Here is a 221557-nt window from a genome sequence, read left to right on the forward strand (position 1 = left end):
GCTTGGTGAAGATGATGTACCAGCTGCCCAGCGACATGATGATCATCGCGATCAGCACGAAGCGGGTGACGAAGTCGCCCGCCTTCCACATCGCTTCGATGCCGTAGGGGTTGTCCACGGTCTGGTGCGCCACCTGCTGCGCCAGCGCGGTGTCGGACAGCGCAGCGAACAGCAGGGCGAGGGCGAGCGCGCCGGCGGCGCGCAGGGTGGGGGTCAACAACATGATGTCTCCAACAGCAAAGGCAAAAGAAGGGAAGGAAGGGCTCAGTCGAGCGTCCACACGTACTGCACCTGGGTCCACAGCGGCTCGGGCTTGCCGTCCACCGTGCCGGGCTTGAACTTGCAAGTGGCGGTGATGGCCTGCAGCGCCGCCTGGTCCAGCTGCTTGTGCTCGCGCGTCGCACCGGACGAGCGCTCGATGCGTGATTGCGTGACGCGGCCGTTCAGGTCCACGTAGGCGGCGATCACCACCACACCGGTGGCTTCGGCGCGCGCGGCGGCGGCCGGGTAGTCCGGCCGCTGGCAGTCGCGATTGAAGTTGACCTGCGGCGCCACCCGCACCGCCCCCGCGCTGGACGCAGGCCCGGCGGGCGCGAGGCTCACCTGGCTGGGTGGTGGTGCCACTTGCGTGGTGCTGATCTGCGGCGCGGCGGCGGGCGGCGTGGCCACCGCCACTTCCGGCGGCGGCACGAAGGAAGGCGGTGGCAGGGCCAGCTTGGGGATGGGCGGCGGTGGCGCCGTCTCCGGCGGCGGCGGTTTCACCTCGTCGATGATCCTGGTCTCCAGCGGCTGCTTGATGATCTCGACCACCCGGCGCGCCAGGCCGTTGACCAGCGCATAACCGAGCACCGCGTGCACCAGCACCACCGCGCCAAAGCCCACCAGGTGCCGCGTGGGCTGCCGCTGCCGGCTCGCAAAATCCACGATTTGTCCTCCCGTCCAGCCAAAAAAAGGGGGCCTGCCGTTGCCGACAGGCCCCGCAACACCCTCAGGTCAGAACACGAAACCGACGGAGAGCTCCCAGGCCCGGCCGAAGATCGGGCGGGCGAGGATCACACCGTCCGCGCTGGGCGGCGCGTTCGGATCACGGAAGTTGCCTTCGGTGAGGCCGATCTTGTTGGTGAGGTTGGTGCCGGACAGGCGCACGTCGATGCCGTTGGCAAAGCTGGCCACCACGCCCGCGTCCACGGTGGCGTACTTGGGCAGCTTCACCGTGTTGGCCGCGTTGGCGAACCGTTCACCGACATAGCTGTAGGTGCCGTAGACCCGGAAGGTGCCCAGGTCGGTGGGCAGGCGGTAGCTCGGCGTGAAGCGGTACTGCCATTTCGGCTGGCGCTCGATGGTGTTGCTGCTGAAGTCGAACGGGTTGCCGTTGCCATCCACGCCGCTGAAGTTGCGGTACTCAGCGTTCTGCCAGTTGCCGGTGAGCGCCAGCTCCAGGCCCTTGACGGGCCGCACCGAGGCTTCGAACTCCACGCCCAGCGTGCGCGAGTTCGGCCGCAGCACCTCGCTGCCCGCGTTGGTGAACTGCTGCGTCTGCGAGTTCTTCAAGGTGGCGTAGTAGCCGGTGAGGAAGGCGGTGTACAGCGGCGTTGCCGTTTTCAGGCCGATCTCGTACTGCTGGATGTCCTCCACCGGGTCTCGTGTTTCGTTCGCCCCGCGGCCGCGGATCACGTCGAAGTCGGGCATGCGATAGCCGTTGTTGGCCCGCGCGAACACGCTGAACTCGCGCGTGAAGTTGAAGTTCGCGCCGGCCGTCAGCGACGTGCGGCTGAGCTTGCTGGACAACGAGCTGGTGGTGCCGTTGAAGTACGACAGGTTGTTGTTCCAGAGCGTCGTCGCGTCGCCGTCCAGGTCGCCGCTGGACACGTTGGCGATCGTGCCTTCGAGGCGCTGACGCTCGAAACGCACACCACCATCCAGGCGCAGCTTGTCGTTGACCTTCCACTCGTCGGCCACATACACCGCGGTGGTGGTGCCGTTCCAATGCGCGTCCAGGTTGAACGAGAAGGGCGGCGGCACGAAGCCGTTGTGCGACACCTGCATGCCGTTGTTGAGCGACACGTCCACCAGGCGGGCGTGCGGCTCCACCGTCATCAGCTGCGCCTGGCCCAGCACCCACTGGTCATGCGCGGAATAGTCGGCGAGGTACAGGCCCACGGTCACCGTGTTGCCGGCCCCCAGCTCGCGCGACAGCCGCGTTTCGCTGGTGAAGGAGCGCAGGTCCTTGTCCACCGCCCACATGCCGTTGCGGATCACCGGCAGGTTGAGGTCGGTGATGGCGCCGCCGCCGTTCACAAAGGTGGCGCTACCGCCCGTCGCACCGTTCTCTGCGGCCTGCGCGTTGATGTAGGCACCGATCGTGGTGGGGTTCGTCCCCGAGAAGATGGCATACGTGGGCACGCTGCCGGTGGTCAGGTTGGTCTTGTTGCCGATGGTCCAGTCGCCGAACTTCTTGTCCAGCGTGAGGCCGTAGGTCTGCACCGTGGCGCCGCGGCCGGTGGCCAGGTCGCGCTGCACCGTCTCGCGCTGGATGATCGGGTTGCCGTTGGCGTCGGTGCCCACCTGGCGGCCGGTCTCCAGCACGAGGTTGCGCATCTCGTTGCTGTAGAAGTAGCCGCGCAGCGCATCGAAGCCGGGGTAGCTGCTGGCGCTGGACCCATCGGGGCTCTGCACCACTGGAATCGCGGTATAGAACGCGTTCTTCTCGTTCATCGCCCGCGCATAGAGCATGAACTTGCCGTCTTCCAGCTTGCGCGTGAGCACGGCGCTGAACTGGCCGCCGCGGTCGGCCGGGAACTGGGTGTCGCGGATGCCGTCGCTGGTGCGGTAGAAGCCGCCCACCATCAGGCCCCAGTCGTTGCCCAGCGGGGCGGAGAACACACCGTCCATGCGGCGCAGGTTGCCGGTGCCGGTGGTCAGGCGCAGGCCGCCCTCGGGCACCGCGCCGGCTTCCTTCTGGATGAAGTTGACCGTGATGCCGGGCTGGCCGGCGCTGAAGATCGGGCTGGGGCCGCCGCGCAGCACCTCCACCCGCTCGATGGTGTCGTCCAGCCGGAACAGCTGCGAATGTTCGAAGAACGACAGCGTCGGCAGGGCATACAGCGGCGAGCCGTTGACCTGGAAGGTGGAGTACGGGCCGTCACCCGGGGTGGGGAAGCCGCGCACCCGCATGTTAGCGCCGGCCTGGCCGCCGGACGTTTCCACATACACGCCCGGCACGATCTTCAGCAGGTCGGCGGTGCTGGACGGCGCGGCCTGCCTGATCTGCTCCTCATCGGCGGTGGTGATGGAGAAGCTGGCATCCAGCTTGCGCAGGCCCTCGCGCCGCGCGGTGCCGGTGACGATCACCTGCTCGACCTGCACCGCGCCACTGTTGCCGTCGCCCTTGTCGGCCTTGGCGGCCGCCGCACTCTGGGCGGCCGGCTGCGCCGGTGCGCTGGGCTGCGCCGGGGCGCCCGCCTGGGCCACGGCCTCGTCGGCCGCGTGTGCACGCTGCATCCCCAACAAGGCCATCAGGGCCGCCGTTGCCAGCAGCGTGCGGCTTGGCATGCTCGTCTGTGTGTTCATCGTTTGTCGCCCCACCATCGTTGTTCGACCGACCGCGCTGCACACGGCAGCGCACCGGCCCTTGTCCAGACGGGTGGCGTGGCGCCCTCGACGCCTTATGGCAGCACCCGTCCACCACTTTGGGCAGCGTGCATCGCAGCGCTGCTTGGTGCCACTGTAGAAAGCGGGTGCGAACGGAAAATTTTGTTTGTCACGCCGGCGCAGAAACTTGGTTTCAACATCGGCCGGTGGCCGTAACAATTGAAATCCGGGGAGGCGCGCGCCCTGCGCGCAGGCTCAGCGCGGGCCGAACATGTCGGTGAGTCGGCGCACACGTTCGCGCGCCTGCAGCAGCATCAGCATCACCTCGCGGCACTGGCGCCGCAAGGGGGCCGGCTGGCGCGCGCACTCGCAGGCGGGCAAGGCCGCCACGGCGTCGTCGAGCGCGCGGTTGAGGCGCGGAAAGTCAGCACGTTCCTGCATCGGGTCCTCCTAGGCAGTTGCCGCCATGGTGCCCAGGCCGGCAGGTGGCGTCAGTCAGCAGTGCGCGTTGCCGGCTGTAGGGCGCGGGCTACAGACGCCCGGGGCCGCGCAAGGGTGGCCCGGTGCGGCGCGGGGCCCTCATAACTGGTCCAGGCGGCCGCCGTCCACCCGCAGCATGGCGCCCTGCACGAACACCGCATCGTCGCAGGCGAGGTAGGCGATGGCGGCGGCAATGTCCTCGGGCTGCCCCACGTCGGCGGCGTCCAGCGTTTCCAGGCCCGACTTGATGTTGGGGTTCTCGCGCAGCATCGGCGTTTCCACCGCACCGGGCAGCACCGCATTGATGCGCAGCCCCTTGGCCTTGCCCTCGATGGCCGCCGAGCGGGTGAGCGACAGCAGGCCAGCCTTGGCCGCGGCATAGGCGGTGACCAGCGGCGTGGTCTGCTCGGCATGGATGCTGGACACGTTGACGATGGCGCCGCCAGGCCGCATGCGCACGAAGGCCTGCTTGATGAAGAAGAAGGCGCCCAGCAGGTCGACCTTGAGCACGTCGATCATGTCCTCGGCGCTGTGCTGCTCCAGCGGCTTGAAGATCATGCGGCCGGCGTTGTTCACCACCACGTGCCAGGCGCCGAGGTCGGCGATGGTCCGGTCCACACAGGCGGCCACCTGCTCTTCGTGCGACACGTCGCAGGCCAGGCCCAGGGCGGCCGGTGCGCCGGCCTGCAGCACCTGCTGTGCCGCCTGCTGCGCGCGGGCGAGGTTCAGGTCGGCAACCACCACACGCGCCCCTTCGGAACCCAGGCGCAGGGCTGTCGCCAGGCCGATGCCGCTGGCCGCCCCGGTGACGATGGCCACCTTGCCTTCGAATCGACGTGTCATGGCAGCTCCGGTTGTGACGCTCTCAGTGGTCACGCTCAAGTGCCGCCGTCCGCATTGGCGGGCGACGTGGGCGGTGCATCGGGCGCCGGCCGGCCGGCGTCGGCGGCCGCCTGCTGCTGCGCCCACAGGCTCTGGCTGGGCGGGTACACCGGCACGCGCAGGCACACGCTCTGCGTGGGCAGCACGTCGCTCCATTCCTGGACGATCTTCTTGAAGGCCTCCCCCACCGGGCGGATCCTGCGGTCCAGGTCGTACAGGCCGAGCGGATTGACGCGGCCGTTGGGCTCGCGCAGCGCGGTGTCCCAGTCCACCTGGTCGGTGAGCGAGTACCAGGTGAAGCCCACGATCGGGATGCCGTCGTTGCGCACCCGCAGCACGTTGGCCCATTCCTTCCAGAGCCAGAACACCGCTTCGTCGCCGTTGGGGCCTTGTGCGAAGTTGGTCTCGGTGTGCATCACCGGCAGGTGGTAGCGGTCGTAGTACTGCCAGGTGATGCCGTCGTAGCCGAACACCTCGCCCGCCGCAATCGAGCTGCCGTCGGCGAACACCCTGTGCTCGTTGGTCATGTAGTAGTCGTTGCCCATGATGCAGTGCTGCTTCAGGCGGTTGCCGAGGAAGAAGTGGTACTCCTCGCGCGTCATGCCGTTGTCCAGCAGGTACTCGTACATCTCGGACTCCACGCGCCGGCCGTAGTTGAGGTCCAGCGACAGGAAGCGGCGGGCGTTGAGGATCTCCGCCGGCTTGATGGCCGCCGGGCTGTCGGCATGGAAGTACTCCGACGATTCGCTCTGGATGAAGATCGCGTCGGGCCGCACCTTCAGGATGGCCTGCATCGCCAGCACGTTGGCTTTGACGATGTGCTTGAGCGCGGTGACGAAACCCTGGTCGCTGCTCAGCTGCTCGTTCCACCAGCCATAGGCGCCGGAGAACAGCGCGCAGATGAACATCTCGTTGACCGGCGTGTACAGCTGCACCCACGGAAAGCGCTGCGCAAAGGCGCTGGCGTAGTCCGCAAAGAGGGCCGGGAAGTCGGGGTTCTGGAAGTTGCCCAGCCAGTCGGGCACGCCGAAGTGGCACAGGTCCACGATGGGCGTGATGTCGCGCCGCAGGATGTCGCCGAAGGTGATGTCGGCAAATTCCCAGTCGTAGCGGCCGGGCGCACGCCAGGTGCGATGGATGGGCGGGCCGTAGCGCAGCACGCGCAGGCCCAGCTCCTGCACGCAGTCGAAGTCGCGCGACCACTGATCGTAGTGGCCGCACTTGTCCATCTCATCCACCCGGCGCCGGCCGCCCTCGATGGTGGGCGCACTGTTCTCGATGCCGGTGGCGAACATGAAGGAAGGGATCACCCCGGCGGCAGCGGCAAGCACAGTGCCTGCCGGTGGCGGCGCTCACTCCGGCGTGCCGATGGTATGCAGCCGGTTGCGCAGGGCGGCGAGCGCGTCGCGCAGCCGCAGCACCTCCTCGTCCGGCAGTGCGCAGGCCGAGCCGAACTCCTGGTTCACCGCCCTCGCCTTGTCCTGCAGGCGCCGGCCCTTGGGCGTGAGCGTGATGGACAGGTGGCGTTCGTCGTTGCTGTCACGCTGGCGCAGCAGGTAGCCCTCCTGCTCCAGGCGCTTGAGCAGCGGCGTGATCGAGCCCGGGTCCTGGTGCAGGCGCTGCGCCAGCTCCTTGGCGGTGATGGCGTCGCGCTCCCACAGCGTCAGCATCACCAGGTACTGCGGATAGGTCAGGTGCAGCCGCTGCAGCAGCGGCTTGTACACCTGCCCCATCGCCAACGCGGTGGAGTACACGGCGAAGCACAGTTGCTCGTCCAGCAGCAGCGGTGGTGGCGTGGTCACGGTGGGCGGTGGTGCGGACAAGCGCAGCAGCTTAGCAGGGGCAGCCGACGCGCTGCGCCGTGGTGTGCGGCCCCGGGCGAAGCACTCGGCTCCGCCCTTGGCCCGGGCCTTACCGGGCCGGTGCGGCCGCAGCGGCCAGGATGGCGCCGGCCACCTGCGCCGGACGCGACTGCTGCGGCACGTGGCTGGCGGGCAGGCGCACCACCTGGGCCGAGATCTTCTCCGCCATGGCCTTCTGCAGCGCCGGCTGGATCATGTGGTCCTCCTCCGCCAGCACGTACCAGGAGGGCTTGACCTTCCAGGCCGCGACGGTGGCCTTCTCCTCGAAGTTCTTGGCACGCACCGGGCCTTGGGTCACCGCCATCAGCCGGGTCCGGGACGCCGGCAGATCCTGCGCGAAGTGCTGCGCCAGGCCATCGGCCGTGAGGGTGAGGAAACCTTCCTTGTCGGTCACCAGGTGGTTGAAGCCGGCCGGCGTGGGGTAGTCCTTGGCCATGTCGACCACCGACTGCCCCTCGGACGGCGCGAAGGCGGCCACATAGACCAGTGACTTCACACGCTCGTGCGCCCCCGCTTCGGAGATCACCACGCCGCCCCAGGAATGGCCCACCAGCACCACCGGGCCGGTCTGCATGTCCAGCACGCGGCGCGTCGCGGCCACGTCGTCAGCCAGCGAGGTGAGCGGGTTCTGCACCGCCACCACGTTCAGGCCCTTGGCCTGCAGCAGCGGCACCACCTTGTCCCAGGCGGAGCCATCGGCAAACGCGCCGTGCACCAGCACGACGGTGGTCTTGGGCGCTGCCGCCGCAGCAGGGCCGGGCGCGGCGGCGGAGGCGGTCAGCGTGGCGGCACCCAGCGCGGCGGCGAGCAGGGCGGTCTTGGTGAACGAGGTCATGGTGGTTCCTTCCGAAGAGGTTGTGGCTCAGTTAGTACGCTAACTGTTCGCTGCAGCGAGCGGCGTCTGGAGTCGCCGATCAGTGCATGGACGGCATTATTGAGCGTGCTAACCAATTGCGCGCAATGCGATAAAGCCGACCCTGCGCGCGGACGGGGCTTTGGCGGCCGGCGAGCACCGTTGCGGCGCGGCGTGTTACTGCCGGCCAGGAGGCCGCTCTACACTGCGCCGCTTCGAAAAAACCGAAGCGGTTGTCCGACACCGGCTGCTTCCCCGCCCGGGCCACGGCGGGCAGCATGCCTCCTTCCCCACTTCGGAGAGCCCCATGTCCCCGATGCCCCGCATGTGCCTTGCCTGGAGCCGCCCATGGACCTGCTGACGCCCATCCTGGCCAGCCACGTGATGGGCACACCTGCCTGGGCCTGGCTGCTGTTCATCGGCGTGGTGGCGGCCCTGCTGGCCTTCGACCTGGGCGTGCTGCACCGCAACGAACGCGAGATCGGCGTGCGCGAGAGCCTGCTGCTGTCAGCTGGCTACGTGAGCGCCGGGTTGCTGTTCGGTGGCTGGGTGTGGTGGCTCATGGGGCCGGACAGCGGCATGGCCTACTACACCGGCTTCCTGATCGAGAAGTCGCTGTCGATGGACAACGTGTTCGTCATCGCGCTGATCTTTTCGTTCTTCGCGGTGCCGCGGCAGTACCAGCACCGGGTGCTGTTCTGGGGCATCCTGGGCGTGATCGTCCTGCGCGCGCTGATGATCGGGCTGGGCTCGGTGCTGATCTCGCAGTTCGGCTGGGTCCTGTACCTCTTTGGCGCCTTCCTGGTGGTCACCGGCATCAGGATGTGGTTCATGGCCGACCAGGAGCCCGGCCTCGCCAACAACCGGGTGCTGAAGTTCCTGCGTCGCCACCTGCGGGTGACCGAGGGCCTGCGAGGCAACGCCTTCATGGTGCGCGAGCCCGACCCGCGCACCGGCCGGATGGTGCGCTGGGCCACGCCGCTGCTGCTGGCGCTGGTGATGGTCGAGTTCATCGACCTGGTGTTTGCGGTCGACTCGGTGCCGGCGATCTTTGCGATCACCACCGATCCGTTCCTGGTCTACACCAGCAACGTCTTCGCCATCCTGGGGCTGCGCGCGCTGTACTTCGCGCTGGCGGCGATGATCCACCGCTTCCACTACCTGAAGTACGCGCTCGCCCTGGTGCTGGTGTTCATCGGCGCCAAGATCTTCCTGGCGCACTCGGTGGGCAAGCTGCCGACGGCGCTGTCCCTGGGCGTGACCCTGGGCCTGATCGCCGGCGGCGTGGTGGTTTCGCTGTGGAAGACCCGCGGCGGCAACGCGGGCAGCCCGCCGACCGTGCCCGCGCCCTGAGGCGCTCGGCATTGCGCGCGGAGGCCACGATCGCCGCCCGGCGCGTTGCTCGAGCAGGCGAACGCAAGAAGGTCACTTCGCCAGCGCCGCAACCTCCGCCGCACTCAGCGCGCCCGCAGACACACGCAAGCCCTGGATGCGGCCGTCGAACGACGGATGCGCCCAGTTGCGGCCCAGGAAGGCGACCTGGTCGCCCACCTGGCGCGGCGACAGCAGGATGTCGTCGGAGCGCGCCACCTCGGTGCCATCGACATACAGGCGCCCGGTGGTGCCGCGCAAGGTGACGGCCAGGTGGACCCAGCGGCGGATCGGCATGAACCAGGGGGCCTCCAGGATCTGCGCGTCGTTGTGGGTGGCGCCGAAGATGCCGAAGCGAAGCCCGCGGCCGGCCTTGGGTGCGATGAACATGCAGGAGAACGCATCCCGCCCCACGAAGAACAGGCTGCTGTCCCAGCGCAGCGAATTCGCATAGGCCCACATCGACACGCTGAAGTCGTCGAGGTCGCCAAACAGGCCCGACGGCAGTTGCAGGCCCGCCTTGTTGCCGTCGAACACGATGGCCTTGTCGTTGCGGCGACCCTCTCCCCAGGTGGCACCGTCCAGCAGCTTGCCCTCCACCGCGGTCCAGGTGCCCGCGCTGGTCAATACCGCGGCGACGGTGCCGGTGCCGTTCGGGTCGTTCAGCGGCATCGACAGGCGAGACTCGCCCGGAACGGCGATGCGCACCACGTTGGAGCCGGCCCTGGGTGCGCCGGTGCCCTGGGCCGTGACCTGGTAGAACCACACGCCGTTGGGCGGCATGTCGCTGTAGGTGAGCAGCTCGTTCGCCGACACCGTGCCCAGCAGGGTGAAGGGCCCGCTGGCCCGGGGGCCCCGCTTGACCGCATACGAGCTCGCGCCAACGCTGCCCCACCACGACAGCACCACGCGCTCGCCGCGCAGCTGGGCCGTGAGGCCCGAAGGCGGCTTCATCGGCCCGGCGTAGGCGGGCCGACGGTGCGTGAGCGTCGCGTACCACACATCGTCGCTGCTGCCCCCGTAGTTCGGCTCGCACCACTGCACCATGCGCGCCACGTTCGGCGCTGCCAGCCCCATGCGGTTGACGTAGTGGTTGTAGATGGGTTCCCAGGCATTGCGGCGGTGCTGGAAGGACTGGTTCACCTCGGTCCAGAGCGCCGTGTGGGGCTGCGACGGGTTGTGCTCGCGCACGTACGGCATCGCGTAGGGCTTGCCGTTGTCGTCGAGCAGGTTGGAGCGCGCCACGTACTCGGCCGCCGCGAGGAAGCGGTTGTTGTACAGGCCGTAGAGGTCGTCGCCCTGGTTCCAGGCCATCTCCAGCAGGTTGCCGCCCAGCGACATGCCGAGCGTCGAATGGCCCTGGTCGCGGCCGCTCTCCTCCCACTGCCCGAAATGACCCGGGTGCATGTAGTACACCCCGTGCCCGATGGCGCCGTTGCCGAAGCTCCTGAGCTTGCCGCGGTTGTTGCCGGCATAGCAGTCGCAGGCCAGGCGATACAGGTCCGGCTGGTCGCAGAACACGCCGATGGCCATGGCGCCGCACAGCGAGGCCATGTCCCAGTTGGCGTGCGAGCCGATGCGGCCGTCGCTGAGGAAGCTGGACGAGATCGGCGCAAAGACGGTCAGCAGCATCTGCTGGAAGCGTTTCAGGCTCTCCGGCGCCCAGCCCGGGTAGCTGCGCAGGAGCTCGCCGATCTGCGCCCACTGGTGGCCTTGTATGCCGGCCAGGATGATGAAGGTGTGGTCGTCGTGGGCAGTCGATCCCGGCGGCACGGTGCCGACCTCCTTGAGCGTGCCGGCCCAGGCGTCGAGGAACTCCACCGCCTTGTCGGCATAGCGCGTGTCGCCGGACAGCTTCCAGCGCAGCGTGAGGCTCCACGCGCGCCAGATGTCGACGTACATCGCGTTCTTGCTGTTGTCGGCGCGGTAGACGGCCGGCAGCGGGAAGGGCCGGGTGTCCAGGGTGGAGAAGCGATCGGCGCACAGCGTGTTCCACCAGCCCGTCCACGGCTCCTGGCCCGCCTTGATCTGCGCGCGGATGCGGGTGAAGTCATCCTCCGTCAGCAGCAGCCCCGGGTGGCGGAAGACACCGCTGACCGACGCAGGTGCACGGGCCTGCCCTTCCCCTACCGAGAGGGCCGCCTGCGTCTGCTCCTGCGCCTGCGCCTGCTCGGCGCTGTCAGTTTCGTCGGAACCGGCGCCGCATCCCGGCAACAGCGGCAGCATGGGGAACAGGCCAAGGCCCCAAGCGAATGTGCGGCGCAACGGATCCGCCAGGTCCTCGCTGCCAGCCTGCTCCACGATCTTCTTTGACACGCTCTGTTCCCTTCTCACGCTGTTCGAAGGCGGCACGATAGTGCGCGCATGTCAACGCTGTCATCGCGCAGCGAAAACAGGAGCGGCAGATGTGCCGCATTCCCGCTTTTCAACAAACCGTTACTGCGCGCCGCCGGCCGCGCCGCCCTCGGCGCAGCGGGCCAGACGGCGCTCTTTCGAACACTCAGTTCTGCGCGGTGGGCCGCCGATCCACCGTCTCCGATGCAGGCGTGGCGTCGGTTGGGTGACGTTCACCGCGCGCAGCACGAGCGCTCGCACATCCAGGCGCCTTAGGTTGCAGGCGCCCCGGAAAGGAACGACCGCCTGGCTGCACGATGCGCCGCGCACTCGCCGCATGAAAAAGCCCGTCGCGGAGGGCGACGGGCCACGGTGTGATGTCCTGCGAGGGTGGTCGTCAGAACGGGATGTCGTCGTCCATGTCGTCGAAGCCGGTGCTCGACTTCGGCGCCGGGGCCGGCCGCTGGGCCGGTGCCCGCGGCGCGGGCGCGCTGCGAGGTGCGCCGCCACCCTCGGCATCCCGGCTGTAGCCACCACCGCCTTCGTCGCCGCCACCACCACCGCCCATGCCTTCACGGCTGCCCAGCAGCTGCATCTCGGTGGCGATGATCTCGGTGGTGTACTGGTCGGCGCCGTCCTTCTGCCACTTGCGGGTCTTCAGGCGGCCTTCCACGTAGACCGGGCGGCCCTTCTTGAGGTATTCGCCGGCGATCTCGGCCAGGCGGTCGTAGAAGACCACGCGGTGCCATTCGGTCTCTTCCTGGCGCTCGCCGCTGTCCTTGTTCTTCCAGTTGCGGGTGGTGGCCACGCTGACGTTGCACACCGCGGAGCCACTGGGCGTGTAGCGCACTTCGGGGTCGCGCCCGAGGTTGCCGATGAGGATGACTTTGTTGACCGAGGCCATGAGCTGCTCCGAACGAGATACCAGAAAAGGGCGCAGCGCCGGCGCCGCACGGCTCGACAGCTTACCGCACCGCTCGATGCGTTCCCGGCAAAATTCCCCCGTCCGCGGGGGGCGGGCACACGGTTCGCCAAGGACCGCCAAAACACATCATTTTTTTGGAGCTCGCGGTGAGTGCAGACCTTTCCTCACCGGCCACGCCGGCCTTCGTGTCGTCCGGCGTACCTGGCCTGGACCTCGTGCTGGGGGGCGGCATCACCCCCAACCGTTTCTACATGGTGGAGGGCATCCCCGGCTCCGGCAAAACCACGCTGGGCCTGCAGTTCCTGATGGCCGGTGCGCGTGCCGGGGAGCGGGTGCTCTATATCACGCTGTCGGAAACCGAGCAGGAAATCCGCGCGATCGCCGTGTCGCACGGCTGGGAGCTGGACAACGTCCAGGTGCTGGAGGTGGTGCCGGACGAACAGACGCTGCTGCCCAGCGAGCAGTACACGGTGTTCCAACCCGACGAGGTGGAGCTGGGCGAAACGACCAAGGCCATCCTGGCGCAGGTGGAGCAGATCAAGCCCGCCCGCGTGGTGTTCGATTCGCTGTCCGAGCTGCGGCTGCTGGCCGGCAGCCCGCTGCGCTACCGGCGCCAGATGCTGGGCCTGAAGCAGTTCTTCGCGGGCCGGCAGTGCACGGTGATCGTGCTGGACGACCGCACCGCCACCGCGGAGGACCCGCAGCTGCAGAGCATCGCGCACGGCATCGTCGCGCTGGAGCAATGGCACCCGGCCTACGGCGCGGAGCGGCGCCGGCTGCGCGTGGTGAAGTACCGCGGCGTCCACTTCGTCGGCGGCTTCCATGACTTCCGCATCAAGCGCGGTGGGCTGCAGGTGTATCCGCGCCTGGTGGCGGCCGACCATCGGCGCATCTCGGCCTCCGGCTCGCTGGTGAGCGGCGTCGAGGGGCTGGACCAGGTGCTGGGCGGCGGCCTGGAGCGTGGCACCAGCACGCTGGTGAGCGGCGCCCCCGGCACCGGCAAGTCCACCATCGCGGCGTTCTTCGCCGCTGCCGCGGCCGAGCGCGGCGAGCGGGCGGTGATGTATCTCTTCGACGAGGGTGTGGCCACCTTGTGCAAGCGCATGAAGGGGCTGGGGCGCGACCTGCAGCCGCTGATCGACTCCGGCCGGCTCAGCGTGCAGCAGATCGATCCGGCCGAGCTGTCGCCGGGGGAGTTCGCCCATTCGGTGGCCAGCATGTCGCGCGACGAAGGCGCGTCGGTGATCGTGATCGACAGCCTGAACGGCTACCTCAACGCGATGCCGGACGAGAAGTTCCTGTCCACGCAGCTGCATGAGCTGCTGACCTTCCTGGGCCACCACGGCACCACCACCCTGCTGGTGTCGGTGCAGCAGGGGCTGATCGGCCACATGACCAGCACGGTGGACGCCAGCTACCTGGCCGACACCATCGTGCTGCTGCGCTACTTCGAGGCGGCAGGCCGGGTGCGCCAGGCGGTGTCGGTGCTCAAGAAGCGCAGCGGGGCCCATGAACGCACCATCCGTGAGATGAACATCGGCAGCGATGGCATCCGGGTGGGCGAGCCGCTGCGCGATTTCCACGGCGTGCTCACCGGCGTGCCGGTGTACCAGGGCACTGGCGATCCCCTGATGAAGGACGCCGCGCGCTGAAGCCTGCATGGAACGCCGAGTCTTTGTTCTCGCCCCCAGCGGCAAGGATGCCGCGCTGATCGGCAGCGCCCTGGAGCGCTCGCAGATCCAGGTCAAGGTCTGCACGCGCGCCCACGAGGTGGTGGAGCAGGCGCGCGCAGGCATCGGCGCCCTCATGGTGGCCGAGGAGGCATTGAAGGACGCCGCCTCCCTGCTGCTGCTGCACCAGATGGTGGAGGCGCAGCCGTCCTGGTCGGACCTGCCGGTGCTGCTGCTGACCAAGCGCGGCCGCATGTCGCCGCTGGCCGCGGGCGCCGTGCTGCGCCTGGGCAACGTCACCGTGATCGAGCGGCCCACCCAGGTGTCCACGCTGGTGAGCACGGTGCGCACGGCCCTGCGCACCCGCGAGCGCCAGTACGAGATGCGCCAGGCGGACGTGCGCAAGGACATGTTCCTGGCCACACTGGCGCATGAGCTGCGCAACCCGCTCGCGCCGCTGTCCAACGCGCTGCACCTGCTGCAGGCCGCGGGCATGGCCGCGCAGCCGCAGCAGCGCTGGGCGGTGGGGGTGATGCAGCGCCAGACCAACCAGCTCACCCGCCTGGTGGACGACCTGCTGGACGTGGCCCGCATCACCCAGGGCAAGATCACGCTGCAGAAGGAGCACCTGGACCTGCGCGATGCGGTGCATGCGGCCATCGAGACCAGCATGCCGCAGATCGAGGCGATGGAGCACGCGTTCGCGGTGCACCTGCCACCCGAGCCGGTGTGGGCGCAAGCCGATCGCACCCGGGTGGCGCAGTGCGTGTCCAACCTGCTCACCAACGCTGCCAAGTACACGCCGCGGCGCGGCCGCATCGCCGTGATGATGCGCACCCACGAGGGGCATGCCGAGATCAGCGTGCGCGACAACGGCATCGGCTTCGCGCAGGCCGAGGCGCCCCGCCTGTTCGAGGTGTTTGCCCAGGTGGAAGAGGCCGTGCCGCGTGCCCAGGGCGGCCTGGGCCTCGGTTTGTCGATCGTGAAGGCGCTCACCGAGATGCACGGCGGCGCGGTGAGTGCGCGCAGCGAAGGCCCGGGCCAGGGCGCTGACTTCAGCCTGCGCCTGCCGCTCGCCCTGGCGCCGGCCGATGCGGCTGCCGCGCGGGCACCGCAGCGCCGCGAGCCGGGCAGCTGCTGCCGCGTGCTGGTGGTGGACGACAACCGCGACAGCGCCGACTCCATGGGCGAGCTGCTCACCAGCTGCGGCCACCAGACCCGTGTGGCGTACAGCGGCGCCGAGGCGCTGCAGGTGCTGGCCGACTGGACGCCGCAGGTGGCGCTGCTGGACATCGGGCTGCCCGACATGACCGGCCACGACCTGGCGCAGCGCATCCGCGCCAACGGGCCAGACACCGTGCCGGTGCTGGTGGCCTTGACCGGCTGGGGACAGGCCACGGACATGGAACGCTCGCGCGAAGCGGGTTTTGCGCACCACCTCACCAAGCCGGCCGACATCGGCGCCTTGCTCGCGCTGGTGGACGAGGTGTCGCGCAGCATCTGAGGCCACGGTGGGCCGGCCGGCCCACCGGATAGGATCACGGCTTTTCCGCCGCCACCTCGCCCCGTGCCCGCTGCCGCCACCGACCCCACCGCCGTCCTGCAGGAGGTGTTCGGCTACACCGATTTCCGCGGCGAGCAGCGCGCCATCGTGGACCATGTCGCCGGCGGCGGCGACGCGCTGGTGCTCATGCCCACCGGCGGCGGCAAGAGCCTGTGTTACCAGGTGCCCGCGATCGTGCGCCACCGCGCCGGCCAGGGCGTGGCCGTGGTGGTGAGCCCGCTGATCGCGCTGATGCATGACCAGGTCGGTGCGCTCGACGAGGTCGGCGTGCACGCCGCCTTCCTCAACTCCTCCCTCACCGGCGAGGAGGCGCAGCAGGTCAAGCGCGAGATGATGAGCGGCCGCCTGGTGCTGCTGTACGCCGCACCCGAGCGGGTGACCAACGCCGGCTTCATCGCGATGCTGGAATCGCTGCAGGAGCGCGGGCTGCTGAGCCTGTTCGCGATCGACGAGGCGCATTGCGTGAGCCAGTGGGGCCACGATTTCCGCGAGGACTACCTCAACCTCACCGTCCTGCACGAGCGCTTCCCCGGCGTGCCGCGCATCGCGCTCACGGCCACTGCCGACGACCACACGCGCGCGGACATCATCGAGCGGCTGCAGCTGCAGGAGGCGCGCCTTTTCATCAGCAGCTTCGACCGGCCGAACATCCGCTACACCATCGTCGAGAAGGACAACGCGCGCTCGCAGCTGCTGCGTTTCATCCGCGACGAGCATGAGGGCGAAGCCGGCATCGTGTACTGCGCCAGCCGCAAGAAGGTGGACGAAACCGCCGACTGGCTCAAGGCCGAAGGCATCGCCGCCTTGCCGTACCACGCCGGCATGGAGGCCGACACCCGCCGGCGCCACCAGGACCGCTTCCTGCGCGAGGAAGGCGTGGTGATGGTGGCCACCATCGCCTTCGGCATGGGCATCGACAAACCCGATGTGCGCTTCGTGGCGCACCTGGACCTGCCCAAGAACATCGAGAGCTACTACCAGGAGACCGGCCGTGCCGGCCGCGACGGCGAGCCGGCCGAAGCCTGGATGGTGTACGGCCTGGCCGACGTGGTGAACCAGCGCCGCATGATCGACGACGGCCCGGCCGGCGAGGAGTTCAAGCGCATCCAGCGCGGCAAGCTCGAGGCGCTGCTGGCGCTGGCGGAGGCACACGACTGCCGGCGCGTGCGGCTGCTGTCGTACTTCGGTGAAGCCAGTCACGCTTGCGGGAATTGCGACAACTGCCTCAATCCGCCGCAGACCTGGGACGCCACCGAGGCCGCGCGCAAGGCGCTGTCCTGCATCTACCGCTTCCGCCAGCACGGCGGCAATGGGTTTGCCCCACGCGCCTTCGGCGTGGCGCACCTGCTGGACGTGCTGCGCGGCAAGCGCACCGACAAGGTGGCGCAGTACGGCCACGACCGGCTCAGCACCTTCGGCGTGGGCGCCGACCTGTCGGAGGCGCAATGGCGTGGTGTGCTGCGCCAGCTGGTCGCGCTGGGGCACCTGCGCGCCGAAGGGGAATACAACACCCTGGAGTTGACCGACAGCGCCCGCGCGGTGCTCAAGGGCGACGTGCCGATCGTGCTGCGCGAAGCCCGCGAGCCGGTGAAAGGCAGCTCACGCCGCAGCGGCCGGCGCGAGGGCAAGGTGCCGGCGGCGGCCGCCACGCTGGACGCGCAGGCGCAGGAGCGCTTTGCCGCCCTCAAGGCCTGGCGCGCTGAGGTGGCGCGCGAACACAACCTGCCGGCCTACGTGGTGTTCCACGACGCCACCCTGGCCGAGATGGCGCGCGAGCAGCCCGGTTCGCTGGAAGCGCTGTCGCACGTGGCCGGCGTGGGCGCGAAGAAGCTGGAAGCCTACGGCCGCGAGATCCTGCGCGTGCTGCAGGCCGGTTAAACAGCCCTGAGCGCTCAGCGCAGCACCGTCACGCTGACGACATCGCTGTCGGTCACCTGGCCGGCGCCGTCCACCGCACGCGCCAGGAACTGCACGCTGGCCGCGCTGGTGGCCGGCATCACCGCATCCCACTCGAACGGCCCGACGCCGTCGCTGCCCAGCAGCACCCAGGCGCCGCCGGCATCGACGCGGTAGAAGCTCACATGGTCGATGCCGAAATCGTCGCTGGCGGCGGCGGCCAGCCGCACCGTCTGCCCGGCGCCGGCGCTGCTGGCGCTGGCGACCAGCGACACGCTGGGCGGCTCGTCGCCCTCGCCCACCCCGATGAACAGGCCGCCACCGCAGGCCGCCAGGGCCAGCGCCGCAGACAACGGCAGCGCCCGGGCCCAGCGGCTGGCGCGCGCCCACGGCGCTCGAGTGGTCACATTCATTTGCACTTCCCCGGCGGCCGGTTGACCCCGTCTGCCCGGTTGGAGCGTGTCATGCCGCATGGTGTTCCGCCTTCTTTCGTGTCCGCCCATGGCAGACTGCCCCGCCATGATGCCGGAGCCCCCCGCCGACGAAGACGCTGCCCTGATGGCCGCCTTCGGCGCCGGTGACGCCCGCGCCTTCGACGAGCTCTATGCACGCCACCACCGCGCGCTCTACCGCTTCGTGCGCCGCTCGCTGGGCAGCGCGCTCGCGGCCCAGGCCGATGAGGTGTTCCAGGACACCTGGCTGCGCGTGGTGCAAGCGCGCGGGCGCTGGCGCGCCGATGGCGCGGCGCGCTTTCGCACCTGGCTGTTCACCCTGGCGCACCACCGGGTGATCGACCAGTGGCGGCGCAGCGGCCGGGAGTTGAGCCGTGACACGCTGCAGTCCGAGGACGGTGAGCCCTTCGAACCCGCCGACACACCCTGGTCGCACTGGCCCGCGCCCGCGGGCGCGGCCGCCAGCCACGAGGAGCGCCTGTTCTGGCGCCACGCCGGCCAGCGCCTGCTGGACTGCCTGGACCAGCTGCCGCCGCAACAGAAGGCGGTGTTCCTGCTGCACCATGAAGACGGTTTCTCGGTCGACGAGGCCGCCCGCATGCTCGCGCTGGGCTTCGAAACCGCCAAGAGCCGCCTTCGGTATGCGATGTCCAAGCTGCGCACCTGCATGGGGGCCTACCTGCCGGCCGACGCGGCGCCCGGGAGCTGGCGATGAACGACACCGATCCGCGGCTGCAAAGCGCGCTGCGCCATGCGCCCGACCACGACACCGAGCCGCCCCCGGGGATCAACGCCGCCATCCTGCGCGCCGCACGCGCCAGCCTGGGCGCTGCGCCCTGGTGGCGGCGCGCACTGGACCGCCTCACCAGCCCGGCCTGGGCGTCCGGCACGGCCGGCGTGATGGTGGCCGTGCTTGCCGGGCTGCTGTGGTGGGACCAGGAGCCGCCCGCGCCGGTGGTGGCCAGGGCCCCCGAGCGCCCGGCGGCTGGGGCACCCGGCCCCGCGCCCACTGCCGCTGTGCAAGAGGCGCCGGCTGCCCCCGCCGCGGCCCCCGCCGCCGCCGGGCACAAGAGCCAGGCAGCTGCCGCCCGTGCCGCCGCGGCGGAACAGTACCAACTTCAGCTAGCCGAGGCCGCGTCCAGCAAAAGGCCACCGGCAGCGCCGCCGGGTGAACGGCGCGCGATGGCCGGCAAGGCGGCCGATGCAGCCGCGGACACCGCCCTGCCGGCGGGCGAGCCAACCGGCAAGCTGCAGGCCCCAGGCGCGGCAGCCCCGCCCGCCGCCCAGCCTGCACAGGCCCCCGCATCGACACGCACGCTGGCGCAGGCCCCGGTGCCGGCGGACGGTGTGCCCGTGCCCGCGCCCGAGCGCCAGGCGACAGCCGCAGCTGCTGCAGCACCGGCGCCCGCCCGCAACATGGCCAGCGGCATCGGGCCGGCGTCCGCCGCGCCGGAACCGCCTGCCGACGTCCGGGGCGGCCTGGCGCTCACGGCCCCGGTGGGCTGGCAGCGGCTGCGGGCCGCGGCCGCGGACGACCCGCGCTGGACCTGGCAACGGGCCGGCAGCGGCAGCCCGGTGATGCTGGCGGACCCGGCGGCGCAATCCTGGGTGAGGGCGTTGCGCTTCGCCCCCTTGCAGTGGCACGCCGGGGTGGCCGCTGTGGACGGGGCGCCGCAGTGGCGCTGGTTCGAGGCCGGCCGCCTGCGCGCAAGCGTGCGGCTGGAAGGCACCCGGCTCTGGTGGCAGGACGCCGGCGGCATGGTGTGGCATGCCGATCTGCCGCCCGCCACCGCCGCTGCGCTGGACCCGCCACTCTTGCCTTGAGCACTTGTCAGGGCTTCCCTACACGGCGCTCAGCACCCCGCACCCGGTCTATCAGCCGCAACCGACAGACGCTGACGGGCCCTCTTCCTAGAGTGGCAGTCACGGCGGAGGCACCTGGAAGTTCAACGTCTCCGCGTTGGCCATCCCGTGCCGGGATGAATTCCGCTAAGCAAGGAGAAACCATGAAGATCAAATCCGCTGTCACCCTGACCACCCTGCTGGCCGCACTGAGTGGCGGCGTGCTGCTCTCCGGCTGCGCCTCCGGCCCCAACAAGGAAAGCACCGGCGAGGTCATCGACGATTCCTGGATCACCACCAAGGTGAAGGCCGCCTTCGTGGAAGACCCCACCGTGAGCGCGCTGGGCATCAAGGTCGAGACCTTCAAGGGCGTGGTGCAGCTGAGCGGCTTTGCCAACAACAGCACCGAAGTGGCCCGTGCCGCCGAGATCGCGCGTGGCATCAAGGGCGTGAAGGAAGTGAAGAACGACGTGCGCCTGAAGAGCTCCACCGGCTGACCCACGCGGCCAGTCCCTGCCGCGAGCCGATGAACCCCCGACACGAAAGGACCTGAGATGAACACCATTCGCGAAGCCCGCATCCGGCGGGACCTGAACAACGTGGCCAGCCAAGTCGAAAGCCTGCTCAGCAAGCTGGGCGACGAAGGCAGCGACCGGCTGGCGGACCTGCGCGACCGCGTGAGTTCGGTCACCTCGGACCTGGCCGCCAGCGCACGCGACCGCCTGTCGTCCATGGACGTGCGTGGCAACGCGCGCCAGGCCGCCAAGGTGACCACCGAGTACGTGCGTGAGAACCCCTGGCGTGTGATCGGCATCGGCGCGGCGGCCGGGCTGCTGCTGGGCTACCTGGCCACGCGGCGCCGCTACTGATCGCGGTCGCTCGCGGCGGTTGACTCCAAGGCCGGTGCCCCGGGTCCTGCGGCACCGGCCTCTCACGTTTGAACAAGGGAGTTTCGAATGAATCCTTCCAATGCCGCCAGCGCGCTGACGCCGGTGGACGAGTTGCGCCGGCGCGCGCGCGAGCAGGTCAGCGACGGCCCGGTGACCGCCGACTACGGGCTGGACACCAAGGAGGTGGTGCAGCTGCTCAACGAGGCGCTGGCCACCGAGCTGGTGTGCACCCTGCGCTACAAGCGCCACTACTACATGGCCCAGGGCCTGAAGGCGCGTTTTGCGGCGTCCGAATTCCTGGAGCATGCCCAGCAGGAGGCCGAACACGCCGACCGCCTGGCCGAGCGCATCGTGCAGCTGGGCGGCGAGCCCGATTTCAACCCCGACACCCTCACCCAGCGCTCGCACGCCCAGTACCACAACGGCACCGACCTGCGCGAGATGCTGCTGGAGGACCTGGTGGCCGAACGCATCGCGATCGAGAGCTATCGCGAGATGGTGCGTTACTTCGGTGACCGTGATCCCACCACGCGCCGGATGCTGGAAGACATCCTCGCGGTGGAGGAGGAGCATGCCGACGACCTGAACGACCTGCTCGGCAGCGCCGCCGACGGCGCGCAGCTGAACGGCTGACGCCCAGGGAGCGCCTCCATGCTGTACTACGCCGCCGTCTTCTTCGTGATCGCGCTGATCGCCGCCCTGTTCGGCTTCGGCGGCATCGCCGCCGGCGCGGCCGGCATCGCCAAGATCCTGTTCGTGGTGTTCCTCATCGGCTTCGTGGTGTCGCTGGTGATGGGGCTGATCCGCCGGGGCCGATAGCGCGGGACGCGGGCACGTCGTATGCTGAAGGGCTGCTGCCTGAGCAGCCTTCGATGCACACCCACGACGAGCCCATGTCCGAACCCGCCGCCACGCCCGCCAGCGCCACACCCCTGCAGCGCTGGCTCGAGGCGGTGCCGCCCCGTGTCCTGCTCACGCTGCTGGTCACCGCCGCCATCTCCATGGTGGTGCTGGCCATCTCCGAACTGGCCTTCACCGAGATCGAGTCGAGCCGGCGCGCGGCGCGCCAGGTGAACGACGCCACCGCGCAGCTCACGCTGATGCGCGAATCGCTGATGCAGGCCGAGACCAGCCAGCGCGGCTACCTGATCACCGCCGACGACCGCTACCTCAAGCCCTTCGACGGCGCGGTGGAAAAGGTGCGTGGCACCCTGGGCGAGCTGCAGCGCCTGGGCGCGCTGCTGCCGGAGCTGCGCGCGCCGCTGCAGACGCTGCAGCCGCTGGTGGACGAAAAGCTCGACGAGATGCGGCTGACGGTGCACTACACCCAGCAGGGCAACCGCATCGACGCGGTGCAGATCGTGGTCACCGGCAAGGGCCTGGGGCTGATGGAGAACATCAAGCAGCAGACCGCGCTGCTGCATGCGGAACTGGACGCGCTGAACGACGCACGCACCGAGGACATCAACCGCATCTTCCTGCTGCAGCGCATCGGCGTCGGGCTGATCGTCTTCCTCAACCTGGTGTTCCTGGCCATCCTGGGTGTGCGCACGGTGCGTCACTTCTACGAACGTGAGCAGCACCGCGCGGAGCTGGCGCGCCAGGCGCAGGAGCTGGAGCGCCAGGTGGCCGAGCGCACCGAGGAGCTGTCGTCCCTGTCCACCTACCTGCAGACCAGCACCGAACGCGAAAAAGGCCGGCTGGCGCGCGACCTGCACGACGAGCTGGGCGGCATCCTCACCGCGGCCAAGATCGACGCCTCCTGGATCGAGGGTTTTGCCTCCGGCGTGGACCCGGAGGTGCAGCAGCGCATGCGCCGGCTGTCCGCTTCGCTGGACGAGGCGGTGGAAGTCAAGCGCCGCGTGATCGAGAACCTGCGCCCCAGCCTGCTGGACCACCTGGGCCTGGCGGCCGCGGTGGAATGGCATGTGCAGGAGACCTGCGAAAAAGCCGGCATCCGCAGCGAGGTGCATGTGCCGGAGGTGATGGACCGCATCCCGCCGGAAATTGCGATCGCGGTCTACCGCATCGTGCAGGAGAGCCTGACCAACGCGCTGAAGTATGCCCAGGCCAAGACCATCCGCGTGGAGCTGCGCCAGCCGCCCGGCCGCCTGGAGCTGCGGGTGGACGACGATGGCGTCGGCATTGCCAACTTCGAGCCCGCCCACATGACCCACGGCATCGCCGGCATGCGCCAGCGCGCGCGCTCGCTGGGCGGCAGCTTCAGCATGCGCAGCGCGCCCGGCGAAGGCACCGAGATCTTCGCGTCCTTCCCGCTGAAGGAAGAGACCGAGGACGCCACGATGCCGCTGGCGGCGGAGTAGCGCGGCACGCTGAGCGTCAGGCCACAGGGGGCTGCTGGCCGGAGGCTCTTTCCTCGATCAGCACCCGCACGCGGGCGAACTCCCGGCTCTTGTCCAGGAAGTGATCGGCGCCCGCCTTCTCGCAGGCATGGCGCAGCACCGGCAAGGTATGGTTCGTGAGCACGATCAGCAGCGGGCGCACGGCCGTCTTGCGCTGGCGGATGCGCTGCAGCACCCCCATGCCGGTGCCGCTGCGCAGGTTCAGGTCCACCACCACCACTTCGGGCTGGCGCGCGTCGAACAGGCTGAGCGCCTGCTCCTCGGTGTCGGCCACGCCCACCACTTCGAACCGGCCGGGCTCCTCGATCAGCTCGCGCAGCATCAGCTGCACACGCGGCAGATCCTCCACCAGCAGCACCCGCAGCGTGGCGCTCGCCGTGACCTTGGGGTCATCGTGCGGGGCGAACGCGGAGGGAGGGGAAGAGGTCATGGGTGCAGCTTGAACATGGGACGACGCGGCGCCCTCATGGAATCAGGTTGTTCTTGACCGCGTACTGCGTGAGCTCGGCGTTCGTCTTGAACCCCATCTTCTCCAGCACACGCGCCCGGTAGGTGCTCACGGTCTTGGAGCTCAGGCACAGGTCGTCGGCGATCTCTGTGACGCTGCGCCCGACCACCAGCTTGGAGAAGATCTGGAACTCGCGTTCCGACAAACGCAGGTGCGCGGGTTGTTCGATGTCGTGCGTGAGGCCGGCGGCCAGCTTCTCGGCCAGCCGCGGGCTGATGTAGCGCCGGCCCGCCGCCACCGTGCGCACGGCGGACACCAGCTGGTCCGGTGCCAGCTCCTTGCTCAGGAAGCCGCTCGCGCCGGCCTTCAGCACGTTGAGGCCGTACTGGTCCTCGGAGTACGCCGACAGGATGAGGATGGCCACCTCCGGCTGCCCGGCCTTGGCCTGGCGCAGCACGTCGATGCCCGACAGGTCGGGCAGCGACAGGTCCACCAGGGCGACGTCGAGCTTGCCGGAGCGGATGGCGGACAAGGCCTCGCGGCCGGTGCCTCCCTCCGCCTCGATCACGATGTCGCTGTGCTGCGACAGGATGTAGCGGAAACCGGACCGTACGATTTCATGGTCATCGAACAGCCCCAGACGGGTCGTCAACACGTCGTCTCCTACCGCAGTGTTTTGCGTAATGCCCAGAATCTAGCAAGTGCAACAGCACTTGTAGGCCATCCGTGGCGACGCTGCCCTGTCGGCAGGAGCCGATGAAGTTGTCAGGCGCGCCCTACACGGATCGACCGGAGTATGCGACGCGGCGGCGCCCGCACGCCAGCCCTGCCAGCCCGGCCAATGGGAGGCCCACGCTAGCTCCCATCCCACATCCGAAGCCCTGGCTGGTTAAGATGCCCGGTTCCCCGGGCACTGCCATTGCTCGCGGGCCGCCGCCACCGTGAACCGACGCACCGACATCGCCTCCGAACCGCCCGCCGCCGAACCCCACGGCCGCTACCTCCGCGTCCGCGGGGCCCGCACCCACAACCTGAAGAACGTCGACCTCGACATTCCCAAGCATGCGCTGGTGGTGATCACCGGCCTGTCGGGCTCGGGCAAGTCCAGCCTCGCCTTCGACACGCTGTATGCCGAAGGGCAGCGCCGCTACGTGGAAAGCCTGAGCGCCTATGCGCGCCAGTTCCTGCAGCTGATGGACAAGCCCGATGTCGACGTGATCGAGGGCCTGTCGCCCGCGATCAGCATCGAGCAGAAGGCCACCAGCCACAACCCGCGTTCCACGGTGGGCACGGTCACCGAGATCCACGACTACCTGCGGCTGCTGTACGCCCGCGCCGGCACGCCCTATTGCCCCATCCACGACCTGCCGCTGCAGGCGCAGAGCGTCAGCCAGATGGTGGATGCCGTGCTGGCCCTGCCGGAGGACACCCGCCTGATGGTGCTGGCGCCGGTGGTGCGCGACCGCAAGGGCGAATTCGTCGAGCTGTTCCAGGAGATGCAGGCACAAGGGTATGTGCGCTTCCGCGTCGATGGCACCGTGGTGGAAGCCGCCGATGTGCCGAAACTGAAGAAGACGGAGAAGCACGACATCGACGTGGTGGTCGATCGCCTCAAGACCCGGCCCGACATGCAGCAGCGCTTGGCCGAAAGCTTCGAGGCCGCGCTGCGCATCGCCGACGGCCGCGCCCTTGGCCTGGAGATGGATGCGGGCAAGGAACACCTGTTCTCCAGCAAGTTCGGCTGCCCGGTGTGCAGCTACTCGCTACCGGAGCTGGAACCGCGCCTGTTCTCGTTCAACTCGCCGGTGGGCGCCTGCCCCAGCTGCGACGGGCTGGGGCAGGTGACCGTGTTCGACCCGGAGCGCGTCGTCGCCTTCCCGTCGCTCAGCCTGGCCAGCGGCGCGGTCAAGGGCTGGGACCGGCGCAATGCCTACACCTTCTCCATGCTGGAAAGCGTGGCGCGCCACTACGCCTTCGACATCGACCTGCCGTTCGAGGATCTGCCGAAGAAGGCGCAGCAGGTGCTGCTGTACGGCAGCGGCAGCGAGGACATCGAGTTCATCTACCAGTCCGAGGGCACGCGCGGCAAGGCACGCCAGGTGAAGCGCTCTCATCCCTTCGAAGGCGTCATTCCCAACTTCGAGCGGCGCTTCCGCGAGACCGACTCGGTGGCGGTGCGCGAGGACCTGGCGCGCTACCAGGCCGCCAAGCCCTGCGCCGAATGCAAGGGCACCCGCCTGCGGCGCGAGGCGCGCCATGTGTTCCTGCAAGGCGCCGACGACAGCAAGGGCCTGCCGATCTACGAGGTGGAGCACGCGACGCTGGCCGACTGCCATGCCTACTTCGAGCGCCTGAAGCTCAAGGGCGCCAAGGCCGAGATCGCCGACAAGGTGGTGCGGGAGATCGGCTCGCGTCTGAAGTTCCTCAACGACGTGGGCCTGAACTACCTGAGCCTGGACCGCAGCGCCGACACCCTGAGCGGCGGTGAGGCCCAGCGCATCCGCCTGGCCAGCCAGATCGGCTCCGGCCTCACCGGCGTGATGTACGTGCTGGACGAGCCTAGCATCGGCCTGCACCAGCGCGACAACGAGCGCCTGATCGGCACGCTGCGCCACCTGCGCGACCTGGGCAACTCGGTGCTGGTGGTGGAGCACGACGAGGACATGATCCGCGCCGCCGAGCATGTGATCGACATGGGGCTGGGCGCCGGGGTGCACGGTGGCCGCGTGATCGCACAGGGCACCTTCGAGGAGGTGGCGGCCAACGCCGAGTCGCTGACGGGCCAGTACCTGTCGCACAAGCTGCGCATCGCGCTGCCCGAGCGCCGCCGCACGCTGGACGAGATGGACGAGCCGCGCGTGATGCGGATCGTGAATGCCCGCGGCAACAACCTGAAAGGCGTGACCGTGGACATCCCGGTGGGGCTGTTCACCTGCGTCACTGGCGTCTCCGGCTCGGGCAAGAGCACCCTGGTGAACGACACGCTCTACACCGCGGTGGCGCGCCAGCTCTACAGCAGCCACGCCGAGCCGGCGGCGCACGACGAGATCCAGGGCCTGGACGCCTTCGACAAGGTGATCAATGTCGACCAGAGCCCGATCGGCCGCACGCCGCGCAGCAACCCCGCCACCTACACCGGCCTGTTCACCCCCATCCGCGAGATGTTCGCCGAGATGAACGTGGCCAAGGAGCGCGGTTACGGCCCCGGCCGCTTCAGCTTCAACATCGCGGGCGGCCGCTGCGAGGCCTGCCAGGGCGACGGCGTGCTGAAGGTGGAGATGCACTTCCTGCCGGACGTGTATGTGCCCTGCGACGTGTGCCACGGCGCCCGCTACAACCGCGAGACGCTGGAGGTGCTCTACAAGGGCCGCAACATCACCCAGGTGCTGGACATGACGGTGGAAGAAGCGCACGGTTACTTCAACGCCGTGCCCACCATCGCGCGCAAGCTGCAGACCCTGCTGGACGTGGGCCTGGGCTACATCAAGCTGGGGCAGAGCGCCACCACGCTGTCGGGCGGCGAGGCGCAGCGGGTGAAGCTTGCGCTGGAGCTGAGCAAGCGCGACACCGGCCGCACGCTCTACATCCTGGACGAGCCCACGACCGGCCTGCACTTCCATGACATCCAGCTGCTGCTGAAGGTGCTGCACCAGCTGCGCGACGCCGGCAACACCATCGTGGTGATCGAGCACAACCTCGATGTGATCAAGACAGCCGACTGGCTGATCGACATGGGGCCCGAGGGTGGTGCGGGCGGCGGGCGGGTGGTTGCCGAGGGCACGCCGGAGGCCATCGCGGCGCATCCGGAGAGCCACACCGGGCGGTACCTGAAGCCGCTGCTGTTCTAGGGCCTGTTAACGCTATTTGGAGCCTCACGTGACCCAGGAAGCGGGCGCCATCAAGGCGCAAAGCACAGTCGTAGCAGGGACTACGGCGAGCATTTGCAACGCGGAGGGCGCCCGTTTCCTGGGATCACCCTCCGGGCTCGGGACCCAAGGGGCGCACACCGTCGTTGCCGGCTCGTTGCGTGCATCGAGCACGCGGCCTCGCCTGCGCCTAGGTCTGCGCCCCTTGGGCCCCGAGCGTGAGGCTCCAAATAGCGTTAACAGGCCCTAGTGCAGGCGATCACCCCCAGCCTGTCGCGGGTGCACTGAGCATGTCGCCGCTGGCCCTGGGCCTCGTCATCACCGCGGCCCTGCTGCACGCCCTGTGGAACGTGGCGGCCAAGCATGCCGGCGCCAGCCACACCTTTCCGCTGCTGTGCTCGCTGCTGCTAGCGGTGCTGTGGGCGCCGGTGGCCGCCTGGGCGGTGATGGGCGGCATGGCGGCCTGGACGCCGCTGGCCTGGGCGCTGGTGCTGGCCAGCGGCATCACCCACCTGGTGTACTTCCGCACCCTGCTGCGCGGGTACCGCGAGAGCGACCTCACCGTGGTGTACCCGGTGGCGCGCGGCACCGGGCCGTTGCTCAGCTCCGCCGGCGCCATGCTGCTGCTGCACGAGTGGCCCACCGCCTGGACCCTGGCCGGCGTGCTGGGCATCACCGCCGGCCTGGTGCTGATCGCCGGCGGGCCGGCGCTGTGGCGGCGCGCGCACGACCCGGGCGAACGCGGCCGCATCCGCTCCGGCCTGCTGTGGGGCGGCATGACCGGCGTGCTGATCGCGCTGTACACGCTGATCGATGGCTACTCGGTGAAGGTGCTGGCGCTGTCGCCCATCCTGGTGGACTACATCGGCAACCTGATGCGCATCCCGTTCATGCTGCCGGAGGCCTGGCGCGACCGCGCGGACTTCCAGGCTGCCTGGCGCCTGCACTGGAAACACGCGCTGCTGGTGGCCGCCATCAGCCCGCTGGGCTACATCCTCGTGCTGTATGCCGCGACCATGGCGCCGCTGTCGCATGTGGCGCCGGCACGCGAGGTGTCGATGCTGTTCGCCGCGCTGATCGGCGGCCGGCTGCTCGGGGAAACGGACCGCGGCCTGCGCATGCTGGGTGCGGCCTGCATGGCAGGCGGCGTGGCGGCGCTCGCGCTCGGCTAGGGCCTGTTAACCCACTTCGTTTCGCCCTGTGGCCGTTGCGGCCGCTGCGCACAGCGCGCGCTTCAGGTATGGTGCGCCGCCATGGGCCCGCCGGGCCGTCACGAAAGCGCGCCATGAGCCAGACGACCATCGACTACTACTTCGCCCCGCAGTCGCCCTGGTCCTACCTGGGCCACCAGCGCTTCTGGGACATCGCTCGCGCTCACAACGCCCGCATCCGTGTGCTGCCGGTGGACCTGGGCGGCAAGGTGTTCCCGGTGTCCGGCGGCCTGCCGCTGGCCAAGCGTGCGCCGCAGCGCCAGGCCTACCGGCTGGCGGAACTGCGCCGCTTCAGCACCTGGCTGGGCGCGCCGCTGAACCTGGAGCCGAAGCACTTTCCGGTCAACGGCGACGATGCCGCGCGGCTGATCATTGCCGTGGACATGAAGGACGGCGAGGAGGCCGCGATGCGGCTGGCGCTGCACGTGATGCGTGCGGTGTGGGCGGAGGAACGCAACATCGGCGACGAAGCCACGCTGGCGCAGCTGCTGGCTGAAGCCGACCTGCCCGCCGCGCGCATCGAGCAGGCGCACAGCCAGGCGGTGCAGGAGCGTTACGAAGCCGACACCCAGCGCGCCATCGATGCCGGCGTGTTCGGCGCGCCCAGCTATGTGATCGAGGGCGAGATCTTCTGGGGGCAGGACCGGCTGGACTTCGTAGAACGAAGACTGACGCGCTAAGCGCACCAGTCTTCGTTCTGGCTGCACGTTCGCTACCCCAGCCCTTTCAGAGAAGGGGCTCCGGCTTGAAGGACGAAGCGGCCTGCGGCCGCGGCACACCACGCGGTGGTGGCGGGCATCCTTCACGGAAGGAATGCGCCGCGGGGCAGATGTGGATAGAACGTGTCGCAAGGCGTGCCTCACAATTCCACGCTTTGTTCACCAACGCTCACACCGCCGCCTGATGAGCACCACCACGGCTGACGACGCCCGGATGCAGTTGCTGCAGTCCATCGGCGTGCTCGACAGCCCGCCGGAGGCGAGCTTCGACGCCCTGGTGGATTGCGCCGCCGCCCTCACCGGCTGCCCGATGGCGGTGATCTCGCTGGCCGACAGCCACCGCCACTGGTTCAAGGCCCGCCGCGGTGTGGCCATCACGGAAGCACCACGCACGCTCGCCTTCTGCGAGCACACGCTGCAGCACGACGGCGTGGTGGAGGTGCACGACGCCCGTGACGACGAGCGCTTCGCCCACCTGCCGATGGTGACGCAGGCACCGCACGTGCGCTTCTACGCGGGCGTGGCGCTGGCGCTGGACGGCATGGCGCTGGGCACCTTGTGCGTGATGGACATGCAGCCGCGCGAGCTGCGGCCGGAGCAGCGCGCCGGCCTGCACAGCCTGGCGCACGCCGTCTCCGGCCTGATGCACGAGCGCCGCGTCCAGCAGGCCCTGCAGAACCAGAGCCTGCGCCTGCACGACCTGGCGCGTGCGTCGGGCGACTGGATGTGGGAGCTCGACGAGCAGCTGCGCTACCGCTGGATCTCCGGCGAGTTCGAAGCCATCACCGGCATGCCGGCGCAGCAGCAGCTCGGCCGGTCGGTGCCCGACGAGCCGCGCCTGGATGCCCAGGGCCGCAGCCAGCAGCGCCAGCTCGGCGGGCTGCACGCCCTGCTGGAGCGGCGCCAGCCGTTTGCACGCGCGATCACGGCCAAGTCCACGCCGCAGGGCACGCTGTATGTCTCGCGCAGCGCCACCCCGGTGTTCGATGCAAACGGCCAGTTCCGCGGCTGGCGCGGCACCGCGCGCAACGTCACCTCGCAGATCCAGGCCGAGCGGGAGACCCAGCTGCAGCATGAGCTGCTGGCCAAGCTGTCATCCCAGGTGCCCGGGGTGATCTTCCAGTACCGGGTGGACGCCGAAGGGCGCGGCCGCTTCCTGTATGCCAGCGAAGGCGTGCGTGCGCTGTTCGGCGTGGAGCCGCCCGACCAGGACGGCGGCAGCAGCATGAACAGCCAGGTGCCGCTGAACCTGCTGCATCCGGACGACGTGGCCGGCTTTCGCGAGAGCATTGCCGAGGCCGTGCGCGAGCTGCGGCCCTGGACGCGCGAATACCGCATCGTGCGCGACGGCGAGCTGCGCTGGCTGGACACGCGCGCCATGCCGGAGCGCCTGGCCGATGGCAGCACCTTGTTCCACGGCTTCACCGCCGACATCACCGAGCGCAAGCAGACCGAGCTGGCGCTGCGGGAGACCGAAGCGCGCTGGGACCGTGCCGCCGACGCGGCCGGCATCGGGCTGGTGGAGTACGACGTCACGCACTGCCGGCTCAGCTTCGACCGGCGTGCCTGCATGGTGCATGGGCTGGCCTATCCGCATCCGCCCCTGCCCCTGGCGGACTGGCTGGAGATGGTGCATGAGGAGGACCGCCCGCGCGTGCACCTGGGCCTGGAGCGTGCGCAGCGCCCCGGCGGCCACACCGAAGGGCGGGTGCGTGTGCTGGGCGCCGACGGCACCTGGCGCCACCTGGAGCTGGCTTCCGACGCGCGCACCGATGCGATGGGCCGCGTCACCGCGCTGCTGGGCACCTGCCGCGACATCAGCGACCACATCGCGCACGAGCGCCTGCGCCGCGACAAGGAAGCGGCCGAACGCGCCAACCAGGCCAAGAGCCAGTTCCTCTCGCGCGTGAGCCATGAGCTGCGCACCCCGCTGAACAGCATCCTCGGTTTTGCGCAGCTGATGGCGCTGGACGCGGAGCAGCCGCTGGCCCCGGAGCAGCAGCGCCGCCTGGCCGGCGTGCAACGCGCGGGCAGCCACCTGCTGGACCTGATCGACGAGGTGCTGGACCTCACGCGCATCGAACGCCAGGAGTTCCACCTGCCGCTGCAGGCGGTGGACCTGAGCCAGGCGGTGCGCAGCTGCCTGCGCGTGCTGCAGCCGCAGGGCGAGCGCCAGGGCATCAGCCTGCCGGGCGCGCCCACCGAGCCGTGCTGGGTGCAGGCCGATGGGCGTGCGCTGGAGCAGGTGTTGATGAACCTGCTGTCCAACGCCATCAAGTACAACCGGCCGGGGGGTGCGGTGCGGCTGGCCCTCGCCCGGGACGCGCTGCATGTGCAAGTCAGCGTGATCGACGAAGGCGAAGGCCTGGACGCGCACCAGCAGGCACAGCTGTTCCAGCCCTTCAACCGGCTGGGCGCCGAACGCCGCCGCGTCGAGGGCACGGGCCTGGGCCTGGTGATCGCGCGCGAGCTCACGCTGGCGATGGAAGGCCGGCTGGAGGTGCAGAGCACGCCGGGCCGGGGCAGCCGCTTCACCGTGGTGCTGTGGGCCGCCGACGGCTCGGGCGCCAGCCCGGTGGACACCGTTCCCTCGGCACTGGACGCGCTGCCGGCCGGCCGCGACTGCGCGCGCCGCAGCGTGCTGTACATCGAGGACGAGCCGCTCAACGTGGTGCTGATGGAAGAGGTGTTCCGCACCCGGCCCGCATGGACGCTGCAGGTGGCAGTGGACGGCGCACGCGGCCTGCACCTGGCGCGCACGCTCAAGCCCCACCTGCTGCTGATCGACATGAACCTGCCCGACATGGGCGGGCTGCAGGTGATCCGCGAGCTGCGCGCCCACCCGGCCACCGCCGGATTGCGCTGCATCGCGTTTTCCGCCGACGCGATGCGCGAGCAGATCGACGCCGCCATGGCCGCCGGCTTCGACGCCTACTGGACCAAGCCGATCGACCTGCGCCGCATGCTGGACCTGCTGTCCGAAGAGCTGGCCTGAAGCCCGGGCACGCGGCGAGCGCCCAAAGAAAAAGCCGGCTGGCGCCGGCTTTGGAGTGAACGGATCAGGCGATCAGCTCAGGTGGCTGTTGATCAGCTTGGTCATCTCGAACATCGAGACCTGGGCCTTCTTGAAGATTTCCTTCAGCTTGGCGTCGGCGTTGATCATGGTCTTCTTGGCCTTGTCCTGCAGGCCGTTCTTCTTGATGTACTCCCAGACCTTCTTCGTCACCTCGGTGCGCGGAGCGGGCTTGTCGCCGATGACGGCGGCCAGCTGCGGGCTCGGCTTCATTTCCTTCATGAACGCCGGGTTCGGTGCGCGCTTCTTGGCGGGAGCGGCCTTCTTCGCCGCGGCCTTCTTCGCCGGAGCAGCCGCCTTCTTGGCGGGTGCCTTGGCCGCGGCCTTCTTCGCAGGAGCGGCAGCCTTCTTGGCCGGTGCCGCCTTCTTTGCTGCCGCTTTCTTCGCGGGAGCAGCCTTCTTCGCAGTTGCCATTTCGAATCTCTCCATCAAATGGTTGGTTGATGTGCCGGGTCCGGGTGAAGGCCGCATGAACCTTCTTTTCTCTCGTGAGCCCCGCGACGCGAATGGTATCGCCCTCCATAGGTGTTGAGAAGCCGTTTTCATAGGTGAAAGCCGCTTTTCTGCCTCTGAGACAAGCGTTTTGTCGCTGCGAGGCGTCACCTGGGGCGCTCGAGGGTGCATCGAGGATGCGTGTGAACACATGCGCATCACCTGCATGCGTGCCGCGCCACGCAGGTCGCCACCCGTTACAGCAAGGGCCTTCAAGCCGGGCGATGCTGTGCCGAAATCACAGAGGCCGTGCGCCGGGATCTCCCGGGCCATGCCTGCTGGACTTCCGTGTTGCCCTCGCTCCTGCCTCACCTCCTGCGCCACCTCCTGCGCCATCTCCTGCGCCTTGCCGCGCTGTTCGCCGTCGCCCTGTGGCTGCCTGCCCATGCGGGCGCGCAACCGGCCGTGCTGCATCTCGCGCTGGCCCGCTCGCCGCTGTCGCTGCCGCTGCGCGTGGCCGAGACCGAGGGCTACTTCGCGGCCGAAGGGCTGCAGGTGCGCGTGACCGAATGCGCCAGCGGCCGGCGCTGCCTGGGCCTGCTGCTCGAGGGCCAGGCCGACGTGGCGACCGCCGCCGACACCGCCATCATGTTCGCCAGCTTCGACAGCCGCGAGCTCGCGCTGCTGGCCACCGTGGCCCACACGCGCGACGACGCCAAGCTGATCGCGCGCCGCAGCGCCGGCATCCGCCAGCCACGCGACCTGCCGGGGCGCAAGGTCGGCGTGCTGCGTGGCACCTCGGCGCACTACTTCCTCGACGCCTACCTGCTGTTCCATGGCATCGATCCGGCCAGCGTGGTGTCGGTGCCGCTGCAGCCCGAGCAGACCCAGGCCGCCCTGCAGTCCGGCCAGGTGGATGCGGTGGCGATGTGGGAGCCGCTGGCGCACAAGGCCGCGCTCGCGCTGGGCGACGACGCCATCACGCTGAAGGACGAGGGCGGCGTGTATGTGGAAACCTTCAACCTGGTGGCGCACCGCCGGATGGCCGGCCCGCGCGATGCCGAGCTCGTGGCGCTGCTGCGCGCGCTGGCCCGCGCCCAGGCCCTGATCCGGCGCGAGCCGCAGAAAGCGCAGGCGCTGATGGGCCGCTGGCTGGACCTGAGCCCGGCCTTCGTGAGCGCCATCTGGCCGGGCCTGCGCTACGGCCTCACGCTGGACCAGGGCGTGGTGCGCACCATGGAAAGCGAAGCGCGCTGGGCCCTGCGCGAGGGCCATGTGAAAGCCGCCGTCGTGCCCAACATGCTGTCCCTGCTGCATCCCGGGCCCTTGCAGGCGGTGCAGCCCGATGCGGTGGGGCTGGCGCACTGATGAAGATCAAGACCCAGCTGCTGTTGTCGGCCGCCGCGGCACTGTCGGTGGCGCTGGCCTGTGCCGTGCTGGTGGTGCTGGCGCTGCAGCGCACGCGCGCGGCCGACGCCGAGCAGGCGCAGGCGCAGGCCACCGCGCGCGAGGTCGCCGGCCTGCTGGTGCTCACGCAGGAATACGCGCGCGAGCGCGCGCCCGGGGCGGCGCAGCAATGGTGGCAGCGCCAGGCCAGCATCGCTCAGCGCCTGAGCAGTGACGACGGCGACCGCACGCGGGAGGCCCTGCGCGACGCGGCCAAGACGCTGCCTGCCGTCTTCACGCGGCTGACCGAGCTGGGCCAGGAGCCGGCCACGCCACTGACACCCCGGCGCCAGGATTTCCTGGTCGACCGGCTGCTCGCCGACACCCAGTCCCTGGCCGACGGCGCCTACCGCTGGTCGCGCGAAGCGGCCGCCGACCAGGCGCGCGCCGAGCAGCAATTGCACGCGCTGGGCCTGTCGGCCCTTGCCGCGATGCTGCTGCTGTTGACCGCGCTGATGCTGCTCGTGTGGCGCCGCGTGCTGCGGCCGCTGCGCATCCTGCACACCGCCACCAGCGCCCTGGAAAGCGGTGACCTGTCCGCACGCATCGGCAGCCAGGCACGCGACGAGCTGGGCAGCGTGGCGCGCCGCTTCGATGCCATGGCCGAGGCCCTGCAGCAGCGCGAGGACGAGCTGCGCCGCGAAGCCGCGCTGCGCACCGCGTCCGAGGAACGCATCCGCGCCATCACCGACAACGCGCCGGCCCTGATCTCCCAGTTCGACAGCAGCGGACGCTGCGTGTTCGCCAACCCGTACTGCGGCGTGGTGCTCGGCTGCGACCACCGCGAGCTGATCGGCAAGACGGTGCTCGAGGTGCGCGGCCGCAGCGCTGAAGAACAGCTGCAGCCCTGGATCGCCCGGGTGTTGGCCGGTGAACGGGTCAGCTTCGAAAGCAGCGGCGTGATCCGCGGCGTGCAGCGCCACCTCCAGCAGAACTACGTGCCCGACTTAGGCCCGGACGGCAGCGTGCGCGGCTTCCATTCCATCTCCTTCGACATCACCGAGCGCAAGGTCGCGGAGGTGGCCACTGCCGCCAGCGAGCAGCGCCTGAAGATGATCACCGACAACCTGCCGGTGCTCATCTCCTACATCGACGACCAGCTCATGCTGCGGTTCGCCAACGGCACCTTCCGCGAATGGATGGGCGTGGAGCCGGCGGGCATGATCGGCCGCCACCTGCCCGAGGTGATCGGCCACGAGCTGTATGCCCAGCGTGCACCGTACTTCGTGCGCGCGCTGGCCGGCGAGCGGGTGTCCTTCGAGGTCGAGTCCAACGCGATGGACGTCTCGCGTTCACTGCAGAACACCTACATTCCCGACCTCCGGCCGGATGGCACGGTGGCCGGTGTGTACACCCTCAGCACCGACGTCACGGCGATGAAGCTGGTGGAGCGCCATCTGGACCAGCTCACCCGCGTGGACCCGCTCACCGGCCTGGTGAACCGGCGCGAGTTCGAGGAGCGGCTGCCGGCCGCGATGGCGCGTGCACGCCGCGCGCGGCGGCCGATGGCGGTGATGTTCCTGGACGTGGACCGCTTCAAGCAGATCAACGACAGCCTGGGCCACGCCACAGGCGACGAGGTGCTCAAGACCTTTGCGCAGCGCCTGTTGCGTGCGGTGCGCGAGACGGACACGGTGGCTCGCCTGGCCGGCGACGAGTTCGTGATCCTGCTCGAGGGCCTGAACACGGTGGACGAACCGCAATTCGTGGCGCGCAAGCTGCTGGCCGCCATCGCGCCGCCCTTCGACATCGAGGGCCACGTGCTGGAGGTGTCCAGCAGCATCGGCGTGGCGCTGTACGAAGGGCGCGAGGCCACGCCGGCCGGGCTGGTGGCCCAGGCCGACCGTGCGCTCTATGCCGCCAAGGCGGCCGGCCGCAACACCTTCCGCCTGGCGCCGCGCGACGCGGCGGGCTGACTCCGGACGCCACCGCCGCCGTGTATCCTGCGCGGCATGAAACTCATCGTGCGTTGGCTCCTGCTGGCCGCGGCCTTGCTGCTGGTGGCCTATCTCTACCCCGGTGTCCAGGTCAGCAGCTTCACCGCCGCGATGGTGGCCGCGCTGGTGCTGGGCCTGCTGAACACGCTGCTGCGGCCGCTGCTGGTGCTGCTGACGCTGCCGGTCACGCTGATCACGCTGGGGCTGTTCCTGTTCGTGATCAACGCCCTGCTCTTCTGGGCCACGGCCAGCGTGATGTCCGGCTTCAACGTCACCGGCTTCGGCGCGGCGCTGATCGGCTCGCTGATCTACAGCCTGTGCGGCATGGTGATCGACGTGGCGATGGAGCGGCTGTTCCCGGGTAGGGGTTGAATCGGCCGCAAGCCACGGCATAGTCACGCCCCGGGAGCCTGCGCATCGCAGGCCGGGAGGCCGTTCTTGACAACCATCATTCGCCGCGCATGTGCGGCCCTGGCGTTCGCCTGCAGCGCCGCTGCGGCCATGGCCGCCACCGTGCAGACCTTTTCTCCGCAAGGCGAGGTGGCGCGTGTGCGCCAGCTGCGCGCCACCTTCTCCGAAGCCATGGTGCGCTTCGGCGACCCGCGCCTGCCGGCACCGATGAACCTGCAATGCGGCGCACCGGGGTCCGGCCGCTGGGTCGACGACAAGACCTGGGTCTTCGACTTCAAGGACGACGTGCCGGCCGGCACCGCCTGCACCGCCAGCCTCAAGCCCGAGCTGAAGACGCTGGCCGGTGCCGCCATTACCGGCGACACCCGCTTCTCCTTCACCACCGGCGGGCCGGCCATCGTGCGCGCCTACCCGTCGCCCCAGGACGACGGTAGCGGCCCGATCGAGGAAGAACAGGTGTTCGCCCTGCTGCTCAACGGCGCGGCCACGGCCGACAGCGTGCAGCGCTTCGGCCACTGCCAGGCCGCCGGGATCGGCGAGCGGCTGCCGCTGCAGGTGGTGACCGGCCCGGTGCGCGATGCGATCGTCAAGGCGGTGGGCCTGCAGGCCAGCCAAGCGCGGGTGCTCACCGTGCGCTGCGCGCGGCCGCTGCCCAGCGGCGCCAAGGTGGACCTGGTGTGGGGCAAGGGCATCGCCACGCCTTCGGGCGTGCCCAACTCGGCCGAGCGCCGGCTGGGCTACAAGGTGCGCCCGCCGTTTGCCGCCAGCTTCACCTGCGAACGCGAAAACGCACGCGCCGACTGCCTGCCGATCCGCCCGATGCGGCTGGAGTTCTCCTCGCCCGTGCCGCGGTCGGTGGCCGAGCGGGTGGCGCTGGTCACGGCCGATGGCGAGCGCCGTGCGCCGCAGGTGGAAACCGGCCGCGGCGACCAGAGCGAGCAGCTGCTGTCGTGGTGGGACCGTGGCGTGCGCCGCTTCGTCTGGCTGATCGGCCGCAAGAAGGGCGACGTGGTGGACCCGGCCACCGCCGCCGCTCAGGAAGGTGTGAGCGCGCTCAGCTGGAAGGCGCCGCTGCCCGACAGCGCCAGCCTGCGCATCGAGCTACCGGCCGACCTGAAGGACGACGCTGGCCGCACGCTGGCCAACACCAGCCAGTTCCCGCTCACGGTGCGCACCGCCGGCGCGCCACCGCTGGCGAAGTTCGCCACCGCGCCCTTCGGCGTGCTGGAGCTCAACGCCGAGCCGCTGCTGCCGGTGACCTTGCGCCATGTGGAGCCGCAGCTCGCCGTCACCGCCGTGAAAGCCGGCTCGCAGGGCAACGTGAGGGAGCTCAAGCTCACCGATGACGCCCAGATCATCGAGTGGCTGGCCAAGCTCAGGCGCTATCACGAGACGGTGCTGGAGCGCAGCGTGGTCGAGTCCGAGCTGGGCATCAAGCTGCCGCCGCCCCCAGCGGCGCCCAAGAAGGCCAAGGCCGCCAAACGTTATGGGGAGGACGTGCCCGAGGAGGAACGCGAGGACCGCGGCATCGATGAGCGGCGCCAGGTGCAGGCCCGCGCGGTGAGCCTGCTCAACAAGGACAAGGCGGCCCGCAAGCTGGCGCTGCCGCCGGCCGACGCCAAGGACACCCGGCCCTTCGAGGTGGTGGGCATTCCGCTGCCGGAACCCGGCCTGCACGTGGTGGAGATCGAGTCGCCGCGCCTGGGCCGCGCGCTGCTGGACCGCGAGGCGCCGATGTACGTGCGCACCAGCGCGCTGGTCACCAACCTCGGCGTGCACTTCAAGTGGGGCGCCGCCAACTCCGCGGTGTGGGTGACCACGCTGGACAGCGCCCGGCCGGTGGCCGACGCGCAGTTGCAGGTGTCGGACTGCCGTGGCAACCCGCTGTGGACTGGCCGCACAGACGCCAACGGCGTGGCCGTGGTGCAGAAGCACCTGCCGCCGCTGCCCTGGCACTACTGCAACCCGAACAGCGATGGCGAAGGCGGCCACGAGACCGGCTACTTCGTCAGCGCGCGCAAGCTCGATGCGAAGGGCCGCGCCGACATGGCCTTTGTGTGGTCCACCTGGAACCAGGGCATCGAATCCTGGCGCTTCCACCTGAGCGCCAACGGCGGCCGCTACGCGGATGACGACGAAGAGGCGCCCGGGCAGGCGCAGCGCTGGCACACCGTGTTCGACCGCACCTTGCTGCGCGCCGGCCAGACGGTGTCCATGAAGCACCTCGCGCGCACCGAGCAGCTGGTGGGCCTGTCGCTCAGCAAGCGCGACACGCTCCCGACGCAGTTGCGCATCGAGCATGAAGGCTCGGGCCAGAAGTTCGAGTTCCCGCTGCAGTGGCGCCAGGGCCGCATGGCGGAGAACACTTTCGAGGTGCCCAAGGATGCCAAGCTCGGTGTGTACACCGTGAGCCTCGTGGGCCCCGGCACCCAGCGCGCGAGCATCACCGGCAGCTTCCGGGTGGAGGAGTTCCGCCTGCCGGTGATGACCGGGCGCATCGTGCCGCCCAAGGAGGCGCTGGTGCAGCCGGCCAGCGTACCGCTGAACCTGCAGGTGAACTATGGCAACGGCGGCGGCGCGGCCGGCCTGGCGGTGCGCGTGTCGGCCCAGTTGCGGCCGGCCGATGCCGCGGCCGGCGCACGCGCCCAGCGCTGGCCGGGCTTCAGCTTCACGCCGCCGCGCAAGGCGCGCGACCCCAACCAGCGCTCGGTGTTCTCCGAGGACTACCTCGACGAGGACGACGAGGAGCGCTCGGTGCGCGGCCGCAGCGACGAGGAGGCGCGGCTGGTGGCCGACAAGATCGCCGTCACGCTGGACAAGAACGGCGCCGGTGTTGCGACGCTGGGTTCGCTGCCCGCCGTGCAGGCGCCTTCGGAGCTGCTGGTGCAGGCGACCTACCCGGACCCCAACGGTGAGCTGCAGACCCTGTCGCAGACGGTGCCGGTGTGGCCGTCCGCCGTGGTGCTGGGCCTGCGCACCGACCGCTGGGTGTCGGTCAAGCAGAAGCTGCCCACGCAGGTGCTCGCGCTGGACACCGCCGGCAAGCCGCTGGCCAACACCGCCGTCGCCGTGCGCGCGGTGGTGCACCGGGTGCAGTCCACCCGGCGCCGCCTGGTGGGCGGCTTCTACGCCTACGACAACCAGAACAGCGACCAGGATCTGGGCCAGGTCTGCAGTGGCAGCACCGACGCCCGCGGCCTGCTGCTGTGCGACGTGGTGCTCAAGGAGGCCGGCGACGTGGAGCTGATCGCCGAAGCCAAGGACGCCGGCGGCCACCCGGCGCGCGCGGCCACCACGGCCTGGGTGACGCAGCAGGGCGAGCTCTGGTTCGGCGGCGAGAACGACGACCGCATGGACGTGATCCCCGAGCAGCGCAGTTATGAACCCGGCCAGACCGCGCGGCTGCAGGTGCGCATGCCCTTCCGCCATGCCAGCGCGCTGGTGGCGATCGAGCGCAACGGCATCATCGAAACCCGCACCTTGCAGCTGCACGGCAAGGACCCGACGATCGAGCTGCCGGTCAAGGGCGAGTGGGGCCCCAACGTCTTCATCTCGGTGCTGGCCGTGCGCGGCCGCATCCGCGACGTGCCCTGGTATTCCTTCTTCCAGTGGGGCTGGAAGGCGCCCAGCGAATGGTGGACGGCCTGGCGTGACGAAGGCCAGCTCTACCAGGCGCCGACCGCGATGGTCGATCTCTCGCGTCCGGCCTTCAAATATGGCATCGCCGAAATCGAGGTCGGCATCGCGCAGCACCAGCTGAAGGTGGACGTGTCCACCGACAAGCCGGCCTACCCCATTCGCGCGACGGCGCAGGTGCGCGTGAAGGTGAGCCTGCCCGACGGCAAGCCGGTGCCGGCCGGCACCGAGGTGGCGCTGGCGGCCGTGGATGAAGCCCTGCTGGAGCTGATGCCCAACGACAGCTGGGATGTGCTGAAGGCGATGATCCAGCGCCGCGCCTACGGCATCGAGACTGCCACCGCGCAGATGCAGATCATCGGCAAGCGGCATTTCGGCAAGAAGGCGGTGGCCACCGGCGGCGGCGGCGGGCAGTTCCCCACGCGCGAACTCTTCGACACCCTGCTGCTGTGGAACCCGCGTGTGGCGCTGGACGCCCAAGGCCAGGCCACGGTGGCGGTGCCGCTGAACGATGCACTCACCGGCTTTCGCATCGTGGCGGTGGCCGACGCGGTGGTGGGCCCCAATGCCGCGCTGTTCGGCACCGGCCAGGCCCGCATCCGCAGCACGCAGGACCTGCAGATCGTGTCCGGCGTGCCGCCGCTGGTGCGCGAAGGCGACCGCTACCGCGCCAGTGTGACCGTGCGCAACACCACGGCCAAGACCATGGACGTGAACCTTGGCGCCCAGCTCGCCGGCACCGAAGGCACGCAGGCGCTCGCACCACAGACGCTGCGCATCCCGCCCAACGGCGCGCAGGAAACCGCGTGGGAGGTGCTGACGCCCTTTAATGTGAAGTCGCTCGAGTGGACGATTTCCGCCGAAGGCGGCGGGGCGCGCGATCGCCTGAAGTTCAGCCAGAAGGTGGTGGAGGCGGTGCCGGTCACGGTGCAGCAGGCCACCCTGATGCAGCTGGACAAGCCGCAGGTGCTGCAGGTAGCACCGCCGCAGACGGCCCTGCGCGACACCACCGGCGCGATGCGCGGCGGCATCGAGGTGGCCTTCAAGCCGAAGCTCGCCGATGGCCTGCCCGGCGTGCGTGACTACTTCATGCACTACCCCTGGACCTGCCTGGAGCAGCGCGCCTCGGTGGCCATCGGCCTGCACGACGCGGCCGGCTGGCAGCGCATGGCCGAGCAGATCCCGCTGTACCTGGACGAGGACGGGCTGGCCAACTACTTCCCGCCCTCGGCCGGCCAGCGCGCCAGCGGCAGCGATTCGCTCACCACCTACCTGCTGTCGGCGAGCGCGGAAGCGGGCAGCGACTACGCGATCCCGGAAGCGTCGCGCAGCAAGATGGAATCGGCGCTCGTCGCCTTCGTCGAAGGCCGGCTGGAGCGCAAGTTCTGGGTGCCGGCCTTCCTGAAAAACGGCGACCTGGACGTGCGCAAGCTCGCCGCGCTGGAGGCCTTGTCGCGCACGGGCAAGGTGCAGCCGCGCATGCTGCAGTCCATCCAGCTCCTGCCCAACCAGTGGCCCACCGGTGCGGTGCTCGACTGGCTGATGGTGCTGGACCGGGTGCCCGCGATTCCCGAACGCGACAAGCGCATCGCGGAAGCCGAACAGATCCTGCGCGCACGCCTGAACCTGCAGGGCACGCGGCTGGGCTTTTCCACCGAGCGCGACGACAACTGGTGGTGGCTGATGGCCAACGGCGATGTCAATGCGGTGCGCATGGTGCTGGCCGTGTTGCAACGCCCCGGCTGGAAGGACGACATGCCGCGCCTGGTGACCGGCGCCCTGCAGCGCCAGCAGTTCGGCCACTGGTCCACCACCACGGCCAATGCGTGGGGCACGCTGGCGGTGGAGGCCTTCTCGCGCGCGTTCGAGCGTGACCCCGTGAGTGGCAGCACGCGGGCCGGCTTCGAAGGCGGCAAGGCGCAGGCGCTGGACTGGGCGAAATCGCCGCAGGGCGGCAGCCTGGGGCTGGGCTGGCCGGCACCGCGCATCGGTGCCGCATCAGGCCCCTTGTCGGCCGGTGGCCTGAACGTCAGCCATGAAGGCAGCGGCAAGCCCTGGCTGACCTTCGTCTCCAAGGCCGCCGTACCGGTGGAGCAGCCGTTCTCCTCCGGCTACCGCATCAGCAAGACTTTCACGCCGGTGGAGCAGAAGGTGGCGGGCAAGTTCAGCCGCGGCGACGTGCTGCGCGTCACCCTGAAGATCGACGCGCAGGCCGACATGACGTGGGTGGTGGTGAACGACCCCATCCCCGGTGGCGCCAGCCTGCTGGGCACCGGCCTGGGCCGCGACAGCGCGATCGCCACCGAAGGCGAGCGCAGCGACGACCGTGGCTGGCTGGCCTACCAGGAACGCAGCTTCGAAGCCTTCCGCGCCTACTACCGCTACCTGCCCAAGGGCGGGCTCACGCTGGAATACACCGTGCGCCTGAACAACCCCGGCGAGTTCGGCCTGCCGCAGACGCGGGTGGAAGCGATGTATGCGCCCGAGATGTTCGGTGAGGCGCCGAATGCGCGCATGGTGGTGCTGCCGTGACGAAGGGCGGGCGGTGAACCGCTGCGTGCCATCGCCCGCACCGCCCCCGCGGCGGTGCGCCTGGCTGCCCGGGCTCGCCGCACTCGCCTTGGTGGCGTCTGCGGCCCACGCCGCCGAGCTGCCTGCCTTCGAGCAGGTGAAGGCCACGTACCGACCGTCCGACAGCGTGCTGCTGGACCGCCACGGCGAGCCGCTGCACACCTTGCGCACGGACCCCAGCGTGCGGCGCCTGCCCTGGGTGCCGCTCAACGAGGTGTCGCCGGCGCTGCGCACCGCGCTGCTGCTGTCGGAGGACAAGCGCTTCTATCAGCACAGTGGCGTGGACTGGTCGGCGGTGGGCTCGGCCGCCTTCGGCAACCTCTGGAACACCCGCACCCGAGGGGCCTCCACGCTCACCATGCAGCTGGCCGGCCTGCTGGCGCCGCAGGCGGCCCGTGGCACGTCGGGCCGCAGCCTGCCGGCCAAGCTGTCGCAGGCCGCGGGCGCGCTGCAGCTGGAGCAGCGCTGGCGCAAGGACCAGATCCTCGAGGCTTACCTCAACCTGGTGCCCTTCCGGGGCGAACTGGTCGGCTTGAATGCGATGTCGGCCACCCTGTTCGCCAAACGCCCCAGCGGGCTCGATGCGGAGGAGGCCGCCATCGCGGCCGCGCTGCTGCGTGCGCCGAATGCCAACGCGGCCGCGGTGACCAAGCGCGCCTGCGGCATCCTGAAGGTGCAGCACCTGGGCTGCGAGGGCCTCGACGCGGCCACCGCACAGGCGCTGTCACGCAAGACCGCCGCCCGCCTGGACGGTGACCTGCAGCTCGCGCCGCACGTCGCGCGCCAGTTGCTCGACGGCCGCCAGCCGCAGGTGAAGAGCACACTGGACGCCACCTTGCAGCGGGTGACCCGCGACACGCTGCGACGCCAGATCGCCGAGCTGCAAGGGCGGCAGGTGGAGGACGGCGCGGTGCTGGTGCTGGACAACGCCAGCGGCGACGTGCTGGCCTGGGTGGGCTCCAGCGGCGGCGCGCTGTCGCAGGCGGCGGAGGTGGACGGTGTGGTGGCGCGCCGCCAGGCCGGCTCCACGCTCAAGCCCTTCTTGTACGAGCTGGCGATCGAACAACGCTGGCTCACCGCCGCGTCGCTGCTGGACGACTCGCCGCTGGGGCTTGAGACGGTGGGTGGCCTTTACATCCCGCAGAACTACGACCACCGCTTCAAGGGCGCGGTGTCGGTGCGCACCGCGCTCGCCAGCTCGCTCAACGTGCCCGCCGTGCGCACCTTGGTGATGGTGACGCCCGAGCGCTTCCACGAGCGGCTGCAGGCGCTGGGATTCCAGCTGCGTGAGAGTGGCGGTTTCTACGGCTACAGCCTGGCGCTGGGCTCGGCGGAGGTCACCCTGGCGGGCCTGGCCAACGCCTACCGCGCATTGGCCATCGGCGGACGCGTGGGCCCGCTGCGCCTGAAGGCGGACGCGCCCCGGCCCGTGCCCCAGCCGGTGATGGACCCGGCCGCCAGTTTCATCGTGGCCGACATGCTGGCCGACCGCGAAGCGCGCGCCGTCACCTTCGGCCTGGACAACGCGCTGGCCACGCGCCACTGGGCCGCGGTGAAAACCGGCACCAGCAAGGACATGCGCGACAACTGGTGCGTGGGCTTCTCGCGCCGCTACACCGTGGGCGTGTGGGTGGGCAATGCGAGCGGTGCGCCGATGGCGGACGTGTCCGGCGTGAGCGGCGCCGCGCCGGTGTGGCGGGCGGTGATGGAGGCGCTGGCACAGCGCGAGGCGAGCGCCGGCCCGCCGCCCGCCGCGCCCGCATCGGTGGTGCGCCTGGCGGTGCGTTTTCAGCCGGCCATCGAACCGCCGCGCGAGGAGTGGTACCTTGCCGGCACGGAGCAGGCCGTCATCACCCAGGCCGCCCGCCCCACGGCCACCAGCCTGATCGCACAGCCGATCGACCGCAGCGTGCTCGCGCTGGACCCCGACATCCCGCCCCAGGCGCAGCGGGTGCGGTTCGCCCCTGCAGGGCCGCTGCCCAAGGGCTGGCGCTGGCGCCTGGACGGCCGCGCGCTGGGCGCCGCGGTCGCCATGGGCTGGTCACCCTGGCCGGGCGCACATCGCCTGGAATTGATCGATGGCAAAGGCAGTGTGCGCGAGACGGTGCGCTTCGAGGTGCGGGGCGCGCAAGTGAGGCCAACGGCCGCACGCGCACCCCGCTAGCCGGCTACTGCGCCGCCACGAGCAGGCGCGCGCCCTTCATCTGCTCGGCGGACAGTGCGTCGGTCGACACGATGGTCAGCGCGCCGGGTGCCTGCGACGTCGCCTTCGCCGGCTGGTTCTCCAGCGTGGCGCTCACCGAGTCCGGCAGCGAGTACATCGCGCCAGTCACCGGGTCCACCGCCAGCATGCCGATCAGGCCGCCGAACAGCAGGTTGCCGATGTACCAGCCGTTGGTGGTGCCGGTGATCGTGATCTCCTTAGGCTGGAAGCCTTCCTTCTCGACGACGATCGTGTAGACCTCTGACTTGAAGTAGCCGGCGCCGCGGTTGAGCGTGACGGTCAGCGGCGTGGTGCCGGTGTGGATCTTGGTGCCGGCGCGGTTGGTCACCGTGACGTTGGCGCCATCAGGCACGCTCTGGATGCTGACGGGCTGGGTGCCGCCCTTGATGATGCTGGCGCAGCCGGTGAGGGCCAACGAGGCGATCGCCAAGGCGCTGAGTGCAAGTGCTTTCTTCATGAACCTTCTCCTCCAAAAAAAGGCTCGGCGAGCTTAACGGTGCAACAAGCTGTTTCTGGCGTCAGAAGGGCCCCCGTATGGGGGAGGCCGTGCGCACTAGTTGACGCAGGCCATAAAAAAACCGCCCGGGCCCAACGGCACCCGGACGGTCAACTCCTGGAGGACGATAGAGAACGATAGGCGCTGGAAGTTCAGCGCCTGCCGCGGGTGCTCAACGCACCTTGCCGGCCTTCCATGCGGACAGCAGCTTGTCGTAGGCGATGGTTTCACCCTTGGGCTTCTCGTTGGCCAGCTTGGCCCACGGTGCGCCCTTGTCGCTCAGGTACTTGGCCGGGTCGCCCTTGGGGTTCAGCTTGGGCGCGCAATGGGCCATGCCGGCGCGCTCGAGGCGGGCCATCACCTGGTCCATTTCGTCGGCCAGGTTGTCCATCGCGGCCTGGGGCGTCTTCTCGCCAGTGACCGCCTGGGCCACGTTCTTCCACCACAGCTGCGCCAGCTTCGGATAGTCGGGCACGTTGGTGCCGGTCGGGGTCCAGGCCACGCGCGCGGGCGAGCGGTAGAACTCGATCAGGCCGCCGTACTTGTTGGCGTTCTGGGTGAAGTAGTCGTGGTGGATGTCGCTGTCGCGGATGAACGTGAGGCCCACCACCGACTTCTTGGCCGACACCGTCTTGGCGGTCACGAACTGGGCGTACAGCCAGGCCGCGGCCACCTTGTTGGGATCATGGTCCTTGAAGAAGGTCCAGGAGCCGACGTCCTGGTAGCCGTTCTGCATGCCCTGCTTCCAGTACGGGCCGTTGGGGCCGGGGGCCATGCGCCACTTCGGCGAGCCGTCTTCATTCACGACCGGCAGGCCCTTCTTGGTCATGTCCGCGGTGAAGGCGGTGTACCAGAAGATCTGCTGCGCGATCTGGCCCTGGGCCGGCACCGGGCCGGCTTCGCCGAAGGTCATGCCCGAGGCTTCCTTGGGCGCGTACTTCTTCATCCAGTCCACGTACTTGGTCAGCGCGTAGACAGCGGCCGGCGAGTTGGTGGCGCCGCCACGGGCGACGGATGCGCCCACGGGCGTGCACTTGTCGGCACCCACACGGATGCCCCACTCGTCTACCGGCATGCCGTTCGGGATGCCCTTGTCCGCCGTGCCGGCCATCGACAGCCAGGCGTCGGTGAAGCGCCAGCCGAGCGACGGATCCTTCTTGCCGTAGTCCATGTGTCCATAGATGGGCTTGCCGTCGATCTGCTTCACGTCGTTGGTGAAGAACTCGGCGATGTCCTCGTAGGCGCTCCAGTTCAGCGGCACGCCCAGGTCATAGCCGTACTTGGCCTTGAACTTGTCCTGCAGGTCCTTGCGCGCGAACAGGTCGGCGCGGAACCAGTACAGGTTGGCGAACTGCTGGTCGGGCAGCTGGTAGAGCTTCTTGTCGGGCGCCGTGGTGAAGCTGGTGCCGATGAAGTCCTTCAGGTCCAGGCCGGGGTTGGTGTATTCCTTGCCGGCGCCGGCCATGTAGTCCGACAGCGGCAGGATCTTGCCGTAGCGGTAATGCGTGCCGATCAGGTCGGAGTCGGAGATCCAGCCGTCGTAGATCGACTTGCCGGACTGCATGGAGGTCTGCAGCTTCTCGACGACGTCACCTTCCTGGATCAGGTCATGCTTGACCTTGATGCCGGTGATTTCCTCGAACGCCTTGGCCAGCGTCTTGGATTCGTATTCGTGGGTGGTGATGGTCTCGGAGACCACCGACACTTCCTTCACGCCCTTGGCCTGCAGCTTCTTGGCCGCTTCGATGAACCACTTCATCTCGGCCATCTGCTGATCCTTGCTCAGCGTGGACGGCTGGAACTCGCTGTCGATCCATTTCTTGGCCTCGGCTTCGCCGGCCCAGGCACCCTGGCCGGCGACCAGCGCGGCGGCTGCAAAGGCCAGCGCGGAATAGCGCAGTTTCATTCTCTGTCTCCTCAAGTGACTTCCCCTCTTCACTGCGAGGTCCTCGGCCCGGGGAAGGTGCTGGCCGGATTCCATGAAGATGCTTGTCAGCCCTTTTTCATGATGAGCGCCAACAGCGCCATCGAGAACACGAAGCTGATCCACACGCTGGGTTCCTTGTCGAGGTGGAACCAGGTGACGAACTTTTCGCTCAGGCCCACGAAGGCCAGGTTCACATAGGCCGCGGTGAGCAGCCCTATGAACAAACGGTCGCCGCGCGTGGTCGATATCGGCAGAAACCCTTTGCGCTCGGTCGTGGGCGATTTCAGCTCCCACACCGTCATGCCCGCGAGCATGAGGGCGATGCAGCTGAAGAACACGGCCACCGGGGTGGTCCAGACCATCCAATCAAACATGGCCCACCCCCGTAACGCCTTCGGCGCCCCCCCTCAAGGGGGCACCACCAGCAGCCCGGCAAAGCCGGATCTGCGGTGGTCGCTGGGCTTGGTTGTCTCGACGCATACGTCTCTCGCTTAATTCGATTGAACAGAGGCCGGCTCAAACCCGGCCCATCGCAAAGCCTTTTGCGATGTAGTGGCGCACGAACCAGATCACGATCGCACCCGGCACGATGGTCAGCGTGCCGGCCGCGGCCAGCACCGCCCAGTCCATGCCGGAGGCGCTGACGGTGCGGGTCATGGTGGCCACGATCGGCTTGGCGTTCACGCTCGTCAAGGTGCGTGCGAGCAGCAGTTCCACCCAGCTGAACATGAAGCAGAAGAACGCTGCCACGCCCACGCCGGCCTTGATCAGCGGCAGGAAGATCTTGAAGAAGAACTTGGGGAAGGAGTAACCGTCGATGTAGGCCGTTTCGTCGATCTCGCGCGGGATGCCGCTCATGAAGCCTTCCAGGATCCACACCGCCAGCGGCACGTTGAACACCAGGTGGGCGAGTGCCACCGCGATGTGCGTGTCCATCAGGCCCAGCGTGGTGTAGAGCTGGAAGAAGGGCAGCAAAAACACCGCGGGCGGCGTCATGCGGTTGGTGAGCAGCCAGAAGAACAGGTGCTTGTCGCCCAGGAAGCTGTAGCGCGAGAAGGCATAGGCCGCCGGCAGCGCCACGCTGATCGAGATGACCGAGTTGATGGCCACATAGATCAGGCTGTTGATGTAGCCGGAGTACCACGACTCGTCGGTGAAGATCACCTTGTAGTTGGCCCAGGTGAAGTGCTGCGGCCACAGGGAGAAGCTGGACAGGATCTCCTCGTTGGTCTTGAAGCTCATCATCACCATCCAGTAGATCGGCAGGACGGCGAAGACCAGGTACAGCACCAGGAACACGGTGCGCTTTTGCAGCGAGAACGTGCGCGCCTTGGTGGCCGCGCGCGGCGGCACCGCCAAAGGCGTGCTCATGACAGACGTATTCATTCCGCGACCTCCAGCTTGTCGGCGGTGCCCACGCGCTGCATCCAGTTGTAGAGGATGAAGCACAGCAGCAGGATGATGAGGAAGTAGATCAGCGAGAACGCGGCCGCCGGCCCGAGGTCGAACTGGCCCACCGCCTTCTGCGTGAGGTACTGGCTGAGGAAGGTGGTGGCATTGCCCGGGCCGCCGCCGGTGAGCACGAAGGGCTCGGTGTAGATCATGAAGCTGTCCATGAAGCGCAGCAGCACCGCGATCATCAGCACGCCGCGCATCTTGGGCAGCTGGATGAAGCGGAACACCGCGAGCTTGCTGGCCCCGTCGATGCGCGCGGCCTGGTAGTAGGCATCCGGGATCGAGCGCAGCCCGGCGTAACACAGCAGTGCCACCAGCGGCGTCCAGTGCCACACGTCCATCACCAGCACGGTGAGCCAGGCGTCGGTGGAGTTGCCGGTGTAGCTGTAGTTGATGCCCATCTTCTGCAGCGCCGCGCCCAGCAGGCCGATGTCGGCCCGGCCATAGATCTGCCAGATGGTGCCCACCACGTTCCAGGGGATCAGCAGCGACAGGGCCACCACCACCAGCACCAGCGAGGCCTTCCAGCCTTCGGCCGGCATGGCCAGCGCGAGCAGGATGCCCAGCGGAATCTCCACCAGCAGCACCGCCAGCGAGAAGGTGATCTGGCGCAGCAGGGCCTCGTGCAGGTCCGCGTCGCGCATCACGTTCATGAACCACTCGGTGCCCACGAACACACGCCGCTCGGGGCTGATGATGTCCTGCACCGAGTAGTTCACCACCGTCATCAAGGGCAGGATGGCGGAGAACGCGACGCACAGCACCACCGGCAGCACCAGCAGCCAGGCTTTCTGGTTGACGGGCTTCATGCAGCCACCTCATGTCGTTTGGGATCGGAGCCGCTCGCGATCAGGCTCTGGTCCTTGCCATAAAAACAGGTGTGGCTGCCGGAGAGCTGCAGCCACACCGGCTCGCCCTTTTGCAACAGCCGCCCTTCAGGGCTCAGGCGGGCCCGCACCGTCTCGTTGCCGCACCTGGCGTTGAGCAGCCAGTAGGTGCCGATGTCCTGCGCCTGCACCACCTCGGCCGGCACCGCGCCGGGCGTGCCCTCGCGCACCAGCTTCACGTACTCGGGCCGCACACCCAGGGTGAACTCGCCGGCCGCGGCCAGCGCCGCGGTGGGGCCGCGCACCTCGATCGGCCGGCCCGCCACTTCCACCGTGTGGCCGTTCCAGCGCGCGGGCAGGAAGTTCATGCCGGGCGAGCCGATGAAGTGGCCCACGAAGGTGTGCTGCGGCCGCTCGAACAGCTCGTCGGCCGAGCCCACCTGCACCGCGCGACCGCGGGTCATGACCACCACCTCCTCGGCGAAGGTGAGTGCCTCCACCTGGTCGTGGGTGACGTAGATCAGCGTGAGCTTGAGCTCATGGTGGATCTGCTTGAGCTTGCGCCGCAGCTGCCACTTCAGGTGCGGGTCGATCACGGTGAGCGGCTCATCGAACAGCACCGCGCTCACGTCCTCGCGCACCAGGCCGCGGCCGAGCGAGATCTTCTGCTTGGCGTCGGCCGACAGGTTGGCCGCGCGCTGGTTGAGCTGGCCGCTCATTTCCAGCATCTCGGCGATGTGGCCCACGCGCTGCTTGATCTTGCTGGCCGCCACGCCGCGGTTGCGCAGCGGGAAGGCGAGGTTGTCGGCCACCGTCATGGTGTCGTAGATCACCGGGAACTGGAACACCTGGGCGATGTTGCGTTCCTGCGGGCTCTTGCGGCTGACGTCCTGGCCGTCGAACTTCACGGTGCCGTGCGAGGGCGCCACCAGGCCCGAGATGATGTTGAGCATGGTGGACTTGCCGCAGCCCGAAGGCCCGAGCAAGGCATAGGCGCCGCCGTCGCGGAAGCTCATCTTCAGCGGCAGCAGCGCATAGTCCTCGTCGGACTGCGGGTTGGCGCGATAGGAGTGCGCCAGGTCGAGGTCGATGCGGGCCATGGCTAGAGCGTCCCTTGAACGGTGAGAGGTTCCGCGCCCATCTCGCGCGTCGGCGCGACCAGCAGGTCGCCCTTCGGGTCGAACACGTAGACCTGGGACGGATGCAGGTACAGCGTGAGCTGGGCGCCGAGGTCGAAGTAGTGCACGCCGGTGAGCTGGGCCACCAGCTCGCCGACCGGCGTGTCCACGTGCACGAAGGTGTCCGAACCGGAGATCTCCGCCAGCTCCACCTTGCCGGGCAGCGCCACGTCGCCCGGGCGCTCGGTGATGCGCAGCGCGCTCGCGCGCAGGCCGATGGTGAGGTCGCTGGACAAGCCGCGCACGCCGTTGGGCAACGGCACGTTGAGCTGCAGGCCGGAGTTCAGCTGCACCCCCAGCGAGGCGGCCTGGCCGCCCAGCAGGTTCATCGGCGGGTCGCTGAAGGCCCGCGCGACGCGGATCGACTTCGGCTTGTGGAACACCTCGGCGGTGGGGCCGTACTGGAGCAGCTCGCCCTGGTCCATCACCGCGGTGTAGCCGCCCAGCAGCAGGGCCTCGGTGGGCTCGGTGGTGGCGTACACCACGGTGGAGTCGCCGGCGGCGAACAGTGCCGACAGTTCCTCGCGCAGTTCCTCGCGCAGCTTGTAGTCCAGGTTCACCAGCGGCTCGTCCAGCAGCATCAGCGGCGCGTTCTTGGCCAGCGCGCGCGCCAGCGCCACACGCTGCTGCTGCCCGCCGGACAGTTCGGCCGGCAGGCGCTTGAGGAAGGGCTCGATGTGCAGCCGCTCCGCCAGGCTCTGCACCCGCTGCGTGATGCCGGCCCGGTCGATGCCGCCGCGCAGCTTGAGCGGCGAGGCGATGTTGTCGAACACCGTCATCGACGGATAGTTGATGAACTGCTGGTACACCATGGCGACATTGCGGTCGCGCACCGGCACGCCGGTGACGTCCTTGCCGTCCACCGTGACCTTGCCCTTGCTCGGGGTGTCCAAGCCGGCCATCAAGCGCATCAGCGTGGTCTTGCCGGCCTGGGTGGCGCCGAGCAGCACGGTCACGGCGCGCGGCTGCAGCCGCAGGTCCATCGGGTACAAGTGGGTGCTGGGCCCCACCTGCTTCTCGACGCTTTCGAGCTTCAGCTCCATGCGTTCTCCTTGGGGGTTGGGGAGGCGTTGGTGGACACGTCGCCGCGCGTGGCGTGGCGCTGCCACCAGGCGGCCACGGCGGCGCGCCCTTCGTCGTTCAGGTGCAGGCCGAGCTTGGTGCGGCGCCACAGCACGTCGTCCAGGCTGCGCGCCCATTCATGCTGGTGCAGGTAGCGCAGCTCGGCTTCGTAGACGCCTGGCGCGATTTCCGCGCCGGGGCCCGCGCCATCGAGCAGCTGGCTCACCAGCGAGCCATAACAGCGCGCCCAGCGCTGCACCACCGCGGCGGGCAGGCCGGGATGCGCCTTCTGCAGCGCCTGCTGGAAGCGCAGCAGGTCGGCATCGGGCCGCTGCGGCGCGCCGATCCAGGCGCGCAGGTCGCCACCCGGCAGCAGGGCGCCGTCGGTCCAGGCCGCACGCTGTTCGCCGAGCGATTCGCAGAGCTTGTCCGCGGCCTCTTCAGCGAGCTTGCGGAAGGTGGTGATCTTGCCGCCCCACACAGTCAAGAGTGGCGCACCCGCATCGCCGCCCGCGGCATCGGTATTGAGCTCCAGCAGGTAGTCGCGCGTGACGGCGGAGGCATCGCTGGAGTCGTCGTCCAGCAGGGGCCGCACGCCGGAGTAGGTCCACACCACATCGGCCGGCACCACCGGCTTGTCGAAGTAGCGGCTGGCCTGCTCGCACAGGTAGCGCACCTCGTCGGCATCGATCTTCGCGGTGCCGATCGCGCCGCGGTGCTCCACGTCGGTGGTGCCGATGAGCGTGAAGTCGCCTTCGTACGGAATGGCGAAGATGATGCGTTTGTCCGGGTTCTGGAAGATGTAGGCGTGGTCGTGGTCGAACAGCTTCTTCACCACGATGTGGCTGCCCTTGACCAGGCGCAGCGACTTCGCGCCCGCCAGCCGCACCTGTTCATGCAGGAACTGCCCGGCCCAGGGGCCGGCCGCATTGACCAGCGCGCGTGCGGTGACACGCTGCACCCGGCCATCGGCATGCTGCAGCTGCGCGCTCCAGCCCTCGGCCGTGCGCTGCGCACCGGTGCACAGGCAGCGGGTGTAGATCGCCGCGCCGCGGGCGGCCGCGTCCAAGGCGTTCAGCACCACCAGGCGCGCATCGTCCACCCAGCCGTCGGAATAGACGAAGCCTTTGGTGAAACGCGGCTTCAGCGGTTTGCCGGCAGCGTGCTCGCGCAGGTTCACCGTGGTGGAGGCGGGCAGCAGCTCGCGCTTGGCGAGGTGGTCGTAGAGGAACAGGCCGATGCGGATCATCCACACAGGACGCATGGAGGGATCGTGCGGCATCACGAAGCGCAGCGGCCGCATGATGTGCGGCGAGCCGCGCAGCAGGCCTTCGCGTTCAGCCAGCGCCTTGCGCACCAGCGAGAACTCGTAGTACTCCAGGTAGCGCAGGCCGCCGTGGATGAGCTTGGTGGAGGCCGACGAGGTGTGGGCGCCCAGGTCGTCCTTTTCGCACAGCACGACCTTCAGGCCGCGCCCGGCCAGGTCGCGTGCAATGCCGGCACCATTGATGCCGCCGCCCACCACGAGCACGTCGCAGTGGTCGTCGGCATCGGCGGCTGCGGTCGGCAAGGCGCCCGCCGGAAGCGATGGGTTCAACAAGGGATCTCCGGGTTCGTTCCAGGCCGGCCGACTTGCGTTGTCTCGGTGGCGGGCCGCGTTCGCTAAAGTTCGATTCGGTTCGTTTGCAGTTCTCTTTTTTTCGTTTTATCGCATCGGCGCGGATTCTACAAGCGGGATCGACCTCATGGTGTTCCCTGAGTGACATGGTTTACCCTGCGCTCGCGCGGCCGGTTCCCAGGCTCGGCGCGCTTTTTTTCGTTGCACCGCCGCATGCGCGTTTTTGATCGGAATCGTCCTTGAGCGCCTTCATTCCCAATCCACGCCAGTCGGGTGTGCTGGACGTCGTGCGTGAGCGCGGCACGGTGAGCGTGGAATCGCTGGCGGAGCAGTTCGGCGTCACCCTGCAGACGGTGCGGCGCGACGTGAAGCTGCTGTCCGACGCCGGGCTGCTGGCGCGCTTCCATGGTGGCGTGCGCACAGCCGCCTCCACCACCGAGAACATCGCCTACCGGCAGCGCCAGCAGCTCAACGACGAGGCCAAGAAGCGCATCGCACGCGCGGTGGCCCGGCAGGTGCCGGAAGGCTGCTCCCTGATCCTCAACATCGGCACCACCACCGAAGCGATCGCGCATGAGCTGCTGCAGCACAAGGGCCTGCGCGTGATCACCAACAACCTCAACGTCGCGGCGATCCTGGCCGACAACGCCGACTGCGAGGTCATCGTGGCCGGCGGCCTGGTGCGCTCGCGCGATCGCGGCATCGTGGGCGAAGCCACCGTCGACTTCATCCGCCAGTTCCGGGTGGACATCGGCCTGATCGGCATCTCCGGCATCGAGGCCGACGGCAGCCTGCGCGACTACGACTACCGCGAGGTGAAGGTGGCACGCGCCATCCTCGATCATTCGCGCGAGGTGTGGCTGGCGGCCGACCACAGCAAGTTCAACCGGCCCGCGATGGTGGAGCTGGGCCGCCTGAGCCAGGTGGACATGCTGTTCACCGACCAGCCGCCGCCCGAACCCTTTCCATCCCTGTTGGCCGAGGCCGGCGTGCAGCTGGTGATCGGCGATCGTGAGGAAACCAGATGACCTACCTGCTCGCCCTCGACCAGGGCACCTCCAGCTCGCGCAGCATCGTGTTCGACCGCGCCGGCCACATCGTGGCGATGGCGCAGCGCGAATTCCGCCAGATCTTCCCCAACCCCGGCTGGGTGGAGCACGACCCGGAAGAGATCTGGGCCAGCCAGCTCGCCACCGCCAAGGAGGCACTGGCCAAGGCGGGGCTGAAGGCCGCCGACATCGCGGCCATCGGCATCACCAACCAGCGCGAGACCACGGTGCTGTGGAATCGACGCACCGGCCAGCCCATCTACAACGCGATCGTGTGGCAGGACCGGCGTGCCGAGCCCACCTGCGCGGCCCTGCGCGAAGCCGGCCATGCGCCCACGGTGCAGGAGAAGACCGGCCTCATCATCGACGCCTACTTCTCCGGCACCAAGCTGAAGTGGATGCTGGACCACGTGGACGGCGCACGCGCTGCAGCCACCCGCGGCGAGCTCGCCTTCGGCACCATCGACGCCTGGCTGGTGTGGAAGCTCACCGGCGGCCGCGTGCATGCCACCGACGTGAGCAACGCGGCGCGCACCATGCTGTTCAACGTGCGGCGCAACGAGTGGGACGCCGACCTGCTGAAGCTGCTGGACGTACCGGCCGAGGTGCTGCCCGAGGTGCATCCGTCCGCCCACATCTACGCCGAAACCGATACCGCTGTGCTGGGCGCGCCCATCAAGATCGGCGGCATCGCAGGCGACCAGCAGAGCGCACTGTTTGGCCAGGCCTGTTTCAAGGCCGGCCTGGCGAAGAACACCTATGGGACCGGCTGCTTCATGCTGATGCACACCGGCACGGCCTTCCAGACTTCCGGCAACGGCCTCATCACCACCAGCGCGGCCCAACCCACCGGCACTCCGGAGTACGCGCTCGAAGGCAGCGTGTTCATCGGCGGTGCGGTGGTGCAGTGGCTGCGCGACGGCCTGCAGGCCATCAAGGCAAGTGGTGAGGTGCAGTCGCTCGCCGAGAGCGTGCCCGACTCGGGCGGCGTGATGTTCGTGCCCGCCTTCACCGGCCTGGGGGCGCCGTACTGGCAGGCCGAAGCACGCGGTGCGATCGTGGGCCTGACGCGCGGCAGCACGGTGGCCCACATCGCGCGCGCAGCGCTGGAAAGCATCGCCTTCCAGAGCGCGGCGCTGCTGCAGGCCATGGCCCGCGACGCGCAGGCGGCGGGCGCTAACCTGGCCCCCCAGCCGCCTTCGGCGTCGGCCCCCCAAGGGGGCGCGCCCGGCTTGGGACGGCCCGGCGCCGGGCCGGTGACCGAGCTGCGGGTGGACGGCGGCGCCTGCGTGAACAACCTGCTGATGCAGTTCCAGGCCGACCTGCTGGGCATTCCGGTGGTGCGGCCCAAGGTGATCGAGACCACCGCGCTGGGCGCCGCGTACCTGGCCGGCCTGGCCACCGGCGTGTACCGCAGCCTCGACGAGCTGTCGTCCCAATGGCAGGCCGAGCGCACCTTCCATCCCACGCTGCCGCGCGAGCGGGCGGCCGAGCTGATGTCGCAATGGGAGAGGGCCGTGCGCCAGACGACCGCGGCCTGACCCGGGTAGCGGCGGCGTCGCCTGACACGCCTGTCAGGCGATGCCCACCCGGGGAACCGCAACGGCCCGACTGACAGTTGTCACACTGCAAGCGGAAGATCCAGACATCTTCCACAAGGAGTGATGATGTACTGCTCCGCCGATGTTGCCGCCCCGAAGAGCGGCCCTTCTTCCCTGGCCACCCCCGCCGGCAGGCCGTCGGCCGAGCGCCTTTGGCGCCGGATCCGCGCGCTGCGCCAATGCACGCTGACCAGCCGCACGCCGTACGGCGAGCCGCACTCGCGCACCGTGCGCCTGCAGAACCGCTCGCTCCGCGAAGGCGATCCGCTGTGCTTCTTCATCGAGCGTGGCAGCGACCTCGTACTGGACGTGCGCACCGACCCACAGGTCACACTCGATTTCACCGAGGCTGATGGCCGCCGGATCAGCGTCCGCGGCAAGGCGGGTGTGCTGGGCAACCTGTCGCAGACGGCATCCGAGCTGCGCCATGGCGGCTGCTTGGGCTCCGCCTGGCTGGCCAGTGACGAGCGCGAGCGCCTGGCCCTGCTGCGGGTGGACATCGAGCAGGTGCGCTACCTCGACGCACCGCGCGCCTCGCTCCGGCCGGCACCGCGCCAGCTCGCGCTGGCCTGAGCTGTCCCCGCAGCCCTGCTGACAACACGTTGTCAGCAACCGGCGCGCAGCATGACGCCTCCAACAAACGACCAGGAGAACGTCATGCCCCAATCCAAATCCGCCGCCACTTTGCACTCACTCACCTGGTTCGAGATCCCGGTGAGCGACATGGACCGCGCCGAGGCCTTTTACGGCCAGGTGTGCGATCAGCCCTTGCGCCGTGAACCCATGGGCGACGCGGTGCTGGCCGTGTTTCCCAAAAGCGAGGACGGTGTCGGCGGCTGCCTGTTCGCCAGCCCTCAGGCGCCCAAGCCCACCAGCGAGGGCACCGTCGTTTACCTGAATGCCGAGCCTTCGCTGGACGCCGCGCTGGCCCGGGTGGAAAAAGCCGGCGGCCGCATCGTGCTGCCACGCACCGCGCTGCCCGAGGGCATGGGTTTCTTCGCCCATTTCATCGACTGCGAAGGCAATCGGGTCGGCCTGCACGCGATGGCCTGATGCCACCGTACTGGACGCGTAGCATCACCGCCGGCGCCGCACCGGCGACCCGCCCCATTGTCAGGAGCATCACCGTGCAATTCAGCTACACCATCGTCTACGTTCCCGACGTCGCCGCGTCGCTGCAGTTCTTCGAGCGGGCCTTCGGCTTGCAGCGCCGCTTCCTGCATGAATCGGGCGGCTACGGCGAGCTGGAGACCGGCGGCACCGCGCTCGCCTTCGCGCAGCATGAGGTGGCGCGCGGCAACCTCGGCCACGACTACGTGGCGGCCGACAGCTCCAAGGCACCGCTGGGCGTGGAGATCGGCCTCACCACCGACGACGTGCCCGCAGCCTGCGAGCGCGCCGTGAAGGCCGGGGCCACCTTGCTGGCGGCGCCGACGAAGAAACCATGGGGCCAGGAAGTGGCGTACGTGCGCACACCCGACGGCACGCTGGTCGAGCTGTGCACGCCCATGGGCTGACGCGGTGATCAGCTCGACCCGCAGGCGCATGCACACGTGGTGAACAACCGCTCCGCCCACCGGGAGACCACGTTGCGCGAGCACTGGCAGGCGCTGTGCCGCGGTCTCGGCCTTCCGCCGCAGCCCGCACACACGCTGGGCGAACAACTGCTGCGCGCCTGGCGGCGCTGGCCGCGCCGCTATCACGACACCCGGCATCTCGCCGCCTGCGTCGAGGCGGCTGCGGGACTGCAGGCGCAGTGCGCGGCGCCGCAGGCGGTCGCGTGGGCGCTGTGGTTCCATGACGCGGTGTACCGGCCCTGGGCCAAGGACAACGAAAAGCGCAGTGCCGACTGGGCACGCGACAGTGCGCTCGCCCTCGGCTTGCCGGCCGCCTTTGCGAACCAGGTGCACGGCCTGGTGATGGCCACCGCGCATGGCCAGGTGCCAGCGCTCGACGATCCGGATGCGGCCTGGGTGGTGGACATCGACCTCGGCATCCTGGGCCAGCCCGCCGCGGTGTACGAGCGTTATGCGCAGGACGTGCGGCGTGAGTATTTCTGGGTGCTGCCCGGCACTTGGCGGCGCGGCCGGGCCGCGGTGCTGAGCCACTTCCTCGCCCAGCCGACCATCTACCGCACACCGCTGTTCCGGCAGCGCCATGAAGCGCAGGCGCGGGCCAACCTCCAGCGCGAGCTCGCCGCGCTGAGCTGAAGCGGCACACTCGCCCCCCATGCGCCGTGCCGACCGCCTGTTCCAGCTTGTCCAGCTCATCCGCGGGCGCCGCCTGTCCACCGCCGAGTTCCTGGCGCAGCGCCTGGAGGTGTCGGCGCGCACCGTGTACCGCGACGTGGCGGACCTGCAGGCGCAGGGCGTGCCGATCGAGGGCGAAGCGGGCGTCGGTTATCGCATGCGGGCCGGTTTCGACCTGCCGCCGCTGATGTTCACCACCGAAGAAGCCCAGGCCCTGGTCGCCTCCGTGCGGCTGGCTCAGCCGCGGCTGGATGAAACGCTGGCGGGCCAGGCCGATGCGGCATTGAGCAAGATCCTGGCGGTGCTGCCCAGCGCCGCCCGCGCCGCCGCCGAGAGCCTGGCCTTGTACGCGCCGCCAGTCGGCATGGACCCGGTCGCCCGCGCGCGCCTGGAGCCACTGCGCCGGGCCGCCGAAGCGCGCCGCATGCTGTGGCTGCGCTACCGTGACCTGAAGGACGCGGTCAGCGAACGCCAGGTGCGCCCGCTCGGCTGCTTCTACTGGAGCGATGTGTGGACGCTGGCCGCCTGGTGTGAAGCGCGCAATGACTTCCGCAACTTCCGCGTCGACCGCATCCTGGAGATGACGGTGCTGGACCAGCGCTTCCGCGACGAACCCGGCCGCACCTTGGCGGACTTGTTCCGCGCGGTGGAGGCGGACCGGCGCACGAACTGAGCGCCGGCCCGCCCTGTCAGATCTGCAGCGGGTCCACGTCCACCGCCCAACGCAGCACGCCCTTGTGGGCTGACCTCAGCGCATGCAGCTGTGGCACCCACTGCTGCAGCAGGCGCTGCAGTCCACCTCGCGTGGGCGACTCGAGCAGCATCTGCATGCGCTCCACATTGGCGACGCGCGACACGGCCGGCGGCACCGGCGGATACACCGTCACATGGGCCGCCTCCGGCAAGGCGGCCGCCAGCGCTGCCGCCGCGCTCAGGAAACCGCTGGCCACCTCGGCCGTGCGCGCCTCCGCGCGCATCAGGGCCAGGCTGGCAAAGGGCGGCAGCCCCGCCCCCTCGCGCTCGCGCAGCTGGGCCGCGGCAAAAGCGTCGTAGTCGTGGCGGCGCAGGGCCGCATAGAGCGCATGCTGGGGATGCCAGGTCTGCACCCACATCTCGCTCACCGCCTCCACCGCCGCGTCGCGCCCCGCGCGGCCCGCCGCCTGCATCAGCAGCGCAAACAGGCGCTCCGGCGCGCGGAAGTCGCTGGCGAACAGGGCGCTGTCGGGGTTGACCGCGGCCACCAGCGTGATGCGGCGGAAGTCGTGGCCCTTGGCGATCATCTGCGTGCCCACCAGCACGTCCACCTCACCCGCATGCACCGCGTTCAGCCGGGCCTCCAGCGCGCCCTTGGCCCGCGTGCTGTCCGCATCGATGCGGGCCAGGCGCGCACCGGGAAGGGCTTCGGCCAGCTGCTCCTCCAGCCGCTCGGTGCCGCGGCCCAGGGGTGAGATGTCAAGGTTGCCGCAGTCGGGGCAGGCACGCGGCACCCGCTCGCTGAAGCCGCAATGGTGGCAGCGCAGGCTGCGGTCGGCCTTGTGGAACACGCGCCAGGCGCTGCAGTGCGGGCAGCCGCTCTTCCAGCCGCAGGCCGCGCAGTGCAGCACCGGCGCATAACCACGCCGGTTCAGGAACACCAGGCTTTGTTCTCCGCGGGCGATGCGCTCGCGCAGCGCAGCCACCAGCGGCGGCGACAGGGCGGACGTGATGCCGGCCGCACGCGGCAGCAGGCTCATGTCCACCACCCGCACCTGGGGCAGGGCGCCACCACCGATGCGCTGGCGCATGGGCAGGCGCAGGTAGCGGCCTTCTTCGGCGCGTTGCCAGGTCTCCAGCGAAGGCGTGGCCGAGCCCAGCAGCACCGGCACGCCCTCCAGCCGGGCCCGGTACACCGCCAGGTCGCGCGCCGAATAACGCGCCCCTTCCTGCTGCTTGTAGGAGGGGTCGTGTTCCTCGTCCACGATCACCAGCCCCAGCCGCGGCAGGGACGCAAACACCGCCAGGCGCGTGCCCAGCACGAGGTCGGCCAGGCCCAGGTGCGCCGCCAGCCAGTGGCCCAGGCGCTGGGCGGGTGTGAGGCCGCTGTGCATCGCCACCAGGCGCCGCCCGGCGAAGCGGGCTTCGAAGCGCGCCTGCAGCTGCGGCGTGAGGTTGATCTCGGGCACCAGCACCAGCACCTGGCGGCCGGCCGCCAGGGTGCGTGCGGCGGCCTGCAGGTAGACCTCGGTCTTGCCGCTGCCGGTGACGCCATACAGCAGCGCAGGCGGTGGAGTGCCCTGGGCGCCGGCCACCGCCAGCTGGGCCAGCGCGGCCTGCTGCTCGGCGCTGAGCGCAGGCGCTTCGCCGGCCGGCATGTCCACCGGCGGTACGGCCAGGCGCTTGTGCAGGCGCGCCAGGCGTTTGGCCAACGCCGCGTTGTCATGCTTGCGCAGCTCCGGCGGCAGCACGGAGGCGGCCAGCTCGCCGACGCCGCGCTGGTAATAGGCGGCGGCAAAGTCCACCAGCTTCAGCCAGGGCAGAGGCAGGGGGGGCAGGCAGGTGAGCACTTCGCCCACCGGCCGTAGGGCCGCTTCGTCCGCCGCGCAGGCCGGCTGGCCATGCCACACCACGCCCGGCACATCGCGCCGGCCCAGCGGCGCCCGCACCAGGGTACCGGCCGGCAGCGGCTGCGGGTGGCTGTACTCCAGCAGGCCGTCCAGGCCGCTGTGCTGCGGGGCATCCACCGCCACCACCACGCGCCCTGCCGGCTCGCCGGCCGCCGCCGCGAGCGCCTTCGGATCTTCAGTCACAGTTGAAGGAACGGCGCTAAGTTGATGAATTTGAACAGCTTTTGGAACTATCCACGAATCCTGTGGATAACTTTGTGGGAAACCTGCAGACCGCGCGCCTAACTGCTTGATCCAATTAGCAGCTTTTCTCGATGCCTCAGCAAAAGGCAGTACGGCGATCTAATGAAATCAACGACTTAGCGCCACCTAGGGAAAACCTGATGGCGATTTGCCGAAAGATTTACACGCACCCCTCGCAACACAAGATTTGGGGATAAGTCAAGCCCCGTGCACCATCTCTCGCAAAAATCTCACGTGCAGCTGCGGTGTGGCGCTGCTGACGGTGACCGGAACAATGTCACGCCGCGCGTTGCTGGCGCGAATGGCGGTGGACCTCGTCCACCAGCCAGGCCACGTGCTCAGGCGGTGTGTGCTGGCTGATGCCGTGGCCGAGGTTGAACACATGCCCGGCCCAGCGGCCCGCAGCATCTTGCGGCGGGCCGAACGCATCCAGCGTGCGTCGCACTTCGGCGCGCAAGGCGGCTTCGGGTGCGAACAAGGCGTTCGGGTCCAGGTTGCCCTGCAGCGCCACCCGGTCGCCCACACGCTCGCGCGCCGTGCCGAGGTTCATGGTCCAGTCCAGGCCGACCACGTCGGCGCCGCTGGCCGCGATCGCCTCCAGCCACAAGCCACCCCCCTTGGTGAACACGATCGCCGGCACGCGTTGGCCCTCATGTTCGCGGCGCAGCTGGCGCAACACGCGCTCGGTGTACGCCAGGCTGAACTGCTGGAACATGCCGTCGGCGAGCACGCCACCCCAGCTGTCGAACACCATCACCGCCTGCGCGCCGGCGACGATCTGCAGGTTGAGGTACTGGGCGACCGCGTCGGCGGTGACCTCGAGCATGCGGTGCAGCAGGTCGGGGCGGCTGTACAGCAGCGTCTTGATGCGGCGGTAGTCGTCCGAGCCGGCGCCTTCGACCATGTAGCAGGCCAGCGTCCAGGGGCTGCCGGCAAAGCCGATCAGCGGCACCCGGCCGTTCAGCGCACGCCGGATCGAAGTGACCGCATCGAAGACGTAGCGCAGCTTCTCCATGTCGGGCACCTGCAGCGCCGCCACCGCGGCCTCGTCGCGCACCGGATGGGCGAAGCGCGGGCCCTCGCCCTCGGCGAAGCTTAAGCCCAGGCCCATGGCATCCGGCACGGTGAGGATGTCGGAAAACAGGATGGCCGCGTCCAGCGGATAACGCTCCAGCGGCTGCAGCGTCACCTCGGTGGCGAAATCCGGGTTCGTCGCCAGCCCCATGAAACTGCCGGCCCGCGCGCGCGTGGCCCGGTACTCCGGCAGGTAGCGGCCGGCCTGGCGCATCAGCCAGACGGGCGTGTGGTCGGTCGGCTGGCGCAGGCAGGCGCGCAGGAAGGTGTCGTTGGAGAGCGGCGCGAACATAAGCGCTGGATTATCCGGCCTGGCTCCATCGCGGCCGCCCGACGATCACATGCGCGGCTTGAGGGCGCGCAAGGGCGGCATCGGCTCGCCCTGCAGCCAGGCGCGCACAAGCGCCTGTGGGTCGCCCTGCTGGCTGGCCAGCCACACTAGTTCGGGTGGCAGCACCCGGGTGCCGTGCGGCGCCTCGGGCAGCTGGCGCGCCAGCGCAGCCACCAGCGCCGCCAGCTTGGCCGGGCGCACCGGTTGTTCGTGCTGGGGCACCATCCAGTGCAGCTGCGCCAGCAGGGCACGGCCCAGCCGCGCCAGCCGGCCCAAGCCGCCTGCAGGCGCTGCGGCCAGGGCCTGAGCGGATCGCACGAAGACCACCTGTTCGAAGTCCAGCGCGGCGACCGCCTGCTCGTCCAGGGTGGCCAGGCCATGCTTGAGCGCCTGGGGCAGCAGGGCGGGCGCGTGGGGCAGCACCACCAGCAGCCGGCGCACGCCCGCGGCGCGCAGGCGCTGCGCCAGCGCCGCGAGCCCGGCCGGGTCCGGCCGCAGGAAGGCGGCTTCACGGCCGTTGGCATGGCGCTCGCGGTCGAACACGACGAAGCCGGTGTCGGGCGCCGGCTGCGCATCGGCGAGCTGGTCCAGGGTGAGCGCCTGGAAACCCCGCATCGCGGGCGCCACCGGGCTGGTGGCCAGCACCTTCACCTGTGCGAAGCCGCCGCGTGCGAGCGCCTGCTCCAGCACCGCGGAGCCCAGCGGGCCGCCAGCGCCTGCCACGACGGCGACCCGGGTCGTGCCCGCCCGCGGGGCAGGCGCACGCGGCGCCTGGCCGGCCTTCAGGGCATGGTGCAACAAGGACATGCCGGCACTGTAGCGGCCGCACGACCGCTTGGCCGCCACTGCTTCAGCGCAAACGCGCGCATGCTGCAGCGCTTGAAACTGCGCCTGGGCGCATCATCTGGCCCGCTGGGGCATGGCTCTTGCCTTGAAGACCCGGATCACTGGAGGACTTGAACGATGAAGCGGTTTATTGCGTGGCTGGCCGCACTGCTGGCCATCGTGGTGTTGCCCGGCTGCGGCTACAACCAGTTCCAGCAGCTCGACGAGCAGGTGAAAGCCGCCTGGTCGGAGGTGCTCAACCAGTACCAGCGCCGTGCCGACCTGGTGCCCAACCTGGTGGCCACGGTCAAGGGCGAGGCCAACTTCGAGCAGGAGACCCTCACCAAGGTGATCGAGGCCCGCTCGCGCGCCACCAGCATCCAGGCCACGCCGGCGTTGATCAACGACCCGGCCGCATTCCAGAAATTCCAGGCGGCGCAGGGTGAACTCACCGGCGCCCTGAGCCGGCTGATGGTGGTGGCAGAGGCCTACCCCAACCTGAAGGCGAACCAGGCCTTCCAGGACCTGCGGGTGCAGCTCGAAGGCACCGAGAACCGCATCACCGTGGCGCGCAACCGCTACATCCAGGCGGTGGCGCAGTACAACGTGCTGGCGCGCCAGTTCCCCACCAACCTCACCGCCAAGATGTTCGGCTACGAACCCAAGCCCAACTTCACGGTGCAGAACGAGGCGCAGATCTCCGTGCCGCCCAGCGTGAGCTTCGACAAACCCGCCGCACCGGCCCCGGCGTCGGCAGCGTCGCGCTGACCCTTGATGGCCACACCCTGGCGTGCCTGGCTGTGTGCCCTGGCGCTGGCCCTGCTGGCCCCGCTGCTGCATGCCCAGCCGGTGCTGCCGGTGCCACCGCTGAGCGCGCGGGTGATCGACCAGACCGGCACCCTCAGCGAGGCCCAGCGCCTGGCGCTGGAGAACAAGCTGGCCGCGTTCGAAGAGGCCGCCGGCCCGCAGATGGTGGTGCTGATGGTGCCCACCACGCAGCCGGAGGACATCGTCGACTACACCCAGCGCGTGGGCGAGGCGTGGAAGATCGGCCGGCGCGAGGTGGGCGACGGCCTGCTGCTGGTGGTGGCCAAGAACGACCGCCGGGTGCGCATTGCGCCGGCCAAGGCGCTCGAAGGCGCGGTGCCGGACCTGGCCGCGCGCCAGATCATGGACCGCGTGATCACGCCGGCTTTCAAGGCCGGCGACTTTGCCGGCGGGCTGAACGGCGCGGTGGACCAGCTGATCGCGCGCATCCGGGGTGAACACCTGCCTGCCCCGGCCCAGCGCGGCCCGCGCAGCGCGCCCCAGGACACGGGCATGGACTGGGGCACCTTGATGATGTTCTTCTTCATCGGCGTGCCGATCGCCGGCGCGGTGCTCAAGGGCATGCTGGGCAACAAGCTCGGCTCGCTGGCCACCGCGGGCGGGGCCGGCGCGGCAGCCTGGGCCTTCAGCTCCAGCCTGCTGCTGGCCGGAGTGGCGGGCGTGCTGGCGCTGCTGCTGGTGGGCCTGTTCGGCCTGGGTGGTGCCAGCCGGCGACGTGGCTTCGGGGGCGTGATGCCGCCCATCATCTGGGGTGGCGGCGGTGGGGGCGGCTGGGGCGGTGGTGGAGGCGGCGGCTTCTCCTCCGGCGGCGGTGGCGACTTTGGCGGCGGTGGCTCGTCGGGCAGCTGGTGAGCACGGCATGGCGATGAACGGCAGCCCCGCACCCGCAGCGCCCGCACTACCCGGCCAAGGGGCCTGGGCGCGCCTGAAACGCCTGCTGCGGCACCGCTGGATGGACGAGAGCGATGCCCGCCGGCTGGTCGACGACGCGGCGCTCGACCGCCTGCAACAGCGTGTGCAGGCGAGCGAACGCCGCCACACCGGCGAGATCCGGTTGTGCATCGAAGCGGGCCTGCCCGTCTCGTATGCCTGGGCCGGCGCCAGCGCACGCCAGCGGGCGGTGGCCATGTTCGGCAAGCTGCGCGTGTGGGACACCGAACACAACAACGGCGTGCTGATCTACCTGCTGCTGGCCGAACACGCGATCGAGGTGGTGGCCGACCGCGGCCTGGCGTGCCGCGTGCCGCCCGACGAATGGGACCGGCTGGTGGCCGGCATGGCCAGCGCGTTCCGTGAAGGGCATTTCGAAGCGGGCCTGATGCAGGCCATCGAGGCCGTGGAAGCGTTGCTGGTGCAGCACTTTCCGATCAAGGACGCGGCTGCGCGGTCCAACGAACTGCCCGACCGGCCCTACCGCGGCTGACCATCCTCTGGCCCCACCCGCATGACGCCGTGAAGCCCGGAGCCACGAAAAAGGCCCGTTCGGCGACTCCGGGACGGGCCTGCTTCTTCCATGCGCTCGCGCGCACGGATGAGGGTTCGTTCACTTGCCGCGGAAGCGGCGCAGCGCGGCGATCTGGGCCGCCATGGCGGCGAACTCGCTTTGCGCGCGGGCGAAATCCACGTCGCTCTTGGCGCTCTTCATCGCTTCCTCGGCCAGGCGCTTGGCTTCGTTGGCCTTGGCCTCGTCGAGGTCGTGGCCGCGGATCGCGGTATCGGCCAGCACGGTGACCGAGCCCGGCTGCACCTCGAGGATGCCGCCTGCCACGAACACGAACTCTTCCTCGCCGTTGTCGGCACGCTCGATGCGCACCGCGCCCGGCTTGATGCGGGTGATCAGCGGCGTGTGGCGCGGCAGGATGCCGAGTTCGCCGTTTTCGCCCGGCAGCGCGACGAACTTGGCCTCGCCGGAGAAGATGTTCTCTTCGGCGGAGACAACGTCGACGTGAATGGTTGCCATGACGGCTCCTTATTGCAGCTTCTTGGCCTTCTCGAAAGCCTCGTCAATCGTGCCGACCATGTAGAAGGCCTGCTCGGGCAGGTGGTCGCACTCGCCGTTGACGATCATCTTGAAGCCGCGGATGGTTTCCTTCAGCGGCACATACTTGCCCGCCGTGCCGGTGAACACCTCGGCCACGTGGAAGGGCTGCGACAGGAAGCGCTGGATCTTGCGGGCGCGGGCCACGGCCAGCTTGTCTTCCGGGCTCAGCTCGTCCATGCCCAGGATCGCGATGATGTCGCGCAGTTCCTTGTAGCGCTGCAGCGTGCCCTGCACCGCGCGGGTGGTGCTGTAGTGCTCCTCGCCCACGACGTTCGGGTCGACCTGGCGGCTGGTGGAGTCCAACGGGTCCACGGCCGGATAGATGCCCAGTGCGGCGATGTCACGGCTGAGCACCACGGTGGCGTCCAGGTGGGCGAAGGTGGTGGCCGGCGACGGGTCGGTCAGGTCGTCCGCGGGCACATACACGGCCTGGATCGAGGTGATCGAGCCCACCTTGGTGGAGGTGATGCGCTCCTGCAGGCGGCCCATCTCCTCGGCCAGCGTCGGCTGGTAGCCCACGGCGGACGGCATGCGGCCCAGCAGCGCGGACACTTCCGTGCCGGCCAGGGTGTAGCGGTAGATGTTGTCCACGAAGAACAGCACGTCGCGGCCTTCGTCGCGGAACGACTCGGCGATGGTCAGGCCGGTCAGGGCCACGCGCAGGCGGTTGCCCGGCGGCTCGTTCATCTGGCCGTACACCATGGCCACTTTGGAGTTGCCCAGGTTGTCCAGGTCCACGACCTTGGAGTCGGCCATCTCGTGATAGAAGTCGTTGCCCTCGCGGGTGCGCTCGCCCACGCCGGCAAACACCGACAGGCCCGAGTGCGCCTTGGCGATGTTGTTGATCAGCTCCATCATGTTCACGGTCTTGCCCACGCCGGCGCCACCGAACAGGCCGATCTTGCCGCCCTTGGCGAACGGGCAGATCAGGTCGATCACCTTGATGCCGGTTTCCAGCAGCTCCTGCGACGGGCTCAGCTCGTCATAGGTGGGGGCCTTGCGGTGGATGGCGGCGGTGAGCTCCTGGCTCACGGGGCCGCGCTCGTCGATCGGCGTGCCCAGCACGTCCATGATGCGGCCCAGCGTGGCCTTGCCCACCGGCACCGTGATCGGCGCGCCGGTGTTGGTGACGGTCACGCCGCGGCGCAGGCCGTCGGACGAACCCAGCGCAATGGTGCGCACCACGCCGTCGCCCAGCTGCTGCTGCACTTCCAGCGTCAGCGCGGAGCCTTCCATCTTGAGGGCGTCGTACACCTTGGGCATCTCGTTGCGCGGGAACTCCACGTCCACCACGGCGCCGATGCACTGAACGATCTTGCCTTGTGCCATTTGTCTTTCCTTCAATTCAAATCGGGTGTCAAACCGCGGCGGCGCCGGAGACGATTTCCGACAGTTCCTTGGTGATGGCGGCCTGGCGGGTCTTGTTGTAGACCAGCTTCAGCTCCGCGATCAGGTTGCCGGCGTTGTCCGTGGCGGCCTTCATGGCCACCATGCGGGCGGACTGTTCGGAAGCCATGTTCTCGGCCACCGCCTGGAAGACCAGCGCTTCGATGTAGCGGGTGAGCAGCTCGTCGATGACCGTGGCGGGGTCCGGCTCGTAGAGGTAGTCCCAGCCGTAGGCCTTCTTCTCTTCGGCGGTCTGCTCCAGGCGCGCGGCCGCCAGCGGCAGCAGCGGCTCGACCTTGGGCTCCTGCTTCATCGTGTTGATGAACTGCGTGTAGCAGAGGTACACCTCGTCCACCTGGCCGGCGACGAAGGCATCCAGCATCACCTTGACCGGCCCGATCAGCTTGTCCAGCTGGGGCTTGTCGCCCAGCCCGGTGATGTGGGACACCACCTTGGCGCCGATGCGGTTGAGGAAGCCAAGGCCCTTGTTGCCGATGGCCACCGCCTGCACCTGGCCACCCGCGCCCTGCACTTCGCGCATCTTGTTGGTGACCGCGCGCAGCACGTTGGTGTTCAGGCCGCCGCACAAGCCCTTGTCGGTGGTGACGACGATGAAGCCGATCACCTTGGCATTGCCGCCGGTGCGCAGGTAGGCCGAGCGGTACTCCGGATTGGCCTGCGACAGGTTGGCGGCGATGTTGCGGATCTTGTCGGCGTACGGGCGGCCGTGCCGCATCCGCTCCTGCGCCTTGCGCATCTTGGACGCGGACACCAGCTCCATCGCCTTCGTGATCTTCTTCGTGTTCTCGAAGGACTTGATCTTGCCGCGTATCTCTTTGCCTACAGCCATCAGGCAACTCCTTCAATCGAAGCAGCGCGGCCAGCGCCGGGCCGCCCCAAGCGGCCGCTGCCCCCCCGGGGGGCAGCGAACGCAGTGAGCGTGGGGGTGGACATGCTTAGGCGAAGGACTTCTTGAACGCGGTGATCGCGTTCGTCAGTTGCGCTTCGGCGTCCTTGTCCATCGCCTTGTCGTTGTCCAGCTTCTGCAGCAGGGCCGCGTGGCTGGAGCGCAGGAATTGATGCAGGCCCGACTCGAACGCCAGCACCTTCTTGGTGTCGACGTCGTCCAGATAACCCTTGTTCACCGCGAACAGCGTGGCGGCCATCAGGCTGATGGGCAGCGGGTTGTACTGCGGCTGCTTCAGCAGTTCGGTCACGCGGGCGCCGCGGTCCAGCTGCTTGCGGGTGGCTTCGTCCAGGTCGGAAGCGAACTGCGCGAACGCAGCAAGCTCACGGTACTGCGCCAGGTCGGTACGGATACCGCCGGACAGGCCCTTGATCAGCTTGGTCTGGGCGGCACCACCGACACGCGACACCGAGATACCGGCGTTGATGGCGGGGCGGATGCCGGCGTTGAACAGGCTGGTCTCCAGGAAGATCTGGCCGTCGGTGATCGAGATCACGTTGGTCGGCACGAAGGCGGACACGTCGCCGGCCTGCGTTTCGATGACCGGCAGCGCGGTCAGCGAGCCGGTCTTGCCCTTGACTTCGCCATTGGTGAACTTCTCGACGTAGTCGGCGTTCACGCGCGCGGCGCGCTCGAGCAGGCGGCTGTGGAGATAGAACACGTCGCCGGGGAAGGCTTCGCGGCCCGGCGGGCGGCGCAGCAGCAGCGACACTTGGCGGTAGGCAACAGCCTGCTTGGACAGGTCGTCATAGATGATCAGCGCGTCTTGCCCGCGGTCGCGGAAGTACTCGCCCATGGTGCAGCCGGAGTAGGCCGACACGTACTGCATGGCGGCGGACTCGGACGCCGACGCGGCCACGACGATGGTGTATTCCATCGCACCGTGCTGCTCCAGCGCACGCACCACGTTCTTGATCGACGAGGCCTTCTGGCCGATGGCCACGTACACGCAGGTCATGTTCTGACCCTTCTGCGCGATGATGGTGTCCAGCGCGACGGCGGTCTTGCCGGTCTGGCGGTCGCCGATGATCAGCTCGCGCTGGCCACGGCCCACGGGCACCATCGAGTCGATCGACTTGATACCCGTCTGCACCGGCTGGCTCACGCTCTGGCGTGCGATCACGCCCGGCGCGACCTTCTCGATCACGTCCGTCATCTTGGCGTTGATCGGGCCCTTGCCGTCGATGGGGCGGCCCAGGGCGTCGACCACGCGGCCGATCAGCTCCGGGCCCACCGGCACTTCCAGGATGCGGCCCGTGCACTTCACGGTGTCGCCTTCGGAGATGTGCTCGTAGGCGCCCAGGATCACCGCGCCGACGGAGTCGCGCTCCAGGTTCAGTGCCAGGCCGTAGGTGGGCGTGCCGTCGGCCGCCGGGGTGAACTCGAGCATTTCGCCCTGCATCACCTCGGACAGGCCGTGCACGCGCACGATGCCGTCGGTCACGGAGACCACGGTGCCCTGGTTGCGAATGTCCGCGGAGGCTTGCAGGCCCTCGATGCGGCTCTTGATCAGTTCGGAAATTTCAGCGGGATTCAATTGCATAGCGTTCTCCGGGACCTTTCAGTACCGCATCGATGTCACGCGGTGAGCGCGACCTTCATTTGTTCCAGGCGGGCCTTGACGGACATGTCGAAGACCTGGTCGCCGACCACGGCACGGATGCCGCCGATCAGCGTGGGGTCCACTTCCACCGTGGCGTTGAGCTTGCGACCGAAGCGCTTCTCCAGCGACGCCACCACATCGGCCACCTGCGTGGGCTCGATCGGGAAGGCGCTGTAGATGGTGGCGTCGGAAATGCCGGTGCTCTGGTTGAGCAGGGCCCGGTACTGCGCGGCCACCTCGGGCAACGCCACCAGGCGGCCGTTGTCCACCACCGCGCGCAGCAGGTTCTGCACATGCGGCGACAGCTGGATGGCCTTCAGCGCCCCCAGCACCACCTCGATCACCTGCTCGGAAGTGACCTTCGGGTTGTCGGCAAACTGCCGCAGCTGGCTGTTGCCGGCCACCTGGGCCAGCGCGTCCAGCTGGTCCGCCAGTTCACGCGCGCTGACGCCTTGTTCGGCGCTGGCGCGGAACAGCGCTTCCGCGTAGGGACGGGCGATGGTTGCAAGCTCGGCCATGGCTCAGAGCTCCGTCTTCAGACGGTTCAGCAGCTCGGCGTGCACGCCGGCGTTGACCTCGCGGCGCAGGATCTGCTCCGCGCCCTTGACCGCCAGCGCCGCGACCTGGTCGCGCAACACTTCGCGCGCCTTCACCGACTCCTGCTGGGCCTCCGCCCGTGCAGCGGCGACGATCTTGGCGCCTTCCTCGCTGGCGCGAGCCTTGGCCTCCTCGATCATCGACTGCGCCAGGCGCTCGGCATCGGCCAGGCGCTTGGCGGCGTCGTCGCGGGCCGCGGCCAGTTGGGCCTCGACCTTCTTGTTGGCCGTGGCCAGGTCGGCCTTGGCCTTGTCGGCCGCCGACAGGCCGTCGGCGATCTTCTTCGCCCGTTCGTCGAGCGCCACGGCGATCGGCGGCCAGACGAACTTCATCGTGAACCAGACCAGGATCGCAAACACGATCATCTGGACGATCAGGGTACCGGTGATGCTCACGTTAGTGCCTCAAAAACTCGAATGACGAAACATGCCGGCTGCACGCAGCCGGCCACGCATTGGAGTCGTCGAATTACTTCGGCAGGTTGGCGATCTGGCTCAGGAACGGGTTGGCGGTGGCGAACCACAGCGCGATACCGGTGCCGATGATGAACGCCGCGTCGATCAGGCCGGCCAGCAGGAACATGCGGGTCTGCAGTTCGCCCATCAGCTCGGGCTGGCGGGCAGCCGACTCGAGGAACTTGCTGCCCATGATGCCGATACCGATACAGGCACCGACAGCGCCCAGACCGATGATGAGGCCGGCGGCGAGGGCAACAAAGCTGATGACTTCCATGGTGACTCCTTTGAGTTGGCGAAAAAGAAAAGTGAAAGGGGGAACGGGAACTGCGGTCGGTCAGTGCGCGTCGTGCGCCTGGCCGATGTACACGAGGGCCAGCATCATGAAGACGAAGGCTTGCAGCGTGATGATCAGGATGTGGAAGATGGCCCAGGCGGACCCGGCGATGATGTGGCCGATGGCCAGGCCGATGCCGGTGCCCGTGAGCGAGAAGGCGCCGCCCATCAGGGCGATCAGCAGGAAGATCAGCTCGCCGGCGTACATGTTGCCGAACAACCGCATGCCGTGGGAGACCGTCTTGGCGACGAACTCGATCATCTGCATGAGGAAGTTGAACGGCCACAGCAGGAAGTGGTTGCCGAACGGCGCGGTGAACAGCTCATGGAGCCAGCCGCCAGCGCCCTTGATCTTGATGTTGTAGACCAGGCAGACCAGCAGCACACCCAGCGACAGGCCCATGGTGACCGAGAGGTCGGCGGTGGGCACCGAGCGCAGGTAGGCATGTTCGGCATGGCCGCCGGTGGCTTCGACGATGCGGCCCCAGATGAAGGGCAGCAGATCGACCGGCAGCAGGTCCATCGCGTTGAGCAGGAAGATCCACACGAACACCGTGAGGGCCAGCGGGGCGACCAGCTTGCGGCTTTGTGCGTTGTGCACGATGCCCTTGGCCTGCGTTTCCACCAGCTCGACCAGGATCTCGACAAACGCCTGGAAGCGGCCGGGCACGCCCGAGGTGGCCGTGCGCGCGGCACGCCACAGGAAGAAGCAGCCGATCACACCCAGCAGGATGGAGAAGATGATCGAGTCGTAGTTGAAGACGGAAAAGTCCACCACCGCCTTGGACTTCTGGTTCTGCCAGAAGGTGAGGTGGTGAACGATGTAGTCGCCTGCGCTGAGCTCGTGACCTTCGGCTGCCATGTGGATCGATTCCGTTTGCTTGATTCCAGTCAGCGGCGCCACAGCAGCGCCACCCAGTACACCTTCATGCAGATCACCAGGCCGACCAGCAGTGCGGGCCAGCTCAGGGGCTGCACGATCCGGTTCGCCAGCATCAGCATGACGACCGAAACGCCGATCTTGACCATCTCCCACACCATGAAGCCCGCTGCACCAGCGACGGGCGACATGCCGGAGAGCCGGCTGGTCATGCCGCGCGCCATCAGCACGCCCGGCAGGACCACCGTGGCGGTGCCGTACAACGACGACCACGCCACTTCCATCCTTTGCGTGAGCAGCCAAGCCAGGGCCGCCACCACCCCACCGACCACGACCTGCACTGCGATCACCCGCCACGGGGACACCGAGGGGTTCTTGGCTCGCAATGCCTGCGCCTGCTCGCGGCTCAGGGGCTTGAAGTCCTGCTTTGCTGCGTCGTCCCGGTCATCGTCCCAGGCGTTGTTGTCTTGCATGGGGCGGCGGGTACGGCTGGTTGCGGCAAAGCCTCGGGATTATACGTAAATACCCGTGGCAAGCCAGCCCCGGCCTCACCGGGGTGGTGCATGTGCGCCCGTTGTTGGGCTTACAAGACAGCGAAGTTCGTCGGCAGCCCGGGCACGTCCACCCGCATCTGCAGCACACAGCCGGCCCAGGGCTGGCGCGCCAGCTCCTCCGTTGGCCGATGGTGCCGGCCGCTGGTGATGAACAGGGTCTTCAGGTCCGCACCACCGAAGCACGGCATGGTGGGGCACTGCACCGGCAGCTTCACCTCACGCAGCACCTCGCCCTGCGGCGACAGGCGCAGCAGGCGCGCGCCCTCGAACATCGCCACCCAGTAGCAGCCTTCGACATCCACCGCCGCGCCATCGGGCCGGCCGCCATAGGCGCTCAGGTCCTGTTCGGGCTGCCGTTGCGGGAAGCTTGCGAACACGCGCCGGTTGGACACCGACCCGTCGGTCACCTCATGGTCGAAGGCATAGACGGTGTGGCGCTTGGTGTCGGCCCAATACAGGGTGCGTGCGTCCGGGCTCCAGGCCAGGCCGTTGCTCACCGCCACCTCGTCGAGCACGGGCTCCAGCCGGTGGGCCTCAAGGCGATAGAGCGCGCCCTTGAACTCGCGCGCGTCGTGCAGCGTGCCCACCCAGAAGCGGCCCTGCGGATCGGCCTTGCCGTCGTTGAAGCGCAAGGCCGCGGTGTCGTAGGGCGCCTTCAGCAGCTGATTGCGCCGGCCGCTGGCGGGGTCGAGGCGCCACAGCCCGCTGCGCAGGGCCAGCACCAACCCGCCGCCCAGCAGCGGCGCGCAGCAGCCCACATCGGTGTCGAAGGCCCATTCGTCGTGCAGGTTGCGCGCGGGGTCGTACCGATGCAGCTTGAAACCCGGGATGTCGCACCAGTACAGCACCTGCTCCTGCGGATGCCAGAAGGGCGACTCACCCAGCAGCGCCGGGGACACCGGCAGCGGATGCGGGTCGAACAGCAAGGGCTCCATCGGCATCACACCCTGGCGATGTGCAACTCCATCCAGGCCGAGGTGCTTTCGCCCGGGCCTACCACACGCAAGCCGTGCTGGGCCGGCTCGGCCATGTTGATGGCGTTGTTGACATGGCTCACCGGCTCCACCGCGAAGAACGGCTCGTGCGGCGGTGTGAACACCACCAGCCGGTCCAGCGAGGCGGCGAGCCGCAGCGACAGCTGCTCGTCGCGGATGCGCGCGGCACCGGTCCAGCCGTCGAAGCAGTGGTCGAAATCGAGGTGTGCCACATCGGCGTCGATGCCGGGCTGCGGCACCCGCCGCGTCGGCAGCTTGGTGTCGCCCGCTTCCCAGCGCTCGCTGATCTCCACATGCAGGCGGCTGCGCTGGCGCTTGGGGAAATACGGGTGCCACCCCAGCCCGACCGGCGCCGGATGGGGCGCTTCATTGCGCACTTCCATCTCCAGGCGCAGCGTGGTCGGCGACAGCTGGAAGCGCTGGTGCACCGTGAAGGCAAAGGGCCAGTGCGCATCGGGCTGGTGCTCGTAAGCCAGCACCGCCTCGCCGTCGGACTGCGACACCACCGTCCAGGGCCGCTGCCAGGCGACGCCGTGCAGCGAATGCGGCATGTCGGGGAAGTTCTCCACGGTGGTATATGCCTGGCCCAGCCACTGGAACCGCCGGTAACCCAGGCGGTTGGAATACGGCACCATCGGGTAGCTGGCGCTGTCGCGCACGCTGGCCAGCGCGGCCGGATCGGCACTGCGCATCACCGGCAGTTCGCCCAGCCACAGGCCAGCGATGCAACCGCCCAAATCAGGGCGCAGGGCCAGCCGCAGGTCGCCTGCACGCATCTCGATCGAACTGCCGGAAGTGTGGGTCATGGGGTGTCGGTGTTGGAAGAGGGATCGTAAAGCCGTACCGCGGCGTAACTCGGCGAGCTCGGACGCTGCGGCCTAGTGTCCGCCGGCGGTGCGGGTGCCGGTGTTCAAGGTATGCACGTGGGCACCGACCTCCTGGGTGCGCAGCGAGGCCAACGCGGTCTGCGCGCCGCGCATCAGCAGGCCGAGGTCGGACGACAGCGCCACATAGTCGAAGCCGGCGGCGCGGTACTGCGCCACCATTTCCGGCGTGCCGCCCAGGGTGCCGATCGGCTTGCCGGCCGCGCGCGCCCGGCCCGCCGCCTGGCTCATCAGGTCCAGCACCTCCGGATGCGCGGGCTCGCCCACATGGCCCAGGCTGGCCGACAGGTCGGCCGGGCCGATGAACAAGGCATCCACGCCGTCCACCTGCGCAATCGCCTCCAGCGCCTGCACCGCCTCGCGGGTTTCCAGCTGCACGATCACGCCAGCTTCGGCATTCGCGGTCTTGAGGTAGTTGGGCGTGGTGCCATAACGCGAGGCACGGCTCATGCCTGCCATGCCGCGCACGCCCTGCGGCGGGTAGCGCGTGGCGGCCACCGCGCGGCGCGCCTCGTCGGCGCTCTGCACGAAGGGGAACATCACGGTAGCCGCACCCGCGTCCAGCACGCGCTTGACCATCACGCTGTCGTTCCACGGCACCCGCACCACCGGCACCGCCTTGGTGGCGGCCAGCGCCTGCAGCATGTGCACGATCTCCATCATGTCGGCGGGCGTGTGCTCCATGTCCACCAGCACCCAGTCGAAGCCGGCATGGCCCACCGCCTCGGCCACCAGCGAGCTGGCCGACATGACCCAGGTGCCGATGGGCGGATGGCTGCCCGCGGACTTCATCAACTGGCGAAAGGCGTTCATGGAGGGCTCCGCGGTGGGTGGGGCGTGGTTTCAGTAGCGGCTGCCGGACCAGGTGATCTCGGCCTTGAGGTAGTGTGCGCCGGGCACTGGGTTGTAGTAGTACGGCGGGATCTCCTCGAAGCCGAGCGAGGCATAGAGCTCGCGCGCGGCCTCCATGTCGTCCAGCGTGTCCAGCAGCATCACGGAAAAACCGGCCTGGGCCGCGCGGTCCATCAGCGCCTGCGCCAGCTGCCGGCCCAGGCCGAAGCGCCGGAAAGCGCGCCGCACATACAGCCGCTTCATCTCGCAGGCGTTGGCATAGTCGGCTTCACGCAGCGGCCGCACCGCGCCGCAGCCGGCCACCTCGCCGTCCACCAGCGCGAGCAGCAGCACGCCTTCGGGCTCGGCATAGGGCCCGGGCAGAGTGGCCAGCTCCTCGTCGAAGCCCTGGAAGGACAGGTCGATGTCCAGGCTGTCGGCGTATTCGCGGAAGATCGCGCGCGCCGCGTCCAGCAAGGCGGGGGAGTCCGGCGTGACGAGGTGGATCGCCGGCGAGGTTTGCAGCAGGTCCATCAGCCGCCCAGCGACACCACCCAGGCGACGCCCGCCGCACATGCCGCAAACAGCCCGAGCGCCAGCAGCCGGGTGGCTGCGGTGTCACGCGAGGGTGGCAGGTCCGCGGGCACGTCCGACTCGAGCACCTTGTCGCCATGCAACATGGGGGCGACGAGGTTGCGGCGCTTGTGCAGCAGGTAGAACAGCACCGCACCCACGTGCAGCACCACCAGCCCGATCAGCACCCACTGGCCGATGGCCTTGTGGTAGCCCGTGGCCTGGCTGGCCAGGGCACCGCTGACGAAGCGGTTGAGCGGGCCCACGTTGGCGATCTCGTCGTCGGCCACCAGCCCGGTGGCCACCTGAAGCGCCAGCAACAGCAGCAAGGCCCACACCGACAGGCTGCCCAGCGGGCTGTGGCCGATGTCGAAACGATCCTCGGCCCGCGACGCACCGCGCAGGTAGCGCCACAAGGCGCCGGGGCCATAGACAAAAGCGCCGAAACGCGACCAGTGCCCCCCCATCACCCCCCAGAGCAGGCGGAAGGAGAGCAGCGCGAAAGCCAGGTAGCCGAGCCGGAAATGCCACACGGTGGCGTTGCCGCCAACCTTGGCGGTGACGATGGAGGCGATCACGCTGGCGGCCAGGGTCCAGTGGAACAGGCGTGTGGGCAGGTCCCACACCCGCAGGCGGCGCGCGGCCGCCGGGGTGGGCGTGTCATGCGGCGCCGAGGAAGCGCCCGCGGATTTGGCCATCGATGGGATGAAGCTGCTGCGAGGCCGCCAACGATAGCGCGTGCAGCGCGGCGCTGCCAGAAGCCGCACTGGTGGTTTCCCGGAGCATCCCGGGTGCGAGCCGTCCCGTTAATACACTCAGGCGAGGCGTCCGCGGGCGCCTTTGCTTTTGTAGCGACCCTGATTCCTCTCAAGGAGAAACGCATGAAACACCTGTTCCTGGCTGCCCTGGTGGGTGCCGTGGTGCTGCCCGCCTCCGCGCAGTTCCAGAAACCGGAAGACGCCGTCAAGTACCGCATCGCGGCATTCCAGGTGATGGGCACGCACTTCGGCCGCCTGGGTGCGATGGCCAACGGCAAGGTGCCCTTCGACGCCGCCGCGGCTGCGGCCAACGCCGACATCGTGGCGATGATGTCCAAGCTGCCCTTCACCGCCTTCGGCGAAGGCACCGACAAGGCCGGCAACACCCGCGCCAAGCCGGAGGTCTGGAGCGAGGCCGACAAGTTCAAGGCCGGCGCCACCAAGATGCAGGAGGAGGCCGCCAAGCTGCAGGCGGTGGCCAAGGGCGGCAACCTGGACCAGATCAAGGCGCAGTTCGGTGCCACGGCGCAGACCTGCAAGGCCTGCCACGACAACTTCAGAAAAGATTGAGTGGAGCCCCCGGCCGTCTGGCGGCCGCCCCCGAGGGGGCTCGGAACGCGGTCGGGCAACCCGCCCGCGTTCCGCCGCCGCCTCCAACACCGCCCCTGACCGCTGCGCGGTCTGTCCCAGAGGAACTTCCTCTTCTCGGCGGCGGTGGAGCGCCCGGCTAGGGCCGGAACCCGAGCACCACGCGGCGCGTCATCGCGCTCTTCTTCTCGATCTTCGTCACCACCACGTCGCCCACCTCCGCGGTGTTGGCGACGTGCGTGCCGCCACAGGGCTGAAGGTCCACGCCGTCGATCTCCAGCACCCGCACGCGGCCCAGGCCGCGCGGCGGCTGCACGCTCATGCTGCGCACCAGCTGCGGGTTTGCATCGAGCTCGGCTTCGCTGATCCAGCGGTGGCGCACCGCGTGCCGGCCGGCCACGTAGGCGGCGATGCCCGCGGTCAAGGCTTCCTTGTCCAGCGGCTCGGTCATGTGGAAGTCCAGCCGCGCGGAGTCCGCGGTGATGGAGCAGCCGTCCACCGGATGCGGCACCAGGGCGCACAGCAGATGGGTGGCAGTGTGGAAGCGCATGTGGCGCTGGCGGCGGGCGGTGTCGATGTGTGCCTGCAGCGCCTGCCCGGGCCGCAGCTCCGCCAGCAGGGCCTCCTGGCCCGGCGCCGGCAGGTGCAGGATCTCGCCCGGCGCCTGGCCCTTGCGCGTGTCGGCGATCAGCAGCACGCGGCCGTCGGGCAGGCGCAGCTCGCCGCGGTCACCGGCCTGGCCCCCGCCTTGCGGATAGAACACCGTGCGGTCCAGCTGCACCCCACGTTCGTCGACCTGCAGCACGGTGGCATCGCACTGCGCCAGCGCGGCGTCCTCGCGGAACAGTTCTTCGGTCATGGCATGTCCTGCGCTGATGTGAGCAGCACCTCGCCCCGCGGCGTGTGCAGCCGGACTTGCAGGGTGGGCGCCTCACCGGCCGCCAGTTCGACACCGCGCGGCCGCAGCACCTCCGCCGCCTTGGCCGGGAGGCCGCGCACGGTGAGCTGCAGCAGCTGCAAGCCGGCGTCCGGCATCGTGTCGGTCGGATGCGGGCCGGTCCATTCGATCAGCGTGGGCAGCGCGCCGCCGTTCAGCAGCTGCCCATCGTCGCGCAGCAGCATGCGCCACTGCAGGCGGCCGGCCGGCGTGTCGCGGCTGGCGGCCACCGGCTCGCCGGCGTTCAGGCCACCGGCCACCAGGCCCCAGCGGTGCATGTCCAGCATGTCGCTGCGGCCCACCCAGTGCACCAGTTGCGGCGCGTGGGCCACGGCGGCCTGCAGCGCGGGCGAGTCCATGCCGAACCAGCGTGCACGCGTGGGCGGCTCGGCCTGCGGGTCGATCGCGATGATCTCCAGGTAGGCACGTTCGAAACCCGGCGCGCTGATGTTCAGCAGCCGGTTGTGCGTGCCCATCAGCGGATGGCGCCCGCCCGGGCCCGGCGTGACGCCTAGCGTGGCCTCGCACCATTGCACACCCTGCGCCAGGGTGCGGGCCACCACGACCAGATGATCCAGCACCACGCTCACAGCGGCCTCACAACTGGATCGTGCCTTCGACCAGCGGCACCACGTCGCCACCCACCCAGAGGGTCTGGCCATCGTCGTGGAGGTACACCCGTCCAGCACGGCCCATGCAGCTGCCCTGGGCGGCGGTGTAGCGCCGCGGCAGGCGGCCATCGGCCATCAGCCAGCGGCCGAGGTTGGCGTTCAGGCTGCCGGTGACCGGGTCTTCGGGTATGCCGATGGGCGCGGCGAAGAAACGCACCTCCACGTCGCACTCTTGGCCCTTGGCATGGCGCCCCACGACACCCACCTTGGTGAGTGTTTTCAGCGCCGCATGGTCCGGCTGCAGGCGCAGCACGGTGGCCGCGCTGTCCAGCTCCAGCGCCAGCTGGCGCGGGCCGTTGGTGAGCCAGGCGGCGGCCCGCACCTCATGCGCCTTGACGCCCAGCACCGGGTACAGCCGGTCCAGCAGATCGGACTCGACCGGCTCCACGCGGGTGGGCGGCGCCGCAAACGCCAGGCGCTCGCCTTCGCGCCGCACGTTCACCAGGCCGACGCCGCACTGCTGCACCACCTGGGCTGCATCGCGAGGCGTGCCACCCGCGGCCAGCCACGCGAAGCAGCTGCCCAGCGTGGGATGGCCGGCGAACGGCAGCTCGCCGCCGGGCGTGAAGATGCGCACGCGGTAGTCCGCCGCGGGGTCGGTGGGCGGCAGCAAAAAGGCGGTTTCGGACAGGTTCGTCCAGCCCGCCAGCTCGGCCATCTGGCCGTCGCTCAAGCCGCTGGCGTCATGCACCACGGCGAGCGGGTTGCCGCGCAGCGGCCGGGCGGTGAACACATCCACCTGGTGGAACTTGCGCAGAAGGGTCATGGAGGGACTTTCTCAGGTCATGCGGTGGGCTTGGACAGTGCGCGCTCAGGCGCTGGCCGCCGGCACGGGCTCACCCTGCAGCGCACGCTGCAGCATGCCGGCCAGCGCCTCGATGCCCTGCGCAATGCGCTCGGGCGACACGGTCACGAAGGACAGGCGCAAGGTGTTGGCCTGCGCATCGGCGCAGAAAAACGCCGAGCCGGGCACGTAGGCCACGCCGGCGTCCACCGCCTGGGGCAGCAGCGCCAGCGCATCCAGCGCGGCCGGCAGTTCCACCCAGAAGAACATGCCGCCGGCCGGCACCGTCCAGCGGCAGCCCAGCGGCTGCAGATGGCGCTCCAGCGCCACCCGCATCGCATCGCGCTGGCCCTTGTATCGCGCGCGCACCGCGGGCAGGTGCTGCTGCAGGAAACCGGTGCGCACCACCTCGTGCACCATGCGCTGGCTGTAGCCGGGCGTGTGCAGGTCAGCGGCCTGCTTGGCCTGCAGCAGCTTGGGGAACAGGGCTGGCGGCGCGATCACGTAGCCCAGGCGCAGGCCGGGCACCAGCACCTTGGAGAAGGAGCCGAGGTAGACCACGTTGTCCGGGTCGCGCGCGGCCAGCGGGGCGGGCGGCGGGGCGTCGTACCAGAGGTCGCCGTAGGGGTTGTCCTCCAGCATCGGCAGGCCGGCCTTGGCCGCCGCCTCCACCAGCGCCACACGGCGTGCCTCGCCGATGCTGCGGCCGCTCGGGTTCTGGAAGTTGGGCAGCACGTAGAGGAAGCGCGCGCCGCGCACCGCGGCCAGGCCCTGCGGCAACGGCCCCTGGTCGTCGCAGGCCACCGGCAGGAAGTCGGGTTCGTAGGGGGCGAACGCCTGCAGCGCGCCCAGGTAGGTGGGCGATTCCACCGCCACGGTGGAGCCGGCGTCCACCAGCACCTTGGCGCACAGGTCCAGGCCCTGCTGCGAGCCGGCGGTGATGAGCACCTGGCCGGCCGGCACATGCAGGCCTTGCGTGGCCATCTCGGCGGCCACCCACTCGCGCAACGGGCCGAAACCTTCGCTGGCCGCGTACTGCATGGCTTCGCGCGGTGCGTCGGTCAGCACCCGGTCGCTGGCTTCGCGCAGCGCCTCGATGGGGAAGCCTTCGGCCGCGGGCAGGCCGCCGGCCAGGGAGATGATGCCGGGTCGTTCGGTGACCTTGAGGATCTCGCGAATGATCGACGGGTTCAGCCGCTCGGCGCGGCGGGCCAGGGTCCAGCTCATGAGGTCACTTTCTCTTCGGTCAAGCTCTTCGAGGTGGCGCGGGCGCCAGGGGCGTTGGTGGCGGCCGCGTCGTCGTCGCACATCCAGGCCAGTGCGGCTTCGGCATGCAGGACGGTGGTATCGAACAGGGGCACGGCCGCCGGCGTGCCGGGCGGCAGCAGCAGGCCGATCTCGGTGCAGCCCAGCGCCACTGCCGTGCAGCCGCGTTCGGCCAGCCGGGCGATCACGCCCAGGTAGGCCTCGCGCGACGCCGCGCTCACGGTGCCACGGCACAACTCGTCAAAGATGACATGGTGCACGCATTCGCGGTCGGCGGCGTCGGGCGCGACCGCCTCGATGCCGTAGTCCTGCTGCAAATGGTCACGCAGGAAGCGCTGTTCCATCGTGAAGCGGGTGCCCAGCAGGCCCACGCGGCGATGGCCCGCCGCGCGCAGCGCCGCGCCGGTGGCGTCGGCGATGTGCAGCAGCGGTAGTCCGGCGGCCTGGCGCACCGGCTCGGCCACCAGGTGCATGGTGTTGGTGGCAATCAGCAGCGCCTGGGCGCCGGCCTGCTTCAGGGCCCGGCCTGCGGCGCCCAGCTGGCGCGCCGCTTCGTCCCAGTCGCCCGCGCGCTGCAGGGCGGCGATCTGCGCGAAGTCCACGCTGTGCAGCACCAGCGGCGCGCTGTGCAGGCCGCCCTTGCGCTGCGCCACGCCCTGGTTGAGCAGCCGGTAATACACCAGCGTCGACTCCCAGCTCATGCCCCCCAGGATTCCCAGCATCTTCATCATCTTGCGTCTCCTGCCTGCCCGATCGGCATCCGTTTGCCCACACCCACCACCGCGATCACCGCGAGCGCGAAGCCCACCGTGGCGGCATCCAGCGGCTCGCCCAGCAGCGGCACGCACAACAACAGCGACAGGAACGGCTGCAGCAGCTGCACCTGGCTCACCCGCACCGTGCCGCCCAGGGCCAGCCCGCGGTACCAGGCAAAAAAGCCCAGCCACATCGAAAACAGCGTCACGTAGCCGAAGCCCCACCAAGCGCTGGCCGCCACCGGTTGCGCCGGCCAATGGACCCAGGCGACCGGCAAGGTCACCGGCAGGCTGAGCGCCAGCACCCAGCAGATCACCTGCTCCGCCGGCATCGCCTTGGACAGGCGTGCGCCGCTCACATAACCGCAGGCCGCGGACAGCACCGCCACCAGCAGCAGCCCATCGGCCAGCTGCAGCCCACCCGAGCTTTGCAGCGCCGCAAACGCGATCACCAAGGCCGTACCGGCGCCCGCGCACAGCCAGAAGCCGACCGACGGCCGCTGGCGCAGCACCAGCGCGCCCACGGCCGCCGTGGCCAGGGGCAGCACGCCGGTGATCACCGACGCATGGCTGCCCGGCACCAGGCGCAACGCGAACGCCAGGAAGAGCGGAAAGCCGATCACCACGCCGAGCGCCGTGAAGCCCAGCTCGGCCCACTGCCGGCCGCTCGGCCGCGCGGCGCGCACCGCCACCAGGTACAGCAGCGACAGCAGACCAGCCCCGGCCGCGCGGCCGAAGGTGACGAACACGGGCGTGAGCTGCGGCGCGGCGGCCGTGCCGGTGGCCAGGCGCGTCATCGGCAGGGTGATCGCGAAGATCACCACGCCCAGCAGCCCCAGCCAGAGGCCGCGCCATTCGTCCTTTCGTGTCTGCAAGGACACCGGCATCACGGCGGTCACAGGACAACCTCCGCCCTGCGGGCTGCGGTATTCGCCTTGGGAACGGCCCTGCGGCTCATGGGTGCAACCTTCGCGCTGCGCGCGTTCCCGCCGCAGCGGGAGCTCGCCTCTACGGGCAGCCGGGCGAGGCTCATACCGTGGCCATCCATGCAGCGGTGAGCACCAGCAGCATGGCCAGGCCCCGGTTGAACCACAGCAGCCGCGCGCCTTGGGCGAGCCAGCGCCGCAGCAACGCACCGGCCAGGGCATAGGCGAGGTTGCTGGCGAAGGCGTACACCGCCATCACGGCCAGCACCACCCCGAGGCGGCGGGCCGTCGCGCCGGTGTCCGCGCCGGCCACCGCCACCCATCCGGCGGTGAGCGTGAGCGCCAGCATCCAGGCCTTGATGTTCACGAACTGCAGCAGCACGCCCTGGCCGAAACCCACCTCCACCGGCGCGGCGGCTTCGCCGAGCGCCCGGCTGCCGGACAGCTTGAAGGCCAGCCACAGCAGGTAAGCCACCCCCACCACCTTGACCGCCAGGCGCAACGCCGGCGCGGCCACGATGAGCGCGCCCAGGCCGGCGCCGCACAACACCATCAGCAGCGACCAGCCCGCCGGCACCGCGGCACAGAAGGGCAGCGCGCGGCGCAGCCCGAAGTTGGCGGCCAGGGCGGTGGACAAGGTGGTGTTGGGGCCGGGAGTGAAGCTCATCGCGGTGGCCACGAGCAGCAACGCCCCGAATTCCTGTGAACTCATCGAGCCAGTCTAACCACGGCACCAGCACAGCGACAGTACACTTGGCCGCACAAACAAGCCTTCTGTATTGCCACTTCGACCAGCACACATGAACGCGCCGCACGACCTGCCTGCCTTTGCCCTGTCGCGCGCGGCCGACGCCTCGCTCACGGACCAGTTGAGCGCCCGCTTCGCCGATCGCATCCAGCAGCGCCTTCTGCTGCCGGGCGCGCGCCTGCCGTCGGTGCGTGAATGTGCGCGCCGGCATGGCGTCAGCCCAACCACGGTGGTGGCCGCCTATGACCAGCTGCTGGCCCAAGGCCTGGTGGAAGCGCGGCGCCAGCGCGGCTTTTTCGTTCGCGAGCCGCGTGGCGCCGGCCCGGTGGGGCGCGCGCCCGACGACCACGCCGCTCGCCTGCGGCCGCCGCCGGTGGACGCCACCGCGCTGATCCGCGGCATGTTTGCCCAGGACGCGTCGCTGCCCGCGCCCGGCATGGGCACCCTGCCGGCCGAGTGGCTGGACCTGCCGTTGCTCCAGGCCGCCCTGCGCCGCGCCATGACGGCCGAAGCCGCGCGCGGCTACCGCGCCAGCAGCCTCCAGTACGGTGATCCGGCCGGGGACCCGGGGCTGCGCGAGGCCCTGTCGCACCGCATGGCCGACCTGGGCATCGGCTGCAGCCCGGGTCAGATCGTCACCACGATGGGCGCCACCCATGGGCTGGACGTGGTGTCGCGCGCGCTGCTGCAGCCGGGCGACGCGGTGCTGGTGGACGAACCCGGCTGGTCGGTGGAATACGCCCGCCTCACCCGCCTGGGCGTGCGGCTGCTGCCGGTACCACGCGGCCCGCAGGGCCCGGACTTGGGCGTCATGGCCAACCTGCTGCAGGCCCACAAGCCGCGCCTGTACGCCACCGTGTCGGTGCTGCACAACCCCACCGGCTGCTCGTTGCCGCTGGCGGCCGCCCATCAGGTGCTGAAGCTTGCCGAAGCCCACGGCCTGCTGATCGTGGAAGACGACACCTACGTGCACCTGGCGCCGGCCCATGCACCGCGGCTGGCGGCGCTGGACGGGCTGCAGCGCACCATCTACATCTCCGGCTTCTCCAAGATCCTGGCGCCCAACTGGCGGGTGGGCTTCATCGCCGCCGCCCCGGCGCTGGCCGAGCGCTTCATCGACCAGAAGCTGCTGAGCATCCTCACCACCCCGGCGCTGCCGGAGCAGGCGATCGCCTGGTGCATCACGCAAGGCCAGTTGCGCCGCCATACGGAGCGAGTGCTTGCTCAGCTGGACGCAGCGCGCTCCCGCAGCCAGCGCCTGGCGCTGGAGGCCGGCTGCCGCTTCGTCACGCCGCCAGCGGGGCTGTTCGGTTGGATCGACGTGGGCGTGGACACCGAGCGGCTGGCACAGCGGATGCTGGACGACGGCTGGCTGCTGGCGCCCGGCACCCTGTTCCATGCGACCCCCCGCCCGACGACGCTGATGCGCATCAATTTCGCCACCTCGCAGGACGCCCGGTTCTGGCAAGCGTTGGAGCGCACACGTGACACGCTGTGACAATCACCGTGCCAGCCCGACCTGCAAGGTCTTGCAGTGTGCGTTTGCAACCGGCCGCGTAACATTCGGATGCATTAACCGGTCGTTTCCGGTGGGTACCTGCGTCCTCTTGTGTCCCTGATGTTCGAGTCCACCCTGCCTTTCGGCGAGCCGGAGCTGATGCGCGTGAGCGCGTTCCAGCGCTATCTCGACGACCTGGTGAAGCAGGGCAATGTCTCCGACGCGTCGGCCAGCCGCCTGTCCGCGCTCAGCCCGTCGCTGCTGCAGGATCTGATGCGCTTCGAGCACGACGGCCGCCAGACCGAGCTGCTGGAAGCCGTGGCCGCCTGCGTGCGCCATGCCCGGCCGCTGTGCATCCACCTGCAGTGCGACGACAAGGTGGTGCCGCTCACGCTGTTCCCGATGGAGCGCCTGGCCCACTGTCCGGTGCCGATGGCCGAGTTCCTCGCCTGCAAGCTGGCCGAGCTGCAGGTGATGCACGTGGAGCCCGCCATGCTGCGCCCGCCGGGCGACCCGGTGAAGAGCCTGGTGGGCGAGCTGCACCTGTACCACCCGCTGGCGCCGGTGACCTGGCAGCTGGCGATGCACGGCTCTCGCGAGGAGCTGCTGCCCGAGATCGCCGGCAGTGCCGCCTACCGCGTGGCGCCGGGGGTCGACCTGAGCCCGCTGGCCCTGGGCGGCTCCCTGCTGGCGGCGGTGAAGCGGCTGCAGCGCCACACCACCAACCTGCGGGAGATCAGCGACTGGCCGGGCTTCACGCGCGGCCGCGCCACCCGGCTGCTGAACGCGCTGTACCTGCAGGCCGGCCTGATCGTCAGCCGCACCCATCCGGCGGCCACCAACGAGGGCTGGTTCTAGGCCGGCTGGTCCACCGGCAGGGCCCGCTGCCCCAGCCCGAGCAACCCACCCGCGGCCAGGGCGAGCGCCGACCACAGCAGGCCGCGCGCCAGCCCACCGGCCGCGTCGGACACATAACCCACCAGCGTGGGTCCCACGATCTGCCCGACCGCGAACACGATGGTGAAGGCGCTGATGCCGGCCGGCCAGGCGGACGACGGCAGGTTGTGGCGCACCAGCGCCGTGGTCGCACCAGGCACCTGCAGGAAGATGGCGCCGAACGCGATGCCGGAGGCGAACACCGCCCAGACGCCCTGGCCCAGCGCCGGCAATGCGCAGGCGCCGGCCAGCAGCACGTTGAGCACGGCCAGCGGCCAGCCGTTGCGGTGCCGGTGCAGCAGACCGGACCACAGGCCCGACGAAGCCACCACTGCCGCCCCCAGCAGGGCATAGAACGTGGTCACCTGAGCCGGCGCCAGGCCCTGCTCGCGCAGCAGCGCCACCACGAAGGTCATGTACCCGATGTAGCCGAAACCGAACATGAAGTAGGCTGCCAGCGCCCAGCCGAAGCTTCGCCACGGCATGCGGCCCCGGCCGGCCGCGGGCGCCGCATCCGCCGGGCGGTCGGCCAGGGATCGCACCGGCCAGCGCAGGGCGACCGTGGCCAGCGCGCAGGCCAGCCCGAGCGCCAGCCAGGCGGCCTGCCAGGCAAACGCCCCCGCGGCCCGGGCGGCATCGGCCGCCACCTGCTGCGCCGCCGGCACGCCCAGCGCCGCGAACCCGATGCCCCAGCCGGTGCCGCCGTAGTACAGCGCGAGCAGGAAGCCCGACCCTTGCGCCGCCCGGCTGGCCAGGCGGGCCGCCAGCAGCCCGCCGGCAATGAACACCAGAGCACTGGCCACGCCGGTGAAGGCGCGCAACAGCAGCAGCGGCGGCGTGGCGATGACCAGGCCGGTGAGCAGCATGAACAGACTGGTGGCGGCCGAGCCGGCCAGCAAGGCGCGGCCCGCGCCCCAGCGTCGCAAGGCGGCGGGCGCGGCCAGCGCGCCGACCAGGTAGCCCAGCGCATTCGCCGTGTTCATCGCACCGGCGAGCAGGTAGCTCCAGTGGAGGTCGGCCCGCATCGGCGGCACCAGCAGCGCATAGGAAAACCGGGCCATGCCCAGCGACACGGCCGCAGCCAGCGAGAGCAGCAGTCCCACCATCAACGGCTGCCGGATCACGGCTGCACCGATCGCTGCGGCGGAGCGGGAACGCGCCTCTTCGCGCAGGCGGGCCCGACTCACGCGGCCGGCTCGCGCCTTCGGTACATGCCCCAGGCTTCCATGGTCATCACCGCCTCGCCGTGCTGGTTCAGCGTTTCCATGCGCGAGCGCGCCAGGCCGATGTGCGGCTTGCTCGCCATCGGCCGCGCCTCGAGCACGGTGGTGCGCACGTGCAGCACGTCGCCGGGGCGCACCGGCTTGAGCCACTGCAGCTTCTCGACGCCGGGCGATCCCAGGCTGGCACTGTCCAGCAGGTAGGCGTCGCACATCAGGCGCATGGAGAGTGCGGCGGTCATCCAGCCGCTGGCAATGAGGCCGCCGAACATCGTCTCCTTGGCCGCCGCTTCATCGACGTGGAAGCGCTGCGGGTCGTAGCGGCTGGCGAAGGCGATCACTTCCTCGCGCGTGACCTCGACGGTGCCGCTGGTCAGCACCTTGCCGACTTTGAAGTCCTCCCACCACCAGGTGGGTGCCGGTGTTGCGCCCGCCATCGTCAGACCCACGGCGCCTGCAGTTGCTCGGTGGCCAGGGCGCGCTGCAACGCCGGCCGCTGCAGCAGGCGCTGCAGGTAGGGGCCCACGTGCGGCAGCTCGCGCGCCGGGCGCTGGAAACCGCGCGTCCAGCGGCACAGCATGAAGGCATAGGGATCGAGCGCGCTGTAGCGCTCGCCCATCATCCATGGGCCGGCTTCGGCGAGGTGCCCGTCCAGCTGGTCCAGCAGCACGCCCACACGCGCTTCGGCCTGGCGCTTCACTTGCGCCGTGCCGTCGGCGTTGCCCGGGTCCACCAGGCGGTCGGGATAGAAGTAGTGGATCAGGCTCGCCTGCAAGGTGTTGGTCATCCACACCAGCCACTTGTAGAAGTGCGCGCGCTCGGCCGTGCCCAAGGCCGGCGCCAGCCCGCATTCGGGATGGCTGTCGACCAGGTGCAGGCAGATCGCCGCCGCCTCGTACAGCACCAGCTCGCCATCGACCAGCACCGGGATCAGGCCGTTGGGGTTGAGCTTGAGGTAGGCCGGGGACTTGTGTTCGCCCTCGTCGCGCGCCACTCGCTTGAGCGCGAACGGCACGCCGATCTCTTCGAGCAGGATGTGCGGCGCCATGCTGGCGTTGCTGGGGAAGTAGTGGAGTTGCAGCATGGCTCAATTGTTGTCCACGACGCAGCCGGCGTCGGGCTGCGCACCCGCATGCACCGCCACCGGCTCGGGCACCTCGAAGCCATAACGCACCGCGGTGAGCTCGGCCAGGATGGACACCGCGATCTCCGGTGGCGTGCGTGCGCCGTTCTTCAACCCCACCGGGCCGTGCAGGCGGGCCAGTTGCTGAGGCGTGAGGCCGAAGTGCTCGGCCAGCCGCGCCTTGCGCTTGGCCTGGTTCACGCGCGAGCCGATGGCGCCCACGTAGAAGGCCGCGCTCTTCAGCGCTTCCATCAGCGCCAGGTCGTCCAGCTTGGGATCGTGGGTGAGCGCGATCACGGCCGTGTGGCCGTCGGGCTGCAGCTCCAGCACCGTGTCGTCGGGCATCGCGCGCAGCAGGCGGGCGCCCGGCACGTTCCAGGCGTCGGCGTATTCGGCGCGCGGGTCGCAGATCAGCACTTCATAGTCCAGTGCTTTGGCCATGGTGGCGAGGTAGTAGGTCATCTGGCCGGCACCGATGAGCAGCAGGCGCCAGCGCGGGCCGTGCGTGGTGGTGAGTGCGCTGTCGCTCAGGTGCAGCTCGTCGCTGGGGCCGGCGGTGTCCAGCTCCACACCGCCGTCGGCCAGGTGCAGCACCCGGCGCACCAGTTCGCCGCGGGCCAGGCGCTCCAGCAGCTCGGGCAGGCGCGACGCCGCGCCCACCGGCTCCAGCACCAGCTGCAAAGTGCCGCCGCAGGGCAGGCCGAAACGCGTGGCCTCTTCGGCCCCCACGCCATACACCGTGACCTCCGGTTTTTGCAACGCGAGCGCGCCGTCCTTGACCTTGGCGATCAGGTCGTCCTCGATGCAGCCGCCGGACACCGAACCGGCGATCTGCCCATCGCCCCGCACGGCCACCACCGAGCCGATCGGCCGCGGCGCCGAGCCCCAGGTGCGGGTGACGGTGGCCAGCACCACGCGGTGGCCGGCGCGCTGCCAGTCGATCACCTGGCGCAGGATCGTGAGGTCGACGTTGTCCATGGCCGCGAGTGTGCGGCTTCCTCGGTCTTCGTGCACAGCAGGGCCAACGATAAGATCGCGCCCACACAAGCCAGGACAGGTCCGTCGGGCCGATGGAGGGGAAAACCATGCGCACGCTGTCGATTGCCGATGGAGAGCTGTGGCTGCACGACGAAGGCACCGCGCCGCGGCAGATCGAGTCGCCGTTTGCGAAGGAGCTGATCGAGCGCGCCCTGCAGAGCCGCCGCACCACCGGCTGGAAACACGCGCCGCGTGAAGAGCAGACCGGTGTGATCCCCACTGCCACCTTGTGGGGGCACCCGGCCGGCGCCGACGGTGCCATGCAGGTGCGCTTCCTGCACGCCTGCCGCGCCGACGACGACGACACGCTGTACTACGTGCTCGCGGTGGGCCGCACGCGCGGGCTGTTCCGCCGCCACCTGGCCGAGGACCGCGAGGTGCGCCTCTTCCACCGCACCGACTGGGAATGCGAAGGCTTCGTCTACAACCCGGAGGACAGGCGGCTGATCGTCGCGTCCCGGCACGCCGACGGCACCGCGCATGTCGAGGTCTATGACGAGGACGGCAACCGCCGCGCGACCCTCACCGAGGGGGAATGCGTGGATGCGGCCCCGGCGCTGGTGCCGGGGCGCTCGCGCACGATCGTCTACCAGTCCAGCGGCGTCGCCCGCCATCCGCAAGGCGGCCATGTGATGGCACAGGCGCACGCCTGCGTGCACCTGCTGAACTACGGCAACGGCCAGCTGGAAACGGTGCTGGACGACCCCCGCCACGACTTCGTCGCACCGCGCATGGACACGCAGGGACGCCTGTATGCGATCCGGCGACCTGCGGAGAAGCTGCCCCACCAGCGGGCGGGCACCGCACTCACGGACCTGCTGCTGATGCCCCTGCGCCTGTTGAAGGCGGTGTTCGGCTACCTCAACTTCTTCTCGATGGTCTATGGCAAGGAGCCCTTGCGCTCGGCCGGCGGGCCACGCACGCCGGCGCTGGACCAGGACCTGGGACGGCTGTGGCTGCACGGCCGGATGATCGAGCTGTCCAAGGTGAAGGCCGACCCCCAGTACGCCGGCAACCTGGTACCGCGCAACTGGGAGCTGGTTCGCATGTCGCCGCACAGCGGCGTGCCCGAAGTGCTGGCGCAGCACGTCGCCTGCTTCGACCTGCGGGCCGACGGCAGCGTGGTCTACAGCAACGGCTTCGACATCTCGCTGCTGCTTGCCCAGGGCCAACGCAGCGGCATGGCGCGGCAGCAGCAGGTGGCAGCGCTCAGCGCGATCTGAGTCGGCGGCACCGCCCCGCTCAAGCCGCGCCGGCCGCATGTGCCCGGTGCGGCATAAGGGTTTGCCCGCCGGTGCGGCGGGGGGCATCGTCCTAGCATGGCCCCTCGATCCCCGCCGGCCATTCGTCACGAACGCGATCACGCCAGAGCAGCCGACGGAACGCGAGCCAGCGAACACCGAAGGAGACAACGATGGGCTTGACGATCACGCTGAAGGTCAACGGCGCGCCGGTCACGCGCGAGGTGGCCCCGCAGACCCTGCTGTCGGACTTTGTGCGCGAGGGCTTGCGCCTGACCGGCACCCACATCGGCTGCGACACCTCGCAGTGCGGCGCCTGCACCGTGCACCTCAACGGCCGTGCGGTGAAGAGCTGCACCATGCTGGCCGTGCAGGCCCAGGGCAGCGAGGTGCTCACCATCGAAGGCCTGGCGGCGGAGAACGGGCAGCTGCATCCGATGCAGGAGGCGTTCCGCCAGTGCCATGGCCTGCAGTGCGGCTTCTGCACCCCAGGCATGGTGATGAGCGCGGTGGAGCTGGTGCAGCAATGCCCCGACGCCAGCGAGCAGCAGATCCGCGAGCGGCTGGACGGCAATTTCTGCCGTTGCACCGGCTACCAGAACATCGTCAAGGCGGTCCAGCAGGGCGCCGAGGCCATGCGCTAACCGGAGCACCGACATGAATGCACGCCAGAACTTCGTCGGCCAGTCCGTCGTTCGCCGCGAGGACGCCCGCTACCTCACTGGCCGCGGCCAGTACACCGACGACATCACCCTGCCGCAGCAGAGCTACGGCGTCTTCCTGCGCTCGCCCTACGCCCATGCGCTCTTGAAGCGCGTGGACGCGTCCGTCGCGCGTCGCGCCGAAGGTGTGCTGGGCATCTTCACCGGGGACGACTTCAAGGCCGTGGGCGGGCTGCCCTGCGGCTGGCTGATCAACAGCATCGACGGCCAGCCGATGAAGGAGCCGCGCCATCCGATCCTGGCCGACGGCAAGGTGCGCTACGTAGGCGACCGCGTCGCGCTGGTGGTGGCGGAGACGGTGGAGCAGGCCAAGGCGGCTGCCGCGCTGATCGATGTGGACTACGAAGAGCTGCCCGCGGTGGTGGACATCGCCGACGTGGCCGGCGCCGGGGCCGCGGTGCACGACGAAGCGCCGGACAACCAGTGCTACCTCTGGTCCATCGGCGACGAGAGCGGCACCGACCTGGCCTTCAAGGGCGCGCCGCATGTGAGCACCCTCACCTTCCGCAACAACCGGCTGATCCCCAATGCGATCGAGCCGCGCGCTGCGAACGCGACCTACAACCCATCGGACGACAGCCACACGCTGTACGTCGCCAACCAGAATCCGCACGTCGAGCGCCTGCTGATGTGCGCCTTCGTGCTCGGCATTCCGGAGCACAAGATGCGCGTGGTCGCTCCCGACGTGGGCGGCGGCTTCGGCTCGAAGATCTTTTTGTACGGAGAGGAAACCGCGCTGGTATGGGCCAGCAAACAGCTGAAGCGGCCCGTCAAGTGGACGGCTGAGCGCAGCGAATCGTTCCTGTCGGATGCGCACGGGCGCGACCACCTCACCAAGGTGGAGCTCGCCTGTGACCGGAGCGGCAAATTCCTGGGACTGCGGGTGAACACCACCGCCAACCTGGGCGCGTACCTGAGCACCTTCTCCACTGCGGTGCCCACCATCCTGTATGCCACCTTGCTGGCCGGCCAATACACCACGCCCAAGATCCATGCGACGGTGAAGGCGGTGTTCACCAACACCGCGCCGGTGGACGCCTACCGCGGCGCGGGCCGGCCGGAGGCCACGTATGTGGTGGAGCGCATCGTGGAGACGGCGGCCAAGGAGCTGGGCATCGACCCGGCGGAGATCCGCCGGCGCAACTTCATCCGCGAGTTCCCGTATGCCACGCCGGTGGGACTGACCTACGACACCGGAGACTACGACGCCACCTTGAACCGAGCGATCGAGCTGGCCGACGTGGCGGGCTTCCCGGCCCGCAAGGCAGCCAGCGAGGCGATGGGCTTCAAGCGCGGCATCGGCTACGCGGCCTACATCGAGGCCTGCGGCATTGCACCCTCGAGCGTGGCCGGTGCGCTGGGGGCGCGCGCCGGGCTTTTCGAAGCCGGCGAGGTGCGGGTGCACCCGACCGGCAAGGTGACCATCTTCACCGGCTCCCACAGCCATGGCCAGGGCCACGAGACCACCTTCGCGCAGTTGGTGGCCGACAAGCTCGGCATCCCGATGGACGACGTGAACATCGAGCACGGCGACACCGCCAAGGTGCTGTTCGGCATGGGCACCTACGGTTCACGTTCGCTGGCGGTGGGTGGCACCGCCATCCTGAAGGCCGCCGACAAGGTGATCGCCAAGGGGCGCAAGATCGCGGCGCACCTCATGGAAGCCGACGACAGCGACGTGGAGTTCACCGACGGCGTGTTCAAGGTGGCCGGCACCGACAAGGCCGTGCCTTTTGCGCAGGTGGCGCTGACGGCTTATGTGCCGCACAACTTCCCGCACGACAAGCTGGAGCCCGGGCTGAACGAAAACGCCTTCTACGACCCGAGCAATTTCACCTACCCCGCGGGCACCTACATCTGCGAGGTGGAGATCGACCCGGCCACCGGCGTCACCCGCATCGAGCGCTTCACCGCCTGCGACGACTTCGGCAACGTGATCAACCCGATGATCGTCGAGGGCCAGGTGCATGGCGGGGTGGCCCAGGGCATCGGCCAGGCGCTGATGGAATTCGGCCAGTACGACACCATGGGCCAGCTGCTCACCGGCAGCTACATGGACTATGCGATGCCGCGCGCGGCGGACCTGCCCACCATCACCGTGTCCACGGTGAAGGGCACGCCCTGCACCCACAATCCCATGGGCGCCAAGGGCTGCGGCGAAGCCGGTGCCATCGGCTCGCCGCCGGCGGTGATCAACGCGATCTGCGACGCCCTGGGCGTGAAGGACGTTCCGATGCCCGCCACCCCGCACACCGTGTGGCGCGCTGCAAGATGAACCACCCCGGGGCGCCTTCGGCGCCTCCCTTCAAGGGGCGCTGCCAGCGGCCCGCCAACGCCGGCGCCGCGGCAGCCGCCGGGCTGGCGGGCGGCGTGCAGCAACAGTGAGCGCTCGAGAGACTGAAAGGACCTTCCCCATGCAAGCATTTGCCTATCAACAGCCCACCTCGCTGGCCGAGGCGCAGCAGGCAGTGGGCGCCGCCGGCGCGCGCTTCCTGGCCGGCGGGCAGTCGCTGCTGCCGGCCATGAAGCTCGGGCTGTCCGCACCGGAATCGCTGGTGGACCTGGGCGGCATCGCGGAGCTGAAGAGCATCCGCGTGTCCGGCGGCACCGTCACGCTGGGCGCCATGGCCACGCACGCCAGCGTGGCCGAATCGCAGGCGGTGCGCGACACGTTGCCGGCGCTGGCCGAGCTGGCCGGCAACATCGGCGATCGACAGGTGCGCAACCGCGGCACCATCGGCGGCAGCCTGGCCAACAACGACCCGGCGGCCGACTATCCGGCGGCCGTGCTGGCCCTGGGTGCCACCATCCACACCGACCGCCGCACCATCGCCGCGGACGACTTCTTCAAGGCCTTGTACGAGACGGCACTGGCCGAGGGGGAGATCATCACCGCGGTGAGTTTCCCCGTCCCCACCAAGGCGGGCTGGCAGAAGTTCAAGCAGCCCGCCTCGCGCTTCTCGCTGGTCGGTGTGTTCGTTGCGCAGGGCCCGCAAGGCGCGCGGGTCGCGGTCACCGGCGCCGGGCCGTGTGCCTTCCGCGTGAAGGCGCTGGAGGACAAGCTCGCCGCCAGCTGGTCGCCCACGTCCTGCGACGGGGTGAAGATCGATGCGGCCGGCCTCAATTCCGATCTGCATGGTTCAGCCGACTACCGCGCTGCGCTCATCCCCGTGCTGGCCAAACGCGCCGTGCAGGCCGCCGGCTGATCGAAGCTTCCACGTCTCCTACGACAACGACGCCGCTTGCCGAGCGGCGTCTTTTTTTCCTCCGATGAGTTCAGCCCTCCCCACCAGCATCGACGACACCCAGGCCGGCCTGCTGGCGCACGACTACGTGGCCGAGCGCTCGCTCGCCACCGCCGTGTTCCTCGCCCTGAAGCTGCAGCGCCCGCTGTTCCTCGAAGGCGAGCCCGGCACCGGCAAGACCGAGATCGCCAAGACCCTCGCCGCGATGCTGCAGCGCCCGCTGATCCGCCTGCAATGCCATGAAGGCCTGGACCTGGCCGGCGCGGCCTACGAATGGAACTACGCGCGCCAGATGATCGAGATCAGGCTGGCCGAACGCGAAGGCGCCAGTCGCGAAGCCCTCGGTGAAGAACTTTTTTCCGGCCGCTTCCTCATCAAGCGTGCGCTGCTGCAGGCCATCGACCCCAGCCACCTGCAGCCGCCGGTGCTGCTGATCGACGAACTCGACCGCGCCGACGAACCCTTCGAAGCCTTCCTGCTCGAGGTGCTGTCCGACTTCCAGATCACCATCCCCGAGTTCGGCACCATCCGCGCCGCGCAGCCGCCCATCGTGCTGCTCACCTCCAACCGCACCCGCGAGATCCACGACGCGGTGAAACGCCGCTGCCTCTACCACTGGGTCGGTTTCCCCGATGTGGCGCGGGAGACGGCCATCCTCAAACGCCGAGTGCCCGAAGCGCCGGTCGCACTGACGCGCCAGGTGGTGGCCTTCGTGCAATCACTGCGTTCACTCGAGCTCTACAAACAGCCGGGTGTGGCCGAGAGCATCGAATGGGCGAGGGCGTTGATGGCCCTCGATACCCTGGTGCTTGATCCGCAGACGGTTCAAGACACGCTCGGTGTGCTGCTGAAATACCAGGACGACATCGCCCGCTTGCAAGGCGATCAGTTGAAGCGCCTGGTGGACGAGGCTCGGGCGGCATGAGCTGGCGGTGCACTCGTCGTCTGGAGCGAGATCGGGACGGTGGGGTGTGGCCCCGTAGCGAAGTAAAGGAGGAGGTGCGGACGAAGTCCGCGCCGGGGGACATGAGCGGAGTGGGCCACACCCCGCCCTCGCCACACGCCCAGCCGCGGAATGTGGAACGCCAAATGACCGCACCGACGTGACAATCGCCGACAACGTCATGCACTTCGCCCGCGTCCTGCGCCACGCCGGGCTGCCCATCGGCACCGACCGCGTGCAGTTGGCACTGCAAGCACTGCAAGTCGCCGGCATTGAACGGCGCGATGACTTCCACGACGTGCTGCTTGCCTGCCTGGTGGACCGCCTGGAGCACCGCCCGCTTTTCGACCAGGCCTTCGAGCTGTTCTGGCGCGACCCCGACATCGCCGGCCGCATGATGGCCTTGCTGCTGCCGCAGGTGCAGGCGCAGGCCGGGCTGCTGCAGCAACGCGAAAACCGCAGGCTCTCCGCCGCGCTGTACCCCGCCGCCGCCACCGCACCGCCGCCCGCCGCGCCGCCCGAACAGGCCGAGTTCGACATGGCCTTCAGCTTCAGCGAGCGCGAACACCTGCGCAAGGCCGACTTCGACACCATGACGGCCGACGAATGGCTGCGCGCCAAGCAGATGCTGCGCCAGATGAAGCCGCTGTTCGCTCGCCTGCCCACGCGGCGCCTGCAGCGCAGCAACCGGCCGGTGCGCATCGACTGGCGCGCCAGCTTGCAGGCGATGGCGCGTGGCGGTGGCGAGCTGTGGACCCTGCGCTGGCAACGCCGACGCCTGCGGCCCGCGCCGGTGGTGCTGCTGGCCGACATCTCCGGCTCGATGAGCCGCTACTCGCGCATGCTGCTGCACTTTGCGCATGCCTTGAACCGCGGCGACGCGCCGGTGCACAGCTTCGTGTTCGGCACCCGGCTCACCCACACCACGCGCCTGCTGCGCCAACGCGATCCCGACCTGGCGGTGGCGCAGGTGGTCGATGCGGTGAACGACTGGTCCGGCGGCACCCGCATCACCGCCTGCCTGCATGAATTCAACCGGCTGTGGGCGCGCCGGGTGCTCAGCAGCCGGGCCACCGTGCTGCTCATCACCGACGGCCTGGAGCATGGGGACACCGGTGCGCTGGCCTTCGAGATGGAGCGCCTGCACAAGAGCTGCCGCCAGCTGGTGTGGCTGAACCCGCTGCTGCGCTTCGATGCCTTCGAACCCAAGGCCGCCGGCATCCGCGCCATGCTGCCGCAGGTGGACCGCTTCGTGGCCGCGCACAATCTGGCGAGCCTGGAGCAACTGGCCCAGCTGCTCACCGAACCGGACACCGCACGATGGAACTGAACAATCAGCAAACACTGCCCGTCGGCCAGGCCGAGGCCTGGGCCGCGCTGAACGACACGGCGCTGCTGCAGGCCTGCATCCCGGGCTGCGAGTCCATCACGCCCAACGGCGACAACGCCTACGACGTGGCCATCATGGCCGCCGTGGGGCCGGTGAAGGCGCGCTTCAAGGGCAAGCTCAGGCTCGCCGACATGGACCCGCCGAAGGCCTACACCCTGCAGTTCGACGCGCAGGGCGGCCCGGCCGGCCACGGCAAGGGCACGGCCAAGGTAGAGCTCACGCCGGTGGACGCCAGCCAGACGCTGCTCAGCTACGCCGTGCAGGCCAGCGTGGGCGGCAAGGTGGCGCAGATCGGCTCGCGCCTGGTGGACATGGCGGCGCAGAAGATGGCCAGCGAGTTCTTTGACAACTTCACCGCGCAGCTGGCGGCGCGCCATCCGGCGCCAGCGCACGCCGCGGCGCCCAGCCCGGCCCAGGCGGCCAAGCAGGCGGGTGTGCTGGCCCGCCTGATCGCGTCGCTGCGGCGCCTGCTGGGGCGTGGCGCCTCGTAAAGCGGCCTTACTTGCTGCCGGCCCCGCCCAGCAGCGCGTCGCGCGTGCTGCCGCGCACCTTGGGGCCGATCCACACTTTCATCATCATCGGGAAGAAGCTTTCGCCCTTGATGGTGTCGCCGATCTTCTGGCCGTTGAGGCTGAACTCGGTGGACTGGGTGGCCGGGTTGTATTCGATGCCCATCAGGTCGCCCTTGAACACCTTGCTGCGGTTGCCGAACACCACGCCGAGCTGCGCGGTCTGGATGATGTTGGTACTGAACTCCTCCACCGCGTTCTGGCGGATGCGGTCCAGCATCGCGTTGGACAGGTCGCGCGCCGGCACGTCGCGCAGCATGTAGAACTGGATGCGCTTGGCGCCCTTTTCGGCCACGGCGCCTTCCATGGTGGTCTGCTTCTTCGGCAGGTAGAAGGCCACCGCGGTGGACTTGGTCGAGAGGATGCTCGACACGGCGGCGCCGTTGAGCACGAGCTGTTGGCCGTGCACCGTGGCGGTATCGGGGAAGTGGAAGCCTTCGATCTCCACGTCCGCTGCCCAGGTCAGGGCGCTGAACGCGGCAAGGCAAACGGCGGCAAGGGCGCGAAGGAGTCGGCTCATGATGGTCACTGACAAGGGTTGAATGAAAAGTGCCCGCGGGATGCGGGCGGGCGGATTACAACTCGCCGACCCCGTCAAGCGAAAGGACCGGCCAATGAGTTGGCTTCTCTAGTCAGTGCCGTTCGTGATGCTTCGCACACGGTTTGTTACGAATTGGCGGCACCATCCCGCCGCTCCATCACAAATCGTTGAGGAATCCGAATGAGCCTGCTTTCCGCCGCTGCCTGCCCGGCCGCCATCCGCCGCACCAGCGCGGCCGCCGCCCTGGCCTTGCTGGCCGCCGCGCCCGCCATGGCGACTGAAAACAGCCAGGTGCGCGCGCTGCTGGGCGCCCCGTCCTACGAGCTGGCCACGCCGCAGTTCCCCGGTTGGTACGGCCAGCTGTGGGTACAGCACTACGAAGCCACCCAGCTGCGCGGCGACGACGGCGAGCAGGCCACCAGCAGCACCGTGGTGCCGGGCCTGGGCACCGTGCCGCTCACCGTGCAAGGCGCCGTGCGTGCCAACGTGCTGGTGCCGCGCATCACCTACGTGACCGAGAAGCTGGTGTTCGACGGCCGCCTGGGCTTCTCCGCCACCTTGCCGGTGGTGGAGCAGACCACGCACATCAGCCTGGTGCCCACGCTGCCGGCCGGCCTGCCCGCGCCGGTGGTGGGCGCCATCAACGCCGGCCTGGCGGCCGAGAGCGCGCGCCGCTCCGGCAGCCACACCGGCCTGGCCGACCCCGAACTGGCCGCCTTCGTCGACTGGGCGCAGGACGAATCGCGCCTGGTGGCCGGCTTTGCGGTGAACGCCCCCCTGGGCGATTACGACAAGGCCCGTGCGGTGAACACCGGCGCCGGCAAGTACTGGACGTTCAAGCCGCTGCTGGTGGCCTCGCGCGTGTGGGAAAGCGGCCTGGAGCTGGGCCTGCGCGCCACCTATTCGTTCAACACCAGGAACAGCGACACGGACGTGCGCTCGGGCCAGTACCTGCATGCCGACTGGGCCGGGCTGTGGCGCCTGAACGACCAGCTGCGCATCGGCCTGCAGGGTTATGTGCTGAAGCAGTTCACCAAGGATGCCGGCCCCGGTGTGGCCGATCACGGCAATAAGGTGCAGGCGCTGTCGGCCGGCCCGGCGGTGGCCTACATCGCCGAGAGCGGCACCTGGGCGCTGGATCTGAAGGTGATGCAGGAGTTCTCGGTGCGCAACCGGCCCGAAGGCACCACCAGCTGGGTGCGCCTGAACATGCGCCTGGACTGAAACGCGCCTGGCGCCCGAGCGGTCGCGAGCCTAAGCTGTCACAGGGCCTGACGGCTTAGGCTCGCACCAGCGGGCCGGGCGGGGCCGGATCGAGCGAAAGGACCTTCCATGCTGTCCGATGCCTCAGTCACCACGATGCTGCCCGTCCAGGACATCGCCCGTGCGCGAGTGTTTTATGAAGGTTGCCTTGGCCTGAAGCCCGGCGGCTCCCGGCCCGATGGCAAGTTCGTGTACCGGGTGGGCGGCAGCACGCTGGCCCTGTTCCCCAAACCCGAAGGCACCAAGGCCGACCACACCGCGGTCAGCTTCCAGGTGGCCGACATCGTCGCGAGCGTGCGGGAGCTGCAGGACGCCGGGGTCATCTTCGAGGACTATGACTTTCCCGGCTTGAAGACGGTCGACCATGTCTGCGTGCTGGGCGCCGAAAAGGCCGCCTGGTTCAAGGACACGGAAGGCAACTACCTCTGCATCCATGAAGACATCGCGCCAGCGTAGCCCGAGCGGGCGGGGCCGGCGCTAGAGATCGTGTCGCTCATGCCATTGCGCAAGCGACTCGTCCGGGTATTCGTCGAACTGCTTGTCGCCGGGCCGCAGCTCGGGCTCGGCCCAGTGGGCGCGCGAGCCCAGCATCATGTGGGTGCGCTCGGGTGGGGCCGGCAACGGTGTGTCGATCGCCGAGGCATGCGGGTGCACGAGGTCCGGCCAGGTGGGGTCGTACAGCCACAACGCGCTGCCGCAGTGCTTGCAGAAGTGGCGCTGGCCGCTGCTGGTGGTGCCATCGGGCATGTGGGCGCGATAGACCGACAGGTGCTCGCGGCCTTCCACCTTGAGCGTGCGGAAGTCCGCGCCGAGGTTGATCGCGTAACCGCCGCTGCCGGCCGTCTTGCGGCAGATGGAGCAGTAGCAACGCATGAACGGGCTGGGCGACATGGCCTGCACGTCGAAGCGCACGGCGCCGCAGTGGCAGCTGCCCTGGAGATGGGTCGTCATCGTGTTGGCTCCCGGTGATGCGAGCCGGCCATTCTGCAGCGCCGGCTCGCCCGCATGGGGGTCAGCCGCCGCGCCCCGCGCCGAAGGCCCAGGCCAGCGCGCTGAAGGTGGCGAACGCCAAGGTGGTCGAGGTGAGGATGATGCGGGCCACCCGGCCGTTGTCGGCGCCATACCGTTCGGCGAGCAGCGACACGTTGCTGGCGCTGGGCAAGGCCGCCGCCAGGGTGAGCACCGTGAGCTCGAAACTGGACAGCGGCGCACCCAGCGCGCGGGCGGCCGCGCCCAAGGTGCCCACCAGCGCCGGGTGCACGAACAGCTTGATCAGCGCCACGGGCACGAACTGTGACGCCGGCGTGCGGCTGTGCGCATGCTGGCCGGCACGCCACAGCACCGCGCCGATGGTGAACAGCGCCACCGGCGTGGCCGAATCGGCCAGCATCTTGACGATCATGTCCAGCGGGCCGAACGGCTTGATGCCGGTGGCCGAGCTCAGTGCGCCCAGGGCGATCGCCCACGGCAGCGGGTTGCTGAAGGCGCCTCGCAGCGCCTTCACGATGGCCGTGCGCGCGCCGTGATGAGCCGCCCCGTGCGCTTCGGCCAGCGCGATGCACAGCGAGCTGGTGATGAACAGGTCGGCCAGCACGGTGCAGATCACCGGGCCGGCCGCCGCCGCACCCAGCAGCGCGGCCAGCAGCGGCACGCCCATGAAGCCGGTGTTGGGGAAGGCCGCCACGAGGGCACCAAAAGCCGCGTCCTTGAGGGTGAGGGCACCGCGCCAGGTGACCGCCACGGTGAAGGCCACCACCGCCAGCGCGCAGGCCAGGTACACGCCCAGCACCACCGGATTCAGCAGCTGCAGCACCGGCGTGTTCATGCCGAAGCGGAACAGCAGGCAGGGCAGTGCGAAATACAGCACGAAGGCGTTCAGCCCCGGAATCGCCGCTTCGGGAAGGACGCGGCGCCATGCCGCCAGGTAGCCCGCGAGCACGAGTGCGAAGAACGGAACGGTGACGGCGAGGATGGCCTGCATGGCAGGCGGCAAGTATCTCAGTGGCTTGCTGTGCGGAAGTGCAGCCTCAAGCGGCTTGCACGCCCGGATGCCCCGCTTCCACCACAAACTCCGCCGCAGTGCGGACCCCGCTCGCCGCATCCAGCACATCGTCCACCACCCGCAGCCGCGCCTTCAGCTGCTGCTCGTCGAGCGCAAAACGCACATAACCTCGCTGGTCGCTGCGGCCATAGTGGACGTGCGGGTTGAAGGGCAGCGCCGCGTCCACGCGGCTTTGTGCCATCGAGTTGCTGCTGATCGAAGTGCCGCAGAACTCCGCCGCGACGATGGACGACTTGTCGTCGTCGAAGTCGGCCTTCAGGTCGGCCACGTAGTTGCTGTGCACGTCACCGCCCAGCACAACGACATTGGGCACCTTCTTGTCACGCACGGTGCCCAGCAGCCGGTTGCGCGCGGGCGCATAACCGTCCCAGCCGTCGGTCCAGTAGGTGGGCTCGGCAGCCGGGTCCTTCCAGCTGAAGCGCGCCATCAGCGTCTGCTGGGCCAGCAGGTTCCAGCGCCGCTGCAGGTCCCAGCCTTCGGCCAGCCAGCGCTCCTGCGGCTCGCCAAGCAGCGTGCGTTTCGGGTCCAGCAGCGCGGGGCAGTTCTTCAGCGCCACCGTGTTGCTGCCGCCGCGGCCGGGCTTGGGGCATACCTGCGGGTCGCGGTACTGGCGGTCGTCCAGGGTGTGGATGCGTGCGAGCGTGCCCCAGTCCCAGCGCGCATGGATGCGCATGTCGGGGCCGCGTGGGCGCCAGGCTTTCGGAAACGGCAGGTGCTCCCAATAGGCCTGGTAGGCCGCGGCGCGGCGGCGCACGAAGTCCTGCTCCAGCACCTCGCCCAGCAGGCCGGCGTGGTCGTTCTCCACCTCGTGGTCGTCCCACACCAGCAGCCAGGGGGCCGCCGCGTGCATGGCCTGCAGCGCGGGGTCGCTCTTGTATTGCGCATAGCGGTCGCGGTATTGCGACAGCGTGGTGGTGTAGCCGCCGGTGTGGGACCGCACCCGGCCCGGGACGTACGGGTATTCGTAGATGTAGTCGCCGAGGAAAAGCACCAGGTCGAGCTGCTCGTCGGCCATGTGGCGCCAGGCCGCATAGTGGCCGTGGTCCCAGCGCTGGCAGCTGGCGATGGCGAACTGCAACGACGCCGCCGCATCCGGTGCGGGCGCAGTGCGGGTGCGGCCGGTGGTGCTGCGCTGGCCCAGCGCCTGGAACCGATACCAGTACCAGCGCGCCGGCTGCAGGCCCGCGGGCTCGGCGTGCACGCTGTGCGCCCAGTGGCCTTCAGCCACCTCCTGCCCGCTGGCGACGACTTTGCGGAAGGCGTCGTCCTCGGCCACTTCCCAGCGCACGTCCACGCGCTCGGGCAGGTCGTCGCCGGTGAGCCGCGTCCACAGCACCATGCCATCGGGCCGCGGGTGGCCGGAGGCGATGCCGAGGGTGAAGCGCTCGGTGTCCGCGGCCCCTGCGTGGCGCGACAGCGCGGGCGCCATGCCGGCCGCCAGGGCGATCTGCAGCAGGCGGCGGCGGGCGGAGTCGTGCGTCATGACCGGATGCGGAAGTTCGTCGTGCCGCAGCAGTGTGCATCACCGAGGTGCGCCGGTGTGACAGGTTCGAAACGCAGCCGGGCGCATTCACGCCCGGCCGAGGGCTTCGTGCCGCCTATCACGGCCGCGCCAATTCCCCGATCCCGCCGGCGCCACCCTGGTGGCTATGATGCGCGGCCTCCCCGCTGTACCGCCCCCATGGCCGACGCTCCCGCCTCCCTCAATCCTGCCCAGCTCGAAGCGGTGCATTACCTCGGCGGGCCCTGCCTGGTGCTGGCCGGCGCCGGCTCCGGCAAGACGCGTGTCATCACGCACAAGATCGGCCGCCTGCTGCAGGCGGGCTACGAGCCCGGGCAGATCGCGGCCATCACCTTCACCAACAAGGCCTCGGCGGAAATGCGCGAGCGCGCCAAGCAGCTGGTGGGCCCCAAGGCCGCCAAACACCTGGTGATCAGCACCTTCCACTCGCTGGGCGTGAAGATCCTGCGCACCGATGGCGCACGGCTGGGCCTGAAGGAGCAGTTCTCCATCCTGGACTCGGACGACGTGCTGGGCGTGCTGAAGGACGCCGGCGGCAGCACCGACAACGCCACCGCGCGGCGCTGGCAATGGACCATCAGCCTGTGGAAGAACCAGGGCCTGAACAGCGATGGCGCGATCTCTGCGGCCAAGGATGCGGAGGAGCAGCAGATCGCGCGCGTGATGCGCTTGTATGAAGAGCGGCTCACCGCCTACCAGGCGGTGGACTTCGACGACCTGATCAGCCTGCCGCTGAAGCTGCTGACCACCGACGCGGAAGCGCGCGCCAAGTGGCAGGACACCCTGCGCTATGTGCTGGTGGACGAATACCAGGACACCAACGCGGTGCAGTACGAGCTGCTGAAGGCGCTGGTGGAGCATCCGCATCCGGCCCGCCGGGGCCTGTTCACCGCGGTGGGCGACGACGACCAGAGCATCTACGGCTGGCGCGGCGCCACCATCGACAACTTGAAGCGCCTGCCGCAGGAGTTTCCAAACCTGAAGGTCATTCCGCTGGAGCAGAACTACCGCTCCACCGGCAGCATCCTGCGCGCGGCCAACAACGTGATCGCGGGCAACCCCAAGATCTTCGAGAAGAAGCTGTGGAGCGAGTTCGGCGACGGCGAGCCGGTGCGGCTGGTGGAATGCGACGGCGAGGAGCATGAAGCCGAGCGGGCGGTGGCGCGCATCCAGAGCCAGCGTTCGCAGGGCGGCCAGTGCAGCTTCAAGGACTTCGCCGTCCTCTACCGCGCCAACCACCAGGCGCGGGTGTTCGAGCAGGCGCTGCGGCGCGCGCAGATCCCCTACAAGGTGTCGGGCGGGCAGAGCTTCTTCGACCGCGCGGAGATCAAGGACCTGTGCGCCTGGCTGCGCCTGCTGGTGAACCAGGACGACGACCCCGCCTTCCTGCGCGCGGTGACGACCCCCAAACGCGGCATCGGCCACCAGACGCTGGGCGCCCTGGGTGAGTTCGCCGGCAAGTCCAAGGTGAGCCTGTACGAGGCGCTGTTCGCGCACAGCCTGGGCACGGTGCTCAAGGGCCGGGCCATCGATTCGCTGCACGAGTTCGGCCGCTACGTGAACGACCTGGAGCACCGCGCCCGCCACACCCAGGGCGCGGAGGATGCGAAAGCGCTGCTGATGGAATGGCTGAAGGACATCGGCTACGAGCAGCACCTGCACGACGGCGAGGACAGCGAGAAGCTCGCCGCCTCGCGCTGGAGCAACGTGCTCGATTTCGTCGACTGGATCGCCAAGCGCTGCGGCGGCGAGATCACGCAGGAAGGCGGCACCTTCGAGACCGAGCGGCAGAGCGTGCTGCAGGTGGCCCAGACCATCAGCGTCATCATCAGCCTGGCCGAACGCGGCGACGAGCAGGACGTGGTCACCTTGAGCACCTTGCACGCGTCCAAGGGCCTGGAGTGGCCGCATGTGTTCCTGGCCGGCGTGAACGAAGGGCTGCTGCCGTTCCGCAGCGAGGACGAGGACATGACGCCCGCCCGCCTGGAGGAGGAGCGCCGCCTGATGTACGTGGGCATCACGCGCGCACGCACCACCTTGGCCGTGAGCACCTTGCGCCGGCGCAAGAAGGGCCGCGACACGGTGGTGGGCATCCCCAGCCGCTTCATCAACGAGATGAAGCTGCACGAGGCCAGCACCAAGGAAGATCCGAAGGAACGGCTCAAGCGCCTGCGCGCCGAGCTGGCCGCCAAGGCCGCCGCCACCCCGGCAAGCACCGAGCGCTGAAGCGCCACCCGGCGCGCAGAATGCGCGCCATGACGACCGACACGCTGCCCGCCTCCTCGCCCAACCAGCGCTGGCTGGCGGCTGCCACCGTCGCGAGCGCGGCCTTCACCATCCTCGCCGGCACCCTGCACCTGCCGTGGCTCGCCTATGTGTTCAAGCCGCTGACCACGCTGCTGGTGATCGTGTATGCCTGGCCACGCGGAGCGGACACACCGCAGGTGCGGCGCTGGGTGCGCGCCGGCCTGGTGCTGTCGCTGGTGGGTGACGTGGCGCTGCTGTGGCCGCAGCAAGGTTTCCTGCCCGGCCTGGTGTCCTTCCTGCTGGCGCACCTGGCCTACATCGTGGCGTTCACGCGCGACACACGGTTCGCAGCCCGTCCATTGCCCTTCGTGGCGTACGCGCTGGTGGCCGCGGCGATCCTCTCCATGCTGTGGCGCGGCGTTCCCGCGGACCTGCGCATCCCGGTGCTGGCCTATGTGGTGTGCCTGGCCAGCATGGCCGCGCAGGCGGCGGCCCGCTGGCGTGCCCACCTCGATGATGCCGACGCCGGGCGGCTTCGAACGGCCGCGCTCGGAGGCGTGCTGTTCATGGCCTCCGACGCCCTGCTGGCGACCGACCGCTTCCACGGTGGCCTGCCGGCCGCGCCGCTGCTGATCCTGTCCACCTACTGGCTGGCGCAGTGGTGCATCGTGTCGTCCTTGCGGCGCTGAGCCGGTCACCCCCTCGTCACCCCTGCACCGGCCGCGCCGGCCTTGCGGCCTCCCACAATCGCGGCCGCGGCCGATGGTGTGGCCGCGCTGACGGGGAGGCCCATGGACCGGCATCGACGACGACTTCTGGAACGCGCCTGGGCTTGGGGTGCGCTGGGCGCCCTGGCGCCGCTGGTGGCCGGCTGCGGCGGCGGGGGATCGCCAGCCCCAGGCGAGGACGGCACCGCCCAGCCGATGGATGCGGCGCTGTCGGACGACTACGTCAACGTGCGCGGCGCGCCCTACTACGCCAAGGGCGACGGCGTCACCGACGACACCGCGGCGATCCAGGCCGCCATCGATGCATCGCAGGAGGTGTACCTGCCCCCAGGCACCTACCGGGTGCGCACGCTGAAGCTGCGCAGCCGCAGCATCCTGCGCGGCAGCGGCTGGAGCTCCGTGCTCAGCCAGAGCAGCGACGCCCACATGCTGGCCGGCGAATCGGCCTCGGCCACCAGCTTCCTCGACGACATCACCATCCAGGACCTGCAGCTGCTGGGCGAGGTGACCACCAAGAAGTTCCGCGAGCACACCCACCTGGTGGCCATCAACGGCGCGCGAAACCTGAAGATCCAGCGTTGCCTGCTGCGGGGCTTCCGCGGCGACGGCATCTACCTCGGCGGCCGCAGCAATGCCGACGGCAGCGCCCGCCACAACGAAAACGTGCTCATCCTCGAGTGCGAGTTCGACGGCATCAACGGCGACAACCGCAATGGCGTGTCGGTGATCGACGGCGACGGGGTCGTGATCCAGCGCAACTGGTTCCATGACTGCAGCCGGATCGACATGCCCGGCGCGATCGACGTGGAGCCCAACGAGCAGGCCTTCCACATCGCGCGCAACATCTCGGTGGCCAGCAACAGCTTCGCGCGCATCGGCGGCTTCGTGGGCGTGGTCAGCGTGGTGTTGGCCGACCACCAGTACACCGAGGCGCCGAGCAACTTCCACATCGCCAACAACTACATCGACAGCTGCAAGGGGCCGGCGTTCTCGTTCGTGCACCGGCCGGCAGCCGACGTGTCGGCGAGCACGCCGCCGCACAACTTCGTGGTGAGCGGCAACGTGGTGCAGGGCGCGGGGCGCGGATTCAGCCTGACGGCCGTCTGCGGGGCGGTGATCGAGGGCAACCAGTTCAGCGACGAACAGGGTTCCTACGTCGGCTTCAAGGACGCGCACCTGGCCTGCCGCGAGGTGCTGCTGCTGAACAACGTCTTCCTGCGCTGCGGCAGCGTGGGCGGCATCGCCATGCGGGTGTTCACCGTGGAGTACCTTCAGTTCCAGGGCAACCGCTTCGACGACTGCGGCACCGGGGCCAACGGATCCTATGCGCTGGACTTCAACACCGGCACCTCGGCCCATGTGACGCTGGACCGCAACACCTTCGTCACACCGACGAAGAAGACGCTGGTGGCCATCCGCCAGGAACCCACCCACGTGTTCACGCCGGCCACCAACCGCTTCACCGGCAACCAGCTCAACGGCCTGCCGAGCGATTTCCCGTACGCGCCCTGAGGCGTCACAGCTGCAGCTTGCCCACGTAGACGATCGGGCCGGTGGCCTTGCCGGTGGGCGACCCGCCCGGCGGCTCGACGGTGACCGCCAGCGCTGCGGTGTCGCCCTTGAGCAGCGATTGCGGCAGCAGCTTGCGCTGCACGATCGTGGTGCCGTTGGCCGAGATCACGCCCAGCGAACGCGGTGCACCTTCCGGCGGCACGGCCCACAGCTCGAGCGCCCGGTCCGCCTGCAGCGCCACCGGCTGCACCGGCCGGGTGGTGAGGGCGCGGCCGTCCGCGCTCAGGCTGGCCACGAAGGTGCCGCTGGCCAGCGGGCCCTGGCCGGTGCCCTGCAGCACGATGACGATGGGCGCCTGCGCCGGCGGCGGGCTGGCCAGCAGCATCGCCAGGCCAAGGGCCACCGCGCTGGTGAAGCCGGCCAGCGCACGCCACAGCCCCAGGCGCTGCCACCACGCCGCCGGCGCGGGCGCGGTTTGCGGCCACAAGCGTTGTTCGATCGCATACCAGACGCCCGGCGGCGGGTTCTCGGTCGCGATCACGCCGGTGAGCGGCATCAGCCGGTCCTGCCAGGAGCGCACTGCCGAGCGCAGCGCCGGGTGGGCCGCGAGCAGGGTTTCAAAGCGGCGCTTGGCACGCCCGCGCAGGGTGCCGGCCACGTACTGCGCGGCCAGCGCGTCGGCGAGGGAGGGTTTGCTGTAGTCCATGCTCAGACCTCCTGCATCACGGTGCGCTCTAGGCAGGTCTTGAGCGTCATCAGGGCGCGCCGCACCCAGGATTTCACCGTGCCCAGCGGCTGGCGCAGGTGCTCGGCCACTTCGGCATGGCTCAGGCCGTCGAAGAAGGCCAGTGCCACGCTCTGGCGCTGCTGCGGCGTGAGGCCTTCCATGCACTGGGTGATCTGGCGGGCGTCGCTGGCGCGGCTGAGCAGGTCCAGCGGGCCGGGCGCGACGTCGGCCAGCGCTTCGGTGTCGTCGGGCCGGTCGTCGTCATCGTCGCGTGACGCGCTCACCAGCTGCGGCTGCGTGCCGGCGCGGCGCAGGCTGTCGATCGCCCGGTTGCGCGCGATGCTGGTCAGCCAGGTGAGCGGCTGGCTCTGCGCCGCGTCGAAGCCGCTGGCGGCCTTCCAGACGTTGACGTAGATCTCCTGCAGCAGCTCCTCGGCCAGCGCCCGGTCGCGCTGGATGCGCAGCACCACCGCGAACAAGTGGCCGCTGGTGCGCTCGTAGAGCTCGGCAAAGGCGCCCCGGTCACCGAGCCCGGTGCGCGACAGCAGGGTGCCCAGCTCGCGGCTGCGCTCGGGCCATTGGTCAAGGGCGATCTTCATCGTTCGCATGATGGGGCTTCCCTACAATCGGCGGCAAGATGTTGCGTCCACAAGAATTCATCCTCACGCTCTCGTGTCCCGACGCCAAGGGCATCGTCTACACGGTGTCGGGCCTGCTCTACCAGGCCGGCTGCAACATCATCGATTCGCAGCAGTACGGCGACCTGACCGGCGAGGACGCCACCGGCCTGTTTTTCATGCGGGTGCATTTCCAGGCGCCGCCGCACCTGGCCGACGTGGCCACGCTGGACACCTTGTTCGCCCACGCGCGCCAGCAGCATCGCATGGACGCACGTTTCCATGCCACCGCCGTGCGGCCGCGGGTGCTGCTGATGGTGAGCCAGCATGGCCACTGCCTGAACGACCTGCTGTTCCGCTGGCGCAGCGGCCAGCTGGCGGTGGACATCCCCGCCATCGTGTCCAACCATCCGGACTTCGCGCCGCTGGCCGCGAGCTACGACATTCCGTTCCACCACCTGCCCTTGAAGAACGGCAAGGACGCCGCCGCCAAGCGCGCGCAGGAGCAGCAGGTGGAGGCGCTGATCGAGCGCGAGCGCATCGACCTCGTGGTGCTGGCGCGCTACATGCAGATCCTCAGCCCGGAGTTCTGCGAGCGCCTGAAGGGCCGGGCGATCAACATCCACCACAGCTTCCTGCCCAGCTTCAAGGGCGCCAAGCCGTACTACCAAGCCCATGCACGCGGCGTGAAGCTGATCGGCGCGACCGCCCACTACGTGACCGCCGACCTCGACGAAGGCCCCATCATCGAGCAGGACGTGGAGCGGGTGGACCACAGCCACAGCGCCGAGGACTTCACCGCCGTGGGGCGCGACATCGAATGCATGGTGCTGGCGCGCGCGGTGCGTTGGCATGTGGAGCACCGCGTGCTGATGAACGGCCACAAGTGCGTCGTCTTCAAGTGACATGACCCACCCCCGCAACGCCTTCGGCGCTCCCCCTCCAGGGGGCGACACCAGCGGCCCGGCAAAGCCGGTTCCGCGGTGTCCGCTGGGCTTTGGACCGTTGCCTTCACTCCGCATGGCATTCATCCGCCGCCCGCTGTTCCCATGACCGCACCGCGCCCCAAAGCCCAGACCGCCGCCCTGATGGCCTCGCCCGACGACATCGAGACCCAGTTCTACGAGGCGCTGCAAAGCGCCGACATCACCAAGCTGATGGCGGTGTGGTCGGACGACGACGACATCGTGTGCGTGCTGCCCGGCGGCCCGCGCGTGGTGGGCCCGCGCGCCATCCGCGCGAGCTTCGAGGCGGTGTTCGCCAACGGCGGCATCCCCGTGCGCCTGGAAAAGGTGCGCCGCCTGCAGCACCCCACCGCGGCGGTGCACCACCTGCTCGTGCGGGTGGACGTGGTCACCGACGAAGGCACGCAGACGGCGTGGGTGATCGTCACCAACGTCTACCTCAAGGGCGACCAGGGCTGGCGCCTGGTCGCCCACCATGCCAGCCCTGGCACGGATCGTGAATTGCCCGAGCTGGGAGAGATTCCCTCGGTGCTGCACTGACGCAAACGGCCTGGCGGGCCGCGCGGCGCGCCGGGGCCACAGAGACGGCGATGAACGACTACCGCGCGCCCCACTGGCTGCTGGGCGGCCACCTGCAGACGATCTGGCCGGCGCTGTTCTCACGGCGCTACGCGGGCCCGGCGCCACGTTATGTGCGCGAGCGCTGGACCGCCCCCGATGGCGACTTCGTGGACGTCGATTTCCAGGCCGGCCAGCCCGGCAAGCCGATGCTGGTGCTGTTCCATGGGCTGGAAGGTTCCTCGCGCAGCCACTATGCGGAGGCCTTTGCGCACTGGGCTCGCGACCATGGCTGGCACTACGCCGTGCCGCACTTCCGCGGCTGCTCCGGCGAGCTGAACCTCGGGCCGCGGGCCTATCACTCGGGGGACTTCGAGGAGGTCGGCTGGCTGCTGCAACGCCTGCGCGAGCGGCATGGCCAGCCGGTGCATGCGGTGGGCGTGTCGCTGGGCGGCAATGCGCTGCTGCGCTGGGCCGAGGAGTCGGGCGCCAGTGCGGCCACCACCGCGCGCGCCGTGGCGGCGATCTGCTCGCCGATCGACCTGGCCGCGGCCGGCCGGGCCATCGGCAGCGGCTTCGGCCGGCAGGTCTACACCCGCATGTTCCTGCGCACCATGAAACCGCGTGCGCTCGCCAAGCTGAAGCAGCATCCCGGCCTGTTCGATGCCGAGCGCCTGCGCGCGGCGCGCGACCTGCGCGAGTTCGACGATGTGTTCACCGCACCGCTGCACGGCTTCAAGGATGCGGACGACTACTACGCCCGCGCCTCGGCCAAGCCGCGCCTGCACGAGGTGCAGATCCCCGCGCTGGTGCTGAACGCGCTCAACGATCCCTTCGTGCCCGCCAGAAGCCTGCCGCGTGTGCAGGAGGTGAGCCAGCATGTGACGCTGTGGCAGCCGCGGCACGGCGGGCATGTGGGCTTTCCACAGGGCCGGCCGCCCGGCCATGTGCTCACCCTGCCCGAAGCCGTCATGGCCTGGATGAAGCCGGAAGGGCCTCTGTCGCGTTGACGCTTGACGTGCGGCGCTACAGTGGGCGCCATGGACGACATCGTCAAGGCGGCACTGAAGAAGTGGCCCAATGTGCCGCATTGCGTGGGCTGGCTGGCGCTCGACGCACGCGGCGACTGGTACATGCGCGACGACCGCATCCAGGCCGCCGGGCCGTTCCCGCAGGTCAAGGGCAGCCGCATCCTGCACGACAAGCTGCGCGAGTTCATCCACCGCAACTATGAACACGACGAGGCCGGCGCCTGGTTCTTCCAGAACGGCCCGCAGCGCGTCTATGTGGAGCTCGAAGCTGCGCCCTGGGTGCTGCGTGTGCTGGAGGGCCGGGTGCACACCCACACCGGCCTGCCGGCGCAGGTGAGCAGCACCTGGCTGGACGAATACGGCCGCCTGTTTGCGGCCACCGAGCGCGGGATCGGCCTGGTGCACACCCAGGACATGCACGACGCCGCGCAGGTGCTCGAAGCGGGTGGCTGGCCGGCGCCGCAGGAGCTGCTGTTCGCCGGATTGCCGGCGCGCTTCGGCTACCGGCTCAGCCCGCAGCGCGACGGCCACGGCGGATGAACGCCGTGGGCAAGGGGGCGGGCTGAAGCTGCTCATGCCAGCCCATACGCAGCCCCCGCTCCTGCAGATGCAACAAGGGCCGGCTGCTCTCGCAGGCCGGCCCTTGCAACGTGAACTTTCGCGCGTTTACTTCGACGCGTTGACCATGTAGCTGACCACGGCCTTGATGTCGGCGTCCGACGCGCTCGCGGCACCCCCCTTGGGCGGCATCGCGCCCTTGCCCTTGATGGCGCTGGCGGTCAGGCCGTCGATGCCCTGGCCGATGCGCGCGGCCCAGGCGGCCTTGTCACCCACCTTCGGCGCACCTGCCACGCCGGCCGCGTGGCAGACCTGGCAAGTCTGGGTGTACAGCGCCGGGACGGCGCCACCGGCCGTGGCGGCGGCGCCAGTGGGGGCGGTGGCTTCGGTCTTGGCGGGGGTGGTGGTGCTGGCAAGCGCGGCCGCCACCTGCTGGGCGGCGCCGGCGCCCGTGGCCGAGGCAGCTGCCGCGGTGGCCTCCGCCGTCACCTTGTCGCCTGCAGGTGCGGGCGCCTTCGGCTCGTCGAACTTGGCACCGCCCTTGTTGGCCATGTAGGCCACGGCACGCGCGATTTCCAGGTCGCTGAAGTCACCGCCGCCCTGCGGGCCCATGTTGCCCTTGCCATGCAGGGCCGATTTCAGCAAGGCATTGAAGCCCTGGCCGATGCGCGGGCCCCAGGCCGCCGCGTCGCCGAACTTCGGTGCACCGGCCGCACCGGTCGAATGGCAGGCGGCGCACTGGGCGGTGAACACCTGCTCGCCGCTCTTCATGGTGCTGACGTCGTTGACGTCCTTGACTTCCACCGTGCCCACCGGCTGGATGCGGCGCGCGACCGCTTCAGCGGACAGGCCGTCGCTGCCGGCCGCCGGCTTGTGGTCGGACGCCACGTAGCTCACCAGCAGCAGGATGCCGACGATCGGCACGACGAACGCGAAGAAAACGGCCAGGATCAGCTGCTTGGGCGTCTTGATCGGGCCCTCATGCGGGGCGTCGTGGTGGTGAGAGTCGCTCATGGGGTCCTCGATGACGGGCCGGCGCTTCGCAGGCGCTTTCAGACATGCAAAACCGCGGGATTATAACGACCGCCCCTGGGCGCGGCCGGCATGGCGGTTGCCGCTCAAGCACCACACCACAACCAGGAGCCGCCCATGACCGACAACGCCGCCGCTGCCAAGGAGCCGGGTTCGCACGCCGAGATCGACATCGGCTCGCCGCAACGCCTGGCGCACTGGGCGCGCGAACTCAGCGTGCCGCCGGAGGCGCTGGAATCGGCCGTCAAGGCGGTAGGCCCGCGGGTGGACCGCATCAAGGACTACCTCACCGGCGGCGGTGCCGCCAAACAATCCGGCGGCTGACGGGTCCGCGGCGCCGGACCGGTTAACATCGCCGCTTCGCGCGCCCGTAGCTCAGTGGATAGAGTATTGGCCTCCGAAGCCAAGGGTCGCTGGTTCGATCCCAGCCGGGCGCGCCATCCTTCTTCGCGGCCAGTCACAGCCGCCGCACACGCCGGGTCTTGAGCCCGGCGTTTTGCTTGGTGCGCCGGGCCGTCAGCCCGGCGTTTTGTTGGGTGCCGCCGGCGCGGCCAGAAACGCCCTCAACGCCTCGAAGTAGACGCTGCCTTCCTCCGCCCACGGCCGGTGCGAGCTGTGCTCGAACACCCGCACCTTCGCCACACCGGCCGGGAAGGCGTCGCGGATCTGGAAGGCCACCACCGGCGGGCACACCGGGTCGTAGCGGCCGGCCGTGATGAGGGTGGGCACCTTGACCTTGGCCAGTGCGGGCCGCGCGTCGAAGCGCGCCATCGCGCCGCCCACCACCACCTCCGCGTCGTCGCCGATCATGTCGCAGTACACCGCCTGGCGCGGTTTGTCGCGCGGGTCGGTGGACACCGGCTTGCGCGCCTCGGCCTTGGCGGGGTCGTGCCAGTACAGCTGGCCGATCGGTTCGCCGTACAGCGCCTGGTACTCCGGAGCGCAGCTGCGCACGCCGCGCTGGCGCATCGCCTGCAGCTGCTGCCAGACCTCGGGGTACTGGTTCTCGACGAAGCGGTTCACGTTGTCGATGTTGCGCTGCCAGGAGTCGGCGCTGTGGCCGGAGCTGGAGATCACCAGGTGGCTCAGGCGCTGCGGGAAGCGGCCGGCGTAGACCAGCACCGGATAGCCGCCATAGGAGTGGCCCAACAAGGCGATGCGTTCGAAGCCCAGGGCCTGCCGCAGCCGCTCGATGTCCAGTGCGTCGCGTTCCGGTGAGTGGTGACGGCCCGCAGGCAGGTCGGACGAGCGGCCGCGACCAATGTTGTCCAGATAGACCACCGTGTAGCGGTCGGCCAGCTGGTCGAACTCCGGCCGCAGGGACGTGCGCGGCGCACCCGGGCCGCCCGCCACCAGCACCAGGGGCGGGCCGTCACCGTGCAGCTCGTAGTAGAGGCGCCCGTCCTCGGTGTCGACGGTGCCGGTGCGCACTGCCGGCTGGGCGTGCGCCGACGGCAGCAGCGCGATGAGGGGTAGCAGCAACAGCAGGCGGGCAAGTGCAAACAGGTTCATGTGCGTGGTGTAGGGGTTGGACCAGAGGGCGCTCGGCTCACTTGACCGGGATCACCGTGCCGCGGTCCACCGGCACTGCGGTCACGGAATTCTGCGGCGAGCCCTCGATCACCCGATCCGAGTAGGTCATGTAGACCAGCGCATTGCGCTTGCGGTCCACCATGCGCACGACGCGCAGCTTCTTGAACAGCAGGCTCATGCGCTCGTTGAACACCTCCTCCTGCACAGGCAAGGGCTTGGGGATGGTGATCGGCCCGACCTGGCGACAGGCGATGGAGGCTTCGGCCTTGTCCTCCGCCACGCCGAGGGCGCCCTTGATGCCGCCCGTCTTGGCGCGCGACACGTAGCACGCGACGCCGCCGACCATCGGGTCGTCGTAGGCCTCCACCACGATCTTGTGGTCCGGGCCGATGAACTTGAACACCGTGTCCACCGAACCGATGGTCTCGGCCTGGGCCGCGGGCAGCGCCGATGCAACGACGAGGGATAGGGCAAGGGACCGCATGCGAACTTCCTTCAGCTGGAGGGCAGGTTCTGCCATTCTGCGGCCTGCCGCAGCGGTTCGCCGCCGGCTACAGCGTGGCCGCCAGCCGGCTCGCCTGGTCGATCGCCCGCTTCGCGTCCAGCTCGCCCGCTTCGAAGGCGCCGCCGATCAGGTGGGGCGTCAGGCCCAGTGCCTTCAGCGGCTCCACCAGCTCGCGCAGCGGCTCCTGGCCGGCACACAGCACCACATGGTCCACCGCCAGCCAGGTGGGATCGCTGCGGTCCTCGCCATGGCTGATGAGCAGGCCCTGGTCGGCGATGCGCTCGTAGTTCACGCCGTCCACCATGGCCACGTTCTTCATCTTCAGGGTGGCGCGGTGGATCCAGCCGGTGGTCTTGCCGAGCTTGGCGCCGACCTTGCCCTTGCTTCGCTGCAGCAGGGTCACCTCACGTGCTGGCGGGCTGACGTGCGGCTTGGCCGGCGAGAGGCCGCCGCGTGCAACGGCCGGGTCGGTGATGCCCCATTCGCTCGCCCACAGCTGCGGGTCGAGCGCGGGCAGCGGGCCTTCGTGCACCAGGAACTCCGCCACGTCGAAGCCGATGCCGCCCGCGCCGATGATGGCCACACGCCGGCCCACCGGCTTGCGGTGGCGCAGCACGTCGATGTAGCTCAGCACCTTGGGATGGTCCAGCCCCGGGATCTTCGGCACCCGCGGGCTGACGCCGGTGGCCACGATCACCTCGTCGTAGCCGCCATCGCGCAGCGCCTGCGGCTGCACCCACTGGCCCAGGTGCAGCTGCACGCCGGCCTGCTGCACGCGGCGCTGGAAGTAGCGCAGCATCTCGTGGAACTCCTCCTTGCCGGGCACCTGCTTGGCCATGTTGAGCTGGCCGCCGATCCGCTCGGCCGCGTCGTACAAGTGCACCTCGTGGCCGCGTTCGGCCAGCACGGTGGCCGCGGTCAGCCCGGCCGGGCCGGCACCCACCACCGCGAAGCGGCGCTTCTTCGGGGTCGGCCGGAAGACGAGCTCGGTCTCGTGGCAGGCCCGCGGGTTCACCAGGCAGCTCGCCGTCTTGGCCACGAACACATGGTCCAGGCAGGCCTGGTTGCAGGCGATGCAGGTGTTGATGTCCTCGGCCCGGCCTTCGGCCGCCTTCTTCACGAACTCGGGGTCGGCCAGCAGCGGGCGCGCCATGGAGACCATGTCGGCCATGCCGTCGGCGAGGATCTGTTCGGCCACCTCGGGCGTGTTGATGCGGTTGGAGGTGACCAGCGGAATGCCGACCTCGCCCTTCATCTTCTGCGTCACCCAGGCGAAGGCGCCGCGCGGCACGCTGGTGGCGATGGTGGGCACACGCGCTTCATGCCAGCCGATGCCGGTGTTGATGATGGTCGCGCCGGCGCGCTCCACCGCCTTGGCCAGCATCACCACCTCGTCCCAGGTGCTGCCGCCGGGCACCAGGTCGATCATGGACAGGCGGTAGATGAGGATGAAGTCCGGCCCCACCGCCTCGCGGGTGCGCTGCACGATCTCCACCGCCAGGCGCATGCGGTTCTCGTACGGGCCGCCCCACTCGTCGTTGCGCTGGTTGGTGTGCGCGGCGAGGAACTGGTTGATGAAGTAACCCTCGCTGCCCATGATCTCCACGCCGTCATAACCCGCCTCGCGGGCCAGCACGGCGCAGCGCACGAAGGCGCGGATCTGGCGCTCCACGCCGCGCGCGCTCAAGCCCCAGGGCGTGAACGGCGTGATCGGCGACTGGATGCGCGAGGGCGCCACCGCCAGCGGGTGGTAGCCGTAGCGGCCGGTGTGCAGGATCTGCAGCGCGATCTTGCCGCCTTCGGTGTGCACCGCGTCCGTGACCTGGCGATGGCGCTTGGCGGCCGCGTGCGTGGCCAGGCGGCCGGCAAAGGGCTTGGTCCAGCCCGCCACGTTGGGCGCGAAGCCGCCGGTGACCATCAGGCCCACGCCGCCGCGGGCGCGTTCAGCGAAATAGGCAGCCAGGCGGTCGAAGCGGTTGCCGTCTTCGAGGCCGGTGTGCATGGAGCCCATCAGGACCCGGTTCTTCAGGGTGGTGAAACCGAGGTCCAGGGGCTGCAGGAGGTGGGGGTAGGGCGCGGACATGGGGTGCGAGCCTAGGGCCCGCGCCCGCCTGCCCGGTAGGGAGCGCCGTCCAATCCAGCCTGGGGAAACCGCCAACGCAGCAGCCCAAACGTGACATTCGACCTTTGTAAGTGAATGAAACGCGCCGAAACAAGGCTTATCCGTACCGCACGAGGATCCGCCCCATGGTTGCTGCTTACCTTTTCCTCGCCGCCTACCTTGCCCTGGCCCAGGTGGGCTCCCAGGTGCTGCCGGCGCCCTCGCCACCGGCCCAGATGACGCGCAGCGACGCACCGGCCGACACCGGGACGGCCCGCGACGGGGCCGCTTTGGGCGAGCAGGTCGCCAGCGCGCGGCCTTGAGGCCCCGCGCCAGCGCCCATCCAAAGGCGCCCTCTCAGGCGTCGATCGACTTGTCGCGCTCGGACACCGGGTCCTGCACGCGTTTTTCACCCGCCGCTCGCGGACGGTTCTCCCCGCCGCGCGGGGCCTGACGCGCCGCTGAGCCGGCTGGGGGGCGCGGCGCGGCATCGCTGTCTTCGGTGCCGTCGTCGGCCGCCAACTCGTCCGCGTCGTCCCCGCTGTCGGCATCGGCGGCCAGCTCGTCGAACTCACCGGCCACTGCGGCCTCGTCCGAGCCGATGCCGATCACCCGGTCCGGCATGATGTCCGGCGCCTCTTCCCGCAAGGTGTCGCGGCCGGCTTCGGCGCGTTCGCCGGTGCCGCCGGAATCGCTGCCGCCGTCCAGGTCCGCATCGCCGATGTCCGCACCGGCGCCCGGTGCTCGCCGGATGTCGTCGTTGGAGCCGCCATCGAAGCCGAGTTCGTCGGTTTCCACCGCGCCCACGGCGCCGGTGATGTCGCTGCCGCTGTCAGAGGTGTCGCTCGGGCCGAGCAGGTCGGTGCTGGTGCCACGCGGGCGTTCGGCGGCACGCTCGCCGCCGAGCAAAGGGCTGTTGGCCATGTGAGGCTCTCCTGGGGGTTCCGATGGCAACACAGCCGCAAGCGCCATGCCCAGGGCTGCTGGCACCATGGGCACTTCGTTTACCTTGGCGCTCGCCATGACTCCTTCCCCCTGCACCGCCACGCTGGCGTGCCTGCCCCTGCTCGCGCTGCTGGCCCCGCTGCCCACTCGCGCAGCCGAGCCCGCCGCCACCCCCCAGACCGTGGTGATCACCGGCACCCGCGGCGACGCCGGCCTGGCCGCGCTGCCCCTGTCGGCCGACGTCCTGGACAGCAACGCCCTGCAAGCCGGCCAACCGAAGGTGAATCTGTCGGAGTCACTGCAGCGCGTGCCCGGCATCGTGGCGCAGAACCGGCAGAACTACGCCCAGGACCTGCAGATCTCCTCGCGCGGCTTCGGCGCCCGCTCCACCTTTGGTGTGCGCGGACTGCGGTTCCTGGTGGACGGCATTCCCGCCACCCTGCCCGACGGGCAGGCGCAGGTGTCGCACATCGACCTCGGCTCGGCCGGCCGGCTGGAGGTGCTGCGCGGGCCGTTTTCGGCCCTGTACGGCAATGCGGCGGGTGGGGTGGTGGCGGTGTTCACCGAAGAGGCCGATGAAGGGCAGACGCTGTCGGCCGAGGTGGCCGGCGGCAGCGACCGCCAGCGCCGCCATGGCGTGAAGGCCATGGGCGCCACCAACGGGCTGCACTACACGCTGTCGGCCTCGCACTTCAGCACCGCAGGCAGCCGCGAGCACAGCGCGGCTGCACGCGACAACCAGAATGCCCGCCTGCGCATCGCCGTGGACGAGCACTCGCAGCTGGTGCTGGTGGCCAACGCGGTGCAGATGCCCGAGGTGCAGGATCCGCTCGGCCTCACGCGCGCGCAGTTCGCGGCCGACCCGCAGCAGGCGGACAGCGCAGCGCTGCGTTTCAACACGCGCAAGTCGGTGGAGCAGATGCAGCTGGGCCTGGGGTATGAGCGCCAGATCGGCCCCGACGACCGGCTGGCGCTGCAGCTGTACGGCGGCGAGCGCAGCACGGTGCAGTTCCAATCCATCCCGAGCAGCGCGCAGCAGGCGCCCACCAGCCCCGGCGGGGTGATCGACCTCGGCCGCAACTACAGCGGCGCCGACCTGCGCTGGACCCACAGCGGCGCACTCGCGCAGCAGCCCTGGCGCCTGGCCGCCGGGCTGGCCTTCGACCGCGTGAACGAACAGCGCCGCGGCTACCAGAACTTCGTGGGCAGCACGCTGGGCGTGGTGGGTGCGCCGCGACGCGACGAAACCAACCGCGCGGACAGCCTGGACCCCTATGCCCAGCTCGAATGGGAACCCAGCGCGCGCTGGCTGCTGCTGGCCGGCCTGCGCGCCAGCCGGGTGACGGTGCGTTCGGTGGATGCGTACATCGTGCCGGGCAATGGCGACGACAGCGGCAGCGTGCGTTACCGCGCGGTGAGCCCGGCCCTGGGCGCCACCTTCAAGGCCACGCCGGCGCTGCACCTGTATGCCGCCTATGGCCAGGGCTTCGAGACACCGACCCTCGCAGAGCTGGCCTATCGCTCCACCGACGGCAGCGACACCGGCCTGAACCTCGGCCTGCGCGCCGCGCACAGCCGGCACATGGAAGCGGGCGCCAAGGCGCGCTGGTCCGACACGGTGAGCGCGCGCCTGGCGCTCTTCGACGTGCGCACGCTCGACGAGCTGGCGGTGCAGGCCAACAGCGGCGGCCGCTCGGTGTTCCAGAACGCCGGGCGCACCAGGCGCCAGGGCGCCGAGGCGCTGGTGGAAGGCCGCTGGGCCAACGGCCTGGGCGCGCTGTTGAGCGTGAGCACCCTGCGCGCACGCTATGCCGACAGCTTTTGCAGCGGCCCTTGCGACACCGGCCTGGTGGCTGCCGGCAACCGCCTGCCCGGCGCGCCTGGCCGGACCGCCTATGCGGAAGTCTCATGGCGCCACGCGCCATCGGGTGCGTCCATGGCGCTGGAAGCGCGCGGCGTGGGCCGCGTGATGGTGAACGACCTCAACACCGACGCCGCTGCGGGCTATGCGGTGCTCAACCTGCGCACCGGCATCGAACGCACGCTGGGGCCTTGGCGGCTGCAGGCCTATGTGCGGGCCGACAACCTGGCGGACAAACGTTATGCCGGCTCAGTGATCGTCAATGAAGGCAACCAGCGCTATTTCGAGCCCGCACCGGGGCGCAGCCTGATGCTGGGCGCGGGCGCGGCTTACCACTGGTAGCGCTACAGCGTGTACCGCGGGCGCGGCGGTGAAAAGCGTCCTTCCGCCCGGTCGCGCTTTTCGTGTAGGGTGCCGCCCCATGCAACAAGGCTCCTGGGCGCGGCATGCCGGCGCCCTCACCCTCGCCGCGGCCGCCCTGCTGGCCGGCTGCGCCAGTGCGCCGCCGGGGGGCGGCACACCCGCTGGCGCGCCCCGCTCCAGCAGCCCGGCCCCCGGTCGGGATGGTGCGGAGGCCAACCCGCCGCCCAACCTCGACCGCGTGCCGGATGCGGAGCCCAAGCTGGAAGCCATCCGCCGCGGCGGCCCCAACAAGCCCTATGAGCTGAACGGCAAGCAGTACGTGCCGCTGGCCGGCGACCCACCGTTCGCCGAGCGCGGCCTCGCGTCCTGGTACGGCAAGAAGTTCCACGGCCGGCCCACGGCGAGCGGGGAGCTCTACGACATGTATGCGATGACCGCCGCGCACCCCACGCTGCCGATCCCGAGCTACGTGCGTGTGCGCAACCCCGCCAACGGCCGCGAGGTGATCGTGCGCGTGAACGACCGCGGGCCGTTCCACAGCGGCCGCATCATCGACCTGAGCTACACCGCGGCACTCAAGCTCGACCTGCTGCGCGGCGTGCGCCCGGTGGAGATCGAGCGCATCACCGGCGAGGACATCCGCACCGGCGCCTGGCGACGCGAGGGGCCGGGCACTACGATGCTGGCGAAGGCGGCACCCGCGCCGGTGCAGGCGGGTGAAGCGCCGGCGGTGCTCGCCACGCCAGCCCCTGCCGCCACGCCCGCACCACCGTCCACCACGCTGGCTTTGCCGGCCGCTACGGCGGCGACGCCGGCCAACACACCGACCGTGGTGCTCACCCCAACCAACGGGCCGGCGAATGGCACCGACTCACCAGCGGCGGCTTCGACCCCGGCCGCGTCCCTGGCCGCGGCCGCACCGCTGGCCAGCGAATCCGCCAAAGCCGGCACCGCCGACGCACGCGGTTTCTGGATCCAGCTCGGCGCCTTCCGCCAATCGAGCGGCGCGATGGAGTTCCAGCGCAAGGTGGAGCAGGAGCTCGACTGGCTGCAGCCGCTGCTGGCCGTGTTCAACGACCGCAGCGTGCACAAGCTGCAGGCCGGGCCCTATCGCTCGCGCAGCGAGGCCAGCAATGCGGCCGACCGCATCCGCGCAGCGCTGCAGCTGGTGCCGGTCATTGTGGAGCGCCGCTAGAGATCCGTTCCTCTGGGACAGGCCGCGAAGCGGCCAGGGGCGGTGGTGGCGGACGAGCGCGGCGCGGACGGGTTGCCCGGCCGCGTCGCGAGCCCCCATGGGGGGCGGCCGCCAGGCGGCCGGGGGCTAACGGGCATACCAGAGCGCCGCGAAGAAGTGGCAGGTGCTGCCGGCCAGCACGAACAGGTGCCACACGAAGTGCGCATAACGGATGCGGGAGTCGAACAGGAACACCACCGCACCCAGCGTGTAGCTCACCCCGCCCGCGAGCAGCAAGGTCAGCCCCTGCGGCGACACGCGCTCCAGCAACGGGCCGGCCGCAAACACCGCCAGCCAGCCCATCGCGATGTACAGGCCGGTGGACCACAGCGGGTGCGACAGCCGGTTGAGCAGCTTGGCCAGTGCGCCCATCGCGGCCAGCACCCACACCACGCCGAACAGGGTCCAGCCCAGGCCACCTCGCAGGGCGCCCAGCGCAAACGGCGTGTAGCTGCCCGCGATGAAAAGGTAGATCGCCGCATGGTCGAAGCGGTTGAAGACTTCCTTGATGCGGCCCACCGGCAGCGCGTGGTACACGGCCGATACCAGGTACAGCAGCATCATGGTGCCGGCGAACACGCTCACCGCCATCAGGTCCAGCGCCTGGCCGCCACGTTCAGCGCAGGTGCGCAGCAGGATCGGCAGGGAGGCCACTGCCAGCAGGAAGCCGATGCCGTGGCTGATGCTGTTGGCGATCTCTTCGCCCAGCGTCTGTGGCCGCTGTTCGGTGATCATTCGCTGGATTCTCATCGCCCTGGTTTCCATGACGCGCTCCCGATGACCTGCTGTGCAGTCGATTCGGCAACGCCTGTTCCTGAAGCGCTTCGTGGGAAGCGCGAAGTGAAGTAGGTCATTGATGACATCAAGTCAGTGCCGCCCGGCCGCCCGAAGGCGCTGACGCGCCCCCTCGGGGGGCAGTGAGCGTGGGGGCGGGTCCATTTCAGCGGGCGCCGCTGGCGTCGAGCAAGGCGCCGCTCACGTACGCGGCTTCGTCGGACAGCAGCCAGACGATGGTGTGCGCGATCTCCTCCGCCGTGCCCGGGCGACCCATCGGGATGTTCGGCGCCAGGCGCTGCGCGCGATCGGGCTGGCCGCCTGACGCATGAATGTCGGTGTCGGTGATGCCCGGGCGCACCGCGTTCACGCGCACCCCCTCGCGCGCCACCTCGCGCGCCAGGCCGATGGTGAAGGTGTCGATCGCACCCTTGGCCGCGGCGTAGTCCACGTATTCGCCCGGGCTGCCCAGGCGCGAGGCCACCGACGACACATTGACGATCGCACCACCCGCGCCACCATGGCGCGTGCTCATGCGGTGCAGCGCCTCGCGGGCGCAGGAGAAGCTGCCCAGCACGTTGACACCAAACATGCGCTGCAGGCGCTCGGGTGTCATCTCGTCCACGCGCGCGGCGGCGTCCACCACACCGGCGTTGTTCACCAGGCCGCGCAAGGGGCCCACATCGCCCGCAGCCCGTGCGGCATCGAGCGCGGCAAACATCGCGCGCACATCGTTGTCACTTTGCACGTCGGCCCGCAGCACCAGCGCACGCCGGCCGCGCTCGCGCACCTGCGCAGCCACCTGCTCGGCAGCGGCGCGATCGCGCACGAAGTTGATGGCCACGTCCCAGCCGCGTCGGGCTGCCAGGCAGGCGGTGGCGGCGCCGATGCCGCGGCTGCCGCCGGTGATCAGCACCAGCGGCGGGGAAGTCGGTGAACTCATGCCGCGGATGATGGCATGGCCTCCGCCGCCGCACGCCTGCACTACTGTATATTCAACCAGTATCAATCCAGAGCCAGGCAGTACCGCGATGGACCTCCAACACAAACTTGCCGTGCTGGCCGATGCGGCCAAGTACGACGCCTCCTGCGCCTCCAGCGGCGGCCACCAGCGCGACTCGCTGGACGGCAAGGGCCTCGGTTCGACCGACGGCACCGGCATCTGCCACAGCTTCACGCCCGACGGCCGCTGCGTGTCGCTGCTGAAGGTGCTGCTCACCAACCACTGCCTCTACGACTGCCTGTACTGCGTCAACCGCGTCAGCAGCAACGTGCCGCGGGCCCGCTTCAAGGTGGACGAGGTGGTGCAGCTCACGCTGGACTTCTACCGCCGCAACCTGATCGAAGGCCTGTTCCTGTCCAGCGGCATCATCCGCAGCGCCGACTACACCATGGAGCAGGTGGTGGAAGTGGCTCGCGTGCTGCGCGAGGAGCACGCGTTTCGCGGCTACATCCACCTCAAGACCATTCCCGATGCGGCGCCCGAGCTGCTGGCGCGCGCTGGCCGCTACGCCGACCGCCTGAGCATCAACCTCGAGCTGCCCACGCCGGAAGGGCTGCAGGCGCTGGCGCCGGAAAAAAGCGCACCCGGCATCCGCAAGTCGATGGCGCGGCTGCACCTGCTGATCGATGACGCGCGCGCCGCGGCCCGGCCTGCACCGCCCCGATCCGCCGCGAGCCTCAAGCCCAAGGCCGCCGCGGCACCGGTGTTTGCGCCGGCCGGCCAGAGCACGCAGCTGATCGTGGGCGCCGACAGCGCGGACGACCGCACCATCCTTGCCACCAGCAGCACGCTCTACGCGGCCTATGGCCTGAAGCGGGTGTACTACTCCGCGTTCAGCCCGATCCCCGATGCCTCGCGCAAGCTGCCGCCGGCCGCGCCGCCGCTGGAGCGCGAGCACCGCCTCTACCAGGCCGACTGGCTGATGCGCTACTACGGCTTCAGCGCCGGCGAGCTGGTCACCGGCACCGACGGCCTGCTGGCGCTGGACATCGACCCCAAGCTCGCCTGGGCGCTGGCGCATCGCGAACGCTTTCCGGTGGACCTGAACCGCGCGCCGCGCGAACTGCTGCTGCGCGTGCCCGGCCTGGGCGTGAAGGCGGTGGAGCGCCTGCTGCAAAGCCGCCGCGTGCGCGCGCTGCGCAGCGACGACCTGAAGCGCCTGCGGGTGCCGCTGGCCAAGGTGCTGCCTTTCGTGAGCGTGGCCGACCACCATCCCGGCCGGCAGCTCGATGGCCGTGCACTGGCCGCGCGCCTGCGGCCCACGGCGGCGCAGGCTTCGCTGTTCTGAGCGCCCGCCATGCACATCGTGACCTTGGCCGATGCGGCCGACGTGATGGGCTGGCGCCATGCAGCGCGACGCCTGCTGCAGCAAGGCCAGCCGCCCGACGCGGTGGACTGGCAGGTGCTAGGCGACGATGCGCCCGGCTTGTTCAAGGCCACCACGCTGCCTGGCGATGGCCACGACGACACGACCACCACGCCTCGCGTGCCGGCCGGCTTCATCACGCTGGCCTCGCAAGCGCTGCTGCACCGCGACCCCGGGCGCTTCCACCTGATGTACCGGCTGCTCTGGCGGCTGGTGCAGGACCCCGCGTTGCGCCACGACCCGCTGGACTCCGACATGCTGGCCGCGCGGCAACTCGCGCAGCAGGTGCGGCGCGACCAGTACGAGATGCGCGCCTTCCTGCGTTTCCACGAACGCGCCACACCCCACGGGCCGCAGTACGTGGCCTGGTTCGAGCCGCAGCATCACGTGGTGGCGTCGCAGGCCCCGTTCTTCCAGGCGCGCTTCGCGAGCATGCGCTGGGCCATCTTCACGCCCGAGCGCAGCATCGGCTGGGACGGTACCGAGCTGCACATCGGCTGCGGCGCACGGCGCGAGGACATCCCGCTGGACGACGCCCGCACGGCGCTCTGGCTCACCTACTACGCCAGCATCTTCAACCCCGCCCGGCCGAAGCCGGCCCACATGCAGCAGCAGATGCCGCGCCGCCTGTGGCACAACCTGCCGGAAGCGCCCTTGATCGCGCCGCTGATGGCCGCCGCCGCCCACCGAACCGACACCATGGTGGAACACGGCCCCAGCGATGCGCAGCGGCGCCGACCCGCGCTCCCGCCCAGCGCCAGCGACGTCGATGCCTGGGCCGCTGCCCTCGACCGCTGCCGCGACTGCCCGCATGCCGCCCACGCCACCCAGGCCGTGCCCGGCGAGGGCCCGCGCGACGCGCCGGTGGTGCTGGTGGGCGAACAGCCGGGCGACATGGAAGACCTGCTGGGCCGACCCTTCGCCGGCCCCGCCGGCCAGTTGCTCGACCAGGCGCTGGCCGCAGCCGGCCTGCCGCGCGAGCGCCTGTACCTCACCAACGCGGTGAAGCACTTCCGCTTCGAGCTGCGTGGCAAGCGCCGGCTGCACAAGACACCTGGCCAGCGCGAGATCGAGAACTGCCGCGGCTGGCTGGAACGCGAGTTGGGCGCGATGCCGGCGCGGCACCTGGTGGCGCTGGGCAGCACGGCGGCGCAGTCGCTGCTGGGCCGCAAGGTAGGCATCGGCGAGCATCGCGGCCAGTGGCTGCCCACCGCCGACGGGCGCGAGGTGCTGGTCACCTGGCATCCGGCCGCCTTGCTGCGCATGCCGGCCGAGCAGCGCGAGCCCGCGTTCGAAACCTGGGTGGGGGATTTGCGCAGGGTCGCCGAGGCCGCCATCCGCTAGAGTTGCCCGCACCCTTTGCGAACGACCCCATTGGAGACAACGTCCATGCAACGCCGACACTTCCTCGGCCGCAGCGCCGCGGCATCCTCGCTGCTCGCACTGCCCACCTGGCTGCACGCCCAGACGCTGGAAAAGCCCAAGCTCACCATCGCGGTGGGCGGCAAGAACCTGCTCTATTACCTGCCGCTCACCGTGGCCGAGACGCTGGGCTACTTCAAGGCCGAAGGGCTGGACGTGCAGATCGTCGACTTCGCCGGCGGCTCGCAGGCGCTGCGTGCAGTGGTGGGCGGCAGCGCCGACGTGGTGTCGGGTGCGTTCGAACACACGGTGAACATGCAGGCCAAGGGCCAGCGCCTGCGTGCGTTTGCCTTGCAGGGCCGCGCGCCGCAGATCGTGCTGGCCGTCAACAAGAAGACCATGCCGAACTTCAAGTTGGTGGCCGATTTGAAAGGCAAGAAGATCGGCGTGACCGCGCCGGGCTCGTCCACCAACGTGATGGCCAATTTCGTGCTGGCCAAGGCGGGCCTGAAGCCCACCGACGTGAGCTTCATCGGCGTGGGTGCCACCAACGCCGCCATCGCCGCCATCCGGCAGGGCAGCATCGACGCACTGTCGCACCTGGACCCGGTGATCACCATCCTGGAGCGCGCGGGCGACATCCGGGTGGTGACCGACACCCGCATCGTGGCCGAGGCCGACAAGGTGTTCGGCGGCCCGATGCCGGCCGCCTGCCTGTACGCACCCCAGCCCTTCATCGACAAGAACCCCAACACCGTGCAGGCGCTGGCCAATGCGATCGTGCGGGCCGACAAGTGGATCCAGGCCGCGGGCCCGGGCGAGATCATCAAGGTGGTGCCCGAGGGCTTCCTGCTCAACGACCGCGCCGTCTACATCGATGCCTTCCTCAAGAGCAAGCCCGCCCTCAGCGTGGACGGTTTGATTCCCGAGCAGGGCGCCGCCACCGCCTTGCGCGCGCTGGCCAGTGTGGACCCGGAGATCGCCAAGGCGCAGATCGACCTGGGCGCCGTGTGGACCAACGAGTTCGCGAAGAAGGCCAACGCGAAGTACCCGAAGGGATGAGCGCACCGGCCCTGCAGCTCGCCGGCGTGAGCTGCACCTTCGTCAGCAAGGACGACCCTGGCCAGCGCTACACCGCGGTGAAGGACGTGGACGTCACCGTCCAGGCGGGCGAGTTCGTCTCGGTGGTCGGCCCCACCGGTTGCGGCAAGAGCACCTTGCTCAACGTGGCAGCCGGCCTGCTGCAGCCGTCCACCGGCAGCGTGAGCGTGTTTGGCTTGCCGCTGCAGGGCTTGAACCGGCGCGCGGGCTACATGTTCCAGGCCGAGTCGCTGATGCCCTGGCGCACCGCGCTGCAGAACGTGACGGCGGGCCTGGAGTTCCGCGGCGTCGCGCCTTCGCGGGCTCGAGCGCAGGCCGATGCCTGGCTGCAGCGTGTGGGCCTGGCCGGCTTTGGCGACCGCTTTCCGCACCAGCTGTCCGGCGGCATGCGCAAGCGCGTGAGCCTGGCGCAGACCCTGGTGCTGGACCCGGACATCATCCTGATGGACGAGCCGTTTTCCGCGCTGGACGTGCAGACGCGCCAGCTGATGGAAAACGAGGTGCTGGCGTTGTGGCAGTCCAAACGAAAAGCGGTGCTGTTCATCACACACGATCTCGACGAAGCGATCGCAATGAGTGACCGCGTGGTGGTGATGAGCGCAGGGCCGGCGTCGCGGCCGATCGGCGAGTTCGTGATCGACCTGGTGCGGCCGCGCGATGTGGCGGAGGTGCGGGTGACACCCCGCTTCATCGAGCTGCACAAGGCGATCTGGAATGTGCTGCGCGAAGAAGTGCTCAAGGGGTACCAGCAGCAGTTGATGGCGTAAGGCGAAGCGCAGCCCCATGTGGTCCCACATCAAACTTTCCCATCGCACCCTGCGTGTCTGGCAGGCGGCCCTGCTGCTGATCGTCTTCGCGCTGTGGCATGCGCTCACCGCGCCGGGGCTCATCCCGCCCTTCCTGTTCGACAACGACCGCCAGGCTGCCTTCTTTTTCGGTGAGCCGCTCAAGATCCTCGGGCGGGTGTGGAGCTGGTTCTTCGTCAGCGCCGACATCTACGGCCACCTGTGGATCACCCTGCTGGAGACCGTGCTGGCCTTCGGCATCGGCACGGTCGCGGGGCTGGGCATGGGGCTGTGGCTGGCGCTCAGCCCGCTGGCGGCCGCGTTGCTGGACCCGTACATCAAGGCGCTGAACTCGATGCCTCGGGTGATCCTGGCGCCCATCTTCGCCGTGTGGTTCGGGCTGGGCGTGGCCAGCAAGGTGGCGCTGGGCGTCACGCTCACCTTCTTCATCGTGTTCTTCAACGTGTACCAGGGCGTGAAGGAGGTGAGCCCGGTGGTGCTGGCCAACGCGCGCATGCTGGGCGCGAGCCAGCGCCAGCTGCTGCGCCACGTGTACCTGCCCAGCGCCACGAGCTGGGTATTCAGCTCGCTGCACAGCGCGGTGGGCCTGGCCTTCGTGGGCGCGGTGGTGGGCGAATACCTGGGCAGCTCTTCCGGCGTGGGTTACCTCATCCTGCAGGCGGAGGGCAGCTTCGACATCAACACCGTGATGGCGGGCATCCTGGTGCTCACCGGCTTTGCGTTGCTGCTGGACGCGATCGTCGGCCAGGTGGAGCGGCGCCTGATGACCTGGCAACCGAAGGCGGGGGAAACCGAAAAGCTCTGACGCGCCCGGAACGCTGCTTGCCGCGCCGACCAGGCCACAACCCGATCCGCACCGAGTTCGACGTGAACAGCGCCCGCATTGCCCGTCCGCGTGGCCGGCACCTGCTCAACAGCGCCGGGTCGCCGGCCGATATGCCGAAGGGGCGCCAGGCGCCGCTGTGATGACCCTCGACGCCCAAACCCTCTTTTTTGCCATGTGGGCCAGTGTCACGCTGACCAGCGTGGCCCTGGCCGTGGGTGTGGGCCTGGGCCGCTCGGGCGTGCGCGCCTGGAACGCGGCCCTGCTGTGGCAGTCGGCCGGCTGGGCCCTGGTGATCGCGGCCACCTGGGCGCCTGGCAGCGGCCGCATCACCGGCACGCTGGGCGCCAGCGCGCTGGTGGCCAGCATCAGTGCGATGTACGTGGCGGCGCAGCACTTCCTGCGCCAGCCGGTGCCGCGCTGGTGGGTGCTGGGCCCGCCGCTGCTGGCCCTTGCGGTGCACTGGCTGATCTATGACAACGCCGCCGCGCGCATCTGCCTCATCAACACCCTGCTGGCTACACAGCTGATGTGGCTGGCCTGGCTGGTGCGGCCGTGGCGGCCGGTGAAAACCGGCGTCCGCTGGCGCTGGCTGGCCTTTGGTGCGCTGGGCCTGTCCGGCCCGCTGGTGCTGGCGCGTGCCGCCCTGGTGCTGTGGGCACCGCAGGCCTACCCGAGCTTCAGCTCCAACCATTGGCTCAACGTGGGTGGGCTGCTGGTCAACAGCGCCTGCCTCACCGTGGGCACGCTGGCCATGCTGCTGGCGCACCGCGACGAAGCGGAGCGTGCGCTGCACCGCCTGGCCACGCTGGACGGGCTCACCGGCACGCTCAACCACCGTTCACTGCTGGAGCGGGGCGCCGAGCAGCTGCGCCTGGCGCTGCGCCACCACCAGGCCTTCACCGTGCTGATGGTGGACCTGGACCACTTCAAGCAGGTGAACGACCAGCATGGCCACCCGGCCGGCGACCGGGTGCTGGCGCTGTTTGCGGAGCTGCTGCTGACCAGCGTGCGCAATGGCGACCTGGTGGGCCGCTACGGCGGCGAGGAGTTCTGCGTGCTGCTGTCGCAATCCGATCTGGCGGCCGCGCGCGTGGTGGACCAGCGCATGCGCCAGCGCCTGACCGAGGAACTCAATCCGCTGGTCGGCTTCGAGGTCAACTTCAGCAGCGGCGCGGCCTCGCTGGGGCCGCGCGAGGAAACGCTGGCCCAGTTGATCGCGCGTGCCGACCACGCGCTATATGCCGCCAAGCATGCCGGCCGCGGCCAGCTGGTGGCTGACGTGGCACGCGGGCCGGTGCGCGAGCTGCCCACCGCTGCCTGAGCGCGCGCGGCGCCGTGTTGGCGCCGATCGACGCGGCCGCGTGCTTTCTACACATCGGCACAAGATCAGACCGACACACACCTGTGCAGCCGCTAGGGTGGCGCCCGCCATTCCAACGCACAGGAGACTTCCTTGACCTTCCAACGCCATTCGATCGCCGGCCTGGCGGTCCTGCTGCTGGCCGCCTGCGGTGGCGGCGGTGATGCCGATCCCACCGCGAGCACCAGCGCCGCCACCGCTGCTGCAGTGCCGGAGGACGCACCTTCCACCAAGGCGGGCACCTCCGGCGCGGCCGCCGTCGCCGGCCCGGCCATCGCGCCGGCCGCCCTGGAGGACGCGGTCGCCCGCGCCCTCACCGCCGCACGTGCAGAGCAGGTGCGCGCCAGCTACGGCAGCCTGCCGGCGCCGGTGGTGGAAGTGCAGCGCCGCTCGGCCGACGGCCTGTGGGTGTTCGGCGGCGGCTATTTCCCCATCCCCGCCACCGCGCATGACACCAGCCCGGTCACGGCCCTGTTCATCGCCCGGCACACGGCCCAGGGCTGGGAGGTGGCGCTCGAAGACAGCGAACGGTTCAACGAACTCTCGCAGGCCGCGCCCGACGCGGTGATGAGCACGCCCGAGCGCCGCCTGTTCGCCGAACGCAGCAGCCAGACCCGCCGGGCGCTGGGCACCGCGCGCATCCAGGCCGCCGTGAGCGTGGGCCTGTCGATGCCGTTCCAGCTGCAGGGCGCGGCCTGGGGCACAGCCGGCGTGCATGGCGACAGCGGCTCCAGCCGGCCGTACAACGCGATCGACTTCTGGGGCGGTGATGGCCGGGTGCTCGCCTCGCGCGGCGGCATCGCGTACAAGTTCTGCACCAACTCGCGCTGGCCCTACATCAAGGTTGTGCACGACAACGGCTGGGCCACCGGCTACTACCACACGCGCAACCAGGCCACGATCAACAACGGCCAGTCCATCGCCGAAGGCCAGTTCATCGGCATGACGGGCGTGGAGCTGCCCTGCGGCGGCTCGGCCAGCGGCAACCATGTGCACTGGACGCTGTGGCGCGCCGACACCGGCGCGGCAGAGGCGGTGAACAACAAGCTCATCGGCGGCTGGACCTGGTTCGAAGGCAGCCAGCCCTACAGCGGCTACGCCGAGCGCAACGGCGTGCGCGTGTATGCCAACCAGTCCGGCCTGGTGAACTACGGCCACGGCGACACCACCCCGCCCACCGAGCCCTGCAGCGGCACCGGCTGCAACAAGTACAGCGGCAGCTTCAGCGGCTCCGGCGGCGCGGCGTTCCACCCGGGCAGCGGCGGCTTCTACTACGCCGGCGGCACGCTGCGCGCGTGGCTCCAGGGCGCGGCGGGCACCGACTTCGACCTGGTGCTGGGCCGCTACAACAGCAGCACCGGCCAGTGGGACAAGGTGGCCGCCAGCGACGGCCCGAGCTCGGACGAGAGCCTGAGCGTCAGCGCCGGCGCCGGCTACTACCGCTGGCGCATCAACCAGTACAGCGGCACCGGCAGCTACACGCTCTGGACCCAGCAGTAGCGCTCGGCAAGCGCCTCACGCCGGGTATTCGCCGCTGCAAAGAATGGCGACCGCCTCGCGCAGGCGCTGCGGCATCGGGCTGGAGTCCGGTGCCGCGCCTTCCTGCATGCCGTGGCGGGCGCCGTCGGGCAGCAGGTGCAGGCGCACGTTGTGCAGCTCGATCAGGTCGCGGTCGTACAGCTCGAGAAAGTCCGACTGCATCTCGCGGCCGTCCACCAGGGTGACGGCCCCATCGCCCACCACCTCCAGGCCGAGGCCGCGCTCGATCACCAGTGCGGTGTCCTCGTCGATGCCCACGCCGAGCAGGTAGGGGTTTTGCGCCACCACGGTGAGCAAACGGCCCAGGCGCTGGCGCTCGGAAAAATGCTGGTCCACGATCGCCCGCGGCAGGAAGCCCAGGCCCGCCGCCAGGTCCACCGCGCCTTTTTGCGGATGCGGATTCACCCAGCCCTCGGCCAGCATGTGCTCGGACATCGCCGACGCGCCGGCGCTGGTCCCGGCGATGCAGGCTCCGCGCTCGCGGTAGATGCGGTGCATGGCCGCCGAGGTGCGGGTGCCGCCGATGATGGACAGCAGCTTGCGCTGGTCACCACCGGTCATGAACACACCGTCGGCCTGCAGCAGGTGCTCGATCACCTGCGGATCCGCTGCATCCTGGCGGTTGTGCATGGCAAACACCATGGGCTTGGCGCCCAGCAGGCCGAAGGCGTGCTGGTACACCTCGGCCACCTTGTCCTGCTCGCGGCTGGCCGCGGTGAGCACCACCACCTTGGGCGATGCAGCGTGCGTGAGCTCCACGAAGCGCCGCAACACCCGCATGTCCTGCGACCGGTCCTCACCCCCGCCGATGATCACCAGGTGACCGGGTGGGGCGTCAGGGTGGGGGGAAGGCGGCGAGGACAAGGGCATCGGCGGTGGGGCGCAGCAAGGGGGTGGGCTGTGTCCGGTTGCGGCAAGTGTCATGCCGCGGCACGCGAGCCGCCACGCTGCAACAAGGGCCACGTGCGCGGGCGACCGCGGCAGTTGAAAGACAGCCGTTGGCAGGTCGGGTACGGCGGCTCGGTGACACCCTGATACGGTTTTGTCAGCGCCCGACTACGCGCGTCAGGCGGCCCTCACCACAGTTCCCTGGTGGCGACGACAGACGTGGCGCGCGGTGTTCCTTACGCTGGAGTCCAGCCTCCCAAGGAGCATCACCATGAAGCGCCACACCCCCGCCGCCCTCGCTTTTGCCATCAGCCTGGCCGCTGCCACCACCCTGATGGCGCAAGCGCCGTCCGTGGATGTGGACGCGGTCACCAACACACCGGCGCTGCGCGTGCAGCAAGCCGGCGGCGTGCAGTTTGTCAACGGCGGCGCCGGCGAGCAGGAACGCGCCGCGATGAAGTCCCTGCAGAGCGAGTTCCCGCTGCAGATCGCCTTCAGCGGCCAGGGCGGCGAATACGGCGTGGCGGACGAGGTGCGGGTGCGCGGCGACAAGGGCCCGGTAATGGCTGTGTCCAAGGCCGGGCCGCTGCTGATGGTGAAGGTGCCGCCGGGTCGCTACACGGTGGAGGCCGACTTCAATGGCAAGACGCAGCGGCGCACCGTCAACGCCTCCGGCCATGTGGTGCACTGGTCCAGCCCGCTGGTGTCCTCCAACTGAAGCAGCGGCCTGAAAGCACAACGGGGCCCGTGGGCCCGTTGTTCATTTCGCCGTCGGCATCACGAACTCCGCCCCCTTGGGCGTGCTCTCCGGCCAGCGCTGCATGATGGACTTCTGCCGGGTGTAGAAGCGCACGCCTTCTTCGCCATAGGCATGCATGTCGCCGAACAGGCTGCGCTTCCAGCCGCCGAAGCCCTGCCACGCCATCGGCACCGGAATCGGCACGTTGATGCCCACCATGCCCACCTGGATGCGGCGTGCGAACTCGCGCGCCACGTTGCCGTCGCGGGTGAAGCAGGCCACGCCGTTGCCGAACTCATGGTCGTTGACCAGTTGCACGGCTTCAGCGAAATCCTTCGCGCGCACGCAGGCCAGCACCGGGCCGAAGATCTCTTCCTTGTAGATGCGCATGTGCGGCTTCACATGGTCGAACAAGGTGCCGCCGGTGAAGAAGCCCTTCTCGTGGCCCGGCACCTTGTGGCCGCGGCCATCCACCACCAGCTGCGCGCCTTCTTCCACGCCCTGCGCGATGTAGCCCTCGATGCGGTCCAGCGCCTGCGCCGTGATCACCGGGCCCATCTCGGCGTCCAGCTCCATGCCGTTCTTGATGGTCAGCGCCTTGGCCCGCTCGGCCAGCAGCGGCACGATCTTGTCGGCCACCTCGCCCACCAGCACCGCCACGGAGATCGCCATGCAGCGCTCGCCGGCCGAGCCGTAGGCCGAGCCGATGAGGGCATCCACGGTCTGCTCGAGGTCGGCATCGGGCATCACCACCATGTGGTTCTTGGCGCCGCCCAGCGCCTGCACGCGCTTGCCGAAGTGGGCACCGCGTTCGTAGATGTAGTGCGCGATCGGCGTGGAGCCCACGAAGCTGAGCGCCTTCATGTCCGGATGCTCCAGCAGCGTGTCCACCGCCAGCTTGTCGCCCTGCACCACGTTGAACACACCATCGGGCAGGCCCGCCTGCTTGAGCAGCTCCGCCATGAAGAGCGAAGGGCTGGGGTCGCGTTCGCTCGGCTTGAGCACGAAGGTGTTGCCCGCCGCGATGGCGATCGGGAACATCCACATCGGCACCATGCACGGGAAGTTGAACGGCGTGATGCCGGCCACCACGCCCAGCGGCTGGCGCAGGGTCCAGTTGTCGATGCCGGTGGACACCTGCTCGGTGTAGTCGCCCTTGAGCAGCTGCGGGATGCCGCAGGCGAATTCCACGATGTCGATGCCGCGGCTGACCTCACCCTGCGCATCGGTGAACACCTTGCCGTGTTCGCTGGTGATCATCGCGGCCAGGGTGTCGCGGTGCTGGTTCAGCAGCGCGAGAAACGCGTTGAGCACGCGCGCGCGCCGGATCGGCGGTGTGTCGGCCCAGGCCGGGAAGGCGGCCTTCGCGGCTGCCACCGCCGCGTTTACCTCGTCCACGCCGGCCAGCGCCACCTGGCGCGCCACCGCCCCGGTGGCGGGGTTGAACACCGGCTGGGCACGCCCGCTGGTGCCGGCGACCACGGCGCCGTTGATGTAGTGGCCCACCTCGGTGGTGGCGGTGAAAGCTTCGGGTGCACCCATGTGTGTCTCCTGGTCCTGCGACAGGCCCCACTGTTCACCTTTGGCGCCTGCGGCGCAATGCCGCAGGGCTGGATTCATTGTTCACGATGGCAAACAATACCTGCATGGACGACCGAAAGATCGAATCGCTGTGGGCCCACGTGCACTGGCTCACCGTGCTGGGCCAGCAGGGCAGCTACACCGGCGCGGCCCAGCGCCTGGGTGTGAGCAAGGCGGCCATGAGCCAGCGCATCAGCGAGCTCGAGCGCGCCGCCGGCGTGCCGTTGGTGCGGCGCACCACCCGCAGCGTGCGCCTCACCGAGGCCGGCCAGCAGCTGGTGGACAGCACGCTGGGGGCCTTCGAGCAGATCGCGCGCAGCTTCGAAGGCGTGAAGGACCTCGCCGCCGCGCCGCGCGGGCTGCTGCGCCTGACCGCGCCGGTGGCGCTGGCGCGCCAGCAGATCGTGCCGCGGCTGCCGGAGTTCCTGCGCCGGCATCCGGAGGTGCGCATCGAGCTGGATCTGTCCGACCGGCTCAGCTCCTTGGCGCAGGAGGGCTTCGACCTCGCCATCCGTCACAGCGCGTCGGTGCCCGACACCCATGTGGCCTGGACCTTGTGCCGCACCCGCTCGCTGCTGGTGGCCAGCCGGGCCTACCTGCGCCGGCGCGGCACGCCCCAGCATCCGCAGGAGCTGGCCCAGCACGACTGCCTGCACTACCTGCGGCCACAGGACACCGTGGCCTGGAGCTTCCAGCGCCGCGGCAGCCCCGCCGGCAGCGACAAGCTCACCGTGGCGGTGAAGGGCCCGTTCGCCGCCAACAACAGCGAGGCCCTGCGCGAAGCGGCGCTGGGCGGGCTGGGCATCGCATTGCTGCCCGACTTCAGTGCGCAGGCGCTGGGTGGCGGCAAGCTGGTGGCCGTGCTGCCGGACTGGCAGCCCGTGGGCACCTATGGCGAGCAGCTGTACGCGGTGCGGCCCTACAGCGCCCAGGTGCCTCGCGCGGTGCAGGCGCTGGTGGGCTATTTACGCGAGGCGTTCCAGGACGGCTTCGCGACCGGGCCGTGAACCCTGCTCTCTGCCGCGCACGCTGCGTTCACTCGGGCGCGTGGCACACCGCTTCGACGTTGTTGCCATCCGGGTCCAGCACGAAGGCGCCGTAGTAGTTCGAGTGGTAGTGGGCGCGCACGCCCGGCTTGCCGTTGTCGGTGCCGCCGGCGCTCAGCGCGGCGGCATAAAAGGCGTCCACCTCCACCCGCGAGCCGGCACGCCAGCACAGGTGGCTGGGGCCGGACGCCGGCTCGGTGGTGACGAACCAGGTGTCGATCTTGAAGCCCACGCCGGGCATCTCGGCGCCGAAGCCGAGCACGCCGGTGCCCTCGTGCACCGCCTCATAGGCCACCCGATAGCCCAAAGGCGCCAGCGCCTGGCGGTAGAACTCGCGCGTCCTCGGCAGGTCGCGCACACGCAAGGTGATGTGGTCGATCATGGTGCTCCTCCCACAAAAAAAGCCCACCCCGGTGAAGGGGTGGGCGTTCAAGTCCTCAGAAAGGACGTCGTTGGGACCGGTACCAGCGCCGCTGTCGCTTCGGCGCCCTCAAACACTGAACAAGCTGCGACCCACTCTAGGGGCCGGGTCATTGCACGGCCATCCCCAATACGAGGGAACGGCGCACCCATTCCGGGCACGGACGGTGCTATCCCGGTGCACCCACGGCGCAATGGGCCGCTGCCAGGTCCCACAGCGCGGCGCCGCAGCTCTTGAAGAGAACGGGGCCGGCGGGCCCGCCGCTGGCCGCGGTCACCTCGCCGAGCAGCGGCAGCGCATCACCATCCAGGCCGGCCTGGGCGACCTCGCCCGCCTCGTGGCGCGCACGGGCGGTGTCCAGCACCACCCGGCCGCGGGCGGCGATGTGCTGCACCACCGGCGCGGCCACTTCGGCCATGGCCGTGGTGAAGCCGCCGATGGCGGCGACGAAGGCATCATCGCGCGGCGGGCGGTCCATGCAGACCGTGTTGGCCGGCGTGGCACAGATCACCAGCGGGCAGCGCGCCAGCGCCGCGTCCAGGTCGGTGGCCCGGTGCACCGTGACCCCCAGCGCCTGCGCGGCTGCCATCAGCCGCTGCTCACCCTCGGCACCGCGCGAGCGCAGCCACAGCTCGCGCACGCCCAGCACCTCGTGGAACACCTGCAGGTGCGCCAGGGCCTGGGCACCCGCGCCAAACATCAGCAGCGGCCCGCCCGGCTGGGCCGCCAGCCGGCGCGCGGCGATCGCGGTGACGGCCGCGGTGCGCCGGGCGGTCAACACGGGCCCGTCCAGCAGCGCCAGCCGCTCGCCGGTGTCGGTGCGCAGGACCAGCACGTCGCCCAGGATGGCGGCCAGGCCACGTGCGGGGTTCTGCGCGTTGTAGGTGATGAGCTTCATGATCGCCAGCCCGCCCGCCTCGGGCGTGCTCCACGCCGGCATCAGGAACCAGCGCGTGTCCGGGGCGATGCTGTGCACGGAGCGCTCGGGCACCTGCACCTGGCCCTGGTGCTGCGCCGCCAGCACCTGTTCGATGGCGGCCATCAGCGCGGGCCAGGGCAGGGCCCGTGCGGTGGCGGCGGCGTCCAGCAGCTTCATGCGCCGCCTCCCACCAGGAAGCGCGCCGCGGCGTCCAGCGCCTGCATATCCTGCGCCACCGCCCCCGGCGCACCGCCCTTGCCCCACAGCGCACCGGCCCAGCGCATGCCCATGAACTCGGCGCACAAGCGCACGCTGTCGATCGCCGGCTGGGCCTTGGGGCGGTCGCCGCTGGTGGTGATCAGCGCCAGCGGCTTGCCGGCCATGCGCGCCTTGAAGTCCAGCCCCGGCACCCGCAGCCAGGCGCTCCAGTGGTCCAGGTAGAGCTTGAGCGGCGAGGGCAGGCTGTACCAGTAGATCGGTGCCACGAACACCAGCTCGGTGGCAGCGAGCGTGGCGTCCAGCAGCTGGCGTCCGTCGCCCTCGGGCATCGGGTAGTCGCCGCGGCCGTGGCGGTGGTCCTCGAAGGCCGGCAGCTGCAGGCCGCGCAGGTGCAGCCAGGTCTGCGTGACGTCGGCCGGCAAGGCGGCAGCGGCGTGGCGCGCCAGGGCTTCGGTGTTGCCCAGCACACCGGGCAGGCGGGTGCTGGCGAGCAGGAACAGCAGGTGTCGTGATGTCATCGGGCCATCATACGAAGGCGTGCCCAAGTGCGCCGGTCACTGGCCATTGCAGCGCACCGGGCCGCACAATCCGCCCCATGAGCACCCCCACGCCGTTCGGCGAACAAGACCTGGCCCGGCTGCAGGCGCTGCTGGACGCACTGCCCCAGCCGCTGGAGCCGCTGGACGTGACCATGCTGGACGGCTACCTCTGCGGCGTGCTGCTGCAGCCCAAGCGCCCGCCCGAAAGCGCCTGGTTCCCGCATGTGCTGGACGTGGACGGCCGTGCCCCGCCGGCGAAGTTCGACGTGGAGCCGCTGCGCGCGCTGGTGCAGCGCCGCCTGGCCGAGCTGGACGACGCCATCGAGCGGCGCGACTGGTTCGACCCCTGGGTGTACGAGTTCGACGAGGAAGCATCGCCCTCGGAAACCGTGATGCCGTGGGTCGCCGGCTTTGCCACCGCCTGCGCCATCTTCCCGGCCCTGATGGAGCTGAACAACCCGGAGCTGCTGGAGCCGCTGGCGCTGCTGTACATGCACCTGGACCCGGACGACCTGGAGGACGCCGACGAGCTCATCGCCGAGATCGAAACCCTGGAGCCGCCGCAGGAGCTGGCCGAGGCGGTGGAAGGGCTGGTGCGCAGCACCTTGCTGCTGGCCGACGTGTCGCGGCCGCTGAAGAAGAAGCCGGCGCTGCGTCCCGGCGGCGGGGCGGCTCGTAAGTCCGCCCAAGGCCGTGGCAAACCGCCCCAGCGGCCCCGCCGCGGCTGAAGAACCATGAGCTCCCCGCCCACCACCGACCTGGCTGCCCTGATGGCCCGCATCGTGCTGAAGGACCGGGCTGCCTTCGAGCAGCTCTACCGCCTGACCAGCGCCCACCTGCTGGGCGTGGCCACGCGTATCCTCGGCAGCCCGGCGCGTGGGGAGGAGGTGCTGCACGAGGCCTACATGAACGTGTGGCATGGCGCGGGCAGCTACCGCCCCGGTACCGCGACGCCCATGACGTGGATGATCAACATCGTGCGCAACAAGGCGATCGACACGCTGCGCTCGAACGCCACCGAACGCGCCACCACGGTGCCGCTGCCGGACGAAGGCGCCGAAGCGCTGGCCGGCGCCGCGGCGGACGGCGAGCAGCCGCAGCACCTGCTGGACAACAGCCTGCAGCGCCTGCAGATCGACACTTGCATGGGCCACCTGTCGGCCCAGCAGCGCCAGGCGCTGGCCCTGGCCTACTACCACGGCCTGATGCACAGCGAGATCGCCGAACGCCTGGGCGCGCCGCTGGGCACCGCCAAAGCCTGGGTGCGGCGCGGCCTGGCCCGCCTGAAGGACTGCCTGGTGGCCGCCGGCCTGGAAGCCGCATGAGGCTGAGCCCTGAAGCGATCGAGCTGCTGGCGCGCGAGTACGCCCTGGGCACCTTGCATGGCGGCGCCCGGCGCCGCTTCGAGGCGCTGCAGCGCGAGTCGCAGGCGGTGGCGCACGCAGTGGCCGGCTGGCAGCAGCGCCTGGCGCATCTGGCGCAGTCGGTGCCCGCCATCCAGCCGTCGCCGGCCTTGTGGCAGGGCCTGGAGCAGCGCCTGTTCGCCCCGGCCGCTGGCACGCCGCGCGCCGGCTGGCGTTTCTGGCGCTGGATGCTGCCCTCGCTGGGCGGTGCGTTCGCCGGCGCCGCGCTGTGCCTGCTGGTCCTCACACAGCAACCGCAATGGCTGGGCCGCGAAGTGGCGCAGGGTGAGGGCCTGCCGCAAAGTTATGTCGGCCTGCTGAGCGACGCCGCCGGCAAGCCCGTGGTGCTGGCCAGCTCCACCCGGCATGGCCGTCAGCTGCAACTGAAACTGCTGCAGCCGATCGCCGTGCCCACCGGGCAGGTGGCCCGCCTGTGGGCGCTGCCCTCCGACGGCCGGGCGCCCTTCGTGGTGGGCGTGGTGCCGGCCGGCGGCAAGGCCAGCATCACCCTGGCCGACAGCGCCGAGCGCCTGTTCGCCAAGGTGCCCCGCCTGGGCGTGCGGCTGGAGCCGGCGGACGCTGCCTTGGCGCCCCCCAGCGCCGCGGCGGAGAACTTTGTGGTGAGCGGCCCCTGCGTCAAGCTGTGGTGAGTGCATCCCGGCGCCGGCTCACTCCGTAGATGGATCAGGCGGCCGATTTGGCCGCCCCTTTCAAGGAGATGAACATGACGATGTCCCGCCCCGCCCGCCTGTGTGCCCTGGCCGTGTATGGCCTGCTGCTCGCCGCCCCGGCCCTGCCCTCGCTGGCCGCGGACTCCACGCCCGCACCGGCCGCCAGCGACCCATTGGCACCCGCGCGTGCCCAGCTGGCCGCCAAGCACTGGCAGGCGGCGATCGAGGAGCTGCAGCGCGTGAACGCCACCGGCAGCGCCGACTGGAACAACCTGATGGGCTACTCGATGCGCATGCGCAAGACGCCGGACCTGGATGCAGCCGAGCGTTACTACGCCGAGGCACTGCGCCTCGACCCCAAGCACCGCGGCACGCTCGAATATTCCGGCGAGCTGGCGCTGATGAAAGGCGACCTGCCCACCGCCGAGCAACGCCTGGCCGCTTTGGACAAGGTGTGCACCTTCTCCTGCGAGGAATACCGCGACCTGAAAAAGGCGATCGCGGCCTACAAGGCCAACGGCAACAAGTACGTCGCCAAGGCCGACTGAAGCGCCGGCGGCGTCAGCCGAAGTGGCGCCTGGCGTGCACACCCAGGCCCTGCGCCACGCTGGCGAAGCGGTCGCCGCGTCGCACTTCGGCCGACGGGAAACACGCCGCGATGCGCTCGGTGAGCGGCTTCAGCCCGGTGGAGCCGCCGGTGAAGTACAGCACGTCGATCTGCGCCGGCGCCAGGCCGGCCTGGCGCACGGTGTCCACACCCGCGTCCACGATGCGCTGCAAGTCCGCCTCCAGCGCCGCCGTGGCCTGTGCCTCACCCAGCTCGGCGGTGAGGCCGCTTTCGATCAGGCCGAGGTCGATCGAGGTGGCGCCACCGTCGGCGACCGCGATCTTGGCGGCTTCGGCCTGTGCCGCCAGGGCATGGCCCAGCCGCTCGTTGACCACGTGCATCAGCCGATCATGCAGGCGCGGGTCGCCATAGAAGGGGCGCATGCCGCGAAGCTCCGCCACCCGTGCGGGGGCGTACACGGTGTTGATCAGGTGCCAGGTGGCCAGGTCGAAGTACACCCGGTTGGGCACCTCGCGCGGCGATTGCCCGCGCACGCTCGGCCCCAGCGTCCGGTAGCCGCAGCTGGGCAGGATGGCGGCCAGCTCCACGTGGCGGTCGAAGTCGGTGCCGGCAATGTGCACACCGTGGTTGGCGAGGATGTCGTCCTTGCGTTCGGCGCGGGCCCGCCGCGCCGGGCCCACGCGCACCACCGAAAAGTCCGAGGTGCCGCCGCCGATGTCGGCCACCAGCACACGCTGCTCGCGCTCGGCGCGCTGTTCATAGTCCAGCGCGGCGGCGATCGGCTCGTACTGGAACGCGATCTCGCTGAAACCCACCGAGCGGGCCGCCGCCTCCAGCGCCGCCTGGGCCTGCGCATCGCGTTCGGGCTCGCAGTCGACGAAGAAGACCGGACGCCCCAGCACCACCCGCGTCAGTTCGCCGCCGGCGTCGCGTTCGGCCTGCTGCTTCAGGTGCCTCAGGTAGCCGGCCACCACGTCCAGATAACGCACCGCGCGCCCGCCACCCACGTCGGTGCTCTGCTCGATCAGCGCGGAGCCCAGCACGCTTTTCATCGAGCGCATCAGCCGGCCGTCCAGCCCGTCCACATAAGCGGCCACCGCGGCGCGCCCATAACTGCGCGGCAGGGGCTCGTGCGGGCTGCCGCCCTCGACCGCATAGAACACCGCCGTCGGCATGGTGCGGTAGCCGGGCTCCAGCTCCACCAGCGCCACGCCGTCGCCCTGCGGCAGCGCGATCGCGGAGTTGGAGGTGCCGAAGTCGATGGCGCAGTAGGAGGCGGGCATGATGAAAAGCAGCAGCCCGCTGCCGGTGAAGGCAGCGGGCTGCAGGAGTCGGGGGAGGGGCGGCGATTCTAGTGAATTGCCGCCGCGAGCGTGCCGCGCCCTGTCAGGCGCTCACCATCGCGCGCGGCCGCACGGCAGCGCTCACGTCGCCGCAGAAGCCGAAGTCCATCTCCGGCCGCAGCCCGCTCATCAGCTCAGCCAGGGCGCGGCCCGAGCCGGCGCCGTGGGTCCAGCCCAGGGTGCCGTGGCCGGCGTTGAGCCAGAGGTTGGCTATCTTGCTGCGGCCGATGTAGGGAATGTTGGTCGGCGTGCTGGGCCGCAGGCCGGCCCAGAAGTTGGGCTCGGTGGTGTCCGCCACGCCGGGGAAGATTTCTTCGTAGCGCTGCACCAGCGCATGGCAGCGCACCTTCGCGGTCGGCGTGTCCAGGCGGGTGTCGTAACCGGCGAGTTCGGCCGTGCCGGCGATGCGGATGTGGTCGCCCAGGCGTGAGATCGCGATCTTGCGGGCGTCGTCGATCATGCTCACCACGCTGGCGCGCTCGGGGTGCTTCAGGCGCAGGGTGGCGGAGTAGCCCTTGGCGGGATAGATGTTCAAGGTGATACCCAGCGGGCGCAGCAGGGGCGCGGTGAAGCTGCCCATCGCGGCCACGTAGTGGTCGGCGGTGAGCGTCTGGCGCTTGCCGGTGCGCTGGTCGCCCACCCGCACGCCGCTCACCTGTCCACCGGCGCTCTGGATCTCGACGATGTCGTGTTCATACAGGAAGGTGGCGCCGCGCTGGGCGCACAGGCGCGCGAGCTCGCGGGTGAACACCCAGGCGTCGCCCGACTCGTCGCTGGGCGTGTAGGTGCCGCCATGCAGGCGCGGCCCGAAGCTCGCCAGCGCCGGTTCGACCTTGAGCACCTCCTCGCGGCTGAGCACGCGCCGGTCCACGCCGTGGCGGCGCATCACCTCGGCCGCGGCCGCGCCGGTTTCCAGATCGTGTTCGCTGCTGAAAAAATGCAGGATGCCGCGCTCCACCCGGTCGTACTGGATGCCGGTCTGCGCCACCAGCGCCTTCAGCGAGGCATGGCTGTAGCGGCCCAGCGCCACCAGCTGCTGCACGTTGCGTTCGAAGGCGGCGTCGGTGCACTGGGTGAGGAAGCTCAGGCCCCAGATCCACTGGCGCGGGTCCAGCTTGGGCCGGAACAGCAGCGGCGAGTCGTCGCGCAGCAGCCACTTGGCCACCTTGAACGGGGCCGCGGCATTGGCCCAGGGCTCGCAGAAGCTCACCGAGATCTGCGCGCCATTGGCCTTGCTGGTTTCCATCGCGGCATCGGGCTGGCGGTCGATCACCGTGACCTCGTGTCCTTGCTCCAGCAGGTACCAGGCGGTGCTGATGCCGATGATGCCGGCGCCCATCACGATGACCTTCATGCGGATGTCCTCTTCAGAAAGCTGCAAACACAGTGTGGCGCAGGCGGTGGCCCGGGCGATTGGACGATTGTCCACACGCCCGCGCGGATAATGAACAGCCATTCACGGTTTTCCCCATCCATTAGCCACTCTTATGCGTGACCTGGACCCCGCCAACCTGGACTGCCTGGCCGCGCTGGCGGATGAAGGCAGCTTCGAGCGCGCCGCGCAACGGCTGGCCGTGACGCAGTCGGCGGTGTCGCAGCGCCTGCGCAGCCTGGAGGCCGGCGTCGGCGCGCCGTTGGTGGTGCGGGCGCGGCCGCTGCGCCTCACCGAGCCGGGCAAGGTGCTGCTGCGTTTTGCGCGCCAGTGGCATGCGATGCGGGCGGACCTGGCGCGGGAGCTGGGCGCCGGCCTGTCGGTGCAGGAGCGGCTGCCGATCGCGGTGAACGCCGACAGCCTGGCCACCTGGGTGCTGCCCGCGCTGGACGCCCTGGTGCAGGAGGGCCAGGAGCGCGGCTGGAGCCTGGAGCTGGTGGTGGACGACCAGGACTTCACCCACGAGTGGCTGCGGCAAGGCGCGGTGCTGGGCTGCGTCAGCACGGTGGAGCAGGCATTGCGCGGTTGCCAGGTGCTGCCGCTGGGCATGATGCGATACGCCGCGGTCGCCAGCCCGGGGTTCGTGCAGCGCTGGCTGCCGCAGGGGCTGACGCGCGGCAACTTCGCCCAGGTGCCCTTTCTCGTGTTCAACCGCAAGGACGACATGCAGACCCAGTGGGTGGCCCGCGCCTTCAGCGTGCGGGAGCCGCGCCTGCGCGAATGCCATGTGCCGGCCAGCGAGGCTTATCTGCGGGCGGTGGAGATGGGCTGGGGCGTGGGGGTGTTGCCCGAGCTGCAGGCGCGCGAGGCCATCGCGCGCGGCTCCCTGCAGGTGCTGCACCCGGAAGTGACCGTGCCGGTGGCGTTGTACTGGCACCAGTGGCAGCTCCAGACCCCGGCCGATACGCCGGGTGGCCGGCTGGCGCTGCTGAACCGGGTGGGCAGCGCGCTCGCCGCGGGCGCGCGCAACGCCCTGGGGCCGGACGGGGGCGGCCCCGCCACGCGCCGGCGCGCTCAGCGCGGCGGGCGTTCGCCCCGCTGAGGCGCCCCGGCGTCGCGGCGCGGCGGCGCAGGCCTGTTGACGCCGGCGCCGGCGCCGCTCGGTTCGCTCGGCAGGCGCAACAGGCTGCCCGCCGGGTCACCCGGCTTGCGGGTCTCCGGCCAGCCGGGTTCGGCCGCGGCGAGCCAGAGCGCGCTGGTGACGGCGGCGGTGACGGTGGCCCAGGTCAGGGCTTGAAGGGTGGCGTGGCGCATGGGGGGATCGCTTTGGTGACAGCCTATCCCCGGGGTTCTCCCGAAGCCATCCACCAAAGTGGGGAAGTGCCCACCTCAGCAGCGCCAAAACGCAACGACTTGCAAGCCGGGCGGCGCCGTTGCGCAGGCGCGGCGCTCCTGCGTGAAGTGCTGCCAGAAACACCCCGCAAGTCGCGTGCATTTCGGCCGATTGATACATCCAGGTACATCTCACACTGCCTCATCCACCGCCCGTCTGCATCCAAGGGGTCTGTCATGCGCAACGACGAACCGTCTGCCTCCTTCCTGGCCCGCTGGATGCGTGCCCGGCCCGCGGCGGTGCTGGACGACCCGGCGGATTACGGCACCGCATTCGGCCTGGACCTGAGCATGGCCGAAGGCATCCCCCATCCGGTAGAGCCGCTGCCGGCGCATGCAGCCAAGGCCGGCGACGGCTGGCTGGCGCGCTGGCGCCGCATCACCTGATCAGACCTCGATCAGCTTGAGGGGCTGGAAGCCGTCCGGCTCGCCCTTGGCCTGCAGGCCGCGCGCCTGGCTCACCACCCGTGTGACGCGGCCGTCGGGGTGCGCCACCTGGTAGTCATGGCGGCAGTGCAGGTGGCCGTGCAGCCACAAGTCCACCCCGGGCAGCAGGTGGTCGTCGGCATTGCAGAAGCTCGCCGTGCCCGATTGAGCCCCGTAGCGAGGGTCGGTGCTGCGGAGGCTGGGCGCAAAGTGAGTGATTACCACCGTAGCGTCGCATGGTTCGTCGCCCGGCTGCGCCAAGGCGCCAGCCAACCATTCCCGGCAGGCGAGTGCTTCCTCCCGGACCGCGGCGGCATCAAAGGGCTGGCCACCCAGCGTGGCCCGCATCACCTTCTGGAAGTAAGCGCCTGCCCTCATGGCCTTCTTCCGGCCGGCCGGGCCGAACAGGTCGAAGTCGCACCAGCGCACGGTGCCCAGGAAACGGATGCGGCGACCCTGGCTGTCGCTCAGCACCGCGGAGGCACGCTCCAGCAGCCGAAGCCCCAGGCTGGCGCAGCGTGCGTGCAGGCGCGGCCAGGCGTCCATCAGCTCCCGGTCGTCGAATTCGTGGTTGCCTGCCACGACCAGCACCGGCACCGGCCAGCCCGCAAAACGCTCCAGCGCGGCCCAGCGGTTGTCGATGTCGCCCGCCAGCACCAGCAGCTCGGCGCCGGCGGCCGGCTCGGGATCAAAGGCCTCGCTTTCCAGGTGCAGGTCAGACAGCAGCTGCAGCTTCACGGCACCTCCCTGCAGACACGCTCGGCGGCCCCGCGGAACGGAGGGCGCGCGCGGGCTACGCGCCGTGGCACTGCTTGTACTTCTTGCCGCTGCCGCAGGGACAGGGGTCGTTGCGCCCGACCTTGGGCGTGTCGCGCCGCACCGGCTCCACCCGGAAGCGGGCTTCGCTGGTGAGCTCCCACAGGTCGGCCACCGCCAGCACCAAGTCCTCCACCGCCTCGTCCACCGTGGCCAGCGGCACGGCGTCGTTCAGTGCTTGCACGATCTCCCGGTCTTCGTCCGTCTCGGGCGGCAGGTGGCGGAACACCCGGTCGAGCGCGCTCACCACCTCGTCCTCGTCCAGCGAGGTGAGCTCAGGGAATACCGTGGTGGCGTACTGGAACCCGGCGACCCAGGAAAACAGCGGCCGAGAGATTTCGGGCATGCCTGCCCACACGTCGGCGGCGTCGCTGCCCGCCTCCGGGTCGGGCTCGGGCATGCTTTCGTGCAGCACCGGGTCGAACCAGCCGTCCTCGGCCATGCCACGGTTCAGCGCGGCGTGGCGCTTTTCCAGCAAGGCGGTGCAGCGCGCCAGCCAGGCGGCGTCCACCGTGTCGGGCAAGCTGCGGCCCTCGAGGTCGAACACCGGCGGCAGCCACTCGGTCCGTTCGATGAGGCGGGGCTGCGCCAGCACGCCGCACAGGTAACCGTCGAGCATGACGATGTCCAGCGGCTCCAGCGGAGCGGGGGTGTCGGCGAGCAGGTTGTCGAGCTCGTCCAGTTCCTGGTCGTTGAGGTCTTGGGCCATCGGGTCATTGTGCCTGCCGAGGTGTGGCGCGGCCGCAAAAAAGCCGCCCGCGGGCGGCTTCCTGATGGGCCGAGCCGCGCTCAGGCGGCGAGCTGGGCCTCGATCTGCTGCTTGCGCGCGGTGAGCTCGGCGGGCAGCTTGTAGGCCAGCTGCTGGAACAGCTCGCCGTGCAGCTGCATCTCCTGCAACCAGGCGGCCTTGTCGATGCCGATCACGGCGTCGAACTGCTCGCGGCTGAAGTCAAGGCCGTCCCAGGTGAGGTCCTCATAACGCGGGCTCACGCCGAACACATGCTCCACGCCGCTGGCCTGGCCTTCCACCCGCTCCAGCATCCACTTGAGCACACGCATGTTGTCGCCATAACCGGGCCACACGAACTTGCCGTCCGCACCCTTGCGGAACCAGTTGACGCAGAAGATGCCGGGCAGCTTCGCACCCTGGCCTTCGAGCAGAGCACCGAGCTTCAGCCAATGCTGGAAGTACTCGCTCATGTTGTAGCCCATGAAGGGCAGCATCGCGAACGGGTCGCGCCGCACCACGCCTTGCTGGCCGGCCGCGGCGGCGGTGGTTTCCGAGCCCATGGTGGCGGCCATGTACACACCTTCCACCCAGCTGCGCGCCTGGCTCACCAGGGGCACGGTGGTGGAGCGGCGGCCGCCGAAGATGAAGGCATCGATCGCCACGCCCTGCGGGTTGTCCCACTCCGGGTCCAGCACCGGGTTGTTGGTGGCGGCCACGGTGAAGCGGGCGTTGGGGTGCGCCGCCTTGGCGCCGGTGCTCTTGGCGAGCGCGGGCGTCCAGTCCTTGCCCTGCCAGTCGGTCAGGTGCGCGGGCGGCTCGTCCGTCATGCCTTCCCACCACACGTCGCCGTCGTCGGTGAGCGCCACATTGGTGAAGATCACGTCGCGCTTCAAGGAATCCATGCAGTTGGGATTCGTCTTGTAGTTGGTGCCCGGCGCCACGCCGAAATAACCCGCTTCCGGGTTGATGGCGTAGAGCTTGCCGTCGGCCGCCGGCTTGATCCAGGCGATGTCGTCACCGATGGTGGTGACCTTCCAGCCTTCGAAGCCATGCGGCGGGATCAGCATCGCGAAGTTGGTCTTGCCGCAGGCGCTGGGGAACGCAGCCGCCACATGGTGCTTCCGCCCTTCGGGCGAGGTGACACCCAGGATCAGCATGTGCTCGGCCAGCCAGCCCTGGTCACGCCCCATGGTGGAGGCGATGCGCAGCGCGAAGCACTTCTTGCCCAGCAGCGCGTTGCCGCCGTAACCGGAGCCATAGCTCCAGATCTCGCGGGTTTCGGGGTAGTGGACGATGTACTTGGTGGGGTTGCACGGCCAGGCCACGTCCTGCTGGCCGGGCTGCAGCGGCGCGCCCACGGTGTGCACGCAGGGCACGAAGTCACCGTCCTCGCCCAGCACCTCCAGCGCCGCCTTGCCCATGCGGGTCATGATGCGCATGTTCACCGCCACATAGGGGCTGTCGGACAGCTCCACGCCGATGTGGCTGATGGGCGAGCCCAAGGGGCCCATGGAGAACGGCACCACGTACAGGGTGCGGCCGCGCATGGCGCCGCGGAACAGCGCGTTCTCGCCGGTCTGCAGCAGTGCCCGCATCTCGTCCGGCGCCATCCAGTTGTTGGTGGGGCCGGCGTCTTCCTTTTTCTGGCTGCAGATATAGGTGCGGTCTTCCACCCGGGCCACGTCGCTGGGGTCGCTCCAGGCCAGGTAGCTGTTGGGGCGCAGCTCGGGATTGAGTTTCTTGAAGGTGCCGGCCTTGACCAGCTGCGCGCACAGGCGGTCGTATTCGGCCTGGCTGCCGTCGCACCAGTAGACCTCGCTGGCTTCGGTGAGCGCGGCCACTTCGGCCACCCAGGCCACCAGGCGGGCATGGTGGACGTAGGCCGGTACGTTCAGGCGCAGGCCTTCCATCACGGGACGGTTCATGGCAACTCCAATCATCGATATGTCGAAAAAGCGGGATTGGGCGAGGCCCCTGACACACATCACCAGGGGACTCGCCCAATGCCGCCCGATCGGATCGGGAGAATGGCCTGAAAGTTACACGGCAGTTTCCGCGCCCGGCCTACCGGTTACCACGTACAGGGCCGTGCGCCATTGTCATTCCAGTGTAATTGGCAGGTAACCGCCAGAGTCCGGGGGGTCATGCAAATCGCTCATGGGCGAATGCAAAGGACTTTTGCTCGTTTTGAAGGGAACGAGAGGGGCACGGAGACGCCGCCGCGGCGCGAGTGGACGCCTTCGGCGCGACACTCCCGCATCCCGGCCCCGACTTGCCCGCCGCTGAATGACCGCACCCACTTTTCGCCTGGCCAGTGTCAACGTGTCGCTGGCGCAACCCCTGCAGATCGGCGACCGCACGGTGATGTCCGGCATCGGCAAGCGTGCGGTGACCGGCCCGGTGGCCGTGCGCCCACTCGGGCTGGAGGGTGACGAGCAGGCCGACCTGTCGGTGCACGGCGGCCTGGCCAAGGCGGTGTACGCCTATTCGCTGGTGCACTACCCGGTCTGGCAGACGCTGCGGGCGCAGGCAGGCGTGGCCGCCTGGGGCACAGCGCTGGCGCCGGGCGCCATGGGCGAAAACCTCAGCTTCGAGGCCGGCCCGCTGGAAAAGGACGTCTGGGTGGGCGACGTGCTGCGTTTCGAGCACTGCCAGCTCATCGTCAGCGAGCCGCGTTTCCCCTGCTTCAAGTTCAATGCCGCGATGGGCTTCAACAAGGCGGCCAAGCTGATGGCGCAGTCGGGTTACTGCGGCTTCTACCTCGCGGTGAAGCAGCCAGGCCCGCTGCAGGCTGGGGATGCGTTCGAGCTGCTGCCCGGGCCGCGTGAGCTCAGCATCATGGAGCTCTTTCGCACCAAGGCGCACCGCATCACCTGAGCAGGGATGCGCTGCGCCCGACGCGGCAGCTCGTTCAGGCCTTCACCGCCTGCTCGTCCAGGCTCGGGTAGTCGGTGTAGCCGCGTGCCCCGCCGCCGTAGAAAGTCTTGCTGTCCGCGGGCGCCATCTGGGCGCCTTCGCGCAGCCGCCGCACCAGGTCGGGGTTGCTGATGAACGGCCGGCCAAAGGCCACCAGGTCGGCACGCCCGCTGGCCACGGCGTCCAGCGCCATCTGGCGGTCGTAGGCGTTGTTCACCATCCACGCGCCTTCGAAGCGGCGGCGCAGCTGCTCGTAGTCGAAGGGCGCCACGTCGCGCGGGCCGCCGGTGGCACCTTCCACCACATGCAGGAAGGCCAGCTTCAAGGGCTGCAGCTGCTCCACCGCGGCGTTGAACAGCGCTTGGGGGTCGCTGTCCTGCCCGATGTCGTTGCTGGGGGTCACGGGGCTCAGGCGCAGGCCGGTGCGGCCGCCGCCGATTTCCGCGCTCACCGCCTGCATCACCTCGCGCAGCAGGCGGGTGCGGTTCTCGATCGGCCCGCCATAGGCGTCCGTGCGGTCGTTGCAGCTGTCGCGCAGGAACTGGTCGATCAGGTAACCGTTGGCGCCGTGCACTTCGACGCCGTCGAAGCCGGCATCCATGGCACGCCGGGCAGCGTCGCGGTAGCTCTGTACCAGGGCCGGAATCTCCTCGGTGCGCAACGCCCGTGGCACCGACACCGGCTCGAAGCCCTGGGTGGTGAACGTCTTGGTGTGGGCCGCCCGCGCCGTGGAGGACACCGGCACGTCGCCCTTGGGCAGCAGCGACACATGCGAGATGCGGCCCACATGCCACAGCTGCACCACGATCTTGCCGCCGCGCTGGTGCACCGCGTCGGTGATGCGCCGCCAGGCCGCCACCTGTTCGGCGGAATAGATGCCGGGCGTGTCCAGGTAGCCCTGGCCGTCGGGCCGGATCTGGGTGGCCTCGGTGATGATGAGGCCGGCCCCCGCACGCTGGGCGTAATAGGCCTCGGCCAGGGCCGCCGGCACGCGGCCGGGCGCCGCGCGGTTGCGGGTGAGCGGCGCCATCACGACGCGGTTGTCGAGCTGCAGCTCGCCGGCCTGGAGGGGATCGAACAAGGTAGGCATGCCGCCAGGGTAAGGAGTTTGGCGATAACCGCATGCGCCACCCCCCAGCCGGCTTTGTGCTAACCCGACCCGCTACAGTGACGCCATGCTCGCCTACCGACACGCCTTCCACGCCGGCAACCATGCCGACGTGCTCAAGCACCTGGTGCTCACCCATGTGCTGCGCTACATGGCCGAAAAGGACAAACCCTTCACGCTGGTGGACACCCACGCCGGCGCCGGCGGTTATTCGCTCGAAGGCAAGTACGCACACAAGCGCGAGGAGTTCGCCGAGGGCATCGCCCGGCTCTGGGGCCGCGCCGACCTGCCCCAGGCGCTGGCCGACTACGTGCGCAGGGTGCGGGAGTTCAATGGCGGCGACAAGCTGGAGCAATACCCCGGCTCGCCCGCGCTGGCGCAGATGCTGATGCGGCCCACCGACCGGCTGCGCCTGTATGAGCTGCACCCCACCGACTACCGCATCCTCGAGGCCTTCCTCGGCAAGCGGCCGCACACCCAGGTGAGCATGAGCGACGGCTTTGCCGCGCTCAAGGGCGAGCTGCCGCCGCCCTCGCGCCGCGGCGTGGTGCTGATCGATCCGTCGTATGAGCTGAAGTCCGACTACGGCAAGGTGGTGGCCGCGGTGCGCGAGGCGCTGCAGCGCTTTGCCGACACGGTGATCCTGGTGTGGATTCCGCAGCTGCAGCTGCTGGAAAGCGCCCAGCTGCCACAGCGCCTGCAGGCCGCCGCCGACGCGGTGGCCCCCAAGGGCTGGCTGCATGCCCGCCTGACCGTGCGGCAGGCGGACGAAAAGGGCTTCGGCATGATCGGCAGCAGCATGCTGGTGATCAACCCGCCCTTCGTGCTGCACGAGATGCTGCAGCAGACGCTGCCCTGGCTCACCGACGTGCTCGGCCAGTACGACGGCGCGCACTTCCTGCTGGAGCAGCGCGCGGCATGACGCAGGAGAACACGCCCGCTTCCGGCGCTGGCCCGCTGGCGGGCCTGAAGGTGCTCGAACTGGGCCAGCTCATCGCCGGCCCCTTCGCCGGCAAGACGCTCGCCGACTTTGGCGCCGAGGTCATCAAGGTGGAGCCGCCCGGCAGCGGCGACCCGCTGCGCCAGTGGCGCCTGTTGCACGACGGCACCAGCGTCTGGTGGCAGGTGCAAAGCCGCAACAAGAAGAGCGTGGTGCTGGACCTGCGCAGCGACGAAGGCCGCAACGCGGTGCGTGCGCTCGCCGCCGAAGCCGACGTGCTGATCGAGAACTTCAAGCCCGGCACCATGGAAAAGTGGGGCCTGAGCTATGAGTTCCTGAGCGCGGCCAACCCGGGGCTGATCATGCTGCGCATCAGCGGCTATGGCCAGACCGGCCCCTACAAGGACCTGCCCGGTTTTGCGGTGGTGGCCGAGGCCATGGGCGGGCTGCGCCACCTGACGGGCGAGCCCGGCCGCGTGCCGCTGCGTTGCGGCGTGAGCATCGGCGACACCCTGGCCGCGCTGCATGGCGTGATCGGCGTGCTGATGGCGCTGCAGGCGCGCCAGCGCAGCATCGGCCCGGACGCCCCCAAGGGCCGCGGCCAGGTGGTGGATGTCGCTCTGTACGAGGCGGTGTTCAACTGCATGGAAAGCCTTCTGCCCGAGTACAGCGCCTTCGGCGTGGTGCGCGAGCCGGCGGGTTCGGCGTTGCCCGGCATCGCGCCCAGCAATGCCTATCGCTGCGCCGACGGCCAGGTGGTGATCGGTGGCAACGGCGACTCCATCTTCAAGCGCCTGATGCTCACCATCGGCCGGCCCGAGCTGGCCAACGACCCGGAGCTCGCCACCAATGCGCAGCGGGTGCCGCGGGTGGACCAGCTGGACGCCGCCATCACCGCCTGGACGGTGCAGCGCCCGGTGGCCGAGGTGGTGGCCGCGCTGCAGGCGGCCAGCGTGCCGGTGGGCCGCATCTACACGGTGAAGGACATCGCGAGCGACCCGCACTACCTGGCGCGCGAGATGATCGTGCCGGTGACCAGCGCCGACGGCCTGACCGTGCAGGTGCCCGGCATCGTGCCCAAGCTGAGCGCCACGCCGGGTGCCATCCGCCACCGCGCGCCCACGCTCGGCGAGCACCAGGACGAGCTGCCTTAAAGAGCTGCCTTAGAAGCGCTCAGCGCGAACGCGGCAATGGGCTGTCGGCCTCGCGTTTGAGATCGCGGAAGGCCGCGAACAACCACGAGCGCATGCCCAGCATCAGCGTGTAGGGCCGGCGCTGGTCGGCCGGCAGCTTCTGGTCGGCCAGGTGCTGCTGGGCGAAATCCTGCGCCACGCGGGCCAGGCGCTCGTTGAACTGCATCGCCAGGCTGCGGCCGATCTGGCCGTGCACCAGCATCAGCATCTCGCCCTCGCCATCGAAGCCGCCAGCGAAGTAGTCCTGCACCACGTGCTGGCGGAAGTAGTGCATCACCGGCCCCTTGGGGTGCCAGCGGAAGGTCTTGGCCACCTTGAGCCGATAGCGGTTCATCGGCTTGAGCTCGATGATGCCCAGGCGGTCCAGCTGCGCCAGGTACTTCACGCCCTCCGCTTCGGTGACGTCATAGGTGCTGAGCACCTGGTCGAAGGTCCACTGGCTGAGGCAGCAGATCGCCATCAGCAGCAGCTTGCGGTCCGCGATCACCGCCTTCTCCTGCTCCAGCGTGAGCTCTCGGCGCAGCGGCTGCGCGTCGGCCACCTTGCGCGCCAGCTCGGCAAAGTCCATGCGCAGCACGCCCAGCACCTCGTCGATGCGCGACAGCGGCATGTCGCGCTTGGCAAAGATGCGCTTGATGCTCGACTCCGCCATGCCCAGTTCGCGCGCCAGGTCGGCATAGGTCACGCCGGCGAGCTTGAGTTCGGCTTTCAGGGCAGTGATGAGGTCGGCGGTGGTGCTCATACCGCCGGAAAGTATCACATGGCGATACCGGGGGCGGCGCGCAGCAGGTGCTCCACCGGGCCTGCTTGCTGGCCCGGGCGCACGCTTCCACCATGCGGGCCATGTTCAACAGCCCGACGAGGCTTTCAATGCAAACGATGGTTCGACGCGATACCCGTGCCTGGCGCATGCAAGTGTGGGTGTCGTTCGGCTTGGCAGTGTCGGTGTGTGCGATCGGCCTGGCGTGGCTGCCAGGCGACGACACGGCCCGCGCCTTCATGGTGATGGGTTATGTGTTCTGCCTGTCGGCCGCGTTTGCCTTGTCCAAGTACGTGCGCGACAACGAAACCAAGCGCGTGGACACGCCGATGTGGGGCATGGTGGTGTGGGGCGGCTTCGCGTTCGCGATGGCGCTCACGGGCTGGGGTCTGTGGCGCATGGCGATCCAGCCGGTGTGGAAGGCCTACCTGCTGGTGAGCTGGCTGTTCCTGATCTCCACCGTGTTCACCCTGGCCAAGACCCTGCGCGACGCGCACGAAGCCGACCTGTTCCAGGCCCGCCTGGCCGGCCGCCGTGAAGCGATGGGCGAAACCCAGTGAGGCGCATCACCATGAAGACCTTTGTCCTGTCCTTGTTCGCCGCGGCTGTGCTTGCCAGCGCCCCCGCACACGCTCACGGCCCGTCGGATGCAAGCGCGGTGTCGGCCCTGTCGGTCGCGGTGCCGGTGGCGGTGTCGGTGGCCGGCCCGGTGCTGCTGCTCTCCGGGGCTGTGGCGCTCACGGTGGTGTCGGTGCAGGCCAGCGCGGTGGGCACCGTGTGGGTGCTGGAGCGCGCCTCCGACGGCGCCCGCTGCGTGCTGCGCTTCGGCGCGGAAGCGGCAGGCGCCGCCTCCATGGCCACCGGTGCGGTGATCACCACCGCGGTGCTGTCCACCGGCTGGCTGCTGTCGGCCGCCGGCGAAGCGATCGCCTTCATCCCCAATGAGATCGGCGCCTCGCTGCTCTACAACGAGCGCATCACACGATGAACACGCTGCGTGTCTTCACCGCCGCCCTGGCGCTGGCCGCCGCGGGCGCACAGGCCGGCCAGACCTGCGAGCCGCACAAGCCCTCCGCCAGCGCCATCACCCAGGCCCTAGGCCTGGCCCAGCGCACCCGCGATGCGCTGGACGCCAGCGGCGCCAGGGTGGTGCTGATCGCCCGCGCCGGGCAGGACCTGAGCGCCTATGGCCTGCGCTATTCGCACTTGGGCTACGCCTACCGCGACGAACGCACCAAGGCCTGGCGCATCGTGCACAAGCTCAACCACTGCGGTACCGACCGCAGCGCGCTGTACCGCCAAGGCCTGGCCGACTTCTTCATGGACCAGCCCTGGCGCTACGAAGCCGGCGTGGTGGTGCCCAACCCGGCGGTGCAGGACGCGCTGCTGCCGCTGCTGCAGGACAACAGCCGCGCTGCGGTGCTCAACACGCCGGCCTACAACATGGTGGCCTACCCCTGGTCGCAGCGCTACCAGCAGAGCAACCAGTGGGCGCTGGAGACCCTGGCGATGGCCATGCAACCCAGCGCCACCACACGGGTGCAGGCGCAAGGCTGGCTGCGTGCGCTGGGCTACCAGCCGACCACCTTGCACCTGCCGGCCTTCAAGCGGCTGGGGGCCGAGCTCACCGCCGCCAACGTGGCCTTCGACGACCATCCGAACAGCCGGCGCTTCGCCGGGCGCATCGATACCGTGACGGTGGACTCGGTGTTCGCGTTTGTCCGCAGCGCCGGCCTCGCAGGCGAGCCGCTGGTCGTGAGATAAAGGCAGCCGCCCAGAAAAGCCCAGATCCAGGAGGAGACCGCATGTCGACGTCATCCACACTGCCCGCGTCCAGCGACGCGCCGCACACCGCCCACCCCAACCAGTTCGCGCTCTTGGGCCAGCGCCGTTTCGCGCCCTTCTTCTGGACCCAGTTCCTCGGTGCGGCGAACGACAACCTGTTCAAGTTCGCCTTCACCGTGCTGGTGACCTACCAGTTGCAGGTGAGCTGGCTGCCGGCCTCGCTGGCCGGGCTGGTGATCGGCGCGGTGTTCATCCTGCCGTTCCTGCTGTTTTCCGCCACCAGCGGCCAGCTGGCCGACAAATACGACAAGGCGCTGCTCACCCGCATGGTGAAGTGGCTGGAGATCGTGATCATGCTGATCGCGGTGTTCGGGCTGTTCACGTCCAACGTGGCAGCGATGCTGGGCTGCATCTTCCTGCTCGGGCTGCACTCCACCCTGTTCGGCCCGGTGAAGTACGCCTACCTGCCGCAGCACCTGAACGAGCGCGAGCTCACCGGCGGCAACGGCATGATCGAGATGGGCACCTTCGTGGCCATCCTGCTGGGCGACGTGGCCGGCGGGCTGCTGATCGCGATCCCTGGCATCGGCTCGCACATCGTGGGCATCGGCTGCCTCGGCCTCGCGCTGCTGGGGCGGGTGACGGCGCAGTGGGTGCCGGTGTCGCCGGCCACCGATGCGCAGCTGAAGATCAACTGGAACCCCTTCACCGAGACCTGGCGCAACCTGCAGCTCGCGCGCCACAACATCGTGGTGTTCCGCTCGCTGCTGGGCATCTCGTGGATGTGGTTCTTCGGCGCGGTGTTTTTGTCGCAGTTCCCCTCCTTCGCCAAGGAGGTGCTGCACGGCGACGAGCAGGTGGCCTCGTTGCTGCTGGTGGTGTTCTCGGTGGGCATCGGCATCGGCTCGCTGCTGTGCGAGGTGCTCTCCAAGCGCCATGTGGAGATCGGCCTGGTGCCCCTGGGCGCCATCGGCATGAGCGTGTTCGCGATCGACCTTTATTTCTCTTCGCGCGGCCTTCCGCCGGCGGCCACCATGACGGTGGGCGAGTTCGTGGGCCGTGGTGCGCACTGGCATGTGATGGCGGACCTGTTCCTGCTGTCGATGTCGGCCGGCATCTACAGCGTGCCGATGTATGCGTTGATCCAGCTGCGGGCGCAGCCGAGCCACCGGGCGCGCATCATCGCGGCCAACAACATCCTGAACGCGCTGTTCATGATCGCCAGCGCCGTGCTCGCCGGTGCGCTGCTGGCGGCCGGCTTCACGGTGCCGCAGGTGTTCCTGTTCACCGGCATCGCCAACGCCATCGTGGCGGGCTACATCTTCCTGCTGGTGCCGGAGTACCTGCTGCGCTTCATCGCCTTCATCGCCACGCGCACCATCTATCGCTTCAAGGTGCTAGGCGATGAGCACATTCCCACCGAGGGCGCCGCGCTGCTGGTGTGCAACCACGTGAGCTTCGTCGACGCGGTGCTGCTGATGGCGGCCAGCCCGCGCCCCATCCGCTTCGTGATGGACCACCGCATCTTCAAGATCCCGGTGCTGGGCACGCTGTTCAAGCTGGCCAAGTGCATCCCGATCGCGCCGCAGAAGGAAGACCCGGCCGCCTACGCCGCCGCATTCGACGCGGCCGACCAGGTGCTGGCCGAAGGCGACCTGCTGTGCATCTTCCCGGAAGGCGGCATCACGCGCGACGGCGAGGTGGCCGAGTTCAAGGGCGGCATGATGAAGATCCTGGAGCGCCGGCCGGTGCCGGTGGTGCCACTGGCCTTGCAGAACCTGTGGGGCTCGTTCTTCTCGCGGGTGGAACAGGGTCGCGCGATGGTGCGGCCGTTCCGGCGCGGCCTGTTCAGCCCGGTGGGCCTGGTGGCCGGCGCGCCGGTGGCGCCGCAGCAGGTGTCGCCCGCGGCGATGCGCGAACGCGTGAAGCAGCTGCTGGCCACGCCCTGAGGCCCTGACGCAACGGCCGGGCCACGCTGCCGGCCGGCACGGGGTGTTGGATACTCGCGCGGCTTTCGCCACGCCCGTCCGCCGCCCCGATGATTCCCTCCCTGAGCCGCAATGCGCTGGTGCGCATCGTTCCGTTTGCCGCGTTCATGCTGCTGCTGGCCCTGCGTGGCGCCGCGCCTGCGGATGGCTCCTGGGGCGTGGACCCGCGCTGGCTCTATGCGCTGAGCGTGGTGGTCGTGGGCGGCATGCTGCTGGTGTGGCGCAAGGAATACGGCGAGCTCGCGCGGCAGAGCCTTCCGCAAGCGGGCGAGCTGCTGCTGTCCGTGGGCGTCGGGCTGGCGGTGTTCGCAGCCTGGATCTCGCTGGACGCACCGCTGTTTCGCATCGGCCAGGAAAGTGCCGCCTTCACGCCGCTGGACTCGCAAGGCCGGCTGGACTGGCCGCTGGTGGTGGTGCGCTGGATCGGCGCCGCCCTGGTGGTGCCGGTGATGGAGGAGCTGTTCTGGCGCTCGTTTCTCATGCGGTGGATCGAACGCCCGCTGTTCGAGGCGGTGGACCCGCGGCGCGTGGGCCTGCGCGCGATCGTGCTCTCCACCTTCGTCTTCATGCTGGCCCACACGCTGTGGCTGGCCGCCATCCTGGCCGGCCTGGCGTATGCGTGGCTTTATGTGCGCAGCGGCAAGCTCTGGCTGCCGGTGATTGCCCACGCGGTGACCAACGGCGTGCTGGGCATCTGGGTGGTCGCCACCGGGCAGTGGCAGTTCTGGTGAAACGCGCCTTCAGCGCGCCAGGTGGCTCGCCAGCACCGGAAAGAGTTTCACCAGGCCATCGGCGAGCAGCTCCACTGCCATCGCGGCCAGGATCAGCCCCATCAGCCGGGTCATCACGTTGATGCCGGTGTGGCCCAGCACCCGGGCGATGCGCGAGGACGCCGAGAACACGATGAAGGTGGCCAGGCCGATCACCACGCCGTAGCCCACGAGCACGGCATGCTCCCAGAGGCTGCGCGTCTTTTCGGCGTAGATCACCATCGTGGAGATCGTGGCCGGGCCGGTGAGCAGCGGGATGGTCAGCGGCACCACCGCGATGCTGTCGCCAGCGTCGGCCTTGGCCTGGCCTTCGGTGACGTCGCCCTCGCGCGATTCGGCCTGCTGTGCATTGAGCATGTGCAGCGAGGACATCAGCAGCAGCGTGCCGCCGCCCACCTGGAACGAGGCGATCGAGATGCCGAAGAACTCGATGATCTTCAGGCCGGCGATCGCGCTCACCGCGATCACCGTGAAGGCGGAGAACGCGCTCACGCGGATGGTGCGCTGGCGCTGCTGGCGGTTGAAGTTCTGCGTGAAGTGCAGGAAGAAGGGCACCACGCCGATCGGGTTGACGATCGCCAGCAGCGCGATCAGCGGCTTGAGCAAGTCCATGGGGTTCAGTCGTTGAGGGCGGGCGGCAGCCCGTGCAGCGCGTCGGCTTCTTCGAGCGCCAGGTAGGCGGAGCACATGCCGCGCAGGTACACCACGCCAGGCAGCACCAGCGCCAGCGCAAACACCACGCCGCCGCCGACAAGCGCCGCCACGCCGTAGGCGTTTTGCGCCGCCGGCGCGCCGGCGGCGCCCAGGGTGCGCAGGCCATAACCGAACAGGCCGCCCATCAGCTGCTGCGGCGGCAGGTCCACATGCACCACCAGCACGGCCAGGGCCGCCACCGCCCGGCCACCCGCGATGACCGCAAAGCTCACCAGGGCGCCCACCACCGCGGCCAGCAGGCTGGCCGCCGCACTCAGCAGCGCGGCGAAGAGCAGGCGACGGCGCACCTGCCGGCGCAGGAAGGCCCAGGTGGCCCTTACCCCCAGCCCGCGCCAGGTGGCCGGCGCGGCCAGCGGCCCCACCACCGCCACGGCGGCCAGCAGCGTGAGGCCCAGCATCACCACGCCGAGCGGCACCACCAGGCCGAACAACAACGGGCCCACGGTCGGCAGGCGGCACAACCACAGCAGCGCCATCAGCACGCCGATCAATGCCAGGCCGACCAGGCCGCACCCGAGCAGCACGAGCAGCAGGCGGTGAGCATGGGCGAGGGCGTCACGCACGGCCTGGGCCACCTCGCGCGGGGGGCGCCCGCGCGCTTCGTCCATCACCAGCAGGCCGGCGGCATTGCCGCCATAGAACGCAACGGTCAGCGCCAGGCCGCCTTGGAGCACGCCCCAGAGCGTGGCGTCCTTGACCAGCGCGGACTGCGCCATGGCCAGCAGTAGGCCGGCCATCGAAAAACTGCCCAGCAGCACATACAGCGCCCCGCCGTTGCGCACCGATTGAATGCTTTCCAGCACCCGGTTCAGTGCAAGCAGGGGACGTTCGGCAGCCAGGTTCATCGGGCAGGGATCATAAAGGTGCGTTTTGGCGGGGTTCCAGGGTTTGTCCCAGGGCGTGCAAAACAACACTTCGGTGGAAACGGCTTTACGAAGCCCCTGAAATTGCCTAGATAATCGGCGACCTGTGTCTGGCAGCGGCGCCTTCGCTTGAATGGTTCACGATGGGTTGAAGCTCCACATGGATATTTTTGAGTGATTGGAAAGGGCTTCCCCATGGGAAACAAGCTATACGTCGGCAACCTCGCCTACAGCGTGCGCGACGAATCTCTGCAACAAGCGTTTGGCCAGTTCGGCGTCGTGACGTCGGCCAAGGTCATGATGGACCGTGACACCGGCCGTTCCAAGGGCTTCGGCTTCGTGGAAATGGGTTCGGACGCTGAAGCGCAAGCCGCGATCAACGGCATGAACGGCCAGGCCCTCGAAGGCCGCGCCATCGTCGTGAACGAGGCCCGCCCGCGCGAAGAGCGTCCGGGTGGCTTCGGTGGCGGCGGCGGTGGCCGCAGCGGCGGTGGTGGTGGTTACGGCGGTGGTGGCGGCGGCTACGGCGGCGGCGGCGGTGGTGGCCGCAGCGGCGGTGGTGGTGGCGGCTACGGCGGTGGCGGCGGCGGCGGTGGCCGCAGCCCCTACGGCAGCGGCGGCCGCAGTGGCGGCGGCGGCAGCGGTGGTGGTTACGGCGGCGGCAGCCGCGGCGGCTACTGAGCCAGCGCGCAACGGCCTCGCGGCCGTTTCAGCATAAAAAGGCGGCAGCTTCGGCGAGCCGCCTTTTTTACTTTTGGCGGCAAGATTTGCGGCTTATCGATTTTCGCCTTGGCGATGCTTGCGCGGGCGGCCTGCCAGCAGCCGGTCAAACAGGAAATTGGGCAGCGCTCGCATCAGTTTGGCGACCACGCCCATTTGCCAGGGAATCACCCGGTAGCTGGCCCCGGCGGCGATCGCCCGGAACGCCTGGTCCGCAAAGGCATCGGGCTGCATCAGGAAGGGCATGCTGTAGCGGTTTTCGCGCGTCAGCGGGGTGTCGATGTAACCCGGCGCAAGCGTGACCACCTTGACGCCGAACGGCCGGCATTCGCCGCGCAGGCTTTCACAGTAGCTCACCACCGCCGCCTTGCTGGCGCAGTAGGCGCCGTGCCCGGGCAGGCCGCGCACACCGGCCACGCTGGCAATGCCCACCAGCGCGCCGGAGCCGCGCGCGCACATCGCCCGAACGAACGGATGGAAGGTGGCGGCCAGCCCGATGTTGTTGGTCTCGAAGGTGGCGCGCATCACCTCCAGGTCGGCGAACTCCGCGGTGTCCATGCCCACGCTGATGCCGGCGTTGGCGATCACCACGTCGGGCAGGCCTTGCGCGGCCATGCAGGCGCGGCCGGCACCGGTGATCGCGTCCACGTCCCGGACATCGGCGCCGTACACCGCCAGCCGGGCGGCGTCGTAGCCCTGCGTGGCGGCCCAGGCCTGCACCTCCGCCGTGCGGCGCGCCACCAGCGCCAGGCGCCAGCCCGCCTCGTAAAAACGCGCGGCCAGCGCCTGGCCGATGCCGCTGGAAGCGCCGGTGATGAAAACGAGCGGGCGGGGATCGGCGGTCATTCGGCCTCGGCAAGGTCAGGGGCGGATTTCAGCGGCCGCCGCGCCGGGCCGGTGCGAATGTGGCGTGCACCTTGCCCTTGAGCTGCAGCGTGCGGCTGAGGTTGTCGTAGTCCATGCCCTGGGCGCGCAGCACGTTGCTGCCGTGGCGCACCTGCACCGGCAGGTGCGAGCGCAGGCGCTCGGTGTTGAGGAAAGCCTGCAGGAACTCGCCTTCGAATTCCAACGGTTCCTCCTCGCCGGCACGGCTGACCACATGGGCCCCGCCCAGCAGCTGCACCTCGCTGGCGTCGCCGTTGGCAACGGCCTGGCGCGCGGTGGCCACGGTCACCCTCCCCTGGTCCCCGAGCGCGCGGATGCGCACGGTGTCGATCTCCACCGTGTCGGTGTCCGGATAGTGGCGCAACTGCTCGCCCTCGATGCGCACGCGCAAGCGGCCGTCAGGCGCATAGCGCTGCACCGCGAAGTGGCGCATGGTGTAGTCGGGCACATGGCGCGGCACCACTGCGCCGCGCGGCTCCTCCGGCTGGGGCGAGTTCTTCACCAGCCACCAGGTGGACAGCGCCAGCAGCAGCATCAGCAGCAACGGCAGGTAGGACGACAGCTGTTCGCGCAGCCGCCAGTGCCAGGGCACCTGGGCATGCGCGGCCGCAACGGGCGGGGTGGGGGCGGGCAGGGCCACGGCCGTCAACAAAGCCCTAAGGGCTGGCGTCCAGCGTGGTGAGGTGGCCTTGCAGCAGCGCCGCGTAGCGGCCGCTGGCCACCAGCAGCAGGTCGCAGAACTCACGCGCCGCGCCGTGGCCGCCCTGCGCGGCGGTCACGTGGTGCGCCAGGGCCTTGGCTTCGGCATGGGCGTTGGCGGGCGCGCAGGCAAAAGCGGCGCGCTGCATCAGCGGCAGGTCGGGCCAGTCGTCGCCAATGACCGCCAGCTCGTTCCAGTCCACACCCAGGCGCGGCAGCAGCGCTTCAGCGGCCGCCAGCTTGTCGTGCACGCCGTACAGCGCTTCGCGCAGGCCGAGGTCGGCCACACGCTTGCGCACGGCGGGTGAATCGCGCCCGGTGATCACCACCGGCGTGATGCCACCTTGTGCCAGCAGCTTCAGGCCATGCCCGTCCAGGGTGTTGAAGGCCTTGAACACCTCGCCGGTTTCGCCGATGTAGATGCGGCCGTCGGTGAGCACACCGTCGACGTCGAAGATGGCGGCCTTCAGGCCGAGGCCCGTGCCTTGCGCCTGCAGCAGCAGCTCGGGCGGGAATTGCAGGGCCGGACCCTGGGGCGCGGGCATGCTCAGATCACCTTCGCGCGCATCAGGTCGTTGGTGTTGAGCGCACCCACCAGCTCCTGCTGGGCGTTGACCACCAGCACCAGGTTGATGCGGTGCTGCTCCATCAGCTCGGCCGCCTCCACCGCCAGCGCGTCCTCGCGGATGCTGCGCGGCTTGGCATGCATGACCTCGCGCGCAGTCAGGCCGCGCAGGTCGCCGCCGCCTTCCAGCAGGCGCCGCAGGTCGCCGTCGGTGAAGATGCCTTCGATCTTCCGCCCGTCGACCACGAAGGCCGCACCCAGCCCCTTGCGTGTCATCACATGCATCATGTCGATGAAGCCGGTGTCCTTGCTGACCAGCGGCAGCGCGTCGCCGGTGCGCATCAGGTCGCGCACGTGCGTGAGCAGCTTGCGGCCCAAGGCACCACCCGGGTGGGAGCGCGCAAAGTCCTCTTCGCGGAATCCGCGCGCGTCCAGCAGCGCCACCGCGAGTGCGTCACCCAGCGCCATCTGCGCGGTGGTGCTGGCGGTGGGTGCCAGGTTGAGCGGGCAGGCCTCCTGGTCCACCGCGCAGCTCAGCACGATGTCCGCATGCGTGGCCAGCGTGGACTGCGGCTTGCCGGTCATCGCGATGAGCGTGATGTTCAGGCGCTTGAGCGCCGGCAGCAAGGCGGTGAGTTCGTCCACCTCGCCGGAATTGGACAGTGCGAGCACCACGTCGCCCTCGGTCACCATGCCGAGGTCGCCATGGCTGGCTTCGGCCGGGTGCACAAAGAACGCCGGCGTGCCGGTGGACGCCAAGGTGGCGGCGATCTTGCGCGCCACGTGGCCGCTCTTGCCGATGCCGGTGACGACCACGCGGCCGCTGGATTCCAGGATGCCCTGCACCGCGCGGGCGAACCCCTCGCCCTGGCGATCCCGCAGGCCCAGCAGCGCACGCGCCTCGATCTCGAAGGTCTGGACGGCGAGCGCCAGCGCGCGTTGGGCGTCGAAGGGCATGCTGGCTTTCACGGGGGAAGGCTGGTCTAGGATCGGGCATTCTAAGAACAATCCCCCGATGGCCTCGACGCTCGAACTCGTGCTGCTCTACCTCGTCGCCGCCGTGCTGGGCGTGGTGGTGTGCCGTTCCCTGCGCCTGCCGCCGATGCTGGGCTACCTCGCGGTGGGTGTGCTGATCGGGCCGAAGGCGCTGGACCTGGGCCACGATTCGGCCAGCATGCAGCACCTGGCCGAGTTCGGCGTGGTGTTCCTCATGTTCGTGATCGGGCTGGAGTTCAACCTGCCCAAGCTGCGCAGCATGCGCAGGATGGTGTTCGGCCTCGGCCTGTCGCAGGTGGGGCTCACCATGCTGGCGGCGTTGGCGGGCAATGCCGCGCTGGCGCTTGCCTTCACGGCCCTGGGGCGCAGCTGGTCGCTCGGCTGGCAGAGCAGCCTGGCCCTCGGTGGCGCCCTGGCCATGAGCAGCACTGCCATCGTGGTCAAGCTCATGGTCGAGCGGCTGGAGCTGGAAAGCGAACACGGCCGCCGCGTGATGGGCGTGCTGCTGTTCCAGGACCTGGCCGTGGTGCCGCTACTGGTGCTGATCCCGGCCCTGGGCTCCAGCCCGGAGGCGCTGGTGCGCGAGCTGCTTGTGGCCGGCGCCAAGGCGGCGGCGCTGCTCACCGTGCTGCTGGTGGGTGGGCAGGGCGTGATGCGCTGGTGGCTCACGCTGGTGGCGCGGCGCAAGAGCGAAGAGCTCTTCATCCTCAACCTTCTGCTGGTGACACTGGGCCTGGCCTGGCTGACCGAGCATGCCGGGCTGTCGCTGGCGCTGGGTGCGTTTGTCGCCGGCATGCTGATCGCGGAGACCGAATACAAGCACCAGGTGGAAACCGACATCCGCCCCTTCCACGACGTGCTGCTGGGCCTGTTCTTCATCACGGTGGGCATGCAGCTGGACGTTTGGGTGGTCGCTCAGCAATGGCCATTGGTGCTGCTGCTCACGGTGCTGCCGGTGCTCTTCAAGTTCGGCCTGGTCACCTTGCTGGCGCGTTGGTTCGGTGCCGCACCCGGCGTGGCGCTGCGCACCGGCCTGTACCTCGCGCAGGCGGGCGAGTTCGGTTTTGTGCTGCTCACGCTGGCCCGCGAACACCAGCTGCTGCCCATGCACCTGGAAAACGCGGTGCTGGCGAGCATGGTGCTGTCGATGCTGGCCACGCCCTTCATCGTGATGTACAGCAACCGCATCGTGATGCGGCTGTCGGCCAGCGACTGGCTGATGCAGTCGGTGGCACTCACCAGCATCGCCAAGAAGGCGATCAAGACCGAGAAGCACGTGATCATCTGCGGCTACGGCCGCAGCGGCCAGAACCTGGCCCGCCTGCTGGAGGCCGAGCACATCCCGTACATGGCGCTGGACCTGGACCCCGACCGTGTGCGCCAGGCCACCGCCGCAGGCCAGAACGTGGTGTTTGGTGATGCCGCCCGGCTGCCCAGCCTGATGGCCGCCGGGCTGGCACGCGCCAGCGCTGTGGTGATCAGTTATCCCGACACCGCGTCGGCGCTGAAGATCCTGCACCACGTGCATGAACATGCACCCACGGTGCCCGTGGTGGTGCGCACCCTTGACGACACCGACCTGGAGCGCCTGCGCAGCGCCGGCGCCACCGAGGTGGTGCCCGAGGCGATCGAAGGCTCGCTGATGCTGGCCAGCCATGCGCTCGCACTGGTGGGTGTGCCGATGCGGCGCGTGATCCGCATCACGCGCGATGCGCGCGACAAACGTTATGGCCTGCTGCGGGGCTACTTCCATGGTGCGGACGACGACACGGTAGAAGAGCTGCACCAGGAACGCCTGCTCAGCGTGAACCTGCCGCCGGACGCGCCCAGCCTGGGCCGGCGCCTGGGTGAACTGGCCTTGCAGACCGTGGGCGTGAAAGTGGTGTCGCTGCGCCGTGGTGCCTCCGGCCGCGTGGTGGCGGCCGACGAGCAGCTGCAGCTGGCCGCCGGCGACACCCTGGTGCTGTCCGGCCTGCCGGAGCCGCTGGCGCTGGCCGAGGCCCGCCTGTTGCACGACTGATTCTTCGTACACCTGTCACGCCATGCACCAGCCGATCAACGACCCCGCGCTGTACATCCGCTCCCACATCCGCACGGTGCCCGACTGGCCGGCACCGGGTGTGCAGTTCCGCGACATCACGCCGCTGCTGCAGAACCCGCGTGTTTTCCGGGTGCTGATCGACCAGTTCGTGCACCGCTATTTCGACGAGAAGCCGCAGGCCATCGCCGGCCTGGACGCACGCGGTTTCATCATCGGCTCGGTGCTCGCCTATGAGCTGAACGTCGGTTTCCTGCCGATCCGCAAGAAGGGCAAGCTGCCCTTCACCACGGTGGAAGAGACCTATGAGCTGGAATACGGCTCGGCGACGGTGGAGATGCACACCGACGCGGTGAAGCCAGGTGACCGCGTGGTGCTGATCGACGACCTCATCGCCACCGGCGGCACCATGATGGCCGGCCGCCGCCTGCTGGAGCGCCTGGGCGCCACGGTGATCGAAGGCGCGGCCATCGTGGACCTGCCCGAGCTGCAGGGTTCGGCGAAGCTGCGCGCGTCCGGCCTGCCGCTGTTCACTCTCGTGAGTTTCGAAGGCACTTGACCGGTCAGGTCAACGGAATGTGGCGTTCCATGTTGGCGCGCATGCGCACGGCCAGCACGGCACCGGCGGCACGCAGCACCTCAAAGGCCACCGCCGGCAGGCGCGCCGCGAGCTCGTCCAGGCGGGGCCCACGCAGGGCCCACACCACGCAGGGGCTCATGGCTTCGACATTCGCCATGCGCGGGCCATCGCCAAACAATGCCGGCTCGCCCACCACCGAGCCCGGGCGCAGGATCGCGATGCGGTTCGCACCTGGCGCACCCTTGTTGAGAAAGACCTGCAGGCTGCCCTGCTCCAGCAGGTACATCGTGCGCTCGCGGTCGCCCTGCTGGATCAGCAGGTCGCCGGCGCGGATGTCGTGCCGCGTGAGGTAGGAGGCCACCGTGCGCCACTGGTCCGGCGTCAGGCGGACACGGTAGGCGTCCTCCGCGTTGAGTGTCTGCACCGCATCCACCAGCTGCTGGATGTCCGTGGCGGCGCCCATGGGCTTGGAAAGTTGAGTGAGCACTTTTGGCCGTTCCTGACGGTGAAGTGATGGGGATTATGGGAACCCCCCTCGCCGGCCACAACCCGTGAAGCAGGGGGCGGGATTCCGCTTGTCAGAAGCACCCTGCCGCTGGTCGGGATGGGCTGCGGTTGTTACTTCGAGATACGCGCCAGCACGCCGTGCCGGCGTTCAGCGCGGCTCACTTGCCGATGCAGAAGCGGCTGAAGATCTCGCCGAGCAGGTCGTCGGCCGAAAAGGCCCCGGTGATCTCGCCGAGCGCGTTGTGGGCCAGGCGCAGCTCCTCGGCCAGCAGGTCCAGCGCAGGGTCGGGTGCATCGGCATGGGCCTCGGCCAGGGCCAGGTGCTCGCGCGTGCGCTGCAAGGCGCGCAGGTGGCGCGCACGGGCGATGAACACACCTTCCGGCGAGGCATGCCAGCCCGCGCGCTGCAGCAAGGCCGCACGCAGCGCCTGCAGCCCGCTGCCGGTGCGCGCGGAGAGCTTGAGCCCCGGAACCTCGGCATCGGCGGCGTCGGCCTTGTTGAACACATGCAGCACGCGTGGATGCTCCGCATGCACATCGGCCAGCCCGAGGCGCTGCGCCACACGCGCTTCACCCCGCTGGTAACCGGCCTCGTCGCGGCGCGTGAGGTCGTGCAGGAAGATCACCGCATCGGCGCCTTCGATCTCGCTCCAGCTGCGCGCAATGCCGATGCGCTCCACCTCGTCGTGCGTTTCATCGTCGGCGCGCAGGCCGGCGGTGTCGGTCACGTGCAGCGGCACCCCTTCGATCTGGATCGTCTCGCTGACCTTGTCGCGCGTGGTGCCGGGAATCGGCGTGACGATGGCCAGCTCGGCACCGGCCAGCGCGTTGAGCAGCGAGCTCTTGCCGACGTTGGGCTGGCCGGCCAGCACGACGCGGATGCCCTCGCGCAGCAAGGCGCCCTGATGCGCCCGGTCCAGCACGCCGGCCAGCGCGCCATGCAGGCGGGCAAGGCGGCCCCGGGCATCGGCCTTTTCCAGGAAGTCGATCTCTTCCTCGGGAAAATCCAGCGTGGCTTCAACCAGCATGCGCAGGTCCACGATCTGCTGGCGCAAGCCGTCCACCTGCTGCGAAAACGCGCCGCTCAAGGAGCGGCTGGCCGAACGTGCGGCCGCTTCGGTGCTGGCGTCGATGAGGTCGCTCACGGCCTCGGCTTGTGCGAGGTCCAGCTTGTCGTTGAGGAAGGCGCGTTCGGTGAATTCACCCGGTTCGGCCAAGCGCAGGCCGATCTCGCGGCCAGCCTCCAGGCAGCGTGCCAGCAACAGCTGCAGCACCACCGGCCCGCCATGGGCCTGCAGCTCGAGCACGTCCTCGCCGGTGTAGGAATGCGGGGCGGGGAAATGGATGGCCAGGCCCTGGTCGATCGCCTGGCCATCGGCGTCGGCAAAACCGAGGTAGGTGGCATGGCGCGGCTTGAGCGGCTGGCGGCAGATGGCCTCGATCAAGGGCTGCAGCTGGCGGCCGGAAGCGCGCACGATGCCGACCGCACCACGCCCGGGCGCAGTGGCGATCGCGACGATCGGGTCGTGGTGGCGCGGCAGCATGGCCGGCATTGTGGCGCGGGGTGGGGCGCCCGGGCGCTGAACGGCCCGGGCGCCGCCTGATCGGTCAGTCGACCGAACCCCGCATTGGCCTTATCGGCAAGCGGCGCGGCAACTTGAGCGCACCGCTACTTGGTGACACCCAGCCGCTTGTTGATGAACCACTGCTGCGCGATCGACAGGATGTTGTTGGTCACCCAGTACAGCACCAGGCCGGACGGGAAGGCGAAGAACATCACCGAGAAGGCCAGCGGCATGATCCACATCATCTTGGCCTGCACCGGATCCGGCGGCGCCGGGTTGAGCCAGGTCTGGAACATGGTGGAGGCGGTCATCACCAGCGGCAGGATGAAGTACGGGTCCTTGGCCGACAGGTCGTGGATCCAGCCGACCCAGGGCGCATGGCGCATCTCGACGCTGGACAGCAGCACCCAGTACAGCGCGATGAAAAACGGCATCTGCACGAAGATCGGCAGGCAGCCGCCCAACGGGTTGATCTTCTCCTCGCGGTAGATGCGCATCATCTCCTGCTGCATCTGCTGCGGCTTGTCCTTCAGGCGCTCGCGCATCTCGGCGATCTTGGGGTTCACCGCCTTCATCTTGGCCATGGAGCGATAGGCGCTCGCATTGAGCCAGTAGAACGCGATCTTCAGCACCACCACCAGCGCGACGATGGCCCAGCCCCAGTTGCCGATCAGCGAATGCAGCTGGTCCAGCAGCCAGAACAGCGGCTCAGCCAGGAGCTTGAGGTAGCCGTAGTCCTTCACCAGCTCCAGGCCCGGCGCCAGCGCGGCAAGCTTCTTTTCCTCCTGCGGGCCGGCAAACAGCGTGGCGTCCTGCGCCTTGGCAGCGCCGGGGGCGATGCTGCCCAGCGGCACCAGCATGCCGACGGAGTAGAGGTTGGTGTTGGCCAGCTTGTTGACGAAGAACTCGCGTTGCTGCTGCCCGGGCAGCAGCCAGGCACTGGCGAAGTAGTGCTGCACCATCGCGGCCCAGCCGTTGTCGGCGGCCTTGGTGAAGTCCAGGCTGCCCTTGTCGATGTCCTTGAACTCGATCTTCTTGAACTTGCTGGCGTCGGTGTAAAGCGCCGGGCCGGTGAAGGTGCTGTAGAACGACGATTCGTTGGGCGAGGCGGCGTTGTCCCTCAGCAGCTGCATGTACAGCTGCGGGCTGACGGCCGCTGCGGAGGTGTTGTTCACCTCGTGCTTCACGCCGATGGTGTAGGCACCGCGTGTGAAGGTGTAGGTCTTCACCAGGCGCACGCCGTTGGTGTCCGGCGACTCGAACACCACCTGCAGCTGCTTCGCATCCGGCTTGAGCGTGCGTTCGCCCGGGCGCACCGTCATCACCGTTTCGTGATTCGGAAGGCTGGCCGGCAGCAGGCCGGTCTGTGCCATGTAGGTGTGGCTGGCAGAGTGGTCGAACAGCACCACGTTCGATTCCACCGGCTTGGGACCCCCGGTGAACACCTGCGCGATGGACTGGTACCACGACAGATTCGGCTCTTCGAAGATCTTCTGCTGCAGCAACTCCAGTCGCACCAGCGAACCACCGCGCGAATCCAGCGTCGCCTTGTAGGTGTCGGTCGTCACGGTGACCAGCTCGGCCGCGGGCGCGCTGGCCGCAGCGGCCGGCACGGCCGCCGAAGCGACCGTTGCGCTGGCACCCGAGGCACTAGGCAAGGCGGCAGCACCCGTGGCCGAGGGCGCAACGCCCGTGGCCGGCGCCGTGGCCACCGGCCGCTTGGCGCCCGGATTGAAGAGCGAGGAATGGCCGTTCTGCGTGTTCCAGGCGTCCCACAGGAACAGCAAGGACGAAGCGAACACCACCCACAGCACGGTGCGGCGTATATCGGTCATGGTGAGGTCGAGGAGGAAACGGGGGATTCGGAAGGGGTGGCGGCGCCGCGCCGGCACCAGCGCGTGAACAGGCGAGGCGGCTCGGCCGGCACCGGATCATGCCCGCCCGCGCACCAGGGGTGGCAGCGGGCCAGCCGGCGCAGCGTCAACGCGCCGCCCGCGCCTGCACCATGGCGTTGCAGGGCTTGCAGCGCATAGGCGGAACAGGTGGGCTCGAAACGGCAGCTGCTGCCCAGCCAGGGGCTGAGAAAAAAACGGTAAAAGCGCACCAGCGCGATCAGGCAGCGTTGCGGCAGGTTCGCAAACATGGCGAAGGGCGGGCGCCGCGGCATTCAGCGCGACGCGGCTCGGCGCAGCATGGTGTCGAGCTCATCGCGCACGGCACAGCGCAGGGCCTCGGAGGCGGCGCTGCCGAACTGCTTGCGGTCGATCGGGCTGCGCAGGCGCAACACCCACAGGCCGTGCGCCAGGGCCTCGGCGTGGCGCGCCACGGCGGCGCGCATCTGGCGCTTCACCAGGTTGCGGGTCACGGAGCGCTTGGCATGCCGCTTGGGCACGACGGTGCCCAGCCACAGGCCGGACGGCTGTGCAGGCTCCACAGGTTTTGAGTTATCCACAACTTCGCTCCCGCTTGGTGCGCTGACGGTGGACAACTCGGGGACAAGCGCCTTGGGCGCGGGCCGCGGCTTCACATGCGGCAATGCAACCAGATGGTGAACGGCAAAGTGTGGGCTGCGCGCCTTGGACGGCGATCCCAGCACGCGTTCGAAATCGGCGCTCTGCACTAGGGGGTGCACGCGGCGGCCGACCATCCTCTGGCCAGGGGCGTAAGCCTGATCAGGCGAGTCAGACAGCCAGGCGCTTGCGGCCCTTGGCGCGGCGTGCGTTGATCACGGCACGGCCACCGCGGGTCTTCATGCGGACCAGAAAGCCGTGGGTGCGGGCGCGGCGGACTTTGGAAGCTTGGTAGGTGCGTTTCATGATGTGTTGCGTCCGGGAAACCCACTATTACAGCAAAAATCGCCTTTCCGGTCAATGACTTGCACCGCAACGCGCGGGGTTTGACGGGGATTGACCGCGCTTTGAAAACTGTGGATAACCACCGCTGGCCGGGAAGAGGGGCACGTACAATCCGGCCGCTCCAAAACAAGCTATCCACAATGAGCGCAGATCTCTGGCAGCGCGGCTGTGAGCGTTTGGCCGCCGAGCTGCCCGAACAGCAATTCAACACCTGGATCCGTCCGCTGCCACCAGCGGATGTGTCCGACGACGGCGCGGAGGGCGCCGTGGTGTCGGTGCGCGTCCCGAATCGGTTCAAGCTCGACTGGATCCGCACGCAGTACGCGCCGCGCATCGAGACCGTATTGACCGAGCTCGCCGGCAAGCCGGTGCGGCTGGAGCTGGCCCTGGCGCCGCGCGAAGCCGTGCGCGAGATGCCGCTGCGCAGCGCCGTGGGCGGCGCGGCCGCCGTGACCCGCAGCATGCCGGTGGGCGTGGGCCAGGTGCTGAGCAACGCCTTGCAAAGCGCCCCGGCAGCGCCGGTGAACAGCGGCCACGGCCCGGCCGCCAACGGCCCGATCGGCATGCCCTCGGGCGCCACCAACGCCGCCGCGGCGCTGTCGCGCAACCGCCTGAACACCAGCCTCACCTTCGACACCCTGGTGCCCGGGCGCGCCAACCAGATGGCCCGCACCGCCGCGCTGCACGTGGCTGGCGCGCCCGGCCAGATGTACAACCCGCTGTTCATCTACGGCGGCGTGGGCTTGGGGAAAACGCACCTGATCCACGCGGTGGGCAACGCGCTGCTGCGAGACAAGCCCGACGCGCGCATCCTCTACCTGCACGCGGAGCAGTTCATCTCCGACGTGGTGAAGAACTACCAGCGCAAGACCTTCGACGAGCTGAAGGCCAAGTACCACTCGCTGGACCTGCTGCTGATCGACGACGTGCAGTTCTTTGCCGGCAAGGACCGCACGCAGGAGGAGTTCTTCAACGCCTTCGAGGCGCTGGTGGCCAAGAAGGCCCACATCATCATGACCAGCGACACCTACCCCAAGGGGTTGGTGGACATCGACGAGCGCCTGACCAGCCGCTTCGACGCCGGCCTCACCGTGGCCATCGAGCCGCCGGAGCTGGAGATGCGCGTGGCCATCCTGATCCGCAAGGCCGATGCCGAAGGCACGCCGATGCCGGAGGACGTGGCGTTTTTCGTGGCCAAGAACGTGCGCGCCAATGTGCGCGAGCTCGAGGGCGCGCTGCGCAAGGTGCTGGCCTACAGCCGCTTCAGCCAGAAGGACATCAACATCGCCCTGGCGCGCGAGGCGCTGAAGGACCTGCTCTCCATCCAGAACCGGCAGATCTCGGTTGAGAACATCCAGAAGACGGTGGCCGACTTCTACAAGATCAAGATCGCGGACATGTACAGCAAGAAGCGCCCGGCCTCCATCGCCCGGCCGCGCCAGATCGCGATGTACCTGGCCAAGGAGCTCACGCAGAAGAGCCTGCCCGAGATCGGCGAGCTCTTTGGCGGGCGCGACCACACCACGGTGCTGCATGCGGTGCGCAAGATCGGTGGCGAGCGCACCAAGAACACCGAGCTGAACCAGCAACTCCACGTGCTGGAACAGACCCTCAAGGGCTGAGTGTTGTCAAAGCACAAGCCTGGGGACAACTTCCGAGAAACCGGGGAGTCATCCACAGGTCAGGGGCTTGCGGCGAAGTTGTTGTCTGTTACCAGCCTTCATTCCGGGCCCGGGCCCACAGGGTTCACGCCGTTCTAAACCGTTGCCAGAACAGGCGAAAATAGCGTTCTCCACAGATTGTGGCTCGCTCTACTAGAACGACCAGTTAAAGAGGAAGACATGATTGTTCTGAAAGCTCCGCAGGAAAAATTGCTGGGCGCCCTGCAGGCGGTGGCCGGCATCGTGGAGCGCCGCCACACCTTGCCCATCCTGGCCAACGTGCTGATGCGCAAGACCGGCAACACCGTGGAGTTCACCACCAGCGACCTGGAGATCCAGGTGCGCACCAGCGCCGAGCTGGGTGGTGACGCCGGCAACCTGAGCACCACCGTGGGCGCGCGCAAGCTGATCGACATCCTGCGCACCCTGCCGGCCGACCAGGTGGTGACGCTGACCGCAGCGCAGAACAAGCTCACCTTGCAGGGCGGCAAGAGCCGCTTCACCCTGCAGACCCTGCCGTCGGACGACTTTCCGCTGGTGAACGAGGCGGCCGACTTCGGCCCCGCCTTCAGCGTGCCGCAGCGCACCCTCAAGGGCCTGATCAACCAGGTGCACTTTGCGATGGCGGTGCACGACATCCGCTACTACCTCAACGGCATCCTCTTCGTGGCCGAGGGCAAGACGCTCACGCTGGTGGCCACCGACGGCCACCGCCTGGCGCTGGCGCAGGCCACGCTGGAAGTCGAGATCCCGAAGCAGGAGGTGATCCTGCCGCGCAAGACGGTGCTGGAGCTGCAGCGCCTGCTCAAGGACGAGAAGGAGGGCGAAAGCGCCCAGCCGATCGAGATGCGCTTTGCCGGCAACCAGGCCAAGTTCGGCTTCAGCGGCATGGAGTTCGTGACCAAGCTGGTCGAGGGCAAGTTCCCCGACTACAACCGCGTGATCCCCAAGAACCACAAGAACGCGGTGACGCTCGGCCGTGCGCCCTTGCTGGCCAGCCTGCAGCGCGCGGCCATCCTCACCAGCGAGAAGTTCAAGGGCGTGCGCCTGAACATCGAGCCCGGCACCCTGCGCATCGCCTCCAGCAACGCCGAGCAGGAAGAGGCGAAGGAGGAGCTGGAAGTCGACTACGACGGCGACACCATCGAGATCGGTTTCAACGTCACCTACCTGATGGACGCGCTGGCCAACATGAGCCAGGAAATGATCAAGCTGGAGCTGCAGGACACCAACTCCAGCGCGCTGTTCACCGTGCCGGAACAGGCCGGCTTCAAGTACGTTGTGATGCCCATGAGGATCTAGCGCGGCTGTCCGCGTGTTCCCCAGCAAGCGGGCTGCGAGCCCGCTTCAGCGTTTTTCAGGGCCGGCTTTTTCCAGCCGGCTCGAGCAGAAAGAGCCCCGTGATGAGTGATTCCCCCAAGCCCACCGAACCGTTCAAGACCACGTCCGACGGCGTCACGCAGCGTGCCATTCCCTCCGCCGAAGGCCAGCATGCCTCCACCGGCTCCGAGGCTTCCACGGCCTATGGCGAGAGCAGCATCCAGATCCTGGAAGGCCTGGAGGCGGTGCGCAAGCGCCCCGGCATGTACATCGGCGACACGTCCGACGGCACCGGCCTGCATCACCTGGTGTTCGAGGTGGTGGACAACTCCATCGACGAGGCGCTGGCCGGCCACTGCGACGACATCGTGGTGACCATCCACACCGACAACTCCATCTCCGTCACCGACAACGGCCGCGGCATTCCCACCGGCGTGAAGATGGACGACAAGCACGAGCCCAAGCGCTCGGCGGCCGAGATCGCGCTGACCGAGCTGCACGCGGGTGGCAAGTTCAACCAGAACAGCTACAAGGTGTCGGGCGGCCTGCACGGCGTGGGCGTGAGCTGCGTGAATGCGCTCAGCAAATGGCTGCGCCTCACAGTGCGCCGCGAGGGCAAGCAGCACTTCATCGAATTCCGCAAGGGCGTGCCGCAGGACCGCATCATCGAAGTGCGCGACGGCTTCGAAGTGAGCCCGATGAAGATCACCGGCGACACCGAGAAGCGCGGCACCGAAGTCCACTTCCTGCCCGACGAAGAGATCTTCACCAACATCGACTTCCACTACGACGTGCTCGCCAAGCGCCTGCGCGAGCTCTCGTTCCTGAACAACGGCGTGAAGATCCGCCTGGTCGACGAGCGCAACGCGAAGGAAGACAACTTCGCCTTCGCCGGCGGCGTGCGCGGCTTCGTGGAGTTCATCAACCAGGGCAAGCGGGTGCTGCACCCCAATGTGTTCCATGCCGTGGGCGAGAAGAACAGCGAGCAGAACACCACCATCGGCGTGGAAGTGGCGATGCAGTGGAACGACAGCTACAGCGAGAACGTGCTGTGTTTCACCAACAACATCCCCCAGCGCGACGGCGGCACCCACCTCACCGGCCTGCGCGCGGCGATGACGCGCGTGATCAACAAGTACATCGAGGACAACGAACTGGCCAAGAAGGCCAAGGTCGAGGTGAGCGGTGACGACATGCGCGAAGGCCTGGCCTGCGTGGTGAGCGTGAAGGTGCCCGAGCCCAAGTTCAGCAGCCAGACCAAGGACAAGCTGGTGAGCAGCGAAGTGCGTGCACCAGTGGAAGACATCGTGAGCCGCCTGCTCACCGACTGGCTGCTGGAGAACCCCAACGACGCCAAGATCATCTGCGGCAAGATCGTGGAAGCCGCGCGTGCCCGCGAGGCCGCGCGCAAGGCCCGCGAGATGACACGCCGCAAGGGCGTGCTCGACGGCCTGGGCCTGCCCGGCAAGCTGGCCGACTGCCAGGAGAAGGACCCCGCGATGTGCGAGATCTACATCGTGGAGGGTGACTCCGCCGGTGGCTCCGCCAAGCAGGGCCGCGACCGCAAGTTCCAGGCGATCCTGCCGCTGCGCGGCAAGATCCTCAACGTGGAGAAGGCGCGCTACGAGAAGCTGCTGTCCAGCAACGAAATCGTGACGCTGATCACCGCGCTGGGCACCAGCATCGGCCCGGAGGAATTCAACGCCGACAAGCTGCGCTACCACCGCATCATCATCATGACCGACGCGGACGTGGACGGCGCGCACATCCGCACCCTGCTGCTCACCTTCTTCTATCGCCAGATGCCCGAGCTGGTGGAGCGTGGCCACATCTACATCGCGCAACCACCGCTGTACAAGGTGAAGCAGGGCAAGCACGAGCAGTACCTGAAGGACGCGATCGAGCTCGACGCCTTCATGCTCAAGGTGGCGCTGAACGACGCCGAGCTGCACACCGGTGTGGACGGCGCGGTGCTCAAGGGTGAAGCCTTCGAGGCACTCGCTCGCCAGTACGTGCTGGCCGAGAACGTGATCAGCCGCCTGAGCAACTGGATGGACTCGGAAGCGCTGCGCGCGCTGGCCACCGGCGTGAGCATTGACCTGGACACCCTGGAACACGCCGAGATCTCCGCCACCGCGCTCAAGGCCGCGCTGCATGGCGCCGAGGTGGACGCCGAGTTCGACGCCCGCATGGACAAGCACATCCTGCGCATCAGCCGCCGCCATCACGGCAACATCAAGAGCAGCGTGATCAGCGCCGACTTCGTGCACGGCGCCGACTACGAAGTGCTGGCCACCGCCGGCCGCACCTTCAAGGGCCTGCTGGGCGACAACGCGCTCATCAAGAAGGGCGAGGGCGAGAAGCAGAAGGAGCAGAAGGTGAACGACTTCCGCGCCGCGATGCAATGGCTGATGGGCCAGGCCGAAAACAGCGTCGGCCGCCAGCGCTACAAGGGCCTGGGCGAGATGAACCCCCAGCAGCTGTGGGAGACCACCATGGACCCGACCGTGCGGCGCCTGCTGCGCGTGCAGATCGAGGACGCGATCGAAGCCGATCGGGTGTTCACGATGCTGATGGGGGACGAGGTGGAACCGCGGCGCGATTTCATTGAGACGAATGCGTTGCGGGCGGCGAATATTGACGTTTAAGTTTTGTAGGACGACGCGGTCGCTGAAAAACGCGACCAATCAGTGAAACCGGCGCGACGCCGCAAGTGAAAATTTCCTACTGCGGCGAATAGTCTGTTTGCAGACGTTTGGCGAAGTCGATTGCGGTTTGCGAAGCCCTTGCTTTCTTTAGCTCGCATTCCCAAACAGTGAAGACCCGCCAGCCGAGGTCGCGGAGGGCTTGCACCTTGCGTGCGTCGCGAGAGCGGTTGGCGGCGATCTTGGGCGCCCAATACTCCACATTCGAGCTTGGCGCGCGGCCTTGCCGGCAATCGTGACCGTGCCAGAAGCAGCCGTGGACGAAGACGGCTGTCTTGTATTTCGGGAAGACCAGGTCGGGCGTGCCTGGCAGGCGCTTGTCGCCGATCACGTAGCGAAAGCCCAGTCGGTGCAGTTCTTTGCGGAGCGTGACCTCGGGCTTGGTGTTCGAACGCCTCACCCGCTTCATGAGCGCGGATCGGCGTTCGGGCGACAGCGTATCCATCCCCGAAGGCTACATCCTCACCATCAGCGGCAGGGTCGCGGCGTAGCCGAGCAGGGGGGGGACGGCATCGCCGATCCACTTCTGCACGCCTGCGCGGCTCGGCGGGTTCGAGGGGTCGACCACGAAGGAGAAGGTGTCCGGGAACGACTGGATCCGCGCCGCTTCGTGGGGCGTGATGACTCGGGGACGCAGCGGATGGACGTAGCGGCCACGACCAGGTGTTAAGAAGCCCGTCGTGATGGTCTGGGAAGGCTTGTCCCACCACAGCCGCCCATAGACCGACGGATAGGTGTGGCCATCCTTGTGGCAATCGGGGCGCACTTCGTTGGGCAGGTCGTAGAGGTCGTTGTCGAAGAGGTGTTGGATGCGGGTCAGGTTGTCGGCCGACAGCATCGGCGTCGTGTCCATGATCCCGGTCTTCGGCTCTTGCGACGGATCGCTGAGCAGGTCGCCAATCGCCCAGCTCAGCGGCCTGGCGGCGTGTTTCAAGCCCTTCGCCACGTCCTTGATCGACAGCTCTGCAACAGGATCGGATACGCGCGAGGCGACCAGAAAATAGCGCTTGCGGGTCTGCGCTCCGCCCATGTGGTCGGCGGCCAGCACGCCGCTGTCGATCCACGCATAGCCAGCCGCCTTCAACAGCGCCTTGGCGATGTTGACCACGTCGCTCTTGTCGTTGACGACCTCGGGAACGTTCTCGATGACGATGGACTTCGCCCGTAGGCCCACGCCGAGAGCAACGGCAGTGACGTAGAGCAAGTTGCGTGGGTCTTCGCGACGAGTCTTGTTGTTGAGGTTCGAGTGGCCCTGGCAGGGCGGCCCGGCCAGAAACAGGTCGATGTTGCCCACTTCGCCCGCGAGCGCCGGATCGATGATCTCCGGCTCGTAGGCGAAGCGCGATTTCTCGCCTTCGCCGCTGACATGCCAATCGACCAGGCTCGACGCGTTCACGTGCAGAATGTGCTTCGTCCCGAAGTTGGCCTTGTGGATGGCTAATCCGTCGTCGTCCACGTCGATCGCCGCCACAGACTCAAGGACGTGCCCGGTGGCGACGGCTGCCTGGACCGCGCCCAGGGTCAGGCCGCCGCTGCCGCAGAAGGAGTCGACGCTGCGGATTTTCTTGGGCTTGCCAACCGATGAATCAACGTAGACCGTCCCGCCGCGTAGGAAGCTCTGCCACCAGGCACCCGCAGGGTGCTGGCCGGCGTCCGCGCGGTTGTCGACCGATGAGGTCCATGTTCTCCCTCCGACCGAGACAGTCCGGACCACTTGCCCCTCCGACAAGGAGAAGGCCTCCAACGGGATATTGCTCATTCAATTGGCCAAAACGACTGCCGCCTCCGCTTCAATGACGGCGCGGCAATCCTCCTCAGGGAGAATTTCTAGGAATAGGTTGGCTCGCATCCTGCGCAGCCGCTTGACGAGATCGCGGATCTCCAAGAGCTTGAGCTTCGGCTCCACCGGATTTGACTTCTTCGGGTATTGGAACCGTAACAGCGCCCGGGCGAAGTTGCGTGCGTTCGCGTAGCCCTGCCGGAAGAGATGACTTCGATAGAAGTCGATCTGTCCCAAGTCCGCTAGATGATAGCGATCGGCTGCCCCTTCGTCGAGCACCAACTCGGCCCGCAGCCAGAGGCGGTAGAGCAGATTTTCAGTGCGAGAGGCGACGCCGTAGTTCGCCAACTGCGCGGCGCTATCTTCCTTGCCGTAGCGGTAGCGCCATTCGACGACATCCGGAAAGTGCGTTACTGCAAGCCAGATCCAAAACTCGGGATCCGCCAGGACTTCGCTGCCGACCGTGAGGCTCTGATGGATCACGCGGGACGCCTTGCCCTCAAACGTGTTTGCCTTCGGGTCCGACTTGGACTTGATGCCCTCCGGGAAGCTCACCATCAGTCTGGTCAGCTCGGCTCGTAGCGGTTGCAGGAACGAGCTGTCGAAATCGTCGCCAGAGCCCGCGAATCGGGCGAGGGACTCAACGTCAAGTTGATTGCCCGCGCGCTTGGCTTGCAGGTAGGTGGTGGCGTCGCCCGCCGTCATGGTTGGATACCGCATGTTTCTCAGCCCTCAGCGATGGAGCGCACCGACTGCTGGTCGGCGTGGAGCAGAGCCTTGAGCCGCGGCATGCCTGGCTCTTTGGCGCATTCCTTGAATTTTTTGAATGTGAACGCGGGGTCGATCCGCGCGATCCGCTTCAAGAAGGCGGACAGCGGACTATGGGGGGTCGCCTCGTCCGCGGTGTCCCACTCGGATAGGCTGGCGGCAATGATGTGACCCGTGATCTCTGCGGCGAGCGAGGCCATCATGGGCTTGGCCAACCGCTGAGCGGACTCAAGCGTCAGCTTCTTATGCACGTCGGCATGGATGCGAACCTTGGCGAGGTGGCTGTCCTTGGCCACAGGGTCGTTGAATCCACCAATGTATTGGACGGAATAGAGCGTCTTGGCGGGGTAGCCGATCAGCTTCCACTCTTCGTCGGTCATCGGCTGAATCGGGAAGTCCTCAGCCAGCTTCGGCGCCTTGATGGCGAAGCTCTTTTTTGAGAGCCAGTGGCCGAGCAAGAAGGGGCTGCCGGGCTTCTTCGCAAGCTGCTTGCCGAGGCACAGCGCGACTTCAATGGTGATGTTGGAGCCGCCCCCAAGCTTGTCGATGATGTCGCTGCCTATGCCGATCTCATCAGGGATCTTGCCCGAGACCTTGTGGGTCTCGACCACGATGGTCTTCTTCATGAACGGCTGGACTGCGGTCACTGCCAACACCAGATCGCCCTTGGCCATCGGCATCGCGGGCGGCAAGGCGAGGTTGGGCCGGATCACGATGTCGAGGGTCTGGCTATCGGAGGGCTCGACCGCGTGGGCGGTGTCAGCCATGAACGGGCCATCTTCATAGAGCCGAATCTCGGCCAGGTCGACGCTGCTCTCGAGCGTCGCAGCACCGAAGAATGGCCGAACGTCCTTGGTGGCGGATTTGCGCCACGTGATGTTGCTCATTGCGCCTCCAGGCGGTCGATGTCCGGGCGCAGGCGAACCGTCCACGCTGGGTCATATGGCGCGGACTCGACCTTGAATTTCGCCTTCGTGTTTTTGGGCAGCGTGAAGCGGTAGGTCCACGGGTCGGCCTCGTCGCTCACGGCGTCCACGCCCTCAACGACGATGGTGAGCGGCAGGTTGTCGCCTTCCTCGTTGCTGTCCTCGAGCACTGGGCAGTTCATTTGCAACCGCAGCGGGACAGAGTCTTCTTCCGACGTGTCGTCGAGGCGCACGGTGAACGTGCTCTTCAAGCGCAGCATTCCGCCCTCGGTGGCCTCGGCGTAGGGGGCCTTGGAGAATTCGAGATGGAGCGGAGACGGGCCCGAGTCCGGCGGAGGCGGATTGCCGGGGCTGCCGCTGGGTTTGAAATACGTGCCGAGCGCGCGCTCGAGCTGCGTCATGCGGCGTTGCTTGACCGGAGTGGCCGGAGCGGCTTCATTCTGGAACTTGCGGAGGTTTTGCTTGATTCGGTTGAGGATCGACTGAACGATGGCGCGGCCCTTTTGATCCTCATCGCGCAGATTCGTAGAGTCCGGGTCCCAACGGTCGTGCGCGGGCGGTTCGCTCTTTCGCAGGAGTTGCTCGACTACGTCCTCGTCCGGCGCGATGTAGGCGCCAACGATCGCAGGATTCGCCTGGGAAGCTGGGTGATACGCCACAACCATGAGTGGTCCGCGGATCAGTGCGACGGAGTTCACGCGCTCCGGCGGGACGGTCGGATTGCCACTCGGATCGACGGGGGCGACCACAAAGCCGCAACGCCCCATCTCCAGCCCTTGCTCTTTATTGAAGACCGCTTGCTTCTGCTGTCCTTGCTTGAGGAGCACTCCCCGACCGAGCGCGATGTCGTAGGCTTCGATGAACGGCCGCAGCCCAGGGTTTTTCTTGGGCCTCGGGACGTGTTCCTCGCCATTGGGATCGATGATCTTGACGTCGAGCTTGTGTTCCACCAACCGCGGCCACCACCAGTCCTCGACGCCGCGTTCGATCGCCTTGATGTCCACCGCTGCGTCCACGATCAGGATCGAGGTGCCCAAATCGCCGGCCTCGCGCGTGGTGAAGCCGAGCTTGACGGCAAACTCTTCCGCCTTCTTGCCTTCGATGGGGTCGACGACGACGCGGCCCAGGTCATCTTTTCGCGCGGGCATGCCTAGCCAAGCGCGCCCGCTGTAAGGCGACTTCTTGAAGTTGTGGCTGACGAAGTAGCCGCAGCCAAAGATCCTGGTGTGCTCTTTGCCGTCGGCGCCCTTGAATCGGGTGTAGGCAAAGATGGTTTGGATCGCCGAGCTCGACGAATACACCGATTTGCCGAAGCCGTAGGAGCCGCCGGTGTTGCCTTGAGCCGTACGCGACTTGGAGCGGTCGCCCAGTGACAGCAGCAGCCGGTAGAAGTTCGAGTCCATGTCATGCGGATCGCCGGACAGGCCGACCGCGTTGTAGTCCTCGACGTAAAGCAGGCAGAGGTCTTTTTGCGGCTTGTCCAGGGTCGAGAGGCAGTTCGGGCCGGACAGCTTCAGTTCTTTCGAGCGTTCGGCGAGGCGGCCCAGCTCGGCGGCCTTCACGAAGGCCGTCTTCTTGGCCCCCTTCATGACGCTCGCGCGGAAGCGCACTTCGACCTTCGATCCATTGCCAGCGTCGACCGAGTTCTGAATCGCTTCGCGCGCCAAAACGTGCTCGGGCAGCATGCCCGGAGATTTCAGCGTGTTCGCGAAGGCCTCGCCTGCTGCGCCCCCCATTGGGTCGCTGACGTGGAAATACCATCCCATCTCGTCTCTCCCTCAACCGAGCTTGAATTCGTCCTTCGGCCGCTTGCTCAGGGCGGTCTGGAACTTGGCTTTCAGCAGCTTCATCTCGGCGTCGAGCGCCGTGAAGATCTTTTGGGCGTCTTCCGCCGAATACTCGTAGTTGTTTGAGTTCGCCAGGTTGCCGATGAGCCGCAGCATCTGGGTTGCCTTTGTGACCCTTGCTTCACCAAGCTCAATAAAACGGCTGCGCTTGTCTCGCATAGCGACCTTTCTGTGTTGGTTCACTACGGGTGAGAAATGTAGCACACGGATGTGCGTAGCTCGCGAGATTTTTCTTTTGCTGTTGTTCCGCTTCATCCATGCGCTTGGAAGGCGGCGCGCCGCGTGCGGCCGTTACAGTTGACCAGTGCTCGTCCCTGCCGGTGTCTTTTCACTAAGGCGAGACGTCGCACATTCGCGCGCTGCTGAACGCGCGCGAGCCTGGTAGGGGTGTTGAAGATGAACGACCCGCGGAAGCTCTTTGTGGACGATCGCCTCCGTGGCACGTGCGTCTACTGCGGAGGACGGCCGGAGACCAGGGACCACTGCCCATCAAAGGTCTTGCTTGACGAGCCCTATCCGCCCAACCTTCCAGTAGTGGAGGCATGCCAGGACTGCAATCAGTCCTTCTCCCTGGACGAGCAATATCTGGCGTGCTTCTTGGAGTGCGTCGTGTGCGGCTCCACGGACCCGGCCAGCCTGCAGCGCGAGAACATCCGGCGCATCTTGGCGGCCGCGCCGCTTCTGGCCGCCGACATTCAATCGACCATGGAGCTTGACGAGCGCGGAGGCAAGGTCTGGGCACCAAACATGGACAGGGTGCGCAACGTGGTCTTGAAGCTGGCTCGCGGCCACCTGGACTACGAGCTGAGCATCCAAGAGCCTGACGAGCCGGCCTTGTTAGAAGTCGCGCCGCTGAGCCTCCTGGCTGCCGAGGTACGGGAGTTCTTTGGGTGCCCAGAGCCGGAGCCGATTGCGCTGTGGCCTGAGATGGGATCGCGCGCGTTCATGAGGCTGATGAGCAACGGCGAGCAGCCTGTCAATGGCTGGCTAGACGTGCAGCCAGGGCGCTACCGCTACCTCGTTGGACAGGGGCACGGGAGCTCGGTGCACCTGGTCATTGGTGAATACTTGGCGTGCCGCGTTGCGTGGGCCTAGGTTGCGGACATGGCCGTGCGTACCCAGATCTTTCATGGGTGCGACTTTGCTTGGGGGAAAGCGGCGGCCTAGCCTTCGAGCTTGTGTTTCAGGGGAATTCGCTCTTGGGTGGCGAGCGAACTAGATCCGTCACTGCGCCAATCGGATGTCGCGCGCATCGCTGCCGGCCAATGGGCAGGCGCCGTAAGACGAGGCGGGTGTAGTGAAAAGAACTACACCGAGAGTCTGCTTGGGAGGATGGAGCCGATTACAGCAGATCGCTATCCGTTTCACCACCGGCGCGACCGCGAGTATTCCTGAATACGCTGCTATCAAGACCTTGATCGGTTTTGATAGCAATGAGCCCCTTTTCCGAACTCCTCTACAGGCTGCGGTGCCGTTACGACGTTCGCCAGACCGAGCTGGCGGAGCGGCTTGGCTACGAGCAGAGCTACATCTCTGCGCTTGAGATCGGCATCAAGGGTCCGCCGACCGACGAGTTCGTTGACCGACTCCAGTCGGCCCTCCCGCTGTCGCATGCTGAGCGGGATGAGCTGCGAAAGGCCGTCGAGGCATCCAATCGCAAGTTGGTGCTCGAACCGGATGCGCCTACCGCCCATTTCCTGCTCCTCGATGACCTACGGAAGGAGCTGGGCCAAGCCAGCCCAAAGCAGATCGAGATGATCCGTGACATCTTGCGGCTGCGCCTGCGAGACACCTTTGAGTCAGACGATGACGGCCTGCCGCCACGGCGGATCCGTCGGCGCCGAAGCACGACGGAGGCGCCCATGTAGAAAGCGGGACAACCTCTCGGCTGCCCCGCTGGTCGGAGCATCTGTCGATACCCCCGGATTTCGCACCTCCAGTATCGCCAGCTGCGGCGGAGCGTCAAGCCGAGCACCTCACTTCCGACCGCACTGGCCCGGTTTTCATGACCGGGCCCGGGCGTAGCTACGCCCGAAATTGGTAATAGGTAATCGCTTCCGGCGTGGGGGAGCCCACCTCGTCCCGCACCGGCCTGGAGGAGCAATGAGTTCAGATTCTTGGCATAGGCCATGGCATGCGCCTGGCCCAAATTCCGTCGCGCCCGCCCGCCGGGTAGTCCGCCCCACTGGCGGCATCATCCGGGGCAAGTTCCCGAGCCGTAAGAACCGTCGCATGGTGGAGTTCGAGGAGCTCCTCGAGCTGGATTTGATGCACTTGATGGAAGCCGCTCCGGCGGTGGCGGCGTATCGGCAGCAACCCATCGACGTGCAGTACCCGGATGGTGATGTTCTGCGCACGTACACGCCGGACCTTGAGGTGCTGTTGACCTCGGGTGAGGCCTTGTACATCGAGGTCAAGCCACAGGACCGGCTGAGCGATCCAGAGACGTCCAACAAGCTCGATGCAGTTCGCACCCACCTCGAGCGCGACAACGTGCGCTTCGAAGTGCTGACTTGCACCGACATCCGCCGTCAGCCGCGGTTGGACAACATCAGGTGGCTCTACCAGCAGGCCGGAACAACACCGGTCACGCCCGGGGCCGCTGCTTTTGGCGGGAGACAGCTCGCCTCGTCGGGGCCACACACGATAGGCAGCGCGCGTGCAAAGCTTCGCGGAACAGGCCTCGATCCGGCCACCTTGCTGCTCATGGGCGTTTGCGCCTGCGATCTCGACCAGCCCGTTTCCCACGAAACGCCGATTCATCTTGCCGAGGAGCACAGCGATGGGCGCTTTCTCATTTCGAGTCGGCTTGGTTTTTGAGTGGGCGGGGGTCCAGTACCAGATCGGCAAGCTGCATCAAGACGAGCAGGTGCTGCTCGAGCAGGTCGACAACGGCTCACCAAGGCTCGTGACGCGGCGGCAGCTGCTGGACGCGTACTGCGACGCGGGCCCAGCGGGTGTGAGGGCGACAGTCGTTGAAGAGGTTCGGCGCCTCCATTTCGCCCGCCCAATGAGCGATCTTCCCTCGGAGGTCCAGGCGGAGGTACGCCGTCGCAAACACTACATCGACGTCGTTGCCGAGCAGGGGCGGCCGAGCTTCTCGGTCCACTATCTCCGCCCCTTGCTCGATCAAGCAGCGGCGGCCATCGGCGACGAGAAGAGCCCCAGCGTTCCCACGTTCTGGCGATGGTGGCGCAGATACCAGCTGAATCAGGACGTGCGAGCCCTTGCGCCGCACTCCCGAGCTCGACTGCAGCGAACGGGCCAATCCGAGATGTTCGACCTGCTGCGGGAAGCGATTGCGGAAGCGATGGCCATCAGCCCTTTGGCGAACGCTACGACCGTCCATACGGCGCTGGCACGGCGAGTGGATGCAGCGAACCGCCGACGCTTGGACGAGGACCAACTACGCATGCCGTGTCTACGCACGGTGCAGCGCCTACTGAATGACGCGCCGAAGTACGACCTTGCCGTGCTGCGCGAAGGCAAGGCGGCGGCCGATCGCAAGTTCCGCGTAGTGGTCCGCAGCGTCAAGACCAACCATGTGCTCGAGCGGGTGGAGGTGGACCACACGCCGCTGGACCTGTTTCTGATCGACGAGAAGACGATGCTTCCGCTTGGGCGGCCCATCGTCACGATCCTGATCGACCACAAGAGCCGCATGGTGCTCGGCTACTACATCGGCTTCGGTCAGCCATCGACGGCTGCAGTCATGTCGGCACTGCGGCATGCAATCCTGCCAAAGAAGCCCGCCGAGCCCGTCATTCCGGGCCTGATGGTCGTGAACGCCTGGACCTGCTACGGGCGGCCGTTGGCCCTGATTCTCGACAACGGCTTGGAGTTTCACAGCACCGACCTGGAATCCGTGGCATTGGATCTGGGCATCACGCTCCAGTTCTGCCCAAAGCGGGAACCGCGGTTCAAGGGGGTTGTCGAGCGGTTCCTCAGAACGCTGAACTACTCGTTTGCGCACCAACTGCCGGGCACCAGCTTCGCCAGATTGCACCAGCGAGGCGACTATGACCCTGCCAAGCATGCCCTGATGACCATGGCCGAGTTCCGGCATGTCTTCGAGAAATGGTTGTTGGACATCTACGGGCAGAGCGTTCACCGCGGCGTCAAGGGCATCCCGCTCGCGCTTTGGAATGAAGGCGCGGAGCGGGTGAAGCCCGAGCTGCCCCCCGACAGGGCCGCGCTCCAGCGCCGCATCGGTATGGTCGAGGAGCGCGCGTTGCAGCACTACGGCATCGATCTTCATAACGTCCGCTATTGCGGTCCGTCATTGAGTCGCCTGTTAGACATACACGGCCCGGGTACGCCCGTGCGCGTGGTCCTCGATCCGGACGACATCGGCGAGATTCAGGTCTGGGGCCCGCAAGATCATGAACCCGTCTCGGTGCGAGCCAAGTTGTACGCGGAGTACCAGGGCATTACCCTCGCGCAAGCCCGCTTCATGCACGAGAAGACCAAGGAGATGGGGCTGGCAAACCACGACGCGGCGGCGCTGCGCCAGGCGAAAGCAGAACTCTCCGAAAGCGTGCTCCAGCTTCTAGGCAGCCGCAAGCAGCGGGACCGTCGTCGCAGCGCAGCGCTTCGAGGGTTGTCTGCCACGCGGCCGACCGAGCCGGTGACGCCGAAAAGTGCAACACGCGTGACGCAACTGCCACCAGCAAGGCCGCCACGCCCATCCTCACCGCCCGCCGAACCGCCTCCCGTTCAAGCGGCTGGCACCGAGATCAGTGAACGCCCAAGCCTCCTGCTTCGATTCACGCTCAAGTCCAAGCGGATTGAACCGTGAACACGGCGGACCTCTATCAGGACCTTCGGCGGTTCGACGAGGAATACATCGAGTTCGCGGCCTTCAAGGCCGCGGCCGATGCCATTCGCGGAAACCTCGAGATGTTTCGCGAAGTCGGGATGGCAAAGAACCTCGTCGTCCTCGGCGAAAGCGGTACGGGCAAGAGCACGCTCTGCCGTTGGCTCGCCGCTGCGTACCCGAAGCAGGAACACAAGGAGCGCGACATCCTGCCGGTGCTGGTTGTCGGGGTCCCTGCCGCGGCGACTATCGCGAGCATGGCCGAGGCCTTCCTGACGCCTCTCGGCGATCCGGCGCCCAACAGTGGCTCCATCTCAGAGAAGGCGCGCCGCATCGTCAAGCTCGTGCACGGCTGCAAAGTCGAAATGATTTTGATCGACGAGGCTCAGCACATCAGCGACCGAGGGCAGTCCGTCACCCACTACATGGTTGCCGACTGGCTGAAGGTGCTCATCGATGGCATGGGGGTGCCGACAGTCTTCCTGGGCCTGCCACGCCTTGAGGCTCTCATCCAGGCGAACGAGCAGCTTCGGCGGCGCTTCTCCAACAGGTTGCGGCTTTCGCTTGGCCAGGACGAGAAGCGCACGATTCGCGAGGAGTGCCTTGAGCTCTTCCAGTCTCTGGCGCAATCGCTGCCCTTGAAGATCGTTGGAGGGCCCTTCGAAGACGGCGAGCTTGGGGTGCGGCTCTACTACGCCAGCGATGGCCGCATTGCGCACATCAAGAAGCTGATGGCTGGTGCGCTTCGGCTGGCGGTCGAGGAAGGCTATGGTTCCATTGGGCCAGGCCTGCTCGAACGCGTCTTTACCGAGGAGGTGTGGTGGGAGGGGGTCGGTGCGCTGAACCCGTTCAACGTGGCCTTCGCGCACCGTCGGCTGGATCGTGCCGGAGAGCCGTTCGAAGACGTTCGTCCACGACAGGTGAAGAAACGTGGGTGAGCCAATGAGGGCGCTGGCGGCCTTTCCGGTCCGCCCGTCCTACCAAGCAGGCGAAAGCCTGCCGGGCTACCTCTATCGAGCGTACGACGCGAACGGTCAAAGGATTCCGGCTGCGCTGCTGAGGGCACTGGACCGTTCATACGTGGAAGCAGCTTCGCTCAATGCCCTCATCAAGGTTGTAGGCGACCCGGCGACCGTCCGGGAGGCCTGGCTTCCGGTCGCCCGCATGCGGCGAAGAGCCCACAGCGCATCTCGCCTGTTGCTTGGCTCGGTTGCCCGGCTTGCATACTGCCCCGCGTGTATGCGCAGCGAGCCGGTGCATCGGTGGATGTGGCAGTTGCCGGGCGTCTGGGCTTGTGAGAAGCATGTCTGCCGGCTTGTTGACCGTTGCCCTGTGTGCGACACGTGGTGCACCTGGCGGGTTTGCCGTTTGGATTGGTCATGCAGGTGTGGCGCGTCGCTGTTTGATTGCGAGATCCAGGAGGCTGCTGTTCACGAGCTGTTCGTGGTCCAGATGCTCCGGGAGAGCCTTGTCGGCGGTAACGAAGAATCCGCGCATGACCTGTACGTTTCTCTGGCCGATGGTGCAAAGCTGCTTACGAGCGCTGGGAGGTCGCGCGGCCGCAATTGCATGCTGGAAGGTGCCCGTCTACTGCATGACGCCTTGTCGGACCGCAATGCCGTGGCGGCCGAACTGTTCAACCACCTGCAGAAGAAGGAAGGGGAGTTCTTCGCTCCTGTGCGACCGGCTCTGCGGCGGGTCATCGCATGGGCCGAGGACACCAGTCAGTCGACGAGCTTGCTGCGCGAGGAGATAGCGGCCGGGCTGAGGAGCCTTCTGTCCACGCACCGAGTGCAGCTGACACTCGACAGGCCACTGCTGTACCCCGTGCGCCCTATTGCCGATCGCGTGGCGGAACTCCAAGCGTTCGGCACATGGTATGACTGCTGGGACGGGTACGCGAGGAGCTCCAGGACGGCTGACTGCACGCAGGTTCCGGCAGCTCAGAGGTGGGACCTTCGCGACGATGTCATCGCTGAGATCGTCACGGAGCTGTACCGCGCGTTTCAGCGAGGCGACGATTCGGAAGTTCATCTGGCCATGCTAAGCGCAGTCACGTCCGATGCGCCGAAGGTCGTCAGGAGCGCCGAACATGTTGTAGCGTCGCTCTGGTCTTTGCTTCGGACGGTGCCGCTGGTGCACCTCCGTCCGTACCTGACCGCGCTGCGCAGCGACGCAGCGGAAGGTCTCACGGCATGATGCTGCCCTTGCGCCCAATGCCGCTTCCGGACGAGTCCCTGTTCGGATACCTGGTCCGCCTGTCTGAGGCGCTCGGCTTTGACGGTCCCCGCGCGCTCTGGCAAGCGTTAGGCTCGCCCACTGGCACGGCGTTAGTCGCCGCAATCTCAGATGCGATCGGCGTATCCGATCGCCTCGTTGCATCCATGCACGGGCCGACGCCGCCTTGCTTCCGGCTAAGCCTTTCGGCATCCCTGCCTGTGGGATCGTGGAACTACAGATATCTCCGCTGGTGTTCGCTTTGCCTGAGTGAATGTTCATTCCTGCGTCGGCCATGGCATCTCAAAGCTGTGACGGCATGCCAGCAGCACCGATGTCGACTGGTAGACCGGTGCGCCTCTTGTGGGACTCGGGTGGTGGTCTTCCGGCTTGCGGAGATGAAATGTGGTTGTGGGGCCGATCTCAAGGCTCTTCCTGCCGGTCCCGCATGCACAGAACTCGAGCTGGCGTTGGCGTGCGCTGCGTGCCAGCTCCTACAGCATGACGCCGGGTCGATTCCCTTTCAGACTCTGAGTCGGCTCGTCACTTTTCTAGGCCAATTCAGTTCTGCGAACTTCCCTCAGAAGCCAGGAAAGCTCAACGGCCTGGACCGGCTCGACGTGGCGTCTGATCTCGCTGCTTCTGCCGACTTACTGCTTGCTAGCTGGCCTGTCCATTTTGAGGAGTTGCTGGCGACACGGCTCGCCCACGTGCGAGCTACCTCGTTCTCGGCCCGCTTGCCAGAGGTGTTCGGTTCGCTCTATCGCGTTCTGTACAGGCGCCTTGCGGGGTCGGACTACCAGTTTCTTCGCGACGGCTTCGAAGCGTTCTTGCATGCCCACTGGTGGGGGCTTCTATGCAAAAGGAACACCCGCCTGAGAACCGAGACGGTTGCGGGTCACCGCAAGATAAGTCGCGGTGAGGCGGCCAAGAAGACTGGTCTGGCTATGTCAACGCTGAAGCGCCTCGTGCAATCAAAGGCCATAGATGCGGATGTAGTCTGCACCGCTGCGGGCCGGCAGCTGACGTTCATTGACGAGGAGGACCTACGCGATCTGACGGCGGTGGCGGATGGGACACTGACCCTTCAAGAAGCGTCCCGGCGTCTGGCTCTTCCAGAACGGCTGGTCAGGCAGATGATCGAGGCGAAGCTGGTGGCTTTGGTGTCCGGGCGACTGACCCGGACCGGCGTATGGATGGTCTCGGAAAGGCTGCCGACTGTTCCCGTCGCAGAGGTGGAAGCACCGGCTCAGCCTCTTCGGTTCGTCCTGCGCTACTGGCGCCTGACTGACCAAGAGCGGATGGGACTCATTGATGCAGCGCTTCGTGGAGAGCTGGGTTCGGCCATCGGGTCGTCCGACCAGGAGCCGGCGCTGGGCAACGCTTGCGTCAACGTCAAGGCGCTCCATCGATGGATCGAACAGAAGCGGCGTGGGCAGTCCGGCTCGATGTTCACGGTGACCCAGGCTGCGCGGCAGCTCGGCCTGAAGGACGAGGTGGCTTACGAGCTGGCCAACCTCGGGCTACTCAAATGCACGAGAACTCAGGACGGTTCTCGAAGAATCACTCCCGAAGACATGCTCAGGTTCAGGGACGAGTTCGTCTCGCTCGCAAGCCTGGCTAAGGACCAGGGGACTTCACCACGCTCCCTGTTGCCGAAGCTCAAGGTAGCACCGGTTATCGGGCCCTCAGTTGACGGGAGTCGCCAATACTTCTTCCGGCGGGCTGACGTCCGCGCCAACATTGATTGCGCCCGGGGCACATAGGCTTTGCCCGGTCACCGTCAGTAGCTAACGAGGCTGTCGCCGAGGCCATCAAAAGGTATCCTTACGTAAGAGGCGACAAGACAAGGTGCCAGGGACGGTGGGCCGATGACTGACGACCAGAAGAAGGAAGCTCTCTCGAAACACTTCCTGCGGGTGCTGGCGGAGGGTCATGGGTTCAAGACGCAAGACCTGGCGCAGGACCACGGCGTGGACATGCTTGTCTGGCCGGTCAGCGTTCGAGAGACGCCGCAGGGTGGTGTTCGCTATCTCGACATGCCCTATAAGCTGGAGTTCCAGCTGAAGTCAACGACCACGACGGGCGTGATCGACGAAGCGGACCACATCAAGTACGACCTCGAAGTGAAGAACTACAACGACCTGATACACCGAAGGAGCGAGCCGCTGCCGCTTCACCTCGTCTTGGTCGTGCTGGATGCGGCGCCCCCTCTGTGCATCAACATCGATGCAGACCGCCTTGGGCTTCTTGGGAAAGCTTATTGGTATCTCCCGGACGCAGGAGCTGCTGAGAGCGCGAACAAGACACAGGTCCGGATCACAATTCCAAAGACGAACCAGCTTCAATCGGAGTTCGTCCGTAGTCGGTTTGAAGACCTGGGAATCGAGCTATGAGCCGAGCCCCCGAGGACTTCGAGAAGCTCGCGGAGCAGCTTCGCACATTCCTGACGCAGTCGGGATGGTCACTCCGCCGAGAGGCCAAGGGTCTGACCTTCTACTATCCCCCGGACGCTCTGGGTATTCGAGGCAAATACTCGATTGCGTTGCCCGTAGACGCACGTCGGCATGGAGTCGGAAGCCTGCTGCACGGCGCAGCTGCGGCCCTCCAGGACATCTATGGGGTCGGCGACGTTGGGTCATTGGTAAACCGGGCCGCAGCCATAGGCGACATGGGCGGTCCCGCGCGCATCGTGTCCCGCTTCATTGACGGAAAGACCGAGGGGGGATCGATCCCTTTGGCGTCGCTTGGGGCATATGCAGAGAATCTCGAAAAGAGCCTATACAACGGTGCGAGATTCAAGCTTGGGGACGACAGCAAGGTTACCCGGCTTCTAGCGCAGAACTTCGCGAAGGACTGCCGATTTCTTCAAAGCGAAGTAGGCAGCTTCATCGCGAGGATCGAAGTGCCCCAGACAACGCTGAGGCAAGCGGACCTCTTCGGCCGAGAGGAGGTGAGTTCCACTCAAGTGTGTTCGTCGATCTTTTCCGCGATTCAGTTCCTCAATGAGCGAGTTCTCAACGGCGACATGCCCATTGATTCTGAGGACAGCCTAGCGGATGCCATCGCGTTGTTCGACGTAGAGCTGTTGGAGTCGCTTGCAAGGACCCTCACGGGTCCTGAGATGGATGCGATTGAGTTTGCCTTTGAGGCGGGCAGCATCATTCGGACCACGAAGACAGGATGGCTGAGTGCTGAGAAAACCGACCGCCTCAGGCAGTTCGTGGACTTCATCAAGGCGCAGCTGAGGGGCGAAAACGACATCGACGTTTCGGGCTCCATCGTGGAACTGCGATCACGTGATCCCGAAGGGAACAAGAACTACATCCGGGTGGTGTCGATGTTCCATGGCGATCGGACTTTCATCACAGCTACGCTGTCCAACGAGCAGTACAAGCGAGCCCTGTCGGCACACGAGAAGAAGCGCACTGTTCGACTGCGAGGTGACGGGATGCGGTTGAAGACCCAGATTCGCCTTACCAAGGTCGAGGACTTCAGCTGACCCCGTGGCGCCCCGGCTCTCCGTCCTTGAGGTACGCACACCCCGTATCTCTGCGCCCTCGGGGTCACCAGGATGTAGCATGCCCTCATGCGGTCACTTGACGTTGCGGTCTCACACCTTGAAGCGATGGCGCGCGTTGAGGATGAGCTCGTGTCTAGACTCGACGGGTTGGCTCTGCTTTTTCTCGGTCAGGAGGCCAGGACGCGTCGGGAGCTGCGCGCTTGGTTCGCCTTTGGCGGACTTTGTGGCGCCGGACTGTTTGTCATTGGCTCGCTCACGGCGGGTCTCATGCGCTGAATTTGTACCGGCGGCCAGACCGCTCAAAAGGCGTTTCACTACGGGTGTCGCTCTGGTAGGCCGGTTTCAAATCGATTGTCGGGATGTCTATGAGGCTGCGACAGCCGAGATGAAAAAACCGAGCAGCGACAATGCTCCGGCTCTCAGATGAGCTGTCGTCCCACAAGTTTGTCGAGGCTCCCTAGGCGCCGAAGGCCCGCGATTTGCGTCGCGGGCCTTTTTCGTTTGCGGGAAGGCTTTCGGCCAGGAGCGGTAGTTCGCGAACGGCGGCTTCATGTAGCCTCATATCCCAACGAACTTCATTCCGCAGGGTCGTGGGCGAACGTCGCGCAACGCAAAGTCGCCAGTCAACGGGGGAGTGTCTGATTCGCCTGGTTACTGGGTGCTGGATAAACTGCAGCCGAGTGAGAAACGTGCAGCCCTACCGCGAGTCAGCGCTTTCAAGCTTGTCAGCATTGCAGCGACAGGCGCCTACATAACCTGAAGGCGCTGTCGCCTTAGAACCAAGTTTTGGCCTTTAGACGTCGAGAGCTTGTTTTCGAGGCGCGAACATGCCGATCACCGTCACCTTCAATTGGGCTGCGGTTTGGGTCGGCTAACTTGCGCCGGTGGTTGGAGTAGAGTGGCCTGGCCCTACCGGTAGCACCACGGGGAACAGACGCACTTCTCATCGCGGCACTCATTGCGATTCGCTGCTCTGCGCTACTTCGGGATGAGGAGATTCCTTTTATTCGTTAGCTTTCACGGGAGGCACGAAGTGTCGAATGGATGGCTGCAGCTCGCGCAGGAGGCAATCAAGGTCCCTGGGCTGCTCGTTGAGATTTACGGCGATCTCGCCCGCCCGGGTGTGAAGCAGGTTGGGCGTGCTCTCGAGACCGTAATCGGGCTTGGCAACACGGTGCTGTGGCCTGTAGCCTGGGCAAATGAGCGCACTCGAATCGCGCTCGAGAAGAACCTTGAAAAGTATCGCGAACGCATGAACGCGGTGCCTGAGGAGAAGACAGTCGGAGTAGCCCCGGAAATTGGCGTGCCAATCGCTGAGAAGCTCGCATACGTGCGGGACGAGAAGCTCTCAGATTTGTACGTGAAGCTGCTGGCGACCGCCTCCAACGTCGAGACGTTGGGAAATGCACATCCCAGCTTTGTGAATGTCATTAATAACCTGAGTCCCGACGAGGCTCACCTGCTGGAGTACTTCGTCAATCGGCGGGATTTGCCTTTCGTGCGTGCCACAGCGGCTCGGGCCAGCGACGGGTCGCACAACGTTCTTGGAGGCCCCCTTGTGCCGCAAGACGCTCTTGAAGGGCTTGTCTTTCCAGGCAACATAGATTCCTATTTGAGCAACTTGGACGGCTTGGGACTGCTCGTCGTGAAGTACGACGAGTGGCTCGTTGACGATTCACTATATGAGCCGCTCGAAGCGGCTCATCGCGAGACGTATACGCGGTTCATGCAGCAGGCCCCTTCATTGCAGGGACGTGAACTGAAGTTCGGGCGCGGGATTGTCCAGCGAACCAGCTTTGGCTTGCAGTTCATGCTCGCTTGTCACGGGCAGTGAAAGCTAACAGGTCGTTCGCCGCGGACACGCAGCAGCATCGTGACGCGAGCCGTGCTGTGAGCGTACTTCTCGCGGTGCATTGCCGCTGGCGCCGGTCAACTCCGACGTTGAGCGTCCGCTTCCCTCCCGTCTATTGAACTTCAGTCAACAGCCGCTGAGGGTCAAAGCGGTGTGTGCTCGACAGGCGTTGTACCAGTTCCCAAGATTGGTAGCAGGACAGGCGCTTCTCCACGCCCCCACCAACCCACCCCCTGCTGGTGCTTCCCCGTCACATTGAACGTCCGCTGCCCACTCCCATTCACCCGATTCGGCGCAAACAGCGCACTGTCCGCCCAAGCCCCACCGTTGCTCCGCTCCTGAAAGCCGCTGCCCACCACATGCAGCAGGTACCCGCAGCTGTCGTACGCGGTCGGGCTGCTGTAGCCCGACTTCACGCTCAACTTGATCACCTCGCCCTTCTTCACCCGCAGCATCGCAAAGTCCTGCAGGTTCAGTGCGTAGTTGAAGCCGCCGCTGTAGTAGAGGGCCGAGAAGGTGTTCACGCTGAAGCTGGTCGGCGTGCTGCCGAACCAGGCGGCCGCGCTGCTGGCCGCGGCAAAGCCGTTGGCCGGGTCGGGCTTGATGGCGACGTCGAAGTCCAGCTGCGCATACGCGTTGACGTTCGTCAGCACCAGCGCCAGCCACTGGTCGACCCCGGACTTGAAGTAGAAGGTGTTGGCGTTGCGGTCGGCCAGGTTGAGGGTGCAGCTGGCGGAGTAGGCGTTGACCGAGAACGAGGTGTCGTTGACGAACTGCTGCGGGTTGGCCTGGCGCGCCACCAGGCTGTCGCGCGGGTAGAGCTCCACCAAGGCGTGGCGGCGCCACACCGTGCCGTCCGCGGTGTGCGGCACGTCGAGCGCGCGCACGGTCTGGCTGCCGTTTTTGTACTCCCGGGTGGCGGGGTCCACCGTCACCGCGCCGGAGGTGCCATATCCCAGGGGACCCAACGGCCCGAGCGGGCCCAGCACGCCCAGCGGCCCCGCAGGCCCCAGCACGCCCCACACACCGGCCGGGTCCAGCTGGTGCGGGAAGTCGTTGTAGTCGTTCGCCGCTTCCTGCGTGGTGGCGTCGCCGGCTTCGTTCAGGTGCGGCATGGTGGTGTACAGCGCCGTCACCGTCAGCGGCCCGCTGGCGCCCAGGGGGCCGGCCGCGCCGTAGGGGTTGGCGGCACCGAAGCTCGCCTGGCCGTTCCACACGTAGGAGCCCAGCCAGCTGCCCTGGCCCGTGGGCAGCCACGAGGACCAGGCCCAGGACCAGCCCGCATTGAGCAGCGGGCCCGCCGAGCCCAGCGGGCCGGCGTATCCCAGCGGGCCCTTGGGGCCGAGCGCGCTTTCGGCATCGATGTAGAGCGACCAGTCCTGGTTCCAGAAGTTCTCGCGGCCTGCGTAGCCGGCGCGGCTGTCGCGCGTGTCGTAGAACATGCGCACCGCCGTGGCGCTGCGGTTGCCGGCACTGCCGCGCACATCGGCCCAACCAAGGGTGTGCACCGTGTTCGCGGTGATCAGCGTGCGCTGCTGGGTGGCGTCGACATCGGCTTGTGCGGCGGTGCTGGTGATCAGCAGGGCCAGCAGCGCGGCGTTGGGGCTTGTGTGGGTTGTCATGGGCTTTTCCTCCTGGCGCGCAGTGTGGCGATGCGTGCACCGGCCGGCAATTACGCGAATTGGCGTAATGGCGCTGCGCGCTGGAATCGGCTAGGCAGGCGCGCCCCACTCGAGGAACCGTTACGGTTACGCACAGCAAACGGATTCCGAGCTCCTATGTTGAATGGTTGCTGGCCACGCTCACCGGCCGGACCGATCGAACCCACAAGGAGAATCACATGAACGACACGATCCCCGCGGCCGGGGCCACCGCCGTGCGCGCGTTCACACGCCGCGGCATGGGCAAGGCTCTGCTGGCGCTGACGCTGTGCACCACGCTCTTCGGTGGCACGGCAGCTTCCGCCAGCGACACGCAGGCCGTGCGCGACCGGGATTGGATAGGCACCTGGACCGCCAGCCCTTCCGACGCCAACCCTGCCGGCTTTACCGACCAGACGCTGCGCCTGATCGTGCACACCAGCATCGGTGGCCAGAAGGTGCGCGTGCGGCTGTCCAACGCTTTTGGCACACAGCCGGTCGCCGTGGGTGCCGTGCGCATTGGCCTGCAGAGCCAGGGCGCCTCCATCGTCGCAGGCAGCGACCGCCCCCTCACGTTCGGGGGGAAGGCATCGGCCGTCATCCCGCGCGGTGCGCAGATCGTGAGTGATCCGGTCGCGATGGCGGTCAAGCCTCTGAGCAACCTCGCGGTCACGGTGTACCTGCCCGGCAGCACCGGCCCGATCAGCGAACACTCGCTGGCGGTGCAGACGAACTACGCCTCGCCCCCCGGCAACTATGTCGATGCGGTGAACCTGCCGGTGCAGGCCACGCGCACTTCGTGGAGCCTGCTCTCGGCCGTGGAGGTGGGCACCGGCGAAGTGGCCGGTGACCCGGTACCCGGGCCGATCCCCATCCGCATGGGCAATGCCCGGGCGGTGGTGACGCTGGGGGACTCCATCACTGACGGCTACGGCTCCACGGTGGATGCCAACCGGCGCTGGCCCAATGTGCTGGCGCAGCGCCTGCAGGACCGCCACATGAACGTGGCGGTGCTCAACCAGGGCATCAGCGGCAACCGCGTGCTGCACGACGGGCAGATCCCCATCTTCGGCGAGAACGCGCTGGCACGCTTCGACCGCGATGTGCTGGCCCATCCGCACGTGAAGTTCCTGGTCGTCATGGAAGGGATCAACGACTTTGGCCATGCCGCACCGGGTACGCCGGAGGCTGTGACGGCCGACGACATCATCCAGGGCTACAAGCAGATCATCCTGCGCGCCCATGCGCGTGGCATCAAGGTGTACGGCGCCACGCTCACACCCTATCGCGGCACCATCTTTCCCGGCTACTTCAATGAAACGGGCGAGCTCAACCGCATGGCGGTGAACCACTGGATCCGCACCAGCGGGGCCTTCGACGCGGTGATCGACTTCGATGCGGTGGTGCGTGACCCCGCCAATCCGTCGCGGATGCTGCCGGCGTATGACGTGGGAGACCATCTGCACCCCAACGACGCCGGCTACCAGGCGATGGGACAGTCGGTCAACCTGAGCCTCTTTGCAGACGACGGCGCCAGCAGCGCCAGCGCCGCGCGGCCGACGGTGGAGACGGCTCGCTAGCGCATTCCGCCGCCCGGGTTGGGCGGCGGGTCAGGTTCAAGGCATTCTTGAAGCCGCCGCTGTAGTACAGGGCGGCTTGTCGAGCGCTGCAGTCGTCAGCGACTCACCCATCGCGCGACCACCCGTTGGCCTCGGCCCACACGTCCACGGGGCGCAATGCCGCGTTCAACCCGTGGCCCGCATCGCTGAGCACGTATTCCACCTTGGGTGGCACGCAGTCATGGTCCTGGCGATGCACCAGGCCCTGCTGCTCCAGCTCACGCAGCGTCTGGCTGAGCACCTTCTGCGACACGCCGTGCAGGTGGCGGCACAGTTGCCCGTTGCGCATGGGGCCTTGCGCCAGCGCGGCGACGATGGGCAGCGCCCATTTGCTGGCCACCGCCTGCAGCACGCGCTGCGAAGGGCACATGGCCGGCTCTACATCAAGCGCATCGGGCGTGTGCGACAGGTTCGGTGTTGTCATGGTTACCAGCAGGTGCCTACTTCTCGGGGGCGGCGCTGGCCCGGATCATGGCACTCCCTCAATGACCTGGGAGCGTGTGTGACAAGTTGGCTGCTGTTGATCGGTGCCGGCGTGGTGGAGGTGATGATGGCCTTCGCCCTCAAACAGTCGGATTCATGGACCCGGCCGGTGCCGTCCGTGATGGGCGTGGCCGCTGCGCTGGGCAGCATCTTTCTGCTGACCCTGGCGCTCAAGCGCATTCCCATGGCCACGGCGTATGTCGTGTGGACGGGTATCGGTGCGGTTGGCGTGGTGGGCGTGGGCGTGCTGCTGCTCGGCGAAAGCGCCGCGCCGCTGCGCCTGCTGTGCATCGCGCTGGTGGTGGCCGGCACGGTGGGCCTGCGCGTGCTGGAAGCCTGAGGAGCCGCCATGTCGACCTTGCTCTACGTGGCGGCGTCGCCCGCAAAGGAAGCCTCCCGTTCCGGCCAGGCGGCCGAGGCCCTGGTGCAGGCCTACCGTGACCGGCATCCGGGTGCCGTGATCGATCGCCTCAATGTGTGGGACGAAACCCTGCCGCCGTTCGACGCCGAGATGATCGCGGCCAAGTTCGCCGTGCTGCGGCGCACGCAGGCCACCGACGCACAGCGCCGCCTCTGGGGCCAGGCCGTCGCCCTGGCACAGCGGTTCAACGCGGCGGACCGCTATGTGTTCAGCGTGCCGATGTGGAACTTCGGCCTGCCGTACCGCCTGAAGCACTTCATCGACGTGGTGACCCTGCCGGAGCAGAACTGGCGCTGGTCCCCGGCAGGCGGCTACCAGGGCCTGCTGCATGGCAAGCGCGCGGTGGTGGTGTATTCCAGCGCGGGCGACCACCGGCTGGCGCCGCACGAAAGCGAAGTGGACCACCAGAAGGGGCAGATGCGCGCCTGGCTGGCCTTCATCGGCATCCACGATGTGCAGGAGCTCACCGTCGCGCCCACGCTCGCGGCGCCCGACGTGGTGAGCGCAGCGCTGGCCGCCGCGGTGGAACGGGCGCGCGGGCTGGCCGCCGGGTTCTGAGCGGCATGCCCGGCACGCGCGTGCAGGCCGCCGTGCTGCACCCGGTGGATGCATGGGATCGTCATCTGGACGAATTCGTGCACAGCATGAGGCGTCGCGTCACACACTGAGCCTGTGCGGCGATGCGTTGGTGTCCTTGCCGCCCACCCACTTGCACCGGAAGGATCCGCCATGGCCCTCAACGACAGCCTCTCCCCGCCACTGCAGGTGAGCCAGTGGTTCAACACGCCCGAGCCGCTCACGCTGGAGCGCCTGCGCGGGCGGGTGGTGGTGATGCACACCTTCCAGATGCTGTGCCCGGGCTGCGTGTCGCACGGCGTGCCACAGGCGCTGCGCGTCCATGGTCTCTTTCCGCGCGACGAGGTGGCGGTCATCGGCTTGCACACCGTGTTCGAGCACCACGCCGTCACGGGGCCCGCCGCATTGCGGGTGTTCCTGCACGAGTACCGCATCCCGTTTCCGGTCGGCATCGACCAGGCCGACACCGCCAGCCCTGTGCCGCTGACGATGCAGGCCTATGGCCTGCAAGGCACGCCCAGCGTGGTGGTGTTCGACCCGGCTGGGCGGGTGCGGTTGAGCCACTTCGGCCAGATCGACGACCTGCAGCTCGGCGCGGTGATCGGGCAGTTGCTGGCCGAGGCGCGACCACAGCCATCGCTGGAAGGCGCTCCCAGGCCGGCGGGCGTGGCCGGCGGCTCGCCGTGTGCTGACGGCGCGTGCGGCGTGGACAAGTGATCGCAAAAAAAACCCGCACACGTTGCCGCGTGCGGGTTCCCAACGGACGCTTGTTCAGTGCTGGTGTTCAGTGCTGGTGTTCAGTGCTGGTATGCGCCGATGTCGTACCCCGTGTTCGCATTGCGCGGCTTGCCTTCGAAGTCGGTGGGCTGCACGTACGTGGACACGCCGCGCCCGATCGCCGGTGAGCTGCTCGTGAGGTGGAAGTCCGGCATCGGCGCAGTGCGCGAATACGCCACGAACAAGGGGTTCGCGCTCACCGTGTTCACCGGCTGCAGGCCGTTCTGCAGGCGCCAGTTGTAGCTCGGGTTCTGGTAGACCAGGTTGTTCTTGTAGGTGTTGGACGTGCCGGTCTTCCCCTGCTCGGAGATGCCGTAGGTGTTGTCGAACACGATGTTGTTGTGCACATGCACGTTGTTGGCGCCGGCGGTGTTGAAGTAGAAATCCCCGCCGCCCACGATGATGCCGAAGACCGACGAGCTGACCGTGTTGTTGATGATCTTCACGTCGTTGGCGTCGTGCCACAGGTGAATGGCGGCCTGGCCGATGCGGAACACCACGTTGTCCTTCACGGTGCCCGAGGTGCTCATGTAGATGCCCTGCACGTAGCGGCAGCCGGTGGGGCCCACGTCGTGCACCATGTTGTCCAGCACGTCGCCCTTCACACCGTGGTAGTAGCTGTCCACGCCGATGGCCGAGCCGCCCGCGCTGGTGCAGGGCACCTTCACCGCCAGATGGTGCACACGGTTGTACTGGATGATGCTGTAGGAGCCGCCGGTGTAGATGCCATGCAGCCACGGGGTGCCGCTTCCGGCCTGGCTGCCATCGACGTCGAAGCCGGTGATGCTGACGTAGTGGCCCCGGTTGTCCCAGGCGCTGTTGTTGCTGGAGCTGGCCGGCGGCACGATCCTCGCGCCCCACCGGGTGGTGGACCGCCAGTAGATGCGGCCGGTGGCGCTGCCGCTCACGGTGGTCTTGATGCCGCCGGCGTAGGTGCCCGGCGCCACCCACACGGTGGTGCTCGGCTGGGTCACCGCCTTGACCGCGCGGGCCAGCGTCTTGAAGGGCTGGGCCTGGGTGCCGGGCCAGGAGTCCGAGCCGGTGTTGGCCGACACGTAGTAGTTGTGGGTGGTGGCCGGCGGCAGGGGGTAGCTGCCGGCCTGCAGCTGCTGGTATTCGGGGCTGGTCTTGATGGCCTCGGCGATGGCGTCGATGCTGGCGCCGTTGCGCAGCGCCTGCGTCCAGTAGGCCAGGCCGGCGGCATCCGGTGCACGGTGCAGCAGCGCCAGGTACAGCTCGGTGATCTGCTCCTCGGGGGACGCTGCGGTGGTGTTGGCGCTGGCGGGTGTGATTGCGGCCTGCGCATCGGCGTTGGCATGGGCGGCCATGGCGGTCGAGCGGTTGGCATCCGCCGCGGCTGCGGTGGCATCGTCGGCGCCGCCGTCCGATCCGCCGCAGGCGGCCAGCACCGCGGCGCTGGCGCACAGCAGCAGGTGCAGTCTCAAGGCCGGAACGAAGTCGCTTGGTTGAGTCATGTCTGTCTTCCTCTGCATCGGGTTGGTTGCAATCGGTTGTGGTTGCGATGGGCCGTGCCGTGGTGTTTTGAGGGACCATCGCGCACCTGGCTTTCAGGGCTGTATGCGTTGGTGAACGGCAGCGGATTCTGGGATCGCAGCCCCCTCGTGCGGGCGCTCGGGAGGTGACATGGAGGTGACACACAACCTGGCCTTGCCGCTCGATCTGGAGGCGGCTTTGCAGCGCGTGCTGGACAGCGAGTGCTTTGCGGGGTCACCCCGGCAACAGCGCTTCCTGCGCCACCTGGTGGCGGGTGCGCATGGTGGGCAGGCGCCTGCCTTGAAGGAGAGCGTGCTCGCGATCGAAGTGTTCGGCCGCCACCCGGCGCGCTTCGATCCGAAGGAGGACACCATCGTGCGGGTGGAGGCGCGGCGGCTGCGCCAGCGCCTGGCGCGCTACTACGCACAAACCGGCGCATCCGACCCGTGGGAGATCAGCCTGCCGGTGGGCAGCTATGTGCCCACCCTGCGCCGGCGCGGTGCCGCGCCGCACGCCGCCGGCAGCCGCCATGCGCGCGACCTGGTGGAGCGCGGTGACCACTTCCTGCGCGAAGGTGCGTTCCCGGCCGCGCTGCAGCGCTACCAGGAGGCGTTGCGCGAATGCAGCCGCTATGCGCCGGCGTATGTGGGCGCGGCACGCGCGTGGGTGAACCTGGGCATGAGCGGGCTGGAGCCCGCCGCACCCCACATCGACCATGCACTCGAAGCGCTGGGCCGCGCGCTGGAGCTGGACCCCGCCCTGCCGGAAGCGGCGTCATTGAAGGGCCTGGTGCTGCATCGTTTCGAACACGACTGGCCGGCAGCGCAACATGAGCTTGCGCGCGCCGTGGCCTTGGCGCCGGGCAACGCCCGCGTGCGCGACCTCTACGGCTTCCAGCTCATGTTCGCCGGCCTGCTCGACGAGGCCGAAGCGCAGCTGCGCCGTGCGCGCGAGCTCGATCCGCAGAACCCGGCCTTCCGGCTGCACATGGCCTGGCTGCGCGTGGCGCAGCGCCGCTGGGCCGATGCCGACAAGGAGTACCTGGCGCTGCTGGACATCGCACCCGACAACTTCTGGGCCCTGCTGTCGCGTGCCGACATGTTGTTGTATTGCGGCCGGCACGGCGACGCGATCACGCTGTACCGGGAGGCGCGGCGCCGCTGCCCCGGCCATGCCGACTGCCAGCTGGGCGAGGCCTGCGCGCTGTACGCGCTGGGCCGCCCCGAAGAGGCCGGCCGCCTGCTGCAGCCCGCCGCCCACACTGCCCCAGCGCCATCGCCGTACGTGATGGCGGAGGTGATGGCGGCGAGCCGGCGGTATGACGATGCGCTGGCGCTGCTGCAGCGCAGCGCCGCGGTGCGCGACCCGCTCTTCCTGGCCGGCGCCACCAGCCCGCTGTTCGAGCCGATGTATGGCGACGAGCGGCTGCAGGCGCTGTACCGCAGCGCGCGCGCGCAGCCACTCGCCACCGCCTAGGGCCGCTTCCAGGCGCGCACGTACTCGATCTCGAAGGCGTTCTGCTTGGTGTTGCGCCAGTCGTTGTTGTCGTCGACCGGCTCGCCGGACGGGTCCGGACGGTTCGGGTCGTTCTGCAGCGACAGGATCATGAACAACGACGCGGGCATGTTGCCGGAGAGCTTGCCGACCTGCTGGCCGTCGAGGAACAGGGTGACGCCGGTTTCGTCATACAGCGCGCCATAGGTGTGGAAGCCGCTCGCCAGGCTGTAGCCGGGTTGTGTGCGGTTGCTGCCGCCGCCGTTGGCGTTGCCGCCGGTGAACACCCGGGTCTCGTTGTCGCTGCGATGCACCGCGGCTTCGAAGGTGCCCGGTTCGCACGTGCCGGGCACGGACCAGGGTTCCACATCGCAGCCGGCGTAGGCTTCCATGATGTCGATCTCCGGCGCGAAGCTGGGCCACTGCGCGTTGTTGTAGAGCCAGAAGGCCGGCCACTGCCCCGGGCCGACGTTCAGCTTCATGCGCGCTTCGTAGTAGCCGTAGCCGCCGTACCACTTGTCCGCGGTGTGGATGTTGCGGTCGTAGAACTTGCCCTGCGCCGGGTCCTTGCGGGACCACATCTTCAGCTTGGAGTCCTCCACCACCCAGTTGCGCTCCTCGGGGTCCGCCAGCCAGCCGAACTGCGGTGACCACTTGCTGCGGTCCAGGTCGGCGCCATCGAATTCATCCTGGAACGTCAAGGTCCAATTGGTGTCCCCGTTGTTCAGCTGGGGCAGCACCTGGCCACCCCCACCACCGCCGCCACCCCCACCGCCGGCCTCGAGGGCCCAGGACTGGTTGGCCTCCCCGGTGCAGTCCCATAGCTCCGTCACCACGCCGTCGGCGGTGGCGGCCGGGCCGCCGGTCACGTCCAGGCAGCGGCCGGCATTCAGGTGCACGATCTCGTAGCGGCCGCCGCTCGCCTTGGGGCGGACGGTCCACAGCTGCTGCGCGCTGCCGTTGCAGCTGGCCTGCTCCAGCTTGGTTTCGTTGGCCGTGCCGCCACCTGCCGGCTGCACGCACTTGTTGCTGCTCCTGGCCACCAGGCTGACGTGGCCGTTGCCGTCGCTGACCAGCGTCCAGTCCTCGTTGCTGGCGCCGTTGCAGGCCCACTGGATGATGCGGGCGCCGTCCTGCGTGGCCTCGGGGCCGCCCTCGACGTTGAGGCACTTGCCGGAGTGCTCGGCCACGATCTTCGTCGTGGCCGCCTCTTCGGCCAGCGCCCTTGCCCGGCCCGTGGCGCTGGTGGACGCGGCGGGCGTGGAGCCCGCATCGCTGCCTCCACCGCAGGCGGCAAGAATCAGTGGCAATGCGCCGAACGCGACGGCGAGTCGTGTGATGAAGGCCTTTCTCATGGCTGGGTCCTTGGCTGACAACGGATGGCAGCCGATTCTGGAATCGAGGGCCTCGCTTGCGGCCGCTCGGGGGGTGACAGAGGGGTGACAGCCTCAGGCGCCTGGTGCCCCGCCGTCGCGCGCTCGCACGATGGCCTGGGCGCGGGTGTGAACATCGAGCTTGTCGAAGATGCTGGACACCTGGTTGCGCACCGTCTTTTCGCTCTTGCCAAGCTGGGCCGCGATGGCGGCGTTGTCCAGCCCTTGGGCCAGCAGGCGCAGCACCGCGTGCTCGGCCGGTGTGAGGGCCGCTTCGTTCGTGGCCTGCGGCGAGTCCGCCGTCGATGGCGCGCCCAGGAAGGCGTGCAGCGCCTGCAGGAACGGCTGCCAGGCCGGCTCGGTGTCCAGCAGCACATGGTTGCTGCTGTCCAGCGGCACGAACTGCGCACCCGGGATCAGCGCCGCCAGCCGCCGGCCTTCCTCGAACGGCACACGCGCATCCCCGCGGGCATGCATCACCAGCGTGGGCACACGCAGCTGAGGCGCGAGCGCGCTCACGTCCACGCGGTGGAAGGCCTCCAGCGTGCGCGCGGCGTTCTCCGGTGTGGCGGTCAGGCGCTCCAGCTCGTTCCACCACGCGTGCTGGGCCGGCGTGCCGCCCGGGATGAACTGGTTGGTGAAGAGCTGGCGGAAGGCGGCGTTGTCGCGGCCCCAGCCCACGCGGATGAGGTTCACCAGGGTCTCGGCTTCCAGGCGCTCCGCATCGTTGGTGGCGCGTTGCAGCGCCCCGCGCGCGTACGCGCCCATCAGCACCAGGTGCGACACCTTCTCGGGGTGGCGCACGGTGTAGGCAATGGCCACCGCGCCGCCTTGCGACATGCCGATCAGCGGAAAGCGGCTCAGGCCCAGGCTGTCCACCACCGCCTCCAGGTCGGCGACCCAGGCGTCCAGGGAGAAACCACGCACCTCGGGGTCGGAGAGGCCGCAGCCGCGCTGGTCGTAGCGGATGTAGGTGTGGTGGCGCGACAGCTCGGTGAGCCAGGGCCGCCACACCGGGCTGTCGATGTCGCGCTCCACATGGCTCAGCCAGTGGGCCGTGCGCACCAGCGGCGGGCCGTGGCCCATGCAGGCCACGGCGATGCGGCTGCCGTCGGCCGAGGTGCAGAAGCGCAGTTGCTGCTGCGGCGGCCGCGGCGCCAGGGGAGCAGGCGAAAAAGCCATGGGCCATCGTGCCACGCGTGGGACACGCGCCCCAGGCATCCCCCTAGGCTGTTGGGGCTGTGGCGGGACAGCTGCCTCATGCGCCGGTGGCGGCGCGGCACCACGATGCAGTGGCGTCGAGTGTCACGACGAGCCGTTCATGAGGAGCCACCATGCAAGCCACTGCTGCCCCCACCACCACCCACAACGCGAGTGCCACCGAGCGTTATGCCAAGACCATCGAGGTGTCCAAGCGCATCCGCTGGGACATCGACCGCGACGTGATCCGCGGGCGGGAGTTCGACATCGGCCAGACCTTCCTGCCCGAGGGCCTGTCGCTGGCCAACGAGCTGCCCTTCCTGAGCGCGGCGCAGCGCCGTTTCTTCAGCCAGGTGCAGGGCCGCACCTACGCCAACATGTTCGCCCTGGTGGAGCGCTACATCGGCGCCAAGATGCTGGAGGTGAGCCGCGACCACTGGCTGGGCGACCAGACCGCGCTGGAGGCGATCGTGCGCTTCACCGACGAGGAGCTGAAGCACCAGGCGCTGTTCCGCCGCATCGAGCAGCTGGCCGCCGCGCGCATGCCGCCGGGCTACCGCTTCGACATCGACGCCAACCAGGTGGCGAGCTTCGTGCTGGGCAAAAGCACCTGGGCGGTGCTGGCGCTCACCTGCCACATCGAACTGTTCTCGCAGGCGCACTACCGCGCGAGCATCGAGCCCGCCGCGGACCTGTCGCCGCTGTTCAAGGACGTGTTCCTCTTCCACTGGAAGGAGGAATCGCAGCACGCCATCATCGACGAGCTGGAGTGGGCGCGCGAGGACAACAAGCTCGCCAGCGACAGCGAGCGCGATGCCGGCGTGGCGGACCTGATCGCGCTGGTCGGTGGCATCGACGGCATCCTGCAGGCGCAGGCGCAAGCCGATGCGGCCTACTTCCTGCACGTGGGCGACATCGATCCCACCGGCGCGCAAGGCGAAGCGGTGCGCAGCACCTTCCTCAAGGCCTACCGCTGGCAGTACATCGTCTCGGGTGCGCTGGAGCCGCGCTTCCAGCAGATGCTGGCCAGCCTGGTGAGCGATGCGCAGCTGCAGCGCATCCAGGCGGCGCTGGGGCCGCTCGCGTATGCGGTGCCCATGCCGCGGCAGGCCTGACAGGCCGCGCCGCCGTCACAGCCGCCAGGTGTGGCGGCGGGTGGCGATGGGCAAGGCGTCACGCGCGCCGCCGCTTTGGTTTGCCGGCCCGGGGCTGCCCCGGGCGCTCCCGTGCTTGAATCGGGCCATGCAGGCACCAGATGTGCTTGCAGGACGGGTGAGGCCAGCGATTCCGAGCGCCGGCCAGCCCAAGCGCCGGGGAGGGGCGAGACCATGCAGACGCTGGACGACATGTTGGACCTTCACCTGCTCACGCCCGATCAGCATGCCGAGATCGGCGCGTGGATCGCGCAGGCCCGCACGCCCGAGGCCATCCTCGAGATGCCGGCGCCGCTGTGGCGCAAGCTCGAGCTGGCGAGCGTGCTGATGGGCTTTGACGCCGACATGGCGAAGGCGCCGTTGATGCAGCTGGATCCGTAGCCGGCGCGGGCGCCCAGCCGTCAGGGCCGCGTCCACTCAGGCGGCTTCCACAGGTGCTTCAGCCGGTCGCTCAGGCGGCCGGGGCGCAGCACGTCGCGCCACATCGCGATGAACTCGTGGAAGTTGATCACCAGCAGGTTGCGGCTGTGCACCGGCCGCACTGCCACGCCGTAGTCCACCGGCTCGCGCTCTTCCACATAGGTGCCGAACCAGCGGTCGAACACGATCAGCACGCCGCCGTAGTTGCGGTCGATGTACTGCGGGTTGCGGCCATGGTGGGCGCGGTGGTTGGAGGGTGTGTCGAACCAGTATTCGATCCACGGATGCAGCTTGCCCACGCATTCGGTGTGGATGAAGAACTGGTACGACAGGTTGCAGCCGTACAGCACGAACACCACCGCCGGCGGCACGCCCAGCAGCACCATCGGCATGAAGAACAGCCACCAGCCGGTCACCGCGTAGAGCAGGCTCTGCCGCAGCGCGGTGCTCATGTTCATGCGCTCCTCGGAGTGGTGCACCATGTGTGCGCTCCAGAACCAGCGCACCCGGTGGCTGGTGCGGTGGAACCAGTAATAGCAGAACTCCTGCAGCACGAACAGGGGCACGATCGTCCAGCCGTTGACCGGCATGTCGAACAGGCGATGGCGCCAGAACCAGTTCACCGCCGCCGCAAACACGAAGGCATGCGCGATGAACTCGAACAGCTGGTAGGCGCCGCCCAGGTTCAGGTTGGTCATCACGTCGCGCCAGCCCACGTCGCGGCGCTGGCCGCGGCCCTGCAGCACGCGCCATTCGATCGCCATGCCCACCAGGAACAGCGGCGTCATGCCCACCAGCACCACCTGCAGCCAGTTCACGTCCGGGCCCAGCGGCGCGAGCAGCTGCTCGATGCGGTGCACGATGGAGTTCAGGTCGCTCATGGCAAGGCATTGTGGGCAGCGCGCCAGGCATGTTCTTGATCGCGCGAGGCCCAGGCTTTGATAATTCGCGCCAAACACACGAGGGCTCCCCCGCATGCAGGGCGCGGTTTCCACCACCTACGTCGGTCTGCTGTACGAGTTCCTCGCGCGCCGGGGCCTGGACGCGGCCGTGCTGCTGGGCGAGCCGGCGCCGCAGCCCGGTGGCAACGGCCTGGCGCGCGTGCCGGTCACGCAGTGGGCAACGTTGCTCGACAAGGCCCAGCAAGCACTGGGCGAGCCGGCGATGGGGCTGGCCGTGGGTGCGCAGATCGCGCCGGCCCACTTCGGCCTGCTGGGCTACCTGACCTTGTGCTGCGCCAATCTGGGCGAGGCGCTGATGCGGCTGCGCGACTACCAGCGCCTGGTGTACGACGTGAACGCCGGCCAGCTGCGCATGGAGGCCGATGCGGTGGTGCTGGAGTGGGGCGATGAAGCCGGCCGCCCTGGCCAGCTGGTGGACGAGTGCGCCCTGGCCGCGCTGATCGGGTATGCGCGCAACATCACCGCCCTGCCCGATGCCGCGCCGCTGTGTGTGCGCTTCATCAACCCGGCGCCGGCCTCGAGCGTGCCCTACGAAACCTTCTTTCGCTGCCCGGTGGCGTTCGATGCACCCACCACCATCGTGCGCCTGCCCTTGGCGCTGCTGGCCCAGCCACTGCGCCAGCACGACGATGCCTTGCGTGAGCTGCTGGAGGCGCAGGCCCGCGAGCTGCTGGGCCGCCTGCCGCCGCGCGATGCGCTGGAAGCCGAGCTGCGCCAGGCCATCGCCAGCCTGCTGCCCGAAGGCCAGGCCAGCCTGGCCGCCTGCGCCCAGCGCCTGCGCACGTCCGCGCGCACCCTGCAGCGCCGCCTGGGCGCCGCCGGCATCGGCTTCCAGACCGTGCTGGAGCGCACCCGCCAGCAGCTGGTGGAGCCCTACCTCGCCGACCCGCGCCTGAAGCTGGCCGAGATCGCGCTGCTGCTGGGGTACGCAGACCAGGCGGCGTTCACACGGGCGTTCCAGCGCTGGAAAGGTGTCACGCCGGGGCAGTGGCGCAGCCGGCGTGGGCCGGCTTGAAGGCTAGGATGCGGTGATGACACACGACATGGCGCACGACGACACCGACACCCCCGACGTCATCCACGAACCGCGCCTGTGGCGCGACAACGGCTGGACCGCCCGCGTCGTGAAGAACGAGGACGACGATGGCTGGGCGGTGGAGATGGTCAAGGACGGCGAGCCCGAGCCGGCCCTGGTCGGCCCCTGGACGATGGGGCGCGACAAGAAGAACCCCAAGCCCTTGGACCAGGCGGCCTTCCTCACACTGGTGAAGACGGCCGGCGAGGTGGTGCGCCGGCACGAGCAGCACCTGCATGCGCTGCACCACAAGCGCGTGGAAGCCTCGCTGGACGGCGAGCGCATCAGCGTCACGCTGGACATCGTGCCCGACGAGGACGATCCGCATGCCTGGCTGGCGGCCAGCGATGCCGCCGGTGATTCGCTGGCCCGTGTGCGGGTGCGGCCGGACTTCAAGCTCAACGCGAGCAGTGCGCAGGCCTGGGTGGACAAGGGCTTTGGCCGGCCCGGCTGAACGGGCATTCAGCCGCCGTGCTGCTTTCCCTCCAGCTCCAGCGCGGTGAGCCACAGCCGCACGTCGAATTCCAGCTGGTGGTAGGCCGGCTCCATGTACTCACACAGCGCGTAGAAGGCCTTGCCGTGTTCGCGCTCCTTCAGGTGCGCCAGCTCGTGCACCACGATCATCTTCAGGAAGGGCGCGGGTGCCTGCTTGAACAGGCTGGCCACGCGGATCTCTCGTTTGGCCTTCAGCCGGGTGCCCTGCACCCGTGACACCGTGGTGTGGGTGCCCAGGGCGTTCTGGATGATGTGCAGGGTGTTGTCGTAGGCCACCTTGGCGATCGGCTCGGCGTTGCGCAGGTGCTCGCTCTTGAGCGCGGCCACGTAGTCGTAGAGCGCGCGGTCGGTGCGCACCTCGTGGCCCACCGGATAGCGCTGGCGCAGGCTGTCGCCCAGGCGGCCCGCGTCGAGCAGCTGGTCCACCTGCGCCAGCAGGTGGGGCGCATAGCCGCGCAGGTATTTCAGGTGGTGCGGCACGCCGTTTGCCCTTTCTCGCCAGCTGCAGCGGTATCGCAGCGCCTTTGCCACTCTACAGAAGCTTGCCATGACCACGGCCCCATCCTCTCTGGCGCTGGCCGACAGCCCGGCTTCCTCGATGCCGATGCCCCTGGTGCGTGACGCCGCCTGGCGCGCGCTCTGCCAGGAGCTGCGCGACGCGCAGGAGGCGCGCTCGCAGTTCATGGCGCAGCTGGGCGGCCGCGCCTACAAGCACCGGCATTCGCTGCAGATGCCGCTCACACCCGAAGAATCCGCCCGGATGGCCGCCCTGGACGCTGCCATTGCGGAGGTGGACCTGCGCATGCGGGCCTTCACCGAGGGGGATGCCGGGCTGGCTGCAGGCTGAACCAGCGCAGCGGACCGACTACCATCGAGGCCCGATCCCAGCATCACCGAGGAGACCTCATGCCCAAGGGCCAACGCAGCGGCAAGGAAGCCAAGAAGCCGAAGAAGGACACCACCCCCGCCAAGCCGATTTCGCCTGGCGCGGTGATGCCCACCGTCACCACGGTGGTGCCCGAGCGCGGCAAGAAAAAGAAGTAAGGCGAACCGGGCGCACCCGCCGCCGGACCGACATCCCATGAGCTTGAGCACACAGTCCCTGGCCGCACACGTGCCGGTGTTTCGCCAGGCTGCGGCTGCGCTGCTGGCCGCGCTCGCGCTGGGCAGCGCGGCTGCGGCCTCGCCCAAGGCGGCCGCCAAACCGGCCGCTGCGCCGTCCGCCCCGGCCAGGCCGGCGGCGGCCTGTTCACCCGCAGAGGCGAGCTTCTTCCGCGACGAGGCCCTGACCATGAAGGTGGCCAGCAAGCTGCAGTTCACCAAGGCCCTGTTCCGCGAGAAGGTGAACGTGAAGGTGACCGGCGGCGTCGCCATGCTGTGGGGCGGCCTGTCCAGCGAGGAGGCGATCCGCACCGCGGTGAAGGCCGCCTCCGAGGTGGCCGGTGTCACCTGCGTCAACAACCAGCTGAAGGTGGGCCCGCCGGAGCCGGACACGCCCGCGCACACCGGCAACGCCGGTTGAGCCGCCGCATCACCGCCAGCACCCACGAACTCCCCGCGCGGGAGGAGGCTTTGCATGATCACGCCTGAGCAGTTCAACCAGCGCGGTGCGCACAACCTGCCCGGCCACCTGGGCATCGTCATCACGCATGTGGGGCCGTCGGAGGTGCGCGCCGAGCTCACCGTCACACCCAGCCTGATGGCGCCCAACGGCTTTTTGCATGCCGGCAGCGTGGTGACGCTGGCCGACACCTGCGCCGGTTATGGCTGCGTGGCGCACCTGCCCGAAGGCGCGAGCGGCTTCACCACCGTCGAGCTGAAGTCCAACCACCTGGGCACGGCGCGCGAGGGCATCGTGGAATGCACGGCCACGCCCGTGCACCTGGGCAGGACGACGCAGGTATGGGACGCGGTGGTCAAGCACCGCGACACCGGCAAGACGATGGCTCTGTTCCGCTGCACGCAGATGGTGCTGTACGGGAAACCTTGAGCCTCAGTGCGCCAGCGCGGGCGTGCCGGCCAGGGCGGCGCCTGCGGCGGCGGGCACGAACACCTCGCACACCGTCACGTTGCGCCCCGCCGCCTTGGCGCGGTAGAGCAGCTGGTCGGCAAAGCGGTACACCGCTGCGGGATCCGGCGTGGCGCGGCCGCCGCCGGACGGGGCGCACCAGGCCAGGCCGAAGGACGCGGTGACCAGGCCGCGCGGGTTCTTGGCGTGCGGCATGTCCAGCGCTTCGATGGCCTGGCGGATCTGCTCCACGAACCCCTGCATCTGCTCGCGGTCGGTACCGGCCATCAGCAGCGCGAACTCTTCGCCGCCCACGCGGAACAGCCGGTCCGTGGTGCGCTTGCAGGTCGCCTGCACGGTGGCGGCCACGCAGCGCAGCACCTCATCGCCCGCCGGGTGGCCGTAGTGGTCGTTGTAACCCTTGAAGTGGTCCAGGTCGAACAGGCACAGCCCGATCGCACCGCCGCTGCGCTGCACCTGCGCCACCAGCGAATCCAGCTCGTGCTGGAAGTGGCGCCGGTTGTGGGCGCCGGTGAGCTCGTCGGTGATGGCGAGCTGGTTCAGGCGCCGGTTGGCGCTTTCCAGCTCCTGGGTGCGGCCCTGCACCAGCTGGCCCAGCTGCTCGTTGAGCTGCACCTCGGCCTCGCGCGCCAGGCGTTCGGCCTGCAGCTTGTCGGCCTTGAGCCGGTTCATGCCGTCGGCCAGCGCCACCGCCACGAACAGCGCCTCCAGCACCGAGCCGATGGCCACGCCGTAGTTGAGCAGTGCATGGCCGCCCAGCACCGATTCAAGCGTCAGGCGTTCCACCAGCAAGCCCAGCAACATGCACACGGTGCCGGCCAGGAAGTAGCGGGTGTGGGTGTAGCCGCTGCGCCAGGCGCGCAGGCTCACCACCGCCGCGAGCAGGATGCCCACCAGCGTGGCGGGCATGGCGAGCTTGAGCGTCAGGCTGTAGTGGCCCAGCAGCGCCAGCGGGATCGGCAACGCATTCAGCGTCACCAGCGCCCAGCAGGCCGCACGCAGGCGCGGCTGCGGCGCCAGGTGCTCGCGCAGGTTCACCAGCAGCAGCGCGCCGAACAGCACCACGCTGGCCGAATAGGCCACCAGCAGCGCCTGGTTCACCAGCAGCGGCTGGTCGGGCCACCAGTACTGCGCCGCATGGCCTTCAAAGGCAAAGCGGCACACCAGCAGCGCGACGAGGTAGCCGACGTAGAGCACGAACGAGGGCTCGCGCGTGCTGGCCACCAGGCACAGGTGGTACAGCAGCAGCAGGCCCAGGCCGCCGTAATACAGCCCGAGCAGCAGGGTGTGGCGCTGGGTGTCTTGCTGCAAGGTGGCTTCATCCACGACCGACAGCGGCGCCAGGCCGAAGTAGCCGTCGTGCGCGTCGAGCCGGATCAGCAGGTCCACGCTTTCCGCAGGCGCCAGCAGCAGCGGGAACAGGAACTGGTGATGTGCCACCGGCCGGGTGGCAAACCGCGTGCGGTCGCCGGTGTGCAGCTGCTCGCCCAGCCGGCCCTGGCGCAGCACGAAGAGGCTGATGCGGTCCAGGCGGGGATTGGCCAGCTCGATCAGGCGCTGCAGCGGCGCGCTGGCATCCGCATTCGCCACGCGCAGGTGCAGCCACCAGGCCGACGGCGAATGGCCGAGGTTCAGCGGCTGCGCCGGCGCGGCGGCCCAGCCGGTGCCGGCCTGCAGCACGCTGCTGGCGTCAAACTGGCGCTGGCGGTCTTCCAGCAGCTCGAAGCGGCCGTCCAGGCTCAGGCGGCCGGCGCCCGGCTGCAGCAGCACCACGGGTGCGGCAGCGGCCGCCTGCCCGCACAGCAGGGCGAGCAGCAGCAGCCAGCAGGCATGCAGCAGGCGCACAGGCAGGGAATCAGTGGGTCCAGACCCACAGCGTCGTGCCACGGGCATCGAAGCCGTTGATCTGGATGGTGCCCATGGAGGGGCCCTGGTAGTGCACGCCCAGCGGCGCCAGCAGCGCGCCGGCCTCGAAACTGGCGTTCACCGGTGCACCGTCCACGCTGATTTGCGTGACCGGGCGGCCGTCGTACAGCCCGGCGGCCAGCGGCGCCATGCCATGTTCGGCCAGGGCCGCCTCGAAGGCGGCGCGGTCCAGCACCGACAGGTGCAGGTGGTCGGCCGGCAGCAGGCGCAACAGGCCACCTACCACCGGCAGCGCGGGCGGGCGGTTGTCGCGCTGTTCGTCCCGGGCCTGGCCACGCATCTCGGACAGCTGCGTGTCGTCCAGTGGCGACAGTGCCGCCCGCGCGGGCGCGGCATGCAGCGCGGCCGCGGCCAGCACGGCCAGTGCACACAGCCGGGTGAAGGCGCTGCGGATGTCGGGGCGGACGGCAAGGCGGGTGGGGGTGTTGCGGCGCACGGGCGGGGCCTTTCAGGCTCTGGCGGTGCAGAGTCCTTCGGCAACGCCTGCCGCTTCTGAAGACCGGCCCCGCCCGGGTGGGCGCCGGGCGTGATGGATGTCTCAGCGCCGCAGCGGCAGGCGCACGGTGAAGTGGCTGCCCTTGCCACGGCCGTCGCTGCGCACTTCCACCGTGCCGCCGTGCAGGTCGATCCACTGCTTCACCACCGACAGGCCCACGCCCAGGCCACCTTCGGACAAGTGCTGCGAGGCGGTTTCCTGGGTGAAGAGGTCGAAGATGCGCGGCAGCATCTCGGGGGCGATGCCCACACCGTCGTCTTCCACCCGGATCACCGCGTCGTCGGCTTCGATCGTGGCCTTGACCCAGATGCGGCCGCCCGCGGGCGTGTACTTCAGCGCATTGGTGAGCAGGTTGAGCACCACCTGGGACAGCCGGGCCGGGTCGGCCTGCAGCCAGATCGGCACGTCGGTGCACAGCAGCTCCAGCGACTGGCCGCGAGCCCCGGCCTGGGTGCGGCCGGCGTCCACCACCTGGCCCAGCAGCTCCTGCAGCACAAAGCGCTGCAGGGCCAGCGTGGGTGCCTGCGCGTGCTGGCTGGCCGCCGCGCGCAGGTCGCCGATGAGCCGGCGCAAGGTGTCGAGCTGGCGCCCGATGACGTCGAGCAGGCGCTGCTGGATGTGGGCGCTCTCCGGCTTGCCGAGCAGGTGGCAGGCCTGCAGCAGCGGGCTCAGCGGGTTGGCGAGCTCATGGGCCAGCGTGGTGAGCTGCCGGTCCTTGCGCTCCAGGGTGGCGCGCAAGCCGCCCACGCGGTTTTCCAGGGTGTCGATCTGCGCCCGCACGTCGGTGCGGTCGCGCATGATCTTGACGAAGCCGAGCAGCTCGCCGCCGGCGCCGCGGATGGCGGTGATGGCACCGCCGATCCAGATGCGCGTGCCGTCGCCGCGCACATGCCAGCGGTCGTTTTCGGCATAGCCCACGCTGCGGGCGACGTCGCGCTCCAGCTCGTCGAATTTGCGCTCCAGGTCCTCACCGGTGAAGACACGGCTGATCGACTGGCCGACCAGGTCGCCGGGCGGGTAGCCCAGCACCGGCTCGGTGGCGCCGGACACACCCACCACGATGCCGTCCGGGTCCAGGCACAGCAGGCAGTACTGCGGTTCCTGGCCCGGCCACAGCCGCAGCAGGCGCGCGGCCAGGCCGCTGCCGTCATCGGCGTGCTGGGGTGGGGGGGTGTCTGCCGTCATGGTCACCGGAATGGCTTTGTGCCCTTCTGGCAACCGGCATGCGTGTCGGACGTTGCCGACACGCAGCTTGGGGCATGCGCCTACACGGCGGCCGGGCGGCGCCGGCGCGCGATCCAACCCACCACGCCCAGGCCGCCGGCCATCAGGGCATAGGTTTCAGGCTCGGGCACCGCCTGGATGGACACGGCGTCCAGGTCGAAGCCCTTGCTCGCGCCCGCTTCGTCCATGCCGCCGATGCCCACCTTGGTGAACGAGCCGCCATGCCCGGCCAGCAGCCCCGCATAGGGGGTGAGGTCGAGCAGGATCGCGGCGTCGTCGCCCTTGGTGGCCGACAGCTGCAGGAAACCACCGTCCTGGAACCACAGCCACACGGCGGCCGTCTCGGCGTTGTTGCCCACCTCGTAGATGCGCAGCTGGGTGTTGGCCCCGAAGTTCATGCCGAAGGACAGCTCGGCGTAGGCGCCCAGGAAGGCGGTGCCCGGGGGCTGCGCGCCCACGCCCGGCAGCGTGAGGAAGCGGTCGTCCGGCGCCCCCAGGATGGACGCCTGCGCGGTGGCCGTGTCCAGCACCACCGGCCAGCTGCCGGTGAGCGAGCCGCCGTAGTAGTCGGGGAAGAAGTCGCCCGGCGCGGTGCCACGCAGCAGGTTGGTGACCGTGCTGGCGTACACCTCGGCCGCATGGCCGCTCTTGGGCAGCACCAGCAGGCTGGCGACCGCGGCCGCCACGGTGGCGAGGGATTTGACAAGGTGATTCATGCTGTTTTCTCCACTGAAGTGTTCGGGCCCGCTCGCGTGTGAACGGTGCGCTGCCGGGGCCCATGTGTTCGGCGGCGCACCCAAAAAACGGTCGCTCAGGGCGTGGGCTCGGCCATGCCGGCCGGGCAGCACCGGTACTCGGCGCTCTTGTCCAGCAGCTCGATCTGGCGCTTGAGCAGCTCGTTCTGCAGCGCCATGCGCTCCACCTCCAGCTCGTGCATGCGCTCCACCTCGGGCTCGCAGATGCCGCAGTCGTCCATGCAGCTCTTCACGATCACGCCGGCGGTGGGCAGGCTGGTGCGGCGCTCGTAGCCGAACTGCTCCTGCACCTCGCGCGACACCTGGCCATCGGGGCCGAGCAGGCCCTGCTGCTGCAGCTGGGCGTCCACGAACTTCAGCGCCTGCTGGCGCAGGTCATCGGGCAGGGGCTGCTCCTCGCCCAGCGCGTTGAGCAAGGCGGTGCCGGTGGTCAGGCGGTTGCCCAGCAGCGCGCGCGGTGCGCCGCCGGGCAGCGGGGCCAGGGCCTGCAGCTGCATCTGCTGGTCGGCTTCGATGCCGCGGTCCAGCGTCTCCACCCGCTTGGCATGGGTGGCCGGCAGCTCCTGCGGGATGGTGGCCACCTGGCCCATGGAGCGGAAGGGGTTGGCCGCCACCGGCGTGGGCGTGGCCGGGTCCAGCACCCGGCGCTCCACGGCCACCAGCTCGAAGCGGATGGTCTCCGTCTTGTTCAGGCGATAGAACATGAAGGTGACCGCGTGGCACTTGTTCGGGTTGACGAACTCGCGCGAGGCGGACTCGAAGTGGTCCTCGCTCTCGCCTTCCACATGCGAGCGCGACTGCACCTCGCCGATGCTCACGCTGTGGGCGCGCCGGGTGGCCTCCACCGACTGGTGGTCGCTCATCTCGGCATGCGCGCGGTGCTCGCGCAGGTAGTCGCGCGTGCTGGACGCGCTGTGGCTGCCGCGTGCGTTGGTGTCCGCGCTGGCGGAAAAGAAGCCCAGGCTGCCGGAGGCGTCGCCATGGAAGTCCCACTTGCCTTGTTCGCTGTAGTGGTCGCTGCCGCGGTCCACCACGTTCTCGTCGGACATGAAGGCGCGCAGGGCGCGCAGGCGGTACTGCTCCTCGCTGATCTGCTCGCTGCGGTAGCTCAGCTTGGATTCGCTGTCGAAGCTGAAGCGGCTGCGCCGGTCGGTGGTGGCCAGGCGCACCTTCTCGCCGGGCAGCAAGGTGGTGCTGTAGGCGATCTCGCCCAGCGCCAGCGGGCCGGGGCAGCGGGTGAAGCGGGTGTGCAGCACCACCTCCACCTTGACCGGCTGTTCGCGCGGGCCGCGCACCGGCGTGGCAAACACCAGGCGGCGGCGGAAGTCGATCACGTCGCACACCGGTGCCGGGTCCAGTTGCGGGCAGCAGGGCAGGTCGTTGTAGTTCATGAGCTCGTTGGCCATGGGGTACTCCTTGAATGGCTTGTGAACATCAGGCCGCGGCGCGGCGCTGGTCGTCCTGCCGGGCCCGCAGCAGCGGCACGGCTTCCAGCGCGATGCGGTCGCGCGGGTCGACCGCCAGGCGGGCGCCCGGCCGGTCGAAGCGGTAGCGCAGCCCGCTGGCCGGCCCGATGACGGTGAGCGCGGTGGCGCCCACGTACTCGAACAGCGGCTTGAGGCGGGCGGCGGTGGAGACGGGGGGCATGCCGGCCGGTGCAGCGGCGGGCATGCGGTGGTGTTGTTGTGTGGCGCCGGGGCGCCGCGGTCCACAGTTGCACATGGCTCCTCCTGGTTTGTGAATCAGTGGGTGGTGTCGGGCACGTGGGTGATGTGCAGGCCGGCCCGCTCGCGCGTGTCGGCCACGCGGTCGCTGCGCGCGGGCTCGGGCAGGGCGGCCGGCGGCTCCTCCTCGAAGTAGCTGGCGATGGCCGGCACGGTCCAGCGGCCGTTCACCCGCTCCAGCCCGATCGCGGCCGCCGACAGCCCCAGCCACAGCAGCGCGCGCTCGCCCCAGTCGCGGCTCAGCAGCAGCGCCACCGGCGCGGCCACCCACAGGCTCAGGCAGTAGAAGCAGTCGATCGCCTGCCCGATCACGCCCTGCCCGGCGGCCGCGCGCAGGCGCTCGAACACACGCGCGGGGCCGGTTTCGGCATGCAGCAGGTGGGTGGCGCGCCAGGTGGCCAGGGCGCCGATGAGGGTGGAGAGATAAGCATCCATGAGGTCCTCCTTCAGGCGGTTTCCACGGCGGCCGACAGGCCGATCAGGTCCTGCCAGAACACCGATTGCGGATAGGCGGTGCGGCCGTCGGTCACCCGGTCGGCTGCGGTGAGGGTGAAAGCGAAGGCGCAGAAGTCGTGGCCCGGCGGCAGCCAGTTGGGGCCGTCCGCGCCGGTGGGGTTGGGCATCAGCGCGGTGAGCACGTAGTCCTGCAGGTCGGCCGTGGCTTCGTCGCGGGTGCCGGTGAAGTCACACGGCGTGGCCGACGCGCTAAAGGCCTTGGGCACCACGCCGCTGGCGACGATGGTGTCCACCGCATGGTTGTTGCCGCGGGTGACGCTCAGGGCCCAGCTGTGCAGGAAACCTTCCGGGTCCACGGCGCGGTGCTTCACTGTCAGCGGCGCATTCGGCGTGGCCAGCTCGAACAGACCGCAGTCGCCCAGCGTGGTGGCGCCCATGGTGATGGACTCGATGTCGCCTTTGCCCGGCCGGCCTGCGATGGTGGTGCGGTTGTGCAGGTACAGCGTGATGGTGTCCTGCGTGGCCGGCACCACCGCACCGGCGGCGGTGTAGGCCTCGATGTGGAACTGCACCGGGCCGGGCTCGTCCTGCGGGCGATAGAGGCTGCTGTCGAGGATGAGCTTGAGGTCGTTTTCGATCCAGTTGAGGTCGCCCTCGTGGCTGTCGTAGGTGGGCACCAGCTGGGTGCCGCTGCCGCTGGCGGTGGTGACACCGGGGTTGACGCTGCGCAGGGTGGGGCCCACCGAGGTGCCGCCGGCCACCAGGTTGGGAATCCAGTTCAGCGCATGCGCCTGGGTGACGGCCTGCCACAGCGCATCACCCGGGCGCTTGAAGAACACCGCGTAGTGCACGGCCTCCGGCCGGCCGAAGCAGGCATACAGGCGCAGGCCGCCGCGCCAGCCGGCGCAGTCCACCTGCGGCGCATTGGCGTTGCGGCAGGTGATGCGGCCTTCGCTGTCCAGCGTGTTGGGGTGGCCGCTCAAGGCGCTGTGCAGCACCACCACGTCGCCCACACGCTGGATCACCCGGTCGCCGGCACAGGCGCGGCTGGGGTGGGCGCGGTCGTAGGGCACGCAGAGGTCGATGCGCTGCAGGTTGGCGACGTTGTTGTACGGCGCCGTCTCGAAGCTCATGGTCAGGCCCGTGCCCAGCACCTGCACGATCACGTCGGGGCGCAGCTGCGCGGCCAGCGATTCGCCGGCGGCCACGTCACCCGCTTCCTCGGCGATGTCGGCCAGCGAGGGACTGAAGCGGAAGATGTAGTTGCCCAGCTCGTCGGTGACGGCCAGGCCCAGGTCCTGTCGCACGCCGCTGCCGCTGTAGGGGCCGCCCAGCTTTTCAGCCGAGCTGCGGTCGTATTCCTGGAAGCGCAGCAGCAGGCCCGGTGCACGCTCCACATGGCAGCGGAAGCGGATGCCGATGTCGCGGATGGCGGCGATGTTCTCCATGTCGGCCTTGGTCAGGCGGTCGCTGCCGGCGGCCATCGGGCTGGCCTTGAAGGCGGTGCGCCGCACGCTCGTCTGCAGGGCCTTCACAGCCTCGGCCTCGCGCTGGTCGATGGCCTCGGCGCTGTCGGCGGCCGCGGCCTTGGCAGCGCTGCGTGTGGGTGCGCTGGCGGCCATGGCCATGCGCGGCGCCTGTGACTGGAACACCAGCCCGTTCGCGATGTTGGGCAGGCCGGTGGGGATGACGATGGGCGTGAGATCGGGCGCCGGGTCGGGCAGAGGGATGCGCGGCACGCGCAGCCGCTCGGGGTACAGCTTGGCGATCACGCTGCACAGCTGCGGATAACGTTCGCACAGCGTGGGCAGGTGGTAGGGCGGATCGATGACGATGTAGTCGTTGCGGCAGGGGTTGAACAGGCACGCGCCGGCGTAGGTCTTAGCGGTGCCGTACACCACGTAGTCGGACGCGCTGGCCGGCAGCGAGCAGCTGAGCACCAGGTCGTCGTAGTCGGCGTCAGCGCCCGAATCGTTCGAGCGGATGTCGAAGCGCAGCAGGCCGCCGGACACGCCGGGAAAGCCGATGCGCTGGGCCGAGTCGCGCCAGGGTTGCGCGGCTGGCTGGTGCTGGATGTTGATCGACCACTGCGTGCCGCTGACGAACACGCTGGTGCCGACCGTGCCGGTGTAGGTGCCGTTGCCAGTGGTGGCGCCGCTGATGGTGAAGCGCTGCGGCAGCGCGGCGTTCTTGGTGCTGACCCGGATCGTCCAGGCGCCTTGCATCGTGATGGCCATTGAGAGTCCTCCTGAGGGTTGCGGTGCACCGCAGGCTTGCGGCTTGGGGTGCATTGCATTCCTCGGGCGTTCCCATCGCCACGCGTGGATGGCGGCGATGTGGCGGGCAGGTCAGACGATGGGCAGACGATCAAAAGAACAACCCCTGCCGGGCTGGCGCCGGGCAGGGGTTGAGGGTGGAAGTAGGCGGGGGTGTCTAGCGGGAGGCGCGGGGCACCGGGCCGCCCTTGTAAGGGGGGTCGTTGGGAGTGCTGCCGTTGCAGCCGTCGTCACCGCGCGGGGTGTCGCCCTTGCGCGGCGGCTCGTACTTGGCGTTGAACACCGGGAACTCGGGGATCATGGCGGGCAGCAGGCCAATGAACTTGGCTTCCTTGTGGTACTCGATGATGAAGTCCACCCAGTCGGTGACCTTGAGGAATTCGATGATGTTGGGCTGCACCCGCGGCAGCGTGGGGTCGGGGTTCACCTCCAGGTAATAGGGCGAGCGCCAGTCCCACAGGCCGCTCAGCGTGGGGTCCGGCAGGAAGATGTTCATCGCCAGAGCGGGCGAGGAGAAGTCCCAGCGCTCGGTGGGTGCCGGCCAGGGCGCGTCGTTGTCGCCATAGCGTTTGATGCCCTTGAGCGCCTGCTGCAAGGCGAGCGCGGCCGAGTGCACCTTGTGCGGGCCGAAGTCGAAAGCGAGCAGCGCGGTGGCGAAGCTCAGGATGTCGGTCAGCTCGTCGGGCGCTTCCAGCTCCATGGTGGCCTCGGTGTCGAACTGCTGCGCTTTCAGGAT

215 protein-coding genes, 1 tRNA gene and 3 pseudogenes (1 of these 219 cut by a window edge) are annotated in these 221557 nt (G+C 68.8%); 109 read left to right on the forward strand and 110 right to left on the reverse strand.

What is annotated here, in order from left to right:
• The 8 genes and pseudogenes from VPH43_RS15740 to VPH43_RS15775 all read right to left on the reverse strand — a co-directional run.
• A pseudogene (locus VPH43_RS15740) lies at nucleotides 1-223 on the reverse strand (MotA/TolQ/ExbB proton channel family protein); the annotation flags it as partial.
• Nucleotides 224-264: 41 nt separating this feature from the next.
• Nucleotides 265-924, reverse strand: coding sequence for an energy transducer TonB (locus VPH43_RS15745; RefSeq protein WP_328578677.1), 660 nt, complete (start codon nucleotides 922-924; stop codon nucleotides 265-267).
• Nucleotides 925-993: 69 nt separating this feature from the next.
• The gene (locus tag VPH43_RS15750) at nucleotides 994-3552 is read right to left on the reverse strand and encodes a TonB-dependent receptor (protein WP_328578678.1); all 2559 of its coding nucleotides are present in this window, start codon (nucleotides 3550-3552) and stop codon (nucleotides 994-996) included.
• A 294-nt stretch (nucleotides 3553-3846) separates the two neighbouring features.
• The gene (locus tag VPH43_RS15755; RefSeq protein ID WP_328578679.1) at nucleotides 3847-4032 is read right to left on the reverse strand and encodes a hypothetical protein; all 186 of its coding nucleotides are present in this window, start codon (nucleotides 4030-4032) and stop codon (nucleotides 3847-3849) included.
• A gap of 138 nt (nucleotides 4033-4170) precedes the next feature.
• On the reverse strand, nucleotides 4171-4914 hold the full coding sequence (locus tag VPH43_RS15760; protein ID WP_328578680.1) for an SDR family NAD(P)-dependent oxidoreductase: 744 nt from the start codon (nucleotides 4912-4914) through the stop codon (nucleotides 4171-4173).
• Nucleotides 4915-4949: 35 nt separating this feature from the next.
• Nucleotides 4950-6248 (reverse strand): family 1 glycosylhydrolase, encoded by a 1299-nt coding sequence (locus tag VPH43_RS15765; RefSeq protein ID WP_328578681.1) that lies wholly within the window; start codon nucleotides 6246-6248, stop codon nucleotides 4950-4952.
• Between the two features lie 57 nt (nucleotides 6249-6305).
• Nucleotides 6306-6776, reverse strand: coding sequence for a MarR family winged helix-turn-helix transcriptional regulator (locus VPH43_RS15770; protein WP_328578682.1), 471 nt, complete (start codon nucleotides 6774-6776; stop codon nucleotides 6306-6308).
• Nucleotides 6777-6864: 88 nt separating this feature from the next.
• Complete coding sequence (locus tag VPH43_RS15775) at nucleotides 6865-7650, reverse strand: alpha/beta fold hydrolase (protein ID WP_328578683.1); 786 nt, start codon at nucleotides 7648-7650, stop codon at nucleotides 6865-6867.
• Between the two features lie 366 nt (nucleotides 7651-8016).
• On the opposite strand from VPH43_RS15775, the gene VPH43_RS15780 reads away from it, so the two are divergent.
• Nucleotides 8017-9021: a TerC family protein gene (locus VPH43_RS15780; RefSeq protein WP_328578684.1), complete on the forward strand. Its 1005-nt coding sequence runs from the start codon at nucleotides 8017-8019 to the stop codon at nucleotides 9019-9021.
• Between the two features lie 72 nt (nucleotides 9022-9093).
• On the opposite strand, the gene VPH43_RS15785 is transcribed toward VPH43_RS15780, so the two are convergent.
• Both VPH43_RS15785 and ssb read right to left on the reverse strand, forming a co-directional pair.
• Nucleotides 9094-11355 (reverse strand): LamG-like jellyroll fold domain-containing protein, encoded by a 2262-nt coding sequence (locus tag VPH43_RS15785; protein ID WP_328578685.1) that lies wholly within the window; start codon nucleotides 11353-11355, stop codon nucleotides 9094-9096.
• 415 nt (nucleotides 11356-11770) lie between these two features.
• Nucleotides 11771-12277, reverse strand: a complete 507-nt coding sequence (ssb, locus tag VPH43_RS15790) for a single-stranded DNA-binding protein (RefSeq protein ID WP_328578686.1) — start codon at nucleotides 12275-12277, stop codon at nucleotides 11771-11773.
• A gap of 167 nt (nucleotides 12278-12444) precedes the next feature.
• Here ssb and VPH43_RS15795 point away from each other — a divergent pair, with 167 nt between their 5' ends.
• Genes VPH43_RS15795 through recQ form a run of 3 tightly spaced genes read left to right on the forward strand, consistent with a single transcriptional unit; the run spans nucleotide 12445 to nucleotide 17410 of the window.
• The gene (locus tag VPH43_RS15795; RefSeq protein ID WP_328578687.1) at nucleotides 12445-13950 is read left to right on the forward strand and encodes an ATPase domain-containing protein; all 1506 of its coding nucleotides are present in this window, start codon (nucleotides 12445-12447) and stop codon (nucleotides 13948-13950) included.
• 7 nt (nucleotides 13951-13957) lie between these two features.
• Nucleotides 13958-15472 carry an ATP-binding response regulator gene (locus VPH43_RS15800; RefSeq protein WP_328578688.1) on the forward strand — a complete coding sequence of 505 codons (1515 nt, stop codon included), beginning with the start codon at nucleotides 13958-13960 and terminating at the stop codon, nucleotides 15470-15472.
• 33 nt (nucleotides 15473-15505) lie between these two features.
• Nucleotides 15506-17410: a DNA helicase RecQ gene (gene recQ, locus VPH43_RS15805; protein ID WP_442909310.1), complete on the forward strand. Its 1905-nt coding sequence runs from the start codon at nucleotides 15506-15508 to the stop codon at nucleotides 17408-17410.
• A gap of 14 nt (nucleotides 17411-17424) precedes the next feature.
• Here the strand turns inward: recQ and VPH43_RS15810 are convergent, their stop codons facing one another.
• The gene (locus VPH43_RS15810; RefSeq protein ID WP_328578690.1) at nucleotides 17425-17841 is read right to left on the reverse strand and encodes an Ig-like domain-containing protein; all 417 of its coding nucleotides are present in this window, start codon (nucleotides 17839-17841) and stop codon (nucleotides 17425-17427) included.
• Nucleotides 17842-17947: 106 nt separating this feature from the next.
• Between VPH43_RS15810 and VPH43_RS15815 the strand changes: the two genes are divergently transcribed.
• The 7 genes from VPH43_RS15815 to VPH43_RS15845 all read left to right on the forward strand — a co-directional run bounded on the left by VPH43_RS15815 (nucleotide 17948) and on the right by VPH43_RS15845 (nucleotide 22936).
• Nucleotides 17948-18595, forward strand: a complete 648-nt coding sequence (locus VPH43_RS15815; protein ID WP_328578691.1) for a sigma-70 family RNA polymerase sigma factor — start codon at nucleotides 17948-17950, stop codon at nucleotides 18593-18595.
• Nucleotides 18592-19704 carry a hypothetical protein gene (locus tag VPH43_RS15820; RefSeq protein ID WP_328578692.1) on the forward strand — a complete coding sequence of 371 codons (1113 nt, stop codon included), beginning with the start codon at nucleotides 18592-18594 and terminating at the stop codon, nucleotides 19702-19704. Before VPH43_RS15815 ends, VPH43_RS15820 begins: the two co-directional genes overlap by 4 nt.
• A 182-nt stretch (nucleotides 19705-19886) precedes the next feature.
• A complete protein-coding gene (locus VPH43_RS15825) occupies nucleotides 19887-20219 on the forward strand; it encodes a BON domain-containing protein (protein WP_328578693.1) in 333 nt (110 codons plus the stop codon).
• A gap of 57 nt (nucleotides 20220-20276) precedes the next feature.
• Nucleotides 20277-20591: a DUF883 family protein gene (locus VPH43_RS15830; RefSeq protein ID WP_328578694.1), complete on the forward strand. Its 315-nt coding sequence runs from the start codon at nucleotides 20277-20279 to the stop codon at nucleotides 20589-20591.
• An 87-nt stretch (nucleotides 20592-20678) separates the two neighbouring features.
• Nucleotides 20679-21245 (forward strand): ferritin-like domain-containing protein, encoded by a 567-nt coding sequence (locus VPH43_RS15835; protein WP_328578695.1) that lies wholly within the window; start codon nucleotides 20679-20681, stop codon nucleotides 21243-21245.
• An 18-nt stretch (nucleotides 21246-21263) separates the two neighbouring features.
• Entirely contained in the window at nucleotides 21264-21431 is a 168-nt protein-coding gene (locus tag VPH43_RS15840) for a DUF1328 domain-containing protein (RefSeq protein WP_328578696.1), read from the forward strand.
• Between the two features lie 74 nt (nucleotides 21432-21505).
• Nucleotides 21506-22936: a CHASE3 domain-containing protein gene (locus VPH43_RS15845; RefSeq protein ID WP_328578697.1), complete on the forward strand. Its 1431-nt coding sequence runs from the start codon at nucleotides 21506-21508 to the stop codon at nucleotides 22934-22936.
• A gap of 16 nt (nucleotides 22937-22952) precedes the next feature.
• On the opposite strand, the gene VPH43_RS15850 is transcribed toward VPH43_RS15845, so the two are convergent.
• On the reverse strand, nucleotides 22953-23405 hold the full coding sequence (locus VPH43_RS15850) for a response regulator (protein WP_328578698.1): 453 nt from the start codon (nucleotides 23403-23405) through the stop codon (nucleotides 22953-22955).
• Between the two features lie 34 nt (nucleotides 23406-23439).
• Nucleotides 23440-24078 carry a response regulator transcription factor gene (locus VPH43_RS15855; RefSeq protein ID WP_328578699.1) on the reverse strand — a complete coding sequence of 213 codons (639 nt, stop codon included), beginning with the start codon at nucleotides 24076-24078 and terminating at the stop codon, nucleotides 23440-23442.
• A gap of 286 nt (nucleotides 24079-24364) precedes the next feature.
• On the opposite strand from VPH43_RS15855, the gene uvrA reads away from it, so the two are divergent.
• From uvrA to VPH43_RS15875, 4 genes are all read left to right on the forward strand, one after another.
• Entirely contained in the window at nucleotides 24365-27271 is a 2907-nt protein-coding gene (gene uvrA / locus VPH43_RS15860; RefSeq protein ID WP_442909301.1) for an excinuclease ABC subunit UvrA, read from the forward strand.
• 308 nt (nucleotides 27272-27579) lie between these two features.
• Nucleotides 27580-28461, forward strand: a complete 882-nt coding sequence (locus tag VPH43_RS15865) for a DMT family transporter (protein WP_328578700.1) — start codon at nucleotides 27580-27582, stop codon at nucleotides 28459-28461.
• A gap of 113 nt (nucleotides 28462-28574) precedes the next feature.
• Nucleotides 28575-29180 (forward strand): 2-hydroxychromene-2-carboxylate isomerase, encoded by a 606-nt coding sequence (locus VPH43_RS15870; RefSeq protein ID WP_328578701.1) that lies wholly within the window; start codon nucleotides 28575-28577, stop codon nucleotides 29178-29180.
• A 223-nt stretch (nucleotides 29181-29403) separates the two neighbouring features.
• Complete coding sequence (locus VPH43_RS15875) at nucleotides 29404-32214, forward strand: PAS domain S-box protein (protein ID WP_328578702.1); 2811 nt, start codon at nucleotides 29404-29406, stop codon at nucleotides 32212-32214.
• Nucleotides 32215-32286: 72 nt separating this feature from the next.
• Here the strand turns inward: VPH43_RS15875 and VPH43_RS15880 are convergent, their stop codons facing one another.
• The gene (locus VPH43_RS15880; protein WP_328578998.1) at nucleotides 32287-32706 is read right to left on the reverse strand and encodes an SWIB/MDM2 domain-containing protein; all 420 of its coding nucleotides are present in this window, start codon (nucleotides 32704-32706) and stop codon (nucleotides 32287-32289) included.
• Nucleotides 32707-33075: 369 nt separating this feature from the next.
• Here VPH43_RS15880 and VPH43_RS15885 point away from each other — a divergent pair, with 369 nt between their 5' ends.
• The 5 genes from VPH43_RS15885 (at nucleotide 33076) to pbpC (ending at nucleotide 44889) form a co-directional block, all read left to right on the forward strand.
• Nucleotides 33076-34092, forward strand: coding sequence for an ABC transporter substrate-binding protein (locus VPH43_RS15885; RefSeq protein ID WP_328578703.1), 1017 nt, complete (start codon nucleotides 33076-33078; stop codon nucleotides 34090-34092).
• Nucleotides 34092-36086 (forward strand): diguanylate cyclase domain-containing protein, encoded by a 1995-nt coding sequence (locus VPH43_RS15890; protein WP_328578704.1) that lies wholly within the window; start codon nucleotides 34092-34094, stop codon nucleotides 36084-36086. The genes VPH43_RS15885 and VPH43_RS15890 overlap by 1 nt, the downstream gene beginning before the upstream one ends.
• A gap of 36 nt (nucleotides 36087-36122) precedes the next feature.
• A complete protein-coding gene (locus VPH43_RS15895; RefSeq protein WP_328578705.1) occupies nucleotides 36123-36479 on the forward strand; it encodes a phage holin family protein in 357 nt (118 codons plus the stop codon).
• 66 nt (nucleotides 36480-36545) lie between these two features.
• Nucleotides 36546-42686 carry an MG2 domain-containing protein gene (locus VPH43_RS15900; protein WP_328578706.1) on the forward strand — a complete coding sequence of 2047 codons (6141 nt, stop codon included), beginning with the start codon at nucleotides 36546-36548 and terminating at the stop codon, nucleotides 42684-42686.
• Nucleotides 42661-44889, forward strand: a complete 2229-nt coding sequence (gene pbpC / locus VPH43_RS15905; protein ID WP_442909302.1) for a penicillin-binding protein 1C — start codon at nucleotides 42661-42663, stop codon at nucleotides 44887-44889. Before VPH43_RS15900 ends, pbpC begins: the two co-directional genes overlap by 26 nt.
• A 4-nt stretch (nucleotides 44890-44893) precedes the next feature.
• On the opposite strand, the gene VPH43_RS15910 is transcribed toward pbpC, so the two are convergent.
• From VPH43_RS15910 to glpD, 8 genes are all read right to left on the reverse strand, one after another.
• The gene (locus VPH43_RS15910; RefSeq protein ID WP_328578708.1) at nucleotides 44894-45406 is read right to left on the reverse strand and encodes a hypothetical protein; all 513 of its coding nucleotides are present in this window, start codon (nucleotides 45404-45406) and stop codon (nucleotides 44894-44896) included.
• 211 nt (nucleotides 45407-45617) lie between these two features.
• Nucleotides 45618-47351 carry an ABC transporter substrate-binding protein gene (locus VPH43_RS15915; protein ID WP_328578709.1) on the reverse strand — a complete coding sequence of 578 codons (1734 nt, stop codon included), beginning with the start codon at nucleotides 47349-47351 and terminating at the stop codon, nucleotides 45618-45620.
• Between the two features lie 86 nt (nucleotides 47352-47437).
• Nucleotides 47438-47746: a DUF2160 domain-containing protein gene (locus VPH43_RS15920; protein WP_328578710.1), complete on the reverse strand. Its 309-nt coding sequence runs from the start codon at nucleotides 47744-47746 to the stop codon at nucleotides 47438-47440.
• A gap of 142 nt (nucleotides 47747-47888) precedes the next feature.
• Entirely contained in the window at nucleotides 47889-48743 is an 855-nt protein-coding gene (locus VPH43_RS15925) for a carbohydrate ABC transporter permease (RefSeq protein ID WP_328578999.1), read from the reverse strand.
• 11 nt (nucleotides 48744-48754) lie between these two features.
• The gene (locus VPH43_RS15930) at nucleotides 48755-49636 is read right to left on the reverse strand and encodes a carbohydrate ABC transporter permease (RefSeq protein ID WP_328578711.1); all 882 of its coding nucleotides are present in this window, start codon (nucleotides 49634-49636) and stop codon (nucleotides 48755-48757) included.
• A complete protein-coding gene (locus VPH43_RS15935) occupies nucleotides 49633-50754 on the reverse strand; it encodes an ABC transporter ATP-binding protein (RefSeq protein WP_328578712.1) in 1122 nt (373 codons plus the stop codon). The genes VPH43_RS15930 and VPH43_RS15935 overlap by 4 nt, the downstream gene beginning before the upstream one ends.
• Before the next feature lie 2 nt (nucleotides 50755-50756).
• Nucleotides 50757-51875 (reverse strand): ABC transporter ATP-binding protein, encoded by a 1119-nt coding sequence (locus VPH43_RS15940; RefSeq protein ID WP_328578713.1) that lies wholly within the window; start codon nucleotides 51873-51875, stop codon nucleotides 50757-50759.
• Nucleotides 51866-53491 (reverse strand): glycerol-3-phosphate dehydrogenase, encoded by a 1626-nt coding sequence (gene glpD, locus VPH43_RS15945; protein ID WP_328578714.1) that lies wholly within the window; start codon nucleotides 53489-53491, stop codon nucleotides 51866-51868. The genes VPH43_RS15940 and glpD overlap by 10 nt, the downstream gene beginning before the upstream one ends.
• Before the next feature lie 260 nt (nucleotides 53492-53751).
• Between glpD and VPH43_RS15950 the strand changes: the two genes are divergently transcribed.
• From VPH43_RS15950 to VPH43_RS15980, 7 genes are all read left to right on the forward strand, one after another.
• Nucleotides 53752-54540 carry a DeoR/GlpR family DNA-binding transcription regulator gene (locus tag VPH43_RS15950; protein ID WP_328578715.1) on the forward strand — a complete coding sequence of 263 codons (789 nt, stop codon included), beginning with the start codon at nucleotides 53752-53754 and terminating at the stop codon, nucleotides 54538-54540.
• Nucleotides 54537-56102, forward strand: coding sequence for a glycerol kinase GlpK (gene glpK, locus VPH43_RS15955; protein WP_328578716.1), 1566 nt, complete (start codon nucleotides 54537-54539; stop codon nucleotides 56100-56102). Before VPH43_RS15950 ends, glpK begins: the two co-directional genes overlap by 4 nt.
• A 126-nt stretch (nucleotides 56103-56228) precedes the next feature.
• Nucleotides 56229-56735, forward strand: a complete 507-nt coding sequence (locus VPH43_RS15960; RefSeq protein WP_328578717.1) for a pyridoxamine 5'-phosphate oxidase family protein — start codon at nucleotides 56229-56231, stop codon at nucleotides 56733-56735.
• 84 nt (nucleotides 56736-56819) lie between these two features.
• The gene (locus VPH43_RS15965) at nucleotides 56820-57215 is read left to right on the forward strand and encodes a VOC family protein (RefSeq protein ID WP_328578718.1); all 396 of its coding nucleotides are present in this window, start codon (nucleotides 56820-56822) and stop codon (nucleotides 57213-57215) included.
• A 74-nt stretch (nucleotides 57216-57289) separates the two neighbouring features.
• Nucleotides 57290-57679 (forward strand): VOC family protein, encoded by a 390-nt coding sequence (locus tag VPH43_RS15970; protein ID WP_328578719.1) that lies wholly within the window; start codon nucleotides 57290-57292, stop codon nucleotides 57677-57679.
• Nucleotides 57680-57718: 39 nt separating this feature from the next.
• Nucleotides 57719-58372: an HD domain-containing protein gene (locus VPH43_RS15975; RefSeq protein WP_328578720.1), complete on the forward strand. Its 654-nt coding sequence runs from the start codon at nucleotides 57719-57721 to the stop codon at nucleotides 58370-58372.
• Between the two features lie 19 nt (nucleotides 58373-58391).
• A complete protein-coding gene (locus VPH43_RS15980) occupies nucleotides 58392-59084 on the forward strand; it encodes a helix-turn-helix transcriptional regulator (protein ID WP_328578721.1) in 693 nt (230 codons plus the stop codon).
• A 16-nt stretch (nucleotides 59085-59100) separates the two neighbouring features.
• Here the strand turns inward: VPH43_RS15980 and VPH43_RS15985 are convergent, their stop codons facing one another.
• From VPH43_RS15985 to VPH43_RS15995, 3 genes are all read right to left on the reverse strand, one after another.
• Nucleotides 59101-61197: a primosomal protein N' gene (locus VPH43_RS15985; protein WP_328578722.1), complete on the reverse strand. Its 2097-nt coding sequence runs from the start codon at nucleotides 61195-61197 to the stop codon at nucleotides 59101-59103.
• 337 nt (nucleotides 61198-61534) lie between these two features.
• The gene (hemE, locus tag VPH43_RS15990) at nucleotides 61535-62623 is read right to left on the reverse strand and encodes a uroporphyrinogen decarboxylase (RefSeq protein ID WP_328578723.1); all 1089 of its coding nucleotides are present in this window, start codon (nucleotides 62621-62623) and stop codon (nucleotides 61535-61537) included.
• Nucleotides 62624-62668: 45 nt separating this feature from the next.
• Nucleotides 62669-63469, reverse strand: coding sequence for a hypothetical protein (locus VPH43_RS15995; protein WP_328578724.1), 801 nt, complete (start codon nucleotides 63467-63469; stop codon nucleotides 62669-62671).
• A gap of 156 nt (nucleotides 63470-63625) precedes the next feature.
• Here VPH43_RS15995 and VPH43_RS16000 point away from each other — a divergent pair, with 156 nt between their 5' ends.
• The 3 genes from VPH43_RS16000 to VPH43_RS16010 are packed head-to-tail and all read left to right on the forward strand — an operon-like array spanning nucleotide 63626 to nucleotide 65738.
• Nucleotides 63626-64255 (forward strand): LemA family protein, encoded by a 630-nt coding sequence (locus VPH43_RS16000; protein WP_328578725.1) that lies wholly within the window; start codon nucleotides 63626-63628, stop codon nucleotides 64253-64255.
• A 6-nt stretch (nucleotides 64256-64261) separates the two neighbouring features.
• The gene (locus VPH43_RS16005) at nucleotides 64262-65167 is read left to right on the forward strand and encodes a TPM domain-containing protein (protein WP_328578726.1); all 906 of its coding nucleotides are present in this window, start codon (nucleotides 64262-64264) and stop codon (nucleotides 65165-65167) included.
• Nucleotides 65168-65180: 13 nt separating this feature from the next.
• Nucleotides 65181-65738, forward strand: a complete 558-nt coding sequence (locus VPH43_RS16010) for a TPM domain-containing protein (protein ID WP_328579000.1) — start codon at nucleotides 65181-65183, stop codon at nucleotides 65736-65738.
• Between the two features lie 120 nt (nucleotides 65739-65858).
• Here VPH43_RS16010 and VPH43_RS16015 read toward each other — a convergent pair whose 3' ends face one another.
• The 14 genes from VPH43_RS16015 to VPH43_RS16080 all read right to left on the reverse strand — a co-directional run bounded on the left by VPH43_RS16015 (nucleotide 65859) and on the right by VPH43_RS16080 (nucleotide 77115).
• Nucleotides 65859-66275 carry a F0F1 ATP synthase subunit epsilon gene (locus VPH43_RS16015; protein ID WP_328578727.1) on the reverse strand — a complete coding sequence of 139 codons (417 nt, stop codon included), beginning with the start codon at nucleotides 66273-66275 and terminating at the stop codon, nucleotides 65859-65861.
• A 9-nt stretch (nucleotides 66276-66284) separates the two neighbouring features.
• Nucleotides 66285-67685 (reverse strand): F0F1 ATP synthase subunit beta, encoded by a 1401-nt coding sequence (gene atpD, locus VPH43_RS16020; protein WP_328578728.1) that lies wholly within the window; start codon nucleotides 67683-67685, stop codon nucleotides 66285-66287.
• A gap of 28 nt (nucleotides 67686-67713) precedes the next feature.
• Nucleotides 67714-68592 (reverse strand): F0F1 ATP synthase subunit gamma, encoded by an 879-nt coding sequence (atpG, locus tag VPH43_RS16025; RefSeq protein ID WP_328578729.1) that lies wholly within the window; start codon nucleotides 68590-68592, stop codon nucleotides 67714-67716.
• A 106-nt stretch (nucleotides 68593-68698) separates the two neighbouring features.
• Nucleotides 68699-70252: a F0F1 ATP synthase subunit alpha gene (gene atpA / locus VPH43_RS16030; RefSeq protein WP_328578730.1), complete on the reverse strand. Its 1554-nt coding sequence runs from the start codon at nucleotides 70250-70252 to the stop codon at nucleotides 68699-68701.
• Between the two features lie 35 nt (nucleotides 70253-70287).
• Nucleotides 70288-70830: a F0F1 ATP synthase subunit delta gene (locus VPH43_RS16035; protein ID WP_328578731.1), complete on the reverse strand. Its 543-nt coding sequence runs from the start codon at nucleotides 70828-70830 to the stop codon at nucleotides 70288-70290.
• 3 nt (nucleotides 70831-70833) lie between these two features.
• Nucleotides 70834-71304 carry a F0F1 ATP synthase subunit B gene (locus VPH43_RS16040; RefSeq protein WP_328578732.1) on the reverse strand — a complete coding sequence of 157 codons (471 nt, stop codon included), beginning with the start codon at nucleotides 71302-71304 and terminating at the stop codon, nucleotides 70834-70836.
• Between the two features lie 73 nt (nucleotides 71305-71377).
• Complete coding sequence (gene atpE, locus VPH43_RS16045) at nucleotides 71378-71641, reverse strand: F0F1 ATP synthase subunit C (protein ID WP_328578733.1); 264 nt, start codon at nucleotides 71639-71641, stop codon at nucleotides 71378-71380.
• A 60-nt stretch (nucleotides 71642-71701) separates the two neighbouring features.
• Nucleotides 71702-72562 carry a F0F1 ATP synthase subunit A gene (gene atpB, locus VPH43_RS16050; RefSeq protein WP_328578734.1) on the reverse strand — a complete coding sequence of 287 codons (861 nt, stop codon included), beginning with the start codon at nucleotides 72560-72562 and terminating at the stop codon, nucleotides 71702-71704.
• A 29-nt stretch (nucleotides 72563-72591) separates the two neighbouring features.
• Nucleotides 72592-73053 carry an ATP synthase subunit I gene (locus VPH43_RS16055; protein ID WP_328578735.1) on the reverse strand — a complete coding sequence of 154 codons (462 nt, stop codon included), beginning with the start codon at nucleotides 73051-73053 and terminating at the stop codon, nucleotides 72592-72594.
• A 110-nt stretch (nucleotides 73054-73163) separates the two neighbouring features.
• A complete protein-coding gene (locus tag VPH43_RS16060) occupies nucleotides 73164-74069 on the reverse strand; it encodes an SMP-30/gluconolactonase/LRE family protein (protein ID WP_328578736.1) in 906 nt (301 codons plus the stop codon).
• Nucleotides 74070-74074: 5 nt separating this feature from the next.
• The gene (locus VPH43_RS16065; protein WP_328578737.1) at nucleotides 74075-74935 is read right to left on the reverse strand and encodes an aldose 1-epimerase; all 861 of its coding nucleotides are present in this window, start codon (nucleotides 74933-74935) and stop codon (nucleotides 74075-74077) included.
• A gap of 72 nt (nucleotides 74936-75007) precedes the next feature.
• Nucleotides 75008-75826 (reverse strand): HpcH/HpaI aldolase family protein, encoded by an 819-nt coding sequence (locus tag VPH43_RS16070; RefSeq protein ID WP_328578738.1) that lies wholly within the window; start codon nucleotides 75824-75826, stop codon nucleotides 75008-75010.
• A gap of 30 nt (nucleotides 75827-75856) precedes the next feature.
• Nucleotides 75857-76378: a GNAT family N-acetyltransferase gene (locus tag VPH43_RS16075; RefSeq protein ID WP_328578739.1), complete on the reverse strand. Its 522-nt coding sequence runs from the start codon at nucleotides 76376-76378 to the stop codon at nucleotides 75857-75859.
• Entirely contained in the window at nucleotides 76378-77115 is a 738-nt protein-coding gene (locus tag VPH43_RS16080) for a cytochrome b/b6 domain-containing protein (protein ID WP_328578740.1), read from the reverse strand. Before VPH43_RS16080 ends, VPH43_RS16075 begins: the two co-directional genes overlap by 1 nt.
• Before the next feature lie 183 nt (nucleotides 77116-77298).
• Here VPH43_RS16080 and VPH43_RS16085 point away from each other — a divergent pair, with 183 nt between their 5' ends.
• Nucleotides 77299-77745: a c-type cytochrome gene (locus VPH43_RS16085; protein WP_328578741.1), complete on the forward strand. Its 447-nt coding sequence runs from the start codon at nucleotides 77299-77301 to the stop codon at nucleotides 77743-77745.
• A gap of 157 nt (nucleotides 77746-77902) precedes the next feature.
• On the opposite strand, the gene VPH43_RS16090 is transcribed toward VPH43_RS16085, so the two are convergent.
• The 7 genes from VPH43_RS16090 to VPH43_RS16120 all read right to left on the reverse strand — a co-directional run bounded on the left by VPH43_RS16090 (nucleotide 77903) and on the right by VPH43_RS16120 (nucleotide 83814).
• Nucleotides 77903-78622 carry an alanyl-tRNA editing protein gene (locus tag VPH43_RS16090; RefSeq protein ID WP_328578742.1) on the reverse strand — a complete coding sequence of 240 codons (720 nt, stop codon included), beginning with the start codon at nucleotides 78620-78622 and terminating at the stop codon, nucleotides 77903-77905.
• Nucleotides 78619-79290 (reverse strand): VOC family protein, encoded by a 672-nt coding sequence (locus VPH43_RS16095; RefSeq protein WP_328578743.1) that lies wholly within the window; start codon nucleotides 79288-79290, stop codon nucleotides 78619-78621. The genes VPH43_RS16090 and VPH43_RS16095 overlap by 4 nt, the downstream gene beginning before the upstream one ends.
• 7 nt (nucleotides 79291-79297) lie before the next feature.
• Nucleotides 79298-80137 carry a PhzF family phenazine biosynthesis protein gene (locus VPH43_RS16100; protein ID WP_328578744.1) on the reverse strand — a complete coding sequence of 280 codons (840 nt, stop codon included), beginning with the start codon at nucleotides 80135-80137 and terminating at the stop codon, nucleotides 79298-79300.
• A gap of 45 nt (nucleotides 80138-80182) precedes the next feature.
• Entirely contained in the window at nucleotides 80183-81382 is a 1200-nt protein-coding gene (locus tag VPH43_RS16105; protein WP_328578745.1) for an aminotransferase-like domain-containing protein, read from the reverse strand.
• Nucleotides 81379-82149 (reverse strand): aspartate/glutamate racemase family protein, encoded by a 771-nt coding sequence (locus VPH43_RS16110; RefSeq protein ID WP_328578746.1) that lies wholly within the window; start codon nucleotides 82147-82149, stop codon nucleotides 81379-81381. Before VPH43_RS16110 ends, VPH43_RS16105 begins: the two co-directional genes overlap by 4 nt.
• Nucleotides 82149-83063: a DMT family transporter gene (locus VPH43_RS16115; protein ID WP_328579001.1), complete on the reverse strand. Its 915-nt coding sequence runs from the start codon at nucleotides 83061-83063 to the stop codon at nucleotides 82149-82151. The genes VPH43_RS16110 and VPH43_RS16115 overlap by 1 nt, the downstream gene beginning before the upstream one ends.
• Nucleotides 83064-83205: 142 nt before the next feature.
• Nucleotides 83206-83814: a LysE family translocator gene (locus VPH43_RS16120; protein WP_328578747.1), complete on the reverse strand. Its 609-nt coding sequence runs from the start codon at nucleotides 83812-83814 to the stop codon at nucleotides 83206-83208.
• Between the two features lie 88 nt (nucleotides 83815-83902).
• Here VPH43_RS16120 and VPH43_RS16125 point away from each other — a divergent pair, with 88 nt between their 5' ends.
• Nucleotides 83903-85348, forward strand: a complete 1446-nt coding sequence (locus VPH43_RS16125) for an aminotransferase-like domain-containing protein (RefSeq protein WP_328578748.1) — start codon at nucleotides 83903-83905, stop codon at nucleotides 85346-85348.
• A gap of 120 nt (nucleotides 85349-85468) precedes the next feature.
• Complete coding sequence (locus VPH43_RS16130) at nucleotides 85469-86206, forward strand: hypothetical protein (RefSeq protein WP_328578749.1); 738 nt, start codon at nucleotides 85469-85471, stop codon at nucleotides 86204-86206.
• On the opposite strand, the gene VPH43_RS16135 is transcribed toward VPH43_RS16130, so the two are convergent.
• The 4 genes from VPH43_RS16135 to VPH43_RS16150 are packed head-to-tail and all read right to left on the reverse strand — an operon-like array spanning nucleotide 86203 to nucleotide 89605.
• Complete coding sequence (locus tag VPH43_RS16135; RefSeq protein ID WP_328578750.1) at nucleotides 86203-87471, reverse strand: YbfB/YjiJ family MFS transporter; 1269 nt, start codon at nucleotides 87469-87471, stop codon at nucleotides 86203-86205. The genes VPH43_RS16130 and VPH43_RS16135 overlap by 4 nt on opposite strands.
• The gene (locus VPH43_RS16140; protein ID WP_442909304.1) at nucleotides 87468-87953 is read right to left on the reverse strand and encodes a MaoC family dehydratase; all 486 of its coding nucleotides are present in this window, start codon (nucleotides 87951-87953) and stop codon (nucleotides 87468-87470) included. The genes VPH43_RS16135 and VPH43_RS16140 overlap by 4 nt, the downstream gene beginning before the upstream one ends.
• The gene (locus tag VPH43_RS16145) at nucleotides 87944-88588 is read right to left on the reverse strand and encodes a glutathione S-transferase family protein (RefSeq protein ID WP_328578751.1); all 645 of its coding nucleotides are present in this window, start codon (nucleotides 88586-88588) and stop codon (nucleotides 87944-87946) included. The genes VPH43_RS16140 and VPH43_RS16145 overlap by 10 nt, the downstream gene beginning before the upstream one ends.
• A 3-nt stretch (nucleotides 88589-88591) precedes the next feature.
• Nucleotides 88592-89605, reverse strand: a complete 1014-nt coding sequence (locus VPH43_RS16150) for an XdhC family protein (protein ID WP_328578752.1) — start codon at nucleotides 89603-89605, stop codon at nucleotides 88592-88594.
• 107 nt (nucleotides 89606-89712) lie between these two features.
• Here VPH43_RS16150 and VPH43_RS16155 point away from each other — a divergent pair, with 107 nt between their 5' ends.
• The 7 genes from VPH43_RS16155 (at nucleotide 89713) to VPH43_RS16185 (ending at nucleotide 97697) form a co-directional block, all read left to right on the forward strand.
• The gene (locus tag VPH43_RS16155) at nucleotides 89713-90888 is read left to right on the forward strand and encodes a hypothetical protein (RefSeq protein WP_328578753.1); all 1176 of its coding nucleotides are present in this window, start codon (nucleotides 89713-89715) and stop codon (nucleotides 90886-90888) included.
• Between the two features lie 191 nt (nucleotides 90889-91079).
• Nucleotides 91080-91550 carry a (2Fe-2S)-binding protein gene (locus VPH43_RS16160; protein ID WP_328578754.1) on the forward strand — a complete coding sequence of 157 codons (471 nt, stop codon included), beginning with the start codon at nucleotides 91080-91082 and terminating at the stop codon, nucleotides 91548-91550.
• A gap of 13 nt (nucleotides 91551-91563) precedes the next feature.
• Nucleotides 91564-93903, forward strand: a complete 2340-nt coding sequence (locus tag VPH43_RS16165) for a xanthine dehydrogenase family protein molybdopterin-binding subunit (protein WP_328578755.1) — start codon at nucleotides 91564-91566, stop codon at nucleotides 93901-93903.
• A 139-nt stretch (nucleotides 93904-94042) separates the two neighbouring features.
• Nucleotides 94043-94834 carry an FAD binding domain-containing protein gene (locus VPH43_RS16170; protein ID WP_328578756.1) on the forward strand — a complete coding sequence of 264 codons (792 nt, stop codon included), beginning with the start codon at nucleotides 94043-94045 and terminating at the stop codon, nucleotides 94832-94834.
• Nucleotides 94835-94898: 64 nt separating this feature from the next.
• Entirely contained in the window at nucleotides 94899-95798 is a 900-nt protein-coding gene (locus tag VPH43_RS16175) for an AAA family ATPase (RefSeq protein ID WP_328578757.1), read from the forward strand.
• Nucleotides 95799-95976: 178 nt separating this feature from the next.
• Entirely contained in the window at nucleotides 95977-97146 is a 1170-nt protein-coding gene (locus VPH43_RS16180; protein WP_328578758.1) for a vWA domain-containing protein, read from the forward strand.
• The gene (locus VPH43_RS16185) at nucleotides 97137-97697 is read left to right on the forward strand and encodes a CoxG family protein (protein WP_328578759.1); all 561 of its coding nucleotides are present in this window, start codon (nucleotides 97137-97139) and stop codon (nucleotides 97695-97697) included. The genes VPH43_RS16180 and VPH43_RS16185 overlap by 10 nt, the downstream gene beginning before the upstream one ends.
• A 7-nt stretch (nucleotides 97698-97704) precedes the next feature.
• Here the strand turns inward: VPH43_RS16185 and VPH43_RS16190 are convergent, their stop codons facing one another.
• Nucleotides 97705-98295: a chalcone isomerase family protein gene (locus VPH43_RS16190; RefSeq protein WP_328578760.1), complete on the reverse strand. Its 591-nt coding sequence runs from the start codon at nucleotides 98293-98295 to the stop codon at nucleotides 97705-97707.
• A gap of 201 nt (nucleotides 98296-98496) precedes the next feature.
• On the opposite strand from VPH43_RS16190, the gene VPH43_RS16195 reads away from it, so the two are divergent.
• A complete protein-coding gene (locus VPH43_RS16195; RefSeq protein ID WP_328578761.1) occupies nucleotides 98497-99540 on the forward strand; it encodes a SphA family protein in 1044 nt (347 codons plus the stop codon).
• 108 nt (nucleotides 99541-99648) lie between these two features.
• Entirely contained in the window at nucleotides 99649-100035 is a 387-nt protein-coding gene (locus VPH43_RS16200; RefSeq protein WP_328578762.1) for a VOC family protein, read from the forward strand.
• Nucleotides 100036-100056: 21 nt separating this feature from the next.
• Here the strand turns inward: VPH43_RS16200 and VPH43_RS16205 are convergent, their stop codons facing one another.
• The 3 genes from VPH43_RS16205 to VPH43_RS16215 form a co-directional block, all read right to left on the reverse strand.
• Nucleotides 100057-100530, reverse strand: coding sequence for a GFA family protein (locus VPH43_RS16205; RefSeq protein WP_328578763.1), 474 nt, complete (start codon nucleotides 100528-100530; stop codon nucleotides 100057-100059).
• A 61-nt stretch (nucleotides 100531-100591) separates the two neighbouring features.
• On the reverse strand, nucleotides 100592-101560 hold the full coding sequence (locus VPH43_RS16210) for an AEC family transporter (RefSeq protein ID WP_328578764.1): 969 nt from the start codon (nucleotides 101558-101560) through the stop codon (nucleotides 100592-100594).
• A 46-nt stretch (nucleotides 101561-101606) separates the two neighbouring features.
• A complete protein-coding gene (locus VPH43_RS16215) occupies nucleotides 101607-103124 on the reverse strand; it encodes an alkaline phosphatase D family protein (protein WP_328578765.1) in 1518 nt (505 codons plus the stop codon).
• Nucleotides 103125-103322: 198 nt separating this feature from the next.
• Between VPH43_RS16215 and VPH43_RS16220 the strand changes: the two genes are divergently transcribed.
• The 3 genes from VPH43_RS16220 (at nucleotide 103323) to VPH43_RS16230 (ending at nucleotide 107650) form a co-directional block, all read left to right on the forward strand.
• Complete coding sequence (locus tag VPH43_RS16220) at nucleotides 103323-105389, forward strand: ATP-dependent helicase (protein WP_328578766.1); 2067 nt, start codon at nucleotides 103323-103325, stop codon at nucleotides 105387-105389.
• Nucleotides 105390-105418: 29 nt separating this feature from the next.
• Nucleotides 105419-106099 (forward strand): lysoplasmalogenase, encoded by a 681-nt coding sequence (locus VPH43_RS16225; RefSeq protein WP_328578767.1) that lies wholly within the window; start codon nucleotides 105419-105421, stop codon nucleotides 106097-106099.
• Nucleotides 106100-106201: 102 nt separating this feature from the next.
• Entirely contained in the window at nucleotides 106202-107650 is a 1449-nt protein-coding gene (locus VPH43_RS16230) for a right-handed parallel beta-helix repeat-containing protein (RefSeq protein WP_328578768.1), read from the forward strand.
• A gap of 4 nt (nucleotides 107651-107654) precedes the next feature.
• On the opposite strand, the gene VPH43_RS16235 is transcribed toward VPH43_RS16230, so the two are convergent.
• Both VPH43_RS16235 and VPH43_RS16240 read right to left on the reverse strand, forming a co-directional pair.
• Nucleotides 107655-108356, reverse strand: coding sequence for an anti-sigma factor (locus tag VPH43_RS16235; protein ID WP_328578769.1), 702 nt, complete (start codon nucleotides 108354-108356; stop codon nucleotides 107655-107657).
• Between the two features lie 2 nt (nucleotides 108357-108358).
• Entirely contained in the window at nucleotides 108359-108976 is a 618-nt protein-coding gene (locus VPH43_RS16240; RefSeq protein ID WP_328578770.1) for a sigma-70 family RNA polymerase sigma factor, read from the reverse strand.
• Nucleotides 108977-109014: 38 nt separating this feature from the next.
• On the opposite strand from VPH43_RS16240, the gene purU reads away from it, so the two are divergent.
• The 4 genes from purU (at nucleotide 109015) to VPH43_RS16260 (ending at nucleotide 112088) form a co-directional block, all read left to right on the forward strand.
• Entirely contained in the window at nucleotides 109015-109899 is an 885-nt protein-coding gene (gene purU / locus VPH43_RS16245) for a formyltetrahydrofolate deformylase (RefSeq protein WP_328578771.1), read from the forward strand.
• Nucleotides 109900-110043: 144 nt separating this feature from the next.
• Complete coding sequence (locus VPH43_RS16250; RefSeq protein WP_328578772.1) at nucleotides 110044-110499, forward strand: YybH family protein; 456 nt, start codon at nucleotides 110044-110046, stop codon at nucleotides 110497-110499.
• Between the two features lie 50 nt (nucleotides 110500-110549).
• Nucleotides 110550-111527: a YheT family hydrolase gene (locus tag VPH43_RS16255; RefSeq protein WP_328578773.1), complete on the forward strand. Its 978-nt coding sequence runs from the start codon at nucleotides 110550-110552 to the stop codon at nucleotides 111525-111527.
• 30 nt (nucleotides 111528-111557) lie between these two features.
• Nucleotides 111558-112088: a DUF2946 family protein gene (locus VPH43_RS16260; RefSeq protein ID WP_328578774.1), complete on the forward strand. Its 531-nt coding sequence runs from the start codon at nucleotides 111558-111560 to the stop codon at nucleotides 112086-112088.
• Nucleotides 112089-112214: 126 nt separating this feature from the next.
• On the opposite strand, the gene VPH43_RS16265 is transcribed toward VPH43_RS16260, so the two are convergent.
• The gene (locus VPH43_RS16265) at nucleotides 112215-113120 is read right to left on the reverse strand and encodes a c-type cytochrome (RefSeq protein ID WP_328578775.1); all 906 of its coding nucleotides are present in this window, start codon (nucleotides 113118-113120) and stop codon (nucleotides 112215-112217) included.
• Nucleotides 113121-113255: 135 nt separating this feature from the next.
• On the opposite strand from VPH43_RS16265, the gene VPH43_RS16270 reads away from it, so the two are divergent.
• On the forward strand, nucleotides 113256-113462 hold the full coding sequence (locus VPH43_RS16270; protein ID WP_328578776.1) for a DUF3606 domain-containing protein: 207 nt from the start codon (nucleotides 113256-113258) through the stop codon (nucleotides 113460-113462).
• A gap of 40 nt (nucleotides 113463-113502) precedes the next feature.
• Nucleotides 113503-113578 (forward strand) — tRNA-Arg (locus VPH43_RS16275).
• 76 nt (nucleotides 113579-113654) lie between these two features.
• Here VPH43_RS16275 and VPH43_RS16280 read toward each other — a convergent pair.
• The 3 genes from VPH43_RS16280 to VPH43_RS16290 all read right to left on the reverse strand — a co-directional run bounded on the left by VPH43_RS16280 (nucleotide 113655) and on the right by VPH43_RS16290 (nucleotide 117259).
• A complete protein-coding gene (locus VPH43_RS16280) occupies nucleotides 113655-114650 on the reverse strand; it encodes an alpha/beta fold hydrolase (protein WP_328578777.1) in 996 nt (331 codons plus the stop codon).
• Between the two features lie 37 nt (nucleotides 114651-114687).
• Entirely contained in the window at nucleotides 114688-115155 is a 468-nt protein-coding gene (locus VPH43_RS16285; protein ID WP_328578778.1) for a CreA family protein, read from the reverse strand.
• 67 nt (nucleotides 115156-115222) lie between these two features.
• Nucleotides 115223-117259 carry an NADPH-dependent 2,4-dienoyl-CoA reductase gene (locus VPH43_RS16290; RefSeq protein ID WP_328578779.1) on the reverse strand — a complete coding sequence of 679 codons (2037 nt, stop codon included), beginning with the start codon at nucleotides 117257-117259 and terminating at the stop codon, nucleotides 115223-115225.
• 164 nt (nucleotides 117260-117423) lie between these two features.
• On the opposite strand from VPH43_RS16290, the gene VPH43_RS16295 reads away from it, so the two are divergent.
• Nucleotides 117424-117600: a hypothetical protein gene (locus tag VPH43_RS16295; RefSeq protein WP_328578780.1), complete on the forward strand. Its 177-nt coding sequence runs from the start codon at nucleotides 117424-117426 to the stop codon at nucleotides 117598-117600.
• A gap of 34 nt (nucleotides 117601-117634) precedes the next feature.
• Here the strand turns inward: VPH43_RS16295 and VPH43_RS16300 are convergent, their stop codons facing one another.
• Entirely contained in the window at nucleotides 117635-118201 is a 567-nt protein-coding gene (locus VPH43_RS16300; protein ID WP_328578781.1) for a hypothetical protein, read from the reverse strand.
• 97 nt (nucleotides 118202-118298) lie between these two features.
• On the opposite strand from VPH43_RS16300, the gene VPH43_RS16305 reads away from it, so the two are divergent.
• Nucleotides 118299-120425 (forward strand): TonB-dependent receptor family protein, encoded by a 2127-nt coding sequence (locus VPH43_RS16305; protein WP_328578782.1) that lies wholly within the window; start codon nucleotides 118299-118301, stop codon nucleotides 120423-120425.
• A 79-nt stretch (nucleotides 120426-120504) separates the two neighbouring features.
• The gene (locus VPH43_RS16310) at nucleotides 120505-121641 is read left to right on the forward strand and encodes a septal ring lytic transglycosylase RlpA family protein (protein WP_328578783.1); all 1137 of its coding nucleotides are present in this window, start codon (nucleotides 120505-120507) and stop codon (nucleotides 121639-121641) included.
• Nucleotides 121642-121767: 126 nt separating this feature from the next.
• On the opposite strand, the gene trhA is transcribed toward VPH43_RS16310, so the two are convergent.
• A complete protein-coding gene (gene trhA, locus VPH43_RS16315; protein WP_328578784.1) occupies nucleotides 121768-122415 on the reverse strand; it encodes a PAQR family membrane homeostasis protein TrhA in 648 nt (215 codons plus the stop codon).
• 205 nt (nucleotides 122416-122620) lie between these two features.
• The gene (locus VPH43_RS16320; RefSeq protein ID WP_328578785.1) at nucleotides 122621-123397 is read right to left on the reverse strand and encodes an SDR family oxidoreductase; all 777 of its coding nucleotides are present in this window, start codon (nucleotides 123395-123397) and stop codon (nucleotides 122621-122623) included.
• A gap of 88 nt (nucleotides 123398-123485) precedes the next feature.
• Here VPH43_RS16320 and VPH43_RS16325 point away from each other — a divergent pair, with 88 nt between their 5' ends.
• From VPH43_RS16325 to VPH43_RS16360, 8 genes are all read left to right on the forward strand, one after another.
• Complete coding sequence (locus VPH43_RS16325; RefSeq protein WP_328578786.1) at nucleotides 123486-124745, forward strand: putative DNA modification/repair radical SAM protein; 1260 nt, start codon at nucleotides 123486-123488, stop codon at nucleotides 124743-124745.
• A 9-nt stretch (nucleotides 124746-124754) separates the two neighbouring features.
• On the forward strand, nucleotides 124755-126167 hold the full coding sequence (locus VPH43_RS16330; protein WP_328578787.1) for a UdgX family uracil-DNA binding protein: 1413 nt from the start codon (nucleotides 124755-124757) through the stop codon (nucleotides 126165-126167).
• A 45-nt stretch (nucleotides 126168-126212) separates the two neighbouring features.
• Nucleotides 126213-127247: an ABC transporter substrate-binding protein gene (locus tag VPH43_RS16335; protein ID WP_328578788.1), complete on the forward strand. Its 1035-nt coding sequence runs from the start codon at nucleotides 126213-126215 to the stop codon at nucleotides 127245-127247.
• On the forward strand, nucleotides 127244-128053 hold the full coding sequence (locus VPH43_RS16340; protein ID WP_328578789.1) for an ABC transporter ATP-binding protein: 810 nt from the start codon (nucleotides 127244-127246) through the stop codon (nucleotides 128051-128053). The genes VPH43_RS16335 and VPH43_RS16340 overlap by 4 nt, the downstream gene beginning before the upstream one ends.
• Nucleotides 128054-128069: 16 nt before the next feature.
• Nucleotides 128070-128897, forward strand: coding sequence for an ABC transporter permease (locus tag VPH43_RS16345; protein WP_328578790.1), 828 nt, complete (start codon nucleotides 128070-128072; stop codon nucleotides 128895-128897).
• Nucleotides 128898-128914: 17 nt separating this feature from the next.
• Complete coding sequence (locus VPH43_RS16350; RefSeq protein ID WP_328578791.1) at nucleotides 128915-129058, forward strand: hypothetical protein; 144 nt, start codon at nucleotides 128915-128917, stop codon at nucleotides 129056-129058.
• On the forward strand, nucleotides 129058-130239 hold the full coding sequence (locus VPH43_RS16355; RefSeq protein WP_328578792.1) for a GGDEF domain-containing protein: 1182 nt from the start codon (nucleotides 129058-129060) through the stop codon (nucleotides 130237-130239). The genes VPH43_RS16350 and VPH43_RS16355 overlap by 1 nt, the downstream gene beginning before the upstream one ends.
• 132 nt (nucleotides 130240-130371) lie before the next feature.
• Nucleotides 130372-131778 (forward strand): M23 family metallopeptidase, encoded by a 1407-nt coding sequence (locus VPH43_RS16360; protein ID WP_328578793.1) that lies wholly within the window; start codon nucleotides 130372-130374, stop codon nucleotides 131776-131778.
• Between the two features lie 15 nt (nucleotides 131779-131793).
• On the opposite strand, the gene VPH43_RS16365 is transcribed toward VPH43_RS16360, so the two are convergent.
• A complete protein-coding gene (locus tag VPH43_RS16365) occupies nucleotides 131794-132687 on the reverse strand; it encodes a cyanophycinase (RefSeq protein WP_328578794.1) in 894 nt (297 codons plus the stop codon).
• A gap of 289 nt (nucleotides 132688-132976) precedes the next feature.
• On the opposite strand from VPH43_RS16365, the gene VPH43_RS16370 reads away from it, so the two are divergent.
• On the forward strand, nucleotides 132977-133423 hold the full coding sequence (locus tag VPH43_RS16370; RefSeq protein WP_328578795.1) for a carboxypeptidase regulatory-like domain-containing protein: 447 nt from the start codon (nucleotides 132977-132979) through the stop codon (nucleotides 133421-133423).
• A 42-nt stretch (nucleotides 133424-133465) separates the two neighbouring features.
• On the opposite strand, the gene VPH43_RS16375 is transcribed toward VPH43_RS16370, so the two are convergent.
• Nucleotides 133466-134986, reverse strand: coding sequence for a CoA-acylating methylmalonate-semialdehyde dehydrogenase (locus tag VPH43_RS16375; protein WP_328578796.1), 1521 nt, complete (start codon nucleotides 134984-134986; stop codon nucleotides 133466-133468).
• A gap of 104 nt (nucleotides 134987-135090) precedes the next feature.
• Here VPH43_RS16375 and VPH43_RS16380 point away from each other — a divergent pair, with 104 nt between their 5' ends.
• Complete coding sequence (locus VPH43_RS16380) at nucleotides 135091-136032, forward strand: LysR family transcriptional regulator (RefSeq protein ID WP_328578797.1); 942 nt, start codon at nucleotides 135091-135093, stop codon at nucleotides 136030-136032.
• Nucleotides 136033-136060: 28 nt separating this feature from the next.
• Here the strand turns inward: VPH43_RS16380 and VPH43_RS16385 are convergent, their stop codons facing one another.
• The 3 genes from VPH43_RS16385 to VPH43_RS16395 all read right to left on the reverse strand — a co-directional run bounded on the left by VPH43_RS16385 (nucleotide 136061) and on the right by VPH43_RS16395 (nucleotide 138148).
• Complete coding sequence (locus VPH43_RS16385; RefSeq protein WP_328578798.1) at nucleotides 136061-136453, reverse strand: VOC family protein; 393 nt, start codon at nucleotides 136451-136453, stop codon at nucleotides 136061-136063.
• A gap of 208 nt (nucleotides 136454-136661) precedes the next feature.
• Nucleotides 136662-137588 carry a delta(1)-pyrroline-2-carboxylate reductase family protein gene (locus VPH43_RS16390; RefSeq protein ID WP_328578799.1) on the reverse strand — a complete coding sequence of 309 codons (927 nt, stop codon included), beginning with the start codon at nucleotides 137586-137588 and terminating at the stop codon, nucleotides 136662-136664.
• Nucleotides 137585-138148 (reverse strand): flavodoxin family protein, encoded by a 564-nt coding sequence (locus VPH43_RS16395; protein ID WP_328578800.1) that lies wholly within the window; start codon nucleotides 138146-138148, stop codon nucleotides 137585-137587. Before VPH43_RS16395 ends, VPH43_RS16390 begins: the two co-directional genes overlap by 4 nt.
• 77 nt (nucleotides 138149-138225) lie before the next feature.
• Between VPH43_RS16395 and VPH43_RS16400 the strand changes: the two genes are divergently transcribed.
• The 4 genes from VPH43_RS16400 to VPH43_RS16415 all read left to right on the forward strand — a co-directional run bounded on the left by VPH43_RS16400 (nucleotide 138226) and on the right by VPH43_RS16415 (nucleotide 140791).
• Nucleotides 138226-138897 (forward strand): YecA/YgfB family protein, encoded by a 672-nt coding sequence (locus tag VPH43_RS16400; protein ID WP_328578801.1) that lies wholly within the window; start codon nucleotides 138226-138228, stop codon nucleotides 138895-138897.
• A gap of 6 nt (nucleotides 138898-138903) precedes the next feature.
• Nucleotides 138904-139494 carry a sigma-70 family RNA polymerase sigma factor gene (locus tag VPH43_RS16405; protein WP_328578802.1) on the forward strand — a complete coding sequence of 197 codons (591 nt, stop codon included), beginning with the start codon at nucleotides 138904-138906 and terminating at the stop codon, nucleotides 139492-139494.
• The gene (locus tag VPH43_RS16410; RefSeq protein WP_328578803.1) at nucleotides 139491-140222 is read left to right on the forward strand and encodes an anti-sigma factor; all 732 of its coding nucleotides are present in this window, start codon (nucleotides 139491-139493) and stop codon (nucleotides 140220-140222) included. The genes VPH43_RS16405 and VPH43_RS16410 overlap by 4 nt, the downstream gene beginning before the upstream one ends.
• Before the next feature lie 74 nt (nucleotides 140223-140296).
• Nucleotides 140297-140791, forward strand: a complete 495-nt coding sequence (locus tag VPH43_RS16415) for a hypothetical protein (RefSeq protein ID WP_328578804.1) — start codon at nucleotides 140297-140299, stop codon at nucleotides 140789-140791.
• A gap of 13 nt (nucleotides 140792-140804) precedes the next feature.
• Here VPH43_RS16415 and VPH43_RS16420 read toward each other — a convergent pair whose 3' ends face one another.
• Together VPH43_RS16420 and VPH43_RS16425 are read right to left on the reverse strand one after the other, a co-directional pair.
• Nucleotides 140805-142094, reverse strand: coding sequence for an Hsp70 family protein (locus tag VPH43_RS16420; protein WP_328578805.1), 1290 nt, complete (start codon nucleotides 142092-142094; stop codon nucleotides 140805-140807).
• Between the two features lie 103 nt (nucleotides 142095-142197).
• Nucleotides 142198-143508: a D-amino acid dehydrogenase gene (locus tag VPH43_RS16425; RefSeq protein WP_328578806.1), complete on the reverse strand. Its 1311-nt coding sequence runs from the start codon at nucleotides 143506-143508 to the stop codon at nucleotides 142198-142200.
• A 133-nt stretch (nucleotides 143509-143641) separates the two neighbouring features.
• On the opposite strand from VPH43_RS16425, the gene VPH43_RS16430 reads away from it, so the two are divergent.
• A complete protein-coding gene (locus VPH43_RS16430) occupies nucleotides 143642-144628 on the forward strand; it encodes a LysR family transcriptional regulator ArgP (protein WP_328578807.1) in 987 nt (328 codons plus the stop codon).
• Here the strand turns inward: VPH43_RS16430 and VPH43_RS16435 are convergent.
• Nucleotides 144601-144840, reverse strand: a complete 240-nt coding sequence (locus VPH43_RS16435) for a hypothetical protein (protein ID WP_328578808.1) — start codon at nucleotides 144838-144840, stop codon at nucleotides 144601-144603. The two genes, VPH43_RS16430 and VPH43_RS16435, sit on opposite strands and share 28 nt — an antisense overlap.
• Nucleotides 144841-145095: 255 nt before the next feature.
• Here VPH43_RS16435 and VPH43_RS16440 point away from each other — a divergent pair, with 255 nt between their 5' ends.
• Nucleotides 145096-145305: a hypothetical protein gene (locus VPH43_RS16440; protein ID WP_328578809.1), complete on the forward strand. Its 210-nt coding sequence runs from the start codon at nucleotides 145096-145098 to the stop codon at nucleotides 145303-145305.
• Here VPH43_RS16440 and VPH43_RS16445 read toward each other — a convergent pair whose 3' ends face one another.
• From VPH43_RS16445 to VPH43_RS16455, 3 genes are all read right to left on the reverse strand, one after another.
• On the reverse strand, nucleotides 145306-146082 hold the full coding sequence (locus tag VPH43_RS16445) for a metallophosphoesterase (RefSeq protein WP_328578810.1): 777 nt from the start codon (nucleotides 146080-146082) through the stop codon (nucleotides 145306-145308).
• Nucleotides 146083-146137: 55 nt separating this feature from the next.
• Entirely contained in the window at nucleotides 146138-146869 is a 732-nt protein-coding gene (locus tag VPH43_RS16450) for a UPF0149 family protein (protein ID WP_328578811.1), read from the reverse strand.
• 80 nt (nucleotides 146870-146949) lie between these two features.
• On the reverse strand, nucleotides 146950-148815 hold the full coding sequence (locus VPH43_RS16455; protein ID WP_328578812.1) for a phosphoenolpyruvate carboxykinase (GTP): 1866 nt from the start codon (nucleotides 148813-148815) through the stop codon (nucleotides 146950-146952).
• Nucleotides 148816-149176: 361 nt separating this feature from the next.
• Between VPH43_RS16455 and VPH43_RS16460 the strand changes: the two genes are divergently transcribed.
• On the forward strand, nucleotides 149177-149767 hold the full coding sequence (locus VPH43_RS16460; RefSeq protein ID WP_328578813.1) for an MOSC domain-containing protein: 591 nt from the start codon (nucleotides 149177-149179) through the stop codon (nucleotides 149765-149767).
• A 34-nt stretch (nucleotides 149768-149801) separates the two neighbouring features.
• Here the strand turns inward: VPH43_RS16460 and VPH43_RS16465 are convergent, their stop codons facing one another.
• The gene (locus VPH43_RS16465; protein ID WP_328578814.1) at nucleotides 149802-150896 is read right to left on the reverse strand and encodes an alkene reductase; all 1095 of its coding nucleotides are present in this window, start codon (nucleotides 150894-150896) and stop codon (nucleotides 149802-149804) included.
• A gap of 85 nt (nucleotides 150897-150981) precedes the next feature.
• Between VPH43_RS16465 and VPH43_RS16470 the strand changes: the two genes are divergently transcribed.
• Nucleotides 150982-151836 carry a 23S rRNA (adenine(2030)-N(6))-methyltransferase RlmJ gene (locus VPH43_RS16470; protein ID WP_328578815.1) on the forward strand — a complete coding sequence of 285 codons (855 nt, stop codon included), beginning with the start codon at nucleotides 150982-150984 and terminating at the stop codon, nucleotides 151834-151836.
• Nucleotides 151833-153008, forward strand: a complete 1176-nt coding sequence (locus tag VPH43_RS16475) for a CaiB/BaiF CoA transferase family protein (RefSeq protein ID WP_328578816.1) — start codon at nucleotides 151833-151835, stop codon at nucleotides 153006-153008. Before VPH43_RS16470 ends, VPH43_RS16475 begins: the two co-directional genes overlap by 4 nt.
• A 19-nt stretch (nucleotides 153009-153027) precedes the next feature.
• Here VPH43_RS16475 and VPH43_RS16480 read toward each other — a convergent pair whose 3' ends face one another.
• Complete coding sequence (locus VPH43_RS16480) at nucleotides 153028-153789, reverse strand: helix-turn-helix domain-containing protein (RefSeq protein WP_328578817.1); 762 nt, start codon at nucleotides 153787-153789, stop codon at nucleotides 153028-153030.
• Nucleotides 153790-153917: 128 nt separating this feature from the next.
• Here VPH43_RS16480 and VPH43_RS16485 point away from each other — a divergent pair, with 128 nt between their 5' ends.
• The 5 genes from VPH43_RS16485 to VPH43_RS16505 all read left to right on the forward strand — a co-directional run bounded on the left by VPH43_RS16485 (nucleotide 153918) and on the right by VPH43_RS16505 (nucleotide 158311).
• On the forward strand, nucleotides 153918-154367 hold the full coding sequence (locus VPH43_RS16485) for a YiaA/YiaB family inner membrane protein (RefSeq protein ID WP_328578818.1): 450 nt from the start codon (nucleotides 153918-153920) through the stop codon (nucleotides 154365-154367).
• A gap of 11 nt (nucleotides 154368-154378) precedes the next feature.
• Entirely contained in the window at nucleotides 154379-154795 is a 417-nt protein-coding gene (locus tag VPH43_RS16490; protein ID WP_328578819.1) for a hypothetical protein, read from the forward strand.
• Nucleotides 154792-155571, forward strand: coding sequence for a DUF2145 domain-containing protein (locus tag VPH43_RS16495; RefSeq protein WP_328578820.1), 780 nt, complete (start codon nucleotides 154792-154794; stop codon nucleotides 155569-155571). Before VPH43_RS16490 ends, VPH43_RS16495 begins: the two co-directional genes overlap by 4 nt.
• Nucleotides 155572-155612: 41 nt before the next feature.
• Nucleotides 155613-157541, forward strand: coding sequence for an MFS transporter (locus VPH43_RS16500; protein ID WP_328578821.1), 1929 nt, complete (start codon nucleotides 155613-155615; stop codon nucleotides 157539-157541).
• An 89-nt stretch (nucleotides 157542-157630) separates the two neighbouring features.
• The gene (locus VPH43_RS16505) at nucleotides 157631-158311 is read left to right on the forward strand and encodes a CAAX prenyl protease-related protein (protein ID WP_328578822.1); all 681 of its coding nucleotides are present in this window, start codon (nucleotides 157631-157633) and stop codon (nucleotides 158309-158311) included.
• Between the two features lie 9 nt (nucleotides 158312-158320).
• Here VPH43_RS16505 and VPH43_RS16510 read toward each other — a convergent pair whose 3' ends face one another.
• Nucleotides 158321-158962 (reverse strand): MarC family protein, encoded by a 642-nt coding sequence (locus tag VPH43_RS16510; RefSeq protein WP_328578823.1) that lies wholly within the window; start codon nucleotides 158960-158962, stop codon nucleotides 158321-158323.
• A 5-nt stretch (nucleotides 158963-158967) separates the two neighbouring features.
• Entirely contained in the window at nucleotides 158968-159909 is a 942-nt protein-coding gene (locus VPH43_RS16515) for a hypothetical protein (protein ID WP_328578824.1), read from the reverse strand.
• Nucleotides 159910-160122: 213 nt separating this feature from the next.
• Between VPH43_RS16515 and VPH43_RS16520 the strand changes: the two genes are divergently transcribed.
• The gene (locus tag VPH43_RS16520) at nucleotides 160123-160608 is read left to right on the forward strand and encodes an RNA recognition motif domain-containing protein (RefSeq protein ID WP_328578825.1); all 486 of its coding nucleotides are present in this window, start codon (nucleotides 160123-160125) and stop codon (nucleotides 160606-160608) included.
• A 93-nt stretch (nucleotides 160609-160701) separates the two neighbouring features.
• On the opposite strand, the gene VPH43_RS16525 is transcribed toward VPH43_RS16520, so the two are convergent.
• From VPH43_RS16525 to VPH43_RS16540, 4 genes are read right to left on the reverse strand one after another with little or no spacing between them, the layout of a single operon-like run.
• Complete coding sequence (locus tag VPH43_RS16525) at nucleotides 160702-161493, reverse strand: SDR family oxidoreductase (protein WP_328578826.1); 792 nt, start codon at nucleotides 161491-161493, stop codon at nucleotides 160702-160704.
• 28 nt (nucleotides 161494-161521) lie between these two features.
• Entirely contained in the window at nucleotides 161522-162172 is a 651-nt protein-coding gene (gene lptC / locus VPH43_RS16530; protein ID WP_328578827.1) for an LPS export ABC transporter periplasmic protein LptC, read from the reverse strand.
• A 16-nt stretch (nucleotides 162173-162188) separates the two neighbouring features.
• Complete coding sequence (locus tag VPH43_RS16535) at nucleotides 162189-162776, reverse strand: KdsC family phosphatase (protein WP_328578828.1); 588 nt, start codon at nucleotides 162774-162776, stop codon at nucleotides 162189-162191.
• Nucleotides 162777-162778: 2 nt separating this feature from the next.
• Entirely contained in the window at nucleotides 162779-163753 is a 975-nt protein-coding gene (locus VPH43_RS16540) for a KpsF/GutQ family sugar-phosphate isomerase (RefSeq protein WP_328579003.1), read from the reverse strand.
• A gap of 58 nt (nucleotides 163754-163811) precedes the next feature.
• Here VPH43_RS16540 and VPH43_RS16545 point away from each other — a divergent pair, with 58 nt between their 5' ends.
• The gene (locus tag VPH43_RS16545) at nucleotides 163812-165812 is read left to right on the forward strand and encodes a cation:proton antiporter domain-containing protein (protein WP_328578829.1); all 2001 of its coding nucleotides are present in this window, start codon (nucleotides 163812-163814) and stop codon (nucleotides 165810-165812) included.
• 22 nt (nucleotides 165813-165834) lie between these two features.
• The gene (locus VPH43_RS16550; protein ID WP_328578830.1) at nucleotides 165835-166389 is read left to right on the forward strand and encodes an adenine phosphoribosyltransferase; all 555 of its coding nucleotides are present in this window, start codon (nucleotides 165835-165837) and stop codon (nucleotides 166387-166389) included.
• A gap of 4 nt (nucleotides 166390-166393) precedes the next feature.
• Here VPH43_RS16550 and VPH43_RS16555 read toward each other — a convergent pair whose 3' ends face one another.
• From VPH43_RS16555 to rpmH, 6 genes are all read right to left on the reverse strand, one after another.
• Nucleotides 166394-166897: a cyclic nucleotide-binding domain-containing protein gene (locus VPH43_RS16555; RefSeq protein ID WP_328578831.1), complete on the reverse strand. Its 504-nt coding sequence runs from the start codon at nucleotides 166895-166897 to the stop codon at nucleotides 166394-166396.
• A 178-nt stretch (nucleotides 166898-167075) separates the two neighbouring features.
• Nucleotides 167076-168461, reverse strand: a complete 1386-nt coding sequence (gene mnmE / locus VPH43_RS16560; RefSeq protein ID WP_328578832.1) for a tRNA uridine-5-carboxymethylaminomethyl(34) synthesis GTPase MnmE — start codon at nucleotides 168459-168461, stop codon at nucleotides 167076-167078.
• A 125-nt stretch (nucleotides 168462-168586) separates the two neighbouring features.
• On the reverse strand, nucleotides 168587-170317 hold the full coding sequence (gene yidC, locus VPH43_RS16565) for a membrane protein insertase YidC (protein ID WP_328578833.1): 1731 nt from the start codon (nucleotides 170315-170317) through the stop codon (nucleotides 168587-168589).
• Nucleotides 170314-170613: a membrane protein insertion efficiency factor YidD gene (yidD, locus tag VPH43_RS16570; RefSeq protein WP_328579004.1), complete on the reverse strand. Its 300-nt coding sequence runs from the start codon at nucleotides 170611-170613 to the stop codon at nucleotides 170314-170316. The genes yidC and yidD overlap by 4 nt, the downstream gene beginning before the upstream one ends.
• Nucleotides 170614-170649: 36 nt before the next feature.
• The gene (locus VPH43_RS16575) at nucleotides 170650-171129 is read right to left on the reverse strand and encodes a ribonuclease P protein component (protein ID WP_328578834.1); all 480 of its coding nucleotides are present in this window, start codon (nucleotides 171127-171129) and stop codon (nucleotides 170650-170652) included.
• Between the two features lie 34 nt (nucleotides 171130-171163).
• A complete protein-coding gene (gene rpmH / locus VPH43_RS16580) occupies nucleotides 171164-171298 on the reverse strand; it encodes a 50S ribosomal protein L34 (protein WP_007834827.1) in 135 nt (44 codons plus the stop codon).
• A 179-nt stretch (nucleotides 171299-171477) separates the two neighbouring features.
• On the opposite strand from rpmH, the gene dnaA reads away from it, so the two are divergent.
• The 3 genes from dnaA to gyrB all read left to right on the forward strand — a co-directional run bounded on the left by dnaA (nucleotide 171478) and on the right by gyrB (nucleotide 176966).
• A complete protein-coding gene (gene dnaA, locus VPH43_RS16585; protein ID WP_328578835.1) occupies nucleotides 171478-172959 on the forward strand; it encodes a chromosomal replication initiator protein DnaA in 1482 nt (493 codons plus the stop codon).
• A gap of 219 nt (nucleotides 172960-173178) precedes the next feature.
• The gene (dnaN, locus tag VPH43_RS16590) at nucleotides 173179-174300 is read left to right on the forward strand and encodes a DNA polymerase III subunit beta (protein ID WP_328578836.1); all 1122 of its coding nucleotides are present in this window, start codon (nucleotides 173179-173181) and stop codon (nucleotides 174298-174300) included.
• 101 nt (nucleotides 174301-174401) lie between these two features.
• Nucleotides 174402-176966, forward strand: coding sequence for a DNA topoisomerase (ATP-hydrolyzing) subunit B (gene gyrB / locus VPH43_RS16595; protein ID WP_328578837.1), 2565 nt, complete (start codon nucleotides 174402-174404; stop codon nucleotides 176964-176966).
• Nucleotides 176967-177042: 76 nt separating this feature from the next.
• Here gyrB and VPH43_RS16600 read toward each other — a convergent pair whose 3' ends face one another.
• The 6 genes from VPH43_RS16600 to VPH43_RS16625 are packed head-to-tail and all read right to left on the reverse strand — an operon-like array spanning nucleotide 177043 to nucleotide 182503.
• The gene (locus VPH43_RS16600) at nucleotides 177043-177468 is read right to left on the reverse strand and encodes a very short patch repair endonuclease (protein WP_328578838.1); all 426 of its coding nucleotides are present in this window, start codon (nucleotides 177466-177468) and stop codon (nucleotides 177043-177045) included.
• Between the two features lie 9 nt (nucleotides 177469-177477).
• Nucleotides 177478-178782, reverse strand: coding sequence for a DNA cytosine methyltransferase (locus tag VPH43_RS16605; RefSeq protein ID WP_328578839.1), 1305 nt, complete (start codon nucleotides 178780-178782; stop codon nucleotides 177478-177480).
• A complete protein-coding gene (locus tag VPH43_RS16610) occupies nucleotides 178783-179508 on the reverse strand; it encodes a DUF6339 family protein (RefSeq protein WP_328578840.1) in 726 nt (241 codons plus the stop codon).
• Between the two features lie 20 nt (nucleotides 179509-179528).
• Nucleotides 179529-180458, reverse strand: coding sequence for a hypothetical protein (locus VPH43_RS16615; protein WP_328578841.1), 930 nt, complete (start codon nucleotides 180456-180458; stop codon nucleotides 179529-179531).
• Nucleotides 180455-182263: a hypothetical protein gene (locus VPH43_RS16620; protein ID WP_328578842.1), complete on the reverse strand. Its 1809-nt coding sequence runs from the start codon at nucleotides 182261-182263 to the stop codon at nucleotides 180455-180457. Before VPH43_RS16620 ends, VPH43_RS16615 begins: the two co-directional genes overlap by 4 nt.
• Before the next feature lie 12 nt (nucleotides 182264-182275).
• Nucleotides 182276-182503: a hypothetical protein gene (locus tag VPH43_RS16625; RefSeq protein WP_133700514.1), complete on the reverse strand. Its 228-nt coding sequence runs from the start codon at nucleotides 182501-182503 to the stop codon at nucleotides 182276-182278.
• Nucleotides 182504-182842: 339 nt separating this feature from the next.
• Here VPH43_RS16625 and VPH43_RS16630 point away from each other — a divergent pair, with 339 nt between their 5' ends.
• From VPH43_RS16630 to VPH43_RS16675, 12 genes and pseudogenes are all read left to right on the forward strand, one after another.
• Nucleotides 182843-183439 carry a hypothetical protein gene (locus VPH43_RS16630; protein ID WP_328578843.1) on the forward strand — a complete coding sequence of 199 codons (597 nt, stop codon included), beginning with the start codon at nucleotides 182843-182845 and terminating at the stop codon, nucleotides 183437-183439.
• Nucleotides 183440-183777: 338 nt separating this feature from the next.
• A complete protein-coding gene (locus tag VPH43_RS16635; protein ID WP_328578844.1) occupies nucleotides 183778-184212 on the forward strand; it encodes a helix-turn-helix domain-containing protein in 435 nt (144 codons plus the stop codon).
• 364 nt (nucleotides 184213-184576) lie between these two features.
• The gene (locus tag VPH43_RS16640; protein WP_328578845.1) at nucleotides 184577-185164 is read left to right on the forward strand and encodes a TnsA endonuclease N-terminal domain-containing protein; all 588 of its coding nucleotides are present in this window, start codon (nucleotides 184577-184579) and stop codon (nucleotides 185162-185164) included.
• On the forward strand, nucleotides 185127-187142 hold the full coding sequence (locus VPH43_RS16645; RefSeq protein WP_328578846.1) for a Mu transposase C-terminal domain-containing protein: 2016 nt from the start codon (nucleotides 185127-185129) through the stop codon (nucleotides 187140-187142). The genes VPH43_RS16640 and VPH43_RS16645 overlap by 38 nt, the downstream gene beginning before the upstream one ends.
• Nucleotides 187139-188098: a TniB family NTP-binding protein gene (locus tag VPH43_RS16650; protein WP_328578847.1), complete on the forward strand. Its 960-nt coding sequence runs from the start codon at nucleotides 187139-187141 to the stop codon at nucleotides 188096-188098. The genes VPH43_RS16645 and VPH43_RS16650 overlap by 4 nt, the downstream gene beginning before the upstream one ends.
• 4 nt (nucleotides 188099-188102) lie before the next feature.
• Nucleotides 188103-188465, forward strand: a pseudogene (locus VPH43_RS24655) (TniQ family protein); the annotation flags it as partial.
• A gap of 138 nt (nucleotides 188466-188603) precedes the next feature.
• The gene (locus tag VPH43_RS16655; protein WP_328578848.1) at nucleotides 188604-189359 is read left to right on the forward strand and encodes a hypothetical protein; all 756 of its coding nucleotides are present in this window, start codon (nucleotides 188604-188606) and stop codon (nucleotides 189357-189359) included.
• Nucleotides 189360-189376: 17 nt separating this feature from the next.
• Nucleotides 189377-189709, forward strand: a pseudogene (locus VPH43_RS24660) (TniQ family protein); the annotation flags it as partial.
• A gap of 45 nt (nucleotides 189710-189754) precedes the next feature.
• Nucleotides 189755-191143, forward strand: coding sequence for a hypothetical protein (locus tag VPH43_RS16660; protein WP_328578849.1), 1389 nt, complete (start codon nucleotides 189755-189757; stop codon nucleotides 191141-191143).
• A gap of 105 nt (nucleotides 191144-191248) precedes the next feature.
• Entirely contained in the window at nucleotides 191249-191773 is a 525-nt protein-coding gene (locus VPH43_RS16665) for a DUF4365 domain-containing protein (RefSeq protein ID WP_328578850.1), read from the forward strand.
• Nucleotides 191770-192879: a hypothetical protein gene (locus tag VPH43_RS16670; protein WP_328578851.1), complete on the forward strand. Its 1110-nt coding sequence runs from the start codon at nucleotides 191770-191772 to the stop codon at nucleotides 192877-192879. Before VPH43_RS16665 ends, VPH43_RS16670 begins: the two co-directional genes overlap by 4 nt.
• A 1054-nt stretch (nucleotides 192880-193933) precedes the next feature.
• Nucleotides 193934-194734, forward strand: coding sequence for a DUF4393 domain-containing protein (locus tag VPH43_RS16675; protein ID WP_328578852.1), 801 nt, complete (start codon nucleotides 193934-193936; stop codon nucleotides 194732-194734).
• 161 nt (nucleotides 194735-194895) lie between these two features.
• Here VPH43_RS16675 and VPH43_RS16680 read toward each other — a convergent pair whose 3' ends face one another.
• Nucleotides 194896-196374 (reverse strand): hypothetical protein, encoded by a 1479-nt coding sequence (locus tag VPH43_RS16680; protein ID WP_328578853.1) that lies wholly within the window; start codon nucleotides 196372-196374, stop codon nucleotides 194896-194898.
• A 218-nt stretch (nucleotides 196375-196592) separates the two neighbouring features.
• Here VPH43_RS16680 and VPH43_RS16685 point away from each other — a divergent pair, with 218 nt between their 5' ends.
• Entirely contained in the window at nucleotides 196593-197972 is a 1380-nt protein-coding gene (locus VPH43_RS16685; RefSeq protein WP_328578854.1) for an SGNH/GDSL hydrolase family protein, read from the forward strand.
• A gap of 103 nt (nucleotides 197973-198075) precedes the next feature.
• Here the strand turns inward: VPH43_RS16685 and VPH43_RS16690 are convergent, their stop codons facing one another.
• Nucleotides 198076-198435, reverse strand: coding sequence for a winged helix-turn-helix transcriptional regulator (locus VPH43_RS16690; protein WP_328578855.1), 360 nt, complete (start codon nucleotides 198433-198435; stop codon nucleotides 198076-198078).
• Nucleotides 198436-198513: 78 nt separating this feature from the next.
• Between VPH43_RS16690 and VPH43_RS16695 the strand changes: the two genes are divergently transcribed.
• From VPH43_RS16695 to VPH43_RS16705, 3 genes are all read left to right on the forward strand, one after another.
• A complete protein-coding gene (locus tag VPH43_RS16695) occupies nucleotides 198514-198834 on the forward strand; it encodes a DMT family transporter (RefSeq protein ID WP_328578856.1) in 321 nt (106 codons plus the stop codon).
• Between the two features lie 9 nt (nucleotides 198835-198843).
• A complete protein-coding gene (locus tag VPH43_RS16700; protein ID WP_328578857.1) occupies nucleotides 198844-199473 on the forward strand; it encodes an FMN-dependent NADH-azoreductase in 630 nt (209 codons plus the stop codon).
• Nucleotides 199474-199644: 171 nt separating this feature from the next.
• Nucleotides 199645-200208, forward strand: coding sequence for a TlpA family protein disulfide reductase (locus VPH43_RS16705; RefSeq protein WP_328578858.1), 564 nt, complete (start codon nucleotides 199645-199647; stop codon nucleotides 200206-200208).
• Nucleotides 200209-200288: 80 nt separating this feature from the next.
• Here VPH43_RS16705 and VPH43_RS16710 read toward each other — a convergent pair whose 3' ends face one another.
• Nucleotides 200289-201743: a DUF4214 domain-containing protein gene (locus VPH43_RS16710; RefSeq protein WP_328578859.1), complete on the reverse strand. Its 1455-nt coding sequence runs from the start codon at nucleotides 201741-201743 to the stop codon at nucleotides 200289-200291.
• A gap of 169 nt (nucleotides 201744-201912) precedes the next feature.
• On the opposite strand from VPH43_RS16710, the gene VPH43_RS16715 reads away from it, so the two are divergent.
• Nucleotides 201913-203238, forward strand: coding sequence for a tetratricopeptide repeat protein (locus VPH43_RS16715; RefSeq protein ID WP_328578860.1), 1326 nt, complete (start codon nucleotides 201913-201915; stop codon nucleotides 203236-203238).
• On the opposite strand, the gene VPH43_RS16720 is transcribed toward VPH43_RS16715, so the two are convergent.
• Nucleotides 203235-204611, reverse strand: coding sequence for an RICIN domain-containing protein (locus VPH43_RS16720; RefSeq protein WP_328578861.1), 1377 nt, complete (start codon nucleotides 204609-204611; stop codon nucleotides 203235-203237). The two genes, VPH43_RS16715 and VPH43_RS16720, sit on opposite strands and share 4 nt — an antisense overlap.
• 93 nt (nucleotides 204612-204704) lie before the next feature.
• Nucleotides 204705-205811 carry an alpha/beta fold hydrolase gene (locus VPH43_RS16725; RefSeq protein ID WP_328578862.1) on the reverse strand — a complete coding sequence of 369 codons (1107 nt, stop codon included), beginning with the start codon at nucleotides 205809-205811 and terminating at the stop codon, nucleotides 204705-204707.
• Nucleotides 205812-205963: 152 nt separating this feature from the next.
• Between VPH43_RS16725 and VPH43_RS16730 the strand changes: the two genes are divergently transcribed.
• Complete coding sequence (locus VPH43_RS16730; protein WP_328578863.1) at nucleotides 205964-206944, forward strand: hypothetical protein; 981 nt, start codon at nucleotides 205964-205966, stop codon at nucleotides 206942-206944.
• A gap of 213 nt (nucleotides 206945-207157) precedes the next feature.
• Nucleotides 207158-207364, forward strand: coding sequence for a hypothetical protein (locus VPH43_RS16735; RefSeq protein WP_328578864.1), 207 nt, complete (start codon nucleotides 207158-207160; stop codon nucleotides 207362-207364).
• Between the two features lie 20 nt (nucleotides 207365-207384).
• On the opposite strand, the gene VPH43_RS16740 is transcribed toward VPH43_RS16735, so the two are convergent.
• Nucleotides 207385-208284 (reverse strand): sterol desaturase family protein, encoded by a 900-nt coding sequence (locus VPH43_RS16740; protein ID WP_328578865.1) that lies wholly within the window; start codon nucleotides 208282-208284, stop codon nucleotides 207385-207387.
• A 94-nt stretch (nucleotides 208285-208378) separates the two neighbouring features.
• Here VPH43_RS16740 and VPH43_RS16745 point away from each other — a divergent pair, with 94 nt between their 5' ends.
• The gene (locus VPH43_RS16745) at nucleotides 208379-209380 is read left to right on the forward strand and encodes an AraC family transcriptional regulator (RefSeq protein ID WP_328578866.1); all 1002 of its coding nucleotides are present in this window, start codon (nucleotides 208379-208381) and stop codon (nucleotides 209378-209380) included.
• Nucleotides 209381-209396: 16 nt separating this feature from the next.
• Nucleotides 209397-209894, forward strand: coding sequence for a hypothetical protein (locus VPH43_RS16750; RefSeq protein ID WP_328578867.1), 498 nt, complete (start codon nucleotides 209397-209399; stop codon nucleotides 209892-209894).
• Between the two features lie 8 nt (nucleotides 209895-209902).
• Here VPH43_RS16750 and VPH43_RS16755 read toward each other — a convergent pair whose 3' ends face one another.
• Nucleotides 209903-210415 carry a M48 family metallopeptidase gene (locus tag VPH43_RS16755; protein WP_328578868.1) on the reverse strand — a complete coding sequence of 171 codons (513 nt, stop codon included), beginning with the start codon at nucleotides 210413-210415 and terminating at the stop codon, nucleotides 209903-209905.
• Nucleotides 210416-210482: 67 nt separating this feature from the next.
• Here VPH43_RS16755 and VPH43_RS16760 point away from each other — a divergent pair, with 67 nt between their 5' ends.
• From VPH43_RS16760 to VPH43_RS16775, 4 genes are read left to right on the forward strand one after another with little or no spacing between them, the layout of a single operon-like run.
• Complete coding sequence (locus tag VPH43_RS16760; protein WP_328578869.1) at nucleotides 210483-210782, forward strand: hypothetical protein; 300 nt, start codon at nucleotides 210483-210485, stop codon at nucleotides 210780-210782.
• 59 nt (nucleotides 210783-210841) lie between these two features.
• Nucleotides 210842-210979 (forward strand): hypothetical protein, encoded by a 138-nt coding sequence (locus tag VPH43_RS16765; protein ID WP_328578870.1) that lies wholly within the window; start codon nucleotides 210842-210844, stop codon nucleotides 210977-210979.
• 37 nt (nucleotides 210980-211016) lie between these two features.
• Nucleotides 211017-211457 (forward strand): BON domain-containing protein, encoded by a 441-nt coding sequence (locus VPH43_RS16770; RefSeq protein ID WP_328578871.1) that lies wholly within the window; start codon nucleotides 211017-211019, stop codon nucleotides 211455-211457.
• A gap of 54 nt (nucleotides 211458-211511) precedes the next feature.
• The gene (locus VPH43_RS16775) at nucleotides 211512-211925 is read left to right on the forward strand and encodes a PaaI family thioesterase (protein WP_328578872.1); all 414 of its coding nucleotides are present in this window, start codon (nucleotides 211512-211514) and stop codon (nucleotides 211923-211925) included.
• Nucleotides 211926-211928: 3 nt separating this feature from the next.
• Here VPH43_RS16775 and VPH43_RS16780 read toward each other — a convergent pair whose 3' ends face one another.
• The 9 genes from VPH43_RS16780 to VPH43_RS16820 form a co-directional block, all read right to left on the reverse strand.
• The gene (locus tag VPH43_RS16780; RefSeq protein ID WP_328578873.1) at nucleotides 211929-213809 is read right to left on the reverse strand and encodes a diguanylate cyclase; all 1881 of its coding nucleotides are present in this window, start codon (nucleotides 213807-213809) and stop codon (nucleotides 211929-211931) included.
• Between the two features lie 10 nt (nucleotides 213810-213819).
• Complete coding sequence (locus VPH43_RS16785) at nucleotides 213820-214326, reverse strand: hypothetical protein (protein WP_328578874.1); 507 nt, start codon at nucleotides 214324-214326, stop codon at nucleotides 213820-213822.
• A gap of 102 nt (nucleotides 214327-214428) precedes the next feature.
• Nucleotides 214429-215571, reverse strand: a complete 1143-nt coding sequence (locus tag VPH43_RS16790; protein ID WP_328578875.1) for a PAS domain-containing sensor histidine kinase — start codon at nucleotides 215569-215571, stop codon at nucleotides 214429-214431.
• Nucleotides 215572-215651: 80 nt separating this feature from the next.
• A complete protein-coding gene (locus VPH43_RS16795; protein ID WP_328578876.1) occupies nucleotides 215652-216326 on the reverse strand; it encodes a PEP-CTERM sorting domain-containing protein in 675 nt (224 codons plus the stop codon).
• Nucleotides 216327-216421: 95 nt separating this feature from the next.
• Nucleotides 216422-217771 (reverse strand): hypothetical protein, encoded by a 1350-nt coding sequence (locus tag VPH43_RS16800; RefSeq protein ID WP_328578877.1) that lies wholly within the window; start codon nucleotides 217769-217771, stop codon nucleotides 216422-216424.
• Nucleotides 217772-217799: 28 nt separating this feature from the next.
• Nucleotides 217800-218036, reverse strand: a complete 237-nt coding sequence (locus VPH43_RS16805) for a hypothetical protein (RefSeq protein ID WP_328578878.1) — start codon at nucleotides 218034-218036, stop codon at nucleotides 217800-217802.
• A 71-nt stretch (nucleotides 218037-218107) separates the two neighbouring features.
• Nucleotides 218108-218524 (reverse strand): hypothetical protein, encoded by a 417-nt coding sequence (locus VPH43_RS16810; RefSeq protein ID WP_328578879.1) that lies wholly within the window; start codon nucleotides 218522-218524, stop codon nucleotides 218108-218110.
• 11 nt (nucleotides 218525-218535) lie between these two features.
• On the reverse strand, nucleotides 218536-220782 hold the full coding sequence (locus tag VPH43_RS16815) for a hypothetical protein (RefSeq protein ID WP_328578880.1): 2247 nt from the start codon (nucleotides 220780-220782) through the stop codon (nucleotides 218536-218538).
• A gap of 196 nt (nucleotides 220783-220978) precedes the next feature.
• On the reverse strand, nucleotides 220979-221557 hold the end of the coding sequence (locus tag VPH43_RS16820) for a clostripain-related cysteine peptidase (RefSeq protein ID WP_328578881.1). Its footprint extends 1005 nt past the window's final position; only the last 579 of its 1584 coding nucleotides appear in the window; its start codon lies beyond the right edge, outside the window; the stop codon is at nucleotides 220979-220981.

Origin of the sequence: Ideonella sp. BN130291 (genome assembly GCF_036231905.1) — a bacterium.
Taxonomy (GTDB): Bacteria; Pseudomonadota; Gammaproteobacteria; order Burkholderiales; family Burkholderiaceae_C; genus CAMLIZ01.

What these genes read in the sequence shown, in the direction of transcription:
- VPH43_RS15750 (WP_328578678.1), bottom strand. Translation starts at nt 3,552, where the DNA reads ATGCCAAGCCGCACGCTGCTGGCAACGGCGGCCCTGATGGCCTTGTTG.
- VPH43_RS15755 (WP_328578679.1), bottom strand. Translation starts at nt 4,032, where the DNA reads ATGCAGGAACGTGCTGACTTTCCGCGCCTCAACCGCGCGCTCGACGAC.
- VPH43_RS15760 (WP_328578680.1), bottom strand. Translation starts at nt 4,914, where the DNA reads ATGACACGTCGATTCGAAGGCAAGGTGGCCATCGTCACCGGGGCGGCC.
- VPH43_RS15765 (WP_328578681.1), bottom strand. Translation starts at nt 6,248, where the DNA reads ATGTTCGCCACCGGCATCGAGAACAGTGCGCCCACCATCGAGGGCGGC.
- VPH43_RS15775 (WP_328578683.1), bottom strand. Translation starts at nt 7,650, where the DNA reads ATGACCTCGTTCACCAAGACCGCCCTGCTCGCCGCCGCGCTGGGTGCC.
- VPH43_RS15780 (WP_328578684.1), top strand. Translation starts at nt 8,017, where the DNA reads ATGGACCTGCTGACGCCCATCCTGGCCAGCCACGTGATGGGCACACCT.
- ssb (WP_328578686.1), bottom strand. Translation starts at nt 12,277, where the DNA reads ATGGCCTCGGTCAACAAAGTCATCCTCATCGGCAACCTCGGGCGCGAC.
- VPH43_RS15800 (WP_328578688.1), top strand. Translation starts at nt 13,958, where the DNA reads ATGGAACGCCGAGTCTTTGTTCTCGCCCCCAGCGGCAAGGATGCCGCG.
- VPH43_RS15810 (WP_328578690.1), bottom strand. Translation starts at nt 17,841, where the DNA reads ATGAATGTGACCACTCGAGCGCCGTGGGCGCGCGCCAGCCGCTGGGCC.
- VPH43_RS15815 (WP_328578691.1), top strand. Translation starts at nt 17,948, where the DNA reads ATGATGCCGGAGCCCCCCGCCGACGAAGACGCTGCCCTGATGGCCGCC.
- VPH43_RS15820 (WP_328578692.1), top strand. Translation starts at nt 18,592, where the DNA reads ATGAACGACACCGATCCGCGGCTGCAAAGCGCGCTGCGCCATGCGCCC.
- VPH43_RS15825 (WP_328578693.1), top strand. Translation starts at nt 19,887, where the DNA reads ATGAAGATCAAATCCGCTGTCACCCTGACCACCCTGCTGGCCGCACTG.
- VPH43_RS15830 (WP_328578694.1), top strand. Translation starts at nt 20,277, where the DNA reads ATGAACACCATTCGCGAAGCCCGCATCCGGCGGGACCTGAACAACGTG.
- VPH43_RS15835 (WP_328578695.1), top strand. Translation starts at nt 20,679, where the DNA reads ATGAATCCTTCCAATGCCGCCAGCGCGCTGACGCCGGTGGACGAGTTG.
- VPH43_RS15840 (WP_328578696.1), top strand. Translation starts at nt 21,264, where the DNA reads ATGCTGTACTACGCCGCCGTCTTCTTCGTGATCGCGCTGATCGCCGCC.
- VPH43_RS15845 (WP_328578697.1), top strand. Translation starts at nt 21,506, where the DNA reads ATGTCCGAACCCGCCGCCACGCCCGCCAGCGCCACACCCCTGCAGCGC.
- VPH43_RS15850 (WP_328578698.1), bottom strand. Translation starts at nt 23,405, where the DNA reads ATGACCTCTTCCCCTCCCTCCGCGTTCGCCCCGCACGATGACCCCAAG.
- VPH43_RS15865 (WP_328578700.1), top strand. Translation starts at nt 27,580, where the DNA reads ATGTCGCCGCTGGCCCTGGGCCTCGTCATCACCGCGGCCCTGCTGCAC.
- VPH43_RS15870 (WP_328578701.1), top strand. Translation starts at nt 28,575, where the DNA reads ATGAGCCAGACGACCATCGACTACTACTTCGCCCCGCAGTCGCCCTGG.
- VPH43_RS15875 (WP_328578702.1), top strand. Translation starts at nt 29,404, where the DNA reads ATGAGCACCACCACGGCTGACGACGCCCGGATGCAGTTGCTGCAGTCC.
- VPH43_RS15880 (WP_328578998.1), bottom strand. Translation starts at nt 32,706, where the DNA reads ATGGCAACTGCGAAGAAGGCTGCTCCCGCGAAGAAAGCGGCAGCAAAG.
- VPH43_RS15890 (WP_328578704.1), top strand. Translation starts at nt 34,092, where the DNA reads ATGAAGATCAAGACCCAGCTGCTGTTGTCGGCCGCCGCGGCACTGTCG.
- VPH43_RS15895 (WP_328578705.1), top strand. Translation starts at nt 36,123, where the DNA reads ATGAAACTCATCGTGCGTTGGCTCCTGCTGGCCGCGGCCTTGCTGCTG.
- pbpC (WP_442909302.1), top strand. Translation starts at nt 42,661, where the DNA reads ATGCGCGCATGGTGGTGCTGCCGTGACGAAGGGCGGGCGGTGAACCGC.
- VPH43_RS15910 (WP_328578708.1), bottom strand. Translation starts at nt 45,406, where the DNA reads ATGAAGAAAGCACTTGCACTCAGCGCCTTGGCGATCGCCTCGTTGGCC.
- VPH43_RS15915 (WP_328578709.1), bottom strand. Translation starts at nt 47,351, where the DNA reads ATGAAACTGCGCTATTCCGCGCTGGCCTTTGCAGCCGCCGCGCTGGTC.
- VPH43_RS15920 (WP_328578710.1), bottom strand. Translation starts at nt 47,746, where the DNA reads ATGTTTGATTGGATGGTCTGGACCACCCCGGTGGCCGTGTTCTTCAGC.
- VPH43_RS15925 (WP_328578999.1), bottom strand. Translation starts at nt 48,743, where the DNA reads ATGAGCACGCCTTTGGCGGTGCCGCCGCGCGCGGCCACCAAGGCGCGC.
- VPH43_RS15930 (WP_328578711.1), bottom strand. Translation starts at nt 49,636, where the DNA reads ATGAAGCCCGTCAACCAGAAAGCCTGGCTGCTGGTGCTGCCGGTGGTG.
- VPH43_RS15935 (WP_328578712.1), bottom strand. Translation starts at nt 50,754, where the DNA reads ATGGCCCGCATCGACCTCGACCTGGCGCACTCCTATCGCGCCAACCCG.
- VPH43_RS15940 (WP_328578713.1), bottom strand. Translation starts at nt 51,875, where the DNA reads ATGGAGCTGAAGCTCGAAAGCGTCGAGAAGCAGGTGGGGCCCAGCACC.
- glpK (WP_328578716.1), top strand. Translation starts at nt 54,537, where the DNA reads ATGACCTACCTGCTCGCCCTCGACCAGGGCACCTCCAGCTCGCGCAGC.
- VPH43_RS15960 (WP_328578717.1), top strand. Translation starts at nt 56,229, where the DNA reads ATGTACTGCTCCGCCGATGTTGCCGCCCCGAAGAGCGGCCCTTCTTCC.
- VPH43_RS15965 (WP_328578718.1), top strand. Translation starts at nt 56,820, where the DNA reads ATGCCCCAATCCAAATCCGCCGCCACTTTGCACTCACTCACCTGGTTC.
- VPH43_RS15980 (WP_328578721.1), top strand. Translation starts at nt 58,392, where the DNA reads ATGCGCCGTGCCGACCGCCTGTTCCAGCTTGTCCAGCTCATCCGCGGG.
- hemE (WP_328578723.1), bottom strand. Translation starts at nt 62,623, where the DNA reads ATGTTCGCGCCGCTCTCCAACGACACCTTCCTGCGCGCCTGCCTGCGC.
- VPH43_RS15995 (WP_328578724.1), bottom strand. Translation starts at nt 63,469, where the DNA reads ATGTCCTTGTTGCACCATGCCCTGAAGGCCGGCCAGGCGCCGCGTGCG.
- VPH43_RS16000 (WP_328578725.1), top strand. Translation starts at nt 63,626, where the DNA reads ATGAAGCGGTTTATTGCGTGGCTGGCCGCACTGCTGGCCATCGTGGTG.
- VPH43_RS16005 (WP_328578726.1), top strand. Translation starts at nt 64,262, where the DNA reads ATGGCCACACCCTGGCGTGCCTGGCTGTGTGCCCTGGCGCTGGCCCTG.
- VPH43_RS16010 (WP_328579000.1), top strand. Translation starts at nt 65,181, where the DNA reads ATGAACGGCAGCCCCGCACCCGCAGCGCCCGCACTACCCGGCCAAGGG.
- VPH43_RS16015 (WP_328578727.1), bottom strand. Translation starts at nt 66,275, where the DNA reads ATGGCAACCATTCACGTCGACGTTGTCTCCGCCGAAGAGAACATCTTC.
- atpD (WP_328578728.1), bottom strand. Translation starts at nt 67,685, where the DNA reads ATGGCACAAGGCAAGATCGTTCAGTGCATCGGCGCCGTGGTGGACGTG.
- atpG (WP_328578729.1), bottom strand. Translation starts at nt 68,592, where the DNA reads ATGGCTGTAGGCAAAGAGATACGCGGCAAGATCAAGTCCTTCGAGAAC.
- atpA (WP_328578730.1), bottom strand. Translation starts at nt 70,252, where the DNA reads ATGCAATTGAATCCCGCTGAAATTTCCGAACTGATCAAGAGCCGCATC.
- VPH43_RS16035 (WP_328578731.1), bottom strand. Translation starts at nt 70,830, where the DNA reads ATGGCCGAGCTTGCAACCATCGCCCGTCCCTACGCGGAAGCGCTGTTC.
- atpE (WP_328578733.1), bottom strand. Translation starts at nt 71,641, where the DNA reads ATGGAAGTCATCAGCTTTGTTGCCCTCGCCGCCGGCCTCATCATCGGT.
- atpB (WP_328578734.1), bottom strand. Translation starts at nt 72,562, where the DNA reads ATGGCAGCCGAAGGTCACGAGCTCAGCGCAGGCGACTACATCGTTCAC.
- VPH43_RS16055 (WP_328578735.1), bottom strand. Translation starts at nt 73,053, where the DNA reads ATGCAAGACAACAACGCCTGGGACGATGACCGGGACGACGCAGCAAAG.
- VPH43_RS16060 (WP_328578736.1), bottom strand. Translation starts at nt 74,069, where the DNA reads ATGGAGCCCTTGCTGTTCGACCCGCATCCGCTGCCGGTGTCCCCGGCG.
- VPH43_RS16065 (WP_328578737.1), bottom strand. Translation starts at nt 74,935, where the DNA reads ATGACCCACACTTCCGGCAGTTCGATCGAGATGCGTGCAGGCGACCTG.
- VPH43_RS16070 (WP_328578738.1), bottom strand. Translation starts at nt 75,826, where the DNA reads ATGAACGCCTTTCGCCAGTTGATGAAGTCCGCGGGCAGCCATCCGCCC.
- VPH43_RS16075 (WP_328578739.1), bottom strand. Translation starts at nt 76,378, where the DNA reads ATGGACCTGCTGCAAACCTCGCCGGCGATCCACCTCGTCACGCCGGAC.
- VPH43_RS16080 (WP_328578740.1), bottom strand. Translation starts at nt 77,115, where the DNA reads ATGGCCAAATCCGCGGGCGCTTCCTCGGCGCCGCATGACACGCCCACC.
- VPH43_RS16085 (WP_328578741.1), top strand. Translation starts at nt 77,299, where the DNA reads ATGAAACACCTGTTCCTGGCTGCCCTGGTGGGTGCCGTGGTGCTGCCC.
- VPH43_RS16090 (WP_328578742.1), bottom strand. Translation starts at nt 78,622, where the DNA reads ATGACCGAAGAACTGTTCCGCGAGGACGCCGCGCTGGCGCAGTGCGAT.
- VPH43_RS16100 (WP_328578744.1), bottom strand. Translation starts at nt 80,137, where the DNA reads ATGACCCTTCTGCGCAAGTTCCACCAGGTGGATGTGTTCACCGCCCGG.
- VPH43_RS16105 (WP_328578745.1), bottom strand. Translation starts at nt 81,382, where the DNA reads ATGAGCTGGACCCTGGCCCGCCGCGCCGAGCGGCTGAACCCGTCGATC.
- VPH43_RS16110 (WP_328578746.1), bottom strand. Translation starts at nt 82,149, where the DNA reads ATGAAGATGCTGGGAATCCTGGGGGGCATGAGCTGGGAGTCGACGCTG.
- VPH43_RS16115 (WP_328579001.1), bottom strand. Translation starts at nt 83,063, where the DNA reads ATGCCGGTGTCCTTGCAGACACGAAAGGACGAATGGCGCGGCCTCTGG.
- VPH43_RS16120 (WP_328578747.1), bottom strand. Translation starts at nt 83,814, where the DNA reads ATGAGTTCACAGGAATTCGGGGCGTTGCTGCTCGTGGCCACCGCGATG.
- VPH43_RS16125 (WP_328578748.1), top strand. Translation starts at nt 83,903, where the DNA reads ATGAACGCGCCGCACGACCTGCCTGCCTTTGCCCTGTCGCGCGCGGCC.
- VPH43_RS16130 (WP_328578749.1), top strand. Translation starts at nt 85,469, where the DNA reads ATGTTCGAGTCCACCCTGCCTTTCGGCGAGCCGGAGCTGATGCGCGTG.
- VPH43_RS16145 (WP_328578751.1), bottom strand. Translation starts at nt 88,588, where the DNA reads ATGCTGCAACTCCACTACTTCCCCAGCAACGCCAGCATGGCGCCGCAC.
- VPH43_RS16150 (WP_328578752.1), bottom strand. Translation starts at nt 89,605, where the DNA reads ATGGACAACGTCGACCTCACGATCCTGCGCCAGGTGATCGACTGGCAG.
- VPH43_RS16155 (WP_328578753.1), top strand. Translation starts at nt 89,713, where the DNA reads ATGCGCACGCTGTCGATTGCCGATGGAGAGCTGTGGCTGCACGACGAA.
- VPH43_RS16160 (WP_328578754.1), top strand. Translation starts at nt 91,080, where the DNA reads ATGGGCTTGACGATCACGCTGAAGGTCAACGGCGCGCCGGTCACGCGC.
- VPH43_RS16165 (WP_328578755.1), top strand. Translation starts at nt 91,564, where the DNA reads ATGAATGCACGCCAGAACTTCGTCGGCCAGTCCGTCGTTCGCCGCGAG.
- VPH43_RS16170 (WP_328578756.1), top strand. Translation starts at nt 94,043, where the DNA reads ATGCAAGCATTTGCCTATCAACAGCCCACCTCGCTGGCCGAGGCGCAG.
- VPH43_RS16175 (WP_328578757.1), top strand. Translation starts at nt 94,899, where the DNA reads ATGAGTTCAGCCCTCCCCACCAGCATCGACGACACCCAGGCCGGCCTG.
- VPH43_RS16185 (WP_328578759.1), top strand. Translation starts at nt 97,137, where the DNA reads ATGGAACTGAACAATCAGCAAACACTGCCCGTCGGCCAGGCCGAGGCC.
- VPH43_RS16190 (WP_328578760.1), bottom strand. Translation starts at nt 98,295, where the DNA reads ATGAGCCGACTCCTTCGCGCCCTTGCCGCCGTTTGCCTTGCCGCGTTC.
- VPH43_RS16195 (WP_328578761.1), top strand. Translation starts at nt 98,497, where the DNA reads ATGAGCCTGCTTTCCGCCGCTGCCTGCCCGGCCGCCATCCGCCGCACC.
- VPH43_RS16200 (WP_328578762.1), top strand. Translation starts at nt 99,649, where the DNA reads ATGCTGTCCGATGCCTCAGTCACCACGATGCTGCCCGTCCAGGACATC.
- VPH43_RS16205 (WP_328578763.1), bottom strand. Translation starts at nt 100,530, where the DNA reads ATGACGACCCATCTCCAGGGCAGCTGCCACTGCGGCGCCGTGCGCTTC.
- VPH43_RS16210 (WP_328578764.1), bottom strand. Translation starts at nt 101,560, where the DNA reads ATGCAGGCCATCCTCGCCGTCACCGTTCCGTTCTTCGCACTCGTGCTC.
- VPH43_RS16215 (WP_328578765.1), bottom strand. Translation starts at nt 103,124, where the DNA reads ATGACGCACGACTCCGCCCGCCGCCGCCTGCTGCAGATCGCCCTGGCG.
- VPH43_RS16220 (WP_328578766.1), top strand. Translation starts at nt 103,323, where the DNA reads ATGGCCGACGCTCCCGCCTCCCTCAATCCTGCCCAGCTCGAAGCGGTG.
- VPH43_RS16225 (WP_328578767.1), top strand. Translation starts at nt 105,419, where the DNA reads ATGACGACCGACACGCTGCCCGCCTCCTCGCCCAACCAGCGCTGGCTG.
- VPH43_RS16230 (WP_328578768.1), top strand. Translation starts at nt 106,202, where the DNA reads ATGGACCGGCATCGACGACGACTTCTGGAACGCGCCTGGGCTTGGGGT.
- VPH43_RS16235 (WP_328578769.1), bottom strand. Translation starts at nt 108,356, where the DNA reads ATGGACTACAGCAAACCCTCCCTCGCCGACGCGCTGGCCGCGCAGTAC.
- VPH43_RS16240 (WP_328578770.1), bottom strand. Translation starts at nt 108,976, where the DNA reads ATGAAGATCGCCCTTGACCAATGGCCCGAGCGCAGCCGCGAGCTGGGC.
- purU (WP_328578771.1), top strand. Translation starts at nt 109,015, where the DNA reads ATGTTGCGTCCACAAGAATTCATCCTCACGCTCTCGTGTCCCGACGCC.
- VPH43_RS16250 (WP_328578772.1), top strand. Translation starts at nt 110,044, where the DNA reads ATGACCGCACCGCGCCCCAAAGCCCAGACCGCCGCCCTGATGGCCTCG.
- VPH43_RS16255 (WP_328578773.1), top strand. Translation starts at nt 110,550, where the DNA reads ATGAACGACTACCGCGCGCCCCACTGGCTGCTGGGCGGCCACCTGCAG.
- VPH43_RS16260 (WP_328578774.1), top strand. Translation starts at nt 111,558, where the DNA reads ATGGACGACATCGTCAAGGCGGCACTGAAGAAGTGGCCCAATGTGCCG.
- VPH43_RS16265 (WP_328578775.1), bottom strand. Translation starts at nt 113,120, where the DNA reads ATGAGCGACTCTCACCACCACGACGCCCCGCATGAGGGCCCGATCAAG.
- VPH43_RS16270 (WP_328578776.1), top strand. Translation starts at nt 113,256, where the DNA reads ATGACCGACAACGCCGCCGCTGCCAAGGAGCCGGGTTCGCACGCCGAG.
- VPH43_RS16280 (WP_328578777.1), bottom strand. Translation starts at nt 114,650, where the DNA reads ATGAACCTGTTTGCACTTGCCCGCCTGCTGTTGCTGCTACCCCTCATC.
- VPH43_RS16285 (WP_328578778.1), bottom strand. Translation starts at nt 115,155, where the DNA reads ATGCGGTCCCTTGCCCTATCCCTCGTCGTTGCATCGGCGCTGCCCGCG.
- VPH43_RS16290 (WP_328578779.1), bottom strand. Translation starts at nt 117,259, where the DNA reads ATGTCCGCGCCCTACCCCCACCTCCTGCAGCCCCTGGACCTCGGTTTC.
- VPH43_RS16295 (WP_328578780.1), top strand. Translation starts at nt 117,424, where the DNA reads ATGGTTGCTGCTTACCTTTTCCTCGCCGCCTACCTTGCCCTGGCCCAG.
- VPH43_RS16300 (WP_328578781.1), bottom strand. Translation starts at nt 118,201, where the DNA reads ATGGCCAACAGCCCTTTGCTCGGCGGCGAGCGTGCCGCCGAACGCCCG.
- VPH43_RS16305 (WP_328578782.1), top strand. Translation starts at nt 118,299, where the DNA reads ATGACTCCTTCCCCCTGCACCGCCACGCTGGCGTGCCTGCCCCTGCTC.
- VPH43_RS16310 (WP_328578783.1), top strand. Translation starts at nt 120,505, where the DNA reads ATGCAACAAGGCTCCTGGGCGCGGCATGCCGGCGCCCTCACCCTCGCC.
- trhA (WP_328578784.1), bottom strand. Translation starts at nt 122,415, where the DNA reads ATGATCACCGAACAGCGGCCACAGACGCTGGGCGAAGAGATCGCCAAC.
- VPH43_RS16320 (WP_328578785.1), bottom strand. Translation starts at nt 123,397, where the DNA reads ATGAGTTCACCGACTTCCCCGCCGCTGGTGCTGATCACCGGCGGCAGC.
- VPH43_RS16325 (WP_328578786.1), top strand. Translation starts at nt 123,486, where the DNA reads ATGGACCTCCAACACAAACTTGCCGTGCTGGCCGATGCGGCCAAGTAC.
- VPH43_RS16330 (WP_328578787.1), top strand. Translation starts at nt 124,755, where the DNA reads ATGCACATCGTGACCTTGGCCGATGCGGCCGACGTGATGGGCTGGCGC.
- VPH43_RS16335 (WP_328578788.1), top strand. Translation starts at nt 126,213, where the DNA reads ATGCAACGCCGACACTTCCTCGGCCGCAGCGCCGCGGCATCCTCGCTG.
- VPH43_RS16340 (WP_328578789.1), top strand. Translation starts at nt 127,244, where the DNA reads ATGAGCGCACCGGCCCTGCAGCTCGCCGGCGTGAGCTGCACCTTCGTC.
- VPH43_RS16345 (WP_328578790.1), top strand. Translation starts at nt 128,070, where the DNA reads ATGTGGTCCCACATCAAACTTTCCCATCGCACCCTGCGTGTCTGGCAG.
- VPH43_RS16355 (WP_328578792.1), top strand. Translation starts at nt 129,058, where the DNA reads ATGACCCTCGACGCCCAAACCCTCTTTTTTGCCATGTGGGCCAGTGTC.
- VPH43_RS16365 (WP_328578794.1), bottom strand. Translation starts at nt 132,687, where the DNA reads ATGCCCTTGTCCTCGCCGCCTTCCCCCCACCCTGACGCCCCACCCGGT.
- VPH43_RS16370 (WP_328578795.1), top strand. Translation starts at nt 132,977, where the DNA reads ATGAAGCGCCACACCCCCGCCGCCCTCGCTTTTGCCATCAGCCTGGCC.
- VPH43_RS16375 (WP_328578796.1), bottom strand. Translation starts at nt 134,986, where the DNA reads ATGGGTGCACCCGAAGCTTTCACCGCCACCACCGAGGTGGGCCACTAC.
- VPH43_RS16380 (WP_328578797.1), top strand. Translation starts at nt 135,091, where the DNA reads ATGGACGACCGAAAGATCGAATCGCTGTGGGCCCACGTGCACTGGCTC.
- VPH43_RS16385 (WP_328578798.1), bottom strand. Translation starts at nt 136,453, where the DNA reads ATGATCGACCACATCACCTTGCGTGTGCGCGACCTGCCGAGGACGCGC.
- VPH43_RS16390 (WP_328578799.1), bottom strand. Translation starts at nt 137,588, where the DNA reads ATGAAGCTGCTGGACGCCGCCGCCACCGCACGGGCCCTGCCCTGGCCC.
- VPH43_RS16395 (WP_328578800.1), bottom strand. Translation starts at nt 138,148, where the DNA reads ATGACATCACGACACCTGCTGTTCCTGCTCGCCAGCACCCGCCTGCCC.
- VPH43_RS16400 (WP_328578801.1), top strand. Translation starts at nt 138,226, where the DNA reads ATGAGCACCCCCACGCCGTTCGGCGAACAAGACCTGGCCCGGCTGCAG.
- VPH43_RS16405 (WP_328578802.1), top strand. Translation starts at nt 138,904, where the DNA reads ATGAGCTCCCCGCCCACCACCGACCTGGCTGCCCTGATGGCCCGCATC.
- VPH43_RS16410 (WP_328578803.1), top strand. Translation starts at nt 139,491, where the DNA reads ATGAGGCTGAGCCCTGAAGCGATCGAGCTGCTGGCGCGCGAGTACGCC.
- VPH43_RS16415 (WP_328578804.1), top strand. Translation starts at nt 140,297, where the DNA reads ATGACGATGTCCCGCCCCGCCCGCCTGTGTGCCCTGGCCGTGTATGGC.
- VPH43_RS16420 (WP_328578805.1), bottom strand. Translation starts at nt 142,094, where the DNA reads ATGCCCGCCTCCTACTGCGCCATCGACTTCGGCACCTCCAACTCCGCG.
- VPH43_RS16425 (WP_328578806.1), bottom strand. Translation starts at nt 143,508, where the DNA reads ATGAAGGTCATCGTGATGGGCGCCGGCATCATCGGCATCAGCACCGCC.
- VPH43_RS16430 (WP_328578807.1), top strand. Translation starts at nt 143,642, where the DNA reads ATGCGTGACCTGGACCCCGCCAACCTGGACTGCCTGGCCGCGCTGGCG.
- VPH43_RS16435 (WP_328578808.1), bottom strand. Translation starts at nt 144,840, where the DNA reads ATGCGCCACGCCACCCTTCAAGCCCTGACCTGGGCCACCGTCACCGCC.
- VPH43_RS16440 (WP_328578809.1), top strand. Translation starts at nt 145,096, where the DNA reads ATGCGCAACGACGAACCGTCTGCCTCCTTCCTGGCCCGCTGGATGCGT.
- VPH43_RS16450 (WP_328578811.1), bottom strand. Translation starts at nt 146,869, where the DNA reads ATGGCCCAAGACCTCAACGACCAGGAACTGGACGAGCTCGACAACCTG.
- VPH43_RS16455 (WP_328578812.1), bottom strand. Translation starts at nt 148,815, where the DNA reads ATGAACCGTCCCGTGATGGAAGGCCTGCGCCTGAACGTACCGGCCTAC.
- VPH43_RS16460 (WP_328578813.1), top strand. Translation starts at nt 149,177, where the DNA reads ATGACCGCACCCACTTTTCGCCTGGCCAGTGTCAACGTGTCGCTGGCG.
- VPH43_RS16465 (WP_328578814.1), bottom strand. Translation starts at nt 150,896, where the DNA reads ATGCCTACCTTGTTCGATCCCCTCCAGGCCGGCGAGCTGCAGCTCGAC.
- VPH43_RS16470 (WP_328578815.1), top strand. Translation starts at nt 150,982, where the DNA reads ATGCTCGCCTACCGACACGCCTTCCACGCCGGCAACCATGCCGACGTG.
- VPH43_RS16475 (WP_328578816.1), top strand. Translation starts at nt 151,833, where the DNA reads ATGACGCAGGAGAACACGCCCGCTTCCGGCGCTGGCCCGCTGGCGGGC.
- VPH43_RS16480 (WP_328578817.1), bottom strand. Translation starts at nt 153,789, where the DNA reads ATGAGCACCACCGCCGACCTCATCACTGCCCTGAAAGCCGAACTCAAG.
- VPH43_RS16485 (WP_328578818.1), top strand. Translation starts at nt 153,918, where the DNA reads ATGCAAACGATGGTTCGACGCGATACCCGTGCCTGGCGCATGCAAGTG.
- VPH43_RS16490 (WP_328578819.1), top strand. Translation starts at nt 154,379, where the DNA reads ATGAAGACCTTTGTCCTGTCCTTGTTCGCCGCGGCTGTGCTTGCCAGC.
- VPH43_RS16495 (WP_328578820.1), top strand. Translation starts at nt 154,792, where the DNA reads ATGAACACGCTGCGTGTCTTCACCGCCGCCCTGGCGCTGGCCGCCGCG.
- VPH43_RS16500 (WP_328578821.1), top strand. Translation starts at nt 155,613, where the DNA reads ATGTCGACGTCATCCACACTGCCCGCGTCCAGCGACGCGCCGCACACC.
- VPH43_RS16505 (WP_328578822.1), top strand. Translation starts at nt 157,631, where the DNA reads ATGATTCCCTCCCTGAGCCGCAATGCGCTGGTGCGCATCGTTCCGTTT.
- VPH43_RS16510 (WP_328578823.1), bottom strand. Translation starts at nt 158,962, where the DNA reads ATGGACTTGCTCAAGCCGCTGATCGCGCTGCTGGCGATCGTCAACCCG.
- VPH43_RS16515 (WP_328578824.1), bottom strand. Translation starts at nt 159,909, where the DNA reads ATGAACCTGGCTGCCGAACGTCCCCTGCTTGCACTGAACCGGGTGCTG.
- VPH43_RS16520 (WP_328578825.1), top strand. Translation starts at nt 160,123, where the DNA reads ATGGGAAACAAGCTATACGTCGGCAACCTCGCCTACAGCGTGCGCGAC.
- VPH43_RS16525 (WP_328578826.1), bottom strand. Translation starts at nt 161,493, where the DNA reads ATGACCGCCGATCCCCGCCCGCTCGTTTTCATCACCGGCGCTTCCAGC.
- VPH43_RS16535 (WP_328578828.1), bottom strand. Translation starts at nt 162,776, where the DNA reads ATGCCCGCGCCCCAGGGTCCGGCCCTGCAATTCCCGCCCGAGCTGCTG.
- VPH43_RS16540 (WP_328579003.1), bottom strand. Translation starts at nt 163,753, where the DNA reads ATGCCCTTCGACGCCCAACGCGCGCTGGCGCTCGCCGTCCAGACCTTC.
- VPH43_RS16545 (WP_328578829.1), top strand. Translation starts at nt 163,812, where the DNA reads ATGGCCTCGACGCTCGAACTCGTGCTGCTCTACCTCGTCGCCGCCGTG.
- VPH43_RS16550 (WP_328578830.1), top strand. Translation starts at nt 165,835, where the DNA reads ATGCACCAGCCGATCAACGACCCCGCGCTGTACATCCGCTCCCACATC.
- mnmE (WP_328578832.1), bottom strand. Translation starts at nt 168,461, where the DNA reads ATGCTGCCGCGCCACCACGACCCGATCGTCGCGATCGCCACTGCGCCC.
- yidC (WP_328578833.1), bottom strand. Translation starts at nt 170,317, where the DNA reads ATGACCGATATACGCCGCACCGTGCTGTGGGTGGTGTTCGCTTCGTCC.
- VPH43_RS16575 (WP_328578834.1), bottom strand. Translation starts at nt 171,129, where the DNA reads ATGGTCGGCCGCCGCGTGCACCCCCTAGTGCAGAGCGCCGATTTCGAA.
- rpmH (WP_007834827.1), bottom strand. Translation starts at nt 171,298, where the DNA reads ATGAAACGCACCTACCAAGCTTCCAAAGTCCGCCGCGCCCGCACCCAC.
- dnaA (WP_328578835.1), top strand. Translation starts at nt 171,478, where the DNA reads ATGAGCGCAGATCTCTGGCAGCGCGGCTGTGAGCGTTTGGCCGCCGAG.
- dnaN (WP_328578836.1), top strand. Translation starts at nt 173,179, where the DNA reads ATGATTGTTCTGAAAGCTCCGCAGGAAAAATTGCTGGGCGCCCTGCAG.
- gyrB (WP_328578837.1), top strand. Translation starts at nt 174,402, where the DNA reads ATGAGTGATTCCCCCAAGCCCACCGAACCGTTCAAGACCACGTCCGAC.
- VPH43_RS16600 (WP_328578838.1), bottom strand. Translation starts at nt 177,468, where the DNA reads ATGGATACGCTGTCGCCCGAACGCCGATCCGCGCTCATGAAGCGGGTG.
- VPH43_RS16605 (WP_328578839.1), bottom strand. Translation starts at nt 178,782, where the DNA reads ATGAGCAATATCCCGTTGGAGGCCTTCTCCTTGTCGGAGGGGCAAGTG.
- VPH43_RS16610 (WP_328578840.1), bottom strand. Translation starts at nt 179,508, where the DNA reads ATGACGGCGGGCGACGCCACCACCTACCTGCAAGCCAAGCGCGCGGGC.
- VPH43_RS16615 (WP_328578841.1), bottom strand. Translation starts at nt 180,458, where the DNA reads ATGAGCAACATCACGTGGCGCAAATCCGCCACCAAGGACGTTCGGCCA.
- VPH43_RS16620 (WP_328578842.1), bottom strand. Translation starts at nt 182,263, where the DNA reads ATGGGATGGTATTTCCACGTCAGCGACCCAATGGGGGGCGCAGCAGGC.
- VPH43_RS16625 (WP_133700514.1), bottom strand. Translation starts at nt 182,503, where the DNA reads ATGCGAGACAAGCGCAGCCGTTTTATTGAGCTTGGTGAAGCAAGGGTC.
- VPH43_RS16635 (WP_328578844.1), top strand. Translation starts at nt 183,778, where the DNA reads ATGAGCCCCTTTTCCGAACTCCTCTACAGGCTGCGGTGCCGTTACGAC.
- VPH43_RS16640 (WP_328578845.1), top strand. Translation starts at nt 184,577, where the DNA reads ATGGTGGAGTTCGAGGAGCTCCTCGAGCTGGATTTGATGCACTTGATG.
- VPH43_RS16645 (WP_328578846.1), top strand. Translation starts at nt 185,127, where the DNA reads ATGGGCGCTTTCTCATTTCGAGTCGGCTTGGTTTTTGAGTGGGCGGGG.
- VPH43_RS16665 (WP_328578850.1), top strand. Translation starts at nt 191,249, where the DNA reads ATGACTGACGACCAGAAGAAGGAAGCTCTCTCGAAACACTTCCTGCGG.
- VPH43_RS16670 (WP_328578851.1), top strand. Translation starts at nt 191,770, where the DNA reads ATGAGCCGAGCCCCCGAGGACTTCGAGAAGCTCGCGGAGCAGCTTCGC.
- VPH43_RS16680 (WP_328578853.1), bottom strand. Translation starts at nt 196,374, where the DNA reads ATGACAACCCACACAAGCCCCAACGCCGCGCTGCTGGCCCTGCTGATC.
- VPH43_RS16685 (WP_328578854.1), top strand. Translation starts at nt 196,593, where the DNA reads ATGAACGACACGATCCCCGCGGCCGGGGCCACCGCCGTGCGCGCGTTC.
- VPH43_RS16690 (WP_328578855.1), bottom strand. Translation starts at nt 198,435, where the DNA reads ATGACAACACCGAACCTGTCGCACACGCCCGATGCGCTTGATGTAGAG.
- VPH43_RS16700 (WP_328578857.1), top strand. Translation starts at nt 198,844, where the DNA reads ATGTCGACCTTGCTCTACGTGGCGGCGTCGCCCGCAAAGGAAGCCTCC.
- VPH43_RS16705 (WP_328578858.1), top strand. Translation starts at nt 199,645, where the DNA reads ATGGCCCTCAACGACAGCCTCTCCCCGCCACTGCAGGTGAGCCAGTGG.
- VPH43_RS16710 (WP_328578859.1), bottom strand. Translation starts at nt 201,743, where the DNA reads ATGACTCAACCAAGCGACTTCGTTCCGGCCTTGAGACTGCACCTGCTG.
- VPH43_RS16715 (WP_328578860.1), top strand. Translation starts at nt 201,913, where the DNA reads ATGGAGGTGACACACAACCTGGCCTTGCCGCTCGATCTGGAGGCGGCT.
- VPH43_RS16720 (WP_328578861.1), bottom strand. Translation starts at nt 204,611, where the DNA reads ATGAGAAAGGCCTTCATCACACGACTCGCCGTCGCGTTCGGCGCATTG.
- VPH43_RS16725 (WP_328578862.1), bottom strand. Translation starts at nt 205,811, where the DNA reads ATGGCTTTTTCGCCTGCTCCCCTGGCGCCGCGGCCGCCGCAGCAGCAA.
- VPH43_RS16730 (WP_328578863.1), top strand. Translation starts at nt 205,964, where the DNA reads ATGCAAGCCACTGCTGCCCCCACCACCACCCACAACGCGAGTGCCACC.
- VPH43_RS16735 (WP_328578864.1), top strand. Translation starts at nt 207,158, where the DNA reads ATGCAGACGCTGGACGACATGTTGGACCTTCACCTGCTCACGCCCGAT.
- VPH43_RS16740 (WP_328578865.1), bottom strand. Translation starts at nt 208,284, where the DNA reads ATGAGCGACCTGAACTCCATCGTGCACCGCATCGAGCAGCTGCTCGCG.
- VPH43_RS16745 (WP_328578866.1), top strand. Translation starts at nt 208,379, where the DNA reads ATGCAGGGCGCGGTTTCCACCACCTACGTCGGTCTGCTGTACGAGTTC.
- VPH43_RS16750 (WP_328578867.1), top strand. Translation starts at nt 209,397, where the DNA reads ATGACACACGACATGGCGCACGACGACACCGACACCCCCGACGTCATC.
- VPH43_RS16760 (WP_328578869.1), top strand. Translation starts at nt 210,483, where the DNA reads ATGACCACGGCCCCATCCTCTCTGGCGCTGGCCGACAGCCCGGCTTCC.
- VPH43_RS16765 (WP_328578870.1), top strand. Translation starts at nt 210,842, where the DNA reads ATGCCCAAGGGCCAACGCAGCGGCAAGGAAGCCAAGAAGCCGAAGAAG.
- VPH43_RS16770 (WP_328578871.1), top strand. Translation starts at nt 211,017, where the DNA reads ATGAGCTTGAGCACACAGTCCCTGGCCGCACACGTGCCGGTGTTTCGC.
- VPH43_RS16775 (WP_328578872.1), top strand. Translation starts at nt 211,512, where the DNA reads ATGATCACGCCTGAGCAGTTCAACCAGCGCGGTGCGCACAACCTGCCC.
- VPH43_RS16790 (WP_328578875.1), bottom strand. Translation starts at nt 215,571, where the DNA reads ATGACGGCAGACACCCCCCCACCCCAGCACGCCGATGACGGCAGCGGC.
- VPH43_RS16795 (WP_328578876.1), bottom strand. Translation starts at nt 216,326, where the DNA reads ATGAATCACCTTGTCAAATCCCTCGCCACCGTGGCGGCCGCGGTCGCC.
- VPH43_RS16800 (WP_328578877.1), bottom strand. Translation starts at nt 217,771, where the DNA reads ATGGCCAACGAGCTCATGAACTACAACGACCTGCCCTGCTGCCCGCAA.
- VPH43_RS16805 (WP_328578878.1), bottom strand. Translation starts at nt 218,036, where the DNA reads ATGCCCGCCGCTGCACCGGCCGGCATGCCCCCCGTCTCCACCGCCGCC.
- VPH43_RS16810 (WP_328578879.1), bottom strand. Translation starts at nt 218,524, where the DNA reads ATGGATGCTTATCTCTCCACCCTCATCGGCGCCCTGGCCACCTGGCGC.
- VPH43_RS16815 (WP_328578880.1), bottom strand. Translation starts at nt 220,782, where the DNA reads ATGGCCATCACGATGCAAGGCGCCTGGACGATCCGGGTCAGCACCAAG.